This window comes from Undibacterium sp. GW821-FHT07F11 (assembly GCF_059418665.1).
This window is the reverse complement of sequence record NZ_JBWKQH010000002.1, coordinates 521540-752225: the sequence shown is the minus strand read 5'-3', so window position 1 is coordinate 752225 and position 230686 is coordinate 521540. Positions and strand designations below refer to the sequence as shown.

Here is a 230686-nt window from a genome sequence, read left to right as displayed (position 1 = left end):
GGTAATGCATAGTTCAGGTTTTGCATGAATCAGTGCTGCTTGGGGTGTGACACCACAAGCCCAGAATACGGGTAGTTCACCCTCATTGATCGTTACCGCGTCACCATAATCAGGCTGGGCAAGGTCGGTAATGCCTATCAGCGCCGGGTCACCTATATGCACCGGTGCGCCATGAACGCCAGGGAAACGCGAAGTGATCTGTATCGCCCGTATCGCATCTGCCGCCTTCATGGGGCGCATTGTGACTACCTGAGGCCCCTGGAATGCGCCTGCAGGCGAGGTTGGTATGGCAGTGCGATACATGGGCACATTGCGCCCTTGTTCTATATGGCGTATGCCTATGCCATTTTCCATCAATGAATGCTCGAACGTGAAAGAGCAACCCAGGGCAAAGGTCACCAGGTCATCACGCCAGATGTCACTGATGTCAAAAGGCTCAGTCACAAGCTCACCATTGCGGAAGACACGATAGCTAGGTACATCGCTACGGATATCAAGATCAACCCCGAGGAAAGGCAGGAAAGGGTCACCAATCTCTGACACAGCAATCAAGGGACAGGGCTTGGGGTTTTTTTGACAAAAGCGGTGAAAATCGCTGGCATCTTTGGCAGGCAAGATCACCAGATTCACTTGCACATAACCAGGTGCCAGCCCCGAGGTTTCTTTACGCCATAAACCTTGACGTATGGCAAGGCGCAGTTCTGCAGGTGACTGGGATATAACAGAAGATGAGGACATGGGCTTCTCCATAGCATGTGGATAGTGAGAGTTTTATCAATGAGTCATGACGACCGGATAAGTATTGCAATCAGTATAAAATGTGATTTTGATAGAAGATAATTGAAGTTATTGCCAATAGTTGATAAGATTTATCTATCATGCGACCTTCACTACAGCAACTTGAAACCTTTTACTGGATAGCCCGGCTGGGTGGTTTTCATGCTGCCGCCAAGCATCTGCACCTGACCCAGCCTACGATTACTGCCAGAATCCAGGAGCTAGAAGATAACCTCGGCCTGAAGCTGTTTGAACGTGGCGGTCACCGCGCCGTCATCACGCCAGTCGGACGCGACGTGCTGGCACAGGCAGAAAAAATGCTGCGCCTGTCTGACGACCTCGAACAAATCAGCAAACGGCGCAACCCCATGCGTGGTCTGCTGCGTCTGGGCGCAAACGAATCCACTGCCATGTCTGGCCTGATAGAATTGTTGGGGCGCTTAAAAGCCCAATACCCTGACGTGCGCATAGAGCTGACCATAGATGTAGGTGCCAACCTGAGCCGCAAACTGAATGCGCGCGAACTTGATATCGCCATCCTCAGCGACCCCGTCTCTGCACCCCATGTCGTTGACGTTGCGATAGGCCATGTCGACCTGGCCTGGGTGGCATCCACCCAAACCGTACTGAACGAGCAAGCGCTGCACCCCGCAGGCATGGCGGCATTGCCTGTCGTTGCCATGCCATCACCAACTACAATCTGCAATGTCGTCATGGAATGGTTCAGGCTGGCAGGGCATGAACCAGAAAATCTCAGCATCTGCAATTCCATGGCGATGATGATCAAACTGGTCGCCGCAGGCCACGCCATTGCCGTGCTGCCGCGTGCAGTGGTTGATGCAGAAATCAAAAGTGGCATCATCCGTACATTGACAGTAAAGCCGCCATTGAATCCGTTGATGTACTACGTTTCTTACTTGCGCCAGGAACAAGGGCTGGCGGATGGCAAGCTCGTTACCATGGCCCGTGAAGTATTGCAGCAAAGCGGTTTGCTGCTACCGCTCACACTGCCACGTTAAAGCCGTCAACTCTCAAAGCATTGGGTGCAGTAGGTCATGTCTTTTATAGGGTTTACGCAAAATTGTCCCAGCAAGGCTATCGCTTTAAGAGTCGTCCTTGCAAGGACGGTTTGTTACGTCGGCAGACAATATATTGTCTGAAACTCCGACTACACCGCCAGCGACGAAGACAGTGCTCTAGCACCGAATTTGCAAACTGCGGGAGCTGCAACGCAGCGGGGGCGGTTTTGCGTAAGCCTTAACGCATTTGGTTCCTCAAAATTTCACTTTCAATCCCATATATTGCGCTTCCGTCTCAATCTGCCAACTTGAAAAGCAGGTATTGCCTATATTGCGCCATGTGCATGCAATCAAGCAGCACCGGCGAAGGAACAAACTTGCCTTTGCATAGTCTTACCAGTTTGCAGATCTCTCCATGAGTGGGTCTGGGTTTCTTAATCCTGAATCAGAAAGCACAACGAACATGAAAAAAACTTACCGCCTTCTCCCTGCAAAATTACTGATGGCAATGCTGGCACTGGGTGCAATTCAAGCGCATGCAGCAACATCCATGTCAGACGCAGACATCTTGAACATCCTCAAACAGCGCGTCGATACTGACAAGAAAGGCGTCGGCCTGGTAGTCGGCATTGTCGATGAAAAAGGTAGCAGGGTCATCAGCTACGGCTATGCCAATCTCGCAGAACGCCGCCCTGTCGATGCCGATACCCTGTTTGAAATTGGTTCTATCACCAGCGCATTTACTGGCGTGGCCATGATGGACATGGCAGAAAAAAACGAAATCAGATTAAAAGATCCGCTCGCCACTTACCTGCCAGGTAACGTCAAGGTACCTTACTATGACGAGAGGAAAATCACACTGGCTGACCTGTCTTCACACCGCTCTGGCTTGCCTGCCTTGCCTGCTAACTCTGGTGGCGATAACCCATATTCAGGCTTCAACGCCAATAAGGCTTATGAATTCCTGTCCAGCTACGACATGAAATACGATGTCGGCACCCGTTTTGTCTATTCAAGTTTTGGCAATGGCCTGCTGGGCCTGGCACTCAGTCAGCGCGCCGGTACCGACTATGACACCCTGATCAAAAACCGCGTCACGACGCCTCTGGGCATGACAGCCACTGGCGTCAACCTTAACGCAGACATGCAAAAACGCATGGCAACAGGCTATAGCAGCAAGGCACAATTTGCCACGGCACCAGCATGGAACTTCACATCATTTGAAGGCGCAGGTGGCTTGCGCTCATCCGCCAATGACATGCTCAAATTTGTTGCCGCAAACATGGACCAGGCCAAGACACCCTTGAACAGTACCATGCACAAGCTGCAGGTACCATTTGAGGCAGGCAACCGTCTCTTGTTTGTCTGGGGTGGCTATAACAATAAATTCGACAGTTCCATCCTCGGCCTGGAAGGCAAGACCGGCGGCTACAGCAGCTATATTGCCTTCGATAAAAAAGCAGGCAAAGGAGTTGTGATCTTGTCGAATGCCGATGTCAGCGTGGCAGATATCGGCAACAAGATTATCAATACCGAGTTCCCGCTGGCGCAATAAGTTGACGGCTGCAGGCAGATGCGCCTGCAGCCGTCAGCGGAATGAAAAACCGCAACAGAAACATGAAGGTATGGCGTCGTCATGATTGATGGACGACATGCAAGATAGTGGATATGTGAATGGCATCAATACAGCAAGCATTGCATGGAACTATCCATATCAGGATGTGGCCTCTCCTCTTCATCCTGATGATGCACATCTTGTTCTTCCTGGTTTTATTTCACAGCTATGCTCCCCGGAAAGACAAAGACGAATCTGGAACAGTCGTAACTTTCCTTACGCCAGTTATACCGCAAGCAGATCCATTGACGTCAAGAATTGAACATGAAAAAGCAGAGCATCAAAAGCCGCAGCCTGTTGCCAAAAAAGAGTCTGCACATTTACCCAGGGTGACAACGAATCCAGCATCAGTCGAGAAATTGCCCGCACCTCCGGCAACAGCAAAATCATTTGCCGACATAACAGCCGATATTGGAACAGATATGCCTGGCAAAACAGGAGTCAATCTTAGCCAGCTTCGCTCACAGGCAACATTGTTAGCCAGGAGTCGGCACAAGCTGAGGGCAGTGAAGCTGGTTATACGGGTATTCTCGGTGATTACTACGGCAGCTATAACGGTGCCGATACAGGTACGTTTTATATCCACGTCGATCACACTGGCAATATCTTTGGCTCTGCCGATTCACGCACAACCCATAGCAGTTTGACGATCACCGGTAAAGTATCGACAGATGGCGTCGTACAAATGAAAGGAAAAGGTCTGGCTGGCTCAGCCAGTTTCGATGGCAAAATTAATCTCAAGACAGGTGCCGTGTCCGGTCACTGGAATTTGACGGGTTTTGGAAGAGGGCAATTTTCTGGTCAGCGTGCCAAGGCTGTTGGTGGCAGGGCTTATTGATGAAATAAAGTAACTCGCTGATGGGCTGGCAAAAACTATGTGCACATGCCAGTAGTTTTATTTGGGCGATGTTGGTAATGGCAAAAAACCCAGTCGCTGTGCCTTGTCTACAGCCTCTTTAACCGCCTGCTGAACAACCTTGTTTAAAGCTGCTCTATCAAGCAATTTTTCTGCAATCGGGTCATGCCCCTTTGTCAGGTCGCCAGTATTTTGTTCCATGATTTTTCCTCAATAATAGCAATAGATTTTTGGCTGTCACCTTCAGCAATCAATTTTGGATCAGCCAATTCAGAATTGTCGAATGCTCTATTTATCAGCCAAAGGCAAATACAAATGACGAAAATTTTGTAATCTGCTGTTGAAGCTTTGCCAAACTTGCTCGCTAATCCACAAACTGACGGTACCCGATTTCGTTATCCTCAGCATTCAACTCTGTGTCGCCTAAAGTCAATCGAGTTCGTAACAGCAGGTTCAATCTGTACGGAGTCTGCCATTTTATAATTGATCGAGTCCTACATCGTCTAAGATGCCCTGTCTTAACGTTAAGAGGTAGGTAAACCGATTTGGGTTCTTTGATTTTTGCTTAATTTTTTCTTTGGACAACAACATTTCCCTATGTAGTTAGCAGAGAGAAGTTGAGAGTGGGATTTTGCGTTTTGAAATATTGAAGGTGGACTAATATTCTTAGGGTATAGCAATGGATTAGTTAAGAATTTAATTGCTCTTTTATCCTTAGTGCAAATTAATTTGCAACCGGTGACACCAATAATTGCAATCAAATGAGGGTCATCAAAATCTGGATCACTTTCGATACCCTCTATAACTTTTTGTCTTTGATCGACTTTTTTCTTATCTACTTCAACAACCTTTCCAACCTCTTTTAGTAATCGCAGAAATTTCAAAAACCAAAGGTGGTGCTCAATTATCTCAGCAGTAAATTTCGTTCCGCCGTAGACAAGCTTACCGTCACCTTCAAGGATCCAATTTGAAACAACTCTAAAGTTGCTGTGTGTTTTTTCGTTGCTTTTAAATACCGCAGATAAAACACAAGTGTCGATAATTATGCACATTTTTATATAGATAAAAGTTGCAACTCTTCTTTGATAAAAAAATCCTTAAATTCTCGAACCAGTTCTATTGGATAGCTACCATCTTTCTTGATTTCAATTCTGGCGACGACGTTAGTATTATTTATACCTTTTGAGAAAAACAGAATTTGTGCAGATGGTTTTATTCTCTTTTTTGATTTACTAAGCTTTAATCTGAATCGATCAATTAAGAAGTCGCTGTGAGTCTCGATATTTAGCATATGCTTTCGTTCGTCGGCCATTTGAAAGAAAAAATCTCCAAATGCAGCTTGCGCTCGAGGGTGAAGATGGACTTCAGGTTGCTGAATAATGAAATGATCCTGATTGTCCGCAAATGCAATTTCAATTAAGACTGGAAGCGCTTGCGATACACCATATCCAACATTTGACGATTTGTATTCTATCCCTTTGAATTTGATCAACAATTCAAATGGTGATGATTGATTGTTGCCGTATTCTTTGACATTTAGTTCATCAAATAAGTGCGACTCTTTCCCAAAGGTCGATACTATTTTTTCTAACCTTGTTCTCAGTTCAGGAATGTATTTTTTACTAAAAGCATTCCTAATAATTGAGGGGATATGACTGCCTTCAGGGGTAAATTTTAGAGCCTGTTTTACATGTATTGGCTCAGCTTTTGCTCTGATTGGTGCGATCCATGTGGGTCTTCTAAATGGAGATGGATTTAATCTGGTTTTAATATTTTGATCAGAAGGATCTTTCTTAATGGACTCTAATGCTAAAACATTCATTGCGCAAATTAGGGGTGATGGCATCGGTAAACTTGAATGCTTGTATACAAGTTTTTTTACAACTGAGCCTTCAATATTCTTTTTCTTGCCCCACATTAATTCGGCAGTTACATGAGATGGGCGATTTGATAGATCAATTTGTGCATTGCAAATCGATATTAAAACCTTGTCGTGCCTAAAATTAGCATTAACTAAGAAACCGTTGCACAAATAAGTAACTTTTTTAAGGACTACAGCACCATCATTGTTCCCAAAATGAAATGAAATAGAATCAATGAGACCTAACTGTTTCGTGTATGAATTCCTGAAATAACCAATCGAAAATAGTTCTGAGACTGCATTTAGATCAAAAACATCACAAACATCACAAGATGACGAAAAATCACAGTACTCAGAAGCAAGTTCTTCAGAGTAATAAAACCTAGGGCTCGACAAAATCTCAATGAGCGACACGACAGTTGTTTTACCTGTACTGTTTTCGCCCACAAAAAAATTAACTTGACTCAATGGTATAAGTGTTTTTTTAAATCCCCTGAAATTATGTATTGCTATGCCTGGCATATGCATCCTTTTCTCAGAAGTGTTCAGTTATTTTTAACACAAGATCGAGTGTAAAGAATTAATTTGAAAATAACAATATTATTTTCCCCAACTATCCTTCAAAGTCGTCACCCGATTAAACACCGGCTTCCCAACAACAGAGTCCACGCGGTCCGCCACAAAATAACCATGGCGTTCAAACTGCAAACGTGTATCCGGTGTGATCGTTGCCAGACCAGGTTCCACGTAGGCGCCTACTACTTCCAGTGCATTCGGGTTCAGCAAGGCCATAAAGTCTTTGCCGCCGGCATCGGGGTTTGCGTCAGTGAACAGACGGTCGTACAGGCGGACTTCTGCTTCCAGCGCATCTGCGGCGTTGACCCAGTGCAGGTTGCCTTTGACTTTGTAGTTGGCGCTGCCTTCTGTACCGGATTTGCTGTCGGCGAAGTAGTTGCAATGAACGGCGATGACCTTGCCGTTTTCATCCTTGTCGCAGCCTGTGCATTCAACGACATAGCCATAGCGCAGGCGCACCTTGTTGCCGGGGAAGAGGCGGAAGTAGCCTTTGACGGGTTCTTCCATGAAGTCTTCCTGTTCTATCCACAGTTCTTTGCCTATGGTGAATTCGCGGTTGCCCAGCTCAGGGTGGTGCGGATGGATAGGTGCGGTACAGGCGATGTTTTCGCCTTCAGGGAAGTTGTCGATGATGAGTTTAAGCGGGCGCAGCACGGCAGTGGCGCGTGGTGCTTTGGGGTCAAGGTCTTCGCGCAGGCAGCCTTCCAGCGTGCTGTAATCGATCCAGCCGTCAGAGCGGGTCACGCCTATGCGTTCGCAGAACAGTTGCAATGATTCTGGCGTGTAACCACGGCGGCGGATGCCAACGATGGTAGGCATGCGTGGGTCGTCCCAGCCATTGACGATATTTTGTTCTACCAGTTGGCGCAGTTTGCGTTTGCTGGTGACGACATAGGTCAGGTTCAGGCGGGCAAATTCATATTGTTGCGGTACTGGTTTTTTGAAGAAACCACCTTCGGCGGCGCGTTCTATGATCCAGTCATAGAAAGGGCGGTGATCCTGGAATTCCAGCGTGCAAATCGAATGGGTAATGTTTTCTATCGCATCTGACAGTGGGTGCGTGTAGTCATACATGGGGTAGATGCACCAGTTGTCACCGGTACGGTGATGGTGGGCGTGGCGTATGCGGTAGATGGCCGGGTCGCGCAAATTCATGTTCGGTGAAGCCATGTCTATTTTTGCGCGCAGGATGTGCTCGCCATCCTTGAATTCGCCCGCCTTCATGCGACGCAACAAGTCCAGCGACTCGGCTGGTGCACGGTCGCGGAAAGGCGAGTTCACACCCGGTTTGGAAAAATCTCCACGATTGGCGGCCATGTCGGCAGCGCTTTGGCTATCGACGTAGGCATGGCCTGCGCCGATCAGGTATTCAGCGATTTCATACAGGCGGTCAAAATAATCACTGGCGTAGTGCAGGTGTTCTGCGCCTTTGTTGTTCCAGTCAAAGCCCAGCCATTTGACGCTGTCCATGATGGTATCGACATATTCCTGGTCTTCTTTCTCAGGATTGGTGTCATCAAAGCGCAGGTGGCAACGGCCAGCGTAATCGCGTGCCAGGCCAAAGTTCAGGCAGATGGATTTGGCATGACCGATATGCAGGTAGCCATTCGGTTCAGGCGGGAAGCGGGTGATAACCGTGGGCAAGCCGTCACGTGCATATTTGCCAGAGGCCTGGTCATTGTCGATGATGGCGCGCAGGAAGTTGGAAATGGGTGCAGGTGTTGCATTATCGTTATTTTTTATATCTTTGCTCATAGCTAATGACTGTTGTGAACCTTGTAAGGCACTTTGTAAATAGGGAGATGACAAGCATTTTACCGTAGCGCAGCATGGATGGCGCGAAGTTTGCTCATGCATGGGGCTGGAATGCCAGCCTGAAGGAGGTATCAGGGGTAGTCTACCCTAAAAAATGGTTGATCTGGCAAGGCCAAATTTACATCTCGCTGGATTCAACGCGATTGCGCCCACACTTCTTGGCGTGATACAGGGCATTGTCAGCGCGTTTCATCATGTCATTGATATTGTCGGGATGGTAATAGCTGGTGACCCCAAAGCTGGCGGTCTTCTTGCCGACCACCTCAAATTCATGATTGGCAATGGCGCAACGCAGCTTTTCTGCTGTGGCTATCGCTGCATGGATAGTAGTCTCGCGGAAGATGACCAGGAATTCTTCGCCACCCCACCGGCCTACGGCATCCATGCTGCGTACATGGTCTTGCAGGATGCGCGCAATATTGATGAGGACCTGGTCGCCGGTTTGATGCCCATGCGTGTCATTGACTTGCTTGAATAAATCAATATCGACAATGGCGAGAGAAAAGCTGGTGCCGTAGCGCTGGCTGCGCTGGTGTTCTTCATCCAGTATCTGTTCCAGCTTCAGGCGGTTATACAGGCCGGTGAGCCTGTCTGTGCTTGATAAGAGTTCAAGGTCATGGTTGCGCAATTCCAGTTCGCGGGTGCGGGCGATGACCAGGTTTTCGAGGTTGGCGTTGACTTCCATCATGGATTTATGGCTGCCTTCTAGCTTTTCAGCCATCTGGTTGAAACCGGCTTCCAGCTCCTGCAATTCACCCCCAGAATTTGCCGTGATGCGGGTATCAAGAGCGCCTTTTTCCATGCGGTGTACGCCATCCAGCAAGCGTGACAACGGGCGGGTCAGGTCGCGGCTCATACGCAGCGCCAGTATCGATGCGCAGACCGTACCTACCAGGCCTATCAGTATGCTGAGGGCGACGAAGACATTCTTGGACTGGTGACTGGCATGGGTGCTCAGCTCCAGGTAGACGCGGCCCAGCAGCTTTTGTTTGCCAGTCTTGTCGCTGGGGACGCGGTCAAACAGGTCGAATGCATCTGCTTCAGATTTGCCCTGATAAATGGGGGCAGCAAAGATCAGGGACTCATGATCACCGCGCAATATCTTGCCGCTGTCGGCAGCACGTGCATGCTCAGGCCCCAGTTTGCTGGGTTTGCCACTGACTGCCAGTACTTTGTTGTCTGCATCGGTGATGACTACGGCTTTGGCGTCGTCTTCTTTCATGACTGATTGTGTCAAAGCCTGCAAGACTTCGCGGTTGCCAGAAAATGCACCATATTCACTGGCTGGTGCCAATTGACGGGTGATGACAGTACCGCGCGCCTTGATGGCGCCGTCAATTTCAGTAATGCCGACAATGACGACCAACAATACCAGCAGGGCAGAAATGATCCAGACCGGTGCCAGTGCCAGGAATAATATGCGATGGGCGAGTGGCCAGTTCTTCATTGGGCACGCTCCGGCAGTGATTTTAATTTACGCGTCAGGCTTACTTCATCATCGATTTCCATACTCAGTGAACGGCTGACCTGGGTATTTACATTGACACTGAAGTAGCGCGGATATTGGGGCTGGGGCAGGTATGCACTATTGGGCTGCGTCTGTATGATCTCTGCCACTTGCTGGGCGATCTGGGCGGCGGAACTATACACGCCAGCCAAAGCACCAGCCTTGACATAGGCGGCAGAAAAACCGAACAAAGGCACTTTTTGCCGGTAACTGGTCAGCAAGATACTGGGGATATTATTGCGGTTATAAATGGCGGCATCAGGCAAGGCCAGCAGACTGTCACTATTACTCAGCAAGCGGCGCAGGGCAGGCAATAATTCAGAATCATCATTGACGGTTTCGACATTGATTTGCATGTCCATTTCTTTGGCGGCGGCAGGCAAGCCCACCAGCATGTCGTTTGAGTCTTTGCTGAGCAATAATCCTATGCGATTCCGCCCTGACATGCTGATGCGTATCAGCCCTAATTGCCTGTGCCAGGGCTGGTCAAAATAAATTGCAGAGAAATGATGTGGGTCTTGATGACGGCCATATTGCTTTGCTATTTTTTGAAAAGTATTGCGTGGTACCAGTACATTCAAGACAGCCATGGCGGGCGGTTTTTGTGCCATCGCTGTCATGGCGGGTGTGCCAACGGCAATCAGTAACTGATTGTTGGCACTGCGCGACAAATCTTCACTTTTGTAGTTGTTGAGACTCAAGACCTTGATGGTATTTTTTGCCGTGCTGCCTTGTGTTGGCTGGCTACTGAGCAGGGTGTTCAAATGGTTGGAGAACTCAGTATAGGCAGAGCCTTCTTCACTAAGCAAGATGGTAATATTGTCTACTGCCAGAACAGTTTGTGCGTACAGCAAACTCAGGATCAAACCTATGCAATTCGCTATATATTTCAGATGCCGCAGGTGCCTGGTTGACTGCCAATACATGTTTAAAGGTCCAGTCTGAAATTCAGCCTCAGCGCGCGTCCTGGCAATTCATTATCGTGCCGGTATTCAAAATATCGTGCATCAGCAATGTTTTGGGCAATCAGAGAACACTCCGCTGATTTGCCACCAACTTTAAACTGGTAATTGAGCCTGCCATCAAAACGCCGGTTACCATCTATGAAGTAGCCACGGTTTTCGCGCGGATTAAAATCGGTGGAATTAAACTTGGTTTTTGCGACTTGATAGGCGGCCAGGCTGGCGCTCCATTGCTCATTGATTTTATGGCTGAGCAGCAGGTTGTGGTTGTATTTGGGGAGAGAGTCGCTATACACGACGCCATTCACATTATCACTTTTCACGCCACCACCAGACAGGCCATAGATAAGCCTGGTCTTGTCCGTCAGTTGCGCCTTCAATTGCAATTCATAACCACGCATGATGGCTGTACCTGCATTCAGGTTGCCGCCAGCAGGCGAGCGCTTGTTCCTGACATCGATCAGCTGGCTGTAGTCATCATAGAACAGGCGAAAATCCACATCAAGGTTGCCGTATTTGCCTATGTAGCCTATCTCTGTCGATTTCACTCTCTCGGTCTGCATCTCTGGCAAGCCAGGGTAAAACTCTGCACTGCGCCAATAGCTGTCATAGGTTTTTTCGTAGACAGAAGGCGAACGTGTGGCACGTGAATGACTCAGGCGCAGGGTATGGCCGGGTTGCATATGCCAGTTGACAGCAGCCCTGGGCGTGGTGTCAGTGCCGGTATAGGTATTGTTTTCTATCATGCCGCCGACATTGAAGACCAGGTCAGGGCGGGCGCGCCATTCAAGGTTGCCAAAAAAGCGGCGCAGATGATAAGGGAAATCACCATACAGATACTGGTTGTCGCCTACGCCTAGATAATAAGGGGCATAAGTCTGGTCGTAGCGTATGCTGCCACCCCAGACCAGGCGGGCATTCTTGAATGGTGAAAAAGTATGCTGCACTTCCAGATCATAGCGCCGCAAGATGGCATCGCCATCACTGACACCATCTGAATCTTTCAGGCGGGCATACACTCTTTCCACGGTATGAAATGCCTGGACGGATAATTCGCCACCACCTTCCAGCGCCCGGCGCCAGTGCAGCATTTCAAAATGATTTTCTGCCCGCCTGGTGATGGCTGAGACATTATTGTATTCACCCACTTCACGCGGCCCGCCGTTATAACCGAACTGGAATTCCAGCGTGTCGGCAGAATTGACCTGGTAATCGGCGCGCAGATTCAGATTGTGGATAGTCTTGTTGTCGAACTTGTTCAGGTTCCAGAAAGTGAAAACAGATGTTGGCTTTTTGATGCGGTCATCCTCACCCTGATCTTCCCTGATACTGGCTGTCAGGCGATAGCTTAGTGCACCATTCTTGCCGCCATAACGGAAGATGCCTTCCTTGCGGCCATTGCCAAATGCCATGGAAACGGTCTTGCCCTGCGTCTCAGCCGGGTGGCGGGTAATGATATTGATGACGCCAGAATAAGAGTTGGCACCGTAGCTGGCAGAATCCGGGCCACGTATGACTTCTATGCGCTCTATGTCATCGAGGACGATGGGCAGGTCGCTCCAGTTCACGCCGCCAAACAGGCTGGCATAAACAGACCTGCCATCTATCAGGACCTGCATGCGGTCTGACGTGGTGGTGGTGACCATGCCATGATAGGCCACCGTGCTGTCTGCTGAATAATAGGGGTCGGCATGGTAAGCCACATACATGCCAGGCACCAGGCGGAAAATCTCGGACAGGTCCCAGGCACCAGAATCCTTGATCATTTGCCTGTCTATGATGGTGACGGCAACAGGGGCTTCATTAATGGGTTGTGAAAGACGAGATGCAGACAGGACGACCGGCATGTCATCCAGGAATATCGATTCTTCACCGCCACCCGCCGTTGCCAATTGAGGAAGCAGGGAAAGCAGCAGGGCAGCACAAGCTGCGCGTCTGGACAGCAGTCTGGGTAAACGTTTGCGATGGCGTATGCCAGACAAGTGAATGCGGGTAGTGCGTTTTTTTTCTGCTATCAAGATATGCCCCAGAGCCAGAAAATGCATTGATTTAGAGTAACACAGCACAGGAGTGCGAATGTAGCCTAAATGCAAAGACTGTAGCCAGAACTGTCCTTTGCATCTCTTGAATTGTTGTTTTTATGGCGCAGGTTTGAGAGCATGATGCTTTATTTGAAATTTGTACAATAGACAAATTAAAACGCAAATTATTGACGGCATGATGAATTAACCGGCACTGGCCGTTAGAAAATTAAAGTTAAATTAATATAAATTGCATATTTGAAAACTTCAGTAAGGCAAAGCTTCTGAACAGCTTGGGCAACGGGTAGAATAGCGGTATGACTACAGAATTAATTACCTCCCCTGAAACGACCAATGAAGTTGTCGTGAGCAAGCCCTACGAGCCTGCCTTTGTCCACCTGCGCATCCACTCTGAATATTCGATTGTCGATGGCTTGGTGCGTATTGATGATGTCATTAAGGCAGCAGTAAAAGACAAACAGCCAGCATTGGCCATTACTGACCTGGCGAATTTGTTCGCCATGGTGAAATTTTATAAAGCCGCACGTGGCAAGGGTATGAAGCCTATTGCCGGCTGCGATGTCTGGATCAGCAATGATGCAGATCGCGACAAGCCATCCAGATTGCTCCTGCTGGTCAAGAACAAGCTTGGCTATTTGCAGTTATGCGAATTGCTGGCGCAAGCCTGGCTGACTAACCAGCATAAAGGCCGTGCCGAAATCCGTTATGAATGGTTGCAGAGTATTTTTGAAGAAGGCAAGGGCGGTGGACTCATCGCTATTTCTGGCGCACATTTTGGTGATGTCGGTGTCGCTATTGATAATGGCAATCTTGAATTGGCAGAACAAAACGCCAGACGCTGGTCCAGCATTTTCCCCGACCATTTTTATATAGAAATACAAAGGGCAGGCCAGGCGAATATGGATAACCATGTGCGCGCTGCCGTGGCCCTGGCTGGCAGGCTCAAATTGCCGGTGGTGGCAACCCACCCTGTGCAATTCATCAGCAAGGATGACTACACTGCCCACGAAGCGCGGGTCTGTATTGCCGAAGGCGATATGCTGGCCAATGGCCGTCGTGTGCGCAGGTTCAATGAGCAACAATGCTTCAAGACCCAGGCCGAGATGGCAGAACTGTTTGCCGACCTGCCAGCAGCCTTGCGTAATTCAGTCGAAATAGCCAAGCGCTGTAACCTGATGCTGGAGCTGGGCAAGCCCAAGCTGCCTGATTTCCCTACGCCTGAAGGCATGACCATCAATGACTTTTTGGAGCATGAATCCCGGCGTGGTCTTGAGTTCCGCCTCCAGCACCTGTTCCCAAATGAAGAAAAGCGCGAGAAAGAGCGCGCTCGTTATGAGGCCCGCCTGAAGTTTGAAACCGACACCATCATCAAGATGGGTTTCCCTGGTTACTTCCTCATCGTTGCTGACTTTATTCAGTGGGCAAAAAATAATGGTGTGCCGGTAGGACCTGGCCGTGGTTCTGGTGCCGGTTCTCTGGTCGCATATTCACTGCTGATTACTGATCTTGATCCTTTGCAGTACAACCTGCTGTTTGAGCGCTTCCTCAATCCTGAGCGGGTATCCATGCCCGACTTTGATATTGATTTTTGCCAGGAAGGTCGTGACAAGGTTATTCAGTACGTGAAAGACCGTTACGGTAAAGAAGCGGTGTCACAGATTGCCACCTTCGGTACCATGGCTGCCAAGGGCGCAATACGCGACGTGGGTCGCGTGCTGGACTTTGGCTATATGTTCTGCGATGGTGTCTCCAAACTGATCCCATTCAAGCCGGGCAAGCAGGTGACGATAGCCGAGGCGATTGTTGAAGAACCCTTGCTGGCGGAGCGTCAGGAAAACGAAGAAGAAGTCAAAACCCTGCTCGACCTGGCACAACAGGTAGAAGGCATCACCCGCAATATCGGCATGCATGCCGGTGGTGTGTTGATTGCACCAGGCAAGCTGACAGATTTTTGCCCGCTGTATACCCAGGGTGGTGATTCTGGTGTGGTATCTCAATACGATAAAGACGACGTCGAGGCCGTTGGCCTGGTCAAGTTCGACTTCTTGGGTTTGACCACATTGACCATCCTTGACAGGGCAGTGCGCTATATCAAGATGATGGACCCGGCCATGGCAGATTTTGATCTGGCCAAATTGCCGCTCGATGACAGGCCATCTTATGAATTGCTGACCAAGGCCAAGACCGTGGCCGTGTTCCAGCTGGAAAGCCGCGGCATGCAAGGCATGCTGAAAGATGCGCGTCCGGATCGTTTTGAAGACATTATCGCGCTGGTGGCTTTGTACCGCCCTGGTCCTATGGACTTGATCCCGGATTTCTGTAAACGTAAGCACGGTGAACGCTTCGATTATCCTGATCCACGTACCGAAGGCATTTTGTCTGAAACCTACGGCATCATGGTGTATCAAGAACAGGTTATGCAGATGGCCCAGGTGGTCGGTGGCTATTCACTCGGCGGCGCCGATTTGCTGCGTCGTGCCATGGGTAAGAAAAAAGCAGAAGAGATGGCCGAGCATCGCCAGATTTTCCGTGACGGTGCTGCGAAGGATGGTTTGCCGCAAGAAAAAGCCGACGAGATTTTCGATTTGATGGAAAAATTCGCAGGCTATGGTTTTAATAAATCCCACGCCGCCGCATATGCCTTGCTGTCTTATCACACCGCTTATCTGAAGGCTCATCATGCCGCTGCGTTCATGGCAGCCAATATGTCGCTGGCCATGGATGATACTGACAAGGTCAAGATACTGGTGGAAGATGCGATTGATATCTGCAAGCTCAAAATGCTGCCGCCAGATATCAACCAATCTGAATACCGCTTCATGCCGGTTGCAGAGCCAGGTAAAAAGTCCAGCCAGATACGCTATGGCATGGGTGCTGTCAAAGGCTCGGGCCAGAATGCGATAGAAAGCATCATCACCGCCAGAAAAGAAGGTGGTCCGTTTACAGATTTGTTTGACTTCTGCAAACGTGTTGATAAACGCCAGGTCAATCGCCGTACTGTGGAGTCGCTGATACGCGCCGGTGCCATGGATTGCCTGGGCAAAGACCGTGGCGTCTTGCTGGCTACCGTCGATTTTGCTCTGGAAGCAGCAGTACAGGCAGAAGCCGCAGCAAACCAGGTCAGCCTGTTTGGCGACGATGATGATTTGATCGCGCCACCAGATTACCTGGATGTGCCGCCGTGGACAGACAAGAAGCGCCTGACCGAAGAAAAACTGGCACTGGGTTTTTACCTGTCCGGTCATCTGTTTGATTCCTATGCGCCAGAAGTGCGCCAATTCATCAAGACTACCCTGGCCAAGCTGGAACCATCACGCGACTTGCGTCTGATTTGCGGCATCATTACCGGTGTGCGCACGCAGATGACACAGCGCGGCAAGCTGCTCATCGTCAGCCTTGATGACGGCACTGCCGTGGTCGAAGTGACGGTGTATAGCGAAATCATGGAAGAATTCAAATCCTTGTTCAAGGAAGATGAATTCCTGGCGGTGCTGGGCAAGGTGTCTGAAGACAGGTTCTCTGGCGGCTTGCGTATTTCGACAGAAAAAGTCATGGATATAGGCCGCGCCCGCGTGCAGTTCTCACAGGGTTTGCGCCTGACTTTGACATCCAGCGCAGATACCAAAAAGCTGCAGGATTTGCTGAAACCACATCTGAACGCCGATGGTTGTCCGGTATTGATACGCTACCAAAATGCCAATGCGAGCGCCGAGCTGTATTTGTCAGACCAGTGGCGCGTGAATCCGGATGATGTCTTGCGGCAGAACCTGGGTGAGTGGCTATCCATGAAAAACGTCAAAATTGAATACGCCTGACGCCATGAGTGCAGCCAGTGTATTACCAACGGGTGGCGGTTCCATGCAGATGGAGCCGCAGACTGGCTGGCGTCAGTCTTTGCCACATCAGATATTGACCGGTTTGCCATTGACGTTATTTTTCCCCGTCGGTGTCATGTATGGCGGTGTGTTGCTGTTTTATATCAGTTTGCTGGTATCTGGCAGTTACCTGAAAAAGATACACAGGATCAGGCAAAGTCCTATGCTGTTACCCATATTGGGTCTGAGCCTGGTCAGCATAGTCCTGGCTGCGGTACAGGATGTGCCACCAGAAATCAGCAAGGAATTCTGGCCAGGTATTTTGCATTATCAGACTTATTTGTTTCTCTTGCCTTTCCTGACTGTGACTGCGGGTTTGTGGCAAAGACGGGCCGCGTATGTATTTTTTGCTGGTGCGATATTGGCAGCTACGCTGTTTGTGGCAAATTTCTTCCACCTCTTGCCCGTCAATACCTTGTTTCGCAGCTATGTGATTTATGAAGGTAATAAATCCATTTTACTGGGGATACTGATGGCGGTTGCTGCCGCCTGGATGTTGCATGACTTGCGCATGCATCGTGATCATTTTCTCTGGCGTGTGCTGGCGATTGTATATGTAGCCGCAGCGCTGGTCTTGCTGGCAAAAACCAGGACTGCCAGCCTGCTGTTTTTCCTGTTATGTGGCGTGCTGATCTTGCGTCAGATGGGATGGTCATGGCGCACTGTAGCCTTGCCTTTGATCTTGCTGGCAGCAATGGGTGGTGCCTGGAAATACGCCTTGAGCCTGCCACCACCAACGACTTGTGAAGTGCGCCTGGTGCAAGCCGGCCCATGGGAAATTTTCAAATTGCGCAGCCTGTGCACCGTGCATCAGTTGCATGATTTTTCTCAGGGGCGCAAGGTCAATGACGATGGCATGCGGCTGGAGCTTTACAAGATTACCAGCGAGATCATTGCAGACAAGCCTTTGGCTGGACACGGCATTGCTACCTGGATGTATCTCTACCAGCAAAAAGCCAAAGGCTTGATCAGCGCCACCATGACCACGCCGCACAATGATTATCTTTTGTACCTGACCGAGGTGGGTGTACTTGGTTTATCCGCTTTGCTGTTGATCTGGGTGACGCAGTACTGGGTGGCTTACCGAATGACCTTGCATGAAAATCCCGCAACCAGGGAAATGGCCATGCCCTTGCTGATGCTGACAATCGCCATGATGCTGGGAGGTATGTTCAATGCGATATTACGTGATGGTGTGTTTGGCATGGCTTTCATGATTTTGCTGGCGATACCGCTGGCTGGCATGCGGAATAAAAACTGATCATCAGACAGTAAATGATTTATGTGCGGGCCAGTGTGACTGGCTGGCATCAAGACAGGATATGAATTTCACGCTATGAGTTTGATCAATAAAGAAACCATCGATGTTTTCCGGCGCTTGTGGCTTGCCATCACGCCTTACCGTTCAAGGGTATGGTGGGCATTGCTGACCATGCTGGGTACGGCTTCGACTGAAGTCATGTTCCCCAAAGTGTTGGGTTACATCCTTGACCATGGCTTTAATGCCGATGCCAAAAAACTGGCTTTATGGATGGTGCCAACGGCTATCATTGCCATTTTTTTGTTCCGTGGCATTTGTACCTTCACCACCAGTTACCTCATGACCTGGGTGTCCACCAGGTTGCTGAATCAATTGCGTGCCAAGGTATTTGACCGCATCCTGAATGTGCCCATCAGCTTTTACCAGAGTGAGTCCAGTGGCCGCATCATCAATACCATTATGTTTGAGGCCCAGCAAATCGTGGAGATGCTCAAGGTCTCGATGACCACGCTGTTCCGCGATTCATTGACGGTAATGGTGTTGCTGGCCGCCTTGTTGTGGCGTAACTGGCAGTTGACCATCATTGCCCTGGTCATGATGCCTGTCATGGCGTTTCTGGTGCGCGGTGTCAGCAAGCGCTTGCGCAAACTCAATCAAAGCCAGCTGGATGTCAGCAATGAACTGACCCAGGTCATAGAAGAAGCTACCCGCGCCAGCCAGGTCATACGCATCTTTGGTGGTCAAAAATATGAGCAAGAACGGTTCGAAGCCAAGAATGAAAAACTGCGTGGCTACGCCATGCGTACGACTATCGCTGTCGCATCCACTACGCCGTTGACACAATTGGCGGCTGCGATTGCGGTGGCGGTGGTCATCATGTTTGCGGTGTCGCAGGCAGCGCAAGACTCAACCACGGCAGGCCGCTTCATCGAATTTGTCAGTCTCATGATGCTATTGCTGACGCCCCTGAAACGTCTGGCAGACCTGAATGGTCCCATGCAACGTGGTATGGCGGCGGCAGAATCGGTATTTGCCCTCATTGATACTTTGCCAGAAACCGATAGCGGCAAAGCCTTGCCAGCCCGCGCGCAAGGCAAATTGGAATTTGTACACACCAGTTTCTCTTATCCTGGTCAGGAGCAGGAAGCTCTGAAAGATATCAACCTCAGCATAGCACCGGGTGAAACCATCGCCCTGGTCGGCATGTCTGGCGGTGGCAAAACTTCGCTGGTGAACCTGGTGCCGCGTTTTTACACACCAGATTCTGGCGACATCCTGCTCGATGGCATTTCATTGCATGACATTTCCTTGACCAGCCTGCGTGAACAAATCGCCATGGTCAGCCAGAATGTGGTGTTGTTTGATGACACCCTGGTGTCAAATATTGCCTACGGTGATTCCAATCCAGACCCCGCACGAGTGGCAGCGGCAGTGCAGGCAGCACACCTGACTGATGTGGTGCGTGATTTGCCCGATGGCTTGAATACCATGATAGGTGACAATGGCATGCGTCTGTCCGGTGGTCAAAGACAACGCCTGGCCATCGCCCGCGCCATTTATAAAAATGCACCGATATTGATACTCGATGAAGCCACTTCTGCGCTGGACAGTGAATCTGAACGCGCTGTACAGGCGGCCTTGGATGAACTGATGCTGGGTCGTACCACGCTGGTCATTGCTCATCGTTTATCCACCATAGAACGCGCCAGCCGTATTGCCGTGCTGGTCGATGGCAAGATAATCGAAATGGGTACGCATGCAGAATTGCTGGATAATGGCGGCACGTATGCCAATCTGCATCGCCTTCAATTTGCAGCATGACGCTGTTCGCTTCATTGTGATTCAAAAGGAAAACTCATGACTACCGCGATTTCCCGTTTCCCTGTTCCAGAAATAAAAGACTTACCTGACGATATACGCGAAAAGGTATTGGCCGTGCAGGAAAAAGCCGGTTTTGTACCGAACGTATTCCTGACGCTGGCGCACAGGCCAGATGAATTTCGTGCCTTCTTTGCCTATCATGACGCCCTGATGCTGAAAACTACAGGTAACTTGAACAAGGCCGAGCGCGAGATGATAGTCACCGCCACCAGCGCCAAAAACAATTGCCTGTATTGCGTGGTCGCCCATGGCGCTATCTTGCGCATCTATGCAAAAAATACTCTGGTGGCTGATCAGGTCGCCGTCAATCATTTGAAGGCAGATATCACCCCGCGCCAAAGCGCCATGCTGGATTTCGCCATCAAGGTCTGCCTGGATTCGCAAAGCGTCAACGATGCAGACTATGCCTTGTTGCACACCCATGGGTTTGATGATGAAGATATCTGGGATATAGCAGCTATTACTGCATTCTTTGGCTTGTCCAACCGCATGGCGAATGTGATTTCCATGCGCCCGAATGATGAGTTCTTCCTCATGGGGCGCACGCCAAGATGAGCGTCGTTGTGCAAAGTCCTGCGAGCCGTATTCTCGTCATTGCGCCCAACTGGATAGGTGATGCCGTCATGGCGCAGCCTTTGCTGCAATTGCTGAAGCGCGATCATCCAGATGCTGCGATAGATGTGCTGGCACCCGCCTGGGTAGCACCGGTTTTGCACGCCATGGTGGAAGTGGATACAGTCCTGGAAACGCCATTCAAGCATGGTTCTCTGCAGTTACGTGAACGCTGGCGCTATGCACAGATATTGCGACAGCGTGGCTATGCAGCCGCCTACGTTTTACCCAATACCTTGAAATTTGCACTGCTGCCGTGGATGGCTGGCATCAAAAAGCGGGTAGGTTACAAGGGCGAAAGCCGTTATGGCCTCATCAATGTCATGCACCATGACAGCAAACCCGTGCCGCGTGCCATGGTGGCATTTTATGCAGCGCTGGCCAGCGAACCAGTAACTGATCTCGCACAGAGCTTCCCCAAGCCACGCTTGCAAATCACTTCTGCACAGACAAATACTGTCTTGCAGGAGATGGGCTTGTCGGCTCAGCAGCCTTTGATCTGCTTTGCCCCCGGCGCAGAATTCGGTAATGCCAAACGCTGGCCCGTCAGCCATTTCGCAGAACTGGCAAAGACTATCCTGCAAGCACATCCTGAGGCACAAATTGTTTTACTGGGTTCCCCCAAGGATGTTGAAGTTTGTCAGCAGATTGAGGCAGCTTGTCCTGCAGTACATCAATTCGCCGGCAAGACCAGGCTGGATCAGGCGCTGGCGTTGATCGCCGCGAGTAACGCCATGGTGTCGAATGATTCTGGCTTGCTGCACATTGCCTCGGCATTCAACAGACCTGTCATTGCCATTTATGGCCCGACTGATCCTGATCACGCCCCGCCATTTTCTGACATCGCGCATTCGCTATCGCTGCGCCTGGCCTGCGCACCCTGCAAGCAAAGGGAATGTCCTCTCGGGCATCATGACTGCATGAACAAGCTTGATAGTCAGATGGTGTGGCAGCCCTTGCAGCCGATACTTAGCGCTTCAGCAACCTGATTTATTTCCTGGGCACATTGACAGCAGGCAGTGAGCCATCTTGTTGCCCCTTCCTGATCGCCTTGTTGATTTGCTCAATGATGCCTTTGTCTTCGGACGCGAGGATCGCAAAGTGGATGTGATCCACGAACAGGTAATGGTCAAGTACCTTGAAGCTTACGCCAGGTGGCATGGGGGTATCTGGCGCAATCTCAGGCATGGTCTTATTGAGCATGGCCTCGACCTTGCGCGGATCGGGATCATAATGGCTGAACAGCATGACATCCGTGCGCTTGCTGAGTAGTTTTTTCAGGCGTGAGGGCAGGGAATACACATCATCTTCTATCACCAGCAAGTTTGCCCTGGCTTTGTCAAATTCATCGCCATAAGTAGAGCCACGTATCATGCTGACAGTTTTTCCTTGCAAGTCAGCAATGCGGGAAAATGGAAAGGTTTGGTCACTCCTGACCACCAGCCAGATAAAAGTACCAAAAGCCGGGATGGAAAAGTGCAGGGTTTGCGCACGTTCTTTTGTCTTGGACAAACCAAAAGCCAGGCCTTCTCCTTCATTCAGACTTTGCAGCAAGCGGTTCCATGGATAGCGCCGGTACTCAAACCGTAGCTGTAATTCTTTTTCTACATACGCTACGCACTGCTGAAAGATTGGGTTAAAGGGGATTTGTGGCGTATTGGTGGCATTTGACTCTACGATCAAAAAAACTTGCTTGCGTAATTCTATCGCCCAAGTTGCTGGGGAAAAGATCAGGGGAAGAACACTCAAAAGATACCTTCTGAGTTGATGTGATTTTTTAAATATCATCGTTGTGATTTCCCCGCAATTTAGCCGTGCATAGTGATCAACAATCGCTATATCAAAAAATATTCTACTCCTTATGCTCTTTGAGCAAGTTCTAAATACTGTTAATTAAGCTTACTAGCATTGCCTGAAGCTTATGCAAACGCCATTTGTGTACAGCAAATCAGAGATATGTTTAGCCATAAAGGGCACTGGGAGTGAGAGCCTACAAGCAGGCGATAGGGAGTGAGTAATGATTTCGGTGGTACCGAAACAAGATACTCATTCTAGTTTTGCCTGTTGCGCAGACCTTTTCTTGATGACTTCTATCCTGGCTTTCAAGCTACGCAATTCTTTCAGTGATTCAGTTGCTTTGGGAGACAGATTTTCTGAGTCCTTCACGATGTCCAATAGCACATCAGTGATCTGACCTAGTTGCGTACCGTACGATGCAAGTTGAAATACCTGTGCTTCTATTCCTGCATCCCCAGAAACAGGAGGAATCATATTGTAGAACCAGGTCGTATTTGGCTCTATGCTTTGCGCGACACTTCCACTCCACGGGAAGTGAACTTGTGGTGACCAGACCCATAACCATGGATACATGATAGCTCCTTGTTTTGATGAAACATGCAGATAGCAAAAAGTGAGGACGAACAAGATTATCCTGAAATAATGCCTGAAGAAAACTAAGTCAGATTCTACAAAAGCTAATGAATGGTATTATTTGAAGTTGTATAAAAATTATCATTTATCAGGATAACATGCAATCATCAAATCAAAATAAAAAGAGGGGCGCACGATGAGAAAATTCCTGGCGGCAATCTTGCTCACGACGGCCCATATGACTCAGGCACAAGTTCAAATTCAGGGCCAGATTTTTCAAGTGCCGACTCGTACAGACGTGAGTACCACTCTGTTTTGGCAGGCTGTGGATGGTGCAAAGGCAACGGTTTTTATTTTTCCGGGTGGGGGCGGCGGGTTTGGCAAGCTTGTAGATGGTAAGCCTGGCAGTAATAATTTTCTGGTACGGGCTATGCCATACTTTTTGGCGAATGGCTTTAATGTCGCTATTTTCGGAAGACCCAGTGATTCCGAGGACCTGGATTTTGCCGACCGCATCAGTGACACGCATTTGTCAGATATTCGCGCAGTGCTGGATGAGGTGAAAAAGCAAAGCGCTGCACCAATCTGGATTGTCGGCACTAGTCGTGGCACGATTTCTACAACTGCAATGGCGATCAAAATTCAGGACCCCGCGATAGCCGGTTTGGTCCTGACTTCCAGCATTGTGAACTACAAAAAGCCAGGGGCTGTGCCCAAGCAGGACTTAGCTGCAATTACGATACCTACCTTGATACTCCATCATAACAAGGACGCCTGCATGCATTGTCAGCCACATGAGGTATCGGCAATCTTGCGTGGGCTGAAAAACGCGCCGGCAAAAAAAATGATACTGGCAGATGGTGGCTCCAATCCTACCGGCGATGCGTGCGCAGCGCTGCACTGGCATGGTTTTATCGGTATGGAGAAGGAGGCTGTTGACATGATTTCAGAATGGATAAGAACTCCTTCGCCCTGATCTGAAGCTATCCATGAGCTGTCCAAAAAAAATGCCGGCACATTGCCGACATTTTTTAGGGGGCTTGTTTAAGCTTAAATATACCCGGCGTCATAAACACGGTCACATTAAAATAATATCGTACTGCTCCTGATGAAACACACTCTCCACTTGCAGTGAAATCGGTTTGCCAATGAAGTCGCCGAGCATGGCAAGATGTTGCGATTCTTCTTCGAGGAACATGTCGACCACGACTTGCGAGGCCATGATGCGGAATTCTCTGGGATTGAATTGTTTGGCTTCGCGCAGAAGTTCGCGCAGGATTTCGTAGCAGATGGTGCGGGCGGTTTTGACCTGGCCTTTGCCGCTGCAGGCAGGGCAGGGTTCGCATAAGACATGGGCGAGTGATTCGCGGGTGCGTTTGCGGGTGACTTCTACCAGGCCGAGGGCCGAGAAGCCGGAGACAGATAGTTTGGTGCGGTCACGTGACAAAGCCTTGTTGAGTTCAGCCAGCACGGCAGTCTTGTGTTCTTCATTCTCCATGTCGATGATGTCGAGAATGATGATGCCGCCGAGGTTACGTAATCTTAGCTGACGGGCGATGGCGTGGGCGGCTTCGAGGTTGGTTTTGAAGATGGTGTCATCGAAATTGCGGCCAGCGACAAAGCTGCCGGTATTGACGTCGATGGTGGTCATGGCCTCGGTCTGGTCGACGATGAGGTAACCGCCAGATTTCAGGTCGACGCGGCGGCCCAGGGCGCGTTCTATTTCTTCTTCCACGCCATGCAGGTCAAACAGGGGGCGTTCACCTATATAGTGTTGCAGCTTGCCGAGCACTGACGGCATGTAATGCGTCGCGAACTCTTGCAGCATGATGTAATTTTCACGCGAGTCGACTTGTATGCTGTCAGTTTCTTCATTGACGAAGTCACGCAAGACGCGTTGTGCCAGATTAAGATCCTGATACAGCAGGGTAGTCGGTGGCTGGGTCTTGGCCAGTTGCAGTATGGTGGACCAGGTGCGGCGCAGGTAATCAACGTCGGCCTTCAAGTCTTCATCGGAGGCATCTTCTGCCATGGTGCGGACGATGAAACCACCTTTTTCTTCTGGCTGCTGCAGGTTTTGTACCTTGGTGCGCAGGGCTTCGCGTTCAGCTTCGTTTTCTATTTTTTGCGAAATGCCTATGTGTGAATCTTGCGGCAGGTAGACCAGCATGCGGCCTGCGATGGAAATCTGTGTAGAGAGGCGTGCGCCCTTGGTGCCTATCGGGTCTTTGACGACTTGCACGGTGACGGACTGGCCATCGAACAGCAATTTTTCTATCGGTGTCAGCGGCGCATTGGTATTGCCATTCGCATCTTGCGAGCGGGCGTCCCAGATATCAGCCACATGCAAAAAAGCGGCGCGTTCCAGGCCTATGTCGATAAAGGCAGACTGCATGCCTGGCAAGACGCGCACGACTTTGCCCAGGTAGATATTGCCGACCAGGCCGCGTGACAATGTACGTTCTATATGGAGTTCTTGTACCGCGCCCTGGAACATCAGGGCAACGCGGGTTTCTTGAGGGGTGATATTGATGAGGAGGTTTTCGCTCATAAGCTTCTCTGATACTTCAATTTAGGGAATAAAGATACCTGCCTGACGCAGCAACTGGCAGGTTTCAAATAAGGGTAATCCCATGATGCCAGAATAACTCCCTTTGATGTGTGAAATAAAACGGGCTGCCGCGCCCTGTATGCCATAGCCACCGGCTTTGTCATAGGGTTCATTGCTATTGCAGTAGGCCAGTATCTGTTGTTCATCGAGATTCGCAAAACTGACTTCTGAACATTGTGTGACAGCGGCACTGCCCAGTGCCGAATGTACGGCGATGCTGGTCAGTACCTGATGCGTCTGGCCTGCCAGCATGCTCAGCATTTGTATGGCTTCTTGCCGGTCGGTGGGTTTGCCCAGAATTTGCTTGCCGAGTACCACGGTAGTGTCGGCGGCGAGCACGGGGCGTGGCAGCATTTTGCGCAGATGCATGATTTCCCAAGCCTTGTCTGCTTTTTCCTGGGTGACGCGGCTGACATAGGCTTCTGGTGCTTCGCCGGGCAAGACGATCTCGGTCACATCCGGCCCGCGTGGTGCAGCATCGCGTAGCAGCAAGAGATCAAACTCTATGCCTGCCTGGTGCAGCAGTTCGCGGCGTCTTGGACTTTTTGATGCCAGGTAGATTTTATTTTCTTTTAGCATGGCGGTCTCCTTGGTATAACTTATACCCGGTGATAAGGGTGGTTCTGGGTAATTGACCAGGCACGGTATAGCTGTTCGGCCAGCAGTACTCTCACCATGCCATGTGGCAGGGTCAGGCTGGAAATACGTATCAGGGTATCGGCTTTGGACTTGAATTCTGCGTCCAGGCCATCAGCACCGCCGATGATGAAGACCACATCACGGCCATCCTGCTGCCACTGCGTGAGGTTTTGCGACAGGGCGACGCTGGTCCAGTCCTTGCCGCGTTCATCCAGGGCGATGATACGGGCATTCTTGGGTATCACTGCTTCTATCCTGGTACGTTCCAGTGCCATGACGGTTTCAGCCGTTTTACTGCCTGAGCGTTCTACCGGTTTGATTTCCTTGAGGATTATGCGGCATTCTGGCGGCATGCGTTTGGCATACTCCTGAAAGCCTGTTTCTATCCAGGAGGGCATTTTGTGGCCGACGGCGGCGATGATCAATTGCATGTTTGTGTCTGTTTGCTGCGTATTAGGTCTTGAAACCGAGTACTTCGGGACTTAAGCAAAATTGTCACAGCAAGGCTGTCGCTTCAGGAAACCTCCCTTGTAAGGGAGGTTCGTTGCGTCGGCAGACAATATATTGTCTGAAACCCCGACTTTACCGTAGCGACGAAGACAGTACTTTAGTACCGAATCTTGCTAAATACGGGAGCTACAACGCAGCTGTGGCGGTTTTGCTTAAGTCCTTCTCTTAAACAAATGGCTGCACCAGGCAGCCATTTGGATTAAAACGAAACAGAGAATTATTCCTCTGTTGCTTTCTTGCGTGCAGGAGCGCGTTTTGCTGGCGCTGCAGCGGCAGTGCGTTTTTCTGCGGCTTGCTTGGCAGAGGCAACAGCAGTTTTAGTTGCTGCTACTTTAACGCGGCCACCAGTTGGTATCTTGGCTGGTTTGGCCGCAGTAGTGCCATCAGCAGCTTTGCGGGTTGCCGGTTTGCGTGCTGGTTTGCCTTCAGCATCACCAGTAGTCTTGGTGACGCGTGGTTTGCGCGCTGGTTTCTTTTCATCGTCCAGCGTGGTCTGGATAGCCATCATGTCATGCGTGACTTCCAGCGGGGCAGCTTTGCCAGCCACTTTGCGGACGCGCTTAGGCTTGTCGCTGTCTTCTTCTGCTTCAACTTTTTTAGCAGAAGTACGCTTGGCCGCGCCGAATTTGACAGGCTTGTCGCCCCACAGCTCTTCCAGACGGTAGTAAGCGCGGATGGCTGGCTGCATGATGTGGACGACGATGTCACCCAGATCGACCAGTACCCATTCACCCGTTGCTTCACCCTCCATGCTGACGATAGTGCCACCGTTTTCCTTGACTTTGTCGCGTACGGACGCGGCCAGAGCCTTGGTTTGACGGTTGGATGTACCAGAGGCGATACAAACGCGGTCAAACAGGCTGGTCAGGTGTGTGGTTTCAAACAATTGTATGTCTTGCGCCTTGACGTCTTCCAGAGCGTCAATGACCAGGGTTTGCAGTTTTTTAATATCCATATTTTTATTGGTAGATAGTTTGTTGTTGTAGGTAGTCTAGCACCTTGTGCGGGACTAGCAATCTTGTTGTCGGGTTATGCTGTTTTAATTCAGTACGTAGTTGGGTCGCAGATACATCTTGCGCCAGATTTCTCTCCAGATAAGTACCACCGGCTGGCCGTGAGCGCATTTCCAGGGCGCTGATGGCATTTTTCTTCCAGATGTCAGCAATGTCGGGGCTGCTGATATCGAGGCTGAAACCCGGGCGTGATGCAGCACACAAATGCGCTACTTCAAGCAAGTCCTGCCAATTGCGCCAGGTGTGCAAATTTTGCAACTGATCTGCACCCATGGCAAATACCAGTGATGCCTCATCGCCAACTTCTCTGCGTAGCTGGTGCAAGGTATCGATGGTGTAATTACTTTTACCCTGTTCTGCGCGGATGATTTCTTGCTCATCTATCCTGACAGGGCAGAGTTGCCAGTCTTCAAAGGCCAGCTTCAGCATGGCCAGTCTTTGTGTCGAGGTGGCTTGCAACTCATTCTTTTGCCATTGCTGGCCTACAGGAATGATGCGCAATTCACCCGGTTGCAATATCGTCGCCAGACTATGGGCAAGGGCAATATGGCCCAGATGCACAGGATCAAAGCTGCCACCCAGTACCAGGATACAAGGTGGTGTTACAGTTTCTATGCCCATTCCCGGTGTACCAGAAAGTCTGTTGCCAGTGCTGCTTCCGGGCTGCCAGCCTCTGGTTTCCAATCATAGCGCCATTTGACGATGGGGGGCATGGACATAAGTATGGACTCTGTCCTGCCGCCAGATTGCAGGCCAAAATGCGTGCCACGGTCAAATACCAGATTGAATTCTACATAACGACCACGGCGATAAGCCTGGAAATCGCGCTCACGTTCGCCATATTCCTGGCCTTTGCGACGTTCCAGGATAGGACGGTAAGCCGGAATAAAGGCGTCACCGACGCTGCGCATCATGGCAAAACTGCTGGCAAAATCCTGCTCATTGAAATCATCAAAGAAGATGCCGCCTACGCCACGCGCTTCTTTACGGTGTTTCAGGTAAAAATACTCGTCACACCATTTCTTGAAGCGGACATGCAAGTCTGCACCAAAAGGCTGGACCGCCATTTTACAGGTTTGGTGAAAATGCACAGCATCTTCCGTAAAACCGTAATACGGCGTCAAATCCATGCCACCACCAAACCACCAGACATCTTCCTGGCCTTCGGCGCGAGTGGTGAAAAAGCGTACATTCATGTGCACGGTAGGTGCATACGGGTTACGTGGATGCAGAACCAGCGAGACACCCATGGCTTCCCACTGACGGCCAGCCAGCTCAGGACGGGCGGCAGCGGCAGATGGTGGCAGGCTTTTACCCATGACATGGGAGAAATTGACGCCGCCACGTTCAAATACCTTGCCTTCTTCTATGACACGGGAGATACCGCCACCGCCTTCAGGGCGTTCCCAGCTATCTGTAATAAAAGTATGGCCATCAACTTCTTCGAGAGCCGCGACTATACCAGCCTGCAAGCCCAGGAAGTAGTTTTTAACCGCGAGTGTATCTGTCATTCTGCTATCTACTCTAAAAAACGCAAGGGGCTGGACTAGTCTTTGGACTATTCTCAACCCGCTTTAAAAGATCTATGGCGCACATCGAAATGTACGCCTGACCAGACCCAAGGATTTAATGTTTGCGGTTCAGCGCACGCCAGCCTATGTCACGGCGGTATTGCATGCCGTCGAAATGGATTTTTTCCACCACGTCATACGCATGTTTTTGCGCCAGTTTGACGGTGTCGCCCAGTCCAACCACACACAACGCACGACCACCGGTCACATGCAAGGTCTTTTCATTGAGCGATGTACCCGCATGGAAGGTCACGGTGTCCGCAGTTTCTGCCGGGATACCGGTGATTTTGTCACCTTTGCGTGGCGCATCAGGGTAACCAGCAGCGGCCATGACGACACCCATGGCGGTACGCCTGTCCCATTCCAGTTCTACCGTATCGAGCGTGCCATTGACTGCGTGTTCAACCACATGCAGCAAATCTGTTTTCAGGCGCGCCATGATAGGCTGGGTTTCTGGGTCGCCCATGCGGCAGTTGAATTCCAGGGTTTTTGGATTGCCCTGGTCATCGATCATCAGACCGGCATACAAAAAGCCGGTAAATATGATGCCATCCTTGGCCATGCCTTGTACCGTAGGCACGATAATTTCACGCATGACGCGGGCGTGCAGTTGTGGCGTTACGATAGGGGCTGGGGAGTAGGCACCCATGCCGCCTGTATTCGGGCCTTCGTCATTGTCGAGCAGACGTTTATGATCCTGGCTGGTTGCCAGTGGCAGAATATTCTTGCCATCAACCATGACGATGAAACTGGCCTCTTCACCCGCCAAAAACTCTTCAATCACGACGCGTGCACCAGCATCACCGAGCTTATTGTCAGACAACATCATATCGATTGCTGCATGCGCTTCTTCAGCCGTCATGGCAACGACTACACCTTTGCCCGCCGCCAAGCCATCAGCCTTGATGACGATAGGCGCGCCTTTTGCATTGATGTACTCATGCGCAGGTGCCAGCTCAGAGAAGGTCTGGTATTCAGCCGTAGGAATGGCATGCCTGTGCATGAAAGCCTTGGCGAAATCCTTGGAGCTTTCCAGTTGTGCAGCTTCTTTGCTCGGGCCAAAGATTTTCAGGCCACGGTCACGGAAAATATTGACGATACCGGCAGCCAGCGGCACTTCAGGGCCGACTACGGTAATGCCTATGTTTTCTTGCTCGGCAAAGTCTGCCAGTGCTGCCGGGTCTGTGATGTTGATGTTTTTCAGACGGCTGTCAGCAGCGGTACCACCATTGCCGGGGGCGACAAAAATGGTTTGTACGCGTTCAGATTGCGCCAGTTTCCAGGCGAGGGCATGTTCACGGCCACCAGAGCCGACTACGAGTAATTTCATCTTAATCTTCTATGATGGCGTTGGTGAATACTTCTTGTACATCGTCGAGGTTTTCCAGTGCATCCAGCAGTTTTTGCATCTTGATACCTTCATCACCGGAAAATACAGTTTCAGTATTTGGTTTCATGACGACTTCAGCGACTTCTGCCTTAAAACCGGCTTTTTCCAGGCTGGCACGCAGGTCAGACAGGCTGAATGGCGCGCACAGCACTTCGATGCCGCCTTCTTCATCGGTGACCACATCGTCAGCGCCGGCTTCCAGGGCAGCTTCCATCAGGGCATCTTCATTCGTGCCTGGTGCAAAGAACATCTGGCCGCAATGCTGGAACAAAAAGGCGACCGAGCCTTCAGTACCCATATTGCCACCGTATTTGTTGAAGGCATGGCGTACTTCAGCCACGGTGCGTACGCGGTTGTCGGTCATGCAGTCAACCACGATGGCGGCACCACCTATGCCATAACCCTCATAACGTACTTCTTCGTAATTTGCGCCTTCCAGTGTGCCCGCGCCGCGTTGTATCGCACGCGTGACGTTTTCTTTTGGCATATTGGCGTCAGCCGCCTTGTCTACTGCCAGACGCAGGCGCGGGTTGGAATCGACATCCTCACCACCCATGCGTGCTGCAACCGTGATCTCCTTGATCAGACGCGTCCATATCTTGCCGCGTTTGGCATCGGTTGCTGCTTTTTTATGCTTGATATTGGCCCATTTACTATGTCCTGCCATGATCGCTCTTTCCTGAATTGACAATAGCTCACCCTGAGGGCGGCAATTTTGCCTGGCTTGGTTTTATAATGAAGACCAGTATTTTACCATAGTGGCACCGACCGACTTCTCCAAATCACCCTCCAAAACTATGTCAAAACCTTTGTTGATCGCTAAAAACACCGAATTCGACTTGAATTTATTGTCAGACTGGGCCAATCGCCATGGTTGTATCACCGGTGCTACAGGTACCGGCAAGACTGTTACCCTGCAAACCCTGGCGCAGGCATTTTCTGCCATTGGTGTGCCGGTGTTCATGGCAGACGTCAAAGGCGACCTGTCTGGCATGGCCAAAGAAGGTAGTGCAACGGGCAAAATCCAGCAGAGGCTGCAAGCCCTGCAATTGGATGAACCCAAGTGGCAGGCTTGCCCGGTCACGTTCTGGGACGTGTTTGGCAAACAGGGCCACCCGGTACGTGCCACAGTATCAGACCTTGGCCCCTTGCTGCTGGGGCGTATGTTGAATTTGAATGATACTCAGGAAGGTGTCTTGCAACTGGCCTTCAAGATCGCCGACGACCATGGTCTGCTGCTGTTGGATACCAAGGATTTGCGCGCTATGCTGCAATACCTGGCCGAGAATGCCTCTGAATTCCAGACCGAATACGGCAATATCTCGGCAGCCAGTGTCGGCGCTATCCAGCGCTCATTGCTGACCATCTCGGAGCAGGGCGGTGAGCAATTCTTTGGCGAACCCATGCTGAACCTGGACGACATGATGCAAACTGACGGCGATGGCCGTGGTTTTGTGAATATCCTGGCGGCAGATCAATTGCTGCAATCACCACGCCTGTATTCCACCTTTTTGCTATGGATGCTGTCTGAATTGTATGAACACCTGCCAGAAGTTGGCGATGTCGATCAGCCCAAGATGGTTTTCTTCTTTGATGAGGCCCATCTGTTGTTTGACGAGGCACCCAAGGTCTTGCTGCAAAAGATAGAGCAGGTGGTGCGTTTGATACGTTCCAAGGGTGTGGGCGTGTATTTCGTTACGCAAAACCCGCTGGACATCCCTGATACTGTACTGGGGCAACTCGGCAACCGTGTCCAGCATGCCTTGCGTGCCTATACGCCCAGGGATCAAAAAGCAGTGCAGGCCGCAGCAGAAACTTTCCGTCCCAATCCCAAGCTGGATACCGCAGCGGTGATTGCCGAACTCGGTGTCGGTGAGGCGCTGATTTCCTTCCTTGACGATAAAGGCAGGCCCAACATCGTGCAACGCGCCCTGATCGTACCTCCATCGTCACAGATAGGAGCGATAACGGCAGATGAACGCAAGCAAGTCATGCAAACTTCCATCGTCGCCGGTGTGTATGAGAAGCACATAGACCGTGAATCTGCCTATGAAAAACTGACAGGCAGGGTGGCAGCCCGTGCTGCTACCACAGATAAAGAAGATAATCTGCAACCCGGTAGCAGGGAAGAGCCTGCGGCGGCAGACGCCAATGGCTGGGGTAATGCGCCCTCGGCAGCGTCTGCACCATCCGTACCCGGCCGGCCTGTACTCAATTCAGGACGCACAGCTCAGCCAGCGCCTGCGCCTGCGCAGGAAAGTAGCGGTGGTGTCGGTGATACGTTGAAAAGCGTGTTCGGCAACCTGCTCGGTGGTGGTGGTTTACGACGCAAGGATAATGTGGTCGAGACCATGATCAAGTCTACAGTCAGGACCATGGGTTCTCAGGTAGGGCGCGAGATAATACGCGGGGTACTGGGCTCTATTCTGAAGAAATAAGCTTGTTTGCACCAGAATGCATGCACGGCGCAGCAGGAGGCCAGCAGAAGATCAGTAGAGCCTGGATGCTCTGCTGATCGAAAGAACTATTCCTGACCCTGGCTGCTGCTATTAGCCAGACGCCTGAAGATACTGTTCAGGGAACTATCATTTTGCTTTGGAGATACTTTTTTCGTCTGTCTTTCAGGCATATCCGGTAATGCACGTTTTGGACGGAGTACCGGTTGATCAGCATATTGTAAGCGTGGCGTGTACATCTGGTTTTCTCCTGCGATGTGGTTCATAACAAGAAGTGTAATGAAATATGCATTAGTTAATAGTTAGACAAAGTCAAATTTGGCAAGTAAATGTAAAATTCCATGTGAAAGATTGTTAGTTCTTTTCCATGTGGGAATTATTTGCTTTCTACCTGGCAATTTATATGTGAAGTTATTGTTTTAGGCCGTGTAACAGTCCGGTCTGCCCTTAGAAATTTATGCTTACTGAACAATCAAAATTAATTGCCCGCCGCCATTACCTCACAGGTCTCGCCATTGCCTTGATTGGTGCCATCCTCTTTTCTACCAAGGCTATTGTTGCCAAACTGATTTATCGTTACAACGTCGATGCAGTGACACTGATCTGTTTTCGCATGGCATTTTCCCTCCCCATTTTCGCTGCGATTGCAGTCTGGCAAATGCACAAGGCCGGCAGCCTGAGCAGTGCCGACCGCTGGCGTCTGGTGGGCCTGGGTCTGGTAGGTTATTACCTGTCATCTTTCCTGGATTTTCTCGGTCTGCAATATATCAGTGCTGGTCTTGAGCGCCTGATTTTGTTCCTGACGCCTTCCTTTGTCTTGCTGATATCCGCTTTCTTCTTGAAACGTGCCGTCAGCATGCTTGAATGGGTAGCTTTGCTGGTGTCTTACCTGGGTATAGTCCTGGTCTTCTTCCATGACCTCAAGCTTGGTGGTGACTATGTCATGCTGGGCTCTGCCCTGGTGCTGGGGGCGGCGATTTCTTATGCCATCTATCTGATACAGTCGGGTCAACTGGTGCAAAGGCTGGGCTCTTTGAGGTTGGTGTCCTATGCAATGTGTGTTTCCAGTGCTGCCTGCATAGGCCAATTTTTTATTTTGCGTCCTGCCAGCATGCTGGTGCAGCCGCTTGCTGTATATTCATTGTCTATAGTGAATGCCATCATGTGCACTGTATTGCCAGTGTTTCTGACCATGATAGCGGTAAAGCGCATCGGCGCGGCGACAGCTTCGCAAGCAGGCATGATAGGCCCGGTATCGACTTTGTTCCTTGGTGCTTATTTCCTCGGTGAGCCCATTACGGGCTGGCAAATGGCCGGGACAGTATTGGTCATGGGCGGCATGTATTTGCTGTCTGTGAAAAAGACTTAAAGTTAGAGAATTCATTCAGGAGATATAAATGGTCAAGGCAATTCGCATACAGCAGACGGGTGGTCCGGAAGTCATGGAATATGTTGACGTCGAACTGGGCGCACCTGGCCCGGGTGAAGTGTTGGTACGCCAAAAAGCCTGCGGTCTGAATTTTATCGATGTGTATTTTCGTACCGGCCTGTATCCGCAAGCATTGCCCGGTGGTTTGGGCATGGAAGGTGCTGGCATTGTTGAAGCAATCGGTGCTGACGTCAAATACGTGCAGGTGGGTGACAGGGTTGCCTACGCTGGAAGACCAACGGGTGCTTATGCAGAGGCCCGCATCATGCCTGCCGATAATCTGGTGCGCCTGCCTGACAGCATCAGTTTTGAGACCGCAGCCGCCATGATGCTGCAGGGTTTGACTGTGCAATATCTGTTTCACCGCACCTTCCCTTTGCAAGGTGGGGAAACAATATTGTTTCATGCTGCCGCAGGTGGTGTTGGCCTGATTGCCTGTCAATGGGCACGTGCCATAGGTGTCACCATGATAGGCACGGTAGGCTCGGACGAGAAAGGCGAATTGGCCAAAGCCCATGGCTGCGCCCATATCATCAACTACAACACGGAAAATTTTGTTCAGCGTGTCCGTGAAATTACGGATGGAAAAGGGGTGCCGGTTGTTTATGATTCCATCGGCAAGGATACTTTCATTCCTTCACTGGATTGTCTGGCTCCCTTGGGCATGATGGTCAGTTTTGGTAATGCGTCTGGTCCTGTGCCTGCATTTAGCCTGAGTGAGCTTGCTTCACGTGGTTCCCTGTTCATTACCAGGCCCAGTTTGATGAGCTATACGGCCAAACGTGATGACCTGGAACAAATGGCTGCCCACTTATTTTCCATGGTGGAAGGCGGCAAAGTTAAAATAGACATACGCCAACGCTATCCTTTAAGTGCTGTGGCACAAGCACACCGTGAGCTGGAAACCAGGAAAACCACGGGCTCCAGTATATTAATTCCCTGAAGCAAGAAAATATGACGCAAAAAATATGACGCAAATAACACCACCATCGAAAACACCTTCAGACAAAGATAACGGTAGCCCTAAATTTGGGCGACTGCTGCTGGTTCTTATTTTTGCAGTCATGCTGATTGTTGTTATTACCTTAGGCTCTGAGGCTTACTATACTAATTAAGGGCGTTTGAACATTTGACAGAGCTGTTTTGCAGCTTTGTTGTTTTACTGCACTGTTCCGTAAGATTCTGGCATTGCGCAAGCCTGCCTGGCTTGGCAGAATGCAAGTTTTTGGGCGCGAACGCTGGCGTCTGAGTTTTATTGATAACCTGACCATAATAAAAAAGAGCGATGGATACCATTCCACTTAATACTGCCAAGACGAGCGAATTTTCCAGCTCTAGCCGTTTGCTGATATTGCAAAGTCTGGTGCCTATCGCCACCAATCTGGTTTCTTCGCAAATTGAGGCATTTACCGGGCGCCTGACCGAAGCTTTGTTCAAGCTGTCTGACCAGACCATCAGGCCAGAGGAGGTTGCCACCAGCTTTGCTGCTTACCAGCAACTGAAACGCAATGGTACAACCTTTTATCGTCTGGTTGCCGGGCAGGTCAATGCCGCTCTCGCCAAAGAAGTCAGCGTTGTCAATACCCGCAAACGCGCCAGGACGGATGAAGGCAAGCAGGATTTTTCTCTTGTCAGTTTTGAAGAGATGGAAAGCAAGGTACTTAGCCGCAATCTGAGCCAATCGCTGGAAGTGACTAATGCAGAGCAACTGGTCTCTTTGAATGTGCGCATAGGCCATGTATTGCGCCGTACCCCTATCAGTGTTTCGCAAAACCCATTTCGTCCAGAGTTATTTGTCAAAGCTGTCCATCAGGCATGGATGGAACTGGAGCCCAACCCTGAAACCCATCACCTGATATTGCGATTGTTGCGACCAGAATTGTTCCTGCAATTGGGCACAATTTACCGTGAGCTGAATCTGGCTTTGGTTGAGCGAGGTATCTTGCCCGACCTGAATGATGGTTACCGTAATAAACAAAAAAAGAACATGATGTCAGGATCTGACGATATCAGTAACCGCGACCCTTATCTGGAAAATAAGCTGCGTAATATTTTTTCTGGTAATGCGCCGACAGGTACGTTTGGCAATACAGTTACTGGTGGCAGTGGTGGGGGCGGTGGTGGTAGCACTACCATGGATGGCGGAGGCATGCCATTCACGGGTGGGCAAGATGCTGGCGGCGGCTTTGGTGGTGGCCACTCAGGTGGCAGCGGTGGTGGAGGAGGTAGTGGTGGTGGCGGCAGTAATGCGCCAGACATGGTCACCATAGACAGGCAATTTTTTGACTACCTGACCAGTGTGCAGAGAGATTTCTCTGCCAATCCCATGCCGACAGATACGGCACATCTGCGGCAATTATCGCAGCAGCCAAATGCCGGTGGCCTGACCCATATAGATCAAAGCACGATCGAGTTGCTGGCACGTATTTTTGACTATGTCTTTAACGACAACAGCATACCTGCAGACATCAAAAATCTCATCAGCCAGTTGCAGATACCAACCTTAAAGGTGGCTTTGCTCGACAAGGATTTCTTTTTCAAGGAAAACCATCCAGCGCGGGTATTGATAGACACACTGGCTAAATCCAGCGTCTTGTTGAATAGCGACGCCTCGGCGGAAGACCCGCTCTATCAAATGATAGAAGGCATCGTCGAAAGGGTGCAGCAGGATTTTGATCAGCAAATAGAGTTGTTCTCTGACGTTGTTGCTGACCTGGAAGCCTTCCTCAAGGATGAAGAACAGCAAACCGAAGTCGCCATCAGCGAGCCAGTCGCCGTCGCGCTGAAGCAAGAAAAAATGCGCCTCGCGCGCGAGTTTGCCGAAAACGATGTTGCTATCCGGGTAGAAACGGGCGAGGTTGCCGGTTTCCTGGAAACCTTCCTCAAGGAGCAATGGATCAGGATTTTGACGATCTCGCATAACGTCAAGGAAGAAAAGCCCAACGCCCTGGAAAATGCCCTGCGGACGATGGATGACCTGATCTGGAGCCTGAAACCCAAGAATAGTGCTGAAGAGCGCAAAGAGCTGGTCAGCAAGCTGCCAGCCATGCTGTCTTTGCTGAATGCCTGGCTGAATGCGATCAAATGGGATGAGCCTGAACGCGTTATCTTCTTTTCCAAACTGGCTGAACGCCATGCTGGTATCGCCCGTGCACCTCTTGAATTTTCACCGCGTCGCCAATTGGAAATTGCCGTCAATATCGCCCAGCGAGCCAGTGAAAAACGCCTGAACCGCCATGTACAGGACCAGATAGAACAGCCAGTCGATGAGTGGGCGCGCGTCATAGAAACCATGGAGCGCGGCATCTGGGTTGATTTCACCCGGCCAAATGGTGTCACTACCCGTTTCAAATTGGCCTGGGTCAGCCCCAAGCGTACACGCTACATCTTCACCAATCGCCAGGGGCATGATGCTTTTTCAGTGTCTAGCGAAGAATTGATTACCCAGTTCCGTGAGGGCAGGGCGATACAGATAGTTGCTGAATCTGTGGTTGACCGTGCGCTGGTCGAGGCTTTGCGTGATCCACCGGCAACGTAAATGAATAGGACTTACGCAAAACCGCCCAGCTGCGTTGCAGCTCTTCTCCTGGGAGCCGCGTACTAAAGTACAGCCTTTGTCGCTACTGTGTAGTCGGGGGTTCCAGGCAACATGTTGTCTGCCGACGAAACGAACATCCCTTGCAAGGGATGGTTCCTGAAAGCGTTAGCCTAGCTGGGGTAGTTTTGCGTAAGTCCTAATGACACGAATGCTAAAGTGGCAGGCGGTTTGCCTGCCACTTTTTTATGGTCACCTGCCTGTTGCACACGTCAGGCAACTAATTTTCCACTTTAAACTGTACTTTGCTGGTGCTGCCGTTTTTGCCCGGGAAGTCCTTCAGCGCACTATCCATCAGGTAGGGCATGTAAAGTGAAATTTCCTCGTTGTCTTGCTCGGAGCTGGTTTTGATGTCAGCCAATACTTTATTTTTCCCCATTTCAGAAATACGTATTTGTAACTGATGCAGATAGGTGCTGCGTATATACATATCTATCGGGCCTCTGGGGTAGTATGGCCAGGTCGAAAAAGTTGGGTAGTAAAGGTAATTGCGACGATAAATACCACGGCTGAAATGCAGACCCCAGTACGGATCATAAATGCTTGGTTGCCAGAACAAGCTGGGCTTGACTTCCCTGATGGTGGTGGCATAACGCAACTCCACCTTCAGGGCGGGCGTAGCACCTGCGTTGATTTCCTTAAAGCCCAAGGTTTGCAGGCGGGTTCTTAGCAAGTCTTCATATAGCTTATGTTCAGGGTTGTTTTCCTGCCCTGGCGCACGTTCAAAGATATAAGATTTGTCTTGCGTGGTGCCTGGCCATTCGTGAAAGACACTGACCTGGCTGGTAAACGTCGTTGCGCATCCGCCCAGCAGCAAACTGCAGGCCAGCGCTAATAATAAGGTGAACTTCTTCATTTTACTGCTCCTTCAAACATATTTTTACTATAGTTCCATGATATGCCTGATTACAAAAACTTGTTGCTCTTACTGTAACGTGTTGTATCGACCTTGTTACGATTAGGACTTACGCAAAACCGCCCCAGCTGCGTTGCAGCTCCTGGCCGTACTGAAGTACTGTCTTCGTCGCTGACGGTGTAGTCGGGGTTTCAGACAACATGTTGTCTGCCAATGTAACGAACCTCCCTTGCAAGGGAGGTTTCCTAAAGCGATAGCCTTGCTGGGGCAATTTTGCGTAAGTCCTAACTATGTGAGTTTAGTTGAGAAAAGCGAATGATCGCTGATTTGACTGAAACTGGGCACGCTACATGTTTTGTGCAGGTGGCTAGGATGAATCTGTAAGAATTTCACGGTTTTAACAAACTTTCTGCCTAAATTTGACTCTATTCAATAGACTTTTATCCCCGTACTGACACAGCTTGGTAAAATGGCGGTCTTTGCAGGGTTCATAAGACTTTGTTATTCAACTTATTTTCGCGAGATACTCCATCCATGCGTAACGATACTGCCAGCAAACCAGAGACAATTTTTCGTAAAGACTATATAGCCCCGGGGTTTTGGGTAGACACAGTAGAAATGGGTTTCGACCTTGATCTGCAAGCCACCCATGTCGCCACCCGCATGACCTTGCGCCGCAATCATGACAGCAGCGAAAAAGACCTGGTCTTGTTTGGCGAATCCCTGAAATTGCTGCAACTGCGCATGAATGGCGTGAACTTGAAGAAGTCTGCCTACAAGATAGAAGGCGAGACCCTGCGCATTGCCAATGCCCCGGACGAAGTCACGCTGGAAATTGAAACCCTGATCAATCCGCTCAAGAACACCTCTTTGTCAGGTCTGTATGCGTCCAACGGTAACTTCATTACTCAGTGCGAGGCAGAAGGTTTCCGCAAGATCACCTGGTTCCCTGACCGTCCTGATGTCATGGCGAAATACACCGTCATGCTGCGTGCCGACAAGAAAAAATTCCCTGTATTGCTGAGCAATGGCAACTTGATCGAAGAAGGTGATCTGGGTGACGGCCGCCATTTCGCAAAATGGGAAGACCCGTTCAAAAAGCCTTCTTACCTGTTCGCTCTGGTGGCTGGCAAGCTTGTTTGCCAGGAAGAAAACTACAAGCTCAAATCCGGCCGCAAAGCCTTGCTGCAAGTCTGGGTAGAAGACGGCAATCTGGATAAAACCCAGCATGCCATGGACTCTCTCAAAAACAGCATACGCTGGGATGAAGAGCGCTTTGGCCTGGAGTTGGACCTTGACCGCTTCATGATCGTTGCCACAGGCGACTTCAATATGGGCGCCATGGAAAACAAGGGCTTGAATATTTTTAATACCAAGTTCGTGCTGGCCAATCCATCTATCGCTACTGACGTTGACTATGCAGGCATAGAATCTGTGGTTGGTCATGAATACTTCCATAACTGGACAGGTAACCGCGTCACTTGCCGCGACTGGTTCCAGTTGTCCTTGAAAGAAGGCCTGACAGTTTTCCGTGACCAGGAATTTTCTGCCGACCTGGTAGGCACAGCCACTGGCCGTGCCGTCAAGCGCATAGAAGATGTACGTTTGCTGCGCCAGGTACAATTCTCTGAAGATGCAGGCCCTATGGCCCATCCTGTACGTCCTGATTCTTTTGTAGAAATCAATAACTTCTACACCGTCACGATTTATGAAAAAGGTTCAGAAGTCGTGCGCATGTATTACACCTTGCTGGGTCATGATGGCTTCCGCAAGGGCATGGATCTGTACTTCGAGCGCCATGATGGCCAGGCGGTTGAATGTGATGACTTCCGCGCTGCGATGGCGGATTCCAGTGGCCGTGACCTGACCCAGTTTGAACGCTGGTATAGCCAGGCTGGTACGCCACGCGTGAAGGTGGACGCGACTTACGATGAGCAGGCGCAGACTTATTCCATCACCCTGAGCCAATCTTGCCCGGCTACACCAGGCCAGGCAGAAAAACTGCCTTTCCACATCCCGGTTGCCATGGGCTTGCTGGGTGCAGATGGTAAAGATATACCTTTGCATAGCGCCGCGTACGAAGCACAGGCTGGTGCGACCAGTCTGGTGCTGGAACTGACAGAAGCCAGTCAGACTTTTGTATTTACGGGTGTTAGCAGCAAACCAGTACCGTCATTGTTGCGCAATTTCTCTGCACCAGTCGTGCTGGAAATCGACTACAGCGATGAAGAACTGGGCCTCTTGCTGGCCAATGACAGTGACCCGTTCAACCGCTGGGAAGCTGGTCAGCGTCTGGCCACACGCCGCCTTGTCAAACTGACGACTGCAGTGCAGCAAGGTGAAGAGCTGAGCCTGGACAGTATGTTCATCGAAGCCCTGCGCGCTACCCTGAACGATGCCAGCCTCGATCCGGCCTTCCGTGAACTGGTGCTGACACTGCCATCTGAAGCCATGATTGCTGAAGAATTCAAGGTCGTTGATCCACAAGCCATCCATACCGCTCGTCAGTTTGCCCGTGCCACCATCACAGAACATTTGCGCGCTGATTTGCTGAGTGCTTACGAAGGCCATCTGACCCCAGGCAAATACAGCCCGGATGCACAATCCATGGCTAAACGTGGCTTGAAAAACCTGGCCCTGTCTTATCTGCTTGAATGGTCAGATGAATCTACTTTTGATCTGGCGAAAACCCAGTTCGATGAAGCAGAAAACATGACTGACCGCCTGGCAGCTCTGACTGCACTGACTAATTTCAGTGGCAATGACAAGCAAGCCAAATCGGCAGCCAAGTCCTTGAAAGCTTTCTATAAAGACTTCAAGAAAGAAGCCCTGGTCATCGACAAATGGTTCATGTTGCAGGCAACTGCACGAACCACCGATGTCGCCAAGGTGCGTGAATTGATGACGCATCCAGCATTTACACTGAATAACCCCAACCGTGCGCGCAGTTTGACGTTTGCTTTCTGCAATGCCAATCCATCCCGCTTCCACGCCGCTGATGGCAGTGGCTATGCCTTATGGGCAGAACTGGTGATTGCGCTCAACAAGCTCAATCCACAAGTCGCAGCACGTTTGGCACGCAGCATGGATCGCTGGAAGAAATATCCAGAAAGCCTGCAGGCGCATATGAAAGCGGCACTGCAAAAAGTGGCTGATACCAAGAAGCTGTCGAAAGACGTGCTGGAAGTAGTCAGCAAAGCCTTGGCTTCCTAAACAAGCTATTGACAAGAATTACTGAAAGAATCGAGAGATCAACATGAAACGTGTAAGTCTGACCCAGTACCTGGTCGAAGAGCAGCGCCTGAATAATTCGATACCGGCAGAATTGCGCCTGCTGATCGAAGTCGTCGCACGTGCCTGCAAAACTATCAGCCATGCAGTAGGCAAGGGCGCATTAGGTGAAGTGCTGGGCACAGCTGGTAGCGAAAACATCCAGGGCGAAGTGCAAAAGAAACTCGACATCCTGTCGAATGAAATCCTGCTTGAAGCCAATGAATGGGGCGGCCATCTGGCAGCCATGGCATCGGAAGAAATGGAAAGCATACACCCGATACCGAACCGCTATCCGCAGGGCGAATACATGCTCTTGTTTGATCCACTCGATGGTTCCAGCAATATCGACGTCAACGTCTCCATCGGTACCATCTTCTCGGTATTGAAAGCACCAGACGGCATGGGCAAACCAACTGAGCAAGACTTCTTGCAGCCAGGTAGTAAGCAAGTTGCCGCAGGTTATGCAGTGTATGGCCCACAGACCGTGCTGGTACTGACCACAGGCAATGGCGTCAATTGCTTCACCCTTGACCGCGAAATGGGTTCCTGGGTACTGACGCAGCGTAATATGCAAATCCCGGCAGACACCAAGGAATTTGCCATCAACGCCTCGAACACCCGCCACTGGTATCCGCCAGTCACGCGTTATGTTGATGAAATGCTGGCAGGCAGCACTGGCCCACGCGGCAAAGAATTCAATATGCGCTGGATCGCCTCCATGGTCGCCGACGTACACCGCATCCTGAATCGCGGCGGCATCTTCATGTACCCGGCCGACAAGCGCGAACCAGACAAGGCAGGTAAGTTGCGCCTGATGTACGAAGCCAATCCCATGTCCTTCATCGTCGAACAGGCTGGCGGCGCATCGACCGACGGCAAGCGCCGTATGCTGGATATCCAGCCAGAAAAACTGCACCAGCGTGTTGCGGTGTTCCTGGGCTCCAAAAATGAAGTGGAAAGAGTGACGCAATACCATCAGGAATGATGGGGTCATGATCCTTAAAAACGCGAAGTGTGAGCTTCGCGTTTTTTTATGTTCGTTCGTGATTTTAGTAAAGACCTCTCAACACAGAGGCACCGAGACACAGAGAAATGCAAGAGAAAATCTAAATACTTTTTAAAAAGAGTTTTGGTTTTCTCTGTGCACCTCTGCGTCTCGATGCCTCTGCCGTGAGTTTTTGGTTTAATACTTAATTCGACCTAATTCCCAATAAATTCCATATTTGACATATGATTATACGAAGCGCATGCTGATATAACATTTTCATTTTATCGCCAGCCTGGAGTCAGACATGCCCGCATACCGTTCCCGTACCACCACCCATGGCCGCAATATGGCCGGTGCCCGCGCTCTGTGGCGTGCGACTGGCATGAAAGATGGTGATTTCGATAAGCCTATCGTTGCCGTCGTCAATTCCTTTACCCAGTTCGTGCCTGGCCATGTGCATCTGAAAGACCTGGGCCAGATGGTGGCGCGTGAGATTGAGGCGGCTGGTGGTGTGGCCAAAGAATTCAATACGATAGCCGTGGACGATGGCATTGCCATGGGCCATGGCGGCATGTTGTATTCACTGCCCTCACGCGAACTGATTGCTGACTCTGTTGAATACATGGTCAATGCCCACTGTGCTGACGCCATGGTCTGCATTTCCAACTGCGATAAAATCACGCCCGGCATGCTGATGGCTGCCATGCGTTTGAATATCCCTGTCGTGTTCGTTTCTGGCGGCCCTATGGAAGCGGGCAAGGTGCTGGAGACTTTGCATCCCAAACAGACTGGTGAGCAAAGAATCATGAAGATTGATCTGGTCGATGCCATGATCAAGGCTGGTGACAGCAATGTGTCGGATGAAGAGATAGGCCGCATAGAGCGTTCCGCCTGTCCTACCTGTGGTTCATGTTCTGGCATGTTCACGGCAAACTCAATGAATTGCCTGACAGAAGCACTGGGCCTGTCCTTACCAGGTAATGGCACGATCCTGGCGACCCATGCAGACCGCAAGGAATTGTTCCTGCGCGCAGGCCGTCTGGTGGTTGAGCTGGCCAAGCGCCATTATGAGCAAGATGATTATTCCATCCTGCCACGCTCCATCGCCAACAAGGCAACCTTTGAAAACGCTATGGCACTTGATGTATCCATGGGTGGTTCTACCAATACCGTCTTGCATTTGCTGGCTGCTGCGCATGAAGCGGGCGTGGATTTCAAGATGGCAGATATTGACCGCATCTCACGCAAAGTACCTTGTCTGTGCAAGGTCGCACCGATGACCGATAAATACCATATCGAAGACGTGCACCGTGCTGGAGGCATTATCTCTATCCTGGGTGAACTGGCACGCGCTGGTCTGCTTGATACCACGCGCCCGACCGTGCATAGCCCGACCATGGCAGATGCGATTGCGCAAAATGATATCGCGGTGACTGACAATGCGGCAATCCGCAAACTGTTCAGCGCTGCACCGGGTGGCGTGCCTACCCAGACGGCCTTCTCGCAAGACAAACGTTTTGACAGCCTCGATACCGACCGCGAAGCTGGCTGCATACGCGATAAGGCGCATGCCTATTCGCAAGATGGTGGCCTGGCGGTCTTATACGGCAATCTGGCAGAAAAAGGCTGCATCGTCAAAACCGCGGGCGTCGATGAAAGCATCTTGAAATTCACCGGCAAGGCCCGTGTGTTTGAAAGCCAGGATTCTGCGGTAGAAGCCATCCTCGGCGATACCGTACATGAAGGCGATGTCGTCATCATCCGTTATGAAGGCCCCAAAGGCGGCCCCGGTATGCAGGAAATGCTGTATCCAACTTCCTATATCAAGTCCAAAGGCCTGGGCAAAGCCTGTGCTCTGTTCACTGATGGTCGTTTCTCTGGTGGTTCTTCCGGCCTGGTAATAGGCCATGCATCACCAGAAGCTGCCGAAGGTGGAACTATTGGTTTGGTGGAAGAAGGCGATATCATAGAAATTGATATCCCGGCCCGCACTATTAATCTCAAAGTCAGCGACGGCGACCTGGCACAGCGCAGGGCAGCAATGGAAGCACGCGGCCCGCAAGCCTGGCAGCCAGTAGACCGTGAGCGCTATGTTTCACAAGCCTTGCAGGCTTATGCTGCTTTGGCAACTTCGGCCGACCGTGGCGCGGTCAGGGATATTACGCAGTTGCAGCGTAGATAAGAATCTGGCGTAGGTAGCTGGTCTGCTTGCGAAGCCATGAGGAAGAGAGCACCTTGCAAAAGCAGGTGCTCTTTTTTTTCGGGGAAACCCTCTACTCCGGCAACTACTTGCTTTTCGGGATGCAGACCCTATATAGCTTTAATTAGATCTGGTTAGCTTTGATTAAGAATAAAACGCCCGTTCGCAGCGGCAGGTAGAAAATGCCTGTCTCGTTTATACTCTAGCCTTGGCCGATGTTATCAACGCCACTGATGGCGCTATGCCAGGCAATAATCCATAAAAAGAATCCGCGAGAATTGTATGTTAAGCAATGACCAGCCTGTCAAATTAGATGAACAGGCCTTGGAATATGTTGATTCCTGTAACCTGCCCACGACCTGGGCAACTTTCCGCATGCATGCTTTTGTCGAAACGGCAACTGGCAAGGAGCACATTGCCCTGACTCTCGGTGATGTGGCTGATGGCCAGCCCGTGCTTGCGCGCATACATTCAGAGTGCCTGACCGGTGACGCCTTGTTCAGTAAACGCTGTGACTGTGGACCGCAACTGGAACTGGCCCTGCAAAAAATCGCCCAGGAAGGGCGTGGTGCCTTGCTGTATTTGCGCCAGGAAGGGCGTGGCATAGGTCTGCTCAACAAGGTGCGTGCCTATCATTTGCAAGACGAGGGTGCCGATACAGTTGAAGCCAACCAAAAGCTCGGCTTTGCAGCAGACCTGCGCGACTATAGCCTGTGCGACCCCATGCTCAAACATCTGGGCATAGAGTCTGTACGCCTGATGACCAATAACCCGCGCAAGATTTCTGCGATGGAAGGCATGAACGTCAGGGTGCAGGAGCATGTGCCCCTGATCGTCAAGCGCAATCCCTATAATGAGCGCTATCTGAGTACCAAGGCCACCAAGCTGGGGCATTTAATACAGCCAGATTTGTAACACCGAGTGTTTGAGTTTATATGAATGGGCTTTGGTTCAGACTTCGACCATATCCTGCAGCTTTTCAAATTCCTTTGCGGCTTCAGCCAATACTTCATCTAGTAACGCCTGGTCCAGGCCCAGGTTTTCCCAGGATTGTCCGGTAATTTCTGGCGGCACCAGGTCGGGTGTCATCGTCGCCCCCAAGGCGTGTGCTATGCCGTCAGCAACATGGATGATGGTTGCCAGAAATCCCAGGCCAGGTTTTTCTGGCTGGTGGTGACCGGCAATCGCCTTGATCATCATGTCTGAAAAATTCCACTGCCTTGCCAGCGCTTCACCTATGGCTGCATGATCAATATGGATCAGTTGTCTTTCGGCTTCAAACTGAGTCGCTTCCTGCTCCTGCCTGTACAGCAATACTTGCTCATAAGATTGGGTATAACAAGTCGCCAACACCAATGCTCCTATGTCATGCAGCAATCCAGCAGTAAAAGCAACATCGGTATTGAGGTTCAGACGTCGTGCCAATATCCTGGCGGCGATAGCGACAGCGTTCGAATGCCGCCAGAAATCCTTGTGACTAAAGCCCTTGCAGTTATTGTCCGGGAAGCAGCCTGACAGGGCAGCCGTCATGACGATTTGCCTGACTGTACTCAAACCCAGTAGCGAAATTGCTTGTTGTACGGTAGTGACCTTGATCATGGTCGAGTAATACGCAGAATTGGCGTAGCGCAGAGTCTTAGCCGTGAGTGCCAGGTCCAGGCTGACTTTTTGTGCCAGTTCCTGCACATTGAGTTCTTCCTTGTCTATGTTGTTGAGTAACTCCATGACAATAGCTGGCAAGGTCGGTAAATCTTGAACGCTGTCTATGATCTGGGCAAGAGAGATGGGATTCATTCAAAAGCTCCACGATAAGATGACGGGTATATTGCACAGCTTGCCAGAAATAACTCGGGCTGACTTGAATTTTTATCATCAGCGTGCACTTGCTGCAACGATGGGCCAATATTTCTATGTGCTTAAAGTCAGGCTAGCTTTAGAATCGCCTCCTTTGTTTTCATTTGGTTCAATAAATGTTTGATCACGACACATCCCGGATCGCCAGATTCAGTTGTATCGCCCTGATTTGCGCAGCACTTTGGGCATGCGGCAAACAGCAGGCGGAAAGCAAACCGGAATCACCTGCATCAGCAGTCCTTGCTAATCCCATTGTCACCAGTGCAGCAATAAGCAGCCAGCCTGCAAAGCCTGGCCTTGCAGATACTGCAGACAGTTTTATGGCAAGCCTGCAGGCGAAAATGAAATCTTATGACGAGGCTGTTCTGCGCAAGTGGATAGATGAGTTTAATACCCGGCAGCTGATATTGCATGGCGTAGTAAAAGCCGGTGAGGATTTGCCGCCATTGCCTGCAGGCGTAGTGCAAATTGAATTCGAAGACCTGGGTGAGCAAGTCTTGTTGCAATTGCGCGAAGTGCTGACTGCACATAGCGACGATATTGATGGAGGTACGGATCAGTTTCGTTCTGTCTTTTTCAATAAGAGCGACATGAAATTGCTGGCAGATATTGCCACGAAAAGTCAGGCCATGCCGGATACCAGCATGCGCATTGCCATCGGTAGCCAGCAAAGCTGCATGGGCGACGCGGCTGGTGAAGGCTATGCAATTTTTGACTTGAAACAAAATGGCAAAACCTATTTCAGCGAAAAATTCCAGGATGAGGTACAAAGCTTTGAAGTAAGGCCTGTGAAGCCCGGCACAATTCAATTATTGACGCATAGCGAAACAGATTTCAAAGGCAAGGAAAAGGACATGCAGCAATGTGAAATAGGTAGCTGGGTAGATGTGCTGGAAACGACCTATACCATTAGCTGTGACGCCAGGCTTGGTAAGTGCGCATCGCAGAAAAAGCAAAAGATTTATCCGGCTTGTAGTGCAGTGGGTGCCTGTGATTGATGTATTTGTCACAAGAGATGTTCAGGCGCGGATAAGTGCAGTACGAGACGCGCAAGTTCTCCTGGAGGCGTGGAGTGTGTCTTGAATTTATTTAAATAGTTAAATATAAATGAGAATGATTTGCAATTGCATTTGTATCTAAGTAAAATAAGCTGAAGTTTTTACTTCTAACGCTATCAGAGGCAATTCTCTGTATAGGCAGTCAATTTCCAGGCTTATTATGACTTTTCGCTCATTCCGCTCGTCCAGTTACTCCGTTTTGCCCTGCAACAATCCCGCCTCGCTGCAGAAAAATTTACGTCCTGCCAGTTCGCTGAGCCCCCTAAACCCTCTGAGTCCAATTGCATTGGCGCTTTCCATGCTGCTGGCAGCATCTGCTTTTGCAGAAGAAGCTGCTCCAGCCAAGGCAAGCCAATCAGAATTGCCTGAGGTCTTGGTAACTGGTGTTTCAGGCAATGAACCGAGTACAGAAAAGACGGGTGCATATACAAAAAGGAGAAGCAGTTCGGCAACCAAACTCGATTTGTCTTTGCGCGAAACACCGCAATCAGTATCAGTTGTTACGCGCGCCAAGATGGATGACTTCAAACAAGTCAATGTGAATGATGTGCTGGCTAATACCACTGGTGTGTCGGTAGAAAAAGTAGAGACCGACCGCACTTATTACATGGCACGCGGTTTTGATATTACCAATTTCCAGTACGATGGCGTCGGTTTGCCATTCACCTCTGGTAATGTGGCAGGCGATATTGATACCGCGATTTACGACAGGGTGGATATCGTGCGCGGCGCGAATGGCCTGATGTCAGCGACTGGCAATCCGTCTGCAACAGTCAACTTTATCCGCAAGCGTCCGGCCTACCAGTTCCAGGCTTCTGCCGGGCTGACGCTGGGTTCCTGGAACACGCGCAGGCTGGATGCAGATGTATCTGGTACCCTGAATGCCGCAGGCACAGTAGCTGGTCGTATAGTGGTCGCGAAACAGGCTGGTGATTCTTATCTCGACCGTTATTCGCCTGAAAAAACCGTGGTATATGGCGTGGTTGAAGCCAATCTCGGCGAAGCTACAGTGCTGACACTGGGGCATTCACATCAAAAGAGTGATGCCAAAGGTGGCATGTGGGGCGCCTTGCCCCTGTATTACACCGACGGCAGCCCGACCAATTACAGGACTTCCACCAGTACCGCTGCAGACTGGTCACACTGGCTCACGCAAGACGACCGCAGCTTTGTCGAACTGAGTCATCAACTGAACAATGACTGGCAAATCAAGACGACATTGAGCCGCAACAGATCAACTGCAGACTCCAAACTGTTTTATGCCTATGGTACGCCAGACCGCAAGACCGGTCTGGGCTTGTATAGCTATCCTTCGCTGTACAACGATGTCAACACCCAGACACTGTTTGATTTGTCTGCCAGTGGCAAATTCACATTGGCAGGACGCAAGCACGACCTGAGTTTTGGTATCAACTGGTCGAAGTCGAAGATGGATGACATCTCCCACTATGGCGTAGGCATAGGTACCGCTTTGCCAGATATCAGTAACTGGACAGGTAATTATCCGCAACCTGCGTTCAATGCGTATACCGATGGCAGTGCGTATGAAGACACGCGCAAGACAATATTTATTGCATCACGTTTCAACCTGGCAGATCAATTCAAATTCATCGCCGGAGCAAACCATACCAAGGCCGAAAGCACCGGCTATGCCTATGGTGTCAGCAGTCGCAAGAATGCCAGCAATACCTCACCTTATCTGGGCCTGGTCTATGATCTGACACCATATGCTTCTGTGTACGCCAGCCACACAGAAATCTTCAATCCGCAAAGCGAAGTGGATGCGAGTGGTAAAACCCTGGACCCCGTCAAAGGCAAGGGTGATGAACTGGGTATCAAGCTCGAACTGTTTGACCGCAAGCTCAACCTGTCTGCAGCCGTTTTCAAGATACAGCAAAACAATGCAGCAGAACAGGCTGGTTATATCGGCACCAAGAGTTTTTACCGTGGCATAGATGCGCAATCACAGGGCTTTGAACTTGACGCCAGTGGTGAACTGGCAAAAGGCTGGAACCTCAGCGCAGGCTATACACAGTTGAGTCTCAAGGGGAGCAATGATCAGGATGTCAAAACTTATGTGCCTCGCAAATTGTTCCGTCTGTCGACCACTTATCAACTGCCTTTCATGCCGCAGGCTAAAGTTGGTGGCAGCCTGAACTGGCAATCAGATACTTTCCGTGATGAGGGCTCGGGCAACATCATACGCCAGGGCAGTTATGCAACGCTGAACCTGATGGCGCGCTATGACGTGAATCAGAACCTCAGCATATCGGCCAACCTGAACAACGTCAGTGATCAAAAATATCTGACCAGTCTTTACTGGAGCCAGGGCTATTACGCTGCGCCAAGAAACGGCAGCGTTGCGGTCAACTGGAAATATTGATAAGCCGGGAAGTTTATGCTGATGCGTCCTGTCTTTGTTTTGCTGCACCGCTGGTTTGGGCTGGCGGTGGCGGTATTTCTGTTCATCTCTGGCCTGACGGGTGCTTTCATCTCCTGGGACCATGAGCTTGATGCTTTGCTCAATCCGCATTTGTTCCAGGCGCACAGCCAGTCGCAAGGCAGGGCTGGCAAAGCCATGTCAGGACTGGAACTGGCCAACAGGGTGGAAGCACGCGACCCCCGTATCTGGGTGACCTATGTACTGAACGAGGCAGAGTCAGGGCATACCAGCCAGATGTCGGTAGAGGGCAGGATTGATCCGGCAACCGGCAAGGCTTATCCGCTGGGCTTTAACCAGATTGCAGTCGACCCTGTTACTGGTGATGTACAGGGAAAGCGACAATGGGGTGAGATATCCCTGAGCCGTGAAAACCTGTTGCCGTTTTTATACAAGCTGCATTACACCATGCATATACCCGAGGTGTCTGGTATAGAGCTGGGGATTCTGTTCATGGGCATCATAGGCATAGTGTGGGCGCTTGATTGCTTTATCGCGCTATGGCTGTCTTTCCCTAACTGGCGTAGCTGGCGAAAGTCCTTCGCTTTTCGCTGGCGTCAGGGTGGGCATAAACTTAATTTTGACTTGCACCGTTCCAGTGGTGTCTGGTTATGGCTGTTCATGCTGCTGCTGGCGATTACTTCGGTATCAATGAACTTGAATGCCCAGGTGGTACGCCCCGTGGTTTCATTATTTTCACCGCTGAGTGCTGACGTATTTGCCAGCCGCGTGCCGCAAGCCCCGGACAAGCCTCTGATACCTGTCATCAGCCGTGAGCAGGTTACTGAATTGGCGAAACAGGAAGCGCAAAAACGCGGCTGGACTTTGCCTGCTGGCGGCATATTTTATTCACCCGCATTTGGTGTGTATGGTGTGGGATTTTTTGAACCTGGCAATGATCATGGAGATGTCGGCCTTGGTAATGCCTGGTTGTATTTTGATGGCAAGGATGGCAGTGCGCTGGGAGGAAAAATTCCCGGTACCGGATCTGCTGGCGATATTTTCCTGCAGGCGCAATTCCCTTTGCATTCAGGCCGCATACTCGGCTTGACCGGGCGTATCATGATTTCATTGCTGGGCCTGGTGGTGGCCATGCTGAGCGTCACCGGCGTGATTATCTGGATGAGAAAGCGACGTGCAAGAGTAGTCGTCGCAATCCAGCCGATTTGATTTTCTTTGCTTCAGCTTATCTTCAGCTAATCTTGGGCACCAGCCGTTTTTCACTGATACTGGCTTTGGCTCTTTCCAGCATGTCGATGGCCGCAGGGCCGCGCAGCAGGGTGACAGCCACTGCCAGTGCATCGATATAAGTCAGATGCGCAAGGCGTGAAGTCATGGGCGTATAGATGTCCGGGTCTTCTTCCACGTCCACGCCGATATGCACATCGGCCAGTTCTGCTAGCGGGCCGCCGCTGGCACACAGCACCAGTATCTTGGCACCAGCCTGCTTCGCCAGTTGTACGCTGTCGATCAGGTCGCGGGTACGGCCTGTGCGTGAAAATGCGACGACGACACAATCGCTATTCAATAAAGTGGCCGATTGTGCCTGCAAGTGGGCATCGCAAAATACCGTGGTTGGTATGCCAAAACGGAAAAATTTCAACTGCGCATCAATAGCCAGTGCACCGGAATAACCCAGGCCATAACATTCTATGCGGCGTGCCCGCGCCAGCAGGCTGACTGCCGCTTCAAAGGTCGCCGTATTGGCATTATTCCGTGCCTCCATCAGGGCGGCGATAGTACGGTCAAATACCTTGGGCAAGACATCGCGTACATGGTCAGCCTGGTTCACATCCAGATGCAGGAAAGGGATGCCGGTGGCGAGGCTCTTGGCAAACGCCAGCTTGAAGGTCTTGAAACCATCAAAGCCCATGCTCTGGGCAAAGCGGGCCACCGTGGGTTCGCTGACATCACAAGCCTGGGCCAAAACCCGTATCGACATCTCCAGCGCATCATGCGGCTTTTGCAGCAAAAATTCTGCTACCTGGCGCTCGGCACGGCTCAAGGCTGTGCTGGCAGTGCGTATGCGTGCCAGCAAGCCTTTTTCAGGAGGCGTGTTGGGTTTATTGTCAGAAAACGGATTGGCCATATACATGAGTTTTACGGACACCAGAAAACATCTATGGTACAGCCTGCTTCACGCAGCAGGGACGCAACCGGCAGATTATTTTCTATCGCCTGTTCCAATACCTGACGTTTTTCTGCACCAGTGATCACCAGCCAGATGCGCTTGGTATTGAGCAGCCGCGGCAAGGACAGTGACATGCGGCTCTGGCGGGTTTGCGGATGTACAGCCGCCAGGCAGGCCAGGTCATCATGCTGGGTAGGCGCGCCAGGGAAGAGGGAGGCAATATGCCCATCCGCACCCATACCCAGCAAGACGGCACTGAAGGCTTGCGGCAATTGCTCATTCAGACGCACGTTGATGGCTTCTGTCGCTACTTCTGGCGTGCTCGATGCATTTTTCAGGGACACCAGCTGCCAGCGCTTGTCTGCAGCAGAGCCAGACAGGCAGCGGCGGAACAGGCCTTCATTGCTCTGCGCGTCCTGGTCCGGCACCCAGCGTTCATCAGTGGCGACGAGCTTGATGGGATTATGCGCATCTATATTCGACAGCAACTGATCCAGGCGCTGGTACACAGGCGCAGGCGTAGAACCGCCGGCCAGGGCAAAGCTGCTGCCGTCAGGTGTGGTCTGGATAACATCCAGCCATTGCTGGCCCAGGGCTTCGGTCAGTGCCGTGAAGTTTTCAAATGTATGGTATTTCATGGTCATTTTATCGCTTAGCTTTCAACGAATTCTTCACCCCAGGCTGCCCCATGCTGTGCCAGCAAGTAACTGGCGGCAGAGGGACCCCAACTGCCAGCGATATATGACTTGAGACCTTCACTGTCGTTTTGCCAGGCGCTCATGATAGGGTCTATCCAGGCCCATGCTGCGCTCAGTTCGTCATCGCGCACGAACAGGGTCAGGTCACCGTGCATGGCATCAAGCAAGAGGCGCTCGTAGGATTCGACGCGGCGTGAATTGGATACTTCAGCAAAATCCAGGTTCAGGGCAACGTCAGACAGACGTATGCCTTCGCCCGGTTCCTTGGCCTTCATATACAGCTGCACGCTTTCTTCTGGCTGCAGGGAAATTACCAGTCGGTTAGAACGCAAAGGTCCTTGCGATTTTCCGAAAATAGAATACGGGATAGGTTTGAAATTGATCGTGATCTCTGCACTGCGGCTCGCCATGCGCTTGCCTGTACGCAGGTAGAAAGGCACACCAGCCCAGCGCCAGTTATCTATCTCTGCGCGGATGGCAACAAAGGTTTCTGTGCGTGAAGACGGCGGCACACCAGGTTCATTCTGGTAAGCGATAACCGGTTTGCCATCAACGGCACCGGCACGGTATTGGCCGCGTACGGTTTTCTTGCTGACTTCATCCGGCGTGAACTTGTGCAGGGCGCGCAAGACTTTGACTTTCTCGTCACGTATCGCATCCGGGTTGGCATTCACCGGTGGTTCCATGGCGACGATGGAGACCAGTTGTAGTAAATGGTTTTGCACCATATCACGCAGGGCGCCAGTGTGGTCATAGAAATCACCACGTGACTCTACGCCAACTTGTTCAGAGATGGAAATTTGCACATCCTGTATCCATTTGCGGTTCCACAAAGGCTCAAGGAAGGAATTAGCAAAGCGCAGTGCCAGCAGATTTTGCACCATCTCTTTACCGAGGTAATGATCAATACGGTAAATCTGGTTTTCGTTCAGGTAAGAACGCAGGGACTGATTGATTTCTTTGGCAGACTGTGCATCACGGCCCAGCGGTTTTTCTACCACCACACGGGCATTGCCTTCAACCAGGCCGTGCTTCGATAATTGCTCGACCACGGGGATAAAGATATCCGGGCCAGTCGCCAGGTAAAACAGGGTGGCATTGGTTTCGCTGGTTTGCAGGCTGTCTTTGAGCGCAGCAAAATCTTCAGGAATGCGTGCGTCGATTTTTGAATAATGCGTGGTCGCCAAAAAGGCTGCGCGTTTTTCCTCTGTCGCCCCATCTACATCAGACGCATAAGATTCTATGGCGGTAGCGACACGCACACGGAATTCTTCATCCGTCAGTTTTTCGCGTGCTGCACCGATGAATTTGAAATCCTTATCCAGCCTGCCATTCACAAATGCGCTATACAAAGCAGGGATGATCTTGCGCTTGGCAAGATCGCCAGTGCCGCCAAATAAGACAAATGTGGTCATGCTGACTCCGTGTTGTGTCGATTGTTATGTTGGGCGCAACACAGACGGCAGGTGTATGTTCCCGTATGTTCTGTGTTGCGGGGTGCTACGTGAGCTTGCTATTTTTTTGCATTGCTTTCTCGTGCATTGCAAAAGATGTACTACATTGATGATAGTGATTTATCTTGATTATGCCAGAAAATATTCAGAAATGTAGTTTCATTACGATAAATTTGAAGTTTTTGCCAAAAAAAACAGCTAAATACCAAAATACTGAAAGTTTGTTACAGAAATGAGGGGATTTATGCTATCTTTGCTGGCATTGATTCAGTATTGCTACAGCTTTCTTATTTTCGCCCCAAAGGGTTACAGGTGTTTATATGACGACATCCCCATCCACTGCGTTGCACCCTGTTATCGACAAGGTCACACAGCGCATTACCGAGCGCAGCAAAACCTTGCGCAGTACTTATCTTTCCCATCTGGAGCAAATGCGTGGTCGCGGCCCGCGTCGTGCCAGTCTGTCCTGTGCTAATCAGGCGCATGCCAATGCGGCCATGGACAGCGGCACCAAGATCTGGCTCAACCAGGCGCAAAAACCAAATATCGGCATCGTTACTGCCTACAACGATATGTTGTCGGCACATCAGCCCTATGAACATTATCCGGCGCAAATACGTCAGACTGCTCTGCGCTTTGGCGGTACTGCCCAGGTAGCTGGTGCCGTGCCTGCCATGTGTGATGGCGTGACACAGGGCCGCCCCGGTATGGAGCTCTCGCTGTTCTCACGTGATGTGATTGCCCAGGCGACCGCCGTGGCGCTGACTCATGATGCTTTTGATGCGACGCTCTGCCTCGGTATTTGCGACAAGATCGTGCCTGGCCTGCTGATAGGTGCGCTGGCCTTTGGCCATCTGCCTACTATCTTCATACCAGCAGGCCCCATGGGTTCTGGCTTGTCAAATAAAGAAAAAGCTGCAGTGCGTGAACGCTATGCACAGGGCAAGGCGACCAAGGAAGAATTGCTCGCAGCAGAAAGCGCTGCCTACCATAGCGCAGGCACCTGTACATTCTATGGCACAGCCAACAGCAATCAGATGCTGCTGGAAGCCATGGGCCTGCATTTGCCTGGTGCTGCCTTTGTCCATCCTGGCGACCCTTTGCGCAGTGTGCTGACGGATGCGGCAGTAGAGCGCGTCCTGCAATTGACCGAGCAAAGTGGCAATTACAAACCCATAGGTCAGTTGGTCAATGAAAAAACCATCGTCAATGCCGTCATCGCCTTACTGGCGACGGGTGGTTCCACCAACCACACTATCCACTGGATTGCCGTAGCCCGCGCGGCTGGCATCATCATCGACTGGCAGGACTTTGACGAGCTGTCATCCGTCATCCCTTTGCTGACGCGTGTTTATCCTAACGGTACTGCTGACGTCAATGCCTTTGAAGATGCAGGTGGCCCGGTATTCGTGATACGTGAGCTCTTGTCTGCCGGGCTCATGCATGCAGATGTCATGACAGTGTATGGCAATGATGGTTTGAACTCACACACCAGCCGCCCGGTATTGGCTGAAGATGGCAAGGTCAAATGGGAAGCATTGCCAGCAGAGTCGACCGACACTACGGTAGTACGCAATGTGGCTGATCCTTTCGCACCTACCGGCGGCCTGCGCTTATTACACGGCAACCTGGGTCGTGCCATCGTCAAGGCATCTGCCGTACCTGAAGATGCCTGGATCATCAAGGCACCGGCCAAAGTATTTGAATCGCAGGATGCCCTCGTCAAGGCGTATAAAGCAGGCGAATTGAATATGGACTTCGTCGCCGTCGTCATCTTCCAGGGCCCGCAAGCGAATGGTATGCCTGAGCTACATCAGTTCACCCCTGTGCTGGGCAGCCTGATGTCGGCTGGTTATAAGGTTGCGCTGGTGACGGATGGCCGCATGTCGGGTGCATCCGGAAAAGTACCTGCGGCTCTGCATGTCAGCCCGGAAGTGGCACAAGGCGGCCCACTGGGTAAAGTGCGTGATGGTGATGTGATTGAGCTCAATGTCCATACTGGCGAATTGCGTGCCCTGGTGGATGCTGATACATGGTCACAACGCGCCGTGCGTGAGCTCAGCAAGGAAATCACTTTTGGCTATGGTCGTGACTTGTTTGCCGCACAGCGTCGAGTAGTGACTGCGCCTGAGCATGGCGCGTCCACTCTTTTCATTGATTAATTTTCTAAAAGCGAAACCCATCATGAGCATGAATATCAGTATGAGCAAGCGAAACATCGTCGCCCAACTGGAACAAATACGCGTATTGCCTATCCTCGTTACTGATGATGTCGATCAGGCTATACGCTGCGTCACTACGCTGGCAGAAAATGGCTTGCCAGCGGTGGAAATCACCTTGCGTACACCAAATGCAATGACAGTCTTGCGTGAAGTAGTCAAGGCTTGCCCGACAGTGACTGTGGGTGCCGGTACGATCCTGACGCAGGCGCAGCTGGATGCAGTCAAAGAGACAGGCGCAGCGTTTGGTATCAGCCCTGGCATCACACCCGTGCTTGCCAAAGCCGCCGCTGATTCTGGCCTGCCTTATTTCCCTGGCGTTGGCGGTGCCAGTGACCTGATGCTGGCACTGGAACATGGTTTCAATGTAGTCAAACTTTTCCCTTCCGATATCGTCGGTGCCACCAAGATGGCAAAGGCGCTGGGCGGCCCTTTCCCAGATGTGAAATTTTGCCTGACTGGTGGTGTCACAGTGGAGGCGACTCCAGCACTATTGCAACAATCAAACATCCTGTGCGTGGGTGGTTCGTGGATGTGTCCAGCCTCGCTCATCAATGCAGGCGACTGGGCGGCGATTGGTGCACTGGCGGCAGCTGCGGCCGCAGCAGGCAAGAAGTAAATACAGGTTGGAATAATATTTTTAGCACTCTCACTAATCACTTTTCGTCTATAAGCAAGATTATGGTCACTTCCGTATCGCGTACTCCTATCTGGGGTTTGTTGCAGCAACGTGCCACCAACATGCCCAACCTGAAAGATTTGTTTCGTGCTGATCCACAGCGCTTTGCGCATTTTTCAGCGTCTGCCTGCGGCATCATGCTTGATTACTCCAAGCAGCGCATAGACACGACAGCAAAGCTGAATTTGTTGGCGCTGGCCAGGCAGCAGGATGTAGAGTCACGCCGCGACGCGATGTTACGCGGTGAAGCGATCAACCAGACGGAAAACCGCGCTGTCTTGCACACCGTACTGCGCTTGCCGAAAGGCGAGTCCTTTGATCTGAATGGTGAGAACATTGCTGCCGATGTGCATCAGGTGCTGGCGCAAATGCGGACGTTCAGCGATGCAGTCAGGGAAGGGCGCTGGCAGGGATATACCGGCAAATCCATACGCACTATCGTCAATATCGGCATAGGTGGTTCTGACCTTGGCCCGCAAATGGCTTGCATCGCTTTGGCACCGTGGTCACAAAAAAACCTGTCCCTGCATTTTGTCTCTAACGTCGATGGCCGTCATGTCGCTGATGCGCTGGCTAATGCTGATCCTGAAACCACCTTGTTCGTGGTGGCATCCAAGACTTTCTCGACCATGGAGACTTTGACCAATGCCCGCACTGCGCGCGAATGGATGTTGTCGCACGGCTGCCCGGTCGATCAGATACGCCAGCATTTCGTGGCACTCAGTACGAATGTAAAAGCTGCTGCTGATTTTGGTATTGCGCCTGAAAATGTATTCCCATTCTGGAACTGGGCTGGTGGCCGTTATTCGATGTGGAGTGCCATCGGCTTGTCGATTGCCCTGTATGTAGGCGCTGACCGCTTTGAAGAAATGCTGGCTGGTGCGCATGAAATGGATCTGCATTTTGCCCAGGCACCGCTGGAACAAAATCTGCCCGTGTTGATGGCCTTGATAGGTGTGTGGAATATCAATTTCCTTGGTTTGCAAGCCCTGTCGATTGCACCTTACCACCAGCGCATGACGCGCTTGCCTGCCTATTTGCAGCAACTGGAAATGGAAAGCAATGGCAAGTCCGTCACGCGTGAAGGCCAGCGGGTTGATTACACCACTTCGCCTATTTTGTTTGGTGAAGCAGGTACCAATGGTCAGCATGCTTACTTCCAGTTATTGCATCAGGGTGCAACAATTATCCCTACCGACTTTATCGTAGTGGCTGATGATGATGCAGGTTTGCCCGGTCACAATCAGGCATTGCTGGCAAATTGCTTTGCGCAATCCAAGGCCATGGCCTGGGGTAAGAGCATGGCAGAAGTACGCGCTGAACTTGGTGATTTGCCAGAGAAGGTACTGGCACCCCGTGTGTTTGAAGGCAATCGCCCGACCTCAACCGTCTTGCTGGATTCTCTGACGCCACGTTCTTTGGGCGCATTGATTGCACTATATGAGCACAAGGTCTTTGTGCAATCCGTGATCTGGGATATCAATGCCTTTGATCAATGGGGTGTAGAGCTGGGTAAATCACTGGCGCAGCAATTGATCAGCCTTGATCCGAGTGCAGTCAAAGAAGATTACGACAGCTCAACCAAGGGTTTGTTAATGGCAGTTGGTCGCAGTCATAAATTGAAAAAAGCTGCTTAGCTCACTTATTCAAACCAAGTTGTTGTAACTTAGCCTCAGCCAGTTTGATATATCAAGTCGCAAATTGTGGTGTAAGCATGCTGTCAAGGCAGCTGCTTACTCTACGAAGTTGCGTCTTTGACGCTGTAAATATATTGCTGCAGCCAGACGCACAAGAATTTTCATCGATCTGTTTTTATCCTTACCGTAGAATTTGTCAGCATGAACGCCCACCTACACCCGCAATTAAAAATGAACGATATCAGCGACGACAAAGACCAGAGCCTGCGTGAAGACATACGCAGGCTGGGCCGCATATTAGGCGATACGGTAAGAAACCAGCATGGTGATGAAGTATTCGACCTCATCGAACAGGTACGTCAGAATTCCATACGCTTTCGCCGTGATGCCGATGAAGCGGCACGTGCCGAGCTGGAAACCACGCTGGATACGCTGACTAATGACCAGACCACGCAAGTCATACGCGCTTTCAGTTATTTTTCACATCTGGTGAACCTGGCAGAAGACCAGCATCATATACGCCGCACCCGTGCGCATTTGATCGCAGGTTCTGCACCGCGCCAAGGTAGCCTTGCACACACCATAGAAGCCCTGTACAACACCGGTCACAACAGCCAGCAGTTGCTGGACTTTTTTGAGACTGCTCAAGTGTTCCCGGTATTGACTGCACACCCTACGGAAGTGCAGCGCAAGAGTATTCTGAATTGTCAGATGGTGATTACCCGCCTGCTGGATGAGCGTGACCGCATGCAACTGACGCCGGAAGAATCGGCCGCCAATGATGAAGCCCTGAGTCGTGCCGTGCTAACCCTATGGCAGACACGCATGCTGCGCACTTCCAAATTATCAGTGCTCGATGAAGTAGAAAACGGCCTGAGTTTTTACGACTACACCTTCCTGCGTGAATTACCACATCTGTATGCGGGCCTGGAAGATTTGCTGGCAAGCAAAGACGCTGCATTGACGCAGACAGAACTGCCCAGCTTCATGAAGATGGGTAGCTGGATAGGCGGTGACCGTGACGGTAATCCTTTCGTCACAGCCACTGTGCTGGAAAAAACCCTGGCCATGCAGGCTACCCGCGCCTTTAAATTCTATCTTGAAGAATTGCATACCCTGGGTTCGCAACTGTCAATGGCGAACCTGCTGGTGAAAGTCTCTGACGACTTGCTGGCCTTGGCTGAACGCTCACCAGATCATTCTCCGCACCGCTCTGACGAACCTTATCGTCTGGCCATCAGCGGTGTGTATGCGCGCCTGTCAGCAACCTACAAACAATTGCTGGGCCTGGAACCTGTCATCCACCCTAGCGGTATCGCCGAGCCATATGCGACAGCAGAAGAACTGGCTGCTGATCTGGATATAGTCCACCACTCCTTGTATGACCATGGCTCTGCTGCGATCACGCGTGGCCGTTTGCGTCATTTACGCCGTGCAGTCAAGGTTTTTGGTTTTTATCTGGCACCTGTGGATTTGCGCCAGAATTCAGATGTGCACGAGCGTGTAGTGCATGAGTTATTGCAAGCGGCTAATCCTGAATTGAAGTACCTGGACTTGAATGAAGATCAGCGCATAGAAGTCTTGATCAAAGAGATCAGTTCGGCCCGTCCACTGGCTTCGCCTTACCTGAGCTATTCAGAAGAAACCCAGTCTGAGCTGGCAATCTACCGTGCTGCCTGCACCGCGCAAAAGCGCTATGGTAAAGGTGCCGTGCCTAACTGCATCATTTCCAAGACCGATGGTGTGTCTGACATGCTGGAACTGGCCTTGCTCTTGAAAGAATCTGGCCTGCTGCATCCTGCTGAAGGGCGTGTGGATGTGAATATCATTCCATTGTTTGAAACCATAGGCGATTTGCAAAACAGCGCACCTGTCATGGACAGACTGTTTGGCATACCTGCTTATGCACGTCTGCTCGCCAGCCGCAGCAATGCGCAAGAAGTGATGCTTGGGTACTCAGACAGTAACAAGGATGGCGGCTTCCTGACCTCTGGCTGGGAGCTGTACAAGGCCGAGCTTGATCTGATAGAAGTATTCGCTAAACATCAGGTGCGTTTGCGCCTGTTCCATGGTCGTGGTGGTTCAGTAGGTCGCGGTGGCGGCCCCAGCTATCAGGCTATTCTGGCGCAACCTGCTGGTGCTGTGCAGGGGCAAATCCGTTTGACTGAACAAGGTGAAGTGATTACCGCAAAATATGGTAATCCTGAAGTAGGACGGCGTAATCTGGAAGTATTGGCTGCGGCCACCATGGAAGCCAGTTTGCTGGCACATACTGAACCGGCACCACGTCCTGAATTTTTATCAGTCATGGAAGAATTGTCTGACCATGCCTTTAAAGCTTACCGTAATCTGGTTTATGAAACAGAAGGTTTCGAGCAGTATTTCTGGGAATCGACAGTCATTTCCGAGATCGCTGGCCTGAACATAGGCAGTCGCCCCGCATCGCGTAAAAAATCGACAGCGATAGAGGATTTGCGTGCCATCCCCTGGGTATTCAGCTGGTCGCAGTGCCGCTTGATGTTGCCGGGCTGGTTTGGTTTTGGCTCTGCGGTACAAACTTATCTGAAGGCACATCCTGATACCGGTTTGCAAACTTTGCAGGAGATGTTCAAGGACTGGTCTTTTTTCAGTACTGTGTTGTCGAATATGGAGATGGTGCTGGCCAAGAGCGATATCGGCATTGCCAGTCGTTATGCGCAACTGGTCAAGGATGAATCCTTGCGTAACCGCATCTTCCCGCGCATACAGGCTGAGCATGAAGCAACGATAGCAATACTCAAGGCTATCTCCGGTCAGGATGAATTGCTGGCAGCAAATCCTTTGCTCGCACGTTCGATACGCAACCGCTTCCCTTATCTGTCGCCATTGAATCACGTGCAGGTAGAATTGCTGGAACGCTACCGTAAGGGCGATGAAGACGAGCGCGTGCGCCGTGGCATACATTTGTCCATCAACGGTATTGCTGCGGGTTTGCGTAATAGCGGCTGATTCTTTTATTTCTTGTCACTTATAAAACCTTCCCTTGATTATCAGGGAGGGTTTTTTATTTTTAATAATGCAAGTTATGCTTTTGCTTGCGCTGATTCAAAGAGAGGAATAGGTGACCCGGTTATAATATTGCTATCCGGCTACAAGTATATGTGTTTTTATTATTCATGCCCTTGCAGTCTGCAATCAGGTTCGCCAGCGAAAAGTATCTACTTTCAAAGAATATGCACACCTCAGCATCGCCAGATCAATCGATCTCTCAACTTGATATTTCCTTGCTAGGTAGTTTCCAGTTGAAACTGGACGGTCAGGATATCGCTGGTAAGCTCAAATACCGGAAAGCCATTTATCTGTTGGCCTATCTGGCAACAGCGAGTGGTCGCTGGATAGCCAGAGAGCATTTGGCAGAGCTGCTGTGGCCTGACTTGCCCGGTGCCTCCGCGTTGACGAACCTGCGCCAGGTACTCAACAACCTCAGCAAAGTCATCAATACGTCCATCGGTGCGGAGGTCATACAAAGCAGGCGCGACAGTATTGCTTATTTTTCAGATACGCGAGTACATGTGGATATTGCTAGCCTGCTTAATGAATGGCAGGCCGATGACCCGGGCAGTCTGTTTTGCTCGTGGCTGACAGAAAGCTTTGAACCACGGCTAAGCCAGCTCAATCATGATTTCCTTGAACGCATGGAACTCAATGTCGGTACTGATCTGCAAGCTTGGATACACCAGTTGCGCAAGCAATTGCGGGAACGCTGGCGTGATTTGGCTGCAAGACTTTGCCGAGAGCAGGAAAAGACTGGACGTATCGCCTCTGCTGTTGCAATAGCCAATCAGCTATGGGAGCAGGACAGCTTGAACGAAAATACTGCCGCAAAGCTGATACGCCTGTTGTTGTCCTGTGGTGATTTCAAGCGTGCCAATTTTGTGTTGAATACGCTGGAGCAGAATTTACTTTCTGCCTTTGGTACGCGCGCGTCTGCCTCGACCAGAAGATTATTGCAACAGGATTCCATGTCAACTGTCGTTGACCAGAAAGTTACAGGGGAAAAGCAGGTTTCGACCATTAGCCGGGCTGTTACCGAAATCCGCTGGCTCACGATTGCCTATGTGGAATTTGATCTTTCGCCGCATCCGGGAGCTGATGAGGCAGACGCGGTTTTGCGTATGGATCAATTACTTTGCGCAGCGCAAGATAAAATCAGCCTGTGGGGCGGGACTTGCAAACAAGTATTTGGTCAGGGTTTTCATGCGAGTTTTGGTATGCACACTGAACCCGAGCAAGCTGCCCTCAGGAGTATTTACGCTGCACAAGAAATCATGCTTGCAGATGAAGCGCGGCAGCATCTGCGCATTGGTATTTGCGCTGGCAATGTCCAGTGTACTGTTGATGAAATGCGCTTTCTTGGAGCATTGCCAAGAAAAGTGCAAGAGATGTGCTGGTCTGCTTCGGTGGGTGAAATTGTGTTTGACCGTATGGTCGCAGAGCAAATCAGTAGTAAGCTGACAAACGATGCCATGGAAGTGCTGGCAAATGACCGCTATGCAAATGACGTAATCAAGTACAGGCTGGCAAGGCAACTCATGAGCACAGGGGGGCAACAGGAATTTCCTCTGGTGGGGCGCGGTGAAGAGTTACAGGCTGTATGGCGCCACTGGCAGTTGGCAAAGCAGGCGCAACCACAATGGCTGATATTGTGCGGCAATGCTGGCATGGGCAAGACCAGGCTGGCTACCGAAGTGAGCCGCCTGCTCGATACTGCAGAAAACCATGTCATCCGTATTTATTGCACGCTTGAATACCAGCATCAATCCTTGGCAGCCTTACGACAAGCACTGGCTGAGTTGTTTGCCTTATCGCCTTTGAAAGCGGATGAATATCCGCGCAGAATAAGGGCATGTTTGCGGGAACTGGTACCGGCTTATGAGCCAGAAGAAGCGACGCTCCATGCGCTTATTTCTCTGTTTGACCAGAGCATGCAAGTGGAAACGGATAGCAAGAACCAGGTATTTGCAGCGCTGGGCACTTTGTTTGATCAATTGTCCAGGCAAAAGACTTGCCTTGTATTGATTGATGATTTTCACTGGTCAGATTTCGCTACCCGCGAATTTCTGGCCCGTTATGCGGGCAGCCTGGAACAACAACAGCTATTGCTATTGGTAACAACAAGACCAGACGCTCCACTGGAACATGCGGGTGCCTCGCCCGTTGTCATTGAACTGAGCCCGCTTGCCTTTGCTGCTGCGGAGCAAATGGTCGCGGCCTGTGATCACCGCCATATTTTGTCAGCACAAGAACAAACGCGCATAGCGCATGATTGTGGTGGTGTTCCCCTGTTTATTGAAAGGCTTACCCGCAGCCGTACAGAAGACGGACAGCATCATCTGATACCGGTTAAGGAATTGTTGCAGAGCGAGTTGGATAAGCTCGGGCCATACAAGAATATTTTGCAAATGGCAGCCGTCATAGGGAACAACTTTAATGCGCGTATACTCAGTGGTTTGTTGCCCGACGAAGATGTAGCTGGTCCACTGCAACTGGCCATTAGCTATCGCCTGATACAAGCAGGCGCACAGCATGGGCACTATCGCTTTCAACATGCCTTGATTGCCGATGCGGCGTACCAGAGTTTTCCTGAAAAACAGAGGCGGACTGCACATCTGCGTGTCGCAGAGCATTTGCTCAATGAGCCTGGCATAGCGAGTGCAGAAATTGCCCGGCATTTTGAAGAAGCACATGACTTTCAACAGGCAGCCGCCATGTGGACCATCAGCGGCCAGAAAGCATTGGCGAGTGAATTCGCCATGGATGCCTTGCATGATTTTGGCAAGGCACTGGATATCGCCTTGCAGCCACAGTCCGGGTTGGCGCATTTGCAAATTTCCCTGCGTTTATCCATGGGTAATGCCGCCCTGTTGTGTCAGGGGTATGGATCCCAGTTGGGGCATCAGCAGTTCCGGGCTGTCTGTGATAGTTTGAATGACTTACCAGCACCAGATCATGAAGAAACAGAGTCATTGTTCCGTGCTTTAAGTGGTTTGTACATGGGAGGAAGTTCTCAAGGCAAGAGCGATGGCCTGGGTATAGCGCGACGCCTGGAGGAGTTGGCAAATACGCCAGCCAAGCGCCTGATGGCCTGTTTTTCGCTTGGTAATTCATTGTTCTGGCGTGGGCTGTTTGTAGAGGCATTGCGCTATCAACAGGAAGGATTGTCTATCGCCAAGACACTCAGCCTTGAAGAGCGGCAGTGCTATTGGGGTGAAGATCTTGAGATACTGATACGCGCCTTCCTGTGCTGGAACCTATGGTTTTTGGGCGATGCCTATGCCCATGAACTGGCAACGGAAAGTACCTTGCTGGCCAGGGAGCGCAAAAAAAGCCATGCCTTATGCTTTATGCTGACTTTCAATACTGCCATGTGCTGGACTGCTGGTCAAATGGATGAAGCTGCCAAGCTGGCAGGAGAGGGTGTGCAACTGGGGACACAATTTGGATTTCCGTTATGGCAAAGCATGAATAGCCTGTTTTATCTTTCTGCACATACCAATAGCAACAAACTCAAAGACATCATGCCTGCCCTGCAAGCCGCAGAAAATTTGCACAGTGCCTATCGGGCTGGCACCACCACGGCCAGTTGGGTTTTGGCAAGCACGCTAATCAAACTGCAATGCTGGGATGAAGCAAAATCTTTGCTGGCAAAGACGCTAAACGAAATTGACAAATACGAGGATTATTACTGTCATGCGGACTTGCTGCGTTTGAGCAGTTTGTGTCACATGCAAGAGGGTGATATCGGACTCGCCAGTGAAACACTTGAGCAGGCCTTGCAGATGGCAACAGCACAAGGAGCTGTGGGATTGATTGATGCAATCAGGCAGTCAATGGCAGATAGCGAGCTACTGCAGCAAAAGCATGCTTTGCTGCAGTAGGGTATCAGTAAATCAAGCCATAAATCTCGCCAGGTACTCAGGTGAATTAATAAACTGCCCAATCAGGGTGACCATATCCATACCCGATTGACTGAGTAATGCATCAAACGTCACCTGATCCGGCGCATGACCCAAGAGACCGATGCAATCCAGCGTCAGTGATACTTTGGATTGCGAATTCGCCTTGAACTCGGTCGACTCGGTAAAGCCCGCCAGCATATCGCCACGAGACAGACCATTACCCAGTTGCCCCAGCCAGTAAGCCTTGCCTGCTGCATCTGAACTACGGTGCAAGACATTCTGATAGACCCGGTCTACAAAGGCCGTGCTATCCAATGCGCCATAGGTTTTCTGGAACTCTGCACTGGACACAAAGGAAGCACTGATCTTGGAGAGGTTCATGCCATCTTTTTGCGCCTGCATCCAGTAAGCCAGACCTTCACGGTCAGGCAAGCGGTCGAAGGCACCAAAGTACAGACGCGTGATACCACCGATACCGCCCTGGAATTCAGCCGACTCCATGAAGGATGCCGCTACCTGGGCACGGCTCATCTTGCCGCTGTCTATCTGCCCCTGCCAGTACTGTACCCCTGCCTTATCGGCTTCACGGAACAGCACATCACGGTAGAGCTGCATGGCAAACAAGTCAGAGCGGTGCAACACATCATTGTCTTTGACATCCAGCTTGGTACCGACTTTAACTTCGATTGCATCCGGGATACCATCACCGTCTTTGTCACCTGGCAATGAACTGGTTTTAAAGCCCAGCCCGCCACTAAAGCTGATCTTGCCATCGACCTTGCCATCCGCATCAAACACGCCACCATCTGTGATCTTGAAGTCTACCTTCAACTTGCCATCCACATTTGTGATATTGCTGGCGATGTTAGTCCAGTTGCCAGCTTTGTCCTGTACCCAGTAGCCATTTACCGAACCAAGCTTATCGGTATAAATGGACAGACTGACGTCCTTGCCCATACCTACTCCATTGACCTGACTGCTGATCAGACCATATTGCAATTGCAAATCATTTGGCAGATTGAGCGGGCTGGCTGAGGTCGTCGTTTGAGACAGGGCGAGTGACTGATCGATGCTCAAGGTCGCGTAGTGAGTATTAACCAGACTGCCATTATTCCAAGGCAAGGAACCTACTTCTTTCTGTGACTGGTCAGCTTTGCCATCACCATTGCCGTCACCCTTCCCACTACCTAGCCAGTTTGGCACTTCTGCTTCTATGGCTTGCAGTATGCCGTCACCATCCACATCAGGATCGGTGACAGGAATGGTCGTGTCAGAAGGTTTGGTACCTGTATTGTTGTTGTCATAGTTCAGGATGGAATAACCTTGCTGTAGAGTAGTCCCACTATTACCGGCAAGGTCAGCGACTCTGACCTTAAGGGTATTGTTGCCACTGACAGTCTGATTTTGTAATGTCCAATTACTACTACCCAATGCTGCTGTTGCATTGATCCAGTTCGTACCATTGTCGAGCGAGACTTGTACTGTTTCACCTGTGAGCAAACCGGTACTTAATGTGCCGCTGATGGTTTGTTGGGTCGCGGTAGTAATGAAATCAGTGCCGCTGATGCCGTCGTCATTGGAGAACTTCAGATTCGTTATGGTGGTCGTTGGTGCCGTATGATCGACCTGATACAACTGCCCGGTAAAGCCGTCATTCAAGGCCAGGCTGGCGGTATCCACAATCCCGGTTCCCGCATTCTTCAGATTCAGCCCCAGCGTCCCATCACCAGTGAGCCCAGTGATCCTGACATTGTAAGTCGATGGATCAAGCTGGGTCACACTGCTGATCGTGCCTGCTACCGTGCCTGTGGTTGCAAGCGCAAAGGCTGCCGCATTCACACCCGTGACAGCTTCACTGAACGTGACCTTGTAATCCACCGCACCCAGATTGGTATTCTCAGACTGGATGCGGGTAATGCCAGTGGCAATCGGCGCGACGTTGTCACCAACGGCGATGATGAAGTTCTTTTCATAGGCAGAACCCATGGCATCGGTGGCCCTGACAAAGATACTGTAATTGCCCGGTGTCATACCGGCAGGATTCTTGGCTACCAGGGTATTGCCCGAGTTGGTGAACTTGCTATTGTCCTTGTCATTCGTACCATTGCCGGTCACCAGGGTGAAGCTGGCGGTATCACCCGGATTAGGATCAACAGCAATCAGCGTACCAACCGTCGTATTGTCAGCAGAGCCCTGCTGGACAGCAGCATTTGACAGCGTGATATTGGTCGGTGCGGCATTGACACCCGTCGCAATCACAGTGGTGGTGTTGTTGAGTACCGCAGAAGCAATGCCATCATTGGCACTGATGGTGAAGGTCGTGGTTTCCGTACTACCGACAGGCACACGACCAGCAGCAGGCTGGAATACCAGGCCACGGATGGCAGCCTGTACGGCAGCCGGGGTACCGGCAGCATGGGTATAGGTCAAACCACCATCTGCCGTCGAGAAGCCAGTCGCTGCCAGTGAGGCAGCAGTAAAAGCACCTTTGGCTGCCAGATCGAGAGTGATGATGATGGTTTCTGAAGCACCCACATCAGGATCGGTGATAGTCACGCCTGCGAAAGGTGAAACCGTGGTGGTTTCTGTCACGGTTTGGCCAGCGACAATACTGCCAATGACGGGGGGAGAATTAGTATAAATGACGATGGCTTTGTTGCTGCCCAGCGAGTTGGCAGCACCCGGCGCAGCCAGCGTCAATGTGGCATTATTACCCAGCGAATCCTTGATAGTACCGCCATTCAAGCGCAAAGCTGTGCTGTTCTGGTAATCGAGATCTACGCTGACATCACTTGGCTGTACAGTGTAATTAAAAGTGATCGTGTTAGTGCCCGAACCGCTGACATAATTAATTACCCGATCTATGGTGCCAGTTTCCAGTGTCAGTTGTGGTGTTCCGGTGACATTGACAGTTTCATTGAAGGTGATGGTAACCGGTATGACTGTACCCGCAGCATAGGTGGCATTGGATGTGCTTGAGCTGACATTCGTTACCGCAGGGCCACTGTTATCCAGTGTATATAGCTCGTCGCCAGTATGCCCGCCAACGATGGCGTTGCCCGCCACGTCGGCGACGCCAGTGCCGCTGTTCTTGAAATCCAGTCTTAAGGTGCCGTCACCACTGACAGTGTTGACCCGCACGGTCCAGACGTTGCCAACGGGGCCCGATAGTGAGGCAATGTTTCCGCTGGCTGTACCTGTCGTTACCAGCGCAAAATCGGAAATATCCAATCCACCATTTGCCAGGCTCTCCGAGAAAGTCACCTGGAAATCAACAAAGCTGCTGTTGCTGGGGCTGGCTGACGCACGGTTGATGCTGGTGATGGTAGGCACAACGCCATCCACCATGACAGCAGTCGTACTGCCGACACCATTCAGATTGAGAACAGCATTATTTCCTACAGTGTCTTTGATGCTGCCACTATTCAAAGTAATACTGCTACCCAGACTGATGCCATTGGTATCGAGGTTGCCGCTGACAACCGTATAGCTGAATATGAGTGCGGAAGTGCCACTTCCGCTTACGTAAGAAGCTGCTACGGTGCCACCGGTATCGAGTGTCACTGGAATTGTTGGTGTTCCTGTAACGTTGACGACTTCATTAAAATTAACTGTAAAATTCAGACCTTGTCCTGGCATATAAGTGGCGTTGGCGGGAGCTGTGACAGTACTGACCGCAGGGGCAATGCCATCAACGTTGACTGCGGCTGTGCTGGCTACTCCGTTCAAGTTAAGACTGGCATTATTGCCTGCACCATCTTTGATGGTACCGCCATTGAGGGTGACGCTGCCGCCGACAGAAATACCGTTGCTGTCCTGATTGCCATCAACGATGGTATAGCCAAATAGAAGTGAGGTGCTGCCGCTGCCGCTGATATAAGTAGCTGCAACGGTGCCACCAGTGTCCAGCGTGACTGGGATGTTGGGTGTGCCAGTCACAATCACTGCTTCACTAAAATTAACGGTGAAGTGTAGATTTTGTGCTGTCGCATAGGTGGCATTTGCTGGGACACTGACCGTGCTGATAGCAGGTGTTCCTGTGTCAAAAGTCAGGGCAGGGCTGTTGCCAGCACCACCGCTATTGCCTGCCGCATCAGTGTAGCTGCCAGACGCAACGGCGATACTGGCTGAGCCAGCGTTGGTTGCCGGATCTGGTGTGAATGTCGCAGTGCGCGTTGTGCCTGAACCAGTGAGACTGCCTAAGCTACCGCCTGTAACCGAAATGTCAGCCGCAGTAAATCCAGTTGGAACTTCGCTGAAGGCGAAGCTCATCGTTGCCGTTTCGCCTGCTTTGAGAGTGCTGACGTTGCTGCTGATCGTAAGCGTTGGTGCCTTGGTGTCTACAACGAAATTGCTGCTGCTGGTGATGCCTACACCTGGCGTATGAGTCGAATTATAGGTACCAGGCAAATTGACTGAAATGACATTGCTGGCGCTTTCAAAATTGGTATTCGGTGTAAAAGTCGCCGTGAAAGTGATGTTGTCGGCGGTTTGCAAGCTTGACAGTATGCCGTTGGCAATATATATATCGGCAGTTCCAAAGTCAGAGACGGCTTCGGAGAATGTAAATGTCACATCTTGCGTATCACCAGCCTTCAGGGTGGATTTGGACAAAGCTATATTCACAATCGCGGGAGTACTATAGGCAGTAATCGTGCCCAAACTGGTATCAATGCTGCTGCCATTGGTGCCAGCAATATTGCCAGTTCCAGAAGTCGTGCCGCCAAAGCCACCAGCACCTTTGTTTCCAGTGCTCAAAGTGGCGACCGATGCTGCATCCATCAATAGAGTGCCCGTTGACCAGATACCGCCTATGCCTTGGCCACCAGCACCACCATTACCGCTATTTGAATAATTCGCTGCTGCACCGCCACCGCCACCACCGCCTGCAGCAACGTTATTGGAGATGACACTATTTGTTATCTTCAATGTTCCACTGTTAAAGATGCCGCCGACTGCATTTCCTCCAGTGCCACCTATAAAAAAACCACCACTGCCGCCACCGCCGCCGCCGATGGAGATTGTGCCGTTGCTGGCTGTCGCACCCGCTCCACCCACTGAATAGCTTTGACCAAGAAATTGCACGTGTGCACCACCGCCAGCACCGCCAGTGGTACTGCCTCCGTAGCCACCGCGCTGGCCACCTGATGTACCTGAACCGTTACCTCCATGACCTGCTGTCGGTGCTGTGGGTGTTTCGCCAATCCGGTCCATTCCGCCAGTACCACCCAAGCCAGATCCATAGCCACCACCACCACCTCCTCCTCCACCCTTGGGGAACCCGCCACCTGTGCCGCCGCCGCCAGATGCTTTGTTTGCAGTGACCGTACTATTGCTAATTGTTAATGTGCCAGCATTACGTATTCCGCCACCTGCACCATCGGAGCCGGACCTGCCATCACCTGCCAGATTGCCAGTATTATCTCCACCATTCCCTGCTGCCAGGCCATTGGTAATGACCAGGTTTTCCAGGCTGACGGCCGCTCCCGCTGCTACATCAATGACGCGGGTCAGGTTTTCGCCACTGATGGTTACCACACCGCCAGCGTTGTTTTTGCTGCCTATGATAGTCAATGCATGGCCGGAATCAGCCGTGATGCTGATGGTGTTGTTGCTTGCTGTGAAAAGGATGTCACCTGTCAATGTCAGGGTGTCGTCCCTGCCGTTGGAATTTGCCGTTGCCATGGCTGCTTGCAGGCTGGCCAGATCAGAGGCTGAAAGAGTAGCTGCGAGATGGTTCCAGCCAGTCAATTGCTGGATATTCAGTGCGCAGCCTGCCTCGATCTTGCCAGTCGAGATTTCCAGTTGCCAGTCGCCGTTTTGTGTTGCGGTACCTGTGTCATTAGTAGATGCCGCAACATCAACACCTGTCATGCTCGCAAGGTCATTGATAAACCGTGCGCCTGCCACGCCAGTGCCTATATTGCAACCATATAGCAAGAGGTCGCCGCCAGGCTTCAGGGATGCACCTATGGCTTGCAACTGGCCTTGATAGATTGCCATATCACCGTCATGCAAGACAGCGCTACCGAGGAGCATCACGCCATTGTCGCCATGGGAGATGATGGAAATGGAATCCAGGTTACTGCAATTTTTGAGTGCATCGGCGATCTGCTGAACGCCATCCTGGTCTTTATCCAGCACGACCACTGTAGTACCAGGTTTTACTGCATTTACGATTTGCTGAAAATCTGGCAGGCGGCTGTCAATGAAAACCATGGCCTTTTGCGCTGGTATCTGTTCAGATGGCTGGTTCAGATTCGATGCTGATGCATTGGCGGGAGAGGTCAGAGGGGCATTGTTGACAGGTTTTGCTTCTTGTAAAAAGGTAGGGCCATGCAGAGTCATAACAAACAATTTCCAGGATGAAGGGCGAATGCAGGCACAGCAGTAATGCCGCGGCAATGAAGTCCTTGATACGCTTCATGACACATTCAGCAATACTGACAATCGGGCAAGCAAATAGCTGATTGTAAATATCGACCGTAAGGACTCCGTAAGAGACCTGAACAAGCCAGCTGAAAAGAATTTGAAAACTGCGGGGAAAGGCGGGGAGAGGGATGCTTGTCGGTTAGACTGTGTCCAGAGCAAGGGAGTAAAACATTTTTGTCAGCAGCAAACGATGAATTTGCTGCTGACAATTTGGCGCAAGATTAACTGAGTTTTTGTAAAACTATTAAATCATTAAATCAATACTGCGCCCGAACGACTTGTTTCAGATATTGCCTTATTAAGCGCAATATCAGAACGATGCCTGGACACCAACGTTGAAGTTAGTGATGTTGCCGTCGCCGCCAACAAAGTCAACTTTACGGCTGGCGATTTCAGCACGTGCAGCGAAGTTAGGCGTGAATGCATATGTTGCACCTACACCGACCATGACTTGTGCAGAATTTTTGTTGGTAGAGCCACGGACATTATTGAAAGCAGCAGTTGCTTCGCCTTTGGAATAAGCCAGACCCAGTTTAGTGAACAGACCCCAGTTATTGCCAAGTTGGGCGCGGTATGTGCCAGCCAGATCAATGCCGGTTGCTTTCATTTCTGCAGCGATACCATAGACATTGGCTTTGACTGTACCCAGATTGTAGTAGCTACCTTCAATACCCCAGTGAGGGTTGAAGTTGTAACCACCCAGAACATTGAAGGATGTGTCATTGGTTTTGCAGCTGGATGTACCTGCGCAATCCATATTCCAGCGAGCCTGGCCTACAGTGGCGCCAGCATAAAACTCTGCATGTGCAGTTGTGCCGATAAACAAACCGGAAATTGCCAGAGCAGCGGCGATAATTTTTTTATTAAACATGTTGTACCTGATTGATTTTTGAATAATGCAACGAGATTTCTCTATTTGCTGGACAAACAAACCTGAAATTCTTTTGTTGCAGTGCAGCACTTTATTCTAAAACCATGACTATGTCAAAAAACCTTATCTATTTGCGTCTATATATGCCGTTTTTTGTATGAATATATTATTGATAATCAAAGTGTTTTAAACGCATTTAAAACAGCAATCCGCCACCCTTTCTGAAGAGGGCCATGTCAACATAGTTAGACATGCGATGTGTAGTATCTGATGGGTTCAGGGTAACACCACCCAGGTCGATGACGCTTTTTTGCGTAGCAAGGGCTTGCAGGGCATCGCGTCCTGGTTTGCCGGTCTGTATGGCTTTGACCAGGGTTTTGGCGACCATGAAGCCTTCAAACGTCAGGGCAGAGAGGTCTTCATCCCTGAATTTTTTCATCATATTGCTATGATCTATCTGTATCAGGGATTTCTTGCTTAAGGGGTTAGGTACAACCTGCGAAAACACTGTCCATTCCAATGCTTTGGGGCCAGCGACTTCTGCCAGGGTATCAAGATTGATGAGTGACATGCCAGCGACAAAGGTGCGTGGTGCCTGTTTTCTGAATTCTTTCAAAAAAATACCGGTGCCAAGTGTATCTGCAATGGCAATCACGATACCAGGAGCGGATCTGGCCAGCACCGCAGATTCCCTTTCCATATCAGCCGCTGAGGCACCTATGCGTACCAGGCCACTCATGAGCATATTGCGTTTGCGCAATTCGGCGACAACATACTGGTACATGTCCTGATTCAGGGCGTTTTCCTGATAAGCGATACCTACGCTCTTGATGCCCAGTTTGTCGAAGTAAGAGAAGATGTATTGCATCTCTTGTTCAGGGCTGGGGCGCCAGAACAGTACGCGTGAATTATAAGTTTTAACCGAAGCCACCAGAGGGGCGAACAAGGTTTGTCCGCTTTGTGAAAACCTGGCATTGGCCAGCACTGCATCTGTTACTGCCGCACCTATGCCACCCAGCAGGTAATCTGCCTTGTCTTTTTCGAGCAAGTCGCTGACGGCCTGCGCTGACACTGCCGGGTTACCCTGGTCATCACGTACCAGATATTTAATTCGTTTACCGCCTATGCCGCCATTTATATTGATACTGTCAAAGTAGGTCGTAATGCCTGCCACATAGTCGCGGCCAATGCTACCATTCGGTCCGGACAAGTCTATTGCCTGACCAACGACGATGACATTGCCTTGCGCCTGTACATTCAGGGCAAACAAAAAGCAGAGCAGGGCGAAGCAAAAAGACCAGAGCCTGAGGGGAAAACGCATTCTGATAACCTGTGAAATATTGCAATGTAACAATTGTTACATTCAAATATGACTATGGAATGACGAGGCTGTAACTGGTTCATACTCGTAAGTTATATGCATATGCTGATTTTGAAGATTTGGAGAGCGTTGTGACTAGCGGTGAAAAGAATGATGCGAATAAGGCGGGGCAAATACTGGGCGTAATAGGATGGTCGGGCAGTGGTAAAACCAGTTTGCTTGAATACCTGGTCAGGCAACTGACGGTAGCAGGGCATAAAATTAATATCGTCAAGCACAGCCATCATGATGTCACGATAGAACCGCCGCAAAAAGACAGTTCGCGCCTGCGTCTTGCGGGTGCGCAAGATGTCTTGCTGGCGTCGCCTTATCGTTATGTGATTGCCCATGAATTGCGGCAAGAGGCTGAACCATCACTGGATGAACTCCTGGCACGTCTGTCACCAGCAGACCTGACGCTGGTAGAAGGTTATAAATGGGAAGCCATGCCCAAGATTGAGGTCTTTCGCCCATCTCTTGGTAAGGCTGCAATTTACCCGGATGACGCTCATATAGTATTGGTCGCTTCTGATGTTACTGCTCCCGTTGATTTGCGTCCTGGCTTGCAATGGCTGGATTTAAATCAGCCGCACCTGGTGCTGGATTGGATTCTTGTTGCGATGCAAAACAAGATATTAAAAAAAATCTGAAAATCTCCTAAAGACTTTACTTAAGCCGCCGTTATCTTAAGTAGACAGATAAGGAGAATTGTCATGGATGTAACCGGTATTGCCAGCGTGGCAACGACATTGGCTGATGTAGGTACTAGTCAAGCAGTGAGTATTGCTGTTTTGAAAAAAGCCAATGATATTACGGCTGAAAGTGCAACCGCATTGATAGAAGCAGTGTCGGATAATAAATCTGTCGCCAATCTGCCACCAAATCTGGGCAGGAATATCAACACCACGGCTTGATTATTTATTAGCGGGTGTGTCTGTATATGTAAGCAGATATTCAAACAGATGTTCAAGAAGCGCGCTGATGGCGCGCTTTTTTGTTTTTGATGAGGCATGACATATGATCATGCGCAAGCAAGTTGCCCGACTATCAGCGATAATCTTGCCATTTCCCAATATCTGGATTAAGCATGGAACAAAATTCATGGGGCTGGTCTGACCGCCTCAGCCTCAGCTATGAACCTATGGACGAAACCCACAAGGAGTTTGTCGAGCTCTGTGCGGCATTGTCTGAAGATAATCCTGCTACTTTCGTGGCCAGGCTGGATGCCCTGATCGTGCATTCCATCGCCCATTTTGAGCAAGAAAACCAGTGGATGACCGAAACTGCCTTTCCACCTGCTGGTTGCCACAGACAGGAGCATGACGCCGTGTTAGAGGTCATGCAAGAAGTCAGACGCAGGGTGGAATTGGGGGAAACTGATCTTGCTACGCGCCTGGCAGAAGAGTTGCCATTATGGTTCGAGCATCATGTCGATACCATGGATAATATGCTGGCACGCTTCATGGCAAGCAATCCTGAAAAGCTTGCCGATGCTGCTGTCAATACTGCCCAGGTTCAACCAGCCTGAACCCGGATTTCTATATCGCCCAGGCTGACCACCTGGCCGGCACGGATTTTTGCGGTTTTGCGCAATTCCTGCTCACCGTCAACACTGACGTCACCGCTGGCAACGATAGCTTTGCCAGCGCCGCCACTTTCACACAAACCAACCAGTTTCAATAACTGATTCAGTTCTACATATTCGCCTTCCAGGCTAAAACTCAGGCTTTGCATATAAATTCCTCTATCCTGCAATAAAAGGGACGCAGCTTACACTATTTTGTTAGCTGCAAGGCGTGCATTTGCTTTCTCCAGCCACATCCCCAACTGGGCGATCAGGTCTGCCTGGCTGAATGAGCAACTCTCCTCCGTAAACAAACTACCTGATTCCAGTCGGCTCAAGAGATTTTCCATAACCTCGCCAAACTGGGGTGGCAGGGCGGCCAATAGCTGAGTCTGGCCTCGCCAGATTTGGCAAAAACGGCTGATATTGATTTGTTCCATAGATAAATCCTGAATACTTTGTCGCAATTCTTGTGTCAAGTTGAGCATATAGAAACTTTTAGCTTGAAAAAATGTCATAAGCTAGTAGGATAATCTGATCGCTGCCTGAATCCAATCGAAAATGTGCTGCGTAGAAGATAGTGCGGGTAGCGTAACTGAAAATATTTTACGAAATTTTGTAAGTTTGCTTTATCTGCACCGACTATAGGCTGTAGTTTTAAATTTTCCCATGTGGGATGTTTTGCACTTTTAACAGGAGATGAACATGAGTAATAAAGCAATGGTTGCAGTCGCACTGGCAGGTTTGTTGGGTTCCAGCATGGCAATGGCTGCTGATCCAGTCAAGACTGAGAAATGCTTTGGTATTTCCAAAGCTGGTCAAAATGACTGCGCTACTAAATCTGGTTCCCATTCTTGCGCTGGTCAATCCAAGAAAGACAATGATCCAGCTGAATGGAAAAAAGTCCCGGCCGGCTCTTGCGAAAAAATGGGTGGCAAGCTGGAAGCCCCTAAGTCCTGAGCCAGGATTTAATTTTTTGACGAGCCCGTTTTTTTGACTGATTTATTTTGACTGATACGGCTCGAGCTAACTGTCAACCCGCGTCCGCCCTGCAAGGGGTGGGCGTGGGTTTGCGCACTCAACACTATCGTGATTTTCTGCATGCATCTGCTATGGAATCCGCGTCGGCATCTGCCGACTGGCTGGAGGTGCATTCAGAAAATTATTTTGGTGATGGCGGCTATGATTTGCATGTACTGCAAACATTGCGCCGTGATTACCCCTTAAGCCTGCATGGCGTTGGTATGGGGCTGGGGTCAGCATCAGGCTTTTCTGATGACCATATTACCCGCTTGCAGCGTTTGATAGAGCGTACCGAGCCAGCCCTGGTTTCTGAGCATCTGTGCTGGGGAGCTATCGCAGGCAGACATTTGAATGACCTTTTGCCTTTACCGTTGATGCAAAGCGCCCTTGATTTAATATGTCAGCGTGTCGATGAATTGCAATCGCGCTTGCAAAGACAGGTCTTGATAGAAAACGTCTCGACTTATCTGCGCTTTGCCAGGGACGATATGTCGGAAGCCGAATTCCTTGCTGCACTTGTCAAGCGCACCGGTTGCGGCATCCTGCTCGACATTAACAATCTGTATGTGAATCAACATAATCATGGCGAAGATGCGCTGCAGGCCTTGCGTATCATGGCTAACTTGCCAGTTGGTGCGATAGGTGAAATTCATCTGGCAGGGCACTTGCAAACCGATATCTGCCTGGTTGACGATCATGGCAGCCAGGTTGCTGATCCCGTGTGGGAATTGTTTACGCAGGCAGGGGTTATGCTGCCTGCTGGCATCCCTGTTTTGATAGAGTGGGATACGGCTATTCCAGAATTACCAGTGTTGCTAAATGAAGCGTATAAGGCCAGGCAAGTTCTGGCAACGCTGACTGCTAAAGAAGTAGCCATTGCATGATGGATGTAATGAAAGATTCACCCACCTTGGCTGAAATGCAGGAGCAGTTTGCCCAGGCAGTGCTGCAGCCATCCAGCACAGCGCAGGCTTCCACTTTATTTCATACACATCCATTTCAAGATGACAGGCTCGCCTTGTATCGCGGCAACCTGACGGCGATATGGACATCGGCATTAAAGAATACCTACCCTGTGCTTCATCAATTAGTGGGTGATGATTATTTCGAGCAAGTGGCGCGCGCGTTTGGCCGCGCCTGCCCGTCAGAATCCGGCGACCTGAACCAGTTCGGCGCAAAATTGGCAGAGTTCCTGAAAACCATACCGGACGTTGCAGATTATCCTTACTTTCCTGATGTCGCCGCGCTGGAATGGCAGATACATGCGGCTTATTATGCCGCTGATGCAGATGCCATCAGCCTGCCTGATTTGTTGCAGGCGGTGGCCACTACCGGGCAGGACGTGCAGGTGGTGCAATTGGAATTTCACCCCGCAGTCAGTCTATATATTGCTGAATGGGACAGTGTCGCCATCTGGCTTGCCCATCAAGCAGATGCCGAAGCGGATACTGTAGCAAGCCTGCCAGAAAATATCCGGCAGACTTGCCATGGACTCATCTATAGAAGTAATTGGTCAGTCGAACTATTGGCGATCAGCAAACCCGCCTGGCTGGCCCTGGCTGCCTTGCAGCAGGGGAACAGCCTGGGTGCAGCCCTGGAAATGGCGCTGGATGCAGATGGCGGATTTGATATCAATGCTCAGTTGCAGTCCTGGTTTGCCGCTGGATTATTTGCCAAGTTCAAATTTCCTGACAATCAGCTGTAAGGAATCCATCAGCCAACTGACTAAGTTGCAGGAGACTAATTGGAGAATTTCTATGTATGACACCCTGCAATACTTTCATGGCCTGAGTACCCGTTTTGATGACAAGCTCAGTGCCTGGGGCGGTTCGGCCCTTAGTTTGGCGCTCAGGTTATTTGTCGGATGGCAGTTTTTTAAGGCTGGCCTGGTAAAAATCGCTGACTGGCAATCGACTTTGTCCTTGTTCCGTGAAGAATATATGGTACCCATCATACCGCCCGAACTGGCAGCCTGGATGGGGGCAGGTGGGGAACTGGTTTTACCTGTCTTGCTGGTACTGGGTATTTTTTCCCGCCCCGCAGCCCTGGCTTTGTTTGCTGTGAACCTGATGGCCGTGGTTTCTTATCCGCAGTTGTTTGAGCTGGAATGCCCGGCAGCAGTCAATTCGCATTTTTACTGGGGCATATTATTGCTGGTACTGGTAAGTTTTGGGCCTGGTAAATTATCACTGGATGCGTGGCTGAATGCTGGCAAGCAGGACAACCGCTTGAAGTGAGTTGATTGAGCTGACTGCTCATGCAAAATCGAGTTTCGAACAGGCCTGCGGATGCAGGCCTTTTTTTGACTATTAATTGATGAACTTATCGTCTACATTTCAGTCAAACCGCAAAACAAAGTCTGGCCTGCCTGGCGGCAGCGCGGATATAGCGCACTCACACTGGAATATCTTCATCATGCAAAACAAATTTCGCTTTCGTAATGCCCAGGGCCAAATTCAATGGCGTACTCCCGTCATAACAGTTGTTGCCGTGGCAATTTGCAGTGCACTTTGGATGGTTTATTCCAGCAAGATGACTGCACAGGCCAGCACCAATGAAAAAAAACAGGCAGACAAGGAAGTAATCTATGAGTTGGCTGCAGCCGACATCACCAGCGCTGAACTCAAGGAGTTATCGGCGCAATTGCCCATCTCGGGTTCGCTGGTGCCAGAAAGTCAGGTCACCGTGCGTGCCAAAGTCATTGCCGAAGTGGCAGAAGCACCCTTGCAAGAAGGCGTGGCAGTACAAAAAGGGCAAATCATTGCCCGTTTTACTGCCGCTGATTTACATGCACGTCTGACCACGCAAGAAGCTGCAGTGGATGAAGCACAGGCCAGGCTGGCGCTGGCGCAAAAGAACCGCCTGTCGAACGAAACTTTGCTGAAGCAAAACTATATTTCGCAAAATGCTTATGACACTACTCATAATGGACTGGAGCTGGCGCAAGCCAGTCTGAAGTCGGCAATGTCACAAAAACAGGTTGCGCAACTGGCATTGGCAGATACCCAGGTGCGCTCACCGCTGGATGGTTTCATCAGCAAGCGTCATGTACAGCCGGGTGAAAAAGTATCGCCAGATACAGCACTGTATAGCATAGTCAACCTCAGCCATATGACGCTGGAGGCGCAAGTGCCCGCCAGTGAAATACCCAGGGTAAAGGCGGGGCAAAAAGTGGTGTTTCAGGTTGATGGTTTTGGTGGCCGTGAATTTGTCGGCAAGGTGGCGCGCATTAACCCTGCGACTGAAGCAGGTTCACGTTCCATGATGGTATATGTAGCCGTGGACAATGCGGATGCTGCATTACGCGGCGGCATGTTCGCCAAAGGCAGTCTGGTATTGGAAAAATCAGCGGCAGCCACGACAGTGCCGCTGACAGCGGTGCGGCAAGTTAATGGTAATGATGTCGTCTATCAAATCATCAATGAGCAGGTGAAGATGCAAACCGTCAAGCTGGGATTGCGCAGCGATGACGAAGGCAAGGTGCAGATTGTGCAGGGGCTGGAAGCTGGTGCCGTGCTGATTTCTTCCCGTCTGGATGGCGTAAAAGCCGGTAGCAAGGTGAAGATGCCCAAGTCCAATGCAGCGTCGAAAGTCTAAGCCATGTGGATGACCAAAGTAAGTATACAAAATCCGGTGTTTGCCACCATGATCATGGTGGGCCTGATGGTGCTGGGTATTTTCTCGTATAAGGGCCTGGGCCTGGAAAACATGCCCAATGTGGAGTCGCCCGGTGTCTGGATGGAAGTGATGTATCCCGGCGCTTCACCAGAGATCGTCGAGAACGATATCACCAAGCCGGTAGAAAATGTCGTCAATACTATCAGCGGCGTCAAGCGCATCATGGCCAGTTCTTATGAGGGCCGTGCCGGTATCTGGATAGAGTTCCAGTTGTCAGTCAATGGTGACAAGGTCTTGCAGGAAGTGCGTGACAAAGTTGCGCAGATACGCCCCGGTTTCCCACGTGATGTGAAAGACCCGTTCATCGTCAAGGGTGGTGACGGTAATGGTCGCCCGGTCGTGCAAATGGCGATAAGTTCTGGTGAGCGCAGCTTGCGTGATCTGTCGAATATGACAGACCAGATCATCGTCAAGAAATTACAAAGCGTGCCGGGTGTGGGTCGCGTTGATGTACGTGGTGCAGTGGTGCGCCAGGTGCAGGTCAAGCTCTTGCCTGACCGTATGGCGGCCAATCATATCGGCGTCAATGAAGTGTTGACTGCGATACAGACCACCAATCAAAACATGCCTGCCGGTTTGATCACGCGTGGCTCGCAAGATCAACTGGTCAGACTGGAAGCCAAGATAGCTGATACCCGTGGCTTCAATAAAATCATCGTCGCCCGCCGCGCCGGTGCGCCAGTCTATCTGGAGCAGATTGCTGAAGTGCAGGACGGTGAAAGGGAAGAATATTCCATCTCACGCGTGAACGGACAACGGTCAGTCGCCATCGCTGTCAGCAAGATACAGGATGCGAATATCGTTGAGGTGGGGGATGGCATCATAGAAGCAATTGCTGATCTCAAAACACGCTTGCCCAAGGATGTGCAGATGACGGTCAGTGAAAACAATGCTGATTTTGTCAGACACTCTCTCGACGGCGTGAAAGAAACCATACTCGAAGGCGCGGGCCTGACTGTGTTGATTGTCTTCCTGTTCCTGCATTCGTGGCGCAGCACCATCATCACTGGCCTGACTTTGCCTATTTCAGTGATTGCCACTTTCATTGCGTTGAAGGCTTTTGGTTTTACCCTGAACTTCCTGACCATGATGGCGCTGTCGCTGTGCATAGGTTTGTTGATTGATGATGCCATTGTGGTACGTGAAAATATCGTGCGGCATCTGGGCATGGGCAAGGGGCACAAGCAGGCGGCAGAAGACGGCACCAATGAAATTGGCCTGGCTGTGATGGCCACGACCTTTGCCATCGTTGCCGTGTTTGTGCCTGTGGCTTTCATGCAGGGCATGATAGGTAAATTCTTTTTTCAGTTCGGCATTACGGTAACCGTGGCGGTGCTGGTGTCGCTGTTCGTTAGTTTTACCCTCGACCCCATGCTGTCATCGGTATGGCGTGATCCTGAAGAAAACCGCTTCAAGCGCCTGCCGTGGCTGGCCAAGTTCATGGGCGGCATAGAGCATGGCATAGACAAGCTGCACATCATCTATGGCAAGTTATTGCAACTGGTTTTGCGCAAGCGGAAAACTACCTTGTTGCTGGCGACCTCACTTTTTGTCGGCAGTTTCTTTCTGGTGCCTATGATAGGAACGGAATTTGTACCTGAGGCTGATGAGGGCCAGATCACTATCAATCTGAAAACTCCGGTTGGATCCAGCCTGCAATATACCGATGATAAAACCCGGCAGGTGGAAGCTGTCCTCAAGGAGATGAAAGATATCCAGACCATCAACACTTCGGTCGGTATCGAGAATGAACGAAACACCGCGCAAATCAATATGAAGCTCAGCGAAAAGCGTGTCACGCATCGCAAGTCGCAAAAGCAGATGGAGATACAAATTCGTGAACGTTTGAAAAGCATACCCGGCATAGAAATGGCTGTGGGTTTTGACAAGCCCATCTATGTAGCGATACTCGGCCCGGATGCTGACAAGCTGCAAGATGTTATCGATAGCGTCATGAAAAAAATGGCAGGCATCAAAGGCATCGCTGACCTTGAGAGTAGTTTGACCGGTGCTAATCCCACTGTCCTCGTCAAGGTCAATAATGAACTGGCGAATGACCTGGGCCTGTCTGTGCAGCAAATAGGCTCGGCTCTGCGTCCCTTTGTTGCAGGCGATACTCTGGGGCAGTGGCTGGCACCGGACGGCCAGAATTATGAAATCAATGTGCAGTTACCCAAGTCTGGCAGGCAAAAAATTTCTGATCTGGCAGACCTGTCTCTGGCCAGTAGCAAGATAGATGCAAATGGCAAACCCATGATGGTGCCTTTGCGTCAGGTTGTGCAATTTGTTCCAAGCACCAGTCCACGCGTCATCAAACGCCAGGATTTGCAACGCAGGGCAGCGATATATGCCAACGTCGAAGGGCGCCCGGCAGGTGATGTTGGTACTGAAGTACAAAACCTGGTCAAGACCATAGAACTGCCGCCCGGCTACCGTTTTGATATCGGCGGACAGACCAGGGAAATGCAAGAGTCTTTCAGTGCGGCCGTGGCAGCGCTGGGCATAGCGGTGATTTTTATTTACCTGATTCTGGCTTCACAATTCGGCAGCTTCCTGCAACCACTGGCGATCATGACGGCCTTGCCGTTTTCATTGATCGGTGTGTTGCTGGCTTTGCTGATTACCGGTAGCACGCTGAATATTTTCTCTATCATCGGGTTCATCATGCTCATGGGCCTGGTGACCAAGAATGCGATTTTGCTGGTTGATTTCATCAATCAGGCGCAAAAGCAGGGCATGAGCCAGTTTGATGCCGTGCTGGCTGCCGGGCAGGTACGCTTACGCCCCATCATGATGACGACGCTGGCTATGATCTTTGGCATGCTGCCCATGGCCATGGGTATCAGCGATGGGGCAGAAACCCAGGCACCGATGGGCAGGGCCGTCATAGGCGGCATCATCACCTCGACGTTGCTGACTTTACTCGTCGTGCCGATTGCCTATACTTATCTGGATAATCTGGGTAAAAAGGCGAAAGCTTATTTTGCTTATCATGAGCCAGAGGTCAGCCCGCCTGCAGCGATGATTAATGATGTGGGTGTGGTCGCCAGAGATTAATTCATAAAAATAACTATAATAAAAAAGCTCGTTTAGATATAGGAAAAGGTATACTTGCCGCCCGGAAAAAGAGACGCTGTTCTGGTCTCTTTTTTCTTGAAATTTTAAGAGTGTTGTATTTGCCCCGCATGGAAAATCCCTGGGGCAAGTTCAGGCTGATTTTTTAAGAGTGTTTACTCTAGATGTGAAATTTTCGCTATTCATCAAATTGCGTAAATGACATACTACTTGCTAAGTTTTAGAACGCTCGTTCCATTTTATATGGTGCTGGTTAAATCTACTGACTTGCAAAAAAATACTTAACAGGAGACAACAATGCGTCAAACTCACATAGCACTGGGTCTGCTTTCTGCTGCCGTTTTAACGGCTTGCGGTGGCGGCGGTAGTGCTGGTCCAGTCATCGATAACACACCTGCCCGCGGCACACTGGTCGCCAATCCACCTGTACTGGTGCCTATTCCCCAGGCAAGTGGTCCTGCATTGACCAAGCTTGATCCGGTTGTCTTTAAAGCTTCCCTGGATGCCGCCAAACCTGGTTTGACACAAATCACCGGTGCACCCAAGTGCGAAATCAGTACCTACTACATGAAGTACATTACGGTCGGCGGCGCTAATGAAGCGACTGATGCGACTGGTGCCATCATGGTTCCATCTGGTAGCGACCCGGCCTGTACCGGCCCACGTCCGGTCATCCTGTATGCCCATGGCACGACAGTAGAAAAATCTTTCAACATGGCCAACCTGCGTGACAACTCGGAAGCCATCCTGATGGCAGCCATGTATGCAGCGCAAGGTTTCATCGTTGTTGCACCTAACTACGCAGGCTACGATACTTCTGCATTGACTTATCATCCTTACCTGAACGCTGAACAGCAAGCCAATGACATGGTCGATTCCCTGCGTGCTGCACGCAAGGCTTTCGCGACTATCGGCGCGCAGGATTCTGGCAAGCTGGTCATCAGTGGTTATTCACAAGGCGGTCACGTTGCCATGGCAACGCAACGCGCCATGCAAACAACCTATGCATCTGAATTCAAGGTAAGCGCGTTGGCTGGCATGTCTGGCCCTTATGCGATGTCCTTGCTGGGTGACGCAACTTTTGCTGGTAGCCCTAACGCAGGGGGCACAGTGTTTATCCCGCTGATCACAACCAGCTGGCAAAAATCCTACGGTGGTCTGTACTCCAGCCCGAACGAAGTGTATGAAGACAAATACGCAACCGGCATAGAAACTCTGTTGCCAGGTGCGCTGACTTTCAATGACCTGTTCACGACTGGTAAATTGCCTGCATACGCCATGTTTGCCAAAGATTCTCTGCCAGGTCCATCTTCTCCTGCATTTGCGGCTTTCTTTGGTGACGGTAACCTGGTGAAAACCAGCTATCGCAATACCTATCTGGCTGATGCACAGAAAAATCCTTGCAACGTCAATCCAGCAGATCCTTTGAGCTGCACTCCTGCCAATCCTTTCCGTAAGGCTGGCGTGAGAAATGACTTGCGTAACTATGTACCTAACGTACCAGTCATGCTGTGCGGTGGTAATGGTGATCCTACGGTGTTCTTTGCCAGCACCCAGGCAACAGCAGGCTTCTTCCAGGCTAAAGGCTTGCCAGCAGCAGCTTTGACAGTACTGGACGTTGATTCTTCGCCAACCAGCGCAGCTGACCCATTCGCTGCAGCTAAAGTTGGTTTTGCCCAAAGCAAGCAAGCAGCTATCAATGCTGCTATCGCTGCCAAAGTAGATCCGACAACAGCGGTCGCCAGCCAGTACCACGGTACTCTGGTTCCACCGTTCTGTAATGCCGCATCCCGTGCGTTCTTCCAGCAAGTTTTGGCTAAATAAGAGAGGACGCCATCATGAAAAAAATTCATTTCGCTGTTAGCGCCTTGTTTGGTCTGGCCTGCGTTTCTTCTGCACATGCTTTTGAAAATACAGTACGTGCAGGTATCATCAATGTGCAGGTACATTCTGAGTCTCCTGATTTCACCAGCAATGGCCCGGCATTCCTGACGCCACAACCCGCCGGCCTGATCGTGCAGAATGCAAATACGCTGGCACTGGGCTATTCTCGCCGTATCAATGATCATCTTGATTTTGATTTTGTGGCTGGTATCCCACCTGAGCATGAAGTAACTGGTCGCGGCACTTTGGCGCCTTACGGTGTTATTTCCAAAGTCAAACAACGCGCACCTACCTTCTTCATCAACTACAATTTTGGTGCGCCGACTGCTACTTTCCGTCCTTTTGTAGGCCTTGGTTTGAACTACACCCAGTTCTTCGATGCGAAATCGACCGCAGTAGGTAATATTGCAACCGGTGGACCAACCAAGATTGATTTGAAGGATTCCGTTGGTCTTGCTGGTCAGTTAGGCGTCAAATATCAATATGATGAACGCTGGTCTGTCACTGCCACCATCGCTGCTGCTAAAGTCAAATCAGACATGACAGCAACGACTGGCAGTATCGAGCGTAAAACGACGATAGATTTCCGTCCTGTCGTGTATTGCGTGGCACTGGGTTATAGCTTCTGATAGGCTTGCTGATAACGTAGTCTGCATAGTTTGATTGGTTTGATAAAAAGGGTTCCAGCAAATTGCTGGAACCCTTTTTTATTTGCTCAAGTGATAAATTGGCTGACAAGCTTGCTCTTCGCAAAAATGACGGATGAAGCTGTCAGCAGTTCGCCTGCTTCTCTCTGCATCTCTCTGCATCTCTCTGCATCTCTCTGCATCTCTCTGAGTCTAAGCTGGCAAGTTAGCCAGGCCGCAGGTTTCTCGCAGTTCATGAGAAGTCCTGGATTTTTTTAAGCCGTTATCCAGCAACTTATTTCAAAATAGTATATGATGATCGTCATGGGAAATAATTCTTTAAAGCCGAAAGGTACTAGTCGCAAAGAAATTACGCACGAGCGTATCGTTGAAGTTGCTGCCCGTGCAATACGACGTAGTGGCTATGACGGCACTGGTGTCGCTGACCTCATGAAAGAGGCTGGCTTGACGCACGGCGGTTTCTACAGTCATTTTGCCTCACGCGAAGCATTGCTGGCCGAGGCTGCGGACAGGGCAGGGGCGGAAGCGGTGGCTGCTTCCGCCCACATTGCTGCGGCAGTACCGCCAGAGCAGGCATTGCAGGCGCTGGTACAGGCTTATCTGTCAAAGGAGCATTTCGACAGCATAGAAACTGGCTGTCCCGTCACTGCCCTGGGTTCGGAGATGCCCAGGCAGGCACCTGAGGTGCGGCGTGCAGCTACCCGCCGCATCAAAGAGATGATAGATGTCGTGGCCCGTCAACTGCCAGACTGGGGCCAGCCAGGGGCGCACGAAAAGGCGCTGATGATGGTCGCTACCATGGTGGGTACCATGTTGATGGCACGAGCTGTTGATGATCCCAAGTTGTCTGAAAGCTTTCTTGAAGCAGCGCGGGAAAAACTCGCTCCTTCCGATAAGTGATTCCTGCGGATATCTACAGGTTTTTGTTTGATTTAAAATATGATGATTATCATATTTTGTTGTGAAATTTGCTCCTTACTACCCATGAAGCACACAAGTCATATAAATTGGAGAATATGATGAACAAAAAAATAGCGCTGGTGACAGGTGCTTCGCAAGGCATAGGTGCAGCTACTGCCAAGAGGCTGGCGAGAGCCGGTTATAAGGTCTACGGTACCAGCAGAGGTGGGAGCGCAACGGCTGAGCAATCCTTTGAGATGTTGTCATTGGACGTGACCAGCGATGAATCTGTCACGGCAGCTGTCAATGAGGTGCTGCGTTTGAGCGGGCGCATAGATCTGCTCGTCAATAATGCCGGGATAGGTATTGCCCCCGCCGGAGCGGAAGAAATCTCCATAGCGCAGGCCCAGGCGATATTTGATACGAATTTTTTCGGGCTCCTGCGGGTAACTCAGGCAGTCGTACCGCATATGCGACGCCTGGGTGTTGGCCGCATCATCAACATCGGCTCGGTATTGGGTTTCTTGCCCATGCCTTACGGAGCTTTGTACGCTGCGACCAAACATGCAGTCGAAGCTTATTCTGAATCCCTGGATCATGAACTGCGCACCAGAGGTATCCGCGTCACAGTGATCGAGCCTGCTTACACCAAAACAGCATTCGACACGAACATGCTGGAACCCGACACCAAGATGGAAGAGTATCGTGAAATTCGTGCTGCAGTGAATAAGAGAATTAAAGAAGTAATGGAAACAGCTGAGGGGCCTGAAGTCGTGGCTGAGACAGTGTTGAAGGCTGCCAGCGTGCAGCATCCTAAATTGCGTTACACCGCAGGTAGCCTGGCAAATCGCTTGCGCTTGCTGCGCACCTTTGCGCCGGCTGGCCTGATGGATGCCGGGATACGTAAAGACCTGCGGCTCGAAGCTTAGACGCTGTTCTTGCTTCTTGTTCTGGGGAGATCCAAGCCGGAAATGACATGCAAAGTTATCCGCACCAGCAGCCGGCGAGTTGATTTTTACCAGAGACCTTATTTTAATAAATTGGAGTGAAGCATGATGAAAGCTGCTATTGTCGATCGTTACCAGAAAAAGAGTGCGCTGCGAATTGGTCAAATGCCGGTACCGGATATACGGGATGACGAAGTCCTGGTCCAGGTTCACGCAGCAGCGGTTAACCTGCTGGATGCCAAAATACGCGACGGTGGATTTAAACTCATCCTGCCTTATCGCTTACCGCTTATTCTGGGTCATGATGCGGCCGGGGTCGTGGTCAAAGTAGGTTCCAGAGTACGGCAGTTCAAGCTGGGCGATGAGGTTTATGCCCGGCCAGATGATTTTCGGATTGGTGCTTTTGCAGAATTCATCGCTATCAAGGAAGACTCGCTGGCCATGAAACCAGTATCACTGAGCATGGAGGAAGCTGCCTCTATCCCGTTAGTAGGTTTAACAGCCTGGCAAGCATTGGTTGAAAAAGCCAATGTGAAACCAGGACAAAAGGTATTCATCCAGGCCGGGTCGGGCGGCGTAGGAACATTTGCGATTCAATTGGCGAAGCATCTGGGTGCATTCGTCGCTACCACAACCAGTAGTGCGAATATTGATCTGGTGAAGAGTCTGGGCGCAGATGTCGTGATCGATTACAAGAAAGACGATTTCGAAAAAATCTTGCAGGATTACGATGTGGTATTGAATAGCCAGGACGCAAAGACCTTGGAAAAATCACTGCAAATACTAAAACCTGGTGGAAAACTCATTTCAATTTCCGGGCCACCGGACGCAGCGTTTGCAGAGGAAATTGGTGCTCCCTGGTTCGTGAAATTGATCATGCGCATGCTGAGTTTTGGCGTCAGGAAGAAATCCATGCGTCGTAATATAAGTTACTCTTTCCTATTCATGAGAGCGCATGGTAGACAATTGCGTGAGATTACTTCCCTCATCGATGCTGGGGCAATACGCCCGGTGATAGACAAGGTGTTTTCATTTGAAGCAAGTAATGACGCCATGGCGTATGTCGAAAGCGGGCGTGCAAAAGGTAAGGTCGTGATCAAGATACGATAGTGGTGGCAAGACCTGTTTGCAGATGGCGTTAATTCCGGCTAGCCATCCCTGGCTGCAAGGTCGGGTCGTATGTGCTCGTGTGGAGATGTCTGCAGAAGTGCAAAATCCTCACATCTGCATGTGAGGATTTTGGATTTTGCATGGAAACTGACGGGCTTGCCTGATCTGAGCAGCCCTGTCCGGGCAGCTTGATTAACTGTGTTTCTTTTTGCCTGCTTTCAGGTTGGCAAGCAGAGTTTTGCCATGGCGTGCAGGTGCGGCTGAGCGGTGGACGATTTTAGGTGTCGGTGCCGCACGACGGTTGCCTGCACTTGCCAGTATATTGGTTTGATTCACCTGGGTAACGACCGGCGTTTGTATATGCAAGGTCTGACCATGGGCGACGTTTTCACGCTTCAGATGGTTCCAGGTTTTTAATTCGGCGACACTGACGCGGAAGCGTTTGGCAATGCCAGCCAGGTTATCGTGCTTACTGACCTTGTAGCTGACCTGGCGGGTAGAGGTTTTTTCTATGACCAGTTGTGCTTTTTCGGCGATTTCTAACGAGATATCATGATCTGGCGTTTTGGAAGACTTTGGTACCAGCAAGGTCGAGCCTGCCTTGACCATCATTTTCGCCGGGATGAAATTCACTTCACGTACCACTTCAGGTTTGAGACCCAGTTTGGTCGCCAGCGCTTCTACACGTTCAGTTTTTTGTACAGTGTGGGCGGACCAGCTGGACAGCGGGCCTTGCCATTTGTTCAGGTTTTCTTTGAACAGGGCTGCGTTATCAGTTGGTAGCAAAATCTTGGTATTGCTACCACCGGCAATAACAGGGCGGCTGAATTGCGGGTTTAGTGCTGTAAATTCATCAAGCGGCAATTCTGCCAACTGTGCGGCAACACGGACATCAATATCACGGGTTTTTTCAACTGAGACAAAGTAAGGCTGATTATCCAGCTTGGGCAGAGCCAGATTGAATTGTTCCGGGTGGCCTATGATATTTTTGACAGCCTGCAATTTTGGCAGATAGTTTTTTGTTTCATTCGGCATATGCACAGACAGACTCTGGAAGTCTATCGGCAAACCCAGTGCCTGTTGCTTCTTGATGGCGCGCTGGACTGAACCTTCGCCCCAGTTATACGCTGCCAGTGCCAGTTGCCAGTCGCCAAACATGCCGTACAGCTTTTCCAGATAATTCAGGGCAGCATCGGTAGAGTCCAGTACACCACGCCTGTCATCCTTGAACATGGTTTGCTTGAGGTTGAAATCTCGACCTGTCGCTGCCATGAATTGCCACATGCCAGTTGCCTTGGCAGTGGAAATGGCTTGTGGATTAAAAGCAGATTCTATGAATGGAAGCAGGGCCAGTTCAGTTGGCATGCCGCGTTTTTCCAGCTCTTCTACCACATGGTAAAGATAGCGTGAGCCACGCTGCACTGTGCGCAAAATATATTCGGTACGGGTGCCATACCAGGCCAGTTGATTTGCTACCAACTGGTTTTCCAGGTCAGGTATGGCATAACCTGCGCGTACTCGTTCCCACAAGTCGGTGGTTTTGTCGGTGTAATCAAAATTGGCTACGTCAGCTGGCAATTCCAGATTGACGGCCTGACTGGCGGCAGCAGCTTGTACTGAATTGGTGGTTTCTGGTGCGGATACCAGGGCAAAAACTGGGGGCGGAGCATCTGCAAGACATATTTGTGGTGCCAGGCCAGCTAGCAGGGCGGCAGTCAATATGCTTGGGGAGCTTAGTCGGAATCGTTTCATAGGCAATGAATTGTCTAATCGACCATAGTCGACGTGGATTGCAGAATCGTGTGAGTGTACGCAAGTGCAGTTTGCAGCGTCAAGAAAAATGTCAGCTGAATGACAAGTTTTACATCTGTTACATGGCTGTCGAGTCGGATTTTACCTTTTCTTATAAGTAAGATGGTCTAAGTTGCCTCAATTTTTGATAACGTATGTCTAAATGTGTCTAAGTTTTTCTAAAACGAATTTTTCCCTGGTTTGATAATTCGATGTTCAAGCTATATGACAATGAAATATAGGCTGCTGCAAAACAGATGTTGCCAAAGAATATTGAAATACAATACACATCCTCATCGACGTATCTATTCAATCTGGACATGATCTATGCAAAGCACATTGAAACCCTTGATATTGACACTTGCGACTGCTTTTACTGCACTGAGTGCGGATCTGGCAACTGCCGACACGATTATCGATAATGTTCGCGGCTACACCTTGAATCAGGAGGGTAAGTTGCAGCAGTTTCAAGCCCTGGCTTTTGATGACTCTGGCAAGATTATCGGGGTTGGTAAAGTGGCTGACCTGGCAAGCAAATTACCTAAATCCAAACATGTAGATGGTGGAGGTAAAACGCTATTGCCCGGCATGATAGATGCACATGGCCATGTGCTCAGTCTGGGTGCAAGCCAGATGCAACTGGGTTTGCGTGCCACCGCCAATCTGGCAGAGGCGCAAAAGGCAATTGCTGACTATGCGCTTCGCTTTCCCTTGAATCAGTGGATCATCGGTGGTGAATGGAACCAGGCTAACTGGAAGCTGGGTCGCTTTCCAACTGCGCAAGAAATTGATGCAGTAGTCAAAGACCGTCCGGTCTGGTTGTCGCGTGTGGATGGCCATGCTGGCTGGGCCAATAGCAAGGCTTTGCAGCTGGCTGGCATTACAGAAAGTACGCCTGACCCTGCTGGTGGCAAGATAGAAAAAGATGCGCAGGGCAAGCCTACTGGCATACTGGTAGATGCAGCCATGCGCCTGGTCGACAAGGTAGTGCCGCCGGCATCAAATGCCGAGCAGAGGGCTGCCCTGGACCTGGCCTTGCTGGAACTGGCGAAGGTCGGTGTCACCAGTGCGCATGATGCGGGAGTCTCAGAATCTGCCGATAAGTTATTCCGTGAATATGCAGATCAGGGTAAGTTGACGACGCGCATTTATGGCATGGTACGTGGCACCGATGGATTTTTCGATAAAGTTTCGCAGCAGGGGCCTTTGCTGACATATGGACGTGATTTTTATTCTCTGCGTGCAGTCAAACTGTTTGCTGATGGTGCGCTTGGCAGTCGTGGCGCGGCCCTGATGGCGCCTTATTCAGATGCGCCGCATACGCATGGCCTGCTGTTCAAGACAGGAGATGACATGTACGCGATGATAGAAAAAGCTGCCAGCAAAGGCTACCAGGTAAATGTGCATGCGATAGGCGACGCTGGTAACCGCCAGATACTGGACGGCTTTGCCCGCTTGCCAGCATCAGCATCGAGCAACTTACGCCACCGCATAGAGCATGCACAAGTCGTGGCTCTGGATGATATTCCGCGTTTCAAGCAATTGGGTATCTTGCCCTCCATGCAGCCTACTCACGCGACATCTGATATGAATATGGCCGAGGACAGGGTAGGGACAGAACGCATCAAGGGGGCTTATGCCTGGCGCAGTTTCCTGAAGCAGGGTTCACGCATCGCCTGTGGTTCTGACTTCCCTATTGAATCCCCAAATCCATTCTGGGGAGTACATGCAGCCGTCACTCGTCAGGACATGGCAGGCAAGCCTGCGCAAGGCTGGTATGCCAATCAGGCCATGACTGTGCAAGAGGCCTTGCGCTGTTTCACTCTTGATGCAGCCTATGCAGCGCATCAGGAAAATAACCTGGGTACGCTGGAAGCAGGCAAGTGGGCAGATTTTATTCTCATCGATCAGGATATGCTGAACATGCCTGCCACCGATATTTACAAGATCAAGGTCTTGCAAACCTGGGTAGCAGGCAAGCAGGTTTATTCAGCCACTAAATAAACTAAATAAACTAAATAAACCCAGCTTTCATGATGATGCAGGGCGGTTTATGCCGCCCGCAGTTGCAATTGTTTTTCCTGTATGGGCAAGTGCACCAGGGCCGCAGCAACTGCCAGCGTGATATCGATATACCAGAGCAAATTGAAATTGCCATTTGCTTCCAGCACCTTGCCACCAAGCCAGACACCAAGGAAGCCACCGATTTGATGTGTCAGCATGACGATGCCAAACAGGCTGGCCATATTGGCAGGTCCAAACAACTTGGCAACAAGGCCAGCAGTCGGTGGCACGGTGGACAAGAAAGTCAGTCCCATCACGGCAGCAAACATCAGCACAACGGTGCCGGTTTTAGGTGCCAGCAAAAACAGGATGATGGCTATGGCACGTGTCGCATACAGTAAGGACAGCAGAGATTTCATGCGCCATTTGCCGACTGCCCAACCCATAGAAATACTGCCTATGATATTGAACAGGCCCAGCATGGCCAGTGCCCAGCCACCAAATTCTGCAGGCAAGCCGCACAGGCTGATCACGCCAGGCAAGTGGGTGGCGAGAAATGCCACGTGGAAGCCACAAACAAAAAAGCCTGCCGCTAGCATCAGGTAGCTGGGATTTTTCAGGGCAATAGCGATCGCTTTGGACGTACTGACAGGCGCTTGTCCGCTACTGGCAGTTTGTACGGGTTTGCCACGCAAGAGATAGGCAGCGGGCAAGGCCAACAAAACCAGTATGCCCATGATCTGCATGGCATTATTCCAGCCATACAAACCCATGAGCGTGATGGCGATCGGTGCCATCAGGAACTGCCCAAAAGAACCTCCAGCATTCACGATGCCAGTCGCAATGCCGCGCTTTTCTGCCGGGATCATGCGGGTGGCAGTTGCCATCAGCACAGCAGGCCCGGCCATGCCCGCGCCACCTGCTGCCAGCATGCCTATGGCAAAGATCAGGCCTGCCGTAGTCGTCATCAGTGGCGTGATGAAAGTACCTACGGCCACCAGAACGATGCCAACACACAAGACGCGGCCAGCCCCCATTTTGTCGGCAAAGGCGCCAGCGAATGGCTGTGTCAGACCCCACCACAATTGCCCAAAGGCGAAGGCAAGGCTGATATTGCCCACGCCCAGGCCAGTGGCAGTATTCATGGGGCTAAGAAACAAGCCCATGCTTTGCCGTGCGCCCATGGTCAGGGCAAAAGTGCCTGCAGTGCCCAGCAGTACCAGCCAGATGGCGGGGTATTTGTTCAATAGATTGTTCCTGGTATTCATACTGTTTTCCGTGAATGTAAGGGCGGACCTGATTTTAAATTATGATCATCATGATTGTATATATTACGTTTATAATCTATAATGTCAAGAGAATTTATTGATGGAGTAGTGCCATGAAAGTCAGCAGAGAGCAGGCAAATGAAAATCGCCAACGTATTTTGGATGTGGCTTCACAGCTATTCCGGGAACGTGGCTATGACGGCGTCAGCGTGGTTGATCTGATGAAGGGCGCTGGCCTGACCCATGGTGGCTTTTATGGAAACTTTTCTTCCAAAGAAGACTTGATTGCGCAAACCTGCGCACTGAGTCTGGGGCGCTCAGCAGAGCGCTGGAAGAAGTGGCAGGTGGAATCTCCAGAAACCGCCCTGTTACGCATCGCCAACGATTACCTGTCTCCTGCGCACAGGGACAAGCCGGGCAGGGGCTGCGCTCTTGCCGCCCTTGGGTCAGATATGGCCAGGCAAAACGAGACAGTGCGCAAGGCTGCCGACAAAGGTGCGCATGACTTGATGGCCGTGCTGGAGGACTTGCTGCCTGGCGAAACGAAAGAAAAAAGAGAAGGCAAGGCCATGCTGGCTTTGGCCAGTATGGTTGGGGCAGTTGTGCTGGCGCGCGTGGCGGAAGATGAAGAATTTTCCCGGCGCATCCTTGCTGCGGTTGCTACGGCACTTGAAACGGCGAGCGACTAAATAGCAATCGTTGGCTGTTGCAAATCGAGCGACTTGCAACAGCCAGCTAAAACTTAACCACCCATGCAGAACGCATTCAATTTATTGCCATCCAGGTCGCGGAAATAAGCAGCGTAAAAACCACTGTCGCCCCTTGGTCCTGGCCCACCTTCATCCTTTCCACCCAGCTCAATGGCCTTGTTATACACAGCTTGCACCTGCTCTTTGGTTTTGACGACAAGAGCTGCCATGCTGCCATTACCTACGGTCGCCGCTTCGCCATTGAACGGCGTGATAATGCCCAGTGCGGGATGTTTGGGGCTGACTCCCCAGGCGACGAAACCTTCTGATTCCATAGTACGTTTGGCACCTATCTCTGCCAACAGCGCATCGTAAAAAGCGGCGGCACGCTTGACATCATTTGTGCCCAGGGTAATGTAGCCTATCATCATGGTCTCCTTGGTAAGTGTTATTGATGAGTTGGCTATTTTGCCACGATTTACTGATTTATTATTGTTTGATTGCTATTCTTCATTCCTATGCAAATCAAACTGCAATGCCGCCAGTTTCGCATAGACCCCACCTTGCTCTACCAGCGAGGAGTGGGTGCCGGTTTCCACAATACAGCCATGTTCCATGACGATGATACGGTTGGCACGCTGCACGGTTGCCAGCCTGTGGGCAATGATCAGGGTAGTGCGGCCTTGCATGGCCACTTCCAGTGCACCTTGTACCAGGCGTTCTGACTCTGCATCCAGTGCGCTGGTGGCTTCATCCAACAACAGCAGCGGCGGGTTTTTCAGCAGGGCGCGGGCAATGGCTATCCTTTGTTTTTGCCCACCAGACAGGCGCACACCACGCTCACCGAGGAAGGATTGATAGCCTTCCGGTAGCCTTTCTATAAACTCATGCGCTGCTGCCATTTTCGCTGCTGCTATCACTTCTGCATCGCTGGCATCAGCGCGGCCATAGCGTATATTCTCAAGGGCATTGGCTGAGAAAATGACTGTATCTTGCGGCACCACGCCTATTGCGCCACGCAATTCATGCAGGCTCAACTCGCGTATATTGATGCCATCAAGAGTGATCCTGCCTTGCTGTGGATCATAAAAACGCAGCAGCATCTGGAACAAGGTGGTCTTGCCCGCACCTGAAGAGCCAACGATGGCAACAGTTTCGCCAGGCTGTATGTCGAGGTTCAGATTCAATAAAGCGGCAGTCTTGGGGCGCGAAGGATAATGAAATTCCAGTCCCTGCAATGACAGTGACGCGCCTCTGGGATCATGCTCGGCACGGGTAGGCAAGCTCAGTGCCTGTACTGGATTTTGTATTGGTGATTTGACTTCTATCAATTCCAGCAGGCGCTCGGTTGCACCGGCAGCACGCTGGGCATCGCCCATGACTTCAGACAGTGCACCAACAGCACCCGCCACGATGGATGCATATAGGATAAACTGACCCAGTTCGCCGCCACTCATGCGGCCTTGCATCACTGCGTGGGCACCCAGCCACAATACAAAAACAATCGCACCAAAGATCAGCAAGATAGCCATCACTGTCAATAGTGAGCGGGCACGTATGCGGCGCATGGCAGTTTTGAAAGCACCTTCCACTGTGCCAGAAAAACGCTGGGCTTCTATATTTTCATGGGTGAAGGCTTGCACGGTCGGCATGGCATTCAGTATTTCACCTGCAATTGCCGATGCATCGGCAATCCGGTCTTGTGAATCACGTGAGAGCGTGCGCACACGACGACCAAACAGAATGATGGGCAAGACCACCACTGCCAGCATGACGATGATGATGGATGACAGTTTGGGGCTGGTGATAAACAGCATCACCAGGCCACCAAGGAAAAGCAGGAAGTTACGCAAAGCCATGGAGATGCTGGTGCCTACCACGGTTTGTATCAGTGTGGTATCGGTAGTCAGGCGCGACAGCACTTCACCGGTTTGCGTGGTTTCAAAAAACTCAGGGCTCTGCGTGACCACATGCGAATACACCGCATTGCGTATATCTGCCGTTACTCGCTCTCCCAGCCACGACACCATGTAGAACCTGGCAGCGGTGGCTATGCCTAGCACGCAGGCCACTCCGAACAGGGCAATGAAGGTCAGGTCCACATGCTTGATACTGTGATCACCGCCGCCAAATCCCAGGTCTATCATCTGGCGGAAAGCATAAGGTATTGCCAATGTGGCACTGGCCGCCACCAGCAAGGCAATACCGGCTAATACAAACTGCATCTTGTATGGTGTGAGAAAGGGAAGCAAGCCTTTAAGGGTTTGCAAGCTGCTACGCTGGGAAATTTCAGCAGTGGAGGTGGGTGTTGCTGGGGAAGTGGTCATGCGCAGTCCAGAATAGTGGGCGAGCGTGGGCTAAGCAAATAGCAAAAGGTATAGATGATGATAGGTGAGTCAAAATCAATAGTCTATGATGCTCTTTTTCTGATGATGAATTATTGATAATATTGACTGCAGCGCGCTCAGCGTGATTCTTGCGACTGAGTGTAGAATCTGAACACTATGCCACATTGAAAGCTCACTGATGAAACGCTTGCTGAAATGGAGTCTGCTTGTATTGGTCGCCTTGCTGCTGATAATCATCATCGTTGCCACCGTCCATATATATGGCAAGCGCGTGCAACGCTCGGGCAATCAGGTGCTGACAGGCCTGCAAGCCGAAGTGACGGTGCAATATGATGAGCGTGGTGTGCCGCATATAGAAGCAGAAAATGAAGCGGACTTATATCGCGCCCTGGGTTATGTACATGCACAGGACAGGCTGTTTCAAATGGAAATGGTGCGTCGCCTGGCCAAAGGTGAACTGGCAGAAATTCTTGGTCCAAAACTGCTGGATACTGACCGTCTTTTCCGTACCCTGGGTTTGCGCAAACATGCTGCCGATTATGCTGCCAGATTCGATAAAAACTCCCCCGCAGTCAAAGCACTCAATGCCTACCTTGATGGCATCAACCAATATCAGGCTACCCACGCATCACCTCTGGAATTTGAATTGCTGGGTATACCCAAACGTCCATTTACTGCAGAAGATACGGTCGCAGTGTCTGGTTATATGGCTTATAGCTTTGCAGCAGCCTTCCGTTCTGAACCAGTATTGACACAGATACGTGACAAGCTGGGCGCAGATTATTTGCGCATTTTTGATTTTGCCTGGTATCCCGAAGGTGTCATCAAGTCTTTGCCATTGAGCGCGACAGACTGGGGCAGGATGAATCGCATCGCAACGACGAGTCAGCAAGTTATCGAGGAGTTTGGCTTGCCACAGTTCGAAGGCAGTAATGCCTGGGTAGTTGCTGGCAAGAATACTGCCAACGGCAAACCCTTGCTGGCGGGTGATCCGCACATCGCTTACTCGGCACCCGCAGTCTGGTATGAAGCCCATCTCAAAATGCCAGGCTTTGAATTATATGGTCATCACCAGGCACTTAACCCTTTTGCCTTGTTGGGGCACAACCAGAATTTTGGCTGGACGCTGACCATGTTTCAGAACGACGATGTTGACTTTATAGCTGAAAAAATCAACCCGCAAAATTCCAATCAAGTTTGGGTCAAAGAACAATGGGTGGATTTGCAAAGCCGTGAAGAAATCATCAAGGTCAAAGGTGCGGACGCAGTTAAACTGCAATTGCGAACGTCCCCTCATGGCCCCATCATCAGCGATGCCTTCCGTCAGGCCTGGGGCGAAGATCAGACTGCCAAGCCCATCGCCATGTGGTGGGCATTTCTGGAAACTGAAAATCCTGTACTAGACGCTTTTTATGAATTGAATCGCGCGAGCACAAAAGAAATTGCTGCCCATGCTGCCAGCAATATCCATGCACCCGGTTTGAATGTGGTGTGGGCGAATGTGCAAGGCGATATCGCCTGGTGGGCGGCGGCGAAACTGGTCAAGCGGCCCACGGATGTGAATCCGGCCTTCATACTTGATGGCAGTACAGCAGAGGCTGACAAACCCGGCTTTACTGATTTTGCTGATAACCCGCATGAAGTAAATCCAGCTCGTGGTTTTATCGTCTCTGCAAATCAACAACCTTTGCCAGCAGCAGATTTTGCTATCCCCGGTTATTACAATCTGAACGAGCGCGCACGCAGGCTGGAAGCCTTGTTGTCGAAACCTGGCATGAAGTGGGATACCAAAAACAGCCAGGCTCTGCAACTTGAAAACAAGACCGATTATGTCGCTCAGATTTTGCCATCCATATTGCCGATTTTGCGCAAGCAAATAACTGATGCAGATGGCAAACGCCTGCTGGAGCAACTGGAAAAATGGGATGGCAGTTACCAGGCGAATAGCATAGCACCCACCATCTTCAGCCAATTGCTGTATCAGATCATCTATGCGGCGATGGCCGATGAGGTGGGTGAAGTACAGTTCAAAAATCTCTTGCGTACCCGTGCTCTTGACTATGCCTTGCCACGCCTGCTGGCCGATGCAAGGTCACCCTGGTGGGATAATCGCTCAACAGCAGCGGTCGAAACTCGCGACGATATCCTGGCACTGGCATGGCGCGACAGCATCGCGCATTTGCAAAAGACGTTTGGTGCGGACAGCAAGCAATGGACCTGGGGCAAGGCGCATACGCTGACACACAAGCATCCGCTTTCACAGCAAAAACCTTTGGACAAGATATTCAACATAGGCCCGTTTGAAGTGGCTGGCGGGCGCGAGCTGCCGAATAATCTGGCAGCAGCAATAGGGCCAGCACCGTGGGACGTAGTATATGGCCCATCGACACGACGCCTGATTGATTTTGCCGATGCCTCGAAAGCTTTAGGTATCAATCCTGTAGGGCAGAGCGGGGTTTTATTTGATGCACACTACAATGATCAGGCGGCAGCGTTTGCGGCTGGGGCTTATGTGCCGCAGTATTTGAATGAGAAGGATGTTGTGGTGCATGCGAAGAGCGTGTTGATGTTAAGCGGGAAATAATCTGCACTATTTGTAATGTAGTCCAAACGTATTCTTCTGAAATTGTGCTGTACATGGCAGCGTCATTCCTGCGCGCTGTTGGCAGGAATCCACCGGGCTGGCGTTCCAGAGGCGTTTTTAGTAAGCCTTGAAGTGATTTACTCGTCCGCTCTTCAACACCTGTATTTATCATTGATGATTGCAAGCTGGAGGGAGACCAATAATCACTCCCTTTCTTGTCTCTTGCCAAGAAAAATGAAGCAAAAAGAGGCGACCCGGACATCGTCACTCCTGCTGGGTTCCCATTTCGCAAGAAAAGCGGGGAATGCTGGAAATTCCCGCTGCATAACAAGCATTAGTAAATCAGATCGATAATTTTATTTCTGATCGAACTTCCTTTACATTAAATTATCATTTCGTTATACACTGAGTGCATAATTTTTTGATAATAAAAAAACAAAAAAACAATCTTCAAACCGAAAAAAGCACTATTGTTATTTTTCATTAATTTCGAGTATTGCCCGAAATTAATGGACTACTATACAAAGAGATGTTTTGGTGGATGTAGCATGGGACTGTACCTCGGGTAGATCAGGTGGGGCAAACCTTGAAGCGATTTTCCAAATCTAAAAGGACAATACTGACAGCGTTTGTTGCTGCGGCTGTCGTTGTCGTCAGTTTGACGGTCAGTATTTGGAAGGTCGCAAAAGATGCCGCTGAGGCTTCGGAGCTGGTTGCGCATGCGCATAAAGTATTGGATCTTATTTTACGTGCAAACAATGATGCCACTAAGGTGGAATACGCCAGTCAGAATTTCCGGCTTTCCGGAGAGGCGCACTGGCTCGCAGAACGAGACGCAAAAATTATTGATAGAGAGAAGACTCTCGAACGTATCAAGATCTTGACTGCAGACGATGCAAGCCAGCAAGAAAACTGGAAGCGCTTGCGTAATGTTGTCAATGAACGTATCGCTATCTCCAAACATTCCGAATTGATACGAAAAACAGAGGGCTACGCAGCCGCAACTGCATATATTGCAACCGCCCCCTTGATTGAAACCAGGCAGCGTATGTACAGCATCCTGCGTGAAATGGAAAATCAGGAAATGTCGCTATTGGAGATGAAAAATCGCGACTTTGTCCAGGCACGTATCCAGATGGCAAGCATTAGCAGTGGTGTAGCTCTATTGTTGCTATTCAGTTTGGGAGGCACTTACTTATTGTTTCTATCGCAGCTGCGTACCAATGTTGGCTTTCAGCGGGCACTCGCTGATAGTGAAGAAAATCTCAGCACAACTTTGCATTCGATTGGTGATGCAGTACTCGCGACTGATAAGAATGCGCATATTATCCGTATGAATCCTGTGGCAGAACTCTTAACAGGATGGGATTTTGTCCAGGCAAAAGGCAGGCATGTTGACGAAGTTCTTTACTTAATCCATGAAGAAGAAAATTCACCAGTATCCGCTCAAATAGCAGAGATTACGGCGGGTGGCGAACACATGCAAGCTTTGCGGCCTACGGTACTGATTTCTCGCAGCCATCATGTATATCCGATTGCAGGCAGTGTTGCTGCAATCAGTAATTCATGCATGCAAATTAGCGGTACTGTCATCGTATTCCGGGATGAAACAAACGCACGCCAAGCGCAAAAAATCATCCTCGAACAAAATGAGACACTTGAGCTACGCGTACGCGAAAGAAGCATGCAATTGCTTGAAAGCGAACAGCATCTGAAAAAAATTATCAATAGCGTTCCTGCTCTGATTGCGTTTGTCGATGCACAGCAACGCTATGTCTATGTAAATCAGCAATACCATGAACGCTTTGCGGCGGAGAAAGCAGATATTTCCGGTATGACTGTAGAAGAAATACTAGGAAAAAATCGCTATGTGGTCGCTGCGCCGATGATAGAAAAAGTCTTGCAGGGGCGTGCGCAGAGTTATGACTGGCAACCGTTTCCTGGGGTCTGGCAAGCAATCAATTACATTCCGAAACACGACGCCGAAGGCATTATTTCCGGTTACTACGTGCTTGGTCTTGATATTACAGAACGTAAGCACGCGGAAGAAAAAATTAATACCTTGAACAATGAACTGGAGCAGCAGGTTTATCAACTGGAAAGTGTTAGCCGGGCCTTATGTACCATCAGCGCTGGAAATAAAGCGATGCTGTATGCTACAAATGAACAGGCGCTGCTCGACAGCATGTGCAAAGCCATCGTCGACGTCGGTAACTATGCAATGGCCATCGTCTTATACCGCATCGATGATGAGTTTAGAACAATGATGCCGATGGCAGAAACCGGATTTCCAGGAGGGCTTTCTGGTTTGCATGAAATGAAGGTGAGTTGGGGTAATAATCCATATGGCCGTGGTGTTGTTGCGACGGCTGTGAGGACATCGCAAACTTCAGTCGTGGCAGATTTACAGTCTGATCCATACTATGCACTATGGTCTGAAAAATTTTCTCCTTGCGCTTGTGCGATTGCCTGTCCGCTGTATGTTGAAGGCCAGACCATTGGTGCGATCGCCGTTTATGCAAGCGAAATGGATGCTTTTGGAGACAAGGAAGTTGCCCTGCTGTCAGAGATGGCCGATGATCTCGCGTTTGGATTAAGCACACTTCGCGGACGCGAAGAAAAGAAAAAAACGCGCCTGGCGATAGAGCGTCTCACGCGTTTCGATACTTTGACTGAATTACCAAACGAAACCCAGTTTGTTGAATCTATCGTTGCGGCCATTAACAGCGGTAAACAACCACAAGCGTTCACTATCCTTCAAACGAATATTGAACGTTTGAACGAGATTAACGTCGCTCTCGGCTTCAGCCAAGGTGACCAGTTGATCAAAGAACTAGGTGCACGCTTGAGACAACTTGTTCCGGACGAGGCAATAGTTGCTCGCCTTCGTGGCGACGAATTTGGCATTCTCTTACCTGATTGTGGTACCGAAGATGCAATTGCTTGTGTTCAGAATATAGAGAAGTCATTGCAGTCGCCGTTCATGATTTCTGGAATTCCTATTGATGTTTCGGTAAAAATTGGTATTGCCCTATTTCCGCAGCACGGTAACACGCCGCATGATTTGTTGCGATTCACCGATATGGCGGCAATGCAAGCAAAACGGCAAAGCGCCGATTATGTGATTTTTGATCCGGTGCAAAAGCAAGATCAGGCACGTCACCTGAATATGGCTGGCGAATTAAAGCATGCGATAGAAGCTGGTGACCTTAGGCTATATCTGCAACCTAAAGTTGAGATGAGTACTGGACGAATATGTGGTGCCGAAGGTTTGGTCCGTTGGAAACATGCAACGAGAGGATTGATACCACCTGGTGAATTTATCAGCCTTGCAGAGCACACGGGTTTAATTAAGCCATTGACAGAGTGGGTAGTTGAAACAGCTTTGCGCATGAATCAGACCTGGGGAAAAGACGGAAAAGCTTTACCCATCGCAGTCAACTTGTCGTCACGCAATTTACGTGACGACAAATTAGTAGGAAAAATTTTGCATTTGCAGGAAGTATTTGATGCGCAACCAGGCTTACTCGAAATCGAAATCACCGAAAGTATGGTGATGGATGATGCTGAGTTCTCTTTGCAAGTGTTACGGGAGTTGCGTGCGATAGGTATCTCTATGTATATCGATGACTTTGGCACTGGTTATTCGTCGCTCAGCTATTTACAAAAATTGCCAGTCGATTACATTAAAATTGATCAATCGTTTGTATCCATGATGATCGAGAGTAAGGAGTCGTCCAGAATCGTCCAGTCAACCATAGATCTGGCACATGATTTGGGCCGTAAAGTAGTAGCTGAAGGAGTGGAGACTCAACAGCAATGGGATCAACTGGCACTATATGGCTGTGACTTTGTACAGGGATACTTTATTGCAAGACCTATGCCAGCAGATGAATTTCAAAACTGGATGGAGCAATTTCAACATAGTCATCTGAAACTCTCTTCTTGCCCGATCGTAGAGGCCAGCACAATTGGCACGTGACATACTTGAGTGGGTATTGAGATAATAAAATGTCTGCACAAATAATGTGCTCCGGGGTTTATTGAAAACTCTAAAAATAGTTATTTATTTAATAAAATATTCAGCCCGTTCACAGTTTTTCTGTAAATATTTCCACACTCAACTACCCAAGCCCTTGCAAGCCTTATATAATCGCGCTACTTGATCGGGAGAGCGTGACGAAAGTTGCCGCCGAAGGGGCTAATACCCAAAAAACTCTCAGGCACAAAGGACCGATCAACGGGGTAGTTAAAAGTTGCCCCAACTCTGGAGAGCGGTAGCGGCAGACATGTTTATTTTATAAATATTCGCCGGACTACCCACCGAAGGTGCGCACGGGCAGCAAACATACAAGGCTCCCGTAATCTCTCAGGTACCAGGACAGAGGGGTATGCGATTTCAGCGCATGCGGCGTTTATTCGCCGGCATGCGTTTGTTCGTCCCTTCAATCTGGTAACGAGGCACTCATGACGCAAGCAGCGACATCACTCAAGGCAACTCCTCTCAATGCAGCCCATCGTGCGGCTGGTGCAAAAATGGTTGATTTTGGCGGCTGGGACATGCCTGTCAACTATGGTTCCCAAATCGAAGAACATCATGCAGTGCGCACTGATTGCGGCATGTTTGATGTATCTCATATGTGCGTCGTTGATCTGCAGGGCGAGAATGTACGCAGCTTCCTGCGTGGCCTGGTGGCAAACAATGTCGATAAATTGCAGGTCGCGGGCAAGGCTCTGTATTCCTGCATGTTGAAGCCTGAAGGCACGGTCATTGATGACCTCATCATTTATTTCTTCAGCGAAAACTGGTTCCGCCTGGTCGTCAATGCAGGCACGGCAGAAAAAGACATTGCTTGGATGAATGCCCGCAATGCAGAAACGAATAGCGGCCTGACTATTACCCAGCGTCGCGATGGCGCAAATGCTTTTGCTCTCGTAGCAGTGCAGGGCCCGAACGCCCGCGCCAAAGCATGGGAAGTCTTGCCAGAAGCCAAGGCAGCCAGCGCAGAAATCAAACCTTTCAACGCAGTCATCGTCGCTGAGACTTCCTTCGGTGAAGTCATGGTGGCACGCACTGGTTATACCGGTGAAGATGGTTTCGAGATTGCCGTTTTTGCTGATCGTGTGACTGATTTCTGGAATGCCCTTGTCGCAGCGGGTGTCAAACCTGCTGGCCTTGGCGCGCGTGACACCTTGCGTCTGGAAGCTGGTATGAATCTGTATGGCCAGGACATGGATGAAACAGTCAATCCGCTGGATGCTGGTCTGGCCTGGACTATCGACCTGGTCAGCGAACGCGATTTCGTCGGCAAGCAGGCACTGCAGAAACAAGGACAGAATGCCCAGTTCCTGGGCCTGATCCTGCGTGAAAAAGGTGGCATACTGCGCGCGCACCAAAAAGTAGTATGTGCACAAGGTGAAGGCGAAATCACCAGCGGTACTTTTAGTCCCACAATGGAACAGGCAATTGCGCTGGCGCGTTTGCCTATGGGCGTGTCTGTAGGCGATACTGTACATGTTGTTATCCGCGACAAGCAACTGGCAGCATCTGTTGTCAAACTGCCTTTTGTCCGTAACGGCAAAATCCTGGCCGTATAATTTGATCTGCAGTCAGTACAGCTACTAGTACTGACTACTATTGATTAGCCACTCATTATTATCTAAAACAATTTATTTAACTGGAGCCCATCATGAACGTACCAGCAGACCTGAAATACACGACATCCCACGAATGGGTACGCACAGAAGCAGACGGCACGATCACTGTCGGCATTACTGAATTCGCTCAGGATGCTTTGGGCGATATCGTTTTCGTTGACCTGCCTAAAGTTGGCACAGCACTAGAAGCTGGCAAGGATTGCGCAGTGGTTGAATCCGTCAAGGCAGCTGGTGATATCTACGCACCAGTGACTGGCGAAGTTGTCGCCATCAATGAAGAACTGGCCGATGCACCAGAGTCCATCAATGCTGATGCGTTTGCTGCATGGCTGTTCAAACTCAAGCCAGCCAATATTGCTGATGTTAATGCCTTGATGAATGCTGAAGCTTACGCCAAGAACATCGCTTAATAGATTCATTAAGAGAGGTAGCCCTGTGGCTGCCTCTTTTAATATGGATTTGCCTGTTGCAATGAAATCCTTGGTCCCGCATAGCTACACCTGATATTCCACGTTACTCTTCTGTACCTCATATACCATGACCCGTCCTTCACTGACCCAACTGGAAGCGCATGACGCTTTCATCGCTCGCCATATCGGCCCTTCTGAAGCAGAACAAGCCGCCATGCTGAAAACCCTGGGCTATGCTGACCGCACAGCCCTGATTGATGCCATCGTCCCGGCCAATATCCGCCGTCACGATGTGCTGCCACTGGCGCAATTCACAGAAGCCAAGTCCGAACAGGAAGCACTGGCCACATTGAAGGCACTGGCGTCAAAAAACCGTGTACTGAAATCCTTGATCGGTCAGGGTTATTACAACACACATACACCAGGCGTGATCCTGCGCAATATCTTTGAAAACCCTGCCTGGTACACAGCTTACACACCATACCAGCCAGAGATTTCCCAAGGCCGCCTGGAAGCCATCTTGAATTTCCAGCAAGTCATCACTGACCTGACCGGTATGGACATCGCCAATGCATCCATGCTGGATGAAGGCACGGCTGCGGCTGAAGCCATGACGTTGATACAGCGCGTAGGAAAATCCAAATCCAATGTGTTTTATGTCGCTGCCGATGTCTTGCCACAAACACGCGAAATCATAGAAACACGCGCCAAGCCGCTGGGTATAGAAGTGCGTACCTGCGCTGGCAATGAAGCGCTGGACAATGATTGCTTCGGCGTCCTGTTGCAATACCCGGGCGTTGACGGTTCCATCGTGGATTACCGCGAATACGCAGCTGCCTTGCATGCCAAGGGCGCAATGGTCATCGCTGCTGCCGATTTGCTGGCACTGACACTGATCGCTTCCCCAGGCGAGTGGGGTGCTGACGTTGTTGTTGGTAACAGCCAGCGCTTTGGCGTACCACTGGGCTTTGGTGGCCCGCACGCAGGTTACATGGGCACGCGTGATGCATTCAAACGTAGCATGCCAGGTCGTCTGGTTGGCGTTACTGTTGATGCACAAGGCAACAAGGCTTATCGTCTGGCTCTGCAAACACGCGAACAACATATCCGCCGTGAAAAAGCCACATCGAATATCTGTACTGCCCAGGTTTTGCTGGCAGTGATTGCCTCCATGTATGCCGTCTATCACGGCCCGGCAGGCTTGCGCCAGATCGCCTTGCGCGTACACCGCCTGACGGGTGTTCTGGCTGGAGGTTTGAAGCAACAAGGTCTGGCTATTGCCAACACCACTTACTTTGACACCCTGACAGTCAATGTCGCCAATGCCGCTGCATACCACCAGGCTGCCCAGGCTGCTGGCTACAACCTGCGTCAGATCAGTGCAACACAGGTTGGTGTTTCTCTTGATGAGACAGTCACACGTGCTGATGTTGAAGCCCTGTGGGTGATTTTTGCCAAGGCAACTGGCGTCACAACAGCGCCGGATTTTGCAACGATAGAAGCTGGCGTCAATGATGCTTACCCAGCAGCGCTGACACGTGGCACGACTTACCTGACACATCCAACCTTTAACCGCTATCACGCAGAACATGAAATGCTGCGTTACCTGCGCAGCCTGGCTGACAAGGATTTGGCGTTGGACCGTACCATGATACCGCTGGGTTCATGCACAATGAAACTGAACGCCACCAGTGAAATGATTCCTGTCACTTGGCCTGAGTTCTCCAGCATCCATCCATTCGCGCCAAATGACCAGACTATCGGTTACCGCGAAATGATCGATCAACTCGAAGCCATGTTGTGCGCAGCGACTGGCTACGACGCCGTATCCCTGCAACCAAATGCCGGTTCCCAAGGTGAATACGCAGGCTTGCTGGTCATTCAGGCTTACCACGCATCGCGTGGTGAAGCACACCGTAATATCTGCCTGATCCCATCTTCTGCACACGGTACCAATCCAGCGTCAGCCAGCATGGTAGGCATGGACGTGGTCGTGGTGGCTTGCGATGACAAAGGCAACGTTGACCTGGCTGACCTGCAAGCCAAGGCAGAAAAACATAGCGCTAACCTGGCAGCAGCGATGGTGACTTATCCATCCACGCATGGTGTGTTTGAAGAAGGCATACAACAACTGTGCGAAATCGTGCATAGCCACGGTGGTCAGGTGTATGTTGATGGCGCGAACATGAACGCGCTGGTCGGTGTAGCAGCACCAGGCAAGTTTGGTGGTGATGTCAGCCATCTGAACCTGCACAAGACTTTCTGTATCCCTCACGGTGGTGGCGGCCCAGGCGTAGGCCCGGTTGCAGTTGGTGCGCATCTGGCGAAGTTCCTGCCTAACCAGAAATCTACTGGCTATGTCCGTGGTGAAGATGGTATCTCTGCCGTTAGTGCTGCGCCATTTGGCTCTGCCAGCATCTTGCCTATCTCATGGATGTACATCGCCATGATGGGAGCAGAAGGCTTGAAGGCAGCAACAGAAACAGCAATCCTGGCAGCGAACTACATCGCCAAACGCCTGGCACCACATTACCCTGTCCTGTACAGCGGTCATGATGGACTGGTTGCTCATGAGTGCATCCTGGATCTGCGTCCATTGACAGATGCTACTGGCATCAGCAATGAAGACGTGGCCAAACGCCTCATCGACTTTGGTTTCCACGCACCGACCATGAGCTTCCCTGTGCCTGGCACACTGATGATAGAGCCGACAGAAAGTGAATCTCAGGCTGAACTCGACCGCTTCATCGATGCCATGATCAGCATCCGTGAAGAAATCGCCAAGGTGGCCAGTGGTGAATTCGATGCCAAGGATAATCCGCTGAAACATGCGCCACATACAGCAGAAGTGCTGATCGCCAATGAGTGGCCACATGCTTACAGCCGTGAAGTGGCAGCTTACCCGGTTGCTTCCCTGCGCAAGAATAAATACTTTGCGCCGGTTGGCCGTGCAGACAATGTCTATGGTGACCGCAATCTTTTCTGCTCTTGCATACCAGTCAGCGATTACGAATAAGTCTTGACGGCTTTGCTCAAAATGAAAACGGACATGCTTGCATGTCCGTTTTTTTCTTTGAATCTTGATAAATCAATTTGGCATCAACACAGGAATAGGGGCGTGCGCTGTAATCCCCAGACGTAGCATTTTTGCGAATTGCTCCGCAGCCAGTGGCCGGCTGAAAATATAGCCTTGTCCTTCCTCACAATGCTGGGCTTTCAAGAATGACAGTTGTCCTTGCTTTTCTATGCCCTCTGCAATCACTTTTTGCTTCAGGCTGTTTCCCATGGCGATGACAGCGCTGACAATAATGCCATCGCCGTCGGTTTTGTTGGCGCCGATTTCATTGACAAAGGACTGATCGATCTTCAATACATCAATAGGGAATTGATTCAGGTAACTCAGACTGGAATAGCCGGTACCAAAATCATCGACAGCCAGTTGTATGCCCATGTCTTTCAATTGCTGCAGTATGGCAATACTGTTTTCTGCATCTCGCATGAGTACACTCTCGGTGATTTCCAGTTGCAGGCAATTGGGAGAAAGCTCGGTTTCCTGCAAGATGGCGCGTACAGTGCCAACAAAGTCCTGACGACGAAATTCGACAGCAGAAATATTGACGGCAATTTCCGAGATTTTCAATCCTGCATCCTGCCATTTCTTGGTCTGGATACAGGCTTCACGCAAGACCCAGCGACCTAGCGGGATGATGACGCCGCAGTCTTCTGCAATACCAATAAAACGTACTGGCGGCACCATGCCCCATTGTGGATGCGACCAGCGTAGCAGGGCTTCTGCACCGGTAATGGCACCGCTTTTGAGGTTGATCTTGGGTTGGTAATGCAGAGAAAATTCATTGCGTATCATTGCCAGTCGCAAATTGGCTTCTATGACTTGCCGCTCAACGGCACGCACATTCATTTCTGGCTTGAAGAACTGGAAGTTGTTACGTCCTTTTTCCTTGGCCTGGTACATGGCCGTGTCGGCGTTTTTAATCAAGGTGTCTGCATCTGTACCATCAGCAGGGTATGAGCTGATACCTATGCTGGTTGTGACATACAGCTCATGGCCATTGATGCTATGCGGTGTGGCCAGCGACTTCAATAATTTTTCGGCAGTGAAGGCGGCATTCTCGGCAGACTTGTCGTCTGTCACGAGTATCACGAATTCATCGCCACCCTGACGGCTGACCGTATCAGAACTACGCACGCAAGCGCACAGGCGTTCTGTGACGGATTTCAATAGCATGTCGCCCAGGGCATGACCCAGGGAATCATTAATATGCTTGAAATTGTCCAGGTCCAGGAATAGCACCGCAAGATGTGTCTCGCGCCGTTTAGCGAGGCCTATGGCCTGTGCGATGCGGTCATTCAAGAGTGCACGGTTGGGTAGATTAGTCAGGAAATCATGTTGTGCCAGGTGAGCCATTTTCACTGCCATGGCTTGGGTCGCCGTGATGTCGCGAAACACCATGACAGCGCCAGCCAGATTGCCGTATGCATCGTGGATGGGTGCAGTAGAGTCTTCGATGGCGACCTCGCTCCCATCACGTCTGAGCAATATGGTGCCGGGTGTCAGTGTGGTGGCGGTATCTTGCTGTAACACTTGCATGACGGGATTGGCTTTCACTTGTCTGTTTTCGCTTTGTATAAGCGGCATGACCGTAGCAATGGGCTGGCCTTGTACTTCTTCTCGCTTCCACAGCGTGATATGTTCAGCAGCGACATTCAGGTAATCAATATTACCCGCCATGTCCGTGCCTATGACCGCATCGCTGATGGAGTTGAGGGTGATTTCTGCCCGTGCTTTCTCCAGGAAGGCAGCATCTTCAACGGCTTTGCGCTGAATAATATTGCGCAAGGATTGTGGCACCAGGTAACTGGAAAAATGGCCCCGTGTCAGAAAACCCTGGGCACCGAGTTCTACGGCTTCCAGTGCCAGTGCATGATCAGTGTCACAGATAGTGAGTATGGGGATTTTGGGAACGATGGCAAATAAATGCTGGAAGCTGGTTATGCCCTTGCTGTCTGGTAGGAAGCAGTCAAGCAATATGATGTCTATGGGTTTGGTTTTATCTTGCAGGTGTTCGACAGCGCTGGATAGGCTATCTGCAAATACGGTTTCATAATAACCATCGCGGGCTTTTAGCAGCGCTTCCTGAAGTGCCAGGGCATCGGCAATAACAGGCGTAACGACGAGAATTCTCTTGGCCATGAGCTGGCTCCTTGTAAACTTTGCAAATTGAAGGTAGCCAAAGACTGTCGTGACAAAGTCGCCAGCCGGTTTGCTATAAACCTTTTGCCCATGCAAGAGTGTCTCTTGTCATGATGCCTGGACAGAAATTACTTGATGAAAACTTATTCGTCTGTGCGATGCCGTACAAAGTGTTTGCAAGGCTGTTATTTCAATGCTGTTTTTCCCGGTCACAAAAATAAAAAAGGTATCGAGAAAACGATGCCTTTTTGCTAAGTGCTGTATTAGAGAAACTTGTGATCCTTAATTATTACTCCTTAATTATTACTCTTTAATTATTTTCCTTTATATATCCCTGCTTCAAGTATCACGTCATTACTGCGAAAAATATAAGTGGTTTTGTTTTCTATCTGTTTGCTGACAGGATTGTTGTAGCGATAGTCTACCCAGCCTTTGCCCTTGCTTTTGGCCAGGGCAATGATTTCCTTGCGATAGTATTTGCCGTCTGCATCTGGCAGGTCCAGCATGTTTTTGCCTATCAGTTTAGGGTTGATAGGGTGGGCAATAACTACACCATCAAGTCCACGCACATAAAGATAAATCGAGCCATTGATAAACTCTGGATTTTTATTATTGATTTCCTGTACCAGAGCATCCTTGCCATTTTTTTGCATGTAAGCTAGGCCCTTATCGACCATGGCGATGGCATCGGCAGGATTGTCGTCAGCCAGGGCGAAGTTGAATTGACCTGCCAGCAGTAATACCATCAACAATTTGAATATTTTCATTTTCATGGTCTCCCTATATGTGTTCAATCAAAGTGCTCAATCAAGCGTTTCATTTTTATGGGCAGCATTTATGACAACAGAATGCATGAATTAAGACTAGTGGAGATGTGTGAAAAAAGCAAAGCTCCCATGTCAGGGAGCAACACCTTGCAAAGTTCACATTGTCATAGCGCAATGATGGTCGTTTGGCTATGCGTACTGGGCACAATCTTTAACAATCATTGCACTGATTAAATGGGAAAAATGTTGCGTTGCGGAAAAAATGTGCAGTAAAATACGCATCTGTTTCCATGTGGCAATATCAAACTTTTCCTAGAACTTACGTCCTTACTCCCATGAAAAAATTACTTCTCGCTACCGTCCTCGTTGCATCTTCTTTCGCTACATTGGCCAGTGAAGTGGCGCCAACTGTTGACAAGCAGACTTGCGAAAAACCGGTTTATCCAAAATCTGCCTTGATGAATGAAGAAACTGGTACTGTGGTCTTGTCTGTACTGGTTGGGCCAGATGGCGCGGTGGTTGATTCAAAAGTGGAGAAGTCCAGTGGCTCCAAGGCTTTGGACAAGGCAACACAAAAAATTTATTCTTCCTGCAAATTCAAGCCGGGCGCTAAAGATGGCAAGCCACAGCAAGCCTGGACCAAGCTGGAATATGTCTGGAGCCTTTCCTGATCATTCAGGAAGATTGCTGACATATTGGTTCAGCAAAATAAAAAAAAGAGATGCAAGAGCATCTCTTTTTTTATGTGCAAGACAGCATGAATAATCCGGTTTTCCATCCTCTTTTTGCTAAAGTAATAATAAATATTGTCGATAATAAGGAAGATTAAGCAAGGATTTATTTCAAGGATGCATGCAAGCCATGTCGACTATTTCTACAAGTTTAAATACAGTAGCAAGCCCTGGTGTCAGTCAGACACAGAATGTAAACAGTCAGACTTCTGCCAGCCCTTTGGCTAGTTCTGCTGCTTCGTACTCAACTACATCTACAAGTTCATATCAAGTCAATTTACGCTCATCAAGTAATGATGGTGTGGGCCAGACATATAACCAGTCAGGTGTTGCATCTACAACTACTACCTCATCTCAATGGTGGGAAAACAAGAGCGACGATCATTTCAGTTATTTACTGCAACAAAATGCGATTGCAACGACGACCACTTCAGGGCGTTTCAATGGTCTGGCTACTGGCCTCATAGACCGCCTGCATTCCACTGGTGCAGATGTCAAACAAGCCTACATCACGACATCTCCGGATGCCGGTGCTGACAATAAAGCCGTGGCCGAAGCAGGCCAGGTCAGTTTGAATGACTTGCGTGACCGCCCCGACCAAAGCCTGGGGCTGAGTGTGAAGCTGGCTTCAGGACGCAGTGTTACTTTATCCATCAAAAGTAATGCTAGTGGTCTCAGTGTAGAAGCCAGCAGCGATGCAGAATTGAGTGAAACAGATAGCAAGGCGCTCGATAAACTGGCCGCAGGACTGGAAGCTGCGGCGCAAAGTTATTTTACGGATAACAAGATCAATCTGGGTGCTTTGTCAGGCTTTGACACCTCTGTCGTCAGTTCGCTGGAGTTTAATATCAAGGCAGGTGAGCGCCAGCTTGACTACAAGATTAATGAATCACATCATCAGCTCAAGCTGACATCAGACAGTGGTGTGATTGATATTGATGTCAAACATGACAACGCCGGGCTCCGGGGGAATGCGACACAAAGAAATAACGCTATCCAGCAATTCCTTGGGCAAATCGATAATGCTGCCAAGCGTGGCAATGCAGATGAGGGCCTGGTATCACAATATAAGGAAGCGTTTTCTGCGATGCAGAAAATCAATACATCGGATGATGACAATAGTGTGCAAGGCCTGGCGCCAGCAAAGACACCAGCCTTTTGGGATACCAGTGCCAGTTCATTGTTAACCGGCCTGGCAGACTTTGATGCGAAGATCAAAGGCGTGACCACCTCACCAAATCCGGCGCGCTTGCAGGAAAGTGATTATTTCAACTTCCAGACCAGCCAGAAGACCACGCAGGAAGGGCATCTGGCAAGTGGAAAGATCAGCCAGAACCTGGAATCCAGTCTCAGTGCAGCTTTTCATCTTGAATTAAAATCTGGCAAAAAACCGGTGCTCGATGAGGGCAAGAGTTCGCAGAATTATCGCTACGTGAAAGTAGACGATCATGAGAGCAGCAAACTGGATCTTGGATTTGAAAAAAATCAATTGAATACTGCGCGTCTGGAAAAGAGCCATGACCGCAATCTGACGATATCCCGTTATGAGTTTGGTAAGCTGGTGGATACCAAAAATCAACCAGACAAACAGACGAGCGTCATTGATCTTTCTGTCAATTCAGTCCGCGACAATACGGCAAGTGAGCAGGCTTTGCAGCGCCAGCGCATCATTGCCACATTGAGCGGGAAGATTTTTCTCTAACGTTTTTCTAGTTAATTGCGATTTAAATGACGAGTTAGCGCAAGCGGCGTGGCTGATTTGCCCGACCTGTTTGCGCTGGACGTATACTCGCCCGGCTTACCTGGGGTGTAGCGCCAACTTGTTGCTGCACCTTGAAAATATTCACCACTTGCGCAAGGCTGGCTGCCTGTTCATTCATGGCCTGGGCCGCAGCAGACGCTTGTTCTACCAGCGCGGCATTTTGCTGCGTCATATTATCCATATCAACAATCGCATGATTGACCTGTTCTATGCCTGAGCTCTGCTCCTGGCTGGCAGAGGCAATTTCGGCGACGATATCGGTCACACGCCTGACACTGGCGACTACCTCATCCATGGTAGAACCGGCGATGGCAACCAGCTTGCCGCCTTCTTCGACTTTTTCTGCCGAGCTGTCTATCAGGGTCTTGATTTCCTTGGCAGCAGAGGCCGAGCGTTGTGCCAGGTTACGCACTTCGCTGGCAACCACGGCAAAACCACGGCCCTGTTCACCGGCACGCGCTGCCTCGACGGCGGCATTCAAGGCCAGGATATTGGTCTGGAAGGCAATGCCATCAATGACGCTGATGATATCGACGATTTTTTTCGATGATTCATTGATGGAGCCCATGGTCGCCACCACTTTGCCTACCACGCTGCCGCCCTGGGTCGCCACTTCAGACGCCGAGATAGCGAGTTGATTGGCCTGCCTGGCATTGTCGGCATTTTGCTTGACGGTGGAAGTCAGTTCTTCCATGGTGGATGAGGTTTCTTCCAGTGCGCCTGCCTGTTGTTCGGTGCGGTTAGACAGATCCAGGTTGCCAGAGGCAATTTCGCCAGAGGCAGTGGCGATGGATTCAGATCCGGTACGCACTTCACCGACAACGGCCGCGAGTTTGTCGCGCATGGTCTTGATGGCAAATAACAGGCTGGATTGGTCATTGTCTCTGACCTGTATGTCGGTAGTCAGATCACCCTCTGCAATATGGCCCACCACTTCAGCCGCATAAGCAGGTTCGCCCCCCAGTTGCCCCAGAATTGATCGTGTCATATGCCAGGCTAGTGCACCCACCATGGCCATCATGATGCAGCCCACACCCAGCATGATGCCTGCCTGCTGCCAGAAAGCCTCATTGATATCATCCAGATAGGTACCTGTGCCTACCAGCCAATCCCATGGGGCGAAGCGCATGACAGCATAAATTTTCTCTACCTGGCCCTGTACCCCAGGCCTGGTACCCATGGCCTGCACAACGCCTATCTTGTTTTTTTCCAGCGAGGCACGATAGCGGTCACCAGATTCTTTCATGTCCTTTTGCGGAACACCGATGCGGTCTGCCTTGGGGTGTACGCGCAGCAAATCATCGGAATACCCGCGCACAAAGAAATACATTTCATCTTTATGGAAACTGGAAATCGCCAGCTTGGCCTGTTTTTGCGCATCGTCACGTGAGAGCTTGCCTGACTGCTCCAGCGCATGGGCTTTCTCTATGGCGGCATGCGCCATTTCTACCATATTGGAAATCTGCTCAGTACGCTCCTTGGTCATGGTCTGACGCAAGGAGTACAGGGAAATAGCCGAAATGACTGAAATGCCAAACAGGGTGATGGCGCACAGCAAGATAATGCGGGTGCTGAGTTTCATGGTGTGGTCTCACTGGTTTGCTGCAGTGTGCCGCAACGCTGGGCGGATGCGTGAGAAAAATGGGTATCACCTCAGGCTAATCCGCCTACATTTGTGGGCAGGTCTGCATAGTTTTAATAATTGGCGATCAGGCGGCCCCGCCTGCGACGTACAGGGAATACAGAGCAGGACCGTAGTCTGATTGTAAGTGAAGCCCAGATGCCTGAGAGGAAGAATTTGCAAACAAACGACAAATTAAAGAGGATGTAGTGCAGATGGAGGGCAGGTCACGGGATGGTGTTAAGACCAACCCGCTAACGGAGACTTAGGCTGTATTTGGGTTTACTTATAAAACGGCAGGTTCATGCTCACAGGTCGTATATCCAGACGCAGACCATGTACGGTATAGCTTTCTGCGCCAGAGGCATTGGAATAGTAGCCCTGGCTTTCGGCCACTTTGCTGAAGCTGAATTCAAAACCTAGCTCAGGCTGCGCATCCATGCCAAAAGCCAGGGCAATGGCACGCTCCTGCTTGCCATCGATCAAATGGAACATCAGATCGGTGACTACCGTATTGGCCAGGATATCGGGATAAAAACGCTGGTCAGTATTGTAAGCCTGGGCAGGATTGAGTTTGTGCTGCAGTTTGTCAGCCGAAGGTGTCAGTGTCCTGGTGTGTAAATTGAAATGGTCGCCCCGGTCCAGATAGCTGATGCGGGCATTGCTGATATTGAAATTCTTTTGTGCTCCATCGGTTGTCGCCTGGCTCAGGTCAAACAGGATTGCACCTTTATAGCCGATGACCTCAACGTCACCCTGGTTGCTGACTACCATTGCTGTATTTTCATCAACGCCCAGGCCCAGCTTGTAATTCTTTTTTAGCATGACAGGTAACATGCGGGCAAAGCGGCCACGGATGATCAGGTGCTGGTCTATGAATACATCAGGGCCGATGAAACCCAAGCCAGCAGCAATTTCCTTGCCATCAGTGACACCAAGCTTGAGCGTAGGCAGCACAGGCTTGGCATCGTAAAACATCGTGGTACTCATGATGGCAGCACCGGCACTGCTGCCAGCGATGACACCACCGCGTTGATATAGCGCCCAGATGGATTCCAGCATCGCTGTCTTGCTACCATCCGGCTTGACCAGCGCCTGCACAATGCGACCCTGGTCGCCGCCAGTGAAAAACACACCGCTGGCATCTTTGAGTTTATCCAGCCAGGCGGCATTGTTGACGATATCTTCTGGCTTGAATTGCGCATGTCTGACCGACAGGGGAATTATAAAAGCCTGGGCACCATGCTGGTTCAGGGATTCCACTGCAAATCCCCCCGACTTTTCCGGGCTACCTGCTGCCGCTGGTATAACAGCAATCTTTGCGCCTTTGCCACCAGCCTGTTGCACGATGCGCTGCCAGACCACGGCATTATCGACCCGCAAGGCGCCGCCTATGATGACGAGTGAGCCTTTGGATTGTTGTGGTGACTTGTCTTCTGCATGAGCATTCATGGGTAATTGCCAAAGTAAGAGAACCAGGCAACTGAGCAAGATACGTAAGCCCGAGCCTGTATTTTCCAGAGAAATTGTCATTATTTCCATCCTGATTTTTTGATATTGTAAGTGATTCGAATCATCACTATGAGTATGAATTTAAAAAAAGGGACAACACCAAGTGTTGTCCCTAATATTCACGCAGGCGCTACTTTGGAATTGATTATTGATACTGCTTATTTAAACGAATAGTTACCAGAGATATAGACGAAGCGGCCGCGTGGGTCGGTATAGCTGGGGTCGTAACCAGCGATGAAGCTATATATCTGGTTGGAACGTGGCGGGTTGGTATCCAACAGGTTCTTGATACCTGCACGCAGGCTGAATGCCTTGCTGAATTTATAGCTGCCACTCAAATCCCACAAGACATAGGCGGGCACGTCACGGGTGCTGCCATCGGCCAGGGCATTCTGGTCGTGATAAGCCTGGTAGTAAGTCTGCTGCAGTGTCGCACCCCATGGGCCGCGGTCAAAGTCAAACGTCAGGGTATGCTTCCAGCATTGTACTACCTGGGTGTCGGTATAGATACCTACACCATTCACTTCCTGGCTGGCAGCGGTGTTACGGGTCTTGTAGTCGATGACATAGGTACCGTTCAAACTGACATTGAATTTGCCCAGGCTATTTTCTGGTCATGGCCATTCTGGTAGGCGTAGTGGGCAAATTGAATGCCGACAGTTTTGTCGAAGCCTTCATGCAGGGTGCCAAAGACCTGGTGACCACGGCACTGGTGATTGCCCTGGCACGCGGCACCATGATACTGGCGCGTGATGCCAATATCATCGACACCATGTTGAACTTCCTCATGCCTTTCGTGCAGTCTTCTCACCCTATCTTTGCGGCACACAAGATGTTTGTGATCCAGTCTGTCATCAACTTCTTCATCCATTCCGGCAGCGGGCAGGCGGCACTGACCATGCCCATCATGGCACCCCTGGCTGATCTGGTTGGCGTGCTGGCGCTGGCACGCATACCTTGGACGACCTGGGCGAAGTGGATGATACCTTTGCAGTTACTGTACTTTGTCCTGGCCCTGGGTTTGCTGGCTTTGTCTTGTGTGATCAGTTGGTAGGTTTTACTTACTCTTCATCTACCAGCAATTGCTCCAGCCGCTTGGGATAATTGTTGAGGAAGTCACGGGTCACTGCAAAGTGTTCCGTGTCTTCATAACTGGTTTCCGTAATGCCACTACCGTCAAACTGGTAAATTTTTGCGTGTGGATACGACAGTAGTATTGGTGAATGGGTGGCGATAATGAATTGCGAGCCATCCTGCACCAGTTGATGTATGGTGCTCAGGGCGGCCAGTTGGCGGTTGGGTGACAACGCAGCTTCTGGTTCGTCCATCAGGTAGAGGCCATTGCCTTGCAGCTTGTTGAGCAACAGTGCCATGAAAGATTCACCGTGGGAGCGTGTATGTAACGAACCACCGTAGCCATCGACATAGCCAACTTCATCCATATATGTGGCAACATTGAAGAAACTCTCAGCACGCAAGAAGTACCCATCACGCGGTTTTTTGAAGCTTTTCGATAGCCTCAAATTCTGATGCAGTGAAGAGACGGATTCGGTAGTGCGATACGCAACATTTTTTGTCCCACCTTCTTGCCCATAACCCAGCGCCATGGCAATGGCTTCCAGTACTGTCGATTTGCCAGCGCCGTTCTCACCGACGAAAAAAGTCACATCGGCATGAAATTCCAGCATGTCGAGTTCCCTGACTGCGGGGATATGGTAGGGGTAACGGTCAAAGTCGATCGCAGCGTCATCGCGCATGCTGATGCGTTGCAGATAAGGTTTGGCGGACAGGCTCATTGGCAGGTTTACGGTTTTTGTGGATGGCGGTAAATATGCCACAGGCCACCACGGAACTCTACCTGTCTTTCCAGCGTGGCACCAACAGCCAGTGCCAGTTTTATTGAGGCCAGATTGTCGCTATGGATAAAGCTGATCAGCCGCAAATCTGCCAGATACTCTGTGGCCATGCTTTGTACCACGCGGACCGCTTCGCTGGCATAAGCCTTGCCCCAATAGCGTTTTGTCAGTGCCCATTTTATTTCTGGTTCTGGCCAGTCGTTTGGATACCATAGACCTGCAACACCAATGACGGCGTCCGAAGTTTTTTCAACGATGGCATAGGGACCATAGCCGCGTAACTGCCAATGGCCCAGCATGCTGGCCATGGCACGCCAGCTTTCGCCTTCGGTCAGGGCACGACGAAAAGTAAAGCTCGTGCATTCAGGATCAGAATAGTGTTCGTGCAGTGCACGCCAGTCCTCTTCTCTGAACATCCTGAGTTGTAGCCTGGTTGTTTCTAAAGATTCAGGGATTTTGAAGACAGACATGATGGTCAAATATATGTGAATACTCTTGGAAAGGAATCAACGCATCATCCAGCGTCGCATCGCAAAGCTCAATGCATCCACCATAGCCACCAGTATCAGCATGGCGATGATGACAGTGGCTGCCGTTTGCATCTGGAATAATGATAAATGAAACTTCAACATCTGTCCCAACCCACCAGCACCGACTACGCCGAGTATGGCGGCGGCGCGGATATTGTTTTCCCATCGGTACAGGGTGTAGGACAGCATTTGCGGCAGGCTTTGTGGCAGCGTAGAGTACAGGAAGGCATTGACGGCAGAAGCGCCGTTCAGGCGTAATGTGGATTCAGCCTGCGGGGCGGCGTTTTCCAGTACTTCCGCAAACAGGCGGCCAAGTACACCAGTGGTGTGAGCGGCCAGCGCGATGGTGCCGGCAAATGGTCCCAGGCCGGCGGCGATCAGCATGATGGATGCCCACACCAGTTCGGGTATGGCACGCGCCACATTCAAAAATAATCGCGTACTGCTTTTTGCAATCCTGCCGAAGCGGCCACTGGCTGGCAGGGCCAACAACAGACCGAGGATGGCGGCAATCAGGGTGCCCAATGCCGACATGGCCAGGGTTTCAAAAGAAGCGAAGGCGGTTTTGTTAAGCAGGGCAGGGCTGATGTCAGGTGGTGCAAAGCCTTGCAGGAATTCCCAGGTTTTACCAGCGGCATCGTCGCTGAACAGAGCGCGCCATTCCATGTTCAGGCTGACAAAGCTGGCAATGACCAGCAGTATGATCCCCGCACTTAATGCCAGTTTGAGTGGGGTCAATAGCGCCGGTGCGACTGGCATGTCGTGGTTATTGTGCGTATCGTGCATACTCATGCCAGCGCCTTGCGGAATAATTTACTGGTCAGGTCAGCAATGCCGACCAGCAACACGAAGACGATGAGCATGGTCGACACTTCAGCGCCAGATAACATTTTCATCGATTCATCCATACGCTGACCCAAGCCGCCAGCGCCGACAAAGCCCATGACGACGGAGCCGCGTATGGCGCATTCCCAGCGGTAGATGGTGTAGGAAATCAATTCTGGTGCCGCATTGGGCAAGGCCCCATACAGGAATGCCGTCAGACGGCTGCTGCCATTTCTTAACAGGCTGTCGGTGGCGTGGCCATCATTGGCTTCCAGTATTTCAGCATAGACCTTGCCCAGCATGCCTGCATAGGTAAGGGCGATGGCAAATACACCCGCAGTCGGCCCCAGCCCGACCAGGCGCACAAACAGCAAGGCCCAGACTAGTTCCGGTACGCTGCGCAGCAAGACCAGCTTCCAGCGTACTATCTGGCGTAACAGCCTGGCCATGCCATGCATGCGTCCGCTGCCTATGCGTGATATCGATAAATGCTCATTGACGATCAGGGTCATCGGGATTGCACCCAGCAGTGCCAGCGTCAGGCCCGCCGTGGCAATGGCGATGGTTTGCCAGGTTGCCTCCAGTACGATCAATAAAAATTCTGTCGAATGCGCAGGTGGGAAAAAGCCTGACAGGAAACGCCAGGTCGCGCCCAGGCTTTGCGCATCGATCAGTTGCCAGGGTTTGAATTCAGTGATCAGCAGCATGGGCCAGAGCAGCACCAGTATGCTCAGCGTGACAGTCACCCGCATGCGCCATGCGGGATCATGCTGTATATCTGAATGGTTTGTCTGCTGTGTCATCGCGCTTAAAAACAGCGGGGCGCGTCAGAAAAATCAGGCTGATCCAGCGCAGTCATATCCAAAGACTGCTGCTCAGTGCTGCCGGTATTCCGGTACAGATCAGCGATCATCTGATCGTCCACCTTATTGCTGTCGAACAGGACTTTACCAGCGCGCAAACCTATGATGCGCGGGAAGTGCTGACGAGCCAGTTCCACCTGATGCAGGCTGCAGATCAGCGTTGCCTTACGTTGTTTTGCTTCCTGCTGCAGGGTATTCAGGGTTTGCAGTGCCAGCGTGGGGTCAAGCGCAGAAAGCGGCTCATCCACCAGCAAGAGACTGGCATCGGACAATAGCAGGCGTGCCAGTCCGCAGCGCTGGCGTTCACCGCCAGACAGTTTATCTACCCTGGCATACAACTTGTGTTGCAGATCAAAACGCTGCAAGGCTTGCCAGGCAGCCAGCGGGTCTGCGGGCTTGATAAGATTGCGCAAGGCCTGAGCCAGTGTCCAGTGCGGCAGGCGGCCGGCCAGCACCGCCGTGACGACGCGCTGGCGTGCAGGCAGTGGCGGTGTTTGTGGTGCCAGGAACAGGTGACGGCGCAAGACATGGCGTGCCGTATGTGACAGCGCCCAGACATCCTGGTCCATGAAATGGAATTGACCATTGGCAGGCTGATGGGCAGCAGCAAGGGTATGCAACAGCGTGGTTTTGCCAGCACCAGACGGACCTATGATGGCAATCTGCTCGCCCCGGGTGACTGTCAGATCAAGATTTTCAAGTATGTATTGCTGTTGCGCTTGTCCTGCCACCGATGCAGTGTGTACTGCACCGGAAAAAGCCACACTCAATTGCTGCAAGCGCAGCTGTACTGTAGTCATTACTACCGACATTGCTGCCGGCATTACTTCAGCAGGCCGGCATTATGTGCTGCCGCTTCTATGGCCTTGTAGTTGTCAGCCTTGGTAGGGATGAAGCGCGTCGCACGTTGCAGGTCAAGGATTTCCTTGTCCTGCGGATTGGCCGGATCAAGGTTCAGGAAGGCATCTGTGATCTTCTTGCGCAAGTCGACAGGCATGTCGGCACGTACCGACCAGTTATAGTCAAAATAGCCTGGCGTGGTGTAAAACACGTGGACCAGTTTGGTATCGACCTTGCCTTGCGCCAGCAGTTTTTCCCAGACTGAAATATTCAGCGCACCTGCATCTACCTTGCCGCCAGACACGGCAGCCACAGTCGCATCATGCGCACCAGAAAAGGCGATGCGCTTCATGTCCGTATCAGGGTTAATTTTGGCTGCCAGCAAATAAGAGCGTGGCATCAGGTGGCCAGAAGTGGACGATTCAGAACCAAAGGTAAAGGTCTTGCCTTTCAGGTCTTCGAGCTTGGTGATGTTTTTATCGGTGGTGATGAAGACCGATTTGAATTTTTCATCTTCTTCACGTTGTACCAGCGGTATCACCTGGTCTTTGCTGCGAACCTTGGCCTGTACGAAGGTGAAACCGCCAAACCAGACCATGTCGAGTTTCTTATTGATCAGGCCTTCTACCGAAGCTGCATAGTCAGTGACGGGGATGAATTCGACTTTCATGCCCAGCTTTTTCTCCAGCATGGCACCCAGGGGTTTGAATTTACGCTGCAATTCTGTTGGTGCTTCATCAGGAATAGCAGATACGCGCAAGATCTGCTGCGCCTGTGCCATGCCTGCGAATGCCAACAAGCCCAAGGCCACGATCATGCGGCGGCGGGACACGGAAAAGCATGAAACAAAATTAGTCATAGTAGTTCCTGAAAGGGTGGGGCAATCTATGGCCAGTCTGCATTAGTGGACTGTATTTAATGACAGATGTTAATGACTGATGGATTTATGTAAAGTACCTGCTGGTGTGGCAGTTTGTGTGCTGAATTGCTGCAAGGGCAAATAATGACTTTGGTTGCGGCCCGCCTTCTTGGCTTCGTAGAGCGCTGCATCTGCACATTTGAGCAAGGAATTGGCATCAACATCAGGATGTTTGTGGTAGTTGCTAAAGCCTATGCTGACACTGATTTGCTGGCCGATGTGCGATTTAAAATGCGGTATATTCAAATCCCAGACTGCAGTTCGCAGTTTTTCTGCAAACTGCATGGCAGAATCAGGTGCCATGTTGGGCAGCATGAGGATGAATTCTTCACCGCCGAAACGCGCCAGTACATCAGTGGCTCTGAGCAATTGCTTGCGCAAGGCTGCGGCGACCTGTATCAGGGCCTTGTCACCCGCCACATGACCATAGTTGTCGTTGTACTCCTTGAAGTAATCAATGTCGACCATGAACACAGACAAGGGCACGTTGTGACGCACGGCATGGCCCAGGGCCATTTTGTAGTGTTCATCAAAGAAGCGGCGGTTATAGATGCCAGTCAGACTGTCGGTGGTGGCTTCTCGCTTCAATGCTTCAGAGTGGGTACGCAGGATTTTTTCGCGTTTGATCGACGTGGTTGAATCACTGATCTGTATCAGGCACTGGCGTGCGCCATCTTCTGCAGCAATTGGTGTGATGGTGATGGATTGATCAATGCGTTTTTTTTCAATATCCTGTTCTCCACGTTGGAACAGGGGCAGTGGTGAACGGTGCAAGGCATTCGACAAGACCACTGGTAAGCCATAGCTCAGGGTATTGGTGATTGCACTCAGGATCGCACGGCTGGGTAATTCTTCAAAAGCTTCAGAAATCTGCCTGCCTATAGCCTGGCTGGCCGGGATGCCACTATATCTTTCTACCCAGCCGTTCCATAAAAGTATGGTCTGGTTGGTATCAAGCACTATCAACCCCAGGCTGATGGTATTTAATATCTCATCGACCCGGAAGGCAGAGGGAGGCATCAACTGTGCCATTAAACTACCCCCAGGAAGCGATCAAGCTGCGTCACCAAATCTGTCAGGGAAGTGGAACTCAGCAAGAAAATCAAATGCCCTTCAGAATGCCGGCTCTCAATCGCGAGGTCAATATGTAGCAGCAGAACATAGGGTTGCTGTAGATCATTGCTGACACGGCGGAAGATTTCTTCCGTACTGGCCACAGAGTAATCCGGCAGAGAGCAATTCAGCGGTATATTCAACATATCTGCCATGGCCGACAGGCAGGCATTAAGGATGATATTGCCCAGCTCACACATGGCTTCCTGTTCAAACTCGGCCAGATCTTCCAGGCTGATTTGCGAGCCCATCATGTCGCGCACGATTTTCAGCGCATGTTCTTCAGTGAACAGCAGTATGGCTTCAGCTTCAAAAGAGCCGCTGAAGGTCTGGTGTACCGCACCAAAGCGATCATTTTGCAAACCCATGGACGAGACATCAATCTCTGAGGATTTGCGGATTTCAACTGAAGGGACTGACAGGCGAACTTCTTCACCGACAATGTCGCTGAGGCTGGCAGCAGCCCTGCCAGCACCGACATTGAATACCTCGCTTAGTGCATCGAGATGAAGTTCGGTCAGGGAATTCATTTTCAGCTCGCGAAATAATTGAGAACGATAGTGATGGACTTCTCAGTAACTGGTTTAGCCACGAAGATGGTACCTATGGAGGTGGCCCTGTTTTGCATGGTGTCTTGTACGTTCGCCGAAAAAATGGCGATGCGTACACCAGGATGTTGCTGCAAGATTTGCTCAGCAGCATCAGTTCCCAATATGCCCGGCATATTGATGTCCATGGTGCAAAAGTCTGGTTTGTTCTCTATGACTGACTTGATGGCTTCTTCGCCATTGCCAGCTTCAAAAAATTCCCAGTCTGGATGCACTGCTTTGACGTGCGCACGGATCACCATGCGAGAAACTTTACTATCGTCAACAATAAGTAGTTTTTTCATAATATATTTTATGCAAGATAATTGCACCCAAAGATTGTGAGTGACAGCGTAAATTCATTCTACCTTAGTGAGGCACAAAATTCGTGGTTCAGATGATCAATTAATGTTTCAAATGATTACGCTTTTTGCTTCAGGCGTCTCCACAAAGTCGTTCTGCTGATCCCCAGATAGTCCGCAGCCGCTTCGCGGTTGTGATTGAACCTTTCCATGACGGAATCCATTGACTCTGGCGCAGGTAAATTGCGGGCTGAATTGATGAATGTATTTGCAGTATCTGCCGGTGACTGATGCAGATCCAGTTCAGGCAGGATTTTTGCGACGAAGCCCGGTGTCAGGGCTTGCAGCGGCTCTGCTGCCAAAAACAGAGCCAGACGTTCCATGAGATTACGTAATTCTCTTACATTTCCTGGCCAGTTGTAGTCTTGTAGCAGCGTGACGCAACTACCTATTTCCGCATGCAGATTGGCGTGTGGCCTGACACCCATGGCTGCCAGTGCATGTTTGAGGCACCATTCAGCAAGGGGCAGCAAATCGTCGGGGCGCTGCCTTAATGCAGGCAGATGCAGACGCAATACGGCCAGACGAAAATACAGGTCAGCACGAAACTTTCCTTCTTTTACCTTGCTTTCCAGATCGCAATGAGTGGCGCTGATAATGCGTACATCTACAGGTATGGGGCGCATGCTGCCCACACGATTGATCTCGCGCTCTTCAAGTACGCGCAATAACCGGGTTTGCAAAGTCAGCGGCATTTCACCGATTTCATCCAGGAATACCGTGCCTCTGTGGGCAATTTCAAATAAACCGGCGTGGCCGCCACGCTTGGAACCGGTAAAAGCACCTTCTTCATAGCCAAATAATTCAGATTCCAGCAAGCTTTCAGCGATGGCACCGCAATTTACGGCGACGAAGGGCTGGCGCGCCCGTGTGCTTTCCCTGTGTAGTGCCTGAGCCGCCAATTCCTTGCCAGTCCCGGTTTCACCTTGTAACAACACCGTTGCCGGGGAACGTGCAAATAAGGCGATGGACTTGCGGGTGGCTTGCATAAGGGCGGAGTCACCCCGCAAATCATTCAGACCATGCTTGGCGCGTAGTGATTCAGCTGCAGGGTGATGCCGTCCGCGGGCAGATTCCAGCCGTGTCAGACGGGCGATTTCGAGCGCGTCGTCAAAGGCTTGTCGTATTGACGTCGCGGAATACATGAAAATGCCAGTCAAGCCTGCTTCTTCAGCCAGGTCGGTGATCAGTCCGGCACCGACAATGACCTTGATCCCACCTGCTTTAAGTTCACTGATCTGGGCACGCGCATCTTCTTCGGTCACATAGGTACGCTGCTCCAGCGGGAAGCCGAAAGTCGTTTTGAAATCCGTCAGCTCAGGCATGGTCTCCTGGTAATTGATGAGGCCTATGGCAGGCGACACCTTGCGCGCCCTGGCCAGCGCCTGCATGACATCAAAGCCGCTGGCCTTGGCGATGACGACCGGGACTGGCAGGCGGTTCTTGAGGTAGGCTCCATTCGACCCTGCGGCGATGACTGCATCGCACCTCTCGGTTTGCAGACGTTCTTTCAGATATTGGGCAGCTTCTTCGAAACCCATGTGTATGGGCTCTATGTCAGCACTGACATCGTATTCGACCATGATGTCGCGGAACATGTCGAACAGGCGTGAGATGGACACCGTCCAGATGACTGGCTTGTCCTGATTATCGCGTATTGTCGGTGGATGTTTCATTAATGTTTCAACTGATGTTTCGATTCTCAATATGAAACGGTATTATGAAACAAAATTGAAGTCATGCACAGACTTTGTTCTGCCCTAAAAGAAAATAAGTGTTTGATTTATATGAGGTTGACAAGGAAATGTCTTTGTCATCCTCAGGCTGGCACGCCGATTGCAATATGCAACCCAGAATCTGTTCATTAACCTGAAAGCATACACATGAGTACATACTCCGCAGGTGCCGCCTTCCGCAAGGCGATGCAGGAAGAATCCCCGCTGCAAGTCGTCGGTGCAATCAATGCCAACCATGCCTTGCTGGCTAAACGTGCCGGTTTCAAGGCGATCTACCTTTCTGGCGGCGGCGTCGCTGCCGGTTCCCTGGGTTTGCCTGATTTGGGCATTTCCAATCTTGACGATGTCCTGACCGATGTACGCCGCATTACTGACGTTTGCGATCTGCCTTTGCTGGTCGATGTAGATACCGGCTTCGGTTCATCTGCCTTCAATGTGGCACGCACTGTCAAATCCATGATCAAGTTTGGCGCTGCTGCCATCCATATCGAAGACCAGGTAGGTGCCAAGCGTTGCGGCCATCGTCCTGGCAAGGAAATCGTCAGCAAGCAGGAAATGGTAGACCGCGTAAAAGCTGCCGTAGATGCGCGTACTGACGACAACTTCGTCATCATGGCGCGTACTGATGCGCTGGCAGTTGAAGGTCTGGAAGCCGCAATAGACCGCGCTTTGGCATGCGTAGAAGCTGGTGCTGACATGATTTTCCCGGAAGCGATTACTGAGCTGGCGATGTACAAGCAATTTGCCAATGCCGTCAAAGTACCTATCCTGGCAAATATTACCGAGTTTGGTGCGACGCCCCTGTTCTCCGTCGAAGAGCTGGCAGCGGTGGATGTAGGTCTGGTCTTGTATCCTTTGTCAGCTTTCCGTGCCATGAACAAGGCGGCAGAAAACGTCTATGGCGCGATACGTCGTGATGGTACGCAAAAGAATGTTGTCGATACCATGCAAACCCGTATGGAACTGTACGAGCGCATCAATTACCACGACTTTGAACAAAAGCTGGATGCACTGTTCGCACAGCAAAAAGCCAAATAATAATGATATAAGCTGTCCCACCCTTGTGCCACATCAAGCTGGCGGATGGGAACAGCCTTGAATATGAACCTCTGGAGAAATAATCATGACTGAAGCAGTTCCTTTCAAACCTAAGAAATCCGTCGCCCTGTCTGGCGTTACTGCTGGTAATACAGCCCTGTGTACCGTAGGCAAAACCGGTAATGACCTGCATTATCGCGGCTACGATATCCTGGACGTGGCTGACGCCTGCGAGTTTGAAGAAATTGCCCATTTGCTGGTCCATGGCAAATTGCCTACCGTCGCAGAATTGCGCGGCTACAAGGCCAAGCTGAAAGCCCTGCGCGGCCTGCCAGCGAATGTCAAGGCAGCACTGGAATGGTTGCCTGCATCATCTCACCCTATGGATGTCATGCGAACTGGTGTTTCTGCACTGGGCTGCGTATTGCCAGAAAAAGATGATCACAATAACCCTGGCGCACGCGATATCGCTGACCGTCTGATGGCTTCGCTGGGTTCCATGCTGCTGTACTGGTACCACTATAGCCATAATGGCAAACGCATAGAAACTGAAACTGATGATGAATCCATAGGCGGCCATTTCCTGCATCTGCTGCATGGTGAAAAACCAAGCGCATCGTGGGAAAAAGCCATGCATACGTCGCTGATCCTGTATGCAGAACATGAATTCAATGCGTCCACGTTTACTGGCCGCGTCATCGCTGGCACAGGTTCAGACATGTATTCCGCCATCACTGGCGCGATTGGTGCCTTGCGCGGTCCTAAGCATGGCGGCGCAAATGAAGTCGCATTTGAAATCCAGAAGCGTTACGACAATCCTGATGAAGCAGAAGCAGATATCAAGAAACGTGTAGAAAACAAGGAAGTCGTGATCGGCTTCGGTCATCCTGTGTACACCATCTCTGATCCACGCAACAAAGTCATCAAGGAAGTGGCGCGCAGCCTGTCCAAAGAAGCTGGCGCAATGAAGATGTTTGATATTGCTGAACGTCTGGAAACCGTGATGTGGGATATCAAAAAAATGTTCCCTAACCTGGACTGGTTCTCTGCTGTGTCTTACCACATGATGGGCGTGCCGACTGCCATGTTCACGCCTTTGTTCGTGATTGCCCGTACTTCAGGCTGGGCGGCACACATTATAGAACAGCGTATCGATAACAAGATTATTCGTCCTAGTGCCAACTATGTTGGCCCCGAAGATCTGAAATTTGTTCCTTTGAATAAACGTAAGTAAGCAGAGGTTGCAATATGAAAGTGCAGGCAGATCTGTCCAGACTCAGCACCAGACGCGCTGCGAGGCAAGATCTGCCGCGCCTGCTGGAACTCATTGCCGATGATGATCTTGGCAAGAACCGTGAAGGCGTAGGCTCGGAGGACGCATGTTATGCCGAAGCTTTTGAGCGTATAACAGCCGATGACAATCAGTTTCTCATGGTGGCGGAACTGGATGGTCGCATCATCGCCATGCAGCAGGTCACTTTCATCCCTGGTCTGAGCAGGAAAGGTTCTACCCGCGCCATGATAGAAAGCGTGCGGGTCGATGGCTATCTGCGCGGGCAGGGCATAGGCCACTGGTTCATCGAGCAAGCTATAGCTCTGGCACGTGAGCGCGGTTGCCAGCTGGTGCAACTGACCAGCGACAAGAAACGCATACAGGCGCATAGGTTCTATGGAAGCATGGGCTTCACAGCATCACATGAAGGCTTCAAATTGCAACTCTGAACTGCTCTGAATCACCTTGAACTGCCCTGAACACCAAATACTAATATTTAAAAAATAGCGAGCCATGAATACTCAATTCCGCAAGCCACTACCTGGCACTACTCTGGACTACTTTGATACACGTGAAGCAGTAGATGCCATCGTGCCAGGCGCGTATGACAAGCTGCCATATACATCTCGCGTACTGGCAGAAAACCTGGTGCGCCGCTGCGACCCGGCTACGCTGACTGATTCATTGCGCCAGTTCATAGAACGCAAGCGCGACCTGGATTTTCCATGGTTCCCGGCGCGCGTAGTTTGCCATGACATTCTGGGCCAGACTGCGTTGGTTGATCTGGCTGGCTTGCGCGATGCGATTGCCCTGCAAGGTGGCGACCCGGCGCTGGTGAATCCCGTTGTACCTACCCAACTGGTGGTCGATCATTCGCTGGCGGTTGAATGCGGTGGTTTTGATCCCGACGCTTTCGACAAAAACCGTGCGATTGAAGACAGGCGCAATGAAGACAGGTTTGACTTCATTAACTGGACCAAGAAGGCATTCAAGAATGTTGATGTGATCCCGCCTGGCAATGGCATCCTGCACCAGATCAATCTGGAACGCATGTCGCCAGTCGTGCAGGTGACTGATGGCGTAGCCTATCCAGATACCCTGGTCGGCACAGACAGCCATACACCCATGGTCGATGCGCTGGGCGTCATTGCGATTGGCGTCGGTGGCCTGGAAGCGGAAAGCGTCATGCTCGGTCGTGCATCCTGGATGCGTTTGCCAGATATCATCGGTGTAGAGCTGACAGGTAAACCGCAGGAAGGTATCACCGCAACAGATACAGTGCTGGCATTGACAGAATTCTTGCGCAATCAAAAAGTCGTATCGTCCTATCTGGAATTTTATGGCGAAGGTGCATCCCACCTGACCCTGGGTGACCGCGCAACGATTTCCAATATGGCACCTGAATTTGGTTCCACCGCGGCGATGTTTTACATTGATGAGCAAACCATCAAATACCTGAAACTCACAGGCCGTGATGATGAACTCGTCAAGCTGGTAGAAACCTATGCCAAAGAAACAGGCCTGTGGGCAGATACCCTGAAGAATGCTGAATATGAGCGCGTACTGAAGTTTGACCTGTCTTCCGTCGTGCGCAATATCGCTGGCCCATCTAACCCGCACAAGCGTGTGCCTACTTCAGAACTGGCAGCGCGTGGCATCAGCGGCACGGTAGAAAATGAGCCTGGCCTCATGCCTGATGGTGCCGTCATCATCGCTGCGATTACCAGCTGCACCAATACCAATAACCCGCGCAATATGGTGGCTGCCGGTTTGCTGGCACGCAATGCCAACAAACTTGGACTTACCCGCAAACCCTGGGTCAAGAGTTCACTGGCACCTGGTTCCAAGGCAGTGACCCTGTACCTCGAAGAAGCCAATCTCATGCCTGAGCTGGAGCAACTGGGCTTTGGCGTGGTGGCCTATGCCTGCACATCCTGCAATGGCATGTCGGGCGCGCTTGATCCTGTCATCCAGAAAGAAATCATAGACCGTGATTTGTATGCGACGGCTGTGTTGTCGGGTAACCGTAATTTCGATGGTCGTATCCATCCGTATGCACAACAGGCTTTCCTCGCTTCGCCACCACTGGTAGTTGCTTATGCGATTGCTGGCACTATCCGTTTTGATATTGAGAAAGATGTACTGGGTCTGGATGCGGCAGGCAAGCCGGTGACCTTGAAAGATATCTGGCCTACGGATGAAGAGATTGACGCCGTGGTTGCAGCCAGCGTCAAGCCTGAGCAATTCCGTAAAGTGTATATCCCCATGTTTGCCAAGCAGGCAGATGATGGTGAAAAAGTCAGCCCACTGTATGACTGGCGTCCACAGACGACCTATATCCGCCGCCCACCGTATTGGGAAGGCGCACTGGCAGGCGCGCGCAGCATGAAGGGCATGCGTGCACTGGCAGTATTGGGTGACAACATCACGACCGACCATCTGTCGCCATCGAATGCCATCATGCTCGACAGTGCTGCTGGTGAATATCTCGCCAAGATGGGTTTGCCAGAAGAAGATTTCAATTCTTACGCAACCCACCGCGGTGACCATCTGACTGCTCAGCGTGCCACCTTTGCCAACCCGACTTTGAAGAATGAAATGGTCATCGTTGATGGCAAGGTCAAGGCAGGTTCACTGGCCCGCATAGAACCAGAAGGCACGGTTACCCGCATGTGGGAAGCCATAGAAACCTATATGGAACGCAAACAGCCTTTGATCGTGATTGCCGGTGCTGATTATGGCCAGGGCTCTTCGCGTGACTGGGCAGCCAAGGGTGTGCGCCTGGCGGGTGTAGAAGTGATTGTTGCTGAAGGTTTCGAGCGCATTCACCGCACCAATCTCGTTGGCATGGGCGTTTTGCCACTGGAGTTCTTGCCAGGCGTGAACCGCCTGACGCTGAACATAGACGGCACAGAAACCTTTGACGTCATAGGCGAGCGCATGCCACGCGCAACCCTGACCCTGATCATCAACCGCAAGAATGGTGAATCTGTGGCGGTGCCTGTGCTGTGCCGCCTCGATACGGCAGAAGAAGTATCTATTTACGAAGCTGGTGGTGTCTTGCAGCGTTTTGCGCAAGACTTCCTGGAATCTGTCAAGGCTGCGTAAGTTTCATGCGATATATTTCCAGTGCTTTTCTTGATAGAAAAGTGCTGGATTTGATTTGAATTAAAAAGAGAAATTTTAAAGAGAAGTATATGGCCCATCTCCCACAAATCAAAATCCCGGCGACCTATATGCGTGGCGGCACCAGCAAGGGCGTGTTTTTCCGCCTGCAGGATTTGCCTGAGGCTGCGCAACAGCCAGGTGCAGCACGCGATGCTTTGCTGCTGCGTGTGATAGGCAGCCCCGACCCTTATGGCAAACAGATTGATGGCATGGGCGGTGCAACTTCCAGCACAAGCAAGACTGTCATCCTCTCGAAAAGCAGCAAGCCTGACCATGATGTTGATTATCTGTTTGGCCAGGTCGCTATAGACAAGGCCTTTGTAGACTGGAGCGGGAATTGCGGCAACCTGTCTGCCGCAGTCGGTGCCTTTGCCATCAGCGCTGGTCTGGTGGATGCTGAACGTGTACCTCAAAACGGTATCGCCACCATCCGCATATGGCAGGCGAATATCAGCAAGACCATCATTGCTCATGTTCCTGTGACTGAAGGAGCAGTGCAGGAGACTGGCGATTTTGAACTCGATGGAGTGACTTTTCCAGCAGCAGAAGTACAACTGGAATTCATGGACCCGGCAGCCGATGAAGAGGGTGCTGGCGGCTCCATGTTCCCGACCGGTAACCTGGTCGATGATCTCGACGTGCCAGGTGTGGGTACGCTCAAAGCGACCATGATCAATGCCGGCATTCCCACGATCTTCATCAATGCCGATGCCATAGGCTATACCGGGACGGAATTGCAGGATGCCATTAACGGTGATGCCAAGGCGCTGGCAATGTTTGAAACCATACGTGCACATGGCGCATTGCGCATGGGGCTGATCAAGGATATCTCTGAAGCGGCACAACGCCAGCATACGCCCAAGGTGGCCTTTGTTGCCAAGGCTGTTGACTACACGTCGTCCAGTGGCAAGCAAGTCCAGGTGGCTGATATCGATTTGCTGGTACGTGCCCTGTCCATGGGCAAGCTGCACCACGCTATGATGGGTACTGCAGCCGTGGCCATAGGTACTGCTGCTGCGATACCAGGCACACTCGTGAATCTGGCGGCTGGCGGTGGCGCTCGTACTGCGGTGCGTTTTGGCCATCCATCCGGCACTTTACGGGTAGGGGCAGAAGCTACGCAAGTCAATGGCGAATGGAGTGTTACCAAGGCCATCATGAGTCGCAGTGCGCGCGTGCTGATGGAAGGTTGGGTACGCGTACCCTCAAACTGACAAAATTTTGGATTTGAAACGAAGTAGCTTTATGCACGTGAAAGTGCAGGCCTCGCCACGTGCCAGTGCCACTGTCCAAAAATAATAATTAATGCTCAGGGCCGACGCGAATGTTAAGAACATTTTGTGATATCGAAGGAGACAGCATGACCTACGCAGCGTTTTATCAGGAATCTATACAAGACCCGCAAGGGTTCTGGGCCAAAGAAGCGCAGTTGATAGACTGGCACAAGCCTTATGATAAGGTACTCGACCATAGCAAGCCGCCATTTGCCAAATGGTATGTGGGTGGTGAAACCAATCTCTGTCATAACGCAGTCGATCGCTGGCTGGCTACCCAGGCAGACCAGCCTGCGCTAATCGCGATTTCTACCGAAACCAATACTGAAAAAACTTATAGCTTTGCCGAGCTGCACGCAGAAGTGCAACGCATGGCAGCTATCATGCTAGGCCTGGGTGTGAAGCAGGGCGACAGGGTCTTGATTTATATGCCCATGATTGCCGAAGCAGCCTTTGCCATGCTGGCCTGCGCCCGCATAGGGGCTGTGCATTCTGTCGTATTTGGTGGCTTTGCTTCCAAGAGCCTGGGCACACGTATTGATGATGCCAAGCCTGTGCTGGTGGTATCAGCAGATGCGGGTATGCGTGGTGGCAAGGCTGTGCCTTACAAACCCTTGCTGGATGAAGCCATCACCCTGGCTGAACACAAGCCTGCACATGTCTTGCTGGTAGACCGCGGCCTTGATGCCATGCAACTGGTGGCCGGGCGTGATGTTGATTATGCGGCTGCAAGAGCGCAGCATATGGATGCTCAGGTGCCTGTGACCTGGCTGGAATCCAATACCATATCCTATGTCTTGTACACTTCAGGCACGACGGGCAAACCCAAGGGCGTGCAGCGTGATGTTGGCGGTTATGCAGTGGCACTGGCGTCGTCGATGAAGCATATTTTCTGTGGCAATCCAGGTGAAACCTATTTTGCGACATCAGACATAGGCTGGGTGGTCGGCCACTCTTATATTGTTTATGGCCCGCTGATTGCTGGTATGGCCACCATCATGTATGAAGGCACGCCGATACGCCCTGATGCGGGAATCTGGTGGAGCATAGTTGAGAAATACAAGGTCACGCGCATGTTCTCAGCACCGACTGCTGTGCGTGTACTCAAGAAGCACCCATCTGAGCTGATGCGCAAATATGATTTGTCTTCACTCAAAGCCCTGTACCTGGCAGGCGAGCCGCTTGATGAAACCACCTCAAGCTGGATCGCCAATGAACTGGGTGTCTCCATTATCGACAATTACTGGCAGACTGAAACTGGCTGGCCCATTTTGACCGTGGCACGAGGTGTGGAGCAGACTGCCACCCGTCTGGGCAGCCCTGGCATTGCCATGTATGGTTATAACGTGCGCATCATTAATGAAAACACGGGCGCAGAATGTGCCGCCAATGAAAAAGGTGTGGTTGCCATCAAAGGTCCGTTGCCGCCCGGTTGCATGCAAACCGTGTATGGCGATGACCAGCGCTTCGTCAATACTTACTGGTCCAATTTCTCTCACGAGCAGTTGTATTCCACCTTTGACTGGGGCATCAGGGATGCTGACGGCTATTACTTCATCCTGGGTCGTACTGACGATGTCATCAATGTTGCGGGACACAGGCTGGGTACACGCGAGATAGAAGAAAGTATCTCCAGCCACCCGCAAATTTCTGAAGTGGCTGTCGTAGGCGTTGAAGACAAGCTCAAGGGACAGGTGGCAGTCGCGTTTGCCATACTCAAAAAACCTGAACTTGCAGAAACGCCGGAACAAAAGCGGGCACTGGAGGCCGAGGTCATGAGCGTGGTTGACAAGCAGCTTGGTGCTGTCGCGAGACCATCACGCGTGCATTTCGTCAGCATGCTGCCGAAAACCCGTTCCGGCAAGTTACTGCGCCGTTCCATACAGGCGATTTGCGAGGGGCGAGAAGCTGGGGATTTGACAACGATCGAAGATCCGTCTTCCTTGCAGCAAATCCAGGCGGCACTGACTGCTTGAAAGTTTCGAAATTGGTAAGCTAAAAAAATAAAGGGAGTATTTGCTCCCTTTTGTTGTTTACATGAACATGTTCAGAGCTGCAGCGCCGCAGCCAGGGTTTTCACTTCCTCTTCTGACTCTTCCAAAATACTATTGAGCGTGCCATCGCCTACAACAAAATCGATTTCTGAAGAATACTGTTCTGACTCTTCGGCATAAGAATGGATATCCATAGGCGAATGCGTGGTAGCAAGTTCATTAGCCAGCAGCAGCGTGTCGCCCAGGGTTTCAGGGGGCATGGCGCGCAGACCAAACCAGAGAGCTTCAACGGCTTCCACCACTGCTTGCGGCAGCATCAGGCTCTTGATGACGGCACCGCCTATCTGCGCTTCGGACGATTCGCGGTCTATGATCGTGTCAGAAAAGGATGGTAAATCATCGACGCTGGAATCTGGTGCTGGCTCATCACGTTCCAGCAATGAGGGAAACTCATCCACCCGTGACAAGAGGTAAAAATTGCCCACCTCATGGACGATACCGGCAAACATGGCGGTATCAGGGTCTAGCTTGGTGATGCGCCTGGCGATGACTTGTGACAGGGCCGCAACCTGGGCAGTGTGTTCCCAGAGCTTATTCGTCATGACTTGAAGTTGCTTGTTTTTGCTGCTGCCAGCCAGTTGGCGCACGACCAGCGAAGCAACCACGGCACGCAGGGTGCGAAAGCCCAGCCGGCTGATGGCAGCCTTGACATTGGTGACATCATTGCCACGGTTGTAAGCAGCAGAATTGGCAATGGCCACCATGCGGGCGGCCAGGAAGGGCTCATTCAGGACTAACTTTGTTGCAGTATCTATACTGCAATCAGGATCATCCAGCGTTTGTTGCAGCTTCAGGGAAGCCGCCACATTCGTAGGGAAAACCAACTCCCCCCGTTTGGCTTGTTCAGCTATGCTGTTAAGCGCATCGATTTTATTCATCGCAGGTGTCTTTTGCACAAGTTAAACAAACATATGGTGGGCGCAAACCGCACCCTATCGGTCAACACTGCACTTGTTTGTTGATTAACAAATTCAGCGTGGCGTCACATTCATTGATAATGTTTGCAGAATGAAGTCATGAGATTTCATTCTGCTTCAGATAGTGATGCAGGTCAATCAAGCGATGGAAAATAAATCCAAACTCGCTCAATTTGTCTTTTGACTGTCTATCCACTTGTTCACTTTGGCTTCCAATAAGGCCAGCGGCAGGGTGCCATCGCTGAGTATCACGTCATGGAATTGGCGCAAATCAAAGCGCTTGCCCAAAGCTGCGCTGGCTTTTTGCCTGAGTTCGACGATTTTCAGTGAACCTATCTTGTAGCCCAGAGCCTGACCCGGCCAGGCCATATAGCGCTCGGTTGCCTGACGTGAGGCGGCTTCGCTATAACCCAGCGTGGATTGCTGGTATTGGATGGCCTGTTCACGCGTCCAGCCCTTGGAATGCAAACCGGTGTCCACCACGAGCCGGGTGGCACGCAAGAGTTCATCCGTCAGATGGCCAAGGTAGGCGCTGGGGTCGTTTTCAAACAAACCCATTTCTTTGCCCAGGGTTTCTGCATACAGGGCCCAGCCTTCGGTATAGGCATTATTACCACCGAACTTGCGGAATTTTGGGATGTCGAGTTCCTGTGATGTTGCTAAATGGAAATGATGACCCGGCTGCCCTTCATGCAGGTACAGGGTTTTCATGCCAGTGGTACTGTAGTCTGCAGGATTATTAATGACAGCCCAGAATACGCCCGGACGCGAGCCATCAAAGGCAGGCTGGGTGTAATGGTCAGATGCTGTCTGCTTGCTGATTTCCGGTTCGGCGCGAATGTCGAGCGCCGCTTTTGGCATCTTGTTAAACAGTTCTGGCAATTTGGCCTTGACCATTTTTTCTATCTGCCGGTAACCATCCAATACTTCTGCCTCAGTCTTGTAGGGACGATACTGGTTTTGCGTATCTATCCAGGCAGGCAAGCCCACCGGATCACCGGTGTAGCCCAGTTTTGGACCCAGGGCGACAAATTCATTTTGTATGCGTGCCACTTCTTTCAAACCTATGGCATGTATGGTTTCCGGTTCGAGATTGGTCGTGGTCTGGTCGCGTACCAGTGCTCGATACCATGTGTCGCCACCCGGCAAGGCACCAAAACCACTGCTGCTGCGACTGGCAGCCAGATAATCTTGCGACAGGAATTGATTAAACTGGCGCAATGCAGGCAAGACTTTAGTTGTCAGCGCCTGTTTGTATGCCTTGCTCAGGCGTTGCTTATCTGCCTCACTGAAATTGTCTGGAAAATTCTTGACTGGCGCAAAGTAGGCATGATCCTCCACCTTATCGGTCACCAGTTGCGCAAACTGGGGCAGGGTAGAATTGACCAGTGCCTTTGGCAAGACGATGCCGCGCTTCATACCTTCCCGCATATTGTCTGTGGCCTGGTTCATCCATACCGGTAATTGCGCCAGGCGGCGTAAGAAGACTTCGTATTGCTTGACGGTCTTCAAGGGTTGTGCGCTTTGTCCAGACGCAAAATGGGCCAGGGTGACAGGCAGATTGTCCATTTGATTGACTGGTAACAGGTGACCATCAAATTTGGCCATTTCCAGGTTGGACTTGAGTTCATAGTCCAGGCAGTCGTAGGTGACAGCATCGGCCGCTGATAATTGCTCGTGTTTGATGCGCGCCAGTTTGCTGGCAATATCCATCCACATGGCGAGTTGTTTTGCCCTGACCGATGCAGACAGCGTCAAGGGCAGTTTGTCGTCATAACGGGTGTCACCGTTATAAGTGGCGCCTATGGGGTCAAAAGCGGTTTGTTTTTCATAATATTCGTCAGCCAGCTTATTTAGTTGCTGGCTCAGGTGCCGGCTTAATTGCGTATTTTGCGTAATTTCTTGCTGCCCGGATTGCGCAGCTGCAGCATGCTTATTTGTCGTCCTGGCATTGTCATTTGCGGCCATGACGCTGGTGCAACTGATCAAACCTGCAGAAATAAGAACACTTGATAATAAGCGCAACTTAAGCATAAGAGTTTCCTAAAGAATATTGAAATAAAATAGTTTGCAAGCATACCACTGTGCGGGCACAAGTTTGCTATGACCTTAGTGTGCGTATGGCAGTTCCCATGAGCGGAATCTTCTTTAAATAAAAAACGGTTTATCTGGCATTTTTTCATAAAGCTTTTTGAACTTTGACCGTTATCTGTTTAGATCACGCATATTCCATTTGATGATTCACCAATTCCGAAGTGCGTGCGGATGGAACTGATATCGGGCTGGCAAGCCATGCGTGGTCGCGTCCTTTTTTGTATGCGAGGGACAGACTATTGCATAAAAAATGGTCACGCCCTCGATATGCGTTCCAGGTTTTTCTCATTGACAGCTCAAGGCTGGAGCGCATCATGAAAATTGCTTCCTCGGATATTTCCCTTTCTTCACAACACGCTGCCACCACGACTCTGGAAACGCAGGAGAAGTTACGAGCATGGATAGGTAAGGAGCGCCCCGATTTTGAAGGCAGGAACGCTAATGGCCCGGCGAATTTGAGGAATGCATCCAGCAATGTACAAATCTCTGATGCCGGCAAGGCTGCACAGTTTGCGCCACCTGCGCCGCCAGCAATTCCGACGAGCTCTGCTGCACCAACCGATGCAGTTCAACAAGCCACAGATGAAGCCGAAAATGACCCGCGTATACGCCTGATCAGATACATCATAGAGCTCATGACCGGCAAGAAAATCAATTCCCTGAGTAGCGCTGATGTGCAGCCAGATACCACCGCACCGGCAACACAAGCAGCCGCTCAGCCTGCCCAGCCACCGGCAGAAGGCACAGCACAAAATCCGCAGCCAGCACAGAAAGGTTGGGGCGTAGAGATAGACAGACATCAATCCTACACAGAGACGGAGCAGACTTCTTTTCATGCCACAGGAAAAATCGTCACTGCAGATAATAAGGAAATCAGTTTTGATCTGTCGTTTGAATTAAGCCGTAGCTATCACGAAGAAAGCAATACCAATATCCGTCTTGGTGACGCTAAAAAAGTTGATCCCCTGGTTATTAATTTCTCTGGCAATTCTGCGCAATTGACCTCGCAAAAATTTGCCTTTGATCTGAATGGCGATGGCAAGAAAGAAAATATCTCTTTCGTTCAGGGCGCTGGCTTTTTGGCACTGGATAAAAACAATGATGGCAAGATCAATAATGGCAGTGAACTATTTGGCCCCGGTACCGGGAATGGCTTTTCTGAACTGGCCGCTTATGACAGTGATGGCAATCACTGGATAGATGAAAGCGATGCAATCTACCAGAAATTGAAAGTGTGGACCAAGGATGGTGCCGGTCATGATCAATTGCAGACCCTGAAGCAGGCCAATGTCGGTGCACTATATCTCGGTAATGCCAGCACTGACTTCGATTTAAAAAATGCACAAAATCAGTCTAATGGACAGATTCGATCTTCTGGTATCTGGTTGAGCGAAGATGGCAAGGCACATAGCTTGCAGCAAGTGGATCTGTCGGTGTAAATATGCTCTGACAGGACAAGTAAAAACAGCTCCGCGGGTTCAACTCCGGAGCTGTTTTTGCGTAGGCGATTAAATACCGTTTAAAACTCTTCCCAATCATCATTGGTAGCTGCAGTTGGCTTTTCCATGCTGGATGTTTTTTTGGCAGGTTTTTCTGCTTCTTTTGTTGGCGCCTTGCTGATTTTTAAAGGAGCTACTGCGGTTTTATGCGGTGATTTTCCACTCACCTTGCTTGCCTTGCTGACGGTGGGAGCGGGTGATTTTTTTGCCACGGCATCGAGCTTGAATACACTCACCGCCTGTGCCAGTGCGCCAGCCTGCTCCTGCATACTCTCGGCGGCAGCTGCTGCCTGTTCAACCAGGGCAGAGTTTTGCTGCGTCATTTCATCCATTTGGGTAATGGCGAGATTGACTTGTTCTATCCCGGCGCTTTGTTCCTGGCTGGCAGCAGTGATTTCACTCATGATGTCGGCCACATGTTTGATGGAAGTGACAATCTCATCCATGGTCAGGCCAGCTTCATCAACCAGTTTATTACCCAGATTAACTTTTTCTACCGAGTCGTCGATCAGGGTCTTGATTTCCTTGGCGGCGCTGGCGCTACGCTGTGCCAGGTTCCTGACTTCGGCGGCCACCACGGCAAAACCTCGGCCCTGTTCACCAGCGCGGGCGGCTTCTACTGCTGCATTCAATGCCAGGATATTGGTCTGGAAGGCAATGCCATCAATAACACCGATGATGTCAACAATCTTGCCCGAACTATCCTTGATAGACCCCATCGTATTGACGACCTGGCCAACGATTTGCCCGCCCTTGGTAGCAACCTCGGTAGCAGAGATTGCAAGCTGATTGGCCTGGCGTGCATTGTCGGCGTTTTGTTTGACGGTGGAAGTGAGTTCTTCCATCGACGAAGCGGTTTCTTCCAGCGAGCTGGCCTGTGATTCTGTCCTGTTGGACAAATCGGCATTGCCGGAGGCGATCTCGCCAGAAGCCGTGGAGATCATTTCGGTACTGCTATGCACCTGGGTGATGGTCATGACCAGACTGTTATTCATATCTGCGAGGGCGCTCAGCAATTGCCCGGTTTCATCACGTGAGCGTACTTCTATGCGGCCGGTCAGATCGCCATTGGCCACCTTGGTGGCGACTTTGACGGCTTCATCCAGCGGGTTGGTAATCGAGCGTGAAATCCATGCAGCAAAGGCCGCACTGATGAGGAAGGCAATAATGCCCAGTATGATCATCAGGTTGCGAGAAAACATGATGATGCCTTTGATTGCTTCACCATTGGCACTCATGTCTTCTTTTTGTATTGCACTCAGTTTATCTATGTCGATCAGGGATTGTTTCAATGCAGGGAAGGTGGATTTCCCCATCATGGCGATGGCTTCATCTTTTTGATCCAGCTCGATCAGGTCACCGGTCTTGCTGAAAGCAGCCACAAAAGCTGCATTGGAAGCGACCAGTTTTTCAACCGCTTCTTTTTCTTTCGGTGCCAGGGCCAGTTTTCTTGAGATGTCAAGCAGGGCGTTTATTTTTTTCTTGTTTGCATCAATGGCAGCATACTGACTTGTCCGGGCTTTCTGATCTGGTGTAATAAATAACTCCAGCGTGCGACTGCCATTTTCCTGTATCAGGGCTGACATTTCCAGGGCACTGGTCACGCCTACCGCATCATCTTCGAGAATTTCTCTATTCCGGTCAGCGATTTCATTCAACCTTACCACGCTGATGACTACCATGAGCAACATGGTGAGCAAGGTCAGGCCGAAACCAAAGCTGAGACGTACCCTGATTTTAAAGTTACTGAAGTTCATGGTGATGATTCCTGTACAGATCAGTTTTTAGGGAGACAGGCAACAGCGAATTTAGGTTTTAGCATACCTAAAATTGCGCCGTTCTGCTAAGTAAATTGCTTGTTAGTCGTCGCGGTTGTCAGTTTCCTGACAAATTAGACAGACCCTTCAGGTAAAATCGGAGAAAACATGATCAAATTGAGGAATTATGAAGCTTGCAACATTGAAAGATGGTTCCAGGGATGGGCAATTGCTGGTGGTTGCCCGTGATTTAAAGACGGCAGCCATTGCGGATGGCATCGCCCCGACTTTGCAGCGTGCTCTGGATGACTGGAATTTTATCCAGCCCCAGCTTGAAGAATTATATAACCGCCTGAATTCTGGCCGGGCAGCCTACAGTTTTGAGTTTGAGCCAAAAAACTGCATGGCACCCTTGCCGCGTGCTTATCAGTGGGCTGATGGTTCATCCTACGTCAATCACGTAGAACTCGTGCGCAAAGCCAGAAATGCCGAGATGCCAGAAAGCTTCTGGCATGACCCCCTGATGTATCAGGGCGGCAGTGATGATTTTATCGGCCCTTGCGATGACATCGTCATGACTTCAGAAGAATGGGGTATAGATTTTGAAAGTGAAATTGCAGTTGTTACAGGTGATGTGCCCATGGGCGTCAAGGTACAGCATGCGGGTGAGCACATACGCTTGCTGATGCTGGTGAACGACGTGTCTCTGCGCAACCTGATACCGGCTGAGCTGGCAAAAGGTTTTGGTTTCTTCCAGTCCAAACCGGCATCCAGCTTTTCACCAGTTGCAGTGACGCCAGACGAGCTGAGTGAAGCATGGAAAGACGGCAAAGTCAATCTGGCTCTGCGCTCCAGCATGAATAGCATGCTGGTCGGCCAGCCAAATGCCGGCGTGGATATGGTATTTTCTTTCCCACAACTGATCACGCATTTGTGCAAGACCAGAAATGCCAGGGCAGGCACCATTATCGGTTCTGGTACGGTGTCGAACAAGGATGCCAGCAAGGGTTATAGCTGCATCGCAGAAAAACGCGCGCTGGAAATGATTGCCGTGGGAGAGCCTGTGACGCCGTACATGAAATTCGGTGACAGCATCAAGATAGAGATGCTGGATAAAAACGGCAAATCCATTTTTGGAGCGATTGATCAAAGCGTAGTTGAGTCACATCTTTAATTGCTTGAGTTGGTTTATGACGGTTTGTGGCGGTTTGCAAATTGCGCATCCCGCCCATAATTTTTTGGAGTCATCGCATGTCTTTGATCTTTTCTTATTCCCTGCGTGGTGCTGTCATCGCGGCCCTGAGTCTGGGCAGTGTGATAGCGCAGGCACAAATCAGGGTGGGCATCAATCTGTCCACTACTGGGCCGGCAGCGGCTATCGGTGCTTCTTCCAAAAATGCCATCATGCTCTGGCCTAAAGAAATTGGTGGCAAAAAAATTGAGTACATCATGCTGGATGACGCCAGCGACCCCGGCAATGCAGTCAAGAATGCGCGCAAGCTCATCACCGAAGAAAAGGTCGATATCATCGTCGGCCCGAATACCACACCCAGTGCATTGGCAATGCTGGAAACCGTGGCAGAAAACGAAACACCCATGATCACCCTGGCAGCATCGGCCAGCATTGTTGAACCCATGGATGTCAAACGTGCCTGGGCTTTCAAGATGCCACAAAATGATACCCATATGACGACGATCCTGACTCAGCATATGGCTGATAATGGTGTCAAGACGGTGGCCTTCATCGGTTTTGCCGATGCTTATGGGGAAGGCTGGTGGCGTGAGTTTTCCAAACTGGCTGAACTGCGGCATATCAAGATCGTCGCCAATGAGCGTTTTGCCCGCACCGATACCAGCGTCACGGGCCAGGTCTTGAAAATGATGGCAGCAAAGCCAGATGCAGTGCTGATTGCCGGTTCTGGTACGCCAGCGGTCTTGCCGCAAAAGACCCTGATAGAGCGTGGTTACAAGTCGCAGATTTACCAGACCCATGGCATCGCCAGCCAGGAATTTTTGAAGCTGGGTGGCAAGGATGTTGAGGGGACTTTATTCCCTACTGGTCCAGCAGTAGTAGCACTGCAACTGCCTGAAAAGCATGCAGTAAAAAAAATCTCCACAGAGTTTGTGCGCAAGTATGAAGCAGTCTATGGTGCTGGCACAACGACGCAATTTGCCGGTGATGCCTGGGGCGCGTACATGTTGCTGGCGAATGCAATTCCGGTTGCCTTGAAAACCGCACAGCCAGGTAGCAAGGCTTTCAGACAGGCTTTGCGCACTGCTTTGGAAAACACCAAAGACCTGGTCGTGCCTCAGGGTGTCATCAATATGAGTGCAAGCGACCATGTAGGCCTGGACCAGCGTTCACGTGTCATGGGCAAGATACAGGGCGGAAAATTTGTGTATGCCTATGGCGGTTAAAATCCAGTTGTGAATACTTGGAAGCGCGCTCAATTGATAGAAAATTGAGCGCGTTTTTTTATTGCCTCCCCAACTGGAAAAAGACATTTTTTGCCCCACTTTGCCCTACTGCAAAGCCCAGGTAAATAGGGCCGATAAAACTATTAAAACCTGCAAACAGGCTGGCACTCTTGCGCAGTGATTTGAACGAAATATCTTCACCCCTGTTCCAGACATTACCCGCTTCCAGCGAAGTACCAAGGAACAGGCTTTGTCCTGCCAGATCAAACTTTACTGCACGCAGCAGATATGTAACGCTGCCATAGACCATGAAGTCGCCGGTGAACTGATCTGGCTGGTAGGCTGATAATTGCTGGAAGCCACCCAGGGTAGAACCTATCCCGCGTACATCCGTGCCTTTCTGGAACAGGCCAGCCGCGTTCAATTTAAGGTTGATACTATGGTTATTGATGCTATTGGCCCAGGTAGTATTGATGGCCACTTCCTGGAAATTTTTACGGGTATCACTGGTGCCCAGAAAAGCGCTGGCATCCACCTTGTAACCATAGCGGGGGAAGCTGGCATCACTGAGCTGGTCTATGACGACAGCCGACTTCAGGCCAAATTGTTGTAAATCAGCGCTGGGCAGGGATTCAACTTTCACGCTGCCATCTTCGTTTAACAGCAGATAGCCACCGATTTTAGGGCGCACGCGGTAATGGTTGAAATTCAAACCCAGTTTGGCTTCACCGAGTATGCTTTGTTCCCCTATGCGAAAACCGAGGTCCAGGCCCAGTTTGTCACTGCGGAAGTTGTATTCTGCAATACGGGTATTGCCGCTATATAAGTTCCTGGTGTTCTGGCCTATTTCTGCAAACGGTGCCAGGTACATGCCTTCACGTTCAAACACAGGCTGGCGTAATTCGGTGTGATATTTAATGCTGTTACCAAATTCAAGATCATTACGCCATTCGAGGCCGCCATCAGTAAGCCATGGCCGACGGTGGCCAACCTGCAGCTTGAAGCCGCCAGCACCTTCAAAGCCGCTGGACAAGGCCAGGCCAAAGCGCAGGAAGTGCGGACCCCAGTTGCGGCCATAGGCATTCACCCGTATGCCGTATTCACCATCGCGCTCGATCAGTTCATGGTTGACGCTGTCAAACTCGCGGGCATTATTCAGTATGGTCAGTTTGCGATTGATGTCTTCCGCCTTGTATTCTGTGCCTGTCCGTATGTTCAATTGGCGGCGTATATCACTCTCGGGTACTGCACCATTGGTGGTGATATCGACAAACTGGATTTTGATTGGCGGTAATTGTGGGTTCAAACGTATCTCATGTCTGACTGCATACATTTCTGGTGGCAGACTTAAGGTAAGCAGCTTGGCATCCAGTTCATGAGTCGCTTTTTCACCTATCTTGACGGCTTCTTTTGATCTGGCAAAATCCATGAATGTGATGTTGCCAAGACCTGGTTCTATCAAGATATCATTGGGGCCGAGCAGGGCTTTTTGTGCCTCTACATTTTGCTCGGTCAGAATGTTGACCATTTGCTGGCTGACATTGAACAGGGTGAGCAACTGGTCGCGCGGCATCAGTGGCGTACCTATGTTGACGGCGATCACGACGTCTGCACCCATTTGCCTGGCGATATCGACGGGCAGGTTCCTGACCAGGCCACCGTCGGACAATAACTTGCCATCTATTTCTATAGGGGCGAATACGCCGGGGGCTGCCATGCTGGCCCGTATGGCCTTATGCAAGGGGCCTTTGGTAAAGATCACCATCTTGCCAGTTTCCATATCTGTTGCCAGCGTGCGGAAAGGGATGGGCAAACGATCAAAATCAATGTCAGGCTGTAGATGGGCAGTCCAGTTTTGCAAGATTTCCAGAAACTGGCTGGCTTGCACTACGCCCGCGGGCAGGCGCACGCCATTCGCGCTCAGGCCCAGTGTGGCACCGAGAGGGTATTGTTCATCTTCCTCCCTGACGCTTTGCGGCAGATAACGTCTTTCTACTCTGTCTAACGCGATATCGTTGAGCTTCAAAGCATCAAGACGGGTTTCAATTTCACTGGCAGAAAAACCGGCTGCATACAAACCACCAACCACTGCGCCCATACTGGTGCCAGCGATGCAATCTATAGGGATATGCAATTCTTCCAGTACCTTGAGTACGCCCACATGGGCAAAGCCACGCGCACCGCCACCAGACAATGCCAGGCAAATTTTGGGTTTCTTGAGCTGCGGCCCCTGGACGGTAATACTTTCTGCAGATGCAAGAGATGATGTTATCAAACAAGTGAAAAGACTGAAAACTACCAGTAATAATGATTTGTGCATGTTGTAATTGGTGGAAACATGGAATTCTTGGCTCAGGGTCTATATACTAGCGCATGCATATCAAACGATGCTAACCTAGGTCTAATTGCATAAGAGATTATCCTCGCCTTTACAAAAAAACTACCCATGAACCTACATCAATTGCGCTTTGTACGCGAAGCTGTAAGACAGAATTTTAATCTGACTGAGGCTGCCAAGGCCTTATTTACATCGCAACCCGGTGTTTCCAAGGCAATTATTGAACTTGAAGAGGAGTTGGGCGTCGATATTTTCACCCGTCATGGTAAACGCATACGTGGCCTTACTGAACCGGGCAGGGCGGTGTTGAAGTCGGTTGAGCTGATTATGCAAGAAATTGACGGGCTTAAGCGCATAGGCAAGGAATTCGCGGCGCAAGACAGCGGCAGCTTTACCATTGCCACTACCCATACTCAGGCACGCTATGCCTTGCCCAAGGTGGTGCAGGCCTTCATGCAAAAATACCCCAAGGTCAGATTGTCCTTGTTGCAAGGCAATCCAAAGCAAATTGCCGAAATGGTCATGCGTGACCAGGCTGATATTGCGATTGCGACTGAGGCCATCGCCGGATTTGATGGTTTGATTTCCTTACCATGTTACCAATGGGAGCATGTCGTTGTCGTGCCGATTGAACATCCCTTATTGAAATTGAAGAACGTCAGTCTCGAAGAAATTGCCAATTATTCATTGATTACCTATGATGCTGCCTTTGCCGGACGCAGCAAAATAGACCACGCCTTCCAGATTCGTAATTTAAAGCCGGATATCTTGCTCGAAGCCATCGATGCAGACGTCATCAAGACCTATGTAGAGCTGGGTATGGGGGTAGGTATTATCGCTGGCATGGCCTTTGATGCTGAGCGTGACAAGAATTTACGCGCCATACCTGTGGGCCAATTATTTGGCATGAATGTTTCACGGGTAGCGATCAAGCAGGGCGCTTATCTGCGCAGCTATATTTATACCTTTATAGAGTTACTGAATCCTACCCTGAACCGTAAAATGATAGACAATGTCATGCAGGGGAATAAGGATACCTACGATTTATGAGCATGCAGGCATTGAGTAGCTGGCCTGCTGAACAACGCAGAGAGGTGCGTGGCATATTGACGGATATTGATGATACTTTCAGTAGCCATGGCAAGCTGACAGTGGCCGCGCTGGCTGCACTTGACCGTTCGAAAATCGCAGGCCTGCGGCGTATAGCTGTGACTGGGCGGCCAACTTACTGGACTTTGCCTTTGTTAAGGCTATGTGATTTTGATGCCATCATTGCTGAGAACGGCGCGAGTGCTTTCTGGATAGATGGGGAGGGCAGGCAGCAGGCCATGTACTATGCTGACGCCCAAACCCGTGCGCAACACAGGCAGCGTCTGCTGGACTTTGCAGACATCATGCGCAGGCATTTTCCGAATGTATTACCCGCTGCTGATGCCGCACAACGCATAGGTGACCTGGCGTTTGATATAGCGGAAAATATTCCTGCGATACCGCTAACGCAATTGAATGAAGTCGTGGCCCTGATACGTGAACATGGTTTGCATGCGACCACCAGCAGCATCCATGCCCATGCCTCAGTTGCACCTTTCAGCAAGCAAAGCATGAGCCAGCGGGTGTTGCACGAAGTATTTGGCATCTGCGATGAAGTCGCAAAGACGACTTATGTATTTATTGGTGATTCTGCCAATGATTCCAGCATGTTTGCCCATTACCCGCTTTCAGTTGGGGTGGCAAATATCTACAAATATCTGGACAGATTTGAGGCCCACCCGGCCTATGTCTGCCAGGCCAAATACGGTGAGGGATTTGTAGAGCTGGTTGATTTTCTGTTGAAAGATAAAAATGAGTGAAAATAAAATGCGCGAATACTATGCGCAACGTGCACAGACCCTGGAAAAGGTTTACCAAAAACCTGAGCGCCAGCAAGATTTGCGTGAAATCCAGGGCAAAGTACTGGACGTATTAAAAGACCAGCGTGTGCTGGAAGTTGCTTGCGGCACAGCTTACTGGACTGAGCGTTTTGCGCCTGTGGCAGCGAGCGTTGTGGCAACTGACTATTGCCAGCCCATGCTGGATGTAGCGCAGGCAAAGACTTATCCTGAAGGTAAAGTGCAATTTGCTCTGGCCGACTTGCATGACTTGCCAGCAGCAACGGCAGGTCAGTACACGGCTTGCTTTGCCGGGTTTTTCTGGTCGCATGTCATGCGTGATGATCAGACCAGTCTGCTGGGTCATCTCAGTAAGGTGACAGGTAAAGGCACTACGCTGGTTCTGATCGACAATAATTATGTCGAAGGCAGCAGTACGGTCATCGCCCGCACTGACCTCGAAGGCAACACCTTCCAGTTGCGCAAACAGGAAGATGGCAGCAGGGTAGAGATACTGAAAAACTTCCCTACCGATAGTGCATTACGCAAGAAATTTGGCCCTGTCGTGCGCGATATCCGTATTTTCAGGAATACTTACTACTGGATGCTGACTTGCGTATTGAAGTAGGCCTTTGATGAAATGAGTTCTAGTATTGTCCCTCGAAAGCCTGCCGTGATACATTGCAAGTCGTTTAAATTTTTTCTGGAGTAATTCATGGATCTGCAAGCTTGCACAGAAGCGATACGCGCTAAAGTTGGTGATGATAGTGGTTTGAATGCCACCCTGAAATTTGATTGCGGTGATGAAGGCGTGGTATTTGTTGATGCGCTGGCGACGCCAAATACAGTCAGCAATGAAAATAATGAAGCTGGCTGCACGATCACCATTTCCCTGGAAAACCTGGCAGCTTTGCTGACAGGCCAATTGAATCCCATGAATGGCTTCATGATGGGTAAACTGAAAGTTTCTGGCGACATGAGTGTTGCCATGCGCTTGCAGACTGTGGTGTAAGTCTGGCCTGACAGACAAGCTTAATAAAGCGGCATTTCCTTTAGCGATGGCGAGGAAATGCCGTTTTCATTTTGGATTTGCTATTTGCTTTCCTCAAGGTATTTCCTTAAACCAGTGACATCGCACTCAAAGCCAATGCCGAAGTGCCGTCTGGGTACAGGGCATCATAGCAGCGTGTGCAACTGCTACAAAACAGGTGTGAACGCTTGACGAATTTATAGCGCAGTATCAGTTGCAGCTGTACGCCGCTGCAATGGGGGCAATGCTCACGCATATTACCTGCCGAGGGCGCATCCTCGGATTGAAAACCTTCTTCTAACATTACTCCTTCTATGACGTCGCGGGGATCAAGCTGCATCAGGATAAAATCTGGTGCGCGGGCATTACGCCTTTCTGAATAACCATCTTGCTGTTGGGAAAGTAGATGTGCACTGGCTGTCATCATGTTTAGCTCCTGGAATGACTTCTGCCGCTGCTGACAGTCAACAGGAGGGCAGACTTTCAATCTAGTAAAATTCAGGCATGAAGACAAGGACGATAGCGAGAAAAAATGAATTCGCAGAATACATTAGCCAATAAGATATGGACCTTGACTGTGCAACCCGAGGGCTGGGCCTGCGAAACTGTGGACGAACTCAGTTTGCTGGAGGCTGCCTTGCTGGAAGGTATACGCATCCCCAATTCATGCCGTAACGGTACCTGCCGCACTTGCATGTGCCAGATGCTGTCAGGAGAAATTAACTACCAGATAGACTGGCCCGGCCTGAGCCTGGAAGAAAAGCAGGAGGGCTGGATACTGCCCTGTGTCGCCCAGGCCTGCTCGGACGTGGTGCTGGATGTGCCAGCGGCAGTCAAAGTGTAGAGGCTGTCAGCACCATTATTATTCAGCATTACTGCATTGCCTGAGCTGCCCATCCAGGCGGCTCCAGCATGCGGTGCTGGCTTCAGGCACAGGGTGAGGCACGCCATCATTATCTATCCTGGCCAAACGGGTATTCCAGGCCTTCACGCCTTTCTTATCCAGTTGTAGCCTTATGACCCAGCCACGGGTTTGCGGTTCATTGTCGAGTTCATCCATGACAAAATTGCCCAGGCTATAAATGACAGGTTTTCCCTTGTAATGTTCTACATCCTGTATCACATGGGGATGACCGCCTATGATGGCATCGGCACCTGCATCTATCATTACCTTCGCTAACTGACGCTGCCTGTCGACGGCAAGTTTGTCATTTTCCCAGCCCCAATGCATGAAGGGTATCACCAGGTCTGCGTGATATTGCTGACGTGCGGTTCGTATATCGAGTACTACCTGTTCATCTTCACTCCAGGCGACACCGGCGGCTTGTGCTTCCGCTTCAAAGCTGCGTGGCATGTATTCGTTATAGCCCAGCAGGGCAATGCGCAAACCTTTCTTTTCGATGATCAGTGGTGTATGCGCTTCACGCAAATTATTACCACCGCCAAAGCGCTTGATTTGTTGCTGGTCGAGTAAACCCAGCATCTCCTGGAAAGCTGCACGGCCAAAATCACCGGAATGATTATTTGCAATCGACACTGCATCTACATGCTGCTTCAGGGTAGCGAGGGTACGGGGATGTGCGCGGAAGGTAAAATTCTTGTCGGCTGCATCGCCTGTCGTGGCCACTACACATTCCAGATTGACGACGCGGATGTCGGCATTCTTGAATAATGTGGCAAAGGCAAAGAACGGGTCTTTGCCATCAGCGATCATCTTGCCTGGTTTGCCATCAAGGACGACATCACCGGCAAACAATATGCTGACACTGTCGTCTTGGGCATGGGCTGTTTGTGCGAGCGTACCAGTCAGCGTGAGAGCCGCAAGCAGATGACTTAAACGTTTGAGATTTTTCATTGCTGTACCTCCTGCAAAGTGCAGCGGTACTGCAGTTCACGCTCTACATCACCAGCATAGATCGAATTTTGCGGCGTCAGAGGGCTCTCTTTGCTGGTGACTTTGAAGGGCGGGCGGTAAGTCGCCTGATGGACAGGGACATCGCTGCGACGAGTCTGGAAATAAGCGTACAGCTTGATGTAGTCTATTTGCTGTGCCTTGCCAACCATGACCGCCTTGAATGTAAAACGCTCGCCTATATCGGTGGTCTTTACATCATACGGGTCCGGGACGATCTGGCTCTCTATGGTCTGCATGCTGCCAGCATAGCTGACATAGCAGCGCAATAAAGGTTTGGCCTGACTACTTGTACTGAGGAAGCACGCCGTAAAAAAAACGCTGCCTGCTAGTAAAGATACTCGATACCTGTTCTTGGTCCCTGCAAGTGCCTGCATAGATTCACCGATGTTCGTTTATACGAACAGCGATTATCACAGTATTTGTGGATGCAGGGAAGTCAGAGTTTTGCCTTCTATCCTGTAGCAGGATAAATGTTCAGGAACTTCGCAGCGCCAACCCAGTTTCCGCTCTATTTGCTGGCGCAGATGGTCGGCCGCTGCTGGCTCACCATGAGTGATGAAACTGCGCAAAGGTGCTTGCTTCAGGTGTTTCAGCCATCCCAGCACTTCTTCATAGTCAGCATGGGCGGATAAGCCGTCAATCATGACAACCTTGGCGCGCACCTTGATATCCTGGCCGTGGATACGCACCGTGTTTGCGCCATTGATCAATTTCTCTCCTCGTGTGCCACCAGCCTGATGACCGCAAAAAACGATAGTATTCCTGTCATCAGGGGCCATATATTTCATGTGATGCAGCACTCGGCCACCTGTGGCCATGCCGCTGGCAGAGATGATGACTTTTGGCCAGCGTTCATTGTTCAGGCGCTGGGATTCTTCTGGCGTCCTGACATAGGTGGTCATGGCTGCAATGCCAGCGATATCTTCGGGTGAGAGTTTTAGTGAATCTGCGTAGTGGCTATAGATGCTGGTCGCACTTTCAGACATGGGGCTGTCCAGATAAATGGGAAAATCGTGTATCTGCTTATTCTTGCGCAACTGGTATAACAGATACAGCAATGTTTGTGCACGCCCAACAGCAAACGAGGGTATCAGCACCGAGCCACCACGTTGTACGGTGCTATTGATGATATCGCGCAAATCGTTTTCGGGAACACTGTTACTATGCAGTCGATCACCGTAGGTTGATTCTACGATGAGGTAGTCAGTTCTTTCCAGGAATTCTGGAGCCTTCATGATGTAATCGCGAGGCCGCCCTACATCGCCAGAAAATAACAGGCTGGTCTGTTCCATTTTTAAAGAAATGCTGCAAGAGCCCAGGATGTGCCCGTTCGGTATCCATTGTGCGTGCACATCATCGGTTATCATGATGATGGCATGCTCGTCAATGTAATGGAAATGCTTGAGTGCCTTGGCAACATCATGGCTGTCATACAAGGGCAAGGCCTGCTCATGTTTGGACAGGTGGTGACGGTTCAGGTAGGCTGCCTCTTCTTCAAACAAATGGGCGGAGTCACGCAATAATAATTTACACAGCGCGAATGTGGCCTTGCTACAGTAAATCTTGCCTTTGAACCCCAGTTTGACCATCAATGGAATATATCCAGAGTGATCAAGATGGGCATGGGTCAGTAAGATCGCATCGACTTTCGATGGATCAAAAGGTGGATCTTCCCAGTTACGCAAACGCAGTTGCTTGTAACCCTGGAACAGGCCGCAATCCACCATGATGTGGCTGTGGTCCGACACCAGCAGATAACGTGAGCCTGTCACGGTGCCAGCGGCACCCAAGAAATGCAGTTTGATCAAAATACATCTCCAGTCGGGGGATAGTGTTTTCTTGCTCTGTTGTCAGGCAAGTTCAAAGAACACAAACACTATTGAACACGTACAGGCATATTCAAGTCAATGACCTGTTGACTCCAGGCAAGCCTTAGTTTTACTTTGTTTGTGCTAACTCAATCATGGGCGCCGGTTTGGATCAGTTTCAGATAATTTTCCGGCAGGGCGAAGCGTTCTCCATAGAGTGTCCGCAATTCTGCTGCGCGTCTGGCAAATGCCTGTGAGCCCACAGAATGCACATATTGCACTGCACCACCCGTCCATGCCGGGAAACCTATGCCAAAAATTGATCCTATATTGGCATCGCGGGTCGATTCCAGTACACCTTCATCCAGACAGCGCAGGGTTTCTATCGCCTGCATGTATAAAAACCTGTCTTGCAGGTCGGCATAGGGCAGGCTGTATCCGGCCTTACCAAACAATGTACTTAGTTCAGGCCACAGATATTTCTTGCCACCGTCTGTGGGATACTCATAAAAACCTGCGCCAGCAGCCTTGCCAGCGCGCTGATGTTGATCAAGCATGACATTGATGATGGCGGCAGATGCGGGTGCCTGCCAGCTTTTACCTTCGGTTTCGAGATCCGCCTTGGTTTGCGCGGTGACATGGCGGGACAGGCTCAGCGACACCTCATCCTGAACGGCCAGCGGGCCAACCGGCATGCCGACGGAGAGGGCTGCATTTTCTATGAGTGCTGCTGGCAAGCCTTCTGCCAGCATGCTCAAGCCCTCGTTGACAAAACTGGCAAATACCCGGCTGGTGAAAAAGCCGCGCGAGTCATTGACGACGATGGGCGTCTTGCCTATCTGCAGTACATAGTCGTATGCACGGGCGATTGTTGCTTCACTGGTTTGCTTACCCTTGATGATTTCCACCAACTGCATTTTCTCGACGGGCGAAAAGAAGTGTATACCTATGAAGCGTTCTGGATTGCTGACTGCTTTTGCCAGTCCGCTGATTGGCAGGGTGGAGGTATTGCTGGCCATGATGCCATCGGCTGCCAGCATGCTTTCTGCTTCTCTGGTGACAGTCGCTTTGAGTTCGCGGTTTTCAAATACGGCTTCGATGATGAGATCACATCCTGAAAAATCACTGGCGCTTGCAGTAGGCTGTATCAGTTCCAACTGGTTCGCTGCCTTTTCTGCAGATAAGCGACCTTGCCCTACTTTTTTGTGCAGGCCGTTAGCAATATTGGTTTTGCCCTGCTCGGCTTTTTCCAGCGTCGGCTCTTTCAATACCGTATGTATGCCACGCGCTGCACTGACAGCCGCTATGCCAGCGCCCATCATGCCTGCACCTATCACACCGAGCTTGCTGACTTTGGATTTTGCGATGTCTCGCGGGCGGCTTTTGCCTGTGCTGATTTCCTGCATCTGGAAGAACAGGGTACCTATCATGTTCTTGGCAACCTGGCCCGTGGCGAGATGGGTGAAGTAGCGGCCTTCAATCTTCAAGGCATTGTCGAAATCAACTTGCGCACCTTCTACCATGGCTGCCAGTATGGCTTCAGGCGCTGGATAATTGCCGCGGGTTTTTTCACGCAACATGGCCGGTGCCACCATGATCATTGGCAGCAGCTTGGCAGAGTTGGCTGCTCCGCCGGGCAGTTTATAGGCTGCATCATCCCAAGGCTGTTGTGCCTGTGGATTGGCCAGTATCCAGGCGCGCGCCTGCTGCAACATGTCTTCATTGCTGCTGGCGATGGCATGTACCAAGCCAGCCTTGACAGCTGCTGCTGGAGAGACCTGCTTGCCTTCCAGCAGATAAGGCATGGCTTCCTGCAAGCCCAGCAGGCGTACTGTACGCACCACGCCGCCAGCGCCCGGTAATAATCCCAACGTCACTTCAGGGAAGCCGATTTTTGCTTTGGCATTATCCAGGGCTATGCGGCAATGGCAGGTCAGCGCCAGCTCAAGTCCACCGCCAAGGGCGCTGCCATTGATGGCGGCAACAACGGGCTTACCGAGTTTTTCGAGTCTGCGCAGCACTGCCTTGTTTTTCTCCACCATCTCCAGGCAGGATTTGGCATCTTGTATGCTGATGAGTTCTCGCAAGTCACCACCGGCAAAAAAACTGTCCTTGCCGGATGTCAGGATGACGCCGCTGAGTTGCTCTTTTTCTTCTTCTAGCCGACCGACGGCAGATGCCAGTGCATCACGAAATGCCGCATTCATGGTGTTCACCGACAAGCCTGGCATGTCGATGTTGAGAGTGACTATCTGATGTTCGTCTTTGCTGTAATTGATCATGATGTTTGCTTTCCCGCTACATTTCTGGTTTAAACGCGCTCTATGATGGTGGCGATGCCCATGCCGCCACCCACACACAGGGTGATGAGGCCGCGCTTTAACTGACGCGCTTCCAGCTCATCAATCAGATTACCCAGCAACATGCAGCCGGTTGCCCCCAGCGGGTGGCCGAGGGCAATCGAGCCGCCATTCACATTGACTTTTTCTTCCGGTACTTTGAGGTCTTTCATGAACTTCATGACGACCGCTGAAAAGGCTTCATTGACTTCAAATAAATCGATATCTTCCACACGCAAGCCAGCTTTATTTAATGCTTTCAGAGTGGCGGGACCAGGACCTGTCAGCATGATGGTCGGATCGGTTCCTGTCACGGCAGACGCAACGATGCGGGCACGCGGATTCAGGCCCAGGCGTTTGCCCATGGCTTCGGTACCTATCAGGGCGAGGGCAGCACCATCGACGATGCCGGACGAGTTACCAGCAGTATGCACATGGTTGATACGCTCAATGTGCGGGTACTTGCGTATCGCGACGCTATCAAAACCCATTTTGCCCGGCATTTCAAATGAAGCCTTGAGAGAAGCCAATGCTGCCATGCTGGATTGTGGTTTGATGAATTCATCTTCTGCCAGTATTACCAGGCCATTCATGTCTCGCACCGGGCGCAGGGACTTGAAGCGGCCAGCTGCCCGTGCCGCCGTGGCTTTTTCTTGCGAACGCAGGGCAAAGGCATCGACATCTTCGCGGCTGAAACCTTCCAGCGTTGCAATCAGGTCCGCGCCTATGCCTTGCGGTAAAAAGTCAGTCTGCATGCTGGTTTGCGGGTCGGCTGCCCAGGCGCCACCATCCGAACCCATAGTTACGCGCGACATCGATTCAACACCGCCAGCGACTACCAGGTCTTCCCAGCCTGAGCGTACTTTTTGCGCAGCCAGGTTGACTGCCTCCAGACCAGATGCGCAAAAACGGTTCAGTTGCACGCCTGCCACTTGCCAATCCCAGTCTGCTGCCAGGGCTGCTGTCTTGGCAATGTCTGCGCCCTGGTCGCCAATGGGGGTGACGCAGCCAAGGACTACATCATCAATCAGCGCGGTATCAAGCGACAGACGCTGTTGCATATCCTGCATCAGACCGGACAATAAAGAGATGGGTTTGACACTATGCAGTGAACCATCTTTCTTACCCTTGCCACGCGGCGTGCGCGGCGCATCAAAAAGATAGGCTTCGGTCATTTGATTCTCCTGTTTGCTGGTCTGTATGTGAGGGGATGGATCGCTTTATTGATGCTCAAGTGTATGATGATACAATTAATAAAGCAAATGCTTGATTAAATACTGTGTGGCTGATTTGACCACAGAATATGAGGAAAACACGCAATGACACAAAACATCATTAACAATCCAGAATTTCAAGGCATGCTCAAAATGGTGATAGAGGAAAAAATCCCGTTTTGTCATCTACTGGGTATGAAGCTCGATAGTTTTGACCCGGACGCACCGCGCCTCAGCATAGGCATGCGCGATGAGTTATTGGGTAACTTTGCCCAGGGCATGCTGCATGGTGGTGTGATTGCTTCTGTACTCGATAGCGTGGCGGGTTTTGCCATCTTGCTCAAAATGGCGCAGCAAAGCCCGCAAGATGACGTCATTTCGCAGATCAAGGAATTTGGCAAGATGAGTACCATAGACTTGCGCATCGATTATCTGCAGCCAGGTCGGGGCAAGCACTTTGTTGCGACTGCTGAAGTCACCCGGCTGGGCAAGCGTGTCGCCAATGTCCTGATGGACCTGCGTAATGAAAAAGGTGACAGAATTGCGACAGGCGCAGCCGCATTCATGCTGCATGGCCGCGCCTGATTGCCTTTCTGCCCACTTGTACTAGGATATAGATACAAACTACAACAAGGGGGAGCAGCATGAGCATACGTCTGGAAAAAGCCAATGGACTGGCCACCATCATCTTTGATAATCCAAACTGCATGAATGTCATGGGAGCGGCAGAGATACGCTCCCTGAACCAGTTGACCGAGTTGTTGGCAGAAGACCATAGCATACGCGTCGTCATTATCCGTGCCGAGGGCAAGGTATTTGGCGCGGGAGGTGACATCGCCAGCTTCAAGCCAGGTGACCCGGCATCCCCCGAAGCCATACGTGAAATTGGCGCAGAGCTGAACCAGGCAATATTGCGCCTGCATAAACTTCCTGCCATCGTGATTGCCTCTGTCCACGGTGCGGTAGCTGGTGGCAGCATGGGGACCATGAATGCGGCTGATCTGGTAGTCGCAGCCAAGGGCACCCGCTTTAACATGGCTTATGCCAAGATAGGTGCGAGCCCTGATGTCGGTAATACCTGGTTCCTGCCGCGCCTGGTTGGCAACCGCAAGGCACTGGAATGGTTATTGTTTTCGGAAAATTTTGATGCCGATGAAGCCCTGGCTTTTGGCTTGATTAATCTGGTTGTACCACCAGAGCAATTGAAAGATGTAACCGAGAAGCTGGCCCTGAGACTACTGCGCGGCCCACAAGAAACTTATGCCAGAATGAAGCGTCTTGTATATCAGTCAGATGCAACTTCGCTCGAACAGCAGGTTAGCGATGAAATCGAGGCTTTTGCTTCTGTCACGATGACGCCGGACTTTGCCGAAGGGGTATCTGCTTTCCTGGATAAGCGGACCGCTCATTTTGGCTGCAAGCTGAATTAGCCGCTATTTTTGGCAATTACAGGGGCATATGACAGTTTTGTGACGAGTTTTGCGTCTTAAAGGTGACTTTTTCCTCTGAAACTGCAAGATAAATTGAGTGCGTCGTGTTTTATTTTACTTTTTCCCGAAATTCTGCGTATAATCGTTCAGTCGTTGAGATTCAAAGTGGTAGTGCAGTATCAGTCTGTCATTTCTTACTTGGTTGAAACGATCTATCGGGCATATGCCCACATTAACTGAAATAGGAAATTGTAATGGCAACAGGTATTGTTAAATGGTTCAATGATTCAAAAGGTTTCGGCTTCATCACTCCAGATGAAGGCGGTGAAGATCTGTTTGCTCATTTCTCCGCTATCCAATCTAACGGCTTCAAATCTTTGAAAGAAAACCAACGCGTTTCTTTCGAAGTAACGACAGGCCCTAAAGGCAAGCAAGCTTCTAACATCCAAGCAATCTAATTGCTGATTTGTTAGTCTGCTAATGTCTGGTATAGCACCAGATTTGCTCTAAAAAATCCCCGATTTATCGGGGATTTTTTTTTTGCAAAAAGACAAAATTTTCTTCCCCGAATAATTGCAAACTTATTTATACTCAATTTGCAGCAGTTACACTAAAGTTGTCCCTGATCAAGACTCTCGTTAAGAATTTTTGTATTCTTGTTCCACATTTGCCAGGAACGTTACAAGGGGAAAATAAGATGTTCAATCTGACAATCAGGTTAAGACTGATAGGTGTGATGGCTTTCATGGCAATCATGTTGGTCATTGGTGGATTGATGGGGGTTTATGGTGTCAGGAACAGCAATGCCGTCATCAAGGAAATTTTTACCAATCAATTACCCTCGGTCGAGGCGCTGGGGCAATCCCGGGTCTTTATGTTGCGTGCCCGTACTGCTATAGACAGGGCAATTGCTCATCCCGAATTTCCGGATAATGCGGAGACCATCAAGCGTTCAGAAGATTTTTTTAATCAGTCTGAAACATACTGGAAAAAATACCTGGCCTTGCCGCAAGATGCCGAAGAAAAAAAGATTTCTGATGAAGCCACTGCCTTGCGTGATAAGTACGTTAAAGATGCGCACTTGCCGATGTTTAATGCTATCAAAGCTGGCAACAAGGAAGAAGCCGACAACATCAACATGAAGTTGGTACCACCTGCCTTTAGCGCGTATGCTGACAAACTAGCCGCGCTCAGTGATTATCAATTTGCCGGTGCCGCCAGGTCGCTTAAAGAAAGCGAGAGTGCTTTTGCTACCTTCTTGTGGGTGGACATACTGGGTGTGATTGGTGGATTGGTTGCTGTATTTATTTCGGCTTACTTTTTGCTCGCTGCCATTTCTCATCCGTTGAAGCTGGCAATTGATCAATTTGAAGCCATAGGCAATGGCGACCTGACCCAGCAACTCAAACCTGCTTCCCGGGATGAAATGGGGCAACTGGTTTCTGCTCTGGAAAACATGCGCCAAAGCCTGATGCAAACCGTCACCATGGTGCGAAATTCAAGCGGATCTATTGCCATCTCTTCTGAGGAAATTGCCACTGGCAATATGGACTTGTCCAGCCGCACTGAGCAGCAAGCTGCCGGCATTGAAGAAACTGCTTCTTCCATGGAGGAACTGACATCGACCGTGCAACAAAATGCTGACAATGCACGTCAGGCCAATACCCTGGCATCGAATGCATCTGAAGTCGCCAGCAAAGGTGGCTAGGTCGTCGGTGATGTGGTGCATACCATGTCATCGATCAAAGAGAGCTCGAAAAAGATTGTCGATATCATTGGCGTCATTGATGGCATCGCCTTTCAGACCAATATTCTTGCCTTGAATGCGGCAGTAGAAGCTGCGCGCGCGGGTGAGCAGGGACGTGGCTTCGCCGTGGTAGCGACTGAAGTACGTAACCTGGCACAGCGCTCTGCCAATGCGGCAAAAGAAATCAAGGAACTCATCAGCAGCTCTGTTGATAAGGTTGAGGTCGGTTCACGCCTGGTTGATGATGCTGGCAAGACTATGAACGAGATTGTCATCTCTATCAAAAGTGTGGCTGACATCATGGCAGAAATTACTGCGGCCAGTGCTGAGCAAAGAGACGGCATTAACCAGGTCAGTATGGCAATTGGCAAGATGGATGAGGCGACACAACAAAATGCTGCCCTGGTAGAACAAGCCGCAGCTGCGGCAAGCAGCATGCGGGATCAGGCAAATAATTTGAATAATGCTGTCAGCATTTTCAAGATTGATGCCAGTGACGGTGCAGACAGCCGCAGTAAAGCGCCCGTTGTTTCTCCCGTAAAAGCTGTGCCCAAAGAAAATCCTGTTACCAAGCGCGCAGTAGTCAAGTCGCTGCCTGCAGTTGCCCCGGCTGCACCGAAAAAGACTGCCAAAGCAGCACCATCGTCTTCACAGGATGAATGGGAAGAGTTTTAAAAATGAGTTCTAGTCAATTTTCTCCGCATCAAATGCGTGATCTTGATGCGGAGCGGTGATTCAGAAAAATTCAGAAATTTCTGCTCAGGATTTTTTCCAGTAATTCGGCTGACTGTAGGCATGACGCAAAAAGTCGATAAAGGCCCGTATGCGCAAGGGCAGGTGACGACGTTGGGCAAAGATCGCATAGATATCATTGCCCGGCGCATTAAATTCGTCCAGCACAGTAATCAGCTTGCCCGATTCAATTTCGGCGCCCACTTCCCACATGGACCGCCAGGCCAGGCCCTTGCCTGACAGCGCCCAGTCATGCAAGACTTCACCGTCATTGCAGACCATATTGCCTTCCACCTTCAGCGTGACGTTCTTGCCGTTCTGGCGAAAAGTCCAGCCGCGCTGGCTGCCATCGGCACTGAAGGCCAGGCAATTGTGCTTGCTGAGTTCATCCAGGGTTTGTGGTGTGCCATGGCGTTTGATATAGGCGGGCGAGGCGACCACGACGCGCTTGTTGTCCGCCAGCTTGACGCCGATGAGGTTGGAGTCGGTCAGCGCAGCAATGCGTATCGCCACGTCTATACCTTCGCCGATTAAATCTACCACGCGGTCATTCAGGCTCAACGTCAGTTTCACATCGCGATGTTCGCTTAAAAAGGAGGGCATCAGTGGTGCCACATGCTGGCGTCCAAAACCTGCCGGGGCTGAAATCGTCAGCGTACCGCTGGCGCGGGCGCTGCGTTCTGATACTGCACCTTCTGCTGCTTCCAGGTCGGCCAGTATGCGCTGGCAATCTTCGAGAAAGGCCTCACCCTCATTGGTCAGCGCCAACTTGCGGGTAGTGCGTTGCAATAGCTTGACGCCCAGGCGTTCTTCCAGTGCATCCAGACGGCGGCCTATCATGGCAGGAGCCACGCCTTCAGCACGCGCTGCTGCTGACAGGCTGCCCCTGGTTGCCACTTCAGCAAAAGTAGAGATTTGTTTGAACTGATCCATAAGAGCCTGGCTTCTTATCTGTTCATTTGCAACTAAAATGAAAAGATGTAGTGATGAAATTCGATGATTATAGTATTTTATATTGAATATACTGCTTTCATGATGATTGCTATTCAATTTTTTAAATTTACGATTCAGCCCGCCTCAGGCACCAACTAAAACCATGCCCATCTCCGCCATTGCTTTTGACGCCTACGGTACCCTGTTCGATGTCTATTCCATCAGTGAACAGGCGGACAAGCTGTTTCCCGGCAAGGGGCGGGAATTGGCTGAGCTCTGGCGTGACAAGCAAATTGAATATACACGCCTGCGTACCATGTGCAGCATGTACAAGCCATTTTGGGAAGTGACACAGGATGCCTTGCTCTTCAGTTGTCAAAAGCTGGGGCTGGAGTTGAACCTGGATGCGCAAAATACCCTGATGGGTCAGTATGCGAGGCTGAAAGCTTTTCCGGAAAACCTGTCCGTCCTGCAAGCCTTGCAGACACAAGATATGAAGATGTCGATTTTATCGAACGGTAACCTGCACATGCTACAGTCGGCTGTTGATGCTGCTGGCATGCAGGGCATATTTAACCATTTACTGTCGGTAGAAGTCGTCAAGAAATTCAAGACCGCACCTGAAGCCTATCAAATGGCGCCTGATGTATTTGGTGTGCCAGCAAAAAATATCCTGTTTGTATCCAGCAATTGCTGGGATGCCTGCTGTGCCACCTGGTTTGGCTACACCACTTTCTGGGTCAACCGGCAAAATGCACCGCTGGAACAACTGGGCGTGACGCCGCATGGCGAAGGGCGCACGCTGCAAGACCTGATTCTCTTTATAGCAAAACACCGCAACTGATTTCGTTTTAATTCATTTTTTCTGGAGACCACAATGACACAACTGACTTTACCTGAAGGCATGCAAATCAGCGGCGAAATCAAGCCAGGCTTTGCCGAGATTCTGGCACCGGAAGCACTGGCCCTGGTTGCCAAGCTGAGCCGCGCATTCGAGCCACGCCGTCAGGAATTGCTGGCTGCCCGCGTAGAACGTGCCAAGCGCCTGGATGCTGGTGAGCAGCCAGACTTCTTGCCAGAAACCCTGCATATCCGCGAAGGTGACTGGAAGATCGCGCCTATCCCCAAAGCACTGGAATGCCGCCGTGTAGAAATTACCGGTCCGGTAGAGCGCAAGATGGTCATCAACGCCTTTAACTCGGGCGCTGACAGTTACATGACAGACTTTGAAGATTCCAATACACCGAATTGGGATAACCAGATCACCGGACAGATCAATATGCGCGACGCCGTGCGCCGCACCATCAGTCTCGAGCAAAACGGCAAATCCTACAAACTGAACGACAAGATCGCCACTTTGGTCGTGCGTCCACGCGGCTGGCACCTCGATGAAAAACATGTGCTCGTCGATGGTAAACGCATCTCCGGCGGCATCTTTGATTTTGCCCTGTTCCTGTTCCATAACGCCAAAGAACAACTGGCACGCGGCGCTGGACCTTACTTCTATCTGCCGAAGATGGAGTCTCACCTGGAAGCGCGTCTGTGGAACGATATTTTTGTCATGGCACAAAATGAAATCGGCCTGGCGCAAGGCACCATCAAGGCGACTGTGTTGATCGAAACCATCGTTGCAGCTTTCGAAATGGATGAGATTCTGTATGAGTTGCGTGAGCATAGCTCAGGCCTGAATGCTGGTCGCTGGGATTACATCTTCTCCTGCATCAAAAAATTCAAGAACGATAAAGACTTCTGTCTGGCAGATCGCGCCAAGGTCACCATGACAGCGCCTTTCATGCGTTCTTATGCTCTGCTGTTGCTGAAAACCTGCCACAAGCGTAATGCACCGGCTATAGGCGGTATGGCGGCACTCATTCCTATCAAGAATGATCCAGAGAAAAACGAGATCGCCATGGGCGGCGTACGTAATGACAAAGCCCGCGATGCAACGGACGGTTACGATGGCGGCTGGGTAGCTCACCCAGGTCTGGTAGAACTGGCGATGACAGAATTCAAAAAGGTTTTGGGCGATGCACCTAACCAAATTTCCAAACAACGCCCTGACATCGAAGTCAGCGCCAAAGACTTGTTGAATTTCCAGCCAGAAACACCGATCACCGAAGCGGGCCTGCGTTACAACATCAACGTTGGCATTCACTACCTCGGCGCATGGCTGGCTGGCAATGGTTGCGTACCTATCCATAACCTCATGGAAGATGCCGCAACTGCAGAAATCAGCCGCTCACAAGTCTGGCAATGGATACGTTCTGCCAAGGGCAATCTGGAAGATGGTCGCAAGGTCACGGCCGACATGGTCCGTGCGATGATCCCTGAAGAATTGGTCAAGGTCAAAGAAGTGGCAGGCACAGGCCCAACTTATGACCGCGCTGCGCAAATTTTTGAAGAGATGTCGACTTCTGAAGACTTTGCCGAGTTCCTGACTTTGCCTTTGTACGAAGAAATCTGATCTTGTAGCAGTATTGCAGCCTTCTCCAAGACTGCAGGATGGCAAAAAAAGCGAGCACTCAGGTGTTCGCTTTTTTATTGCACTTTAGGAAAGTGCATCAATGATTTTTGAAAAACATGTTTAATTAATCAGTAAACCCAGGCATAAATTGCCAATCCATCACACATTTTAACAATAAGGCAATATAAGTTTGTTATATTGTTGCCACTGTGCCAGCGCGATTTTTGGACTGCTGCACAGCAAATCCGGGCAACCCCATACCTTAGAAAAGTGAGTGAAAAAATGAAACAATATGGAGCTGAATTTTTGGGAACATTCTGGCTGGTGCTAGGCGGCTGCGGCAGTGCCGTGCTGGCAGCCGCTTTCCCAGGTGTAGGCATAGGCTTGCACGGTGTGTCACTGGCTTTTGGTTTGACGGTGCTGACCATGGCCTATGCGATAGGCCATATCTCTGGTTGCCACCTTAACCCCGCCGTTTCTATCGGCTTATGGGCGGGTGGTCGCTTTCCAGCCAATAAATTACTGCCTTACATCGTCGCCCAGGTGCTGGGTGGCATCGTTGCCGGCGGTGTCTTGTACCTGATCGCCAGTGGCAAGGCTGGTTTTGATGTGTCTGGCGGTTTTGCTTCAAATGGTTTTGCCGAGCATTCGCCTGGCGGTTATTCCATGGTGGCTGCACTGGTAACTGAAGTGGTCATGACCATGATGTTCCTGGTCATCATCCTCGGCGCGACAGACAGCCGCGCACCACAAGGTTTTGCACCTATCGCCATAGGCCTGGGTTTGACGCTGATACATCTGATCAGCATCCCTGTCACCAATACTTCGGTCAATCCTGCACGCAGCACGGGTGTAGCCATCTATGTCGGCGGCTGGGCTTTGCAGCAATTGTGGCTGTTCTGGGTAGCCCCTATTGTCGGCGCTGTGCTGGGTGCCGTCAGCTACAAGGCGATTGCTGGCGAGGCGAAATAAGCAGCGAGAAGATATGAGGCTGCACGCCTCGCACAACTTTTGTGCAGGTCCGCGAAATATCATGCAAAAATTGTCGGGTGTCATGCATCTGCAAATCTGACATGGTATTCTCGGGCCTTCATTCTTTTTATGCTCATCATGTCCAGCAATCTCATTAATTCCGAAGATGTAATTTCAGCGACCGCAACCTGGCTGGACAAAGCCGTCATCGGTTTGAATCTGTGTCCGTTTGCCAAGGCCGTGCAGGTCAAACAGCAAGTGCGCTATGTCGTCAGTGAAGCGAAGACGCCAGAAACCTTGCTGGAAGACCTGGAGAGAGAACTGGAATTGCTGGCAGAAGCCAATCCAGAGAAGATAGAAACCACTTTGCTGATTCATCCACTGGCATTGAATGACTTTCTGGACTTCAATGATTTTCTGGATGTCGCCGATGGCATGCTGGAAGAAATGGAACTGGATGGCATCTTGCAAGTCGCAAGTTTTCACCCCGACTACCAGTTTGCCGGCACCGAACAGGATGACATAGAAAACTATACCAATCGCTCGCCATACCCGACCTTGCACCTGTTGCGCGAAGAGAGCATAGACAGGGCGGTAGAAGCCTTTCCCGAAGCCGAGCAAATCTATGAAAAAAACATGGAGACCATGCGCGAGTTGGGTCACGAAGGCTGGCGCCGGCTGTTTTCCAAATACGCCAAAAAGTAATTCTTTATAAGCTTATCAAAATCATGCATATCAATTGAATTCTTATATTGATATGCAAATAAGTAATTTACGATTCTTGCATTTGCGCAATTTCCCTTAAGTAGTATGAAATGGAGATACTGGTAGGGTGTATCTATTTCCAAGTCATTGATTAACAACAGAAAAATCATCATATTTAATTCTATTTTGGCGATGAGTCACAAATCTGGTGAAAATAATCAATGATTTTTGCCGCATCCCCGGCGCCATTCTTCTCCACTTCCTTGCAAATCACTTGATTGAATAACCACGCTTCTGTAGAAAATTTGCTTTTGCCAATTGCTGAGCAGGCGTTTCTTCTGATTTTCTGCTGACAAGTGCCTTGTTATTTTGCAGAGCAACATGTACAGTAAGAGGTTGATTTTCCGCATTTTTCACCCTTTAGTCTTCTATCTCAGTTTCTATATCTATGGCTTTAATCGTCCACAAATACGGCGGTACTTCGATGGGTTCGACAGAACGCATCAAGAACGTCGCCAAGCGCGTCGCCAAATGGCATGATGCCGGTCACCAGATAGTCGTGGTGCCTTCAGCAATGTCTGGCGAAACAAATCGTATCATTGGCCTGGCAAAAGAAATCTCTGCCCAGCCTGATCCCCGTGAACTCGACATGATTGCCTCCACCGGTGAGCAGGTCTCTGTCGGTTTGCTGGCCATTGCCCTGCAGGCGATAGGCAAGCAGGCTGTATCTTATGCTGGCTGGCAAGTTGCCATCAAGACTGATTCTGCCCACACCAAGGCCAGGATTGCATCGATTGATGAAGCCAAGGTCAAGGCTGACCTGGATGCAGGCAAGATCGTCATCATTACCGGTTTCCAGGGTGTGGATGAGCTGGGCAATATCACGACCCTGGGTCGTGGTGGTTCTGATACCTCTGCCGTGGCTGTTGCTGCAGCACTCAAGGCGCAAGAATGCCTGATTTATACTGACGTTGACGGTGTTTATACGACTGACCCGCGCGTCGTATCTGATGCGCGCCGTCTGAATACCGTTACCTTTGAAGAAATGCTGGAAATGGCTTCGCTGGGTTCCAAAGTCTTGCAAATTCGCTCCGTCGAATTTGCCGGTAACTACCGCATGCCTACCCGCGTTTTGTCATCACTGACTGACCCATTAATACCGCTGGAAGAAGAAGCGAATTCTGGCACCCTGATTTCGTTTGAGGAAGATACACACATGGAACAAGCTACCATCACCGGCATCGCGTTTAACCGTGATGAAGCAAAAATCACCGTCTTGGGTGTACCAGACAGACCAGGCATTGCCTATCAAATCCTGGGCCCGGTTGCCGATGCCAATATCGAAGTCGATATGATCATCCAGAACCAGTCTGTCGAAGGTAAAACTGACTTTACCTTCACTGTGCCACGTGGTGAATACACCAAGGCCATGGACGTGCTGGAAAGCAGCGTCAAGGCGCATATCGGCGCGGGCAGCATCGTGGGTGACTCCAAGGTCTCCAAGGTATCCGTTGTTGGTGTGGGTATGCGCAGCCATGTTGGTATTGCTTCCCAGATGTTCCGCACCCTGTCGGAAGAGGGTATCAATATCCAGATGATCTCTACTTCTGAAATCAAGATATCTGTCTTGATTGATGAAAAATACATGGAACTGGCTGTCCGTGCCCTGCATAAGGCATTCGGTCTGGAAAGTGCTTAAAAATTTTTTCTGGTCTGACTGTTGACCAAAGTCATACAAGCAGCTATTATCACGGTCTCAATTACAGCTGAGTTTTTGGCGGTTGTAATAGTGTGGAGATGTGGCCGAGTGGCCGAAGGCACTTCCCTGCTAAGGAAGCATTTGGGGTAACCTGAATCGTGAGTTCGAATCTCACCATCTCCGCCAGCAATACTGAAAAAGCCCCTGGGTAACCAGGGGCTTTTTCTTTTTGTCTTTTACCTTCGCCTTTTTATTGCGGCATATGTCACGGTTGCTGTAAGGCTCTGCATAGTTTTGTGCTGGTTTGCATATGAAATTGAATTCTTTCATTAAATATAAAACCCCCTGAAAATCCACAAAAAGAAGCTTCTTTGAGCTAAGTCAGCGCATGTTTAGCGACCCATCCCACAATTTATGGAGTAAGGGCACTTCCGGCAACATGAGTTCCCACAATTTGACCACGCCCAGTCGCCGGTGCCACATCTTCTTAATCTCCGGGTTGCGTTGACTGATAAGTCGGGACGCACTATGAAATTTGTGCTTTGCAATACTTTGCCAGTGTGGCGAAATCCAGTTGTTAATTGAATTTGAATTAGAAAAGGTGGATGTAGTTGGCAAGCTGATCTACGATGACTAATGAGGGCATCAATAATATTTTGATGTTTATCCAAAAAAACATCAAAATAAGCAGAGTTCATTTCATCAATAGGCGCGAAATGAGTTTTAAATAGTGACGTTGATAAAAAGCGGCAGATAGGTCCGGCAAGTGCTGTCTGAACTTTTATGAATGAAATGTCAAAAAAAATATTTTATTTTCTTCGACGTTGTTAAATCGAATTGTCAAATAGCAGAGTACTATCCCCTGGGTCTTTGAAAGCAGCTTTAGTCGTCGGTATCAATGGTTATTCTTGTAGTCCAGCATCTGGCTGTGTCGCATAGATACCCAAGTATTTTGATGGGAGTTTGTGCTGATCCAGCATTTATCCAAATGCCATCGGAGAACATATGAGACTCACAAATTTACGCATAGGCACCAGGCTTGTATCTGGTTTCTCCCTGATATTACTATTGCTCCTCGGGGTCGCCTTTCTCGGGGTGCGTGGCATGACACTATCCAATGAGGCTTTGCATCACGTTGTGACCATCAATGTGAAAAAGATGGAAGTGCTTGAGGATATGTCGAAGTCCGTACATATAGTTTCCCGGGTGATACGCACGATCGCCTTGCTTTCGGACGAAGCAATGGCAAACAACGAGCAAAAAAAAATTGAGGACGCACGGGCTCACTACAACGCAGCATTTAGCATGCTGGAGAAAATGCCGCTGGATAATGCCGGGAAGGCTTTTGTTGCGAAAATAAAAGAAGACCAGGTGGCGGCAAGAGCGCTCAACGACAAGTTTTCTGAGATGGCCAAGACTAATAAAGAAGAAGCCACGATATTTTTGCTGAAAGTAGCAGGGCCAGCCAATGCCAAGTGGCAGGATGCGATTCAAGAGTTTATAGACTTGCAGGAAAAAAAGAATCAAAACGACGAGGAATCGGCAACCAGGGCATACAGCTCAGCATTGACTATGATGGTCATCATCACAGGTTTAGCTTTTATTTCTGGTGCTGCCATTGCCTGGTTTAGTACCCGTTCCATTACCGGGCCTCTTGCGATCGCCGTTGATGTAGCCAAGACAGTCGCCAAAGGAGATTTGACAAGCGACATTCAAGTTACTTCTACGGATGAGACAGGTCAGTTAATGCAGGCACTAAAAGAAATGAACGACAACCTGATCGACATTGTTGGCAAGGTTCGCAATGGTACTGATACGATCGCAACAGCCACGGGTGAAATCGCATCCGGTAACCTGGATTTGTCTTCAAGAACAGAACAGCAGGCTGGTTCGCTGGAAGAAACTGCTTCATCGATGGAGGAATTGACATCTACCGTGAAACATAATGCAGATAGTGCGCGGCAAGCCAATGAATTGGCGATTTCTGCATCTCAAGTTGCTATCAAAGGTGGTGCAGTCGTTACTGAAGTAGTGAGCACAATGGGATCTATTGATGCATCATCGAAAAAAATTGTCGATATCATTGGCGTGATTGATGGCATCGCATTTCAGACGAACATCCTTGCATTGAATGCCGCTGTTGAAGCAGCGCGAGCTGGTGAGCAGGGGAGAGGTTTTGCCGTCGTTGCCAGCGAAGTGCGCAACCTGGCGCAGCGGTCTGCTGCGGCAGCCAAGGAAATCAAAACTTTAATTAATGATTCGGTCGAGCAGGTGGAGATAGGCTCACGTCTGGTCAATCAGGCTGGCTCGACCATGGAATCAGTCGTCTCAAGCATACAAAATGTGACCAACATCATGGGCGAAATTACTCTGGCAAGTAAGGAGCAAACCACTGGCATCGAGCAGATCAACCTCGCCGTAACGCACATGGATGAAACAACACAAAAAAATGCGGCATTAGTTGAAGAAGCGGCAGCTGCTGCTGGTTCTCTGGAGGAACAAACACGTGTTCTGGCGCAAGTCGTCAGCATTTTTAGAATGCCTGGGCACCTTGCTGAATTTGCTCAGCAAAATAAAACCAGTCAGCGTTTTGGGACAATGAGCACGGCAAAGGGAAAAAATAGCGCCGTCAAGCGCTTGTCCACAAATGCAGATTCGTCCAGACAAGCAAAATCAAATAGTGCCAGTGCGACCGATGAGTTGGAAGAATTGTGTGACTCATAAGTGTTATTCAAAGAGATTAATGCAAAGATAGTCAAGTACGAAAACAATTGATGAGGACGATGTCAGGAGAAATTTGCTGGCGTGGATGTTGTTTGTCTGTGTCTGGGTGTTTTCCGGCTAATTCCCTCAAAAAATAATGGAGGAAATCAGTAGAACTCATTTCATTGACTTATTCGAAGCGTGATTTACCAGGTGGACAAGTTGTAAAAAAGTGATTACATTGAATAATCAATTTTCATTCAATCATTTTCCCAATATTAAAGCGAGTTTTGTCGTATCAGGAATAAACCACTCACCGGGGGAGTATTCATGTCTGCAAATACCAAAAAATTCCGTTTGATTACGCGTAGCGACTTTGATGGACTGGTTTGTGCAGTCTTGCTCAAGCACCTTGACCTGATTGATGACATTTTGTTCGTGCACCCCAAAGACATGCAGGATGGCAAGATTGCGGTCAGCGACGCTGACATCAGTACCAATTTACCTTTCGTTGATGGCATCCATATGGCTTTCGACCATCATTTGTCTGAAACCCTGCGCAATGCAGAGGGTGGTGCCAGAAAAAACCATGTTATCGCACCAGAGGCTCCTTCCGCAGCACGAGTGGTATATGACTATTACGGTGGCTTGAAAGTTTTCCCTGCTTCCTGGAATGGCATGATGGCGGCTGTTGACAAGGGTGACTCGGCGCAATTCAATCGTCAGGAAGTTTTGCATCCCCAAGAATGGGATTTATTGAACTTTCTCATGGATGCACGTACTGGTCTTGGGCGTTTTCGCGACTTCAGGATATCAAACTATAACCTGATGATGAAATTGATCGATCTGTGCAAAACACAGAGCATAGAAGAAATCATGCAAGACCTGGATGTCAGGGAAAGAGTGGACCTGTATTTCGAACATGAAGAGAAATGCAAGAAGCAAATCCTGGATTGTGCAACCGTGCATAAGAATCTGGTAGTACTTGATTTACGCAATGAGTCGACGATTTTTGCAGGGAATCGTTTTCTGATTTATGCCTTATTCCCTGAAACCAATATTTCTATCCACATACTCTGGGGTTTGAAAAACCAGAATACCGTATTTGCTACCGGCAAATCGATTTTGAATCGTAGTTCCAAAACCAATATCGGTCCATTGATGCTGGAATTTGGTGGTGGTGGCCATGAAAATGCCGGTACTTGCCAGGTTGGAAATGAGCAGGCAGCAGAGGTATTGGCGACCTTGATCAGCCGTATCAACCAGGATGGCTGACGATCTGGCTGAATGCTTTGGTTCAGAATTGTATTTGTATTCCATCTGGCAGGAATTTCGCATACCTGCTCAGGGAAGTGCTGATCTCGCTGGCCGCAATTGCGTAATGAAAATCCTCCGCCGTTTCGCCGTTTTTTTTTGCACCAAAGCGTTCATGGAATTTCCAGACGGACTCATTGCCTTTCCTGACATCGAAATGTGCGCTCTTAAATCCCAGAGCCAGTGCGTAGTGATACACCATCAACGCAGATTCTATGGAACTGCTGCTGGCTGAACCTGCTTGTATGATCCAGGAACCCCAGCAGAATGAATCAGCTTGCTGATCATACAGGCGTACGGTACCTATATTATTGCCTTCCATATTTTGGATGATGAAGTAGATTTGCTTGTCATCACAGGCATATTTTTCCAGCCATTGCTCTTGTGGTTTGACATCGGCAGAGGTGGTGGAAATGAAACGGGATTTTTGTTCATCCGTGCGCAAGGCGACGATGTAGCTGGCGTCTGCTACGGTGGCATTGCGCATGACCAGTTTATTACCGGTTATTTTTTGTGGTTTGAGGAAGGCCGGCCCGGCAGCTAGCCCCTGATCTGCAAGGCGTCCGGCAATGCCTGCATGTAAGGCGCATGTCTGTATTTGTGCGGCTATACTGGCTAGCCCCTGTGATGGTGATGTTGGTAATGCTGGTGAAGCTGGTGACATGGTTCATTCATCTAAGGTTTTCACGATAGACGATTTTACTGTGCCGTTTGCCCGTCGTACAGGCAAACGGCAAGTTTGGAGCTTATTTCACTACCGGGACGGCATTGACGGTGATGTTCTTGTAGTAAATATGGCTGGTTGATTCAAAGCCTGAATCCAGGCCGAACAATATCCACAGGCTGCCATCGGCTTCGGTTTTTACATTCAAAGGTGCCTGATTGCTGAGTTTCTTCTCCATATAGGGTGCCCTGCCACAATCCGTACTGGCATTGCCTATGGTGCCCAGTACCTGGGCATACTTGCCCGAACCTGCCTGGCCGCCGCGGTCTATATTCATGACGAACTCATTGCCTTTTTGTATTGTCAGTGGTTCGATGGGGGATGCGCCGCCAAAAAACCAGACACTTTCACCAGGTGAGCCGCCAACACCAAAGCAACCAGTGGCCACATTGGTGACGATGGTGGCTTGAAAACTTAAAGCGTATTCAGTGTTGGGTGCAAAGCCAGAGTATTTTTTCTTGATGTAAATGAACAGATCATCACTGCGGTTGGTGCCAAAGGTATACAGGCCCTTGCCACTGAAAGGCAGGGGCAGGGTGCGGTACTCAGTGACGATGTCAGTCGGTTTGGTCTCGCTGCTAAAGTCCGATGTGCCAAAGGCCCAGCCAGGCGGTTCACTACTGAAATCAGTGTTGATCTGGACTGGCAATGGCTTGGGAATATAATCACTGCTACCGCCGCAGGCAGTCAGCAAGGTCGTGATGAGAGTCGCTGCAAGGAAATGTAGGGGTATTTTCATAATGAAAACCGAAAAAGGGTTTAAGCGTTTGCCAGTTGGGGTGGTATGGCGAAAGAGAATAGCGGCCGGAAGGAATTAAATCGTTCTCGAAATGTCAGATAATTGTCTTCAATTTGTAAATCCTGCTTAGCGCTTATTCGGAAATTGTCTGAAAATTGTAAGTTGCGTCGCAGCAGTGGGCAAATTGCGTAAAATCGCGCGCTGCTCTACTACAATGCGGGCAAAGGAGAGATTTATGTTTCGTGTAATGTTGGTGGAAGATGACGCCAAGCTGGCAGCGCTGGTTGCCGAATACCTCAGGGAATACGAATTTACGATAGACATCGTCAGTCGTGGCGATGCCGCTCTGAGTCATTTTCAACAAACCTCACCGGATATTGTGGTGCTTGATCTGATGTTGCCGGGTATGGATGGTATGGTCGTCTGCCGACAGTTGCGCGCAATCAGTGCCGTGCCTATTTTGATCTTGACGGCGCGTGAGGATGCCTTCGATGAAGTTTCGGGTCTGGAGCAGGGCGCAGATGACTATGTCAATAAGCCCGTGCAACCACGAATATTATTGGCCCGTTTGCGTGCCTTGCTCAGACGTGTCAAGGAAGAGCCGGCAGATGAAAACGCTGATCTGGTCTATGGCGCATTTCGTGTCTGCCGTAGTGACCGCACCGTGTTCTGGCGCGATGAAACAGTTTCCCTGAATAGTGCAGAGTATAAATTATTGCTGGTGCTGGCCGAAGCCGCGGGCAAGGTCCTGTCGCGTAACGATATTCTGATACAGATGCGCGGCATAGAGTTTGATGGTCTGGACCGCAGCATCGATAATAAAATTTCCCGCTTGCGGCGCAAATTCGATGATCCGCATGCCGATAAAATCAAGACAGTCTGGGGAGAGGGTTATCTGTTCAGCCCGTCTGCCTGGGACTAGCAGATGAATCGTCTGTTCCTGCGTTTTTTTGCTTTGGTGATGCTGTCTGTCAGTGTCGCCACGATTGCCATCTATGTGTCCATCACTATTTTTTTTGGTGATCCTCTGGAAGAAGTCGCACAGCAGCAGGCATCCGGACAAATTTTATTATTGACTGAGTATGTCGATCAGGCGGGCCAGAATGAATGGCTGACACGCCTCAACAAAATCAGGGAAATCGCCCACACCCGGATGGATTTGATACCGTTGCAGCCGGTACTTGCAAAGCTGAATCAGGCAAGGCAGGCGCAACTGATGCGCGGCGAGGTTGTCATCGATGTTGCAAGCAAATCTTTTTACCGCCGTGTTGACCTCAAGGGCGAGCGCTACGTAGGCAGTGATGAAGAAGTCATTCATGCACAAGATTTGCCGATCGATGTTGCCCCCGTTCTCAAGACTGAAGCGCTGCGCTACATCATCGTGGCACTCTGCCTGCTGATCCCGATTGCAGTCTGGTCCAGCTCGCACTGGCGTGGCTTGCAGGCGCTGGAGAAAGTTGCAGATGAATTTGGTGCCGGTCATTTGAAGGTCAGGGCGCAAACCAAAGAGCGCGACAGCATACACCCGCTTGCACAGCGCATGAACCAGATGGCGGCTCGTATAGAGAGCCTGCTGGAGGCACAAAAAAATCTCTTGCATTCAGTTTCACATGAGTTGCGTACGCCTATTGCGAGACTGGAATTTGCATTGGAGCTATTGAGAAGCGCAGCAAAAAATCCACAACTGGAACCCAGAATGCAAGCCATGGAAGCCGATATCAGCGAACTCAATGTGCTGGTCAGCGAATTGCTGGATCTGGGCAAGCTTGATCAGGATGTCAGTCTGAATCGTAATGAATTTGACTTGAGCAATAGTCTTTCAGATTGCGTGGGCAGCTTGCAGCACGTGCTGGATGTACATCAGCTCAGCAGAGATTTTTCTGAGGACCTGGGGACATATTGTGGTGATCAGCGCTTGCTGAAACGGGCAATCAGCAATCTCCTGCGCAATGCAGCCAAGTATGCCACTGCGCGCATCTGGCTACATGCCAGAAGAAGCGAAGATGGCGGCGTAGAAATCATTCTGGAAGATGATGGTCCCGGTATTCCGGCGGCGGAAAGAGAGCGCATTTTTGAGGCTTTTTACAGGCTGGACCGTAGCCGTGACCGCAGCACCGGCGGTTTTGGCCTGGGCCTGGCTATTGTGAAAAAAGCTATATCCGCACATGACGGTCAGATACTGGTGCAAGAAGGGCAATATGGCGGCGCCAGATTCATCATTTCTTTGCCTTTTTTTGCACCAGGAACAGCAATACAGCAGTAATAAATTCCAGGCTTACAAATTGATGACATTTGCCAGACAAGTTGGGGAAGACTCGCAACTGACTGCTATCTATCATTGCTCAATAATATTGCAAAGCGGTGTTTGCATTCTGATTCGCTCTGATCAAGGTCTGACATGAAAGTATTGCATTTTTACCGCACATATCACCCTGATACTTTTGGTGGTATAGAGCAAGTGATACGGCAAATGGCGGTGGGAACTGCGCGCCTGGGTGTGGATGCAGAAGTGCTGACCCTGACACGCAAGCATGACAATCTGGAAATGGAGCTGGAAGGACACAGGGTACACAGAGTAAGGCAGAGTTTTGAAATTGCTTCAACAGGATTTTCCTGGCAGGCACTCTCGCGCTTCAGGGAACTGGCGAATAGTGCCGACATTATTCACTATCACTTCCCTTGGCCTTTTATGGATTTGATGCATTTGTTTTGCAGAATCAGAAAGCCAACTATCGTGACCTATCATTCGGATATTGTGAGACAAAAATTTCTGGAAAAAGTGTATCAACCTTTGCGCCACTGGTTTTTGAATGACGTGGACAGGATCGTTGCCACTTCGCCTAATTATCTATCCAGCAGCCCGGTCCTGAATCGCTATCGTGACAAGACTGAAGTAATCACTTATGGCCTCGACAAGGATATTTATCCTCAGCCATCACCAGAACTGATAGACAAGTGGCAGCAACGCTTTGCGGGCCGCTTCTTTTTATTTGTCGGCATGCTGCGCTATTACAAGGGTTTGCATATTTTGCTGGAGGCTGTAGCCGATACGGATATGCCTGTGCTGATTGTCGGGAATGGGCCAGAAGAAGCTGCCCTGAAGCAGCAAGCCAGAGAGTTGAGGCTTGAGAATGTGCATTTTCTGGGAGCACTGCCGGAAGAGGATAAAGTCGCCTTGCTCAGTCTTTGCTATGGCGTGGTATTCCCTTCCCATTTACGTTCCGAGGCATTTGGTATCTCGCTGCTGGAAGGGGCGATGTATGCCAAGCCCATGATATCAAGTGAGATAGGAACAGGCACCAGCTATGTCAATATTGCAGGCGAGACCGGTATGGTGGTACCGCCAGAAGACGTGCTGGCCTTGCGGGCAGCCATGACGCGTTTGTGGGACAAGCCTGCACTGGCGGCGCAGATGGGGCAATTTGCACAAAAACGTTATCAGACCATATTCACTTCTGAAATGATGGCAAAGAACTATGTGCGTTTGTATGTTGATGTAATTTCAGGAAATACCAAAGAGCCGTAGAGCACATTGAGTGCAAAGAGCCGTAGAGCACATTGAGTGCAAAGAGCCGTAGAGCACATTGAGTGAATAGGATGAATAGAATGAGTTTCAGTATGGGTATTGATGTTGCGAAATTGGAAAGAGGTGTCTATGATGCGGATTTCTCACGCCCTTATACCTGTAGTGCCACTTCGCTATTTTGATGATATCGACGATATTGAAGATGGGCCGGGTATACATACGACTACAATTGACCAGCATGAAATCTATAATATTTGCCTCCCTTTTTTGCGTCGCCGATCTTGTTTGTGCCCAGACCCCGGCGGCTAGCATGTTGCCGGACGGTAGTTCCGATATGTATATCGGCCTGGGTGTGATTTCCGAACCCAGTTGCGAAGTGGGTGGCGAACAAACTACGCGCATCATGCCCAATGTACAAATGCAGTGGAGTAATGGTGTTTTCTTACGTAACACCAATCTCGGCATGCATTTGAGTCAATCCAGTGCCTATGAGTATGGCCCTTTGCTGTCATATCAAAGAGGTTGCAGCGCATCAGCTGCGCGCAAGCTGGCAGGCTATGGTGATGTGGATGGCAGTTTTCAAGTCGGCGGTTTTTTTAACTTTCGCCCATTGAGCAATCTGCGTGTAGGTAGCAAATTATTATTTGGAACTGGCGCGGGCAGGAAGACGACATACTTGAATATAGAAGGACGCAGTTATTACAAAATAGCTTCCCATCATGGGCTTGCATTGTCTGCGGGCCTGACCTGGAGCAAACGCTACTACGATTCCGCCAATTCACGATTTGATCCTAATCTTAGCGATGGATATCCTGTGTATGTCAATGGTTCAGGAAACAGTTTTACTGGCACGGGCAATGAAGTTCTTGTTGCAAAGTCAGGTAAAGACGTCGTGAACACAAATGCCAATGTCAGGAATGTCTACCTGGGCCTGAATTGGAACTGGGAGTTGAATTCGTCCTGGATAGTCACTTCGCATGTGACTGGAGTACACCAGTTTGACATTGACAGAGACAGTTTGTGGTTGGGTAAGAAAAATTACGTCACCGTGTATTCCGGCCTGGCATATCGATTTTAATTTTATATAAGCATGATCAATAAGTACGCCTCCATTTTTGTCCTGATGCAGTTAGCTTCAGTGCAGGTTTTTGCGCAAATAAATAGCGCAACGCCAGGCACGAAGCCAGCAGCGGCACAGGTATTGGAAAGCCAGGCGGATACTGAATGGATCAGCTACCGGAATGCGTATCGATTGATGATACAGTTTGAGAAATATGGCAAACCCAAACATCTGATCCAAAACCATTTTCAGATATCCAGTAAGAACGGTAATCCTTTACCAGATACTCTGCAATTGCATCTTGTCAGCAAAAGCATGCGGCTTAGTCTGCCCCTGGATGTAGTGGGCCGTACCAATTTTCCTTTGCTGAAATCAGCTTATGATGAGAATGCTGAACTGGTCTTGAACCAGGCGTCAGGGCAAATCAGTTTTCAAAGTCGTATATCCATCGTTGCCAGGGCTGACGGCATTTACGAAATTGCTGAATTGCGTCTGGCGTGTGAGCAGGCGCAGGCTTATTTGAAAAGCGTGGGAGATGTTAAAACCAGTGCCAAATCCTGTGTAGGTGTGAGATTTTCGTATCTGAAAAATCTGACCCAATCAGGGATCAAATTTAGAGGTGCCGATATGCAATTACATGCACTTGCATGGCAAGAGAATGGCGCCTTCCCCGACGAAAACAACAAAGCCTATAAAACGGTGACCCTGCGTTTTGCAGACGCTTCAGAAAAAGGACAAGTGCTGGCACAACAGCCACCTGTAGCTATTGCGCCAGTCTTTGAGTGAAGCTTGCAGTTCCCGGCGTCTTACCAGCGACGCCAATGCCTGCCACCACCCCAGTATGGTCCGCTCCGGATAATAATTGGAGGAGGGCTGACATAGACACTGGATCCATATCCGTACCCATAGCCGTTATGTGCCGGTGCCACTACACAACCGGATAAACTCAGCATGCCAACAAGGATGCTGGCGATGGCAATGATGTTTCTTCGCATGATGTACTCCTGTTTGTACTGTTCGTACTATTTGTACCAGAACTCATTGAGTATCATTTTGCCAATGGAAATAAATGAATTCTGCTCTGGACTTAATGTTTGACAGGGCTATTGCGTTGACATCTTTAGTGTAAAACTCTGTTGCTGATGTTTCAAAAAATAATTTGTAAGAATTGACGTTGATTGCTTTTCGGAAATTCTTTGCAGGCATACAAGCAAGCAAAGATTTGACTAAAGAATTGCTGCGTCGCGGAACTTGATGCCATGTGGTATGGTCTTAGGTTTGTTCTTCACGACTATTGCCACAATAATATCTATATGCAAACCAACAGTATGACCTTGCGCCCGACTCTTTTGTCCCTGGCCATCATGGCAGCTTTTAGCCAATCCTCTTTTGCACAAACTGCAACTCCAGCAACCCCACCCAAGGCCGAATCTACTGAAAAAGCAGATGTCAAAACCCTGGAACCAAAGATGCAAAAAGTGGAGGTGCAGGGCGCGCGCGCTTATGACGAGCGCCGTCAGGATACTGCGACCAAGATCGTCGTCACGCAGGAAGACATCGTGCGCTATGGTGACACCACCGTCAGCGAAGTACTCAAGCGCTTGCCAGGCGTGACTATTGGTGGTGTACAGGGCCGTGGCGGTGATATCCGCATGCGTGGCCTGGGTGCCGGTTATACCCAGATTATGCTGAACGGCGAACCCAGCCCTCCTGGCTTTTCGCTGGATTCTCTTTCCCCTGATCTGATCGAGCGCATAGAAGTGATCCGCGCTGCGACTGCAGACCTCAGCACTCAATCGATTGCAGGCACCATTAATATCGTGTTGAAAAAGACTGTGCAAACTGCGCAAAAGGAACTCAAGCTGGGTTTGTTTGAAGATGGCGGCAAGTATGGCGAAAACGTTAATTACCAGATTTCAGATAAAGCTGGCCGCATGTCGTATTCCCTCTCAGGTAATCTGAACCACGGACAATATGAGCGTCCTTCGTATTCTGATGAAGTTCGCACCGATGTGAGTGGCAAGCCTTATGTCAAAACGCATACCTACAATCTGGGTTGGGGTACTTTCAATAACCTGGGATTTTCACCCAGAGTGAATTGGAATTTTGAAAACGGCGACACCCTGACTACGCAGAGCTTTGTCAACGCGAATCGCTTTGACGGCTATTTCAGTGAAGCGAGGACGACCACGATACTGGGTGACTTGCCATTTCCTCTTCAGGTAAAAGACGTCTTGCCGATTTATGTGAGCGACCTGCAAAAGGTGCACTCGGATTTCTCCATGTTCCGCACTAATTTGAACTGGATACACAAGCTGGCCGATAGTGCCAAGCTGGATGTCAAATTGGGTGTGAACTACAACAAGCGCAATTCTGATGTTGAATTGTGGGGCTATGGCCCGAGTAATGCGCAGATACTTGATCGCAAAACCAATTCAGGCGCGACCGACAAAGGTTTGACCATGAGTGGCAAATATAGCGCGCCATTCGTTCAGGATCATTCCTTTGTGTTTGGCTGGGATGGCGCATATAGCAAGCGCAATGAAACACGCACGCAAAATGATAATGTCAATTTTGTTGGTAGTACTTTGCGGGCGAATAATCTTGATGAAACCTTTAATGCCGATGTAACCCGCCTGGCTGTGTTCGCTCAGGACGAGTGGAATGTGACGAAACAATGGTCAGTCTATGGTGGTTTGCGTTGGGAAGGTCTGGATACCCGCAGCAGCGGCAGCACTTTTAACGAGGTCCACAATAAATCCAGTGTCTGGAGCCCGATACTGCAAACTTTGTATAAACTGCCAGACAGCAAGAACGACCAGATCAGACTGGGTATTACCCGTACCTATAAAGCACCGGATACCAATCGACTGATACCACGTCGCTTCATCTCGAACGATAACAAGAACCCCAACAGCCCTGATAGCATGGGCAATCCTAATCTCAAGCCTGAACTGGCCTGGGGACTGGATCTTGCGTATGAACATTATCTGCCAGGTGGTGGCATGCTGAGCGCCAGTGTTTTCCTGCGCAAGATCGACGACATTACACGCACCAAATTGCTGCAGGAAGCGGACGGCACTTATGTGAGTATGCCGGTCAACGATGGTCAGGCAACTACCAGGGGCATAGAACTGGAAGCCAAGTTCCCTTTGCGTGCCATGATGGAGGGTGCACCAGCGATAGATTTCAGGGCGAACCTCTCTTTCAACTGGTCAAGTCTGGATAATGTACCTGGGCCGAATAATCGCCTTGATTCACAAACACCTGTCAGTGCCAATCTGGGTGTAGATTACAAGATGGATAAAATTCCTTTGACTATTGGTGGTAATGCCAGCTTCCAGAGTGGTGGTCCGGTGAATATTTCTGCGACACAGAGTTCTTATTCCGTGCCAAAGCGTGTGCTTGATGTATACGCCTTGTGGAAATTTGACCAGAAAACCAATTTGCGCGTGTCTTTGGGTAATACTCTGCATCAGGATAATATCAATGTAGGCACTTATACAGGCAGTACTGGCTCAGTGATCCAAACTAATGTCACACCAACTACAGTGACTGCCCGCGTCATGTTTGAGCATAAGTTCTGAAAATAATAAGGTTTAAAAAATAAACTGTAAAAAATAAGCTGTAAACAAGCAGGGGCACTTCATTACTGAAAGTGCCCCTGCTTGTTTTTGTGTATTTGGGTATTTCGTACCCTGGATTTTATAAAACCCGGGCCTGTTTATTTTTTGCTCTCCAGTTTGGGGCGACAGTAAGAAGGCAAATTACCGGCTGGCACTGTTGTCTTGTCTATTCCCTTGACCGTCATTTTTTCTGGTGGCGTACCCGTGGCACACACCCAGGCCACCGGCACGATGGGCGCATCTTCAACGACTGCAGGGCGCAAGGTCAGGACTTTGCCTTTCAGTACGCCGTGGGCGTTATTGCCAAAGGTGATATTGATTGCACCGTCTTGTATATCTACTGAGCTGACCAGGTTGCTGACGATTTTGTCAGCAACCGGCAAGCCGGATGCAAGATTATCGACAGGAAATTTCTTTTCTGTCTGCCATGAGGCTGCCACTGGTTTCTTTGCAATATCGGCAAACTGTATGCCAATTTCCAACTGTTCCCTGACTATCTTGAACATATAAGATGGGACGGCCATGGCTGCCAAAATGGCAATGATGCCTACTACTATCATCATTTCCAGCACGGTAAAGCCTGAGTATTTTTTCATAAAGCTGATTTTCTCTTGTTTTCGTGAGTTTTTAGAAATATAGCGGATAAGCCTTGCTTATCACAATCTAAATATCACGACATTGTACTTGCCGCCCGATTGCCAAGGTCATGTGACGCAATATGCTATGACACAAGTAGCACTATCGTTGATAATGCGAACAAGCTAATTAGGGCTTACGCAAAATTGTCCCAGCAAGGCGTCAGCGACGAAGACAGTACTTTAGTACGACTAGGCGCTGCAACTCAGCTGGGGCGGTTTTGCGTAAGCCCTGCCAATAATCTTTTGCATGATGAATGATCCTATCCCCTTATTCGGTTTCGCAACCAGCCTGCTGGAGCTGGTTTCCTTTGCCCTGTCTGTCATCACCGTCGCCCTGAATATAAGGCAGCTGCACTGGGCCTGGCTGTTTTCCATCCTTTCATCTGGCTTGTATGCAGCGGTGTTTTTTGATGCAAGGTTATATGGGGACATGGGTTTGCAGTTTGTCTTTATCGTCGTATCTGTATGGGGCTGGATCAACTGGCTGCGTGGCGATGATGCGCACGAACGCTTGCAAGTCACGCGTCTGGATACGCGGGGCAGATGGAATTCTTTAGGGGCGACTTTACTGGTTTTTGCTTTGCTGGCCTGGTTCCTTAAAACATATACTGATACCGACGTACCCTATGCTGATGGTTTTCTGACGGCAGGCAGTTTGCTGGGACAGGTTTTGCTCAGTCGTAAAAAACTGGAAAACTGGCATGTCTGGATCATTGTCGATATCCTGTATGTTGGCCTGTATGTGTACAAGGGTTTGATGCTGACAGCACTGCTGTATGCAATTTTTATCATTATGGCCATCATAGGCCTGCGTGCCTGGAGCAAAACATGTCCTCAGTAAACCGTGTCGTTATATTGGGAGCGGAATCTTCTGGCAAATCCATACTGGCCGAGGCTTTGGCCAGGCATTACCAAACCGTCTGGGTGCCAGAATATTTGCGTGAATTTGTTGAGCAAAATCAGCGCGTTCCAAAGGCTGAGGAGCAAATTCTCATCGCCAGGACACAGGTGCAGCGGGAAACTGAATTGGCTGCACAGGCCAGCCAGTGGCTGTTTTGCGACACCGGCCCCATTATGACTGCGATCTACAGTCGTCACTATTTTGGTGAGCCGGATGCAGAGCTGGCCGAACTGGAACTGTCGCATCAATATGATTTTTGCATAGTCACTGCACCAGACTTCCCCTGGCAGCCTGATGGCTTGCAACGTGAATCTGCCTATGTGCGTGACCGCGTGCATCAGGAAGTACTGGATGTGCTGGATGAACGGGAAATCCCTTTCCTGTTGGTTGAAGGCAGTAACCAGTCCAGACTTGAACAGGTGCAGTTTGCCCTGTCTTTCCTGTTGAGTTAATCCAATAAAAAAGCACTGCAACCTTACGGAGGCAGTGCTTTTTTTGAGGCCTGGAACAGGCTTAGTTACTTTCCATCAGGCTCTTCAGATGATCAGCGCGGGCAGGGTGGCGCAGTTTTTTCATGGCCTTGGATTCAATCTGGCGTATACGTTCGCGCGTCACTTCAAATTGTTTACCTACTTCTTCCAGCGTGAATTCGGTACTGGTTTCCAGGCCAAAGCGCATGCGCAAGACTTTGGCTTCACGTGGGCTTAAAGAATCCAGTGCTTCTTTCAGTTTCTCTTGTACAGACGCCTGCATCGCTGCTGCCATCGGTGACAAGGTCATGCTGTCTTCGATGAAGTCGCCCAGTTGTGAATCGCCGTCGTCACCGATAGGCACGTCGAGCGAGACGGGCTCTTTAGCAATCTTCAGGATTTCCCTTACCTTGCCTTCTGGCAGGCCCATTTTCTCGGCAATCGCTGCCGGTTCTGGCTCCAGGCCTGTGGTTTGCAAGAGCTGGCGGCGCACGCGGTTCATCTTGTTGATGGTTTCTATCATGTGCACCGGCACGCGGATAGTGCGTGCCTGATCGGCAATCGCACGGGCAATCGCTTGCCTGATCCACCAGGTGGCGTAGGTAGAGAATTTATAGCCGCGGCGGTATTCAAATTTATCCACGGCCTTGAGCAAACCGATGTTACCTTCCTGGATCAAGTCCAGGAATTGCAGGCCACGGTTCACATATTTCTTGGCGATGGAAATGACTAGGCGCAAATTGGCCTCGGTCATGGCTGCTTTGGCTTCGCTGGAACGTTTTTCACCAGCCACCATTTGTTTGTTGATTTCACGCAGATCAAACAAAGGCAGGCAGACATTGTGTTCCAGGTCGATCAGTTTTTGCTGCAATTCACGGGCAGCATGGATATTGCGGCCCAGGATGGCGGCATAGCTGGAGGTGCCATTCACTTCCTTGTTCAACCATTCTGGATTGGTCGCATTCTGGCGGAAATGTTCAACAAAGTAGGCACGTGGCATGCCGCATTTATTGACCATCAATTCCAGCATCTGCTTTTCAGTCTGGCGCAGCGTCTTCATTTGCTTGCGCAAAGAGTCGCACAGTTTTTCTGCGGTCTTGACGCTGAAACGCATGCCTTGCAGTTCACGTGTGATGGCAATCTGCGCCTGCTGGTAAGCAGGGGATTTATAACCATCGGTGGCGCGGGCGGCCTGCATTTGTTCAAAGCGCATGGCGACAATTGCAAATTTTTGCAGGACCACATTTTTCATGTGCTGCAATTGTTCGTCGCTGATGCCGCTGGCATTTTCTGCTACTGCATCATCGTCGTCATCCAGATCGTCAAGATCGTCGTTGTCGCTGAGTTCTATTGCCGGAGTATCAGTTGCATCCGGGTCCAGCAAGCCATCAATGATGTCATCCACACGGATTTCATCTTTGGAAATCTTGTCGGCAATCGCCAGCATTTCTTGTATCGTACCTGGGCAGGCAGAAATCGCCTGTACCATGTCTTTCAAACCATCTTCAATACGCTTGGCAATTTCGATTTCGCCTGAACGTGTCAACAATTCCACGCCACCCATTTCACGCATATACATGCGTACCGGGTCAGTGGTGCGGCCAAAGTCTGAATCAACAGTCGCCAGTGCGGCGGCGGCTGCAGCTTCTGCTTCGTCTTCAGTGACGTTATTGGCGACGTTGTCGGTCAGCAGCATCATGGCGGCGTCAGGAGCTGCGTCATAGACGGCAATCCCCATGTCGTTGAGGGTGCTGATGACGCCTTGTATCATCTCAGCGTCAGCAACATCGTCAGGCAGGTGATCATTGATCTCGGCATGGGTCAGGTAACTGCGGTCCTTGCCCAGATTGATCAGCTTGGTCAGCTGCTTGCGGTATTGCTCCAGTTGCGCTTCCTGGCTTGCCGCATTGGCTGGTGTCGGTTTCTTGGCCTTGACACGTGCTGCGCGCTTCATCTCTGCGGATTCTGCTGCATTTAAAGCCTGGATTTCATCATTTTCAAAATGAAATTCAGAAGACTTGCGGCCACGCTTGGCTGGCTCGCGCATCGCTGGCAAGACATAGGCCGATGTGTCTATGTCCTTGATGCTGGTGACGGCCGCAGCGGGTGCAGCGGTGGCAATAGTAGCAGCAAGAGGCATGGAAACGGGTGTGACAACGTGTGTGACGGCGGCAGATGCACTTGTAGTTGCAGCAGGACTGGCAGGAGCTAACGGCTTGAGCGTGACTACCGGTGCTGGTGGTGCCAGTTTGCCTGAGCCTATGCGTGCCTCGCGCTTGATGACAACAGGTGCGGCTGCCGCAGGCTGGTCTGCCAGCAATAGTTTTTTAGCCAGTTTGGGGCCTGTTTTACGGATGACGACTACACGTGGCTTGGCTACCTCTGCATCAGTGATGCTGTCAGTGGCTTCTGTCCTTTGAACGCTCTCTGCCATATTTGCCGTAGAGTCGGCAACATTGGCTGTTTTGTCAGCTATGACAGCAATAGCAGCAGACATGTCAGTATTGCTACTTTCGTCGCTATCAGTTGCCACTGATCCCGCTTCTGCGGACGTAGTTTCATCAGACGTATCGCTGCCATCGGCCATCGCAGCCTGTAATCTGGAACGGCGCTTGGTAATCACCGTCACTGGCGTTGTAACCAGTGTCGGTGCTTCCTCGATCGAATCCATAGGGTTCGATACGGGGACCACCATCTGTACAGTTTGTACTGTGGCCGTGCGCGCTACGCTGAGCGCGGGACGGTTCAGTTGCAGTTGCGGTTTTTTACCTAATGTCAGCGTTGAGCCTGTTTTTGTTGTAGGAGAAGTGTTTGAGTCAGTTAAGCTGTTTTTCATGTAACAAATTCGAATACGACAACAAATGCTTGTCAATGGTGTTAGGCAATAGCAAGGGCGAAAAAGCTGCTGGCGATCATCATCTACAGATCAACGGCAGGCGCGGCGCGGATAAAAAAGCCCGCTGGTAAAAGCGGGCCAGGTCATCTTGCTGAATCTGGGCCTCAAAAGAGACGAAAGGGCAGAATTATCCTCGGCTTAGCCATTCTTGACAAGCAAGACTTTGCTTTCTTTTGCAGAAAAATTCATCTGGCTGCTGAATGGGTATTGAAACCTGTGTTCAGACAAACTAGCCATACGACGCAATTATGCCAACTTTGCCTGATTTTGTAGCATTTTTGCTTGAAGCTTCAAGGGATGATCTACTTGGCAATGTTTGATGTAAATCAGAAGATTGGCTGTTCAGCGTAAAGAAATTGGACAAACTGTTAAGCTAGCGTCTTTGTGCCATCATTTGTTTTGTCGCCATGCACTTTACTTCCTGTTTGAAATCCGGCCTGCTCTATGTCTTATTTGGCTTGCCGCTAATCGCCTTTGCGCAGCCAGCTCAAAGAGTGCCCGATACTTTGGAACAAAGGCTGAAAGCCTGTACCGCCTGCCATGGTGCCGAGGGCAGGGCAGGCACTGACGGTTTTTACCCCCGCATTGCCGGTAAACCAGCCGGTTATTTATATAACCAGCTACTGAATTTCAGGGAGGGCAAACGTGCCTATCCTGCCATGCGTCATATGGTTGCGCATATGTCAGATGCTTATCTGAAAGAAATTGCTGACTATTTTGCCAGCCTGCACCCGCCTTATTCTGCGCCGCAAGCCAGTGAAGCGAATGCCACTTCGCTGGAGCAGGGCAGGCAACTGGTTATGCAGGGTGACAAGTCACGCAATTTACCCGCCTGTGTTTCTTGCCACGGCAAGAGCATGACGGGTCTGGCGCCCTTCATGCCTGGTCTGGTGGGCTTGCCACGTGACTACCTGATTGCGCAACTGGGTGCCTGGCAAACTGGTAGCCGCAAGGCGCATGCGCCAGACTGCATGCAGCAAATTGCCAGCAAGCTCAAACCTGCAGATCTTGCCGCTGTATCAAGCTGGCTGGCGACACAGACTGTGCCCAGCGATAGCACAGCGCCAGTGTTGAAAGCAACGGAGTACGGACTATTGCCAATGAAGTGCGGCAGTCTGTCCGAATAATTTTTATAACAAATCTATGAAAAAAATCCTCTTGTCTGCTTTGCTGCTTTTGCTGGCGTGCAGCGCTGCCGTAGCAGGTTTTGGCTATTATCTGGTCGATGATAAAAGTGCTTCAAAGGTAAGCGCCAGCAGCTTGTCCGCAGCAGACCAAATCAGCAAAGGCGAATATCTGGTGAAAGCCGGTAATTGCATGGGTTGCCATACAGCGCGGGGCGAAGCTGCATTTGCTGGTGGCCGCCTATTGCAAACCGATTTTGGTAATTTCAATACACCGAATATCACGCCTGATACAAAAACAGGTATAGGCAGCTGGACTGCTGAAGATTTCTGGCAAGCCTTGCACAATGGCAAATCCAGAGATGGCAGTTTGCTGTATCCATCTTTTCCGTACACTAATTACACTCAGGTGTCGCGCGCTGATGCCGACGCCATGTATGCCTACCTGATGTCTTTACCCAAGGTGGAAAAGCAAAATCAGGCACATGAATTGCGCTTTCCCTATGACAAGCGGGCTTTGCTGGCATTCTGGCGGGCTGCTTATTTCCGTCCTGCCAGCTATCAGGCAGATAAAAGCAAGTCTGTAGAATGGAATCGCGGTGCTTACCTGGTCAACGGCCTGGGGCATTGCAGCGCCTGTCATAGCAGCCGCAACAGCCTGGGGGCGAATGCTGGTGTCAATGACTTATCTGGCGGTGAATTGACGAGCTGGTATGCACCGGCGCTGACGAATAGCCAGGAAGTCAGCCTGGCAAAATGGTCGCCACAAGAGTTAATCGCCTTGTTGAAATCAGGTGTCAATCGACATACTGCCGTATCCGGCCCCATGGCAGAAGTGGTGGCGGGCAGCACTCAGCATTTATCGGACGCGGATATCAAGGCCATGGTCAGCTATCTGCAGGCGATACCTACCGTGCAGGTCGCAGAAAAAGATACGCTCGACAAGCTAATGGCTGGGCCGGAACTAAGTGCAGAACGCATGGATGCAGTCATGAAGCAGGGTGGCGCATTGTATAAAACCCATTGCATGGACTGCCATGGCGCACAGGGTGAAGGTGTGGCAAATATTTATCCTGCGCTGAAGGCGAACCCTGGCCTGCTCGGTCATGCCTTGTCAAATCCGGTACGCATGGTTTTGTCTGGCGGCTTCCCTCCTGTCACCAAAGATAATCCCCGTCCCTATGGCATGCCACCGTTTGCCCATACGCTCAATGACACAGAAGTTGCCCTGGTACTCAGCTATGTGCGCAATGCCTGGGGCAATAAAGCTGACACGCTGACCTCGGCAGAAGTCAATCGCTATCGTACTGCAGCCATGGAATAAATTTGCAAATTACAATTTGATGACAATTCACATACATTTTTAAACACACTTGTGCTTCAGCAGCTTTTACACTTGCCACAACTAAAAAAGATTTGCGGTGAGTGAATTGAAATCTGCCTTTGGCTTGACTTCCTGTTTTTTGACAGTTTTGTTGGCGGCGTGTGGTGGTGGCACGAGCACCAGTGTGAACTCTGATGTAGTGACGTCAGTGAACGGACTTGCATTGTCCGGTACGGCAGCAACAGGATTGGCGTTATCCGGCGCCCCTGTCAATGCCAAATGTCGCACTGGAAGTGGCACCACCACGTCAGCATCAGATGGCAGTTACAGCTTGACGGTGGCGAGTGGTGTCCTGCCATGTGTGCTGCAAGTCAGTAATCCGGCTGATGGTAAAAAAATGCATGCGATTGCAATCAATGCGGGCATCATCAATCTGACACCTCTGACTGACATGTTGTCGACCCGCCTGATGCACGGTGACATGAGTGCCGTATTCACAAATCCCGATGCTGCGGCGATAGAAAAAGCGGTGACCGCCAGTACCATCAAACAGGCGCAAACTGATGTCAGCCTGGTTTTGCTTGGCTACGTCGATCTCAGCAAACTTGGCGACTTTTACAGCACGCCCTTGAAGGCGGCAACCGCAGCCAATGCCAGTGCCGGTGATGCGCAAGACAAATTGCTGGATAGCCTGAAAGCAAAAATGAGCGCAGCTCAGCAAAGCCAGATGCTGGATTTGCTGGCGAAAGCTGCCGCCGTCGGGCTGCCGCTGGATAACCCAGATCTGAGCTTCAAACCGACACTGGAACTCATGCCGATGAGCGCAACTGTCGCGACCAATGGCAAACTGAGTTTTGCTGCCGCCACCAATTACCCACCAAATGTGCGTTACATCCGCCAGCCTGTGAAATGGTCAGTCCAGGAAAGCAATGGCGGCAGTATCACGTCCAATGGCGAATATACAGCACCGGATAAACCTGGGATTTATCACGTTACGGTGCAAAGAGAAGATTTTCCGGCGCTGAGTGCCACAGCCACAATCACGGTAGGTAGTGCATCATCCCCGGTGTTTACGCCTTATCTGAATGTCGAAGCCAAGAGCGTCAGCTTAAAAGCCGGATCCCAGTATTTCTTTTCTGCGGGGATTAACTATCCGCCAGGCATTTACTATATACGCCAGCCTACCACCTGGTCTTTGGTCGAAGCCAATGCCGGCACGATAGACATACTTGGCGCTTATACTGCACCTGCGCAGCCTGGTATTTATCATGTCCGCGTTCAGCGTGATGACTTTCCCGAGTTGACGGTAATTGTTGAAGTGATCGTCATATAAAGGATAGGAGCAGGGCTCAATCCTTGTTGTTAGAGGATGAAAAATGCTATAAAGAAGCAATTTCAGTTAAGATTGTTACTTTATAAATCTTTTTCATCATATGCGATCGACTACACTCGCCTTACTGCCAGCACTTGCGCTGAGCCTTTCTTATCCTGCCCTTGCCGCCAATAATATAGATCAGCCCAGTAAAACTGCTGGTCCCATCAAGAGTCTGGCAATTGACCAGAAATCAGATGCCCGTTATGTGATAACCACAGTGCCTCCAGAATCAGCCATGGAGCGCTTTGAGATGAAAGATGCTCAGGGGCGCAATATTGCCTATGTAGCGATGACAGATGGTGATGTCGGTGGCGTGGTGTTTGTCGACAATAAACTCACAGGTACAGTTTCCAAGCAAGACGCCCTGGCATTTTATAGCTGCCGTGGCTATACCTCAGCCATCAAATACCATTGGGCCAAAGATGCCAATGCCTGGGTAGAAGGTTTGCTGGCTGCCAGCCAACCAAGTACTGCTGTCAACCTGCAGTTCTCAGGCAAATCAACATGGCGCAGTATCGTTGAAGTGGTCAATAATCCTTCTTTGTCGCAAATCGGTTCTCTGGTGGATATCGGTACCAATCCATTTGGCATTTTGCGCAAACTAAACAGCGCACGCGAATCCATGGCTGAGCGTGAACTGTTTGAAAAAACCAGATTACGTCTGCTGGATGTCACTACCGGTACCAGCGAAGACAGGGTGGCTGAGATCATTAAACCAGAAGACGTTTCTTTTGCAGTTGGTGGTCTGGTCATGGCTTACCCACGTTTTTCTGTTGAATATTTTATTGCTGACGGAGCAGTGAAAGCGATACAGCAACCGTCCTTCCATTTCTTGTCCCATAAACAGGCTGCATTGTTTTATGTACCAAATACAAAATGGGAGATGTGCACACCAGAAAACTGGAGAAATGCACTGCCAGTAGTAAATACTGTGCCAGTCACGATCACAGAGCCAGCCAAGCCAGGTGAAGCAAAATAAGAGTCTGATCTGATCGTTCTGGAGAAATGAGGAATCTGATTTGTTACATTGCGATCTCGATCACATCACGATAACTGCCCCTGATCTTGCATCAGGTGCAGCCTATGTCAAGGCACTATTGGGTGTAGAACCACAACCAGGGGGCGAGCATGTGCGCATGGGTACGCACAATATGTTTGTACGTCTGGGGCCTGCATTATTTCTGGAAATTATTGCGGTCAACCCTGATGCAGTCAAACCAGGGCGGCCACGCTGGTTTGCGCTTGATACTTTGATGCAGGATAGCAAGCCTCGCTTGTCGAACTGGGTTGCACGCACAACGGACATACAAACGGCAACAAGCCAGACTCGGGAAAATCTGGGTAGCATAGAACCCATGAGCCGTGGCAGTAACCACTGGCAGATCACGATACCGCAAGATGGCTCTTTGCCTTTGGATGGCATTGCGCCCGCCTTGATTGAATGGCAAACTGCAGCACATCCCGCAACAGGCATGCTGGATCAGGGCATGAGTCTGCTTGAACTGGAATTGCTGCATCCGGACGCAACCAGAATTTCCCAACTGATGCAGGACTTGAACATGCAAGGCAGCATCACAGTCAAGCAGCTTTCAGCTGGGCAGCTTCCGCAATTAATTGCCCACATCATGACACCACTAGGATTGCGGATTTTGTCTTGAACATGCTCAGCCTGACCTGCCGCTGGCTGCCTTGTCTGGTTGTTGCATTGGCCAGCCCTGCGCAAGCGAGAGAAAGCATCTGCTATGGAACAGTATCCAATGGGCGGCTGGAGGCTGGTGTCAACCTGCCAGCGACTGGTACTAACTTTTCTGCTTATAGCGCACTGGGCGTAAGTCTGGGGCGAACTTATGTGCATTCCACTGTTGCAGATATTATTACGCAAGCCTATCGACAACTTGAGCAAACTGCCAGTGATAAAGTCTTTGTATATGGCGAAACTGGCTGGAAAAAAGGCGGCCCCATGCGGCCTCACCGCACCCATAAAAATGGTTTGTCAGTCGATTTCATGATGCCAGTGATTGACGCCAAGGGTATGTCACGGCCTTTGCCTGGAAATATGGATAACAAGTATGGCTATGATATTGACTTTGATGCGCAGGGCCGCTTTGGTGACTATCGCATAGATTTTGCTGCTTTGGCTGAGCATTTATATCAGCTTGACCTTGCCGCAAAAGCCAGGGGAAGGGGACTGGCACTGGTGATTATTGACCCACCGTATCAGGAAAAATTATTTGCCACGGCGCGCGGACCGTATTTGCAAACACATTTAAAATTTATGAAGGGAAACGCCTGGGTCAGGCATGATGAGCATTATCATGTTGATTTTGATTTGCCCTGTAAAAAGAATTCGGCTTAATACCTGACGACCTGAGTTTACCTGATCATGCCCTGGACCTTTGCCCATCCCTTCGCCATACTTCCTCTGCGCCGTCTTGCACCACAGCGTTTCAATCTGATGCCTTTGGTCATAGGCAGTGTTGCACCGGATCTTGGTTACTATGTATTTGCTTTTGACCTGGCCACGCTGGCCCATCAATGGCTGGGTTTGCTACTGGTGTGTCTGCCTTTGGGGTGGGGCGTGTTCATGTTCTTGCGCCTGATGCAAACCCACTTCATCTACCTGCTGCCGCAGATACAAAGACAGGCACTACAGGCACATGTCTCGCTGTCCCGGAATTTGTCTGGTGCGCAGTTTATCTGGATTTCTCTGGCGTTGATACTGGGGGCGATAACCCATATAGTCTGGGATGCATTTACCCATGCGAGTGGTTTTGCTGTCGCTTACTTTGATGTGTTGCGCTTACCGGTAGAAGTGGCAGGTGTTCATACCCGCGTTTTTCATGTGCTGCAGCACTTAAGTACGCTGGTGGGAGTAGCAGGACTGGCTTATTGTTATGTGCGATGGCTGAAGAAATTGCCACATATCGTCATACTGGAGCCCAAAGAGAGTGATCAGTGGCGTTATATTTTACTTGCCAGCACTGCACTGACCGCATTCTTGCTGGCCTTGCCGCTGGCCTTTGGCATGTCAGGTATGGCAAATGGCAGTCTGGCGAAAGAAGCTTTCGTCTTTCGCCTGGCCCTGTGTTCAACCAGTTGCTTTGCCGTGCTGCTGACCATTGCTGCCCTGCTCATTGCCAGGGCCAGGACAGCACCCACAATACAAGACTGAATCCTTAGCCTTTACATGGGATTCAAATTCCAGTTCAGGACTTCCCCCTTTTTATCTGTGACGGTCGTCATTTCCTTGAATATCCTGGCTTGCAGGCTGTCTGGCAGTCGCACAAAATCCACGCTGTTGACGTAACGATCACCGCGCATAAAGGCCCAGGTGAAAAATTTCATGGCGGCGGTGGTTTGTTGTGCGTCCTTCGCACGCTGTTGCATGACGATAAAAGTACCCATGGTGATAGGCCAGGTTTTTTGACCTGCTTTATCAGTCAGCATTTCTTCAAAATTGGCATCGGTTTTCCAGCTGCTGTTTGACAGCGCGGAAGAAAATGCCTCTGCAGACGGCGCAATGAATTTGCCATCCCGATTTTGCAGCAGGGCATAGTCAAGTTTTTCCTGGCTTACATAATTAAAGTCGATATAACTGATGGCATACGGTGTTTTTTTGAGTGAGCCAGCAATATTGCTGCTGCCTTTGACCTGGATCAAATGGCTGTGGCTGTTCCATGGAATGATAAAGTTTCTGCCGTACTTCGCTTGCCATTTTTTGCTGACCTTGCTCAGGTAGTCAGAAAAATTATAGGTCGTGCCCGAACCATCCTGGCGTACGATGACCTCGATATTTTTATTCGGCAAACGCAGGCCGGGATTGAGCGCGGTGATTGCTGCGTCATTCCAGAGCGTGATGTCACCAGAGAAAATACCTGCCAGGATTTCGCCGGTCAGGCGCAATTCAGCGGACTTGATGCCAGGTAAGTTAATGACAGGCACCACACCAGAAATGGCAGAGGGAAACTGTATTAATTTGTCTTTCTTAAGGTCTGCCTGGCTAAGGGCTGCGTCACTGGCACCAAATTCTACGCTGTTTTCCTTTATTTTCTTGATGCCTGCAGATGAGCCGCTGGCTTGATAGGTAATGGTCGTACCACCATTTTTGCTATAAGCATCTGCCCATTTCTGATACAGGGGCGCTGCTGCGGAAGAGCCTGAGCCTTGAATTTCGGCATGAGCATTAGTAAGAACAGCAAGGGGAGAAAGGAGTAAAGCCAGTGGGAAGAGTAAAGAGTTGCGTGTAATCATGATAAAAGATAAAGCTGGAGAGCGAGGAAACTGGTGATGCGAAATGGCGCGGATTATCTCATGTCATGAGAAATTTCTCCTGAAAGATCATTTTTCCGTAATGAGCCTGTCATTTCTAATGGCTATGCTTCTTCCTTGCATATCAACAATAAATTGTTTATATTGTTTACATGTTTTCTAATTTGGAGGCTGGAATGGTAACCGCAGCAACGAAAAAAGTAAGTACTGTAGTAGCAGGTGCAGAGAAAAAAGTCGTGGCCCTTAAAAAATCTCCTGTTAAGTCCACTGTTGTGGCTGTCAAGAAAAAAGCAATCAGCAAGCCTGCTGTAGAAGCCAAAGCAGCTGAAAAAATTCCTGCTAAAGCGCCTGTCAAAGCCCCGGCGCGTGCCAAACCTGCCGCCAAGGTTGTGGAAGTCAAACCTCTGGTAGAGGTCGTAGCAGAAAAGGTCAAAAAAGCCAAGCTCGTGCGTGATAGTTTCACCATGCCGGAAAGCGAATACGCAGCTTTGGGTGCGGTCAAAAAGGCTTGCCTGAAAGCTGGCGTCGAAGTCAAGAAAAGTCAGTTGTTGCGTATTGGCGTTGCCCTGTTGAGCAAGACTGATGTGCCTGCCTTGAAAAAATTGATCGCTGGTCTGGCACCGCTGAAGGCGGGCAGGCCAAAGAAAGAGAAATAATTCAATTTTTCTGAAATGCAGTGCATGCAGGGAAATGGCGCTCTGAAAAGAGCCTCGTCACTGTTTTTGCCGCGCATTTATCCGGTTTCACCTGTGCAATCCCCGCCTGACATATGCCAGACGGGGATTGTTGTTTTTTTAACTTGTCATAAAACCGACATCGTACTGTCATCTTGCTGAAGTAATCCTTGATTATTCTTCGTTCGTCGGATCAACGAACAACATGACAAGGACGATGAATGCGATTACTCACGATACCCGCCGATGCTAATCCCAGTTTTTCCAAGCTTAATCTGAGCCTTGCTACTACGGCAAAAGAAGTCAAAGAGGTGCAACGCCTGCGCTATAAAGTATTTATAGAAAGCATGGGCTTGTCGGCTTTGTCCAATCCAGATGGCCTGGATAAAGATGAATTTGATGAACACTGCGATCACCTGATCGTACGCGACTCCAAGACCCTGAAAGTGGTAGGCACCTACCGCATACTGGGGCCAAATGCAGCCCGCCAGCTGGGCCGCTATTATTCTGAAACAGAATTCGACCTGTCCCGCCTGCAACATATACGTAATAGCGTGGCAGAAGCAGGCCGTGCCTGCATCCACCCTGATTATCGCAGTGGTGCTGTCATCATGTTGCTGTGGGCTGGACTGGCCGCCTATATGCGCCGTGAGCGCTGCTCGCACCTTATCGGCTGCGCCAGTATCAGCCTGACTGATGGTGGCCAGAATGCCGCTGCGATATACCGTGGTTTGTCTGCCGCAGATTTTTCTCCGCTTGAATACCGCGTTACGCCTCACACGCCTTTCCCGCTCGATGAAATTGATAGCAACTCGACTGAGGCGCGCATTCCACCGCTGTTGAAAGGTTATCTGCGTGCTGGTGCCTGGGTGTGCGGTGATCCTGCCTGGGACCCTGATTTCCATAGCGCTGATTTATTCGTCATGTTGCCACTGGCGAATCTGGATGACCGTTACGCACGCCATTACGGCACAGGGGAGCAATAATCATGAAACCAGCCGATCAGTTCTTGAATAGCAAATTGTATAAAACCGGTAAGAAAGAAACTCAGCGTTTCCGCACTATCTGGATTTCAGATTTGCATCTAGGAACGAGCGGCTGCCAGGCGGCGAAGTTGCTGGAATTCTTGCGTGCCACCGATTCAGATACGCTGTACCTGGTTGGTGACATCATCGACGGCTGGCAACTCAAGCGCCGCTGGTACTGGGACCAGACCCATAATAACGTAGTGCAGACTGTCTTGAAAAAAGCCAAGAAAGGTACGAACGTCATTTTCGTGCCTGGCAATCACGATGAATCCGTACGCCAATTCATTGACCTCGATTTTGGTGGCATCAAGATCAGGGATGAACTCGTGCATACGACAGCTGCAGGCAAGCGTATGCTGGTCTTGCATGGCGACAGGTTTGATGGCGTCATCGCCTGTGCAAAATGGCTGGCCTATGTCGGCGACAGCCTGTACACCATGATCCTGAAATTCAATCAGATCTTTAATAACTGGCGTGCCCGCGCTGGCATGCCTTACTGGTCGCTGTCACAATATCTGAAGCAAAAGGTCAAGAACGCGGTCAGCTATATCACGCAATTTGAAGATGCTCTGGCGGACGAAGCACGACGCAAAGGCCTGGATGGCATTATCTGCGGTCATATCCATAAGCCAGAAATCCGCGATATAGGCGGTATCCTGTATTGCAATGATGGTGACTGGGTAGAGAGCTTGTCGGCCCTGGTGGAAGATGCCAAGGGTGAACTCAGGCTGGTGACCTGGCATGACATCTGCCACCCGGAGTATATGGCAGATGCAGTGGCAGATACCCATGCGGAAGAGTCCGAACTGGAGACAGTTGCTGGCTAAGTTCAGGTGGCTGCTGCCGGTTTGAACCACGACCAGATACGCAAACCAAACTGGTTGCAAGCCAGGCCACCGAGCACCAGCAGACCAGCGCAGATTTTCCACCAGAATAAAGTCTCGTTCAATACGATAGAAGCTGTCAACATGCCGACCACCGGCACCAGCAAGGTGAACGGCGCTATCGTGGCAGCAGGATATTTGCGCATCAGCCATGACCAGATACCAAAACCGACTATGGTATTCGGGTAAGACTGGTAAGCGATCGCTCCGATTGAAGTCCAGTTCAATTGCGTATACGCAGCTTGCCAGGCATCCATGCCTTCCATCATATATGACGCCAACAGCAAAGGCGGGCTGGCAATGGCTGAACCCCACACCACCATGGACAGGGGGTTAACCACACCTATCTTCTTGGTAACGATATTGGCGATACTCCAGCACACTGCGCCTGCGACCACCAGCAGGAAGCCAATGATGGTTGCCTGCGCTTCCAGATGCATGGCTACCAGCGCCATGCCAGACAAGGCAATCAGCGCTCCCAGCACTTGCACGAATTGTGGTTTCTCGCCCATGATGACAACAGCCAGGCCCATGGTGATAAATGCCTGCAGCTGCATGACAAGGGATGCCAGGCCAGCAGGGAAGCCCAGCTTGATACCGCAAAACAGTAAGGTGAACTGGAAGGCAAACTGGAACATGCCATAGGCAATCACCCACTTCCACGATGTTTTTGGAAGGGGAACAAAAAATATCAGGGGCAGGGCAGAGAAGATAAAGCGCGATGCGGTGAACAGCACAGGCGGCAATCCTTGCAAGCCGATTTTGATGACTACGAAATTGATGCCCCAGGTGATGACTGCAATCAGGGCGGCAAGGATGTGCGTGGGTTTCATCGTGCTTTGTGGGTAAAGACGGTCCTACATACTAACAGCAAGCAGGATTTGCTGCAGAGAGCCAGTATTTTTACCTGTGACTAAATAAATTTCAGGAACGCTTATTTAACCACCAGGTCAGGAGACATGATGGCCTTCAGATAGGTTTGCACGATTTCGTTTTCACGCTGTTTTTGCGTGATCCACCAGACATTACCCTTGCGTACGCTGTATTCTTGCAAGGGATGTCCAAGCAATTCAGCCGCTACCTGACCCAGGTAGGGCTGGTGGCCAATGATGAGTACAGGCTCACGGCTATTGGGCCAGTTGGCAGCGCTCAACACATCGCTGACTGTGGCTGCCGGGCCTAGTTCCGGCATGACCTTGTATTTCCTGCCGCAGGCGATGAGGGCTTCAGCCGTGTCTCTGGTACGTATGGTGGGGCTGGCCAATATCCTGCAAGTTTCAGGCAGCGTGCTATCGAGCCAGAAAGCAATTTTGCTCGCTTGCTTGTTTCCTTTGCCAGTCAGTTTTCTGAATTCATCAGTCAGTTCAGCCGTTGCCGGTTCTGCTTCTGCATGACGCCAGAGGATAAGATCCATTATTACTCTTCCACCTCAGATAAGGAACCCAGGGTTTGCATCAAATGTTGTTGGGCGCAGAAGCGGACTTGTTTGGCGCGGGTTTTCTTGCGCTCGTAACGACCATCCGAATCCAGTGTCCAGGCATTCACATTATCTTTCAGATAGGGTTCCAGGCCTTCGGAAATGACACGTTTTTTCAATGACTTTTCCAGTACCGGGAAAGCAACTTCTATGCGACGGAAAAGGTTGCGGTTCATCCAGTCGGCACTGGCCAGATACACGTCATGCGCGAGATCATTACGGAAGTAATAGATACGACTGTGCTCCAGGAAGCGGCCTATGATGGAACGCACTTTGATATTTTCTGACAAGCCAGGTACGCCAGGGCGCAAGGCGCAGGCACCGCGTATGATCAGGTCAATTTTTACACCATCTGCCGACGCTGCATATAGTGCACGGATAACAGATTCATCGAGCAGGGCATTCATCTTGGCGATGATGCGGGCAGGGCGGCCTTCACGGGCTATGCGTGCTTCATTACGTATGGCTTTGATGATTTGCGGTTGCAGGGCAAATGGTGCCAGCCACAGATAATCAAGTTTTTTAGGTTTGGTCAAGCCAGTCAGGTGGATGAAAACTTCATTGACTTCTGCCGCCATGCCCGTGTGAGCAGTCAGCAAACCAAAATCAGTATAAAAGCGCGTGGTGGACGGGTGATAATTACCTGTACCCAGATGGGCATAGTGACGCAAAACACCGCCTTCTTCGCGACGTATCACCAGCGCCAGTTTGGCATGGGTTTTCAGGCCAACGACGCCGTATACAACCTGGGCGCCAGCGCGTTGCAATTTATCTGCCCAATTGATATTGGCTTCTTCATCAAAGCGTGCCATCAATTCGACAATGACGGTGACTTCCTTACCCAGCCTCGCAGCAGTGATCAGGGATTCCATCAAATCAGAATTCATGCCAGTACGGTATATGGTCTGTTTGATGGCGACTACGCTAGGGTCCTGCGAAGCTGAGCGTATGAAATCAATGACGGTCTGGAAAGGCTGGAAAGGATGATGCAAGAGTATGTCTTGCTTGCGCAGCAAAGTGAAAATATCAGCATGCGCATACTTGCCAATGGCCTTGGCAGAGAAAGGCGGAAAGCGCAGGTTTGGTTGTTTGACGTGATCAACCAGTTCACCCAGCCTGACCATGTTCACCGGGCCATCGACAGGATACAAGCGGTCGCTATCGAGTGAAAATTGCTCAAGCAGGAAGCGAGACAGATTTTCGGGGCAATTTTTTGCGACTTCCAGGCGTACTGCGGCACCAAACTGACGGGTTTGCAATTCACCTTGCAAGGCCTGGCGCAGATTCTTGACTTCTTCTTCATCAACCCACAGGTCGCTGTCACGGGTGACGCGGAACTGTGAATAGTTGATCACTTCACGACCATTGAACAAATCTTCAATATGCGAGTGTATGACCGAAGACAGCAGGCAAAAAGCCATGCCGTCGTTCGACAATTCATCTGGCAGGCGGATGATGCGCGGCAGAACGCGTGGTGCCTTGACGATGGCAATGGCAGTGCCACGACCAAAGGCATCCTTGCCTGCCAGCGATACGATGAAATTCAAACTCTTGTTGACGACTTGAGGGAAGGGATGGGCCGGATCCAGGCCGATAGGCGTCAGCAAGGGCCTTACTTCGCGTTCAAAATAGGATTTAACCCAGGCGCGCTGGGCTTCATTACGCTCGGAATGACGTAACAGGTGTATGCCTTTTTTAGAAAGTTGCGGCAGGATTTCCTGGTTCAGCAATTCATATTGTCTTTTCGCCAGTTGATGACATTCATCGCTGATGCGTTTGAGCATGGCCTGAAAGGTGGGGTGCTGCACCAGCTCGCCATCAATGGTGTTTTGTGCTAACAGGCTGGCGACCCTGACTTCAAAGAACTCATCCAGATTGCTGCCAACGATGCACAAATACTTCAGGCGCTCCAACAGGGGGATGCTGCGGTCTTCTGCCTGCGCCAGGACGCGCCAGTTGAAGGCGATTTGTGACATTTCCCTGTCCAGAAAAATCACCGAACGTGACAATTCCGAGGCCACTGGTTTGACTGGCTTGCTTACCGTCTTGATTTCAGTGTCCGGCTTCTGTTTCATTTCTTCCGGCGCTGTTGTTGAAGAAGGTGCTTCCTGATTTGGCATAGTTTTTTGCATGTCATAAAGGCCGTCATATATATACGCAAACATTCTAGACGTCTTAAATGACAAGTTTATGACATAAAAATGATAACAAGTACAATTATTTCACAGGCTTTGCTTCAAGTCATAATCTTGTCATATTTGGCTTGTACAGTGCGCTTCGTAGTACCGAATACTGTTATTTAACTCTGAGGTGAACATGCAAATCAAACGTGTTGTCAAAACTCTCATCGCTGCAATTGGCGTGGCTGTAACATTTGGCGCTGCTCAAGCCGCCGACATTACAGGCGCTGGCGCGACTTTCCCATATCCAATTTATGCAAAATGGGCAGAAGCTTATAAAAAAGCCAGTGGCAACGGTCTGAACTATCAATCCATCGGTTCCGGTGGCGGTATCAAGCAAATCAAGGCAAAAACAGTGGACTTCGGTGCCTCTGACATGCCTTTGAAGGCAGAAGAACTGGAAACAGAAGGTCTGGTGCAATTCCCGGCCATCATTGGCGGCGTGGTTCCTGTGGTTAATCTGGACGGTATCGCTCCAGGCAAAATGAAAATGACAGGTGAAGTACTGGCCGCCATCTACATGGGCAAGATCACTAAATGGAATGCACCAGAAATCGCAGCCATCAACGCCGGTCTGAAATTGCCAGCAGAAGACATCACCGTGGTACACCGTTCTGACGGTTCTGGCACTACTTTCCTGTGGACAGATTACCTGACCAAAGTCAGCCCTGAGTTCAAAACTGCTGTTGGTTCTTCCACAGCCGTTAAGTGGCCAGTTGGTGTAGGTGGCAAGGGTAATGAAGGTGTGGCTTCCAGCGTCAAGCAAATCAGAAATTCCATCGGCTATGTTGAATACGCCTATGTGAAGAAAAACAAGATGACTTACACCTTGTTGAAAAATGCTGATGGCCAGTTCGCTGAACCAGATGATGAAAACTTCAAATCCGCTGCTGCTGGCGCTGACTGGAGCAAAGCACCAGGCATGTATCTGGTATTGACTAACCAGCCTGGCAAAATCACCTGGCCTATCACTGGTGCTTCTTTCATCCTGTTGCACAAAGCACAGGCTGATGCTGAAAAAGGCAAAGAAGTATTGAAGTTCTTTGACTGGGCATTCAAAAACGGTGGCGCAATGGCTGCTGAATTGGAATATGTTTCCTTGCCAGCACCGGTGGTCAAACTGATTGAAGATAACTGGAAAGCAAAAGTCAAAGACGCTTCCGGTAAAGCACTCTGGTAATAAAAAGTTTCAACCTGTTCAGAAATTGAACTAAACGATCAAGGTAATCCGGAACTATCCGGATTACCTTCCGGTGGAAAAGACACCCATGACTACCCAAATGTCCTCCGTCAACATGACTGCACCAACTGCAATCCCACCCGCTAATAACGCACTACCGCAGGCCGGTCAGATCGACCTTGCGAAAATGGCTGCAGTAATGCGCCGCCAGCGTTGGCAAGATTTCTTTTTTCATAAACTGACCTTTACTTTCGCCGCCCTTGTGATGGTGGTGCTGGTCGGTATTATTATTTCTTTATTCCTGCGCTCGATTCCGGCGATGAAGGAATTTGGCCCGTCATTCATCTGGACCATAGAATGGGATCCGGTCAATGACAAGTTTGGTGGCATGATCGCCATCGTTGGCACTTTGGTGACATCGGTCATCGCCTTGCTGATTGCCTTCCCGGTCAGCTTTGGTATTGCCTTGTTTTTGACTGAGATTTGTCCTAACTGGCTCAAACGCCCACTGGGTACGGCGATCGAATTGCTGGCTGGTGTACCCAGTATTATTTATGGCATGTGGGGTTTGTTTGTATTCGCACCGCTGTTCTCGCAATATGTACAGCCAGCCCTGGCTGCTACGCTGGGTAAATTGCCGGTGATTGGTGTGCTGTTTTCCGGTCCCATGATAGGCATGGGCATGCTCTCAGCCGGTATCGTCCTGGCGATCATGATTATCCCATTCATTTCTTCAGTCATGCGCGATGTGTTTGAAGTGGTGCCGCCGGTATTGAAAGAATCTGCTTACGGCCTTGGTTGCACCAAGTGGGAAGTAGTGCGCAAGATCGTACTGCCATACACAAAGATAGGTGTGGTGGGTGGTGTCATGCTGGGCCTGGGTCGCGCACTTGGCGAAACCATGGCAATTACCTTCATGATCGGTAATTCGCATCACCTGTCCTGGTCGCTGTTTGCTGCCGGTAATAGTATCGCTTCCACTCTGGCAAATGAGTTTGCAGAGGCAGAAACAGTCTTGCACACATCTTCCTTGTTCTTGCTTGGCCTGATTTTGTTTGTCATCACTTTCTTTGTATTGTCTGCTGCCAAACTGATGTTGCTGGGCTTGTCCAGAAAAGAAGGAGCCAAATAATGGAAAACTCAACAATGCAATCGGCCAGCAACCCGGTGTACCGCCGCCGTTTGCTGATGCATAAACTGGGCATAGGTTTGTCGTCATTTGCCATGGCACTGGGTATATTCTTCCTGATGTGGATATTGTTCACCCTCATGACAAAAGGACTGAGTGCCGTCAATGTAGCCATGTTCACAGAGTCAACGCCTGCCCCAGGCAGTGATGGCGGCGGTTTGATGAATGCGATCTTTGGTAGCTTTGTGATGGTCGTCAGTGCCGCCCTGATCTCAACACCTATCGGTATCCTGGCTGGTATTTATCTGGCAGAGTATGGCGATAAAAGCTGGTTTGGTTTCGTCACACGTTTTGTGACAGACATCATGCTCTCTGCACCGTCCATCGTGATAGGTTTGTTTGTGTATGCGATCTATGTTGCGCACGTTAAGCATTTTTCTGGTTGGGCTGGCAGTATCGCTATTTCATTGATTGCCATTCCTGTGGTTGTCCGTACTACCGACAATATGCTGGGTCTGGTGCCGACCAGTTTGCGTGAAGCTGCGTTTGCGTTGGGTGCACCCCGCTGGAAAGTAGCTTTGCTGATACGTTTGCGCGCCGTCAAAGCAGGTGTCGTAACTGGTATTTTGCTGGCTGTGGCACGTATCTCCGGTGAGACTGCGCCTTTGTTGTACACCGCTCTCAGCAATCAGTTCTTCAATGCCGACATGAACAAGCCTATGGCCAATTTGCCTATGGTGATTTACCAGTTTGCGATGAGTCCATACGACAACTGGCGTGAACTGGCCTGGGGGGGCGCATTGCTGATCACCTTCAGTGTCCTCGGTTTAAATATTTTGTCGCGTACTTTGTTTAACCAAAAAACACAGCATTAATACTGACCTCGATATGACTACTACTCAAGACAACCAACAGAAAAAAGCAATCGAAATCAGCGGGCTGAATTTCTTTTACGGTGCAACACGTAGCCTGCGCGATATCAACCTGAATATCTACGACAAAAAAGTCACTGCCTTTATCGGTCCATCCGGTTGTGGCAAATCGACTTTGCTGCGTACTCTGAACCGCATGTATGACCTGTATCCCGGTCAGCGCGCTGAAGGCAATATCATTTACAACGGCAAAAATATCCTCGATGCAGATCAGGACATCAACTTGCTGCGCGCCCGTGTGGGCATGGTGTTCCAGAAGCCGACACCTTTCCCTATGTCGGTGTATGACAATATCGCTTTTGGTGTGCGTTTGTATGAAAACCTGTCCAAGGGCGAGATGGATGAGCGCGTTGAATGGGCACTGAAAAAAGCTGCAATCTGGACAGAAGTCAAAGACAAACTCAACAAGAGTGGCCTGAGCTTGTCAGGTGGTCAGCAGCAGCGCCTGTGCATTGCCCGTGGTGTTGCCGTAAAGCCGGAAGTCTTGCTGCTGGATGAGCCAACCTCTGCACTCGACCCTATCTCTACAGTCAAGATCGAAGAACTGATCAATGAGTTGAAAGAGGAATACACCATCGCCATCGTTACTCATAATATGCAGCAAGCGGCGCGTTGTTCTGACTATACTGCCTATATGTACCTGGGTGAACTGGTCGAATTTGGTGAAACTGATCATATCTTCATGAACCCAGTGAAGAAAGAGACTCAAGACTATATTACTGGCCGTTTCGGCTAACAACGACGCACGGTGCACATACTTATCCATGCAAATGCGTGGATAAGTGATGCTGCATAAAACTGCGACGTTTACGTTTACATTTTGCAATTGCGCATTCAGGAGAAACCTGTGACAGGCGAACACTCTTCAAAACAATATGATATGGACCTGGAGACAATACGCTCCAAGGTCTTGTTGATGGGCGGCTTGGTGGAAAGCCATTTTCACGATGCCATGTCCTGCTTCCGTACCGGTAATGCAGTGCAGGCAGAAGCCGTGATCCAGTCTGACCTCGAAGTCAATCGCCTGGAAGTGGCGCTGGATGATATGTGCAGCCACCTGATCGTCAAGCGTCAACCCGCAGCAAATGACTTGCGTACTGTCATGGCGACCGGCAAGGTCATTACTGATCTTGAGCGCATAGGCGATGAATCAACTAAAATTGCCCGTATCTCCAGGGATGCGGCAACCAGCAAGCGTGGCGTACCCATGTTCAGCGGTTATGAAACCGTACGAGTGCTGGCCAGCAGCGTGGCAGACATGTTGCACCAGTCTCTGGATGCGTTTGCCCGTCTTGACGGTGGCAAGGCTGTGCAATTGATTGCACAGGATGCCTTGATCGACAATGATTTCCGCTCCATCATGCGCAATCTGATTACTTTCATGATGGAAGACCCAAGTACAATATCATCTTCCCTGGATGCTCTGTGGGTGGCCAAGGCGATAGAGCGTATTGGCGACCATGCCAAGAACATTGCAGAACATACGATTTACATCGTTGAAGGCAAGGATATCCGTCATTCAGATTATGTAGCAAACAAGCAGGAACAACAGAGTTAATTATTAATGATGGCTACAGACACAACAATACTCATCGTAGAAGATGAACCGGCAATCGTAGAACTGGTCAGTTTTTCCCTGCGTGCAGCAGGCTGGAACACTTTTGCCGTCAACACGACAGCAGAAGCCTGGGAATATTTGCAGCGCCGCACGCCGCAATTGATTTTGCTGGACTGGATGTTGCCTGATCAGAGTGGTTTGCGTCTTTTGTCGAAGATACGCTCAGACCGTCAATTTAATGAAATTCCCGTCATCATGCTGACAGCAAAAAGCATGGAAGAAGACAAGATCGCGGGCCTTGATCACGGCGCGGATGATTATGTGACCAAGCCTTTCTCACCACGTGAACTGACAGCCAGGATCAAGGCGCTGCTGCGCCGCAAGAGCCCTGAGCATGCCCAGACAGCCCTGACAGCGGGCCCCGTTGTACTTGATCCAGTCAGTTGCACGGTCAAGATAGAAGACAGCAAGGTCGATATTGGTCATGCAGAATACAAATTACTGAAATTCTTCATGGCACATCCAGAGCGCGTATTTTCGCGCAGCCAGTTGCTCGACAAAGTCTGGGGTGACCATGTCGTCATCGAAGAGCGTACGGTAGACGTTCATGTACTGCGTTTGCGTAAAGTCTTGAAGAATGCTGAATCCCTCATCAAGACCGTGCGTAGCGTTGGCTACATGCTGTCTGAAAAATAAACTGGTACATCCGGTAATGCTATTTGCTGTATAGCGCACTGCATCACCTGTATGCAGTGTGGCATGGCTTTTCCTGTTTGGGAATTGACTGCAAACATTGCTCACTGATATCAGCAAAACCTATATCATTACATTTGCGCATTATATTTCAAGCAATAAAGAGGACCCTCAGGACACACTATGTCTCCACGCCTTATTTTCTGGATTTCTGCATTTGTACGTATCTTCCTGGTTCTCATGGGAGCCGCATCTGCTATCTATCTGTGGGGGCCTGTGACAGGTTTGGTATTGGGATTGATCGGTATGGTCACCCTGTTTTGTGTCCAGCTATTTTATTTGCAGCGCCTGGCTGACTGGCTGGACAATCCTAACAGCTCACGTTTGCCTGATGGCTGGGGTGCCTGGACTGACATATTTTCACGCCTGTATAAATTGCGCCGTGATGATGAAAAGAACCAGGCTGAACTGGCAGAGTGGCTGGCACGTTTTCGCCAGGCAATGACGCTTTTGCCTGATGGCGTTGTCATTATGGATGATGTATTGTTTCTGGAATGGTGCAACCCGGCAGCGGAAAGCCATCTGGGCCTGAGCCATGCGCAGGACAAGGGCATGCGCGTGACCAACCTGGTACGCAGCCCTGAATTCATGGATTACATTATCCTCGGACGTTATGAAACACCCTTGACGCTGTCCTTCCGTGACCGCAAGCTGATTGCCCATATCATCCCGTTTGAAAACCGCCGTCAGATTCTGGTGACCCATGATGTGACTGAATCAGAACGCATAGACATGATGCGGCGCGACTTTATTGCCAATGCCTCGCATGAGCTGCGCACACCGCTGACTGTCATCAATGGTTTCCTGGAAATTGCTTCCATGCAGGGTGACCTGGATAACCAGACCCGCAATATGCATCTGAAACTGATGACAGAGCAGGGTGAGCGCATGCAGCGTCTGGTAGAAGACATGCTGACCCTGACCAGACTGGAGTCCGTTGATTATCCGCCGCGGCCTGAGCGTATCAGCATGCAGGGTTTGCTGGAGCAGATCATGCAGGAAGCGCATGCACTGTCTGCTGGCAAGCACAAGATCACGCTGGAATGTACAGGCCCGGACATCCGTGGCAGTAATGATGAAATACGCAGTGCACTGACCAATCTGGTGACAAATGCGATCCGTTATACGCCTGAAAACGGCAACATCAAGATCAGCTGGATAGATACTGCGAATGGCCCCAAATTTGCGGTGCAGGACGATGGCATAGGTATTAGTGCCGAACATATCTCGCGCCTGACTGAACGCTTTTACCGCGTCGATAAAAGCCGTTCCCGCGAAACCCAGGGGACTGGTCTGGGCCTGGCGATTGTCAAGCATGTGCTGCTCAGGCACAAGGCGAATTTGTTGATCGAATCTACGCCGGATGTGGGTAGTAAATTCTGTGTGCAGTTTCCGGGTTCTGTAGTTAGTGTATAAAACCAGTACATAAAAAAGCAGGGCCCTAAAATAAGAAAAGCCGCTTATGCGGCTTTTCTTATTGTTGACCTTGCTGATACACGCGTAGCAGCTCGGAAACCAAAATGCCATTGATTTTCATGCCACTAAGTTCACTGCTCTCTATGAGCACATCTTTGAATGAGATATCGGCGAACCGACAGCCTTCCATATCAACACTACGGAAATTACTGCCGCGTAGCTGTACCTGGCCGAAGTTGGAGCCAGTCAAATCCATATTATGAAAATTCCTGCCCTGCAAAAGTTTGCTGTCTTCCATCGCTTGCCTCTTTACATTGAAATTGATGATCACCCACTGCCGTGACAGTGAGCAGGTAAGAATGTCAGCCGTTTAGATTAATTGGCTGAACGCAGCAGGGCTTGGGTTCTTTCCTTCAGCCATTCCAGTGCAGCACCGCTGACACGTGGCGACAGGCGCTGCAAGACTGTAGTATGGTAATCATTGAGCCATTTAATTTCGTCTTCGCGCATTAATTCTATAGTGATGCAGCGAGTGTCTATAGGACAGAGTGTCAGGGTTTCAAATTCCAGGTACTCACCAAATTCGGTTTGCAAGGCAGGCACGTTCAACAGCAGATTTTCTATGCGCACGCCCCATTTGCCAGGGCGGTAGATGCCCGGCTCATTGGATGTGATCATGCCAGGTTCCATCGCCATATGCGCTTCTGCTATTGCGGGGGAAATGCTCTGCGGGCCTTCATGCACATTCAGGAAATAGCCTACGCCGTGACCAGTGCCGTGACCATAGTTAACGCCGTCGGCCCAGATAGGCGCGCGCGCTACCGTGTCAAGCATGGGTGACAGCGTGCCACGTGGGTAACGCATTTGCGAAAGATTGATCATACCCTTCAATACCAGGGTGAAATCACGCTTTTGCGCTTCTGATACCTGGCCTACAGGAACGACGCGGGTAATGTCCGTCGTACCATTCAGGTACTGACCACCAGAGTCGATGAGCAGCAGGCCATCACCTTCGATGACGGAGTGCGATTCTTTGGTTGCACGGTAATGTGGCATGGCACCGTTGGCATTGAAGCCAGCGATGGTATTAAAACTGGGTGAAACAAAGTGCGGCTGGCGGGCACGGGCAGCGCAGATTTCTTCGTCTATGGTCAGCTCAGTGATGCGTTGCTTACCTAATGCACCTTCCAGCCAGGTGAAGAATTCACACAGCGCTGCACCATCCTGTTCCATGGCTTCACGAACAAACTGCGCTTCTTCTGCCGTCTTGCGGGATTTGGCAAATACAGATGGGTTGATGGCTTCGATGACTGTGACGCTTGTCGGGATACTTTGGCGGAAACCATAAGTGATCCTGCGCGGGTCTATCATGATGCTGCTATCTGCAGGCAGGGCTGCCAGTGCGGACGCTGCTTCGCTATAGTCTGCCAGGTTAACGCCATCTTTTGCCAATATGGCTGCCAGTTCTGCCGGGACTTTTCCTTCGGATACAAACAGTTTTGCCTCAGTCTGGCTGATCAGGGCATGGCCAACAAATACCGGGTTATAGCTGACGTCTGCACCGCGCAAATTGAAAGTCCAGGCCAGGTCATCGACCGTGGAAACAAAATGCCAGTCTGCGTTTTTGCTACGCATCTGCTCGCGTATCATCGCCAGTTTGTTGGCGCGGGCGACTACGGCATACGGTGCTGCATGTTCATAGATGGCAGCCTGCGGCAAGCTGGGGCGTTCGTCCCACACTTTATCCAAAAGATCGTGGCTGGTATTGAATGTGATGCTCTTGCTTTGCAAAGCCTGCTCCAGTGCCCTGGCAGTTGCCAACCCCAATACAGCGCCATCTACGCCAACAGTTTGCCCCGCCTGCAGATTGCTGGCCAGCCAGTCTATGTACAAAGTAGCTGCTGCCGAGGCGATTTTCATCATCTTGATGCCAGTCGGTGCCAGTTCTACCTCTGCCGAACTCCAGTAGCGGCTGTCTACCCATAGGCCTGCGAAATCAGCAGTAACGATCAGCGTACCTACCGAACCAGTAAAACCAGAGAAATAGCTGCGGCCCTGCCAGCGATCAGGCAAATACTCTGACAGATGCGGGTCGGAAGATGGCACGATGTAGGCATCTAGCCCCTGTGCCTGCATGGCAGCGCGTAATTGCACCAGGCGGGCAGGGATGGGAGATGTGATGGCGGAAGGGCTAATGGGGCTGTTCATGGATGTACTTCCAAAGCAGGATAGACAGGAGTGAGGATAAGTTTAATACGAAGGCACTGTAAATACAGGTCGAGTTTGGCTGCATTGCTTAAGTTGTTGCTTAAATTCTAGCACTCGTCTGGATGAACAAAACCGTAGAGGAGTATACCTAAAATATATTAGATATGAGCAAGTGTGCCGATTTCTTTAGTTTTTCAGGAATCGCCGCATAACATGCGGGGCAGGCTCATTCGGATTGGCGTGGGAATATTCAAGCTCGGGCGCGAGTTCAAACTCGAATGCGGCATACAAGTCCAGCAGACGGGGCTGGTCGCTACGCACTCCCAGACGTAATTCTTCTATGCCGGATGCCTGGGCCGCATGAATGACGGCTTCCAGCAAATGCTGGGACAGGGCTTCACCCCGAAAAGCGGGCAAGACCCCCATGCGCAGCATTTCCCAGCAATTATTTTCTGTATCCAGCGGCAGCCAGCGTACCGAGCCCACTGGTTCATCATCCAGTAACAGGACAAAGCCGCCACCCTGCATTAAATCATTGCAGACGCGCTCACTGCTTTCATGGTGGCCGCTGGAGGTAGCGGCCACCTTGTCAGTCCAGCAAGTGCGGGTCAGATGCGCGATGAGTTGCGCATCTTCGATAGCAGCTTCACGGACAACAATATTCATACGTTGCTGGCAAGATATTAACGGACACGCATGCCAGGCTGTGCACCAGGCCAGGCTTCCAGTATATACAGACCTGGGTTAGCCTTTTCATCTGCAGCCGATGCTGCCAATACCATGCCTTCTGACATGCCAAACTTCATCTTGCGCGGTGCCAGATTCGCCACCATGACGGTGAATTTGCCTATCAGTTGTTCTGGCTGGTAAGCTGATTTGATGCCTGAGAACACATTGCGGGTGCGGCCTTCGCCCACGTCCAGCGTCAGGCGCAAGAGTTTGTCTGAACCCTCTACATGTTCGCAATTGACGATCTTGGCTATGCGCAGATCGACCTTGGCAAAATCATCAATCTTGATTTCTTCGGCCAGTGGTTCGATGTCAGAAGCTGCAACTTCTGCAGTTTCAGAGGCAACTGCGGTCACTGGCGCTGGTGCATCAAACAAGTCGTCAAATATCTTCAAATCTACCCTTTGCATCAAATGCGTGTAAGGATTGATTTTGTGCAGATGTGGCAACGGCGTAGCAACATCTGCCCATTGCAACGGGGCGATATTCAATTGTGTTTCTACCTGTGCTGCCAGTTGCGGCAAGACCGGTTTCAGGAAGATGGTCAGGATGCGGAAAGCTTCCAGCAAGCGGCTGCACACTTCCTGCAGCTTGGCATCGTTCTCTGGCTTTTTCGCCAGTTCCCAAGGCTTGTTGGAATCGACATAGGCATTCACCAGATCAGCCTGTTCCATCGCCGCACGCAGGGCTTTGCCGTATTCACGTGCTTCAAACAATGCCTGGATTTCTGGCGCAACATTACGCAGATTATTCAGGAAGGCATCATCTGTCGTCGCCCAGTCAGTAGCCACCACACCATCAAAACGCTTGCTGATGAAACCGGCAGCGCGGCTGGCGATGTTGATGTATTTGCCGATCAGGTCAGAATTCACACGCGCAACGAAGTCTTCCGGATTCATGTCCAGATCTTCAACCTTGGCATTCAGTTTGGCGGCGAAGTAATAACGCAGCCATTCAGGGTTCATGCCGATTTCCAGATAGCGCAGTGGTGAAATGCCCGTGCCACGTGACTTGGACATTTTTTCGCCAGAGACAGTCACAAAACCATGGGCATACACATTGTCTGGTGTTTTATAACCAGAGAACTTCAGCATCGCTGGCCAGAACAGGGTATGGAAATAGGTAATATCCTTGCCTATGAAATGAATTTGCTCGGTCGTCGGGTCAGCCATGAAGGCATCGTAATCACGCCCCGTCTTGCCGAAGTAGTTTTTCAGCGAAGCCAGGTAACCCACTGGCGCATCCAGCCAGACATAGAAATATTTGCCCGGTTGGTCAGGAATTTCGATACCAAAATAAGGCGCATCGCGGCTGATATCCCAGTCGCCCAGGCCGCCTTCACCTTCCAGCCATTCCTTGCATTTGTTTGCCACTTCAGACTGCAGGCGATTGTCTTTCAAGGCCCAGCCGCGCAAGAATTCCACGCATTTTTCATCAGACAGTTTAAAGAAGAAATGCTCAGATGACTTCATGATCGGTGTTGCACCGGTCAGGACGGAATAGGGATTCTTCAATTCTGTAGGCGCATACACGGCACTGCAGACTTCGCAGGAATCGCCATACTGGTCCTTGGCACCGCATTTAGGACATTCGCCCTTGATGTAACGGTCAGGCAGGAACATGTTTTTGACCGGGTCAAAAAACTGTTCTATGGTTTTGCTGGTGATAAAGCCGGCAGACTTCAGTTTGCGATAGATGTCCTGCGACAACTGATGGTTTTCTTCACCATCAGTTGAATGCCAGTTGTCAAACTGAATATGGAAACCATCGAGGTATTGTTTGCGTCCGGCAGCGATCTGCGCCACAAAAGCTTGAGGCGTGATACCCGCTTTCTCAGCCGCGATCATGATAGGTGCACCGTGTGCATCATCCGCGCCGACGAAATGTACCTCGTGACCCGACATTCGCTGATGCCTTACCCAGATGTCAGCCTGGATATATTCCATGATGTGACCAAGGTGGAAGGGCGCATTAGCGTACGGCAGGGCAGTGGTAACAAACAGCTTACGGGTCATGGTTGATGCACTTTTTATGAACGGACAAGAGCATTATTCTAACAGCGAATGCACATATTGCAGCCGCTATGCCCTGATCCGAGGGGATAGTAAGGGGATTTTCGTATTGTTTTGCCAATGGATGCTGTTCAAACTACCCAGGCACCATTCCTGTAGACAACTTCATCATCCAGTTTTACCGCTTCGGTAACGGCGAAGACATCAACATGATGGCGGCCTTCACCGCGCTTGATATGCGGTTTGGCATAGCTGCCATGCTTGGCGCCCAGGGACAAATGGACGCCACACATGCGCTCATATGTGCCTATATCGCGTACGGTCTTGTCCTTGGAAAAAGCCTTGTTCATGCCAAAACCCAGTTCGCGCACCCAGACCACGCTGTCGTCCGCCCTGATATTGGCCAGCACCTGATCAAAGTCAGGCGTGGAATTGATGGTATCCGTGACCTGGCCTTTTTCCACGACCAGAGTGATCGGCTGTGTCGGACGATTGACGGTAAATGTCGTATCGCCAAAAGCAAAGATGCGGATTTGACCATATACATCTTCAAGCGCTACCGATTCTGTGAACACTTCACCTATGGGAAATTGACCGCCGACATTATTCATCTGGCGATAGTCGCCGACATTGAGTTTGGCTGGTTCAAAGCGGCCGCTGAAGATCAGTTCGGCACCGCCACTATCAACGACGCCACCGCTGGCGCTATCGATTTTTTGTTTGAGCGCATTGCCAGTACCGCGATAGTAGTTGGCATCGTAAGCCAGCGACTCTATGTAATACAGGTTTTCGTCACCTTCCATGCGTGCAAGATGAGGATGTTCTATCACTTTCAAGCCGCGCTTGAATAATTCCACCCGTAGTCTGTAAGCTTCGAGGCGAAAATTGGTTGACTGTACCAGTACTGCCAGATCAGATGCCTGCAAAGCATTCAAGGTCGATAAAATCAGCTCAGGTGTCTCTGCATCAAAATCGATAAAGCGCGCATTGGGCAAGCAAGCACGATAAGCATTGGTCAGTGCCACCGCCAGAGGGCTGCGCTGGTCGTACACGACCACAGCCTGATGCTGATCAGTATGTTCAAAGGCCAGTTGCAGAACGTCGCGCAGATGTTGCTCTGCCATTGCTACTGCAGATGCGGGCAAGTGGTCCAGTGTGTGATCTGTATCGGTATTGCTTGTGGAGGTGGTCATGATTCTGCCGGTGCTTGTTCTTTGCCAGGGATGGTAAGCACTTTTATCTGTGTGGTAAGCCTGAGCTGGGGACGCTATTTTAGCGCCTAATACCTTAGTATGGATTTGATTTAGCCCATGTTTCAAGGCATTATGCTTAACTTTATGGAAATAAAGTGTATATAAAATCACAAAAACCATAAATTAATTGTGCACAATAAATGATAGTCAAATGCCTGATGGCATATTGCTCATCAAAAATATAAATTTATAGGGAATGAAAATGATCGCCAAGCAGTTTTTAAAGTGGGTAATAGCCTTTTTTGTCGCAGTCTTTAGCCATTTTGCTTATGCGCAAAATGCAGCAACTGAGGCAGAGGTCAAGGCAGCATTCGATGAAGCAAAAAAAGTCATGCAGGCTGGCCCTGCCGAAGTCAAAATGATAGATCAGGCTGTATTGAAAGTACCTGCCGGCCAAATATTCATTCCCATGCCTCAGGCGGGCCGCATCATGCGTGCCATGGGCAATTCTTCTGATCCCAGCTTGCTTGGTGCCATTTTTCCCGAAGATGGTAACTGGATGATCGTGGCGCGTTATGAAAAAGCAGGCTATATCAAAGATGATGATGCCAAAGACTGGAATGCCGACGACTTGTTGACGAGTCTGAAGGAAGGTACGGAAGAGGGCAATAAAGAGCGTCGTCAGCGCGGCATCCCGGAAATGCAACTCGTGGGCTGGGCTGAGAAGCCTAATTATGAAGCGGCAACGCATAGGCTGGTATGGTCAGCGATTACCAAAGACAAACAAGGCAGCAATGACAGCCAGGGTGTTAATTACAATACTTACGCGCTGGGTCGTGAAGGCTATATCAGCATGAATCTGGTCACTGCATTGAACGATTTGCCACAACAAAAAGCCATCGCCAAGGATTTGCTGGGACATCTGGAATTTTCAGATGGCAAGCGTTACAGCGATTTCAATATCAGTACTGATAAAGTTGCTGAATATGGTTTGGCAGCGTTGGTGGCCGGTGTTGCAGCCAAGAAGCTGGGTTTGTTTGCCATCATCTTCGCTTTCTTTGCCAAGTTCGCCAAATTGGCGCTGATTGCCGTGGTAGGCTTGGGTGCATTGATAAGCAAGCTGTTTGGGCGCAAGAAAGCTTGAATTTTTAGTTATTTGAATTGCGGGCAAGGATAAAATAAAAAATGATGAAGTTGCTGCTCCTGCTGTTTTCCGGCGTCAAGTTTAGCAAGTTGCTGACCTCGGGCGGTACCATGATTATTTCTGTTGCACTCTATGCCTGGATATTTGGTTGGTGGTATGCCGTGGGATTTGTCTTGCTCATGTTCGTGCATGAAATGGGACATTTCATTGCTGCCCGCCAGCGTGGGCTGGATGTGGGCTTACCTACCTTCATCCCTTTTCTGGGTGCCTGGATAGAATTGAAAGACATGCCGCATGATGCAGAAACCGAGGCATATATTGGCCTCGGCGGGCCATTGGCAGGTACTGTCGGGGCTATCCTGTGTTATTTCCTGGCCCGTAATTACAATAGCGATTTATTGATGGCGGTAGCGTATTCAGGCTTCTTCTTGAACCTGTTCAATATGATACCGCTGTCCCCCTTTGATGGCGGGCGCATTACGGCCGTGCTGACGCCGCGGATCTGGTTTGTCGGCGTCCCCGTTTTGCTGGCTTTGTTTTACTACCGCCCAAGTCCCATGCTTATCATCATCGGTTTTCTGGCATGGCCACAATTGTGGCGCGCCTGGAAATACGATCCAGAGGCTGAAGAGAACAAGGCTTACTACAATATGTCTGCACAAGTACGTTTTACCTATGCGGCTTATTATCTGATTTTGCTGGGCTTCCTGGCTGTCATGACCAATGATGTGCATGAGATGGTGCAGGCGGCGCGCCAGGTGAAAGGGATGTAGTCCGATTGCCTTGCAAGTCTTGTGTCTGGCTTGCAGGGTTTTCTGATTGAAGGCGGGTCTTAATTTATTCGCCTGTTTCTACGCAGCCCTTGACCATAGTCTCGTTCCTATGCCTTAGCCGCTTGCACGCATTCACTTCTATCCCACCTCGCTTTTCAGCGCTGAAAAGATGGTATTTGTTGCGCTACCATTTCTCTTCCAAAATTCCAGGTAGAAAAGCAATTTCCCGCAATATCTCGCCATTTTTGCAAAAAAAATCATGAGTTTGATTGATATGGGAACTGCCTGATGACTAAGCCAGTTTCATAGCAGAAATAAGTAAAACCTCTCGTTTTTCGCATGGCTCTGTTGATAATGTTTAGCCTTGACGCTCATTATTGATAGCGCTACCATTTGTGCATCAATACTTCACTCAGCTTTGTCATTATTTTTGATGAAAAGAACCATGCCCATTCCTTCAAGTACGCCTGTCCTCGTCAATTTACAAGTTATCCCGGTTGCTGGTCATGACAGCATGCTGCTCAATCTCAGTGGTGCACATGGGCCATTTTTTACGCGCAATATCGTGATACTCAGCGATAGTCTGGGTAATACTGGTGTTGGTGAAGTGCCAGGTGGTGAAGCCATACGGCAGACCATACTTGATGCCCGTGATTTGCTGATAGGTAAAAGCATCGGTGATTATCAAGGCATACTGAACCGTGTGCGTGATGCCTTTGCACACAGGGATAGTGGCGGGCGTGGTAACCAGACTTTTGACTTGCGCATTGCTGTTCATGCCGTTACAGCACTCGAATCGGCCTTGCTGGATTTGCTGGGCAAATTCCTGGAAGTGCCAGTAGCTGCGCTGCTCGGTGAAGGACAACAGCGTACCGCTGTAAAAATGCTGGGCTATCTGTTTTTTGTTGGTGACCGCAGGCGTACTGAACTTCCTTACATCAGCAACCGCGACGCCGATGAGGACTGGTTGCGCTTGCGCCATGAAGAAGCCATGACACCACAAGCTATTGTGAAGCTGGCCGAAGCTGCCTATAAGCGTTACGGTTTTAATGATTTCAAACTCAAGGGCGGCGTCTTGCGTGGCGAAGATGAAATGGAAGCTGTCACTGCATTGGCAGAACGCTTTCCACAGGCGCGCATCACCATCGATCCTAATGGTGGCTGGTTACTGAATGATGCCATACGCCTGTGCCGTGACAAGGCGGATGTACTGGCTTATGCAGAAGACCCTTGTGGCGAAGAAGGAAGTTTTTCAGGGCGTGAAGTCATGGCCGAGTTCAAACGTGCAACGGGCTTGCCAACGGCAACCAATATGATCGCCACTGACTGGCGTGAACTTGATCATGCAGTGCGTTTGCAGGCAGTGGATATCCCATTGGCTGATCCACATTTCTGGACTATGCGCGGGGCGGTCAGGGTCGCGCAGTTGTGCCAGCAATGGGGGTTGACCTGGGGCTCGCATTCCAATAATCATTTCGATATTTCTCTGGCCATGTTCACCCATGTAGCCGCTGCGGCACCTGGTGAAATCACGCCAATTGATACCCACTGGATCTGGCAGGATGGCCAGCGGCTAGGCAGGCAGCCTTTGCAAATTATTGACGGCATGGTGCAGGTACCGCAAACGCCGGGACTGGGTGTGGAGCTGGACATGGCCGAAGTAGAGCGCGCGCATCGCCTGTATCGCAGCATGGGGCTGGGCGCACGGGATGATGCAGTGGCAATGCAATACCTGATACCTGGCTGGAAGTTTGACCGTAAAAAACCTTGCATGCTGAGATAAGGACCTGTTTACGATCTGTAGCGAGCGTCAGCGGGGTTAGGGTAACAAAAACGCAGCGCAAAAAGCGGAATGTACTCTAAGTACATGAGCATTTTGAGCAGCACATGAGCCCCGATCACGCTCGCGCAGTAAGATCATAAACAGGTTCTCAGACATTTTCCTGATCCATGTCCTGCGCTGGATTGCCTGGACTTCAACTATTTATGGGTACCTATTCCATGCGAACATCACGATTGCTGCGGGCACTGCGGCCATTTTTCAGCAGCTTCTTATTCCTGCTTATAGGTTTGTATGCAGGATTGCATACGGAGATGCTGCAAGCAACACAAACTAGTCCCGCTATCCTGGCGCGCAGCACCTATGACTTCAACCCTGGCTGGAAACTATTTGTCGGCGATGCACCAGGCGCAGCCAGCCCTGCATTTGATGATGCTAGCTGGAAGGCGGTTACTCTGCCACGCGCATGGAACGAAGATGAAGCCTTTAAAAAAGATATCGCTGATTTGTCGACTGGCATCGTCTGGTATCGCAAGCGTTTCAGTTTGCCTGCCAGTGCTTTGGCGGGCAAGGTCTTCCTTGAATTTGAAGGCGTGCGCCAGGCGGCAGAAATTTTTGTGAATGGCAAATCCCTTGCTTTGCATGAAAACGGCGTCATGGCCTTTGGCGTCGATATCAGCGAGGCCGTGACTGAGGGAGAAAACACGATTGCAGTGCGCACCGACAATGCCTGGGATTACCGTGAAAAAGCGACTAACCAGCGCTATCAATGGTCTAACAATAATTTCAATGCGAATTATGGTGGCATCCCCAAGAATATCCGCCTGCATCTGAGTGGCCGCCTGTACCAGACCTTGCCCTTATATTCCAATCTGGGTACTACCGGCACTTACATCTATGCGCAGGATTTTGATGTGGCTGGCAAGGCCGCCACGATTACTGCAGAGTCCCAGGTCAGGAATGAAACGAGGGTAGCCAGCAAGCTTGTCTATGAAGTTGTCATCACTGATCCAGATGGCAAAAAAGTCGCTGCATTTGCCAGCCCGGCCCTAACTATAGACGCTGGACAGACTGCGAATGTAAAAGCCGCAGCACGCGTAGGCAAACTGAATTTCTGGAGCTGGGGTTATGGCTATCTCTACGATGTCAGCACAACGCTGAAAGTGAATGGTCGCGCGGTGGATACCGTACACACCCGCACCGGTTTTCGCAAAACTGAATTTGCGAATGGTATGATCAAACTGAATGACCGTGTACTGCAAATGCACGGCTATGCACAACGTACTTCGAATGAATGGCCAGCAGTTGGCATGTCAGTGCCACCCTGGTTAAGCGACTATAGCAATCAGTTAATGGTAGAAAGCAATGGCAACCTGGTGCGCTGGATGCACGTGACACCGTGGAAGCAGGATGTGGAATCTGCCGACAGGGTCGGGCTGATACAAGCCATGCCAGCAGGTGACTCTGAAGCAGATGTCGATGGCCGTCGCTGGGAACAAAGGGTGGCATTGATGCGGGATGCGGTCATTTATAACCGCAATAATCCCAGCATTCTTTTCTATGAATCCGGCAACAAGGGTATCAGCGAAGCCCATATGCGCGAGATGAAAGCCATACGTGATCAGTATGACCCATATGGTGGGCGCGCTGCTGGCAGCCGGGAAATGCTGAATAGTCAGGTGGCAGAGTATGGCGGTGAAATGCTCTACATCAATAAGAGTGCCAGGCTGCCATTCTGGGCCATGGAATATTCGCGTGATGAAGGTCTGCGAAAATACTGGGATAACTACACTGCCCCGTATCACAAGGATGGTGACGGCCCTCTGCACAAAGGGCAGGATGCCAGCATCTATAACCGCAATCAGGATTCCCATGCCATAGAAGATGTGCAGCGCTGGTATGACTACTGGCGTGAGCGTCCGGGCACTGGCAAACGGGTCAGCAGCGGCGGCGTCAATATCGTTTTCTCTGACACCAATACCCACCATCGCGGCGCAGAAAATTATCGCCGCAGTGGTGAGGTAGATGCCATGCGCATCCCCAAAGACGGCTTCTATGCGCATCAAGTTATCTGGGATGGCTGGGTCGATGTTGAGCATCCGCGCATACATATTATTGGCCACTGGAATTACACGCCAGCGACCACCAAAGCAATCACGGTAATATCCAGCGCGGATGTAGTGGAATTGTTCCTGAATGGTAAATCCCTCGGCAAGGGTGAGCAGAGTTCGCGCTTCCTGTTCAGCTTCAAGGATGTGAATTGGCAGGCTGGCGAATTGCGTGCCGTTGGTTATGCCGCAGATGGCAAAAAGCTTTGTGAAACCGTATTGAAAACAGCAGGTGAGCCAGCTGCCTTGCGTTTGAACGTCAGGTCTGCACCAACGGGTTTGCGTGCCGATGGCGCAGATCTGGCGCTGGTGGAAGTCGAGGTGGTTGACGCAAACGGCCAGCGCAATCCTGTGGCATTGAACCTGGTTGATTTCAAACTGGATGGCCCGGCAGAATGGCGCGGTGGCATCGCGCAAGGTGAAAATAATTTCATCCTGTCTTCCAGTCTGCCAGTGGAGGGCGGTGTCAATCGCGTTTTGATACGCAGCACTACCCAGGCCGGGAAAATACGCCTGACAGCCACCGCTGTCGGCTTGAAATCAGCCAGCCTGGAAATTACCTCAATTCCGGTGAAAGTGAATGCCGGTCTGGGCACGCAATTGGCCAGTGCGCAATTGCCTTCCTACCTGGGACGTGGCCCGACGCCGGCTACAGCTTCATTCAAAGCATCACACCTGGCGATGGATATTGCAAAGGTCACAGCGGGTAGTAATGTCGATGCTGCAGCAAAGTCTTTTGATGACGATGAAACTACCGCCTGGCAGAGTGGCAGCCTGCCGGGTGAGGCATGGATAGCCTATGAACTGATGCGTCCCGCCACCCTGACAGAAGCAGTTTTCAAATTCACTGGCTGGCGCGAGCGCAGTTACCCCATACGTATCAGCGTCGATGGCAAGCTGGTGTATGAGGGATTGACACCCAAGAGCCTGGGTTATGTCAGCCTGCCTTTGAATGCTGTACAGGGACGTGTCGTCAAAGTGGAGTTGACCGGTATGGCAACGGACAGCGACAAGGCATTTGCCATGCAGGAGGTCGCTAATCAAAAGAATACGGATACTGGTGCCAAAGTCGTTGCCAAGGGCGCGTTGTCGATTATTGAGGCAGAATTCTATGAGGCGCTGCATTAAATGACGAGGAAAGCCAGTCTGTTGTTGCCAGCAGACTAGCTGTAGCTGTATTTAGCTGTCTCTGGTTATCAAAAGCTGGGCTTGTTCACCATCAAAAAGTACACACCTATCATGGCAATGAATGCAGGGTAGCCCAACCATTCCCATATCTTTGCATAGCGCCAGTACTGCTCTGGCAGCACAGTAGTGTTGTTGGCGTCCGCGACTTCGAGCATGGCTTTCATGCGTATTTGCAGCCACACCACGGGCAACCAGCAGGCACCGGCAAACAGATAGAGAACAAAGGACCACATGATCCAAGGCGTACTCAAGGGCCAGCCTGCCATGTGGACCATGGCAAAGCCAGTCAGGGGCTGGATAATTACGGCTGGCGTTGTAAAACACCAGTCAGCCAGTACGACCAGCCGCGCGACCACGACTTGCGCCTTGAATTGTTTACTGCGATTGGTAAAGAACATATAAAACGCCGAACCAAAACCGGTGCCAACCAGTAAGACAGAAGACAAGACGTGCAGGGTTTTAAGCAAGAGATAGGTATTCATTTTGTGTCTTTTCGTGCGTCTGTTTTATTGGCAAATAAATAAGCGAGTAATGCCAGTATGGGCAAGTTTTTCAAGACTGGACCAAAGGGATGTAAATAATACTCAGGCGAATAAATCGCAATGATGCCGCTATAGCCAACAATCAGGGCAATTTGCATCAACCACAAAACGCGCCTGGGCCAGAGCAGAGTAGCCAGACCCAGGCATAGGTCCAGAGTCGATGCGGCCATCAGCATGAACATCGCAGGTGCACCACTAAGACCCAAAGGCTGCAATAAAGCCAGACTGCCGGAGATGGGGTAAAGACCAAACGACACTGCGGCAGTGACAAACCAGACCAGGGCCAGCACATAGCGAAACAATGGCAGGCTCCAGCCTGCAATCGCGCTGCTGGCCAGCATGTTGGCAGGGATGCCAGTGAACCAGTCTTTATGCGATTTCGCTGGCCTGCTCAGATGCGCAGCAAAGTCGGTGGCGTCAGCGACATTGTCTTGCTCCAGCATGCGCAAGCTGTCTGGTGTCAGCACATTTTGCGGTAACAGCCTTGCTGCGCTGGCAGCCATGCGCATGAGGGGCATGGGGATAGAAAACATGCGTTGCTCAGGCATGTCCATGGCCAGGCGATAAGTTTCCAGCATGCGCCGGTAAGACATGGCTTGCGGGCCAACGGTATTCAAGATCATGCTGTGACGGTTTTCATCGGTGAGCCAGATGGCGATTGCTGCACACAAATCATCTACATGCACGGGTTGCAATTGTTGTTCACCACGACCTGGCAAACCAAGTACAGGCAGGCTGGCCATGCTGCGGAATAACTGGCTGCTGCCACCATCAATGCCAACCACCAAAGAAGGGCGCAGGATCAGATAGCTGAGGCCGCTGGCCATGAGCGCCTTGTCAGCAGCACGCTTGCTTTGCATATAGCCTGTCATGGCTTCTGGATGTTCAGTTTCGTTTGCAGCACCCAGAGCAGATATTTGAATGATGGATTTAACGCCGCATCTGGCTGCTGCATAAAACAAGGCAACAGGTGCGTCGCGATGAATGGCATCGAAACTTAGTTCTGTTGTTTCATTGAGTATGCCGACAGCATTGATGATGACATCAATTTGCCCAAGGCTGCGCAGACGTTTTTCCCAGATGGCAGGCTCGATATCATGCACATAATTGATCGCTATTTCTTGCGGATCAGTCAGGCGTTCTGGCAGTTTGGGTTTGCGTACGCCATGACATATTTCATGTCCTGCATCTTGCAGAGCCCGGCTGATATGGCGACCCAAAAAACCTTGGCCGCCGCAGATAAGAATTTTCATGATGAAGCTTATTTAATTGTGCATTTACCTTCTTTGCAGGCGCGGCTACGTTTTTCAGTGCGCCTGGCGGCAATGCGTATGATGGCACTTGCAAATACTTCAGAAACCCAGTGGCGATTTTTGGCGAAATACTCATAACCCCAATTGCAGATGGGTTTGAGCAGGGGCCAATTGCTGGCCGCAGTCAGCCAGCCCAGGCCTGCGGCGCGGTAGGAGAGGTGTATGACTTCTACCCCAGTCACCACTGTGCCGTCTGGTTTGATGCCATGGATGACGCGCATCACTTCTGCCAGATTCACACCATATTTTGCAGCATCAAAACCAGCTGCTGAAGCATCAACGAAATTTAATTTATTCAATTGATCACGTTCACGCAAGTTGTCCATTTCCAGCTTGCAGATAGGGCAGGAGGCATCATACAGCAGGGTCAGTGGATAGTCGCTCATTTCAGGTTCCCTCACTTTTTAACTTTTATTTCTGACATTTCTGTCTAAACAGAAATTTATCTTCAAAAAAAATGCGTGAGCATTTTTTTATGCGGCGATGGCTTGCACCACTATTGCTTGTCATCTCCGCGCACAAATTTTTGTACTGCCGCACCCATCTTCAAGAGCTTCATCAAGGTGTTCGGTTCCAGTCGCAGCATTTCATCGGTCCAGGTGGTGACGGTCTTCATCAGCGCCAGGGTCTCGGCAATACGTAATTGCGTGGCCTTGTCTTCCTGATCCAGATCAGGGCTATCCAGGCATTGCTGCAAGGTAGTGATGGTGGGATTGAATTCCCTTTCCTTGCGTTCACGTACTACTGTGCGGAACAATTCCCAGACATCCAGCGATGTTTCATAATGTGCCCTGCGGTCACCCATGACATGCGCGAGTTTCACCAGCTTCCAGTTTTGCAGCTCTTTCAGCGAATTTGATACGTTCGACCTTGCTACACCCAGCGTATCTGCAATTTCTTCTGCCTGCATGGGGCAGCCCACGATATACAGCAAGGCATGAATCTGGCTCACGGTACGGTTAACACCCCATAAGGTGCCCATTTCGCCCCAGTGCAGGATAAATTTTTGTTTGACGGGTGTAAGTTCCATGATCACAGTGTAGTTAATTCCCTTATTTCAGTCAAGACAGAAATAAAAGAATTATCAATTTCCTTAATCAAAAGATAAAATTGCCCATAATGAGGACTTACGCAAAATTGCCCCAGCAAGGCTATTGCTTTAGGAAACCTCCCTTGTAAGGGAGGTTCGTTTCGTCGGCAGGCAACATGTTGCCTCAATTCCCGACTGCACCGTAGCGACGAAGACAGTACTTTAAGTACGACTAGGAGCTGCAACGCAACTGGGGGCGGTTTTGCGTAAGTTTCAATAATAAGACTTAAATCTAAGAGGGGCATAGATGGATGATTTGCACGCCGTATTAAATTTCTGGTTTGGTCTGGATACCGATGATGCCAAAACCGCGCAATCCCAGGCCAAACTATGGTGGTCCAAGAGCGATGATCTGGATGCCGCCATCAGGGACGGTTTTGCCAACCTGACTGAGCAGGCCATGCAAAAGGAATTAACCGGTTGGGAAAACACAGCAGAGGGCCGACTGGCCCTGATCATTCTGTGCGACCAGTTCCCCCGGAATATGTACAGGAACACGCCAGAGTCATTCGCCTATGATGCGCAAGCCAGGGCTTATTGCGAAGCAGGCTTGCAAGCGCAGGCTGATCGCCAGTTGCGTCACATACAAAGAGTTTTCTTTTACCTGCCGCTGGAACATTCAGAATCGCTGATCGACCAGGAAAGGGCAGTGGCTTTATTTGATGCCTTGCGCCAGGAAGTGCCAGAAGGACAGCGAGAGCCTTTTGAAGGCTTTTATCAGTATGCCGTGAAGCATCGCGCAGTCATCCAGCGCTTTGGTCGCTTCCCGCACAGGAATGCGATTTTGGGACGGGCATCAACGGCCGAGGAAGTAAAGTTTTTATCTGAACCGGGTTCGTCTTTTTAAAAAGTGGCAGCAGATTACTACGGGGGTACTCGAACATGATTCAACAACTTGCAGCACCGGGTGTTTTCCTTACTGAAGTGGATGGTTTCTCGAGTTCAGTGGTGGCGGTACCTACCGGCATACCTGTCTTTGTGGGATATACAGCCAAGGCCGGTGGTGCAGGTAAGCCCGCATGCATTTCATCCCTGGATGAATACATCAGTATATTCGGTGGTGCGCCGCAGATAGCGTATGACTACGTGAGCAATACTCAGGCCACACCGCCATACCAGGCTAATAAAGCTGCACCAGCTTTCGACTTATATTTTGGCTTGCAATTGTTTTTCAATAATGGCGGCGGAGTTTGCTACATACTTTCTCTTGGTACTTATGACGAAGTAATTGCTGCGGGTACTTTTAACAAGGATGCTTATAACAATGCGTTGGCCATCGCTGCTGAATGTACAGAGGCAGATTTGCTGGTCATGCCAGATGCTGTGCACCTGAGCCTGGATGACTGGGCCAGTGTGTCGCAATTGGCATTGCAAAGCTGTGAACAATCGCAGCACCTCATGTGCATACTGGACGTACACAATGGTTATTTGCCTGCAGATGGCAGTGCGCAAGACCCCATCACAGGCGGTACAGGCAGCGGTGGCTTTTACAGGATTACGGGGCTGGGTGAGGAATTCAATCAATATGGCGTCAGTTATTATCCATGGCTGAATACGAATATCGTCAATATCAGTGACATCGATTACAGCTGGGTTTCAGCCAGTACCTTGCCTTTGCTGGTAGCAGATTTGAATGCAGAAGCACCGATTTTATTTCCTCCTGGTTCGCCAGGTATTTCTTCATCGAAATTGCAGGCTTACCTGAGTATCGTAGCCTTACTGACACAGGCAGCCGATGCAGTGGCCATTCGCCAGCGCCACCAGAGCCTGATGGCTGTCTCTCCACTGTATCAATCCTGCATCAAAAATATAGCGACCAGCGTCAATCTGTTGCCGCCTGCTGCTGCAATGGCAGGTGTGTATGCGCGTACTGATCATACCTTTGGTGTGTTTCAGCCACCAGCCAATACAACCATCATCAATACCATTTCTCCTGCGGTAATGATCGATGACCAGGAGCAAGCGGCTTTAAATGTGCCTTTGAATGGCATGGCTGTGAATGCCATACGTACGTTTCCCAACTACGGTTTGCTGGTCTGGGGAGCGCGCACTCTGGCAGGGAATAGTAACGACTGGCGCTATATCAATGTCCGACGCACCATGATCATGCTGGAGCAATCGATTAAAGCTGCTTTGCATGCCTATGCGTTTCAGGCCAATGATAGCCTGACCTGGAATAGTGTGAATGCCACAATCAGCAATTTCTTGAACGCTCTCTGGAGAGACGGCGCTCTGGTTGGCAGCAAGCCAACGGAGGCATATAGCGTTAGTGTCGGGCTGGGCAGCACCATGACCGGGCAAGACATACTGGATGGGGTAATGAATGTCTCAGTTTCAGTCGCGGTGGTGCACCCGGCAGAATTTATTGTCCTGACTTTCCGGCAGCAAATGCAAACTGGCTAACAAGATTGCGAATGCCCGTGACTATGCCGGGCATTTGTTCAATCATGGCAATCAGTCATAGCCAAATGTCGCCGTACCCTTGCTCAAATTGCGAGGTGCAGGCGGTGCTTTTGGTACGAAATTGAACTGGAATTTGACATTGCTGGGGCCTTCGTTTGCCACTTGCACAGTTTGCGCAAGCGGCTCACCAAACATATTCGGTGCCCATGCTTTGACTTCGTACTTGCCTGCTGGCAGATTGTTGAGGGCAACGCTACCCGATGCATCGGTTTTGGCAAAATAAGGTGTATCAACCACATAGATAAAGCCACGCATCCAGTCGTGGAAATGGCAGACCAGGGCAACTTCACCAGGTTTATCAAACAGGATAGGCGCAGGTTCTTCTTTCTTGTTATTCACGCGTAGTTCAAAAGTCTTGGCTGGGGAAAATGACTTCAGGTGATGCTCGTGATTGTCCTTGTTAGGAAATCGCACTTGTGTACCACTGCGTATGACGGTAAGGAAAGGGCTGAAAGCATAATTTTCTTGCGCCACTATGCTGGTTTCACCAGGTTTTTTCGCAGGCGAAGGCGTGTCCAGTGGTGTCGCGAACAGAACGGCGTTACCCATGGCCTGCCCGTTCTTGTCGGTCAAATGCCCGACCAGCAAACCAGCCTGGGCAGTCAGGGAGTAAGAAAGTAAACCCAGTGTAGACAATGAAAGGCAGAATTTGCTGCGAGAGTGGGGTTTTGCTTGAATTTGCATCAATTTCTCCTGATTTTCTTTGTAAAAAACAAATGGGCGCAGAACCATTATGCTTGAACTTCATTGGACGGGGAAGTTTGCGTCTCTTCAAATATGCCCACTTACAACAAGCCTGTCATCAAGGGTATTGCAGCCTGGATGCACAAATTGCGCTAGACTTGCAGGATATCTATGGAGAATTGCATGAGTATTACAGTTGACGACATTAAAGCCGTATTGGCAAAAGTGATAGACCCAAACACCACTAAGGACCTGATAACAAGCAAATCCGCCAAAAATATCAAGATAGAAGGCGCAGATGTGAGCCTGGATGTGGAGTTGGGTTACCCGGCCAAAAGCCAGTTTGAATTGATACGCGCTGCCGTTGTGGCAGCCATTGCAGCTTTGCCAGGCGTGGGCAAGGTTGCAGTCAATGTGACTTCAAAAATTATTGCCCATGCTGTGCAGCCGGGCATCAGGCTCATGCCTAACGTAAAGAATATTATTGCTGTAGCCTCAGGCAAGGGCGGGGTTGGCAAATCGACTACCGCCGCCAACCTGGCCCTGGCCCTGGCCGCTGAAGGGGCAACTGTTGGCATCCTGGATGCCGACATCTATGGCCCTTCGCAACCCATGATCATGGGCATCTCTGGCCGCCCTGAAACGGTCGATGGCAAAACCATGGAGCCGCTGGAAAACCATGGCCTCCAAGTATCTTCCATAGGTTTCATGATAGATCCTGACGAGCCCATGGTCTGGCGTGGGCCCCTCGTCACCCAGGCCTTGCAGCAATTGCTGGGGCAGACCAACTGGCGTGATCTGGATTACCTCATTGTCGATATGCCACCTGGTACGGGCGACGTACAACTGACCCTGTCGCAAAAGGTGCCGGTCACTGGTGCAGTCATCGTCACGACACCGCAAGATATCGCCTTGCTGGATGCGCGCAAGGGTCTCAAAATGTTTGAAAAAGTCGGCATTCCTATCCTGGGCATAGTCGAGAACATGAGCATCCATATCTGCTCTAACTGTGGCCATGCTGAGCATATTTTCGGCGAAGGTGGTGGTCAGAAAATGTGTGCAGACTTTGGTGTTGATTTCCTTGGCGGCCTGCCTTTGACAATGACGATACGCCAGCAAGCTGATTCAGGCACGCCTACAGTGGTTGCCGAGCCTGAAGGGAAAATTGCTGGCCTGTATAAAGATATCGCCCGCAAAGTCGCTATAAAGGTTGCTGAAAAAGCCAAGGACATGACAAGCAAGTTCCCCACTATCACCATACAAAATACCTGAGGTGCAGGCGAGTATGGACAAGCAGGCTGACTATGCTTACATGCAGCAGGCACTTGAGCTGGCTGGCCGCGCCACCATAGAAACTTCGCCTAACCCCAAAGTGGGTTGCGTGATCGTTCGCGATGGTCAGGTGCTGGGGCAGGGCTGGACACAGCCGGTAGGGCAGGCGCATGCAGAAGTGCAAGCGCTGCGCGATGCTGCTGCACAAGGCCATGACGTGCGTGGTGCCACTGCTTATGTCACGCTGGAGCCCTGCAGTCATTTTGGCCGTACGCCACCCTGCGCAAATGGTTTGCGTGATGCTGGCATCACACGCGTGGTTGCTGCCATGCAGGATGCCAATCCACAAGTAGCAGGGCGCGGCTTGAGTATCCTGCGGGAAGCAGGTGTCGAAGTTGAGTGTGGTACTTTTCCTGGTCTCGCCTTGCAAGCGCGGGAATTGAATATAGGTTTTTTCCAGCGCATGGAAACCGGCAAGCCCTGGATTCGGATGAAAGTTGCTGGCAGCCTCGATGGCGTCACGGCACTGGCGAACGGGCAAAGCCAGTGGATTACCGGGCCGGCGGCAAGGCAGGATGGCCATCACTGGCGTGCGCGTGCAGATGCAATTTTGACTGGCATAGGCACGGTGCTGGCAGATGACCCCATGCTGAATGTAAGGGGTGTGGACACACCGCGTCAGCCCAAAAAAATCATTGTCGATTCACATCTGCGCATCTCGCCGCAAGCCAAGGTGTTGCAAGGCGGCGCCTTGATCGTATGTGCTGTGCCTGATGCTGAAAAACAGGCGCAACTGGAGCAGGCGGGGGCAGAAGTAATTTGTCTGGCAGATGCGAATCAGCAAGTGGATTTACCAGCTCTGATGCAAGAATTGGGATGCAGGCAAATCAATGAATTGCATGTGGAAGCCGGGGCGACCCTGAATGGGGCATTGATCAGACAGGATTGCGTCAATGAATTATTGCTGTACCTGGCTCCCAAGCTTTTGGGGAGTGGGGCTGGTTTATTTAATTTGCCTGAATTGACCCATGTGGATCAGGCCAGGATTTTGCAATTTCATGAAGTCAGCCAGGTAGGTGAAGACTTGCGAGTGCTTGCCCGATTCAAGCAATCTGAGTGATCCGGAAAACCGAGTTGAAAAACTGAGGCGGAAAAGAAAAAAGGATCGTTGAATATTCAACGATCCTTTTTAAATGGTCGGAGTACAAGGATTCGAACCTTGGACCCCCTGCTCCCAAAGCAGGTGCGCTACCGGGCTGCGCTACACTCCGAAAAACTGGTCTGTCATTTATTTATTTTAGTCGATTCAGCTTAAATCAGCCACAATCTGAATCTGCTGAAATAAAAGGGATCGTCTGTGACGATCCCTAGAATTTGGTCGGAGTACAAGGATTCGAACCTTGGACCCCCTGCTCCCAAAGCAGGTGCGCTACCGGGCTGCGCTACACTCCGAA

At 50.4% G+C, this 230686-nt stretch carries 186 protein-coding genes, 3 tRNA genes and 2 riboswitches (1 of these 191 only partly in view); of the genes, 110 read left to right on the top strand and 79 right to left on the bottom strand.

Features of this window, described 5'->3' with window-relative positions; translation table 11 throughout:
* Window positions 1–738: the 5' portion of a putative hydro-lyase gene (locus tag AC07OI_RS07135; protein ID WP_495256712.1), read on the bottom strand. Its footprint begins 60 nt before the window's first position; the window shows 738 of its 798 coding nt (coding positions 1–738); the start codon lies at window positions 736–738; its stop codon lies off the left edge, out of view.
* A gap of 140 nt (window positions 739–878) precedes the next feature.
* Here AC07OI_RS07135 and AC07OI_RS07130 point away from each other — a divergent pair, with 140 nt between their 5' ends.
* From AC07OI_RS07130 to AC07OI_RS07115, 4 genes are all read left to right on the top strand, one after another.
* Window positions 879–1796 carry a LysR family transcriptional regulator gene (locus AC07OI_RS07130; RefSeq protein WP_495256711.1) on the top strand — a complete coding sequence of 306 codons (918 nt, stop codon included), beginning with the start codon at window positions 879–881 and terminating at the stop codon, window positions 1794–1796.
* Between the two features lie 463 nt (window positions 1797–2259).
* Entirely contained in the window at window positions 2260–3351 is a 1092-nt protein-coding gene (locus AC07OI_RS07125) for a serine hydrolase domain-containing protein (protein ID WP_495256710.1), read from the top strand.
* A 119-nt stretch (window positions 3352–3470) separates the two neighbouring features.
* Window positions 3471–4058 (top strand): hypothetical protein, encoded by a 588-nt coding sequence (locus tag AC07OI_RS07120; RefSeq protein WP_495256709.1) that lies wholly within the window; start codon window positions 3471–3473, stop codon window positions 4056–4058.
* Window positions 4059–4096: 38 nt separating this feature from the next.
* Window positions 4097–4249 (top strand): hypothetical protein, encoded by a 153-nt coding sequence (locus AC07OI_RS07115; protein WP_495256708.1) that lies wholly within the window; start codon window positions 4097–4099, stop codon window positions 4247–4249.
* A gap of 57 nt (window positions 4250–4306) precedes the next feature.
* Here the strand turns inward: AC07OI_RS07115 and AC07OI_RS07110 are convergent, their stop codons facing one another.
* The 7 genes from AC07OI_RS07110 to AC07OI_RS07080 all read right to left on the bottom strand — a co-directional run bounded on the left by AC07OI_RS07110 (window position 4307) and on the right by AC07OI_RS07080 (window position 13006).
* Complete coding sequence (locus tag AC07OI_RS07110) at window positions 4307–4468, bottom strand: hypothetical protein (RefSeq protein WP_495256707.1); 162 nt, start codon at window positions 4466–4468, stop codon at window positions 4307–4309.
* Window positions 4469–4791: 323 nt separating this feature from the next.
* Window positions 4792–5319, bottom strand: coding sequence for a hypothetical protein (locus AC07OI_RS07105; RefSeq protein ID WP_495256706.1), 528 nt, complete (start codon window positions 5317–5319; stop codon window positions 4792–4794).
* A 2-nt stretch (window positions 5320–5321) separates the two neighbouring features.
* Window positions 5322–6650 (bottom strand): AAA family ATPase, encoded by a 1329-nt coding sequence (locus AC07OI_RS07100; RefSeq protein ID WP_495256705.1) that lies wholly within the window; start codon window positions 6648–6650, stop codon window positions 5322–5324.
* Between the two features lie 78 nt (window positions 6651–6728).
* Window positions 6729–8459, bottom strand: coding sequence for a glutamine--tRNA ligase/YqeY domain fusion protein (locus AC07OI_RS07095; protein ID WP_495256704.1), 1731 nt, complete (start codon window positions 8457–8459; stop codon window positions 6729–6731).
* A gap of 178 nt (window positions 8460–8637) precedes the next feature.
* Window positions 8638–9966, bottom strand: coding sequence for a GGDEF domain-containing protein (locus AC07OI_RS07090; RefSeq protein ID WP_495256703.1), 1329 nt, complete (start codon window positions 9964–9966; stop codon window positions 8638–8640).
* On the bottom strand, window positions 9963–10952 hold the full coding sequence (locus AC07OI_RS07085) for an ABC transporter substrate-binding protein (RefSeq protein ID WP_495256702.1): 990 nt from the start codon (window positions 10950–10952) through the stop codon (window positions 9963–9965). The genes AC07OI_RS07090 and AC07OI_RS07085 overlap by 4 nt, the downstream gene beginning before the upstream one ends.
* A 2-nt stretch (window positions 10953–10954) precedes the next feature.
* On the bottom strand, window positions 10955–13006 hold the full coding sequence (locus AC07OI_RS07080) for a TonB-dependent receptor plug domain-containing protein (protein ID WP_495256701.1): 2052 nt from the start codon (window positions 13004–13006) through the stop codon (window positions 10955–10957).
* A 320-nt stretch (window positions 13007–13326) separates the two neighbouring features.
* On the opposite strand from AC07OI_RS07080, the gene dnaE reads away from it, so the two are divergent.
* The 5 genes from dnaE (at window position 13327) to waaF (ending at window position 21648) form a co-directional block, all read left to right on the top strand.
* Window positions 13327–16845, top strand: coding sequence for a DNA polymerase III subunit alpha (gene dnaE / locus AC07OI_RS07075; RefSeq protein WP_495256700.1), 3519 nt, complete (start codon window positions 13327–13329; stop codon window positions 16843–16845).
* Window positions 16832–18166, top strand: coding sequence for an O-antigen ligase family protein (locus tag AC07OI_RS07070; RefSeq protein WP_495256699.1), 1335 nt, complete (start codon window positions 16832–16834; stop codon window positions 18164–18166). Before dnaE ends, AC07OI_RS07070 begins: the two co-directional genes overlap by 14 nt.
* 75 nt (window positions 18167–18241) lie before the next feature.
* Window positions 18242–19987, top strand: coding sequence for a lipid A export permease/ATP-binding protein MsbA (gene msbA / locus AC07OI_RS07065; protein WP_495256698.1), 1746 nt, complete (start codon window positions 18242–18244; stop codon window positions 19985–19987).
* Window positions 19988–20023: 36 nt separating this feature from the next.
* Complete coding sequence (locus tag AC07OI_RS07060) at window positions 20024–20602, top strand: peroxidase-related enzyme (protein WP_495256697.1); 579 nt, start codon at window positions 20024–20026, stop codon at window positions 20600–20602.
* Window positions 20599–21648: a lipopolysaccharide heptosyltransferase II gene (gene waaF / locus AC07OI_RS07055; RefSeq protein WP_495256696.1), complete on the top strand. Its 1050-nt coding sequence runs from the start codon at window positions 20599–20601 to the stop codon at window positions 21646–21648. The genes AC07OI_RS07060 and waaF overlap by 4 nt, the downstream gene beginning before the upstream one ends.
* A 1-nt stretch (window position 21649) precedes the next feature.
* Here waaF and AC07OI_RS07050 read toward each other — a convergent pair whose 3' ends face one another.
* A complete protein-coding gene (locus tag AC07OI_RS07050; RefSeq protein WP_495256695.1) occupies window positions 21650–22408 on the bottom strand; it encodes a substrate-binding periplasmic protein in 759 nt (252 codons plus the stop codon).
* Window positions 22409–22705: 297 nt separating this feature from the next.
* Window positions 22706–23029: a hypothetical protein gene (locus AC07OI_RS07045; protein ID WP_495256694.1), complete on the bottom strand. Its 324-nt coding sequence runs from the start codon at window positions 23027–23029 to the stop codon at window positions 22706–22708.
* Between the two features lie 196 nt (window positions 23030–23225).
* Between AC07OI_RS07045 and AC07OI_RS07040 the strand changes: the two genes are divergently transcribed.
* The gene (locus AC07OI_RS07040; RefSeq protein ID WP_495256693.1) at window positions 23226–24005 is read left to right on the top strand and encodes an alpha/beta hydrolase; all 780 of its coding nucleotides are present in this window, start codon (window positions 23226–23228) and stop codon (window positions 24003–24005) included.
* Between the two features lie 102 nt (window positions 24006–24107).
* On the opposite strand, the gene rng is transcribed toward AC07OI_RS07040, so the two are convergent.
* The 8 genes from rng to AC07OI_RS07000 all read right to left on the bottom strand — a co-directional run bounded on the left by rng (window position 24108) and on the right by AC07OI_RS07000 (window position 31430).
* Window positions 24108–25580, bottom strand: coding sequence for a ribonuclease G (gene rng, locus AC07OI_RS07035; protein WP_492707300.1), 1473 nt, complete (start codon window positions 25578–25580; stop codon window positions 24108–24110).
* 21 nt (window positions 25581–25601) lie between these two features.
* Window positions 25602–26219 carry a Maf family protein gene (locus tag AC07OI_RS07030; RefSeq protein WP_495256692.1) on the bottom strand — a complete coding sequence of 206 codons (618 nt, stop codon included), beginning with the start codon at window positions 26217–26219 and terminating at the stop codon, window positions 25602–25604.
* 20 nt (window positions 26220–26239) lie between these two features.
* The gene (gene rlmH, locus AC07OI_RS07025) at window positions 26240–26710 is read right to left on the bottom strand and encodes a 23S rRNA (pseudouridine(1915)-N(3))-methyltransferase RlmH (protein ID WP_495256691.1); all 471 of its coding nucleotides are present in this window, start codon (window positions 26708–26710) and stop codon (window positions 26240–26242) included.
* A 296-nt stretch (window positions 26711–27006) separates the two neighbouring features.
* Entirely contained in the window at window positions 27007–27744 is a 738-nt protein-coding gene (gene rsfS, locus AC07OI_RS07020; RefSeq protein WP_495256690.1) for a ribosome silencing factor, read from the bottom strand.
* A gap of 4 nt (window positions 27745–27748) precedes the next feature.
* The gene (gene nadD / locus AC07OI_RS07015) at window positions 27749–28423 is read right to left on the bottom strand and encodes a nicotinate (nicotinamide) nucleotide adenylyltransferase (protein ID WP_492707308.1); all 675 of its coding nucleotides are present in this window, start codon (window positions 28421–28423) and stop codon (window positions 27749–27751) included.
* Window positions 28414–29313: an oxygen-dependent coproporphyrinogen oxidase gene (gene hemF, locus AC07OI_RS07010; RefSeq protein ID WP_492707309.1), complete on the bottom strand. Its 900-nt coding sequence runs from the start codon at window positions 29311–29313 to the stop codon at window positions 28414–28416. Before hemF ends, nadD begins: the two co-directional genes overlap by 10 nt.
* A 115-nt stretch (window positions 29314–29428) precedes the next feature.
* A complete protein-coding gene (gene purD, locus AC07OI_RS07005; RefSeq protein WP_495256689.1) occupies window positions 29429–30703 on the bottom strand; it encodes a phosphoribosylamine--glycine ligase in 1275 nt (424 codons plus the stop codon).
* Between the two features lies 1 nt (window position 30704).
* The gene (locus tag AC07OI_RS07000; RefSeq protein WP_492707312.1) at window positions 30705–31430 is read right to left on the bottom strand and encodes a YebC/PmpR family DNA-binding transcriptional regulator; all 726 of its coding nucleotides are present in this window, start codon (window positions 31428–31430) and stop codon (window positions 30705–30707) included.
* A 130-nt stretch (window positions 31431–31560) separates the two neighbouring features.
* Between AC07OI_RS07000 and AC07OI_RS06995 the strand changes: the two genes are divergently transcribed.
* The 4 genes from AC07OI_RS06995 to AC07OI_RS06980 all read left to right on the top strand — a co-directional run bounded on the left by AC07OI_RS06995 (window position 31561) and on the right by AC07OI_RS06980 (window position 38186).
* On the top strand, window positions 31561–33201 hold the full coding sequence (locus AC07OI_RS06995; protein WP_492707314.1) for a helicase HerA-like C-terminal domain-containing protein: 1641 nt from the start codon (window positions 31561–31563) through the stop codon (window positions 33199–33201).
* Window positions 33202–33676: 475 nt separating this feature from the next.
* Window positions 33677–34588: a DMT family transporter gene (locus tag AC07OI_RS06990; RefSeq protein ID WP_495256688.1), complete on the top strand. Its 912-nt coding sequence runs from the start codon at window positions 33677–33679 to the stop codon at window positions 34586–34588.
* Between the two features lie 28 nt (window positions 34589–34616).
* Complete coding sequence (locus AC07OI_RS06985) at window positions 34617–35591, top strand: quinone oxidoreductase family protein (protein ID WP_495256687.1); 975 nt, start codon at window positions 34617–34619, stop codon at window positions 35589–35591.
* A 342-nt stretch (window positions 35592–35933) separates the two neighbouring features.
* The gene (locus tag AC07OI_RS06980) at window positions 35934–38186 is read left to right on the top strand and encodes a DUF1631 family protein (protein WP_492707319.1); all 2253 of its coding nucleotides are present in this window, start codon (window positions 35934–35936) and stop codon (window positions 38184–38186) included.
* A gap of 277 nt (window positions 38187–38463) precedes the next feature.
* Here AC07OI_RS06980 and AC07OI_RS06975 read toward each other — a convergent pair whose 3' ends face one another.
* Window positions 38464–39099 (bottom strand): DUF4136 domain-containing protein, encoded by a 636-nt coding sequence (locus AC07OI_RS06975; protein ID WP_495256686.1) that lies wholly within the window; start codon window positions 39097–39099, stop codon window positions 38464–38466.
* Window positions 39100–39633: 534 nt separating this feature from the next.
* Between AC07OI_RS06975 and pepN the strand changes: the two genes are divergently transcribed.
* The 4 genes from pepN to ribA all read left to right on the top strand — a co-directional run bounded on the left by pepN (window position 39634) and on the right by ribA (window position 46475).
* Window positions 39634–42312: an aminopeptidase N gene (pepN, locus tag AC07OI_RS06970; protein WP_495256685.1), complete on the top strand. Its 2679-nt coding sequence runs from the start codon at window positions 39634–39636 to the stop codon at window positions 42310–42312.
* 43 nt (window positions 42313–42355) lie between these two features.
* Entirely contained in the window at window positions 42356–43357 is a 1002-nt protein-coding gene (locus AC07OI_RS06965) for a class 1 fructose-bisphosphatase (protein ID WP_492707325.1), read from the top strand.
* Window positions 43358–43664: 307 nt separating this feature from the next.
* A complete protein-coding gene (ilvD, locus tag AC07OI_RS06960) occupies window positions 43665–45542 on the top strand; it encodes a dihydroxy-acid dehydratase (RefSeq protein ID WP_495256684.1) in 1878 nt (625 codons plus the stop codon).
* 300 nt (window positions 45543–45842) lie between these two features.
* A complete protein-coding gene (gene ribA / locus AC07OI_RS06955) occupies window positions 45843–46475 on the top strand; it encodes a GTP cyclohydrolase II (protein ID WP_110257148.1) in 633 nt (210 codons plus the stop codon).
* A 36-nt stretch (window positions 46476–46511) separates the two neighbouring features.
* Here ribA and AC07OI_RS06950 read toward each other — a convergent pair whose 3' ends face one another.
* Complete coding sequence (locus AC07OI_RS06950) at window positions 46512–47354, bottom strand: HDOD domain-containing protein (protein WP_495256683.1); 843 nt, start codon at window positions 47352–47354, stop codon at window positions 46512–46514.
* Window positions 47355–47530: 176 nt separating this feature from the next.
* Between AC07OI_RS06950 and AC07OI_RS06945 the strand changes: the two genes are divergently transcribed.
* The 3 genes from AC07OI_RS06945 (at window position 47531) to AC07OI_RS06935 (ending at window position 52082) form a co-directional block, all read left to right on the top strand.
* The gene (locus AC07OI_RS06945; protein WP_495256682.1) at window positions 47531–48412 is read left to right on the top strand and encodes a hypothetical protein; all 882 of its coding nucleotides are present in this window, start codon (window positions 47531–47533) and stop codon (window positions 48410–48412) included.
* A gap of 358 nt (window positions 48413–48770) precedes the next feature.
* The gene (locus tag AC07OI_RS06940) at window positions 48771–50855 is read left to right on the top strand and encodes a TonB-dependent siderophore receptor (RefSeq protein ID WP_495256681.1); all 2085 of its coding nucleotides are present in this window, start codon (window positions 48771–48773) and stop codon (window positions 50853–50855) included.
* Window positions 50856–50876: 21 nt separating this feature from the next.
* A complete protein-coding gene (locus AC07OI_RS06935; protein ID WP_495256770.1) occupies window positions 50877–52082 on the top strand; it encodes a PepSY-associated TM helix domain-containing protein in 1206 nt (401 codons plus the stop codon).
* A 22-nt stretch (window positions 52083–52104) separates the two neighbouring features.
* On the opposite strand, the gene AC07OI_RS06930 is transcribed toward AC07OI_RS06935, so the two are convergent.
* Genes AC07OI_RS06930 through zwf form a run of 3 tightly spaced genes read right to left on the bottom strand, consistent with a single transcriptional unit; the run spans window position 52105 to window position 55156 of the window.
* A complete protein-coding gene (locus AC07OI_RS06930; protein ID WP_492707333.1) occupies window positions 52105–53022 on the bottom strand; it encodes an SIS domain-containing protein in 918 nt (305 codons plus the stop codon).
* On the bottom strand, window positions 53013–53681 hold the full coding sequence (pgl, locus tag AC07OI_RS06925; protein WP_495256680.1) for a 6-phosphogluconolactonase: 669 nt from the start codon (window positions 53679–53681) through the stop codon (window positions 53013–53015). The genes AC07OI_RS06930 and pgl overlap by 10 nt, the downstream gene beginning before the upstream one ends.
* 14 nt (window positions 53682–53695) lie before the next feature.
* Complete coding sequence (zwf, locus tag AC07OI_RS06920) at window positions 53696–55156, bottom strand: glucose-6-phosphate dehydrogenase (RefSeq protein WP_495256679.1); 1461 nt, start codon at window positions 55154–55156, stop codon at window positions 53696–53698.
* Between the two features lie 359 nt (window positions 55157–55515).
* On the opposite strand from zwf, the gene edd reads away from it, so the two are divergent.
* The 5 genes from edd (at window position 55516) to AC07OI_RS06895 (ending at window position 66647) form a co-directional block, all read left to right on the top strand.
* Window positions 55516–57357, top strand: coding sequence for a phosphogluconate dehydratase (gene edd / locus AC07OI_RS06915; RefSeq protein WP_495256678.1), 1842 nt, complete (start codon window positions 55516–55518; stop codon window positions 57355–57357).
* Window positions 57358–57397: 40 nt separating this feature from the next.
* Complete coding sequence (gene eda, locus AC07OI_RS06910) at window positions 57398–58033, top strand: bifunctional 4-hydroxy-2-oxoglutarate aldolase/2-dehydro-3-deoxy-phosphogluconate aldolase (RefSeq protein ID WP_495256677.1); 636 nt, start codon at window positions 57398–57400, stop codon at window positions 58031–58033.
* A 62-nt stretch (window positions 58034–58095) separates the two neighbouring features.
* Window positions 58096–59730, top strand: coding sequence for a glucose-6-phosphate isomerase (pgi, locus tag AC07OI_RS06905; RefSeq protein WP_495256676.1), 1635 nt, complete (start codon window positions 58096–58098; stop codon window positions 59728–59730).
* Window positions 59731–59931: 201 nt separating this feature from the next.
* Window positions 59932–62718: a phosphoenolpyruvate carboxylase gene (ppc, locus tag AC07OI_RS06900; RefSeq protein ID WP_495256675.1), complete on the top strand. Its 2787-nt coding sequence runs from the start codon at window positions 59932–59934 to the stop codon at window positions 62716–62718.
* A 224-nt stretch (window positions 62719–62942) separates the two neighbouring features.
* Entirely contained in the window at window positions 62943–66647 is a 3705-nt protein-coding gene (locus AC07OI_RS06895; RefSeq protein WP_495256674.1) for an ATP-binding protein, read from the top strand.
* A 12-nt stretch (window positions 66648–66659) separates the two neighbouring features.
* Here the strand turns inward: AC07OI_RS06895 and AC07OI_RS06890 are convergent, their stop codons facing one another.
* The 3 genes from AC07OI_RS06890 to AC07OI_RS06880 all read right to left on the bottom strand — a co-directional run bounded on the left by AC07OI_RS06890 (window position 66660) and on the right by AC07OI_RS06880 (window position 75292).
* Window positions 66660–73016, bottom strand: a complete 6357-nt coding sequence (locus AC07OI_RS06890; protein WP_495256673.1) for a DUF4347 domain-containing protein — start codon at window positions 73014–73016, stop codon at window positions 66660–66662.
* Between the two features lie 394 nt (window positions 73017–73410).
* Entirely contained in the window at window positions 73411–73971 is a 561-nt protein-coding gene (locus tag AC07OI_RS06885) for a porin family protein (RefSeq protein ID WP_492702546.1), read from the bottom strand.
* A gap of 196 nt (window positions 73972–74167) precedes the next feature.
* The gene (locus AC07OI_RS06880; RefSeq protein WP_492702548.1) at window positions 74168–75292 is read right to left on the bottom strand and encodes an ABC transporter substrate-binding protein; all 1125 of its coding nucleotides are present in this window, start codon (window positions 75290–75292) and stop codon (window positions 74168–74170) included.
* Between the two features lie 131 nt (window positions 75293–75423).
* Here AC07OI_RS06880 and mobB point away from each other — a divergent pair, with 131 nt between their 5' ends.
* From mobB to AC07OI_RS06865, 3 genes are all read left to right on the top strand, one after another.
* On the top strand, window positions 75424–75981 hold the full coding sequence (gene mobB / locus AC07OI_RS06875; RefSeq protein WP_495256672.1) for a molybdopterin-guanine dinucleotide biosynthesis protein B: 558 nt from the start codon (window positions 75424–75426) through the stop codon (window positions 75979–75981).
* Between the two features lie 63 nt (window positions 75982–76044).
* Window positions 76045–76245, top strand: a complete 201-nt coding sequence (locus tag AC07OI_RS06870; RefSeq protein WP_423003219.1) for a YjfB family protein — start codon at window positions 76045–76047, stop codon at window positions 76243–76245.
* A 173-nt stretch (window positions 76246–76418) separates the two neighbouring features.
* Window positions 76419–76859, top strand: coding sequence for a hemerythrin domain-containing protein (locus tag AC07OI_RS06865; protein ID WP_492702552.1), 441 nt, complete (start codon window positions 76419–76421; stop codon window positions 76857–76859).
* On the opposite strand, the gene AC07OI_RS06860 is transcribed toward AC07OI_RS06865, so the two are convergent.
* Both AC07OI_RS06860 and AC07OI_RS06855 read right to left on the bottom strand, forming a co-directional pair.
* The gene (locus AC07OI_RS06860; protein WP_162041999.1) at window positions 76847–77065 is read right to left on the bottom strand and encodes an RNA-binding S4 domain-containing protein; all 219 of its coding nucleotides are present in this window, start codon (window positions 77063–77065) and stop codon (window positions 76847–76849) included. The genes AC07OI_RS06865 and AC07OI_RS06860 overlap by 13 nt on opposite strands.
* A 36-nt stretch (window positions 77066–77101) precedes the next feature.
* Window positions 77102–77335, bottom strand: a complete 234-nt coding sequence (locus AC07OI_RS06855) for a hypothetical protein (RefSeq protein ID WP_495256671.1) — start codon at window positions 77333–77335, stop codon at window positions 77102–77104.
* Between the two features lie 265 nt (window positions 77336–77600).
* Here AC07OI_RS06855 and AC07OI_RS06850 point away from each other — a divergent pair, with 265 nt between their 5' ends.
* From AC07OI_RS06850 to AC07OI_RS06800, 11 genes are all read left to right on the top strand, one after another.
* A complete protein-coding gene (locus AC07OI_RS06850) occupies window positions 77601–77855 on the top strand; it encodes a BufA1 family periplasmic bufferin-type metallophore (protein ID WP_492702557.1) in 255 nt (84 codons plus the stop codon).
* 104 nt (window positions 77856–77959) lie between these two features.
* Window positions 77960–78802 carry an MNIO family bufferin maturase gene (gene bufB, locus AC07OI_RS06845; protein WP_495256670.1) on the top strand — a complete coding sequence of 281 codons (843 nt, stop codon included), beginning with the start codon at window positions 77960–77962 and terminating at the stop codon, window positions 78800–78802.
* Window positions 78803–78810: 8 nt separating this feature from the next.
* A complete protein-coding gene (locus tag AC07OI_RS06840; RefSeq protein WP_495256669.1) occupies window positions 78811–79623 on the top strand; it encodes an HvfC/BufC family peptide modification chaperone in 813 nt (270 codons plus the stop codon).
* A gap of 52 nt (window positions 79624–79675) precedes the next feature.
* Window positions 79676–80155 carry a DoxX family protein gene (locus AC07OI_RS06835; RefSeq protein ID WP_495256668.1) on the top strand — a complete coding sequence of 160 codons (480 nt, stop codon included), beginning with the start codon at window positions 79676–79678 and terminating at the stop codon, window positions 80153–80155.
* Between the two features lie 178 nt (window positions 80156–80333).
* Window positions 80334–81515, top strand: a complete 1182-nt coding sequence (locus AC07OI_RS06830; RefSeq protein WP_495256667.1) for an efflux RND transporter periplasmic adaptor subunit — start codon at window positions 80334–80336, stop codon at window positions 81513–81515.
* A 9-nt stretch (window positions 81516–81524) separates the two neighbouring features.
* On the top strand, window positions 81525–84653 hold the full coding sequence (locus tag AC07OI_RS06825) for an efflux RND transporter permease subunit (RefSeq protein WP_495256666.1): 3129 nt from the start codon (window positions 81525–81527) through the stop codon (window positions 84651–84653).
* A gap of 315 nt (window positions 84654–84968) precedes the next feature.
* Window positions 84969–86495 carry an alpha/beta hydrolase gene (locus AC07OI_RS06820; protein ID WP_495256665.1) on the top strand — a complete coding sequence of 509 codons (1527 nt, stop codon included), beginning with the start codon at window positions 84969–84971 and terminating at the stop codon, window positions 86493–86495.
* A 14-nt stretch (window positions 86496–86509) separates the two neighbouring features.
* Window positions 86510–87184: an OmpW/AlkL family protein gene (locus AC07OI_RS06815; RefSeq protein WP_492702571.1), complete on the top strand. Its 675-nt coding sequence runs from the start codon at window positions 86510–86512 to the stop codon at window positions 87182–87184.
* 309 nt (window positions 87185–87493) lie between these two features.
* The gene (locus AC07OI_RS06810; RefSeq protein ID WP_492702572.1) at window positions 87494–88102 is read left to right on the top strand and encodes a TetR/AcrR family transcriptional regulator; all 609 of its coding nucleotides are present in this window, start codon (window positions 87494–87496) and stop codon (window positions 88100–88102) included.
* Window positions 88103–88221: 119 nt separating this feature from the next.
* Entirely contained in the window at window positions 88222–89031 is an 810-nt protein-coding gene (locus tag AC07OI_RS06805; protein WP_495256769.1) for an oxidoreductase, read from the top strand.
* Between the two features lie 126 nt (window positions 89032–89157).
* On the top strand, window positions 89158–90159 hold the full coding sequence (locus tag AC07OI_RS06800; RefSeq protein WP_495256768.1) for an NADP-dependent oxidoreductase: 1002 nt from the start codon (window positions 89158–89160) through the stop codon (window positions 90157–90159).
* 192 nt (window positions 90160–90351) lie between these two features.
* Here AC07OI_RS06800 and AC07OI_RS06795 read toward each other — a convergent pair whose 3' ends face one another.
* A complete protein-coding gene (locus AC07OI_RS06795; protein ID WP_492702574.1) occupies window positions 90352–91911 on the bottom strand; it encodes a transglycosylase SLT domain-containing protein in 1560 nt (519 codons plus the stop codon).
* Window positions 91912–92277: 366 nt separating this feature from the next.
* Here AC07OI_RS06795 and AC07OI_RS06790 point away from each other — a divergent pair, with 366 nt between their 5' ends.
* A complete protein-coding gene (locus AC07OI_RS06790) occupies window positions 92278–93954 on the top strand; it encodes an amidohydrolase (protein WP_495256664.1) in 1677 nt (558 codons plus the stop codon).
* A 47-nt stretch (window positions 93955–94001) separates the two neighbouring features.
* Here AC07OI_RS06790 and AC07OI_RS06785 read toward each other — a convergent pair whose 3' ends face one another.
* Window positions 94002–95222: an MFS transporter gene (locus tag AC07OI_RS06785; RefSeq protein WP_495256663.1), complete on the bottom strand. Its 1221-nt coding sequence runs from the start codon at window positions 95220–95222 to the stop codon at window positions 94002–94004.
* Window positions 95223–95335: 113 nt separating this feature from the next.
* Between AC07OI_RS06785 and AC07OI_RS06780 the strand changes: the two genes are divergently transcribed.
* Window positions 95336–95911, top strand: a complete 576-nt coding sequence (locus AC07OI_RS06780; RefSeq protein ID WP_495256662.1) for a TetR/AcrR family transcriptional regulator — start codon at window positions 95336–95338, stop codon at window positions 95909–95911.
* A 53-nt stretch (window positions 95912–95964) separates the two neighbouring features.
* Here the strand turns inward: AC07OI_RS06780 and AC07OI_RS06775 are convergent, their stop codons facing one another.
* Both AC07OI_RS06775 and AC07OI_RS06770 read right to left on the bottom strand, forming a co-directional pair.
* Window positions 95965–96342, bottom strand: a complete 378-nt coding sequence (locus AC07OI_RS06775) for a VOC family protein (protein ID WP_492702580.1) — start codon at window positions 96340–96342, stop codon at window positions 95965–95967.
* Between the two features lie 72 nt (window positions 96343–96414).
* Window positions 96415–98238, bottom strand: a complete 1824-nt coding sequence (locus tag AC07OI_RS06770; protein ID WP_495256661.1) for an ABC transporter transmembrane domain-containing protein — start codon at window positions 98236–98238, stop codon at window positions 96415–96417.
* A gap of 199 nt (window positions 98239–98437) precedes the next feature.
* Here AC07OI_RS06770 and AC07OI_RS06765 point away from each other — a divergent pair, with 199 nt between their 5' ends.
* The 5 genes from AC07OI_RS06765 to gcvP all read left to right on the top strand — a co-directional run bounded on the left by AC07OI_RS06765 (window position 98438) and on the right by gcvP (window position 109927).
* Window positions 98438–100843: a penicillin acylase family protein gene (locus AC07OI_RS06765; RefSeq protein ID WP_495256660.1), complete on the top strand. Its 2406-nt coding sequence runs from the start codon at window positions 98438–98440 to the stop codon at window positions 100841–100843.
* A 586-nt stretch (window positions 100844–101429) separates the two neighbouring features.
* Window positions 101430–104825: an EAL domain-containing protein gene (locus AC07OI_RS06760; protein WP_495256659.1), complete on the top strand. Its 3396-nt coding sequence runs from the start codon at window positions 101430–101432 to the stop codon at window positions 104823–104825.
* A 175-nt stretch (window positions 104826–105000) separates the two neighbouring features.
* A riboswitch (glycine riboswitch) is annotated at window positions 105001–105089 on the top strand.
* A gap of 11 nt (window positions 105090–105100) precedes the next feature.
* Window positions 105101–105238, top strand: a riboswitch (glycine riboswitch).
* A 72-nt stretch (window positions 105239–105310) separates the two neighbouring features.
* Window positions 105311–106441, top strand: a complete 1131-nt coding sequence (gene gcvT / locus AC07OI_RS06755; protein ID WP_495256658.1) for a glycine cleavage system aminomethyltransferase GcvT — start codon at window positions 105311–105313, stop codon at window positions 106439–106441.
* A 92-nt stretch (window positions 106442–106533) separates the two neighbouring features.
* A complete protein-coding gene (gene gcvH, locus AC07OI_RS06750) occupies window positions 106534–106911 on the top strand; it encodes a glycine cleavage system protein GcvH (protein WP_492702585.1) in 378 nt (125 codons plus the stop codon).
* A gap of 127 nt (window positions 106912–107038) precedes the next feature.
* Entirely contained in the window at window positions 107039–109927 is a 2889-nt protein-coding gene (gcvP, locus tag AC07OI_RS06745) for an aminomethyl-transferring glycine dehydrogenase (protein WP_495256657.1), read from the top strand.
* A 72-nt stretch (window positions 109928–109999) separates the two neighbouring features.
* Here the strand turns inward: gcvP and AC07OI_RS06740 are convergent, their stop codons facing one another.
* Together AC07OI_RS06740 and AC07OI_RS06735 are read right to left on the bottom strand one after the other, a co-directional pair.
* Window positions 110000–112123: a putative bifunctional diguanylate cyclase/phosphodiesterase gene (locus tag AC07OI_RS06740; protein ID WP_495256656.1), complete on the bottom strand. Its 2124-nt coding sequence runs from the start codon at window positions 112121–112123 to the stop codon at window positions 110000–110002.
* Between the two features lie 314 nt (window positions 112124–112437).
* Window positions 112438–112890 (bottom strand): cache domain-containing protein, encoded by a 453-nt coding sequence (locus AC07OI_RS06735; RefSeq protein WP_495256655.1) that lies wholly within the window; start codon window positions 112888–112890, stop codon window positions 112438–112440.
* 335 nt (window positions 112891–113225) lie between these two features.
* Between AC07OI_RS06735 and AC07OI_RS06730 the strand changes: the two genes are divergently transcribed.
* Both AC07OI_RS06730 and AC07OI_RS06725 read left to right on the top strand, forming a co-directional pair.
* The gene (locus AC07OI_RS06730; protein WP_492702589.1) at window positions 113226–113561 is read left to right on the top strand and encodes an energy transducer TonB; all 336 of its coding nucleotides are present in this window, start codon (window positions 113226–113228) and stop codon (window positions 113559–113561) included.
* A gap of 190 nt (window positions 113562–113751) precedes the next feature.
* Complete coding sequence (locus AC07OI_RS06725; RefSeq protein WP_495256654.1) at window positions 113752–115323, top strand: hypothetical protein; 1572 nt, start codon at window positions 113752–113754, stop codon at window positions 115321–115323.
* A gap of 34 nt (window positions 115324–115357) precedes the next feature.
* On the opposite strand, the gene AC07OI_RS06720 is transcribed toward AC07OI_RS06725, so the two are convergent.
* From AC07OI_RS06720 to AC07OI_RS06710, 3 genes are all read right to left on the bottom strand, one after another.
* Window positions 115358–116965 (bottom strand): methyl-accepting chemotaxis protein, encoded by a 1608-nt coding sequence (locus AC07OI_RS06720; RefSeq protein WP_495256653.1) that lies wholly within the window; start codon window positions 116963–116965, stop codon window positions 115358–115360.
* Between the two features lie 321 nt (window positions 116966–117286).
* Window positions 117287–118537: a cyanophycinase gene (locus tag AC07OI_RS06715; RefSeq protein ID WP_495256652.1), complete on the bottom strand. Its 1251-nt coding sequence runs from the start codon at window positions 118535–118537 to the stop codon at window positions 117287–117289.
* A gap of 137 nt (window positions 118538–118674) precedes the next feature.
* Window positions 118675–119097, bottom strand: coding sequence for a TonB-dependent receptor domain-containing protein (locus AC07OI_RS06710; RefSeq protein ID WP_495256651.1), 423 nt, complete (start codon window positions 119095–119097; stop codon window positions 118675–118677).
* A 35-nt stretch (window positions 119098–119132) separates the two neighbouring features.
* Between AC07OI_RS06710 and AC07OI_RS06705 the strand changes: the two genes are divergently transcribed.
* Window positions 119133–119570 carry a Na+/H+ antiporter NhaC family protein gene (locus AC07OI_RS06705; protein ID WP_495256650.1) on the top strand — a complete coding sequence of 146 codons (438 nt, stop codon included), beginning with the start codon at window positions 119133–119135 and terminating at the stop codon, window positions 119568–119570.
* 7 nt (window positions 119571–119577) lie between these two features.
* Here AC07OI_RS06705 and AC07OI_RS06700 read toward each other — a convergent pair whose 3' ends face one another.
* The 10 genes from AC07OI_RS06700 to prpR all read right to left on the bottom strand — a co-directional run bounded on the left by AC07OI_RS06700 (window position 119578) and on the right by prpR (window position 128087).
* On the bottom strand, window positions 119578–120312 hold the full coding sequence (locus tag AC07OI_RS06700; RefSeq protein WP_495256649.1) for an AAA family ATPase: 735 nt from the start codon (window positions 120310–120312) through the stop codon (window positions 119578–119580).
* A gap of 8 nt (window positions 120313–120320) precedes the next feature.
* On the bottom strand, window positions 120321–120842 hold the full coding sequence (locus AC07OI_RS06695) for a GNAT family N-acetyltransferase (protein ID WP_495256648.1): 522 nt from the start codon (window positions 120840–120842) through the stop codon (window positions 120321–120323).
* Between the two features lie 36 nt (window positions 120843–120878).
* Entirely contained in the window at window positions 120879–121694 is an 816-nt protein-coding gene (gene phnE, locus AC07OI_RS06690) for a phosphonate ABC transporter, permease protein PhnE (protein WP_495256647.1), read from the bottom strand.
* On the bottom strand, window positions 121691–122530 hold the full coding sequence (locus AC07OI_RS06685; protein WP_492702598.1) for a PhnE/PtxC family ABC transporter permease: 840 nt from the start codon (window positions 122528–122530) through the stop codon (window positions 121691–121693). Before AC07OI_RS06685 ends, phnE begins: the two co-directional genes overlap by 4 nt.
* A gap of 5 nt (window positions 122531–122535) precedes the next feature.
* Window positions 122536–123390: a phosphonate ABC transporter ATP-binding protein gene (locus AC07OI_RS06680; RefSeq protein WP_495256646.1), complete on the bottom strand. Its 855-nt coding sequence runs from the start codon at window positions 123388–123390 to the stop codon at window positions 122536–122538.
* A 23-nt stretch (window positions 123391–123413) separates the two neighbouring features.
* Complete coding sequence (locus AC07OI_RS06675; protein WP_495256645.1) at window positions 123414–124289, bottom strand: putative selenate ABC transporter substrate-binding protein; 876 nt, start codon at window positions 124287–124289, stop codon at window positions 123414–123416.
* Window positions 124290–124358: 69 nt separating this feature from the next.
* Window positions 124359–125381, bottom strand: a complete 1023-nt coding sequence (locus AC07OI_RS06670) for a GGDEF domain-containing protein (RefSeq protein ID WP_495256644.1) — start codon at window positions 125379–125381, stop codon at window positions 124359–124361.
* Window positions 125381–125992 (bottom strand): chemotaxis protein CheC, encoded by a 612-nt coding sequence (locus tag AC07OI_RS06665; RefSeq protein ID WP_492702601.1) that lies wholly within the window; start codon window positions 125990–125992, stop codon window positions 125381–125383. Before AC07OI_RS06665 ends, AC07OI_RS06670 begins: the two co-directional genes overlap by 1 nt.
* Before the next feature lie 2 nt (window positions 125993–125994).
* Window positions 125995–126354 (bottom strand): response regulator transcription factor, encoded by a 360-nt coding sequence (locus AC07OI_RS06660; protein WP_492702602.1) that lies wholly within the window; start codon window positions 126352–126354, stop codon window positions 125995–125997.
* A gap of 116 nt (window positions 126355–126470) precedes the next feature.
* A complete protein-coding gene (gene prpR / locus AC07OI_RS06655; protein ID WP_495256643.1) occupies window positions 126471–128087 on the bottom strand; it encodes a propionate catabolism operon regulatory protein PrpR in 1617 nt (538 codons plus the stop codon).
* 207 nt (window positions 128088–128294) lie between these two features.
* On the opposite strand from prpR, the gene prpB reads away from it, so the two are divergent.
* The 6 genes from prpB (at window position 128295) to AC07OI_RS06625 (ending at window position 136876) form a co-directional block, all read left to right on the top strand.
* Complete coding sequence (gene prpB / locus AC07OI_RS06650) at window positions 128295–129185, top strand: methylisocitrate lyase (RefSeq protein WP_492702604.1); 891 nt, start codon at window positions 128295–128297, stop codon at window positions 129183–129185.
* A gap of 85 nt (window positions 129186–129270) precedes the next feature.
* A complete protein-coding gene (prpC, locus tag AC07OI_RS06645; protein WP_492702605.1) occupies window positions 129271–130419 on the top strand; it encodes a bifunctional 2-methylcitrate synthase/citrate synthase in 1149 nt (382 codons plus the stop codon).
* A gap of 14 nt (window positions 130420–130433) precedes the next feature.
* On the top strand, window positions 130434–130907 hold the full coding sequence (locus tag AC07OI_RS06640; RefSeq protein WP_492702606.1) for a GNAT family N-acetyltransferase: 474 nt from the start codon (window positions 130434–130436) through the stop codon (window positions 130905–130907).
* Between the two features lie 64 nt (window positions 130908–130971).
* On the top strand, window positions 130972–133566 hold the full coding sequence (gene acnD / locus AC07OI_RS06635) for a Fe/S-dependent 2-methylisocitrate dehydratase AcnD (RefSeq protein ID WP_492702607.1): 2595 nt from the start codon (window positions 130972–130974) through the stop codon (window positions 133564–133566).
* An 89-nt stretch (window positions 133567–133655) separates the two neighbouring features.
* Window positions 133656–134840, top strand: coding sequence for a 2-methylaconitate cis-trans isomerase PrpF (prpF, locus tag AC07OI_RS06630; RefSeq protein WP_492702608.1), 1185 nt, complete (start codon window positions 133656–133658; stop codon window positions 134838–134840).
* Between the two features lie 146 nt (window positions 134841–134986).
* On the top strand, window positions 134987–136876 hold the full coding sequence (locus AC07OI_RS06625; RefSeq protein WP_492702609.1) for a propionate--CoA ligase: 1890 nt from the start codon (window positions 134987–134989) through the stop codon (window positions 136874–136876).
* 71 nt (window positions 136877–136947) lie between these two features.
* Here AC07OI_RS06625 and AC07OI_RS06620 read toward each other — a convergent pair whose 3' ends face one another.
* Both AC07OI_RS06620 and AC07OI_RS06615 read right to left on the bottom strand, forming a co-directional pair.
* A complete protein-coding gene (locus AC07OI_RS06620; RefSeq protein WP_492702610.1) occupies window positions 136948–137832 on the bottom strand; it encodes an HDOD domain-containing protein in 885 nt (294 codons plus the stop codon).
* Between the two features lie 207 nt (window positions 137833–138039).
* The gene (locus AC07OI_RS06615) at window positions 138040–139905 is read right to left on the bottom strand and encodes a DUF885 domain-containing protein (protein WP_495256642.1); all 1866 of its coding nucleotides are present in this window, start codon (window positions 139903–139905) and stop codon (window positions 138040–138042) included.
* A 374-nt stretch (window positions 139906–140279) separates the two neighbouring features.
* On the opposite strand from AC07OI_RS06615, the gene AC07OI_RS06610 reads away from it, so the two are divergent.
* The gene (locus AC07OI_RS06610; RefSeq protein WP_492702612.1) at window positions 140280–141404 is read left to right on the top strand and encodes an SPM autocatalytic domain-containing protein; all 1125 of its coding nucleotides are present in this window, start codon (window positions 140280–140282) and stop codon (window positions 141402–141404) included.
* A gap of 80 nt (window positions 141405–141484) precedes the next feature.
* On the opposite strand, the gene AC07OI_RS06605 is transcribed toward AC07OI_RS06610, so the two are convergent.
* Entirely contained in the window at window positions 141485–143221 is a 1737-nt protein-coding gene (locus tag AC07OI_RS06605; protein ID WP_492702613.1) for a methyl-accepting chemotaxis protein, read from the bottom strand.
* Window positions 143222–143408: 187 nt separating this feature from the next.
* Here AC07OI_RS06605 and AC07OI_RS06600 point away from each other — a divergent pair, with 187 nt between their 5' ends.
* Together AC07OI_RS06600 and AC07OI_RS06595 are read left to right on the top strand one after the other, a co-directional pair.
* Window positions 143409–144395 carry a fumarylacetoacetate hydrolase family protein gene (locus AC07OI_RS06600; protein ID WP_495256641.1) on the top strand — a complete coding sequence of 329 codons (987 nt, stop codon included), beginning with the start codon at window positions 143409–143411 and terminating at the stop codon, window positions 144393–144395.
* Window positions 144396–144472: 77 nt separating this feature from the next.
* Window positions 144473–145639, top strand: coding sequence for an ABC transporter substrate-binding protein (locus AC07OI_RS06595; protein WP_492702615.1), 1167 nt, complete (start codon window positions 144473–144475; stop codon window positions 145637–145639).
* Window positions 145640–145697: 58 nt separating this feature from the next.
* Here AC07OI_RS06595 and AC07OI_RS06590 read toward each other — a convergent pair whose 3' ends face one another.
* Window positions 145698–147914 carry a patatin-like phospholipase family protein gene (locus AC07OI_RS06590; RefSeq protein WP_495256640.1) on the bottom strand — a complete coding sequence of 739 codons (2217 nt, stop codon included), beginning with the start codon at window positions 147912–147914 and terminating at the stop codon, window positions 145698–145700.
* Window positions 147915–148085: 171 nt separating this feature from the next.
* On the opposite strand from AC07OI_RS06590, the gene AC07OI_RS06585 reads away from it, so the two are divergent.
* The 4 genes from AC07OI_RS06585 (at window position 148086) to AC07OI_RS06570 (ending at window position 150857) form a co-directional block, all read left to right on the top strand.
* The gene (locus AC07OI_RS06585) at window positions 148086–149027 is read left to right on the top strand and encodes a CysB family HTH-type transcriptional regulator (protein WP_492702617.1); all 942 of its coding nucleotides are present in this window, start codon (window positions 148086–148088) and stop codon (window positions 149025–149027) included.
* Complete coding sequence (locus AC07OI_RS06580; RefSeq protein WP_495256639.1) at window positions 149024–149827, top strand: HAD family hydrolase; 804 nt, start codon at window positions 149024–149026, stop codon at window positions 149825–149827. Before AC07OI_RS06585 ends, AC07OI_RS06580 begins: the two co-directional genes overlap by 4 nt.
* Window positions 149820–150473: a class I SAM-dependent methyltransferase gene (locus tag AC07OI_RS06575; protein WP_492702619.1), complete on the top strand. Its 654-nt coding sequence runs from the start codon at window positions 149820–149822 to the stop codon at window positions 150471–150473. Before AC07OI_RS06580 ends, AC07OI_RS06575 begins: the two co-directional genes overlap by 8 nt.
* Before the next feature lie 87 nt (window positions 150474–150560).
* Complete coding sequence (locus AC07OI_RS06570; RefSeq protein WP_492702620.1) at window positions 150561–150857, top strand: SCP2 sterol-binding domain-containing protein; 297 nt, start codon at window positions 150561–150563, stop codon at window positions 150855–150857.
* A 106-nt stretch (window positions 150858–150963) separates the two neighbouring features.
* Here AC07OI_RS06570 and AC07OI_RS06565 read toward each other — a convergent pair whose 3' ends face one another.
* Window positions 150964–151302 carry a hypothetical protein gene (locus tag AC07OI_RS06565; RefSeq protein ID WP_492702621.1) on the bottom strand — a complete coding sequence of 113 codons (339 nt, stop codon included), beginning with the start codon at window positions 151300–151302 and terminating at the stop codon, window positions 150964–150966.
* Window positions 151303–151452: 150 nt separating this feature from the next.
* Between AC07OI_RS06565 and AC07OI_RS06560 the strand changes: the two genes are divergently transcribed.
* The gene (locus AC07OI_RS06560) at window positions 151453–151719 is read left to right on the top strand and encodes a 2Fe-2S iron-sulfur cluster-binding protein (protein WP_495256767.1); all 267 of its coding nucleotides are present in this window, start codon (window positions 151453–151455) and stop codon (window positions 151717–151719) included.
* Window positions 151720–151737: 18 nt separating this feature from the next.
* Here AC07OI_RS06560 and AC07OI_RS06555 read toward each other — a convergent pair whose 3' ends face one another.
* The 5 genes from AC07OI_RS06555 to AC07OI_RS06535 form a co-directional block, all read right to left on the bottom strand.
* Entirely contained in the window at window positions 151738–152730 is a 993-nt protein-coding gene (locus AC07OI_RS06555; protein WP_495256638.1) for a CapA family protein, read from the bottom strand.
* The gene (locus AC07OI_RS06550; protein WP_495256637.1) at window positions 152727–153026 is read right to left on the bottom strand and encodes a hypothetical protein; all 300 of its coding nucleotides are present in this window, start codon (window positions 153024–153026) and stop codon (window positions 152727–152729) included. The genes AC07OI_RS06555 and AC07OI_RS06550 overlap by 4 nt, the downstream gene beginning before the upstream one ends.
* Window positions 153027–153200: 174 nt before the next feature.
* A complete protein-coding gene (locus AC07OI_RS06545) occupies window positions 153201–154595 on the bottom strand; it encodes an MBL fold metallo-hydrolase RNA specificity domain-containing protein (protein ID WP_495256766.1) in 1395 nt (464 codons plus the stop codon).
* 152 nt (window positions 154596–154747) lie between these two features.
* Entirely contained in the window at window positions 154748–156880 is a 2133-nt protein-coding gene (locus AC07OI_RS06540) for a 3-hydroxyacyl-CoA dehydrogenase NAD-binding domain-containing protein (RefSeq protein WP_495256636.1), read from the bottom strand.
* Window positions 156881–156909: 29 nt separating this feature from the next.
* Entirely contained in the window at window positions 156910–158112 is a 1203-nt protein-coding gene (locus AC07OI_RS06535; RefSeq protein WP_495256635.1) for an acetyl-CoA C-acetyltransferase, read from the bottom strand.
* 144 nt (window positions 158113–158256) lie between these two features.
* Between AC07OI_RS06535 and AC07OI_RS06530 the strand changes: the two genes are divergently transcribed.
* The 5 genes from AC07OI_RS06530 (at window position 158257) to AC07OI_RS06510 (ending at window position 162003) form a co-directional block, all read left to right on the top strand.
* Window positions 158257–158736: a thioesterase family protein gene (locus AC07OI_RS06530; RefSeq protein ID WP_423003099.1), complete on the top strand. Its 480-nt coding sequence runs from the start codon at window positions 158257–158259 to the stop codon at window positions 158734–158736.
* A 59-nt stretch (window positions 158737–158795) separates the two neighbouring features.
* Window positions 158796–159581 carry an enoyl-CoA hydratase/isomerase family protein gene (locus AC07OI_RS06525; protein ID WP_492702628.1) on the top strand — a complete coding sequence of 262 codons (786 nt, stop codon included), beginning with the start codon at window positions 158796–158798 and terminating at the stop codon, window positions 159579–159581.
* Window positions 159582–159835: 254 nt separating this feature from the next.
* Window positions 159836–160039: a cold-shock protein gene (locus AC07OI_RS06520; protein ID WP_007878889.1), complete on the top strand. Its 204-nt coding sequence runs from the start codon at window positions 159836–159838 to the stop codon at window positions 160037–160039.
* 239 nt (window positions 160040–160278) lie between these two features.
* Window positions 160279–161289 (top strand): Tar ligand binding domain-containing protein, encoded by a 1011-nt coding sequence (locus tag AC07OI_RS06515; protein ID WP_495256634.1) that lies wholly within the window; start codon window positions 160279–160281, stop codon window positions 161287–161289.
* Window positions 161290–161301: 12 nt separating this feature from the next.
* On the top strand, window positions 161302–162003 hold the full coding sequence (locus AC07OI_RS06510) for a methyl-accepting chemotaxis protein (protein WP_495256633.1): 702 nt from the start codon (window positions 161302–161304) through the stop codon (window positions 162001–162003).
* 84 nt (window positions 162004–162087) lie between these two features.
* Here AC07OI_RS06510 and AC07OI_RS06505 read toward each other — a convergent pair whose 3' ends face one another.
* Entirely contained in the window at window positions 162088–162993 is a 906-nt protein-coding gene (locus AC07OI_RS06505; RefSeq protein ID WP_492702630.1) for a LysR family transcriptional regulator, read from the bottom strand.
* A gap of 163 nt (window positions 162994–163156) precedes the next feature.
* On the opposite strand from AC07OI_RS06505, the gene AC07OI_RS06500 reads away from it, so the two are divergent.
* The 8 genes from AC07OI_RS06500 (at window position 163157) to AC07OI_RS06465 (ending at window position 172811) form a co-directional block, all read left to right on the top strand.
* Window positions 163157–163837: a haloacid dehalogenase type II gene (locus AC07OI_RS06500; RefSeq protein ID WP_495256632.1), complete on the top strand. Its 681-nt coding sequence runs from the start codon at window positions 163157–163159 to the stop codon at window positions 163835–163837.
* A 33-nt stretch (window positions 163838–163870) separates the two neighbouring features.
* A complete protein-coding gene (aceB, locus tag AC07OI_RS06495; RefSeq protein ID WP_495256631.1) occupies window positions 163871–165457 on the top strand; it encodes a malate synthase A in 1587 nt (528 codons plus the stop codon).
* A 282-nt stretch (window positions 165458–165739) separates the two neighbouring features.
* Entirely contained in the window at window positions 165740–166429 is a 690-nt protein-coding gene (gene aqpZ, locus AC07OI_RS06490; RefSeq protein WP_423000622.1) for an aquaporin Z, read from the top strand.
* A 138-nt stretch (window positions 166430–166567) separates the two neighbouring features.
* A complete protein-coding gene (locus tag AC07OI_RS06485) occupies window positions 166568–167134 on the top strand; it encodes a DUF1415 domain-containing protein (RefSeq protein WP_495256630.1) in 567 nt (188 codons plus the stop codon).
* A gap of 448 nt (window positions 167135–167582) precedes the next feature.
* On the top strand, window positions 167583–168833 hold the full coding sequence (locus AC07OI_RS06480; RefSeq protein WP_495256629.1) for an aspartate kinase: 1251 nt from the start codon (window positions 167583–167585) through the stop codon (window positions 168831–168833).
* A gap of 94 nt (window positions 168834–168927) precedes the next feature.
* Window positions 168928–169019, top strand: a tRNA-Ser gene (locus AC07OI_RS06475).
* 819 nt (window positions 169020–169838) lie between these two features.
* A complete protein-coding gene (locus AC07OI_RS06470; protein WP_495256628.1) occupies window positions 169839–171557 on the top strand; it encodes a methyl-accepting chemotaxis protein in 1719 nt (572 codons plus the stop codon).
* Window positions 171558–171866: 309 nt separating this feature from the next.
* Window positions 171867–172811 (top strand): exopolyphosphatase, encoded by a 945-nt coding sequence (locus AC07OI_RS06465; RefSeq protein WP_495256627.1) that lies wholly within the window; start codon window positions 171867–171869, stop codon window positions 172809–172811.
* Between the two features lie 22 nt (window positions 172812–172833).
* Here the strand turns inward: AC07OI_RS06465 and AC07OI_RS06460 are convergent, their stop codons facing one another.
* Window positions 172834–173514 (bottom strand): GNAT family N-acetyltransferase, encoded by a 681-nt coding sequence (locus AC07OI_RS06460; protein ID WP_495256626.1) that lies wholly within the window; start codon window positions 173512–173514, stop codon window positions 172834–172836.
* Between the two features lie 82 nt (window positions 173515–173596).
* Window positions 173597–174313, bottom strand: coding sequence for a hypothetical protein (locus AC07OI_RS06455; RefSeq protein WP_492702638.1), 717 nt, complete (start codon window positions 174311–174313; stop codon window positions 173597–173599).
* 235 nt (window positions 174314–174548) lie between these two features.
* Between AC07OI_RS06455 and AC07OI_RS06450 the strand changes: the two genes are divergently transcribed.
* From AC07OI_RS06450 to AC07OI_RS06430, 5 genes are all read left to right on the top strand, one after another.
* Window positions 174549–175235: a response regulator gene (locus AC07OI_RS06450; protein ID WP_495256625.1), complete on the top strand. Its 687-nt coding sequence runs from the start codon at window positions 174549–174551 to the stop codon at window positions 175233–175235.
* Window positions 175236–175238: 3 nt separating this feature from the next.
* On the top strand, window positions 175239–176576 hold the full coding sequence (locus tag AC07OI_RS06445; RefSeq protein ID WP_495256624.1) for an ATP-binding protein: 1338 nt from the start codon (window positions 175239–175241) through the stop codon (window positions 176574–176576).
* A 135-nt stretch (window positions 176577–176711) separates the two neighbouring features.
* Window positions 176712–177839, top strand: a complete 1128-nt coding sequence (locus tag AC07OI_RS06440) for a glycosyltransferase family 4 protein (RefSeq protein WP_495256623.1) — start codon at window positions 176712–176714, stop codon at window positions 177837–177839.
* 238 nt (window positions 177840–178077) lie between these two features.
* Window positions 178078–178917 (top strand): MipA/OmpV family protein, encoded by an 840-nt coding sequence (locus tag AC07OI_RS06435; protein WP_495256622.1) that lies wholly within the window; start codon window positions 178078–178080, stop codon window positions 178915–178917.
* A 12-nt stretch (window positions 178918–178929) separates the two neighbouring features.
* Window positions 178930–179685, top strand: coding sequence for a hypothetical protein (locus AC07OI_RS06430; protein ID WP_495256621.1), 756 nt, complete (start codon window positions 178930–178932; stop codon window positions 179683–179685).
* A gap of 20 nt (window positions 179686–179705) precedes the next feature.
* Here the strand turns inward: AC07OI_RS06430 and AC07OI_RS06425 are convergent, their stop codons facing one another.
* On the bottom strand, window positions 179706–179894 hold the full coding sequence (locus AC07OI_RS06425) for a hypothetical protein (protein WP_492702644.1): 189 nt from the start codon (window positions 179892–179894) through the stop codon (window positions 179706–179708).
* A gap of 318 nt (window positions 179895–180212) precedes the next feature.
* Between AC07OI_RS06425 and AC07OI_RS06420 the strand changes: the two genes are divergently transcribed.
* Complete coding sequence (locus AC07OI_RS06420) at window positions 180213–182486, top strand: TonB-dependent receptor plug domain-containing protein (RefSeq protein ID WP_495256620.1); 2274 nt, start codon at window positions 180213–180215, stop codon at window positions 182484–182486.
* A gap of 137 nt (window positions 182487–182623) precedes the next feature.
* Here the strand turns inward: AC07OI_RS06420 and AC07OI_RS06415 are convergent, their stop codons facing one another.
* Window positions 182624–183121, bottom strand: coding sequence for a pilin (locus tag AC07OI_RS06415; protein ID WP_495256619.1), 498 nt, complete (start codon window positions 183119–183121; stop codon window positions 182624–182626).
* A gap of 292 nt (window positions 183122–183413) precedes the next feature.
* On the opposite strand from AC07OI_RS06415, the gene pnuC reads away from it, so the two are divergent.
* Both pnuC and AC07OI_RS06405 read left to right on the top strand, forming a co-directional pair.
* The gene (pnuC, locus tag AC07OI_RS06410; protein ID WP_495256765.1) at window positions 183414–184004 is read left to right on the top strand and encodes a nicotinamide riboside transporter PnuC; all 591 of its coding nucleotides are present in this window, start codon (window positions 183414–183416) and stop codon (window positions 184002–184004) included.
* Window positions 183992–184516, top strand: coding sequence for an AAA family ATPase (locus tag AC07OI_RS06405; RefSeq protein ID WP_495256618.1), 525 nt, complete (start codon window positions 183992–183994; stop codon window positions 184514–184516). Before pnuC ends, AC07OI_RS06405 begins: the two co-directional genes overlap by 13 nt.
* 61 nt (window positions 184517–184577) lie before the next feature.
* On the opposite strand, the gene rpoD is transcribed toward AC07OI_RS06405, so the two are convergent.
* The gene (rpoD, locus tag AC07OI_RS06400; RefSeq protein WP_495256617.1) at window positions 184578–187370 is read right to left on the bottom strand and encodes an RNA polymerase sigma factor RpoD; all 2793 of its coding nucleotides are present in this window, start codon (window positions 187368–187370) and stop codon (window positions 184578–184580) included.
* A gap of 467 nt (window positions 187371–187837) precedes the next feature.
* On the opposite strand from rpoD, the gene AC07OI_RS06395 reads away from it, so the two are divergent.
* The 7 genes from AC07OI_RS06395 (at window position 187838) to AC07OI_RS06365 (ending at window position 194425) form a co-directional block, all read left to right on the top strand.
* Complete coding sequence (locus AC07OI_RS06395) at window positions 187838–188557, top strand: c-type cytochrome (RefSeq protein WP_495256616.1); 720 nt, start codon at window positions 187838–187840, stop codon at window positions 188555–188557.
* A 16-nt stretch (window positions 188558–188573) separates the two neighbouring features.
* Complete coding sequence (locus AC07OI_RS06390) at window positions 188574–189878, top strand: c-type cytochrome (RefSeq protein WP_495256615.1); 1305 nt, start codon at window positions 188574–188576, stop codon at window positions 189876–189878.
* A gap of 97 nt (window positions 189879–189975) precedes the next feature.
* Window positions 189976–191211 (top strand): hypothetical protein, encoded by a 1236-nt coding sequence (locus AC07OI_RS06385; protein ID WP_495256614.1) that lies wholly within the window; start codon window positions 189976–189978, stop codon window positions 191209–191211.
* 100 nt (window positions 191212–191311) lie between these two features.
* The gene (locus tag AC07OI_RS06380) at window positions 191312–192232 is read left to right on the top strand and encodes a hypothetical protein (RefSeq protein WP_495256613.1); all 921 of its coding nucleotides are present in this window, start codon (window positions 191312–191314) and stop codon (window positions 192230–192232) included.
* A 40-nt stretch (window positions 192233–192272) separates the two neighbouring features.
* Window positions 192273–192911, top strand: a complete 639-nt coding sequence (locus AC07OI_RS06375) for a VOC family protein (protein WP_492702653.1) — start codon at window positions 192273–192275, stop codon at window positions 192909–192911.
* Window positions 192912–192913: 2 nt separating this feature from the next.
* Complete coding sequence (locus AC07OI_RS06370) at window positions 192914–193609, top strand: penicillin-insensitive murein endopeptidase (RefSeq protein WP_495256764.1); 696 nt, start codon at window positions 192914–192916, stop codon at window positions 193607–193609.
* A gap of 27 nt (window positions 193610–193636) precedes the next feature.
* Entirely contained in the window at window positions 193637–194425 is a 789-nt protein-coding gene (locus AC07OI_RS06365) for a DUF4184 family protein (RefSeq protein WP_495256612.1), read from the top strand.
* A gap of 11 nt (window positions 194426–194436) precedes the next feature.
* On the opposite strand, the gene pstS (AC07OI_RS06360) is transcribed toward AC07OI_RS06365, so the two are convergent.
* A complete protein-coding gene (gene pstS, locus AC07OI_RS06360) occupies window positions 194437–195504 on the bottom strand; it encodes a phosphate ABC transporter substrate-binding protein PstS (RefSeq protein ID WP_495256611.1) in 1068 nt (355 codons plus the stop codon).
* A 194-nt stretch (window positions 195505–195698) separates the two neighbouring features.
* Between pstS (AC07OI_RS06360) and AC07OI_RS06355 the strand changes: the two genes are divergently transcribed.
* The 3 genes from AC07OI_RS06355 to AC07OI_RS06345 all read left to right on the top strand — a co-directional run bounded on the left by AC07OI_RS06355 (window position 195699) and on the right by AC07OI_RS06345 (window position 198051).
* Complete coding sequence (locus AC07OI_RS06355; protein WP_492702656.1) at window positions 195699–196178, top strand: hypothetical protein; 480 nt, start codon at window positions 195699–195701, stop codon at window positions 196176–196178.
* A gap of 239 nt (window positions 196179–196417) precedes the next feature.
* Window positions 196418–197182 (top strand): GNAT family N-acetyltransferase, encoded by a 765-nt coding sequence (locus tag AC07OI_RS06350; RefSeq protein ID WP_492702657.1) that lies wholly within the window; start codon window positions 196418–196420, stop codon window positions 197180–197182.
* 2 nt (window positions 197183–197184) lie between these two features.
* On the top strand, window positions 197185–198051 hold the full coding sequence (locus AC07OI_RS06345) for a UDP-2,3-diacylglucosamine diphosphatase (RefSeq protein WP_495256610.1): 867 nt from the start codon (window positions 197185–197187) through the stop codon (window positions 198049–198051).
* 2 nt (window positions 198052–198053) lie between these two features.
* Here the strand turns inward: AC07OI_RS06345 and AC07OI_RS06340 are convergent, their stop codons facing one another.
* The 3 genes from AC07OI_RS06340 to ppk1 all read right to left on the bottom strand — a co-directional run bounded on the left by AC07OI_RS06340 (window position 198054) and on the right by ppk1 (window position 201660).
* Entirely contained in the window at window positions 198054–198941 is an 888-nt protein-coding gene (locus AC07OI_RS06340) for an EamA family transporter (protein ID WP_492702659.1), read from the bottom strand.
* 101 nt (window positions 198942–199042) lie between these two features.
* Window positions 199043–199522 carry a phosphohistidine phosphatase SixA gene (gene sixA, locus AC07OI_RS06335; RefSeq protein WP_492702660.1) on the bottom strand — a complete coding sequence of 160 codons (480 nt, stop codon included), beginning with the start codon at window positions 199520–199522 and terminating at the stop codon, window positions 199043–199045.
* Window positions 199523–199524: 2 nt separating this feature from the next.
* A complete protein-coding gene (ppk1, locus tag AC07OI_RS06330; protein WP_492703107.1) occupies window positions 199525–201660 on the bottom strand; it encodes a polyphosphate kinase 1 in 2136 nt (711 codons plus the stop codon).
* Window positions 201661–201901: 241 nt separating this feature from the next.
* On the opposite strand from ppk1, the gene pstS (AC07OI_RS06325) reads away from it, so the two are divergent.
* From pstS (AC07OI_RS06325) to phoR, 7 genes are all read left to right on the top strand, one after another.
* Window positions 201902–202945 carry a phosphate ABC transporter substrate-binding protein PstS gene (gene pstS / locus AC07OI_RS06325; protein ID WP_495256609.1) on the top strand — a complete coding sequence of 348 codons (1044 nt, stop codon included), beginning with the start codon at window positions 201902–201904 and terminating at the stop codon, window positions 202943–202945.
* Between the two features lie 187 nt (window positions 202946–203132).
* Window positions 203133–204077 (top strand): phosphate ABC transporter permease subunit PstC, encoded by a 945-nt coding sequence (pstC, locus tag AC07OI_RS06320; RefSeq protein ID WP_492703109.1) that lies wholly within the window; start codon window positions 203133–203135, stop codon window positions 204075–204077.
* The gene (gene pstA, locus AC07OI_RS06315) at window positions 204077–204949 is read left to right on the top strand and encodes a phosphate ABC transporter permease PstA (protein ID WP_422950471.1); all 873 of its coding nucleotides are present in this window, start codon (window positions 204077–204079) and stop codon (window positions 204947–204949) included. The genes pstC and pstA overlap by 1 nt, the downstream gene beginning before the upstream one ends.
* Window positions 204950–204962: 13 nt before the next feature.
* Complete coding sequence (gene pstB, locus AC07OI_RS06310; protein WP_492702662.1) at window positions 204963–205742, top strand: phosphate ABC transporter ATP-binding protein PstB; 780 nt, start codon at window positions 204963–204965, stop codon at window positions 205740–205742.
* A gap of 111 nt (window positions 205743–205853) precedes the next feature.
* Window positions 205854–206564 carry a phosphate signaling complex protein PhoU gene (gene phoU / locus AC07OI_RS06305; RefSeq protein WP_492702663.1) on the top strand — a complete coding sequence of 237 codons (711 nt, stop codon included), beginning with the start codon at window positions 205854–205856 and terminating at the stop codon, window positions 206562–206564.
* A gap of 9 nt (window positions 206565–206573) precedes the next feature.
* Complete coding sequence (phoB, locus tag AC07OI_RS06300) at window positions 206574–207260, top strand: phosphate regulon transcriptional regulator PhoB (RefSeq protein WP_492703110.1); 687 nt, start codon at window positions 206574–206576, stop codon at window positions 207258–207260.
* Window positions 207261–207440: 180 nt separating this feature from the next.
* Window positions 207441–208733, top strand: a complete 1293-nt coding sequence (gene phoR, locus AC07OI_RS06295; protein ID WP_495256608.1) for a phosphate regulon sensor histidine kinase PhoR — start codon at window positions 207441–207443, stop codon at window positions 208731–208733.
* A 58-nt stretch (window positions 208734–208791) separates the two neighbouring features.
* Here phoR and AC07OI_RS06290 read toward each other — a convergent pair whose 3' ends face one another.
* The 5 genes from AC07OI_RS06290 to AC07OI_RS06270 all read right to left on the bottom strand — a co-directional run bounded on the left by AC07OI_RS06290 (window position 208792) and on the right by AC07OI_RS06270 (window position 214875).
* A complete protein-coding gene (locus AC07OI_RS06290) occupies window positions 208792–209031 on the bottom strand; it encodes a pentapeptide repeat-containing protein (protein ID WP_492702665.1) in 240 nt (79 codons plus the stop codon).
* 77 nt (window positions 209032–209108) lie between these two features.
* On the bottom strand, window positions 209109–210941 hold the full coding sequence (locus tag AC07OI_RS06285; protein ID WP_495256607.1) for an aminopeptidase P family protein: 1833 nt from the start codon (window positions 210939–210941) through the stop codon (window positions 209109–209111).
* A gap of 186 nt (window positions 210942–211127) precedes the next feature.
* Window positions 211128–211607: a GNAT family N-acetyltransferase gene (locus tag AC07OI_RS06280; protein ID WP_492702667.1), complete on the bottom strand. Its 480-nt coding sequence runs from the start codon at window positions 211605–211607 to the stop codon at window positions 211128–211130.
* Between the two features lie 17 nt (window positions 211608–211624).
* Window positions 211625–213685, bottom strand: coding sequence for a methionine--tRNA ligase (metG, locus tag AC07OI_RS06275; RefSeq protein ID WP_495256606.1), 2061 nt, complete (start codon window positions 213683–213685; stop codon window positions 211625–211627).
* A 128-nt stretch (window positions 213686–213813) separates the two neighbouring features.
* Window positions 213814–214875, bottom strand: coding sequence for a hypothetical protein (locus tag AC07OI_RS06270; protein WP_495256605.1), 1062 nt, complete (start codon window positions 214873–214875; stop codon window positions 213814–213816).
* Between the two features lie 262 nt (window positions 214876–215137).
* On the opposite strand from AC07OI_RS06270, the gene AC07OI_RS06265 reads away from it, so the two are divergent.
* The 4 genes from AC07OI_RS06265 to AC07OI_RS06250 all read left to right on the top strand — a co-directional run bounded on the left by AC07OI_RS06265 (window position 215138) and on the right by AC07OI_RS06250 (window position 221808).
* Window positions 215138–216019: a DUF2167 domain-containing protein gene (locus AC07OI_RS06265; protein WP_495256604.1), complete on the top strand. Its 882-nt coding sequence runs from the start codon at window positions 215138–215140 to the stop codon at window positions 216017–216019.
* Between the two features lie 41 nt (window positions 216020–216060).
* Window positions 216061–216792, top strand: coding sequence for a site-2 protease family protein (locus AC07OI_RS06260; protein ID WP_492702671.1), 732 nt, complete (start codon window positions 216061–216063; stop codon window positions 216790–216792).
* Window positions 216793–217237: 445 nt separating this feature from the next.
* The gene (gene gudD, locus AC07OI_RS06255; RefSeq protein WP_495256603.1) at window positions 217238–218575 is read left to right on the top strand and encodes a glucarate dehydratase; all 1338 of its coding nucleotides are present in this window, start codon (window positions 217238–217240) and stop codon (window positions 218573–218575) included.
* Between the two features lie 311 nt (window positions 218576–218886).
* Entirely contained in the window at window positions 218887–221808 is a 2922-nt protein-coding gene (locus AC07OI_RS06250; RefSeq protein ID WP_495256602.1) for a DUF4982 domain-containing protein, read from the top strand.
* A 68-nt stretch (window positions 221809–221876) separates the two neighbouring features.
* Here AC07OI_RS06250 and AC07OI_RS06245 read toward each other — a convergent pair whose 3' ends face one another.
* From AC07OI_RS06245 to AC07OI_RS06230, 4 genes are all read right to left on the bottom strand, one after another.
* Complete coding sequence (locus tag AC07OI_RS06245) at window positions 221877–222350, bottom strand: DUF2269 family protein (protein ID WP_495256601.1); 474 nt, start codon at window positions 222348–222350, stop codon at window positions 221877–221879.
* Window positions 222347–223663: an SDR family oxidoreductase gene (locus AC07OI_RS06240; protein ID WP_495256600.1), complete on the bottom strand. Its 1317-nt coding sequence runs from the start codon at window positions 223661–223663 to the stop codon at window positions 222347–222349. Before AC07OI_RS06240 ends, AC07OI_RS06245 begins: the two co-directional genes overlap by 4 nt.
* A gap of 8 nt (window positions 223664–223671) precedes the next feature.
* Complete coding sequence (locus AC07OI_RS06235) at window positions 223672–224109, bottom strand: thiol-disulfide oxidoreductase DCC family protein (RefSeq protein ID WP_495256599.1); 438 nt, start codon at window positions 224107–224109, stop codon at window positions 223672–223674.
* 110 nt (window positions 224110–224219) lie between these two features.
* Window positions 224220–224753, bottom strand: a complete 534-nt coding sequence (locus AC07OI_RS06230; RefSeq protein ID WP_110254021.1) for a GbsR/MarR family transcriptional regulator — start codon at window positions 224751–224753, stop codon at window positions 224220–224222.
* A gap of 307 nt (window positions 224754–225060) precedes the next feature.
* On the opposite strand from AC07OI_RS06230, the gene AC07OI_RS06225 reads away from it, so the two are divergent.
* Window positions 225061–225660, top strand: coding sequence for a DUF924 family protein (locus tag AC07OI_RS06225; RefSeq protein ID WP_495256598.1), 600 nt, complete (start codon window positions 225061–225063; stop codon window positions 225658–225660).
* 35 nt (window positions 225661–225695) lie between these two features.
* Window positions 225696–227216 (top strand): phage tail sheath family protein, encoded by a 1521-nt coding sequence (locus tag AC07OI_RS06220; protein ID WP_495256597.1) that lies wholly within the window; start codon window positions 225696–225698, stop codon window positions 227214–227216.
* Window positions 227217–227267: 51 nt separating this feature from the next.
* On the opposite strand, the gene AC07OI_RS06215 is transcribed toward AC07OI_RS06220, so the two are convergent.
* Entirely contained in the window at window positions 227268–227960 is a 693-nt protein-coding gene (locus AC07OI_RS06215; protein ID WP_495256596.1) for a methylamine utilization protein, read from the bottom strand.
* 183 nt (window positions 227961–228143) lie between these two features.
* On the opposite strand from AC07OI_RS06215, the gene apbC reads away from it, so the two are divergent.
* Window positions 228144–229232 (top strand): iron-sulfur cluster carrier protein ApbC, encoded by a 1089-nt coding sequence (apbC, locus tag AC07OI_RS06210; protein ID WP_495256595.1) that lies wholly within the window; start codon window positions 228144–228146, stop codon window positions 229230–229232.
* 13 nt (window positions 229233–229245) lie between these two features.
* Entirely contained in the window at window positions 229246–230352 is a 1107-nt protein-coding gene (gene ribD / locus AC07OI_RS06205) for a bifunctional diaminohydroxyphosphoribosylaminopyrimidine deaminase/5-amino-6-(5-phosphoribosylamino)uracil reductase RibD (RefSeq protein WP_495256594.1), read from the top strand.
* Between the two features lie 74 nt (window positions 230353–230426).
* Here ribD and AC07OI_RS06200 read toward each other — a convergent pair.
* A tRNA-Pro gene (locus AC07OI_RS06200) sits at window positions 230427–230503 on the bottom strand.
* Between the two features lie 104 nt (window positions 230504–230607).
* Window positions 230608–230684, bottom strand: a tRNA-Pro gene (locus AC07OI_RS06195).
* Window positions 230685–230686 lie beyond the last annotated feature (2 nt).

Excerpts from the sequence above, each read along its gene's own strand:
- AC07OI_RS07130 (WP_495256711.1), top strand. The coding sequence starts at position 879 with ATGCGACCTTCACTACAGCAACTTGAAACCTTTTACTGGATAGCCCGG.
- AC07OI_RS07125 (WP_495256710.1), top strand. The coding sequence starts at position 2,260 with ATGAAAAAAACTTACCGCCTTCTCCCTGCAAAATTACTGATGGCAATG.
- AC07OI_RS07120 (WP_495256709.1), top strand. The coding sequence starts at position 3,471 with ATGGCATCAATACAGCAAGCATTGCATGGAACTATCCATATCAGGATG.
- AC07OI_RS07115 (WP_495256708.1), top strand. The coding sequence starts at position 4,097 with ATGAAAGGAAAAGGTCTGGCTGGCTCAGCCAGTTTCGATGGCAAAATT.
- AC07OI_RS07110 (WP_495256707.1), bottom strand. The coding sequence starts at position 4,468 with ATGGAACAAAATACTGGCGACCTGACAAAGGGGCATGACCCGATTGCA.
- AC07OI_RS07105 (WP_495256706.1), bottom strand. The coding sequence starts at position 5,319 with ATGTGCATAATTATCGACACTTGTGTTTTATCTGCGGTATTTAAAAGC.
- AC07OI_RS07100 (WP_495256705.1), bottom strand. The coding sequence starts at position 6,650 with ATGCCAGGCATAGCAATACATAATTTCAGGGGATTTAAAAAAACACTT.
- AC07OI_RS07095 (WP_495256704.1), bottom strand. The coding sequence starts at position 8,459 with ATGAGCAAAGATATAAAAAATAACGATAATGCAACACCTGCACCCATT.
- AC07OI_RS07090 (WP_495256703.1), bottom strand. The coding sequence starts at position 9,966 with ATGAAGAACTGGCCACTCGCCCATCGCATATTATTCCTGGCACTGGCA.
- AC07OI_RS07085 (WP_495256702.1), bottom strand. The coding sequence starts at position 10,952 with ATGTATTGGCAGTCAACCAGGCACCTGCGGCATCTGAAATATATAGCG.
- dnaE (WP_495256700.1), top strand. The coding sequence starts at position 13,327 with ATGACTACAGAATTAATTACCTCCCCTGAAACGACCAATGAAGTTGTC.
- msbA (WP_495256698.1), top strand. The coding sequence starts at position 18,242 with ATGAGTTTGATCAATAAAGAAACCATCGATGTTTTCCGGCGCTTGTGG.
- AC07OI_RS07060 (WP_495256697.1), top strand. The coding sequence starts at position 20,024 with ATGACTACCGCGATTTCCCGTTTCCCTGTTCCAGAAATAAAAGACTTA.
- waaF (WP_495256696.1), top strand. The coding sequence starts at position 20,599 with ATGAGCGTCGTTGTGCAAAGTCCTGCGAGCCGTATTCTCGTCATTGCG.
- AC07OI_RS07045 (WP_495256694.1), bottom strand. The coding sequence starts at position 23,029 with ATGTATCCATGGTTATGGGTCTGGTCACCACAAGTTCACTTCCCGTGG.
- AC07OI_RS07040 (WP_495256693.1), top strand. The coding sequence starts at position 23,226 with ATGAGAAAATTCCTGGCGGCAATCTTGCTCACGACGGCCCATATGACT.
- rng (WP_492707300.1), bottom strand. The coding sequence starts at position 25,580 with ATGAGCGAAAACCTCCTCATCAATATCACCCCTCAAGAAACCCGCGTT.
- AC07OI_RS07030 (WP_495256692.1), bottom strand. The coding sequence starts at position 26,219 with ATGCTAAAAGAAAATAAAATCTACCTGGCATCAAAAAGTCCAAGACGC.
- rlmH (WP_495256691.1), bottom strand. The coding sequence starts at position 26,710 with ATGCAATTGATCATCGCCGCCGTCGGCCACAAAATGCCCTCCTGGATA.
- rsfS (WP_495256690.1), bottom strand. The coding sequence starts at position 27,744 with ATGGATATTAAAAAACTGCAAACCCTGGTCATTGACGCTCTGGAAGAC.
- nadD (WP_492707308.1), bottom strand. The coding sequence starts at position 28,423 with ATGGGCATAGAAACTGTAACACCACCTTGTATCCTGGTACTGGGTGGC.
- hemF (WP_492707309.1), bottom strand. The coding sequence starts at position 29,313 with ATGACAGATACACTCGCGGTTAAAAACTACTTCCTGGGCTTGCAGGCT.
- purD (WP_495256689.1), bottom strand. The coding sequence starts at position 30,703 with ATGAAATTACTCGTAGTCGGCTCTGGTGGCCGTGAACATGCCCTCGCC.
- AC07OI_RS07000 (WP_492707312.1), bottom strand. The coding sequence starts at position 31,430 with ATGGCAGGACATAGTAAATGGGCCAATATCAAGCATAAAAAAGCAGCA.
- AC07OI_RS06995 (WP_492707314.1), top strand. The coding sequence starts at position 31,561 with ATGTCAAAACCTTTGTTGATCGCTAAAAACACCGAATTCGACTTGAAT.
- AC07OI_RS06990 (WP_495256688.1), top strand. The coding sequence starts at position 33,677 with ATGCTTACTGAACAATCAAAATTAATTGCCCGCCGCCATTACCTCACA.
- AC07OI_RS06985 (WP_495256687.1), top strand. The coding sequence starts at position 34,617 with ATGGTCAAGGCAATTCGCATACAGCAGACGGGTGGTCCGGAAGTCATG.
- AC07OI_RS06980 (WP_492707319.1), top strand. The coding sequence starts at position 35,934 with ATGGATACCATTCCACTTAATACTGCCAAGACGAGCGAATTTTCCAGC.
- AC07OI_RS06975 (WP_495256686.1), bottom strand. The coding sequence starts at position 39,099 with ATGAAGAAGTTCACCTTATTATTAGCGCTGGCCTGCAGTTTGCTGCTG.
- pepN (WP_495256685.1), top strand. The coding sequence starts at position 39,634 with ATGCGTAACGATACTGCCAGCAAACCAGAGACAATTTTTCGTAAAGAC.
- AC07OI_RS06965 (WP_492707325.1), top strand. The coding sequence starts at position 42,356 with ATGAAACGTGTAAGTCTGACCCAGTACCTGGTCGAAGAGCAGCGCCTG.
- ilvD (WP_495256684.1), top strand. The coding sequence starts at position 43,665 with ATGCCCGCATACCGTTCCCGTACCACCACCCATGGCCGCAATATGGCC.
- ribA (WP_110257148.1), top strand. The coding sequence starts at position 45,843 with ATGTTAAGCAATGACCAGCCTGTCAAATTAGATGAACAGGCCTTGGAA.
- AC07OI_RS06950 (WP_495256683.1), bottom strand. The coding sequence starts at position 47,354 with ATGAATCCCATCTCTCTTGCCCAGATCATAGACAGCGTTCAAGATTTA.
- AC07OI_RS06945 (WP_495256682.1), top strand. The coding sequence starts at position 47,531 with ATGTTTGATCACGACACATCCCGGATCGCCAGATTCAGTTGTATCGCC.
- AC07OI_RS06940 (WP_495256681.1), top strand. The coding sequence starts at position 48,771 with ATGCTGCTGGCAGCATCTGCTTTTGCAGAAGAAGCTGCTCCAGCCAAG.
- AC07OI_RS06935 (WP_495256770.1), top strand. The coding sequence starts at position 50,877 with ATGCGTCCTGTCTTTGTTTTGCTGCACCGCTGGTTTGGGCTGGCGGTG.
- pgl (WP_495256680.1), bottom strand. The coding sequence starts at position 53,681 with ATGAAATACCATACATTTGAAAACTTCACGGCACTGACCGAAGCCCTG.
- zwf (WP_495256679.1), bottom strand. The coding sequence starts at position 55,156 with ATGACCACATTTGTCTTATTTGGCGGCACTGGCGATCTTGCCAAGCGC.
- edd (WP_495256678.1), top strand. The coding sequence starts at position 55,516 with ATGACGACATCCCCATCCACTGCGTTGCACCCTGTTATCGACAAGGTC.
- eda (WP_495256677.1), top strand. The coding sequence starts at position 57,398 with ATGAGCAAGCGAAACATCGTCGCCCAACTGGAACAAATACGCGTATTG.
- pgi (WP_495256676.1), top strand. The coding sequence starts at position 58,096 with ATGGTCACTTCCGTATCGCGTACTCCTATCTGGGGTTTGTTGCAGCAA.
- ppc (WP_495256675.1), top strand. The coding sequence starts at position 59,932 with ATGAACGCCCACCTACACCCGCAATTAAAAATGAACGATATCAGCGAC.
- AC07OI_RS06895 (WP_495256674.1), top strand. The coding sequence starts at position 62,943 with ATGCACACCTCAGCATCGCCAGATCAATCGATCTCTCAACTTGATATT.
- AC07OI_RS06890 (WP_495256673.1), bottom strand. The coding sequence starts at position 73,016 with ATGACTCTGCATGGCCCTACCTTTTTACAAGAAGCAAAACCTGTCAAC.
- AC07OI_RS06885 (WP_492702546.1), bottom strand. The coding sequence starts at position 73,971 with ATGTTTAATAAAAAAATTATCGCCGCTGCTCTGGCAATTTCCGGTTTG.
- AC07OI_RS06880 (WP_492702548.1), bottom strand. The coding sequence starts at position 75,292 with ATGCGTTTTCCCCTCAGGCTCTGGTCTTTTTGCTTCGCCCTGCTCTGC.
- AC07OI_RS06870 (WP_423003219.1), top strand. The coding sequence starts at position 76,045 with ATGGATGTAACCGGTATTGCCAGCGTGGCAACGACATTGGCTGATGTA.
- AC07OI_RS06865 (WP_492702552.1), top strand. The coding sequence starts at position 76,419 with ATGGAACAAAATTCATGGGGCTGGTCTGACCGCCTCAGCCTCAGCTAT.
- AC07OI_RS06860 (WP_162041999.1), bottom strand. The coding sequence starts at position 77,065 with ATGCAAAGCCTGAGTTTTAGCCTGGAAGGCGAATATGTAGAACTGAAT.
- AC07OI_RS06855 (WP_495256671.1), bottom strand. The coding sequence starts at position 77,335 with ATGGAACAAATCAATATCAGCCGTTTTTGCCAAATCTGGCGAGGCCAG.
- AC07OI_RS06850 (WP_492702557.1), top strand. The coding sequence starts at position 77,601 with ATGAGTAATAAAGCAATGGTTGCAGTCGCACTGGCAGGTTTGTTGGGT.
- AC07OI_RS06840 (WP_495256669.1), top strand. The coding sequence starts at position 78,811 with ATGAAAGATTCACCCACCTTGGCTGAAATGCAGGAGCAGTTTGCCCAG.
- AC07OI_RS06835 (WP_495256668.1), top strand. The coding sequence starts at position 79,676 with ATGTATGACACCCTGCAATACTTTCATGGCCTGAGTACCCGTTTTGAT.
- AC07OI_RS06830 (WP_495256667.1), top strand. The coding sequence starts at position 80,334 with ATGCAAAACAAATTTCGCTTTCGTAATGCCCAGGGCCAAATTCAATGG.
- AC07OI_RS06825 (WP_495256666.1), top strand. The coding sequence starts at position 81,525 with ATGACCAAAGTAAGTATACAAAATCCGGTGTTTGCCACCATGATCATG.
- AC07OI_RS06820 (WP_495256665.1), top strand. The coding sequence starts at position 84,969 with ATGCGTCAAACTCACATAGCACTGGGTCTGCTTTCTGCTGCCGTTTTA.
- AC07OI_RS06815 (WP_492702571.1), top strand. The coding sequence starts at position 86,510 with ATGAAAAAAATTCATTTCGCTGTTAGCGCCTTGTTTGGTCTGGCCTGC.
- AC07OI_RS06810 (WP_492702572.1), top strand. The coding sequence starts at position 87,494 with ATGATGATCGTCATGGGAAATAATTCTTTAAAGCCGAAAGGTACTAGT.
- AC07OI_RS06805 (WP_495256769.1), top strand. The coding sequence starts at position 88,222 with ATGAACAAAAAAATAGCGCTGGTGACAGGTGCTTCGCAAGGCATAGGT.
- AC07OI_RS06800 (WP_495256768.1), top strand. The coding sequence starts at position 89,158 with ATGAAAGCTGCTATTGTCGATCGTTACCAGAAAAAGAGTGCGCTGCGA.
- AC07OI_RS06795 (WP_492702574.1), bottom strand. The coding sequence starts at position 91,911 with ATGAAACGATTCCGACTAAGCTCCCCAAGCATATTGACTGCCGCCCTG.
- AC07OI_RS06790 (WP_495256664.1), top strand. The coding sequence starts at position 92,278 with ATGCAAAGCACATTGAAACCCTTGATATTGACACTTGCGACTGCTTTT.
- AC07OI_RS06785 (WP_495256663.1), bottom strand. The coding sequence starts at position 95,222 with ATGAATACCAGGAACAATCTATTGAACAAATACCCCGCCATCTGGCTG.
- AC07OI_RS06780 (WP_495256662.1), top strand. The coding sequence starts at position 95,336 with ATGAAAGTCAGCAGAGAGCAGGCAAATGAAAATCGCCAACGTATTTTG.
- AC07OI_RS06775 (WP_492702580.1), bottom strand. The coding sequence starts at position 96,342 with ATGATGATAGGCTACATTACCCTGGGCACAAATGATGTCAAGCGTGCC.
- AC07OI_RS06770 (WP_495256661.1), bottom strand. The coding sequence starts at position 98,238 with ATGACCACTTCCCCAGCAACACCCACCTCCACTGCTGAAATTTCCCAG.
- AC07OI_RS06765 (WP_495256660.1), top strand. The coding sequence starts at position 98,438 with ATGAAACGCTTGCTGAAATGGAGTCTGCTTGTATTGGTCGCCTTGCTG.
- gcvT (WP_495256658.1), top strand. The coding sequence starts at position 105,311 with ATGACGCAAGCAGCGACATCACTCAAGGCAACTCCTCTCAATGCAGCC.
- gcvH (WP_492702585.1), top strand. The coding sequence starts at position 106,534 with ATGAACGTACCAGCAGACCTGAAATACACGACATCCCACGAATGGGTA.
- gcvP (WP_495256657.1), top strand. The coding sequence starts at position 107,039 with ATGACCCGTCCTTCACTGACCCAACTGGAAGCGCATGACGCTTTCATC.
- AC07OI_RS06740 (WP_495256656.1), bottom strand. The coding sequence starts at position 112,123 with ATGGCCAAGAGAATTCTCGTCGTTACGCCTGTTATTGCCGATGCCCTG.
- AC07OI_RS06735 (WP_495256655.1), bottom strand. The coding sequence starts at position 112,890 with ATGAAAATATTCAAATTGTTGATGGTATTACTGCTGGCAGGTCAATTC.
- AC07OI_RS06730 (WP_492702589.1), top strand. The coding sequence starts at position 113,226 with ATGAAAAAATTACTTCTCGCTACCGTCCTCGTTGCATCTTCTTTCGCT.
- AC07OI_RS06725 (WP_495256654.1), top strand. The coding sequence starts at position 113,752 with ATGTCGACTATTTCTACAAGTTTAAATACAGTAGCAAGCCCTGGTGTC.
- AC07OI_RS06720 (WP_495256653.1), bottom strand. The coding sequence starts at position 116,965 with ATGAAACTCAGCACCCGCATTATCTTGCTGTGCGCCATCACCCTGTTT.
- AC07OI_RS06715 (WP_495256652.1), bottom strand. The coding sequence starts at position 118,537 with ATGACAATTTCTCTGGAAAATACAGGCTCGGGCTTACGTATCTTGCTC.
- AC07OI_RS06705 (WP_495256650.1), top strand. The coding sequence starts at position 119,133 with ATGGCCATTCTGGTAGGCGTAGTGGGCAAATTGAATGCCGACAGTTTT.
- AC07OI_RS06700 (WP_495256649.1), bottom strand. The coding sequence starts at position 120,312 with ATGAGCCTGTCCGCCAAACCTTATCTGCAACGCATCAGCATGCGCGAT.
- AC07OI_RS06695 (WP_495256648.1), bottom strand. The coding sequence starts at position 120,842 with ATGTCTGTCTTCAAAATCCCTGAATCTTTAGAAACAACCAGGCTACAA.
- phnE (WP_495256647.1), bottom strand. The coding sequence starts at position 121,694 with ATGAGTATGCACGATACGCACAATAACCACGACATGCCAGTCGCACCG.
- AC07OI_RS06685 (WP_492702598.1), bottom strand. The coding sequence starts at position 122,530 with ATGACACAGCAGACAAACCATTCAGATATACAGCATGATCCCGCATGG.
- AC07OI_RS06680 (WP_495256646.1), bottom strand. The coding sequence starts at position 123,390 with ATGACTACAGTACAGCTGCGCTTGCAGCAATTGAGTGTGGCTTTTTCC.
- AC07OI_RS06675 (WP_495256645.1), bottom strand. The coding sequence starts at position 124,289 with ATGACTAATTTTGTTTCATGCTTTTCCGTGTCCCGCCGCCGCATGATC.
- AC07OI_RS06670 (WP_495256644.1), bottom strand. The coding sequence starts at position 125,381 with ATGGCACAGTTGATGCCTCCCTCTGCCTTCCGGGTCGATGAGATATTA.
- AC07OI_RS06665 (WP_492702601.1), bottom strand. The coding sequence starts at position 125,992 with ATGAATTCCCTGACCGAACTTCATCTCGATGCACTAAGCGAGGTATTC.
- AC07OI_RS06660 (WP_492702602.1), bottom strand. The coding sequence starts at position 126,354 with ATGAAAAAACTACTTATTGTTGACGATAGTAAAGTTTCTCGCATGGTG.
- prpR (WP_495256643.1), bottom strand. The coding sequence starts at position 128,087 with ATGAAACATCCACCGACAATACGCGATAATCAGGACAAGCCAGTCATC.
- prpB (WP_492702604.1), top strand. The coding sequence starts at position 128,295 with ATGAGTACATACTCCGCAGGTGCCGCCTTCCGCAAGGCGATGCAGGAA.
- prpC (WP_492702605.1), top strand. The coding sequence starts at position 129,271 with ATGACTGAAGCAGTTCCTTTCAAACCTAAGAAATCCGTCGCCCTGTCT.
- AC07OI_RS06640 (WP_492702606.1), top strand. The coding sequence starts at position 130,434 with ATGAAAGTGCAGGCAGATCTGTCCAGACTCAGCACCAGACGCGCTGCG.
- acnD (WP_492702607.1), top strand. The coding sequence starts at position 130,972 with ATGAATACTCAATTCCGCAAGCCACTACCTGGCACTACTCTGGACTAC.
- prpF (WP_492702608.1), top strand. The coding sequence starts at position 133,656 with ATGGCCCATCTCCCACAAATCAAAATCCCGGCGACCTATATGCGTGGC.
- AC07OI_RS06625 (WP_492702609.1), top strand. The coding sequence starts at position 134,987 with ATGACCTACGCAGCGTTTTATCAGGAATCTATACAAGACCCGCAAGGG.
- AC07OI_RS06620 (WP_492702610.1), bottom strand. The coding sequence starts at position 137,832 with ATGAATAAAATCGATGCGCTTAACAGCATAGCTGAACAAGCCAAACGG.
- AC07OI_RS06615 (WP_495256642.1), bottom strand. The coding sequence starts at position 139,905 with ATGCTTAAGTTGCGCTTATTATCAAGTGTTCTTATTTCTGCAGGTTTG.
- AC07OI_RS06610 (WP_492702612.1), top strand. The coding sequence starts at position 140,280 with ATGAAAATTGCTTCCTCGGATATTTCCCTTTCTTCACAACACGCTGCC.
- AC07OI_RS06605 (WP_492702613.1), bottom strand. The coding sequence starts at position 143,221 with ATGAACTTCAGTAACTTTAAAATCAGGGTACGTCTCAGCTTTGGTTTC.
- AC07OI_RS06600 (WP_495256641.1), top strand. The coding sequence starts at position 143,409 with ATGAAGCTTGCAACATTGAAAGATGGTTCCAGGGATGGGCAATTGCTG.
- AC07OI_RS06595 (WP_492702615.1), top strand. The coding sequence starts at position 144,473 with ATGTCTTTGATCTTTTCTTATTCCCTGCGTGGTGCTGTCATCGCGGCC.
- AC07OI_RS06585 (WP_492702617.1), top strand. The coding sequence starts at position 148,086 with ATGAACCTACATCAATTGCGCTTTGTACGCGAAGCTGTAAGACAGAAT.
- AC07OI_RS06580 (WP_495256639.1), top strand. The coding sequence starts at position 149,024 with ATGAGCATGCAGGCATTGAGTAGCTGGCCTGCTGAACAACGCAGAGAG.
- AC07OI_RS06575 (WP_492702619.1), top strand. The coding sequence starts at position 149,820 with ATGAGTGAAAATAAAATGCGCGAATACTATGCGCAACGTGCACAGACC.
- AC07OI_RS06570 (WP_492702620.1), top strand. The coding sequence starts at position 150,561 with ATGGATCTGCAAGCTTGCACAGAAGCGATACGCGCTAAAGTTGGTGAT.
- AC07OI_RS06565 (WP_492702621.1), bottom strand. The coding sequence starts at position 151,302 with ATGATGACAGCCAGTGCACATCTACTTTCCCAACAGCAAGATGGTTAT.
- AC07OI_RS06555 (WP_495256638.1), bottom strand. The coding sequence starts at position 152,730 with ATGAAAAATCTCAAACGTTTAAGTCATCTGCTTGCGGCTCTCACGCTG.
- AC07OI_RS06550 (WP_495256637.1), bottom strand. The coding sequence starts at position 153,026 with ATGCAGACCATAGAGAGCCAGATCGTCCCGGACCCGTATGATGTAAAG.
- AC07OI_RS06540 (WP_495256636.1), bottom strand. The coding sequence starts at position 156,880 with ATGATCAATTACAGCAAAGACGAACATCAGATAGTCACTCTCAACATC.
- AC07OI_RS06535 (WP_495256635.1), bottom strand. The coding sequence starts at position 158,112 with ATGACCGAAGCCTATCTTTTTGATGCGCCGCGCACGCCGCGTGGCAAG.
- AC07OI_RS06530 (WP_423003099.1), top strand. The coding sequence starts at position 158,257 with ATGACACAAAACATCATTAACAATCCAGAATTTCAAGGCATGCTCAAA.
- AC07OI_RS06525 (WP_492702628.1), top strand. The coding sequence starts at position 158,796 with ATGAGCATACGTCTGGAAAAAGCCAATGGACTGGCCACCATCATCTTT.
- AC07OI_RS06520 (WP_007878889.1), top strand. The coding sequence starts at position 159,836 with ATGGCAACAGGTATTGTTAAATGGTTCAATGATTCAAAAGGTTTCGGC.
- AC07OI_RS06515 (WP_495256634.1), top strand. The coding sequence starts at position 160,279 with ATGTTCAATCTGACAATCAGGTTAAGACTGATAGGTGTGATGGCTTTC.
- AC07OI_RS06505 (WP_492702630.1), bottom strand. The coding sequence starts at position 162,993 with ATGGATCAGTTCAAACAAATCTCTACTTTTGCTGAAGTGGCAACCAGG.
- AC07OI_RS06500 (WP_495256632.1), top strand. The coding sequence starts at position 163,157 with ATGCCCATCTCCGCCATTGCTTTTGACGCCTACGGTACCCTGTTCGAT.
- aceB (WP_495256631.1), top strand. The coding sequence starts at position 163,871 with ATGACACAACTGACTTTACCTGAAGGCATGCAAATCAGCGGCGAAATC.
- aqpZ (WP_423000622.1), top strand. The coding sequence starts at position 165,740 with ATGAAACAATATGGAGCTGAATTTTTGGGAACATTCTGGCTGGTGCTA.
- AC07OI_RS06485 (WP_495256630.1), top strand. The coding sequence starts at position 166,568 with ATGTCCAGCAATCTCATTAATTCCGAAGATGTAATTTCAGCGACCGCA.
- AC07OI_RS06480 (WP_495256629.1), top strand. The coding sequence starts at position 167,583 with ATGGCTTTAATCGTCCACAAATACGGCGGTACTTCGATGGGTTCGACA.
- AC07OI_RS06470 (WP_495256628.1), top strand. The coding sequence starts at position 169,839 with ATGAGACTCACAAATTTACGCATAGGCACCAGGCTTGTATCTGGTTTC.
- AC07OI_RS06465 (WP_495256627.1), top strand. The coding sequence starts at position 171,867 with ATGTCTGCAAATACCAAAAAATTCCGTTTGATTACGCGTAGCGACTTT.
- AC07OI_RS06460 (WP_495256626.1), bottom strand. The coding sequence starts at position 173,514 with ATGTCACCAGCTTCACCAGCATTACCAACATCACCATCACAGGGGCTA.
- AC07OI_RS06455 (WP_492702638.1), bottom strand. The coding sequence starts at position 174,313 with ATGAAAATACCCCTACATTTCCTTGCAGCGACTCTCATCACGACCTTG.
- AC07OI_RS06450 (WP_495256625.1), top strand. The coding sequence starts at position 174,549 with ATGTTTCGTGTAATGTTGGTGGAAGATGACGCCAAGCTGGCAGCGCTG.
- AC07OI_RS06445 (WP_495256624.1), top strand. The coding sequence starts at position 175,239 with ATGAATCGTCTGTTCCTGCGTTTTTTTGCTTTGGTGATGCTGTCTGTC.
- AC07OI_RS06440 (WP_495256623.1), top strand. The coding sequence starts at position 176,712 with ATGAAAGTATTGCATTTTTACCGCACATATCACCCTGATACTTTTGGT.
- AC07OI_RS06435 (WP_495256622.1), top strand. The coding sequence starts at position 178,078 with ATGAAATCTATAATATTTGCCTCCCTTTTTTGCGTCGCCGATCTTGTT.
- AC07OI_RS06430 (WP_495256621.1), top strand. The coding sequence starts at position 178,930 with ATGATCAATAAGTACGCCTCCATTTTTGTCCTGATGCAGTTAGCTTCA.
- AC07OI_RS06425 (WP_492702644.1), bottom strand. The coding sequence starts at position 179,894 with ATGCGAAGAAACATCATTGCCATCGCCAGCATCCTTGTTGGCATGCTG.
- AC07OI_RS06420 (WP_495256620.1), top strand. The coding sequence starts at position 180,213 with ATGCAAACCAACAGTATGACCTTGCGCCCGACTCTTTTGTCCCTGGCC.
- AC07OI_RS06415 (WP_495256619.1), bottom strand. The coding sequence starts at position 183,121 with ATGAAAAAATACTCAGGCTTTACCGTGCTGGAAATGATGATAGTAGTA.
- pnuC (WP_495256765.1), top strand. The coding sequence starts at position 183,414 with ATGAATGATCCTATCCCCTTATTCGGTTTCGCAACCAGCCTGCTGGAG.
- AC07OI_RS06405 (WP_495256618.1), top strand. The coding sequence starts at position 183,992 with ATGTCCTCAGTAAACCGTGTCGTTATATTGGGAGCGGAATCTTCTGGC.
- rpoD (WP_495256617.1), bottom strand. The coding sequence starts at position 187,370 with ATGAAAAACAGCTTAACTGACTCAAACACTTCTCCTACAACAAAAACA.
- AC07OI_RS06395 (WP_495256616.1), top strand. The coding sequence starts at position 187,838 with ATGCACTTTACTTCCTGTTTGAAATCCGGCCTGCTCTATGTCTTATTT.
- AC07OI_RS06390 (WP_495256615.1), top strand. The coding sequence starts at position 188,574 with ATGAAAAAAATCCTCTTGTCTGCTTTGCTGCTTTTGCTGGCGTGCAGC.
- AC07OI_RS06380 (WP_495256613.1), top strand. The coding sequence starts at position 191,312 with ATGCGATCGACTACACTCGCCTTACTGCCAGCACTTGCGCTGAGCCTT.
- AC07OI_RS06370 (WP_495256764.1), top strand. The coding sequence starts at position 192,914 with ATGCTCAGCCTGACCTGCCGCTGGCTGCCTTGTCTGGTTGTTGCATTG.
- AC07OI_RS06365 (WP_495256612.1), top strand. The coding sequence starts at position 193,637 with ATGCCCTGGACCTTTGCCCATCCCTTCGCCATACTTCCTCTGCGCCGT.
- pstS (WP_495256611.1), bottom strand. The coding sequence starts at position 195,504 with ATGATTACACGCAACTCTTTACTCTTCCCACTGGCTTTACTCCTTTCT.
- AC07OI_RS06355 (WP_492702656.1), top strand. The coding sequence starts at position 195,699 with ATGGTAACCGCAGCAACGAAAAAAGTAAGTACTGTAGTAGCAGGTGCA.
- AC07OI_RS06350 (WP_492702657.1), top strand. The coding sequence starts at position 196,418 with ATGCGATTACTCACGATACCCGCCGATGCTAATCCCAGTTTTTCCAAG.
- AC07OI_RS06345 (WP_495256610.1), top strand. The coding sequence starts at position 197,185 with ATGAAACCAGCCGATCAGTTCTTGAATAGCAAATTGTATAAAACCGGT.
- AC07OI_RS06340 (WP_492702659.1), bottom strand. The coding sequence starts at position 198,941 with ATGAAACCCACGCACATCCTTGCCGCCCTGATTGCAGTCATCACCTGG.
- sixA (WP_492702660.1), bottom strand. The coding sequence starts at position 199,522 with ATGGATCTTATCCTCTGGCGTCATGCAGAAGCAGAACCGGCAACGGCT.
- ppk1 (WP_492703107.1), bottom strand. The coding sequence starts at position 201,660 with ATGAAACAGAAGCCGGACACTGAAATCAAGACGGTAAGCAAGCCAGTC.
- pstS (WP_495256609.1), top strand. The coding sequence starts at position 201,902 with ATGCAAATCAAACGTGTTGTCAAAACTCTCATCGCTGCAATTGGCGTG.
- pstC (WP_492703109.1), top strand. The coding sequence starts at position 203,133 with ATGGCTGCAGTAATGCGCCGCCAGCGTTGGCAAGATTTCTTTTTTCAT.
- pstA (WP_422950471.1), top strand. The coding sequence starts at position 204,077 with ATGGAAAACTCAACAATGCAATCGGCCAGCAACCCGGTGTACCGCCGC.
- pstB (WP_492702662.1), top strand. The coding sequence starts at position 204,963 with ATGACTACTACTCAAGACAACCAACAGAAAAAAGCAATCGAAATCAGC.
- phoB (WP_492703110.1), top strand. The coding sequence starts at position 206,574 with ATGGCTACAGACACAACAATACTCATCGTAGAAGATGAACCGGCAATC.
- phoR (WP_495256608.1), top strand. The coding sequence starts at position 207,441 with ATGTCTCCACGCCTTATTTTCTGGATTTCTGCATTTGTACGTATCTTC.
- AC07OI_RS06290 (WP_492702665.1), bottom strand. The coding sequence starts at position 209,031 with ATGGAAGACAGCAAACTTTTGCAGGGCAGGAATTTTCATAATATGGAT.
- AC07OI_RS06285 (WP_495256607.1), bottom strand. The coding sequence starts at position 210,941 with ATGAACAGCCCCATTAGCCCTTCCGCCATCACATCTCCCATCCCTGCC.
- AC07OI_RS06280 (WP_492702667.1), bottom strand. The coding sequence starts at position 211,607 with ATGAATATTGTTGTCCGTGAAGCTGCTATCGAAGATGCGCAACTCATC.
- metG (WP_495256606.1), bottom strand. The coding sequence starts at position 213,685 with ATGACCCGTAAGCTGTTTGTTACCACTGCCCTGCCGTACGCTAATGCG.
- AC07OI_RS06270 (WP_495256605.1), bottom strand. The coding sequence starts at position 214,875 with ATGACCACCTCCACAAGCAATACCGATACAGATCACACACTGGACCAC.
- AC07OI_RS06265 (WP_495256604.1), top strand. The coding sequence starts at position 215,138 with ATGATCGCCAAGCAGTTTTTAAAGTGGGTAATAGCCTTTTTTGTCGCA.
- AC07OI_RS06260 (WP_492702671.1), top strand. The coding sequence starts at position 216,061 with ATGATGAAGTTGCTGCTCCTGCTGTTTTCCGGCGTCAAGTTTAGCAAG.
- gudD (WP_495256603.1), top strand. The coding sequence starts at position 217,238 with ATGCCCATTCCTTCAAGTACGCCTGTCCTCGTCAATTTACAAGTTATC.
- AC07OI_RS06250 (WP_495256602.1), top strand. The coding sequence starts at position 218,887 with ATGCTGCAAGCAACACAAACTAGTCCCGCTATCCTGGCGCGCAGCACC.
- AC07OI_RS06245 (WP_495256601.1), bottom strand. The coding sequence starts at position 222,350 with ATGAATACCTATCTCTTGCTTAAAACCCTGCACGTCTTGTCTTCTGTC.
- AC07OI_RS06240 (WP_495256600.1), bottom strand. The coding sequence starts at position 223,663 with ATGAAAATTCTTATCTGCGGCGGCCAAGGTTTTTTGGGTCGCCATATC.
- AC07OI_RS06235 (WP_495256599.1), bottom strand. The coding sequence starts at position 224,109 with ATGAGCGACTATCCACTGACCCTGCTGTATGATGCCTCCTGCCCTATC.
- AC07OI_RS06230 (WP_110254021.1), bottom strand. The coding sequence starts at position 224,753 with ATGGAACTTACACCCGTCAAACAAAAATTTATCCTGCACTGGGGCGAA.
- AC07OI_RS06225 (WP_495256598.1), top strand. The coding sequence starts at position 225,061 with ATGGATGATTTGCACGCCGTATTAAATTTCTGGTTTGGTCTGGATACC.
- AC07OI_RS06220 (WP_495256597.1), top strand. The coding sequence starts at position 225,696 with ATGATTCAACAACTTGCAGCACCGGGTGTTTTCCTTACTGAAGTGGAT.
- AC07OI_RS06215 (WP_495256596.1), bottom strand. The coding sequence starts at position 227,960 with ATGCAAATTCAAGCAAAACCCCACTCTCGCAGCAAATTCTGCCTTTCA.
- apbC (WP_495256595.1), top strand. The coding sequence starts at position 228,144 with ATGAGTATTACAGTTGACGACATTAAAGCCGTATTGGCAAAAGTGATA.
- ribD (WP_495256594.1), top strand. The coding sequence starts at position 229,246 with ATGGACAAGCAGGCTGACTATGCTTACATGCAGCAGGCACTTGAGCTG.